The organism is Nostoc sp. (assembly GCF_036919615.1).
In the GTDB taxonomy this organism is placed as follows: domain Bacteria; phylum Cyanobacteriota; class Cyanobacteriia; order Cyanobacteriales; family Nostocaceae; genus Nostoc.
On sequence record NZ_JBALCN010000093.1, the window covers coordinates 1 to 196021 of the forward strand.

Sequence of the window (196021 nt, forward strand, 5' to 3'; positions counted from 1 at the left end):
GATTGAATATGCTGCCATTTCTTAATAATCTTCTTTTTTACATCTTTTAAGTTTATGACTTTTGTGGCAGTTTTGATATCAAATTGCTGTAAGTTACTAGTTAGTAGGGTGCGTTGTTGCAAGACGCATATTACAGGAGGGATGCGATCCCCTTAATTTGCCTTAACGGTGAAATTGTGTGGCGGCAAGTAACCTTCAACTCCTAGCGATAACCTCTGCTCCGTCCACACTAACGCTTTGTGATGCCGTGATTGCTTACCTGTATTATGCATTGTTCATTTAGCACGTTGGTATGCAAAATAACTGCCTCCAGCAATTCCAATAGGCGTAGATAAATTATTTAAAGGATTTAGAAATCTTAAAACAACTTGTAAAGTAGTAATAATAAACTGTCCTATCAATTGCAATGATCCAATTGGGTCTATGGGGGCATTGATAATTGCTAGTATAAGTATGAGCAAGAATATGATCGAGAACAATCCGACTGGTAATGCTACACAACCAATCAGATAAGAGATTACAGCTAGACGACCCGTTTGCTCTCCACGTCTATCCCTTAAAACTCTTAGAACTACACTTCCAACAAAATCACCTAGAGGTAAAAAACCTAACCAAACAATTAACGATAGAATGCCTGTAGAATCAAAACTTCTCACAATAATATCTACAAATAAAAGGGCCAGAATTCCAAGAATTGTTACACCTGCTCCCAAAAAAACAGCTAATATAATTTCCCATCTAGTTAACTGACGTGAAGGTGAGCGTTGTCCTCGCTCTCTAGATGGTCTTCTAGGCACTTTATAGTATGAGCCAAACTTATTATATGCTTCAGGCTTGCTCTCTCTAGCCAAATCTAGAAGATCAGAGACCAGCATTTGCTGGCGTATGTACTCTAAAAGTCGATCAATAATTTCAGTTTTTCCTGTATTTGAGTCAATCTGTTCGGAAACTGGCCTGAAGTTGTCATAGCAGAGAGTAAGCAATTCCTCACGAGTGAACCCGCCATTAAGGAGTGATCGAATATTGCTTACATCAAAATGCTCATCAAATATTTCAGTTAAGTAGACAATTCCAAGATCGCGCATCATTGCTCGATTAGTTTCGTAGAGTTCTATAAGACGATCTAGGGCAGTCGAAGGTATTTCAATCCGAAGCTTTACGCTACCTTTTCTTATTTCTATAATCTTGATTTCTTCACGAGAAATATTTAATACACCAGCCAAGGCTCCAATTGCTGCTTCTCTCACTTCAGGTTTAAACTTGGAAAGGTCTTCAAATACAAGTTCAATTTCACATTGGCTCCTAACTTGTATTGTAGCTTTTGCCTGCTTGCTTCTAAATATAAATCCACGGAAGCACTTGCAAATGTTCGATGACTGGCTGTAGGAACTAAAGCTATTAGATTCTTGATTTATTGAAGGTATGTATTTACGATATTTACTGGAAGAAATAACTTTTATATGGTTCAACAATTCGCTTATCTGATTATGGTAATGGCAATAATCAATCAATAGTTGAACCTTTAATAAAAAAGGTATTGTTTCTTTTGAAATAGATGCAAAATTCTTAGTAAGAAATGACGAAAATTGCTTTTCGTCGATAAAGACAGCTTTAATTAGCTCACGAACTGCTAATAAATCGTATAATTTTTCCCTAAACAAATCGGGCGGCAGTTCTGCCCAAATCCTCTTTAAACTAGCTAAGGATATTGCTTGACCAGAACGTCCTTGTCCTTCTAGATGACTAACAATGCCTATGACGGTATAACTTTTGCTATCTATTACGGGTGAGCCACTAAAACCTGGCTGTAAAGTAGACTCATCATCAATCTTTAGCTGCCAAGCATCAATAAAACCTGCTTGATGTCTTGATTTTAGCTTTACTGGCTTTCCTAAAAATCCCTTGATTTGTTCTAGCCTATACTGTTTGCTGCGTTTGTCATACAACCAGCAACCAAATATCATAAAGCTTGAACCAGTTTTACCAAATATTCCCAATGGGAGGATGGAGTTACCTAAGACTGCGTCGATTTTGAGTACAGCTAGATCATCAGCGTAACCATCTTGACTTTGAGCGACGATGTTAACTGAATAGGTACCAACCTCTACTTGATCGATTCCGCCTACATCTCTTATTACATGAGCGCAGGTTAATATGTAGGTTGACTGTGAATCCTGTTTAATTACAAATCCAGTACCAAAACTCTCATTTTCGGAGTTCTTACTTGTTAATAAAAAAATCGATTTGTCTGCATTAAAACTCATTCAGCTTAACCCTGTAAGTTTCCGTCACTATTTGGTTTAAGAACTAACTTAATTGTCAAATTAGCACTTGCTTTGGACTTTGTAATATACAGATTTCCTTCTCCTTCAAAGCTCAATCCTATTTGAACTTCAGCTTGCTCAATATTCATTTCTTGATTGATCTCTTTCCAAGCAGCAGCAATAGGCTTGCAAGTTTTGACTAAAATTGGCTTGATTTTATCGAAGGTTGCGTCAACTTTATCGGCAAATCCTCCCGAAATTTGCCGAGCCTGCTCCTCCGGTACTTCAACTTCTACAAGAGTTCCATCATCTAATCGAATAAGTTTTGTAGACATTTCTTCTGATTTAAAAAGTATCCATAATTTATCATAATCTAGCAGCTTATAAATACTGCTATTTAACCGCAATCATCCATCAAAAAATACAATTTTCAATAAAAGTAGATTCATCGGCAATCGAGCCAAGAAATTTGTCGAGCCAGTTAGTTGCTATCTATCAGTTTTACGTTTCAGGTCGCTAACCTCCTGTTCAAAAGTTGCTTCATCTAGCATGATTTGATTTTTGCTTTCCATTTATTTCAAACGAAGTGACACCATTAAATACTAAATACACGTTTATGCTGGCAGCATACTCATGCAATTCTAGCATCGAGACAAACTCATCTTCATTGCGGATCTAAAATTGTATCTCCCGAAGATAAACCAGCTTCTCAGATACATGCTGAGACGAACTCAGGTGAATATCCAGCGATGAAATTTACCCATCTGTGAACAGGATGACGTGAGCTTGTAAGATTTGTTGGTGCAAGAGCTGGATGTATGGAATCAGTAAAAAGAGAAAGCTGCATTAGATGGTTTTAATTTTCGGAATTTAGGTCTATTCATCATCTGGCAAATAGCTCTGACAGCGTAACATAATTTGCTGATTCTCCGGCGATCGCAAATGAAATAAGTTTTCTTTAAAGAACCTAGTATCCAATCCTTTAAATCAATAAGGGCTGGCGGTGGGGCGCACAATGATTTCGCTAACATCAACGTCGTTAGGTTGTTCGATCGCAAATGCGATCGCTCTAGCAATAGCCTCTGGTGGAATAGCAATCTTCCGGAAATCCTGCATCCCCCGACGCGCCTCGCTATCCGAAATACTATCCGCCAGTTCAGATTCCGTTACTCCAGGGGAAATCACTGTCACCCGGATGTCGCTGACTTCTTGGCGCAGTCCCTCGGAAATAGCACCCACTGCAAACTTCGTAGCACAGTAAACGGCTGCGGTGGGACTTACTGCATGTCCACCAATTGATGATATGTTGATGAACTGACCAAATCCCTGTTCTTTCATAATTGGCAATCCAGCAGCAATACCATGCAGGACACCTCGAATGTTTACGTCGATCATCCGATTCCATTCGTCAACCTTGAGGGCTTCCAGTTTTGAAAGCGGCATGACGCCTGCATTGTTCACAATTACGTCGATGCGACCAAACGTCTTTTGAGCGAATCCGACAAATTCCTCCATGTCATTGCATTGCGTGACATCCAATTGCTTATAGTGCGCTGAACCGCCCTCGTTGCCAATTGCCGTCACAAGAGTTTCGAGGCGATCGGTGCGACGCGCACCTAATACGACATGTGCGCCTCTGCTAGCGAGTAAGCGGGCGCTAGCTTCACCGATGCCACTGCTTGCACCCGTAATTAAAACGACTTTATTCTTAATTTCTGACATGCGTAATCTTTTTTATTGTTTAGGTTACGGAAATTGCCCATATATTACCTTAATTGAGACAGAAGTTTTTTAATGTAAAGAATCTTAAGCTTAATTTTGCCAATTAGTTCAAGCGTTTCTTTAATCCACAAGAGATTGTTTTTTGAGGCTTTGCTATAGTGTTTTTGCTTTCTCATTTTGGTGTTTTCCGCAAGCAAAATCAGCTTTTACTTTCTCAAACCCCAGTTTGCTTTCTCATTTCAGTAGTTCGTGCATTCATGACAGCGAGCGCGCTTGTAGCAAAAACCATTGCAGATTTGCCGGAATTCTCTCAGGCTAATCTATACGGAAATTTTATAAGGTAAAGAATATTAACCGTACTATATTACAAGGTGTAGCTCATGGCTCGTAGAAAAAGAACTTCCTTAGTGTTAGAGAAAGCAGTGCGTCGTGCGGCTAGCATAAACTCTATTGATCCGAGTTTAGATTTAGGCAATAAACTCACCTTACCTGCTTTCTCAACCCTAATCGAAACGATGCGAACTAAAGAAAATGCATATAACAGTGCCCTTTCCAGCTTAGATAAATTGTACCGTGAAATGCTGGAAACAGAAGATGAGTTAGGAGATATGACAGAGCATATGCTAATGGCAGTTGGGACTCGATATGGCAAAAGCAGTGTAGAGTACGGCATGGCGGGAGGAGTTCCTAAGAACCAGCGCCGTAAGGGACTGCGAGGGGAGTCGCCAACCCCCAGTGATGAGCAACCTAAGTTCGTTGCCAGTATGGAAAGCAAGAATGGAAATAAAGCAGCAGCGACAACTTAGGATGTGTCCTATAGCGCTTTTCCTTTGTATGCAATACACTTTGACCAAAAAAGACTCATGATACAAGCCCCTAAATTTATTTATGGGGATTATTAATTTTGACTTTTGACTTCCCCGAACGCGAACAGCGTCTCCTTGGTGCAGCCTCTCGTAGAGAAGAGTTGGGGCTGACCTCTCTTTTAAATCTTACTCCCCTTCCCTCGTAGGGAAGGGGTTGGGGGTTAGGTCTGTATTCAACTCAATTGAGAAGCACTATATTACTCAAAATTTTGTCAAGCCCAAATAATTGCATAGATGCAAAGTGATATTATCGTGCTTTGCGACAACGCACCTTACAAGTTAAGGCAAAATCAGCGGCGAAGAAACCAGTTTGTGGAACCTCTTAAGTAAATGCGATTGCACTAAATTTGCATAAGGTACTGACAAAAAAATTTAAACAAAGGTGAGTATGTAGGCATCTTGGGAACTATAAAAGTAAATCAAATTAGCACAACTTCCAGTTTCCAGCAATGAAGACTCAATATCCCAGCAAAGGTAAAGCGTTCCCATTACAGATTGTTCTTGTTGTTCCCTTCGTTATCCAAATTTTTGGAGCAGTCAGTTTAGTGGGTTATTTGTCCTTTAAAAATGGACAAAGAGCAGTTAACGACCTAGCAGAACAGTTGATAGATCGTACCAGGGATGTGGTGGATGAACACCTGAAGTCTTATCTTTCCATTCCGCAAACCCTTAATCAAATCAATGCAAATGCCATCCGCAGGGGAATTTTAGATGTGCGCGATCGCAAAACCCTTGGCAAGTATTTCTGGGATCAGATGCAAGCTTATGACTTGACTTATATTGGTATTGGATTAACAACGGGTGAGGGGCTGGGAGCCGCTCGTTATGATGGCAAGACAATCACGATTGATGATTGGACTGCCAAGCCTCCCAATAATATTTCCACCTATGCCACAGATAATCAAGGTAATCGAACTCAGGTCAATACTCGATGGGATTGGAACAATTTTAGTGAATCTTGGTATACCCAACCCATCACCGCTGGTAAACCTATTTGGGGAAAGATTTATACTGCAAATTTTCCAACGGGCCCCTACATTACCGCCTCTGCCAGTCGTCCGATCTATGATTCGCAAAATCGCTTGCTGGGAATGATTGCAACGGATATTCACCTGCTGAAACTCAGCGATTTTTTACGCAGTTTAAATATTAGTAAGTCTGGGCAGGTGTTCCTTTTAGAGCGGGATGGCACATTAATCGCCAGTTCTGGTACAGAGAAGCCTTTTGTCCTCGTTAATCAAGAAATCCGGCGATTGCGGGCGATCGACAGTTCTGACCCAATTATACAGAACATTGCCAAACACCTCCAAATCTCCGGGTTTGGGTCTATGACCCAAGACACAGATTTTCAATTTGAGATGCAAGGAAAACGGCATTTTGTCGATGTTTTACCTTGGCGTGACAAGTATGGCTTGAATTGGCTGATGGTAGTGACTGTGCCAGAAAACACATTTATGGAGCAAATTAACGCCAACACGCGCACTACGATCGCACTTTGTTTTGGTGCATTGGTCTTTGCCTCGGTGATGGGCGTGTTTACCTCCCATTGGATTGTACGCCCGATTCTGCGCCTAAATTGGGCAAGTGAGGCAATGGCATCTGGCAATTTAGATCACAGAGTAAAAACTAGCGTTATTCGAGAACTTAATACCCTTTCCAACTCTTTTAACCACATGGCAGGACAACTGCACGAATCGTTTACTGCCTTAGAGAAAAGCAAGGAAGAACTAGAAGATCGGGTAGAAAATCGCACCACTGAACTCAAAAATGCATTAGGGGAATTGCAGCGCACTCAAGCTCAAGTTATTCAAAGTGAAAAAATGTCTAGTCTGGGACAACTAGTTGCTGGAGTCGCACACGAAATTAATAATCCAGTCAACTTTATTCATGGCAACCTTGTCTATGTGCAGGAATATACCCAGGATTTATTAGCATTTGTGCAGTTGTATCAGCAGTATGATTCCAACCCTACCCCTGAAATTCAAACTGCTGCTGAAGACATGGATCTGGAGTTTTTGCAGTCAGACTTACCAAAAATGTTGTCTTCCATGAAAGTCGGCACCGATCGCATTCGCCAAATTGTCCTGTCGCTGCGGAACTTCTCCCGCATCGACGAAGCAGAATTTAAAAGCGTCGATATTCATGAAGGCATCGACAGTACCTTGATGATTTTGCAACATCGCCTCAAAGCTAAACCAGAACAACCGGAAATTGAGGTGAGCAAAGACTACGGCACTGCACCCCTAGTAGAATGCTATGCTGGACAACTCAACCAGGTGTTTATGAATATTTTAGTAAATGCGATTGATGCCTTAGAAGAAAATAATGCCAAGCGTACCTATCAAGAGATCCAGGACAATCCTAGTCGAATTAAGATTCGCACATCAGTAGTTAATTCAACGTGGTTAGAAGTGGCGATCGCTGATAACGGAGTCGGTATTTCCAAAGAATTTCAGCAACGAATATTCGATCCCTTTTTCACCACCAAACCCATTGGCAAAGGAACCGGAATGGGTATGTCAATCAGCTACCAAATTATCACAGAAAAACATGGCGGCAAACTGGAGTGCTTCTCAACTGCTGGAGAAGGAACAGAGTTTATCATTCAGGTTCCTCTCCAGCTAAAGGTTCATGAAGTGGTTTAACTTAATACTAGTACCACAAGACAAAAGTCAAAATCATTCGTAATTTCTAATTCGTAATGGGCTTCGCCCCGCTGCGCTAACGTAATTATTACCCCACACCTGAACGCTTACGCGTCCCGTAGGGAAGATGGGAGTTTGAATAATGATAACTATTTATTTATTTTTATTAATAAATTAAGGGGCTTGGGACTCAAGGAATTAATTATTAATTCATAATTAATAGTTACGAATTATTTGGTCAATTTATCTAAATTTTATTACATAATCTGAAATCTAAATATTAATATATTATCCAATTCAAAAGATAGTTAAAATCAGTAGTCCTATTTGTTAAGGAACCTATGCAGATAAATCAGGTGATTGAAACCTACGATCAAGGCGCAGTAGATTATGACACAATTATGAAGCGTTACTGGCATATCGAGCGCAAACCTCTAATCGCTTCTTTGCAGCTTAAGCCAGGACAACAGCACTGAAGTCCTGACTACGAACATTTTTGAAGGAAGGTTGATTAGCCTGAAATCAGATCACAAGTTATTTTGAAACAGTTCTAGAACATGCTTCCAAGCATCAGGAGCAGCTTCGGGATTATAACTTGGGTTCTGCTCTAAGAATGGGTATTGGTCTTTGAAGAATCCAGCGAAGAATCCGTGTCCGGCGTCGTATCGGAATACACGATGATTTATGTTATGTTTCTTTAATTCTGCCTCAATTTGCTTGTTTTCCTCTTGTGAAATGAATGCATCTCTTGTACCAAAAAATGCATAAATAGTACCTTTAATTTCTGAGGTACGATTAATGGTTGGAGTGTCTTCACCATAACTAGCAGTAGTAATCCCACCACCATAGAACGAAGCTGTTGCTTTGATATCGGGTAAAGTTGCAGCTATGTAAGCAACATGACCGCCAAAACAGAAACCAATAGCCCCGATCGCATCATCTTTGACATTGGGTAAAGTTTTTAGATAGGTAATCGCAGCTTGAATATCGCTGAGTATTTCCTGATATTTTACTTGTTGATAGTATTGCAAGCCAAGCCGATAGCTTTCTGGGCTATAGCCAACATCTTCTGGGCTAAAGTCAGCCTGAAAATCGGGAGCAATACGTTGATACAGTGAGGGTGCTATTACTACATAACCTTGTTTAGCTATTAGTTCAGTAATATCTCGAATATTACTGTTGATTCCAAAAATTTCTGGAAAAATTATAACTGCACCAAAGGTTCCCTTTTGTACTGGTTGAGCTAAGTAAGCATCGATTTCTAAGCCATTGTTAGGTACTTTAACTTTTGTGGTGTTAATTTCGATGTTTGTCGTTTCTACCATCTTTGTTTCGGCTGATTTTATACCAACTTATCTATTCTGACTGTTTTTTGATACAGATGGGCGATGTCTACTACGGGCAAAAACACCAGGAGTATTGCTCTACTAAATGAAGGGAAATCATTTACCCTTAAGCATGACTTTGCTGCTATAAGCAGATCAGATGAATTTCTAACTTTTGAATAGATGACATCTCAAACTTCTGGATGATACTAAGGGTTTTTGATTTGTGCAACCTTAATAAAAGTAAACATAAACACTCAATATTAAGAAGCACAAGAAAAAACAATGCCTGATGAATCATTTACGACAAACGTTCCAGAAGTTGACCCAACGGAGATTGAAGATTCTCGAACTGTAATCCCCGACGAACATCGCTCGTTTCTAGAAAAAGTCCAGGTCAAAGCCGGATTTGCAGACCCCTATGATGCCAGAGACTTTACCGAAGTTGTGTTTCGCGTTATGCGCGACGTAATGACCACAGAAGCCAGCGATCGCGTCGAGGCAGAACTGCATACAGAGGCTATACCTACTGATGAAAAAGCACTCCAGTTTGAAGTGTCTGACCTCTGGAAAGACACCAATCCCATTGTGAAATTTTTAAGTCGAATCCGTCAACCTTTGACAGGCCCGGCTCCCCTTGGAATTGATTCCGATTTATTTCTCAGGCGGGTTGCTAATGAAGGAGGACTCCCAGGAACAGTCGAGGTAGAGCAAGCAGTTAAAGCGGTGTTTTCTGCCACCAAAGACCAACTTTCCCAAGAGCGGATTCAGGAAATTGCTGGCTTGCTCCCTGATCGTATCCGTGAGCTTTGGGAGCAACCTTAATTAGAAGTCTAGAAGAAGTCAAGTCTGTTTGTGAGTAATCATCACAAACAGGCTTTCTATATAATATATTTATTAATTCACAACCATTAATGTAGAAAAAAGCGATATCTACGACGGGCTATTCGGCGTCGCCCAAACTCTCAAGGGCAGATTGTAAATAGATAACCTCTAACACTTCAACAGATAGTAGGGATATAGCCTCTGGTAGAGAAGAAAAGCCGCTTGTAGTAAAGCCTCGCTCTTCTCCTCACCTTAAACAAAGCGTAACAGCTTACTTGTATTGAGCCAAATCAATGTTTATTTAGACAATCACTCCGCAAGCTTGATCATTTGGTTAACTACCACGCGTGCTTTCCGTCGATAATCTGACTTGCGTGTTCCACCAGCCATCCCGTACTCATCACTATTTTTGCCATAGCGAGATGCAACACTCAGCAGCATCTGCTCAGAATAAGTATTCAACCCACGTTCTGCTTCTTCTAATGCATTCTGCGTCTTATCCATCATTGTTCGTGTTTGATTATGGGCAGCTAGTTTCTCTCGTAACTCATGAATCATGGTATTATAAGTAGTTATTGACAACCCATTGCCAAAGTCTAAGTCAAGGTTAATCGTCTGCAATCCTTCAATGCGTCGTTCAGCTTTAGTCAGTGCAAACGAGTTTCGTCTCCGTTGCGCCATAAAGTTTTCCTTTTTGGATTAATTTAATATAGAGAACTCTGATAGTGTTTTACACTGAATTCTTTATATACCATAAAGTACGCAATAAACGGATGCACTAGCCTGAGTAAAGCTACAGAACTTTTAGAGCATGGTACACAAGATAAATGCAGGTATATTTGCTGAAATTTGTTGAGATTAATAGGTTTAGAAGTTCAAAACTCGATTTAGAAGTTCAAAACTCGATTTAGAAGTTCAAAACTTGATTTAGAAGTTCAAAACTCGATTTAGAAGTTCAAAACTTGATTTAGAAGTTCAAAACTCGATTTAGAAGTTCAAAACTCGATTTAGAAGTTCAAAACTTGATTTATGAATTCAAAACCAGCTTATAGGGTCAGTTGTCGCGCAGCCCAATGCACCAAATCAATCATCGCAGCACGATATCACCTCACAACCAAATCTGTGACAAAATAATATTGTTGTCTTATGGCCAATGCGATGCCTCTGGCGGGCTACGCCAACGCCTACGACCTATGATTTCTACCATCTCGCGCCGCTACAGCTTGGATGAATATCGTGCGATCGCAGAAAAAGCGGAAGGACGCAGCGAATATCGAGATGGAGAAATCGTACCCATACCTGGAAGAACGCTCAAATACAGCTGCATCGGTGGGAACATTTTGACCTATTTTAGCTCTTTGCTGCGTGATACTCATCGCATTATCGATGACGGAAATTTATCGCAGCGTTGTTTTTAAGTAAATCAGCCTGGGTTGAATGTGTTGTGCTTTGTGACAACGTATGCTTTGGGAGGGGTGCGCTCGTACTACCTGTAGGGAACTTGATATTCTGTGGAAACACCATCTGTTTGTATTTCAAAATAGATCATTACTTCCCCATACCAAGTTATATAAGGAGATCCAGGAGTCTCCAGAGTCAACGCTGCGCTCCCACTATTACGGTAGAAGTTAATATCTGGAGTTGCCTTAGAGAACTCGTTCTCAAAGAACAGAGGTGGCAGCTTACTAACTCGTTCTGCAATTGACTCTATGTCATATTGACCAGTTGTAAAGGTAACAGCGATAGGACAAGGCAATTTTATTGCATGAAAGTGACGGACAGTTCTGGCAATGGCATTCCTCAAATGATGACCAATCCGGTATAGGTTTGCAAAATGATAACGTAAGTCACGATTCAAGGAAATAGCAGTTTTACCATCATGATGAATTTCATAATCAGGTCCTATGCGCCCATTAGGTTGCATTCCTTCAAGGAAATACCCGACGATGCGAGCATTTGGAGGGAAGAATTGAATATTTTTCTCTACAGTACGTGCAACAACGCCACGTCCTCTTGAGTACATCATTATGGAACGTAATTGGCCGCCACTGTGTTTTATCTTATTAACAATAGGGGCAAATGATTCTCTGTAGTCATTGATTGCATTCCGAAGCTCCTTATACGCGGGGTGATTAACCTTTTCCAGCCAACTCTCTACATATTTTTCCTGAACTTGAATAGATGGATGAAGAATTTTAATAATACGGTAGCAATCATCAATATGAGATTGCAGAGCATGTAGTAATTCCTTTTGTATATCAGGCAGCTTATTCAATCGATAGTCTAGATGCCCAATAGCATCAAACAAGGCTGTATAAACCTGATCTACTTCATCTATAACTGCTTTGAAAGCCAGCATTACTCTCTGTATTGAAAAACTGTAAATTGAGAACGGATGCCGTTCTGTATGATCTTTATGATAGGTAAGGCTCTCAGGAAGAAGTTTTAAACAATTAAATACCTCAGGGTGTAAATTGCCGTCTCTGTAAATTTTACGTTCAATTTTCATACAAACATAGATTAGTCAAACTTATACTACATAGTAGTATAACAACTTTGCTAATAATAGTAAAATTTCATTACGCAAAAAATCTAAAGTGGGTGCTAATCCTGAACCGTCAAACTCAACCCTCGGCGTAATTTCTTCACTGTAAGCTGCTTTAGCAAGATTACTTTCAACTAACTTCAGGTAAACAGCATATCTCAGAGATTGAGGAATTGGAGATGGAGATTCACTTAAAGAAGTTGACCATCCTCCCAATTCTCCAGGTTTTCTATCTATGTTCCATGATGCTGTTGGATGCCAAAAATCATTGTTTTCCTGCTTCCAACTATAGGAAGCTTGCCAATTCTGCCGATTGGTATATCCCCAAAAACCACTTGCAGTAACAGAAATATTTTTTTCCCCAATAGTTGTAATGAATTGAGGTGATCTTTCATATTGGAAAATACTTTTAAATGGTGAAGCAGCAAGCCTACTGAGATTATGTAAGGCTTGTAATACGGTTGTTTTACCAGCGCTGTTTTTTCCCACAAGCGCATGTAATCTAGAACTATCAAAATTAAGTTCCGTAAATTTATGACTTTTGAAATTATGAAGTATTACTTTTCTAGCATTTGATTGCTAACATCCTTCCACAAATAATTGAATTGGACTCTTTGGTTCATTTTAACTTTTGCAGTAATCTGGCAATAAAATTATAATTTTTGCATCAATTTAGTGATTAACAATGATTTTTATCCCCTAAATCATAGCAAATTATCTAAAATTAGTATAATTTATCAGTAAATTTAACTTTGTTTATAAACCATTTCCATTTTCAACTTCTCAATCTCCAATCTCAATTTATCATTCTCCATCCTCAAATTAGCATTTTCCTCCCTAATCAACTCAACTTCATTCCTCTTATTCAAAGCCTGATTAATCGCCAACTTCCGCATATCTAGCGAAAACCAACGCTGATAAGTTTGCGTGTGAACTTGCACACTATGTCCCAAATTATCCGCCGCCGCTTTAATTGGTATCCCCAAAATATGTGCCCGAATTGCCCAAGCGTGGCGTAAATCATAGGGTTTAAAATCCAATCCTATTTTGCGAAACCACCAACTAACTCGCTGTGTTAACGCCGTTATCTCCGCATGATTAGTGTTATCTTTTTTAGCGATCGCACTCCCCAACATCTCTAAATATTTAGGATTTCTCAAATCAAAGTCCGAAATCCATTGCCTATATAATGGTAATGCTTCTCTTTCCCCAGTCTTACAATCTTTATGAACTTTCCATGTCAAATCTGCATTTTCTTGACTTAACCACCAATCAATATCAGGATTAATAAAAAGTTCTCGTGGCCGTAAACCAAAAACTGCTAACATTCCATACGTCCAACGCCAAAGCTGCCAGCTATCTTGAAGGTTTTGATTAACTTGATTACCTCTGCTATTAATATAATTTTCAAACTTGAGGATTCCCTCAGCTATTTCCGCATCGCTCGGTATATTTCGGGAATTATTCTCTGGTATTTTGGAATACTTAGATAAATTGATTTCGATGTTAAATGTCAAGCAAAATGCAGCTATGGCTCTAGCTGCATTATATTTAGCCCATTCCTTATCGATTTGTTCAATTGAACTTATGAGATTTTCTGCGATCGCTAAATCTTTAGCATTAGTAAATCGTTTAGTTCGAGAAAAGTAATAAAAAAAAGTATGTTCGCTTTTGGTAGTTCGTTGATGAGTTTTAAAATACTCTTCTTCAAATTGTTCGAGTAATTCTCCTATGGTTTTAAAATCTTTTCTAATTGCCTCATTTCCTAAATATTTATCATTCCATTCAAAAGTTTTACGAGCGATTAACTTCCCTAATTCATAAGCTTCTTCCTCAGCTGTCTTGAGTCCATCCAAGTTAGCAGGAATATTCAAGCTGAGATTGTATTGCTTTTTTCCAGTACCGCTGCTATCTTTGTCTCCTGGTTTAATTGGTAACGTCGCCCGTAACTGCAAACTTCCATTCGATTCTCTAATTGTCACCTTTGCTTTTGCAGACTTCAAACGCAGATTAACTTTCTCTAATTCCAGTAGTACTTTCGTTCTGATCATGCGCTCTTTGTTGCTGTGATTGCAGAGATGAACACAAACACCCTGGCTCAGGACAACATTTAGATGATGCGTGAGTCCTGAACCTGATGATGCATCGCTATATTTTTAGCCTATATTTAGCCTAAAAATAAATGTGTTATCAATGAACAATGTTTAGCACAGACATTGCTTACTGCAAACATTAGGCTGTTGAAAAGAATTGAACCACAAAAAGGATTACTCCGGCCCTTATCACGGTTACGATGGCTTTGCCATCTTCGCTCGCGACATGGACTTGGCACTCAACAGCCCAACCTGGGGATTGATTGGCGCTCCTTGGAATGAAAAAGCTAATGCTAAGAAGGCTGTAGCTAAAGCTGAAGCTGTAGCTAAAGTTGAAGCTAAAGCTGCCGTCTAGGGAAATGGAATAGAGAGATAAGTAGGAATAACCTGGGGCTAAAACCCCAGCGGGGAGTTGGGAATCCAAAATTCAAAATTAAAAATGAAAATTAATTTTGGTTTTTGCATTTTGAATTTTGAATCATATTCCCAATTCCTAGTAGAGACGCGATTAATCGCGTCTGTACCGCATTAATCGCGTCTCTACCGCCTCAAATCCTCATTCCTCGATAAGTAAAGAATTCAGTAAGCTTGGAGATCCAGAAATGCCTCAGAATCCAGAAAAAATTCAAGACCACGTAGAGTTATTCCACCAACCGGAGTACAAACAGCTATTTCAAAACAAAAAGCAGTTTGAAAATGGTCACGAAGCTGAAGAAGTAGAACGGGTTGCAGAATGGACGAAGGGTTGGGATTATCGTGAAAAGAACTTCGCTCGTGAAGCTTTAACCGTTAACCCTGCTAAAGGCTGCCAACCATTAGGAGCAATCTTTGCTGCTGTTGGTTTTGAAGGTACTCTACCTTTTGTTCAAGGTTCTCAAGGTTGCGTTGCTTACTTCCGCACCCACTTAACCCGCCACTACAAAGAACCATTCTCTGGTGTGTCTTCTTCAATGACTGAAGATGCAGCCGTGTTTGGTGGTCTGCAAAACATGATTGACGGGTTGGCAAACTCTTACCAACTCTACAAGCCCAAAATGATTGCTGTCTGCACCACCTGTATGGCAGAAGTAATTGGTGATGACTTGCAGTCTTTCATCAACAACGCTAAGGAAGCTGGTTCAGTTCCTCAAGATTTCCCAGTACCCTACGCTCACACCCCTAGCTTTGTTGGCTCCCATATCACTGGTTACGACAACATGATGAAGGGAATTCTTTCTAACCTGACAGCAGGTCATAAGAAAGAAACCAGCAATGGTAAGATCAACTTCATCCCAGGTTTTGACACCTACGTAGGCAACAATCGCGAAATCAAGCGGATTGCTTCCTTGTTTGGCTTAGACTACACCCTTCTAGCTGACAACAGCGACTATCTGGATTCACCAAACACAGGTGAGTTCGATATGTATCCAACTGCGACAAAGCTAGAAGATGCAGCAGATTCAATTAATGCTAAAGCTACGATCGCTCTGCAAGCACACTCTACCCTCAAAACCCGCGAGTACATTGAAAAAGAGTGGAAGCAACCAACCGCAGTGTGCCGTCCTTGGGGTATTAAGGGTACTGATGAGTTCTTGATGAAACTCAGCGAACTGAGTGGTCTACCCATTCCCGAAGAATTGGAAACTGAACGCGGTCGGGCAGTTGATGCCATGACTGACTCCCACTCATGGATTCACGGCAAGCGCTTTGCTATCTACGGTGAACCAGATTTAGTATACTGCGTAGTTGGCTTTATGCTAGAAATGGGTGCTGAACCTGTGCATATCTTGGTTCACAACAGCAACGATGTATTTGAAGCAGAAATGAAAGAACTGCTCGCTTCTAGCCCCTTCGGTAAGAATGCAACTCTTTGGCCTGGTAAAGACCTGTGGCACATGCGTTCTCTGATGTTCACTGAACCTGTAGACTTCCTTGTTGGTAACACCTACGGTAAGTACCTGTGGCGCGATACCAAGATTCCCCTCGTGAGAATCGGCTACCCGATCATGGATCGTCACCACTTACACCGCTACGCCACCATTGGTTACCAAGGTATAATCAACCTCCTCAACTGGACTGTAAATACCCTGTTTGAAGAAATTGATCGCAACACCAACATTCCTTCTAAGACAGATATTTCCTACGACTTGATTCGTTAGAAATTGCGTAGAAACACAACGTGTTAATTAAGGGCGGAAAATAATTCGTAATTCGTAATTCGTAATTCGTAATTATGAATTATTTCCGCCTTTTTCTTTCTAGCATTTACCCAAGGTATTTATAAATGGAAACCATCAATCACACTCACGAACATACTCATCCTCATCCTAATTACCATCCACCTAACTATAAAAAACCAGGGAAGTTTAACAATCTTCTCAATCCGTTGCGCCGTGTAGTGGATGGAATTGAGGTTACAAATAATCGCATCGCTCATCTAATTTGCCAAACAATTCCTTGTTGTTGTCCCTTTGAGCAACAAATTAAATTATTTGGGCGGTCTTTTGATATCCCAGCACTGTGTAAACTCAATCCTTTATATGACGAATTTGTAGGATTGCGTTTCCGTGCTCTATCTTACCTCGCCGATATATGTGGAGAGGATGTCAAAAAATACATTTGCTAATTATTAGTCATTGGTCATTAGTTATTCATATGACAAATGGCAAAGAAAACTTCCATCGAACACGAAAAGAGAGATGAAAATCACCCAAGGCAAAATCAACGAGCTGCTCACTGAGACAGGATGCGAGCATAATGAGCACAAACAATCCGAAAAGAAAAACAAGTCATGCGCCCAACAGGCACAACCTGGCGCAGCTCAAGGGGGCTGCGCCTTTGATGGTGCAATGATTGCCCTAGTGCCGATCGCAGATGCTGCTCATTTAGTCCACGGGCCGATCGCCTGTGCTGGTAATTCCTGGGGCAGTCGTGGTAGTCTTTCTTCTGGCCCTCAACTCTACAAAATGGGCTTTACCACTGACTTGGGTGAAAATGATGTCATCTTCGGTGGCGAAAAGAAGCTCTATAAAGCGATTCTGGAACTCAAAGAGCGTTACCAACCAGCAGCAGTATTCGTTTACGCTACCTGTGTTACTGCCCTAATTGGTGATGATATTGATGCTGTCTGCAAAGCGGCAGCTGAAAAAATCGGTACTCCTGTTATTCCCGTCATTGCACCAGGATTCATTGGCAGTAAAAATCTCGGCAACCGTTTTGGTGGTGAATCTTTGTTGGAATATGTTGTCGGCACAGCAGAACCGGAACAGACAACGCCCTATGATATTAACTTAATCGGTGAATACAATATCGCCGGGGAAATGTGGGGAGTAACACCACTGTTAGAAAAATTAGGCATCCGTATTTTATCTAAGATTACGGGCGATGCTCGCTACAATGAAATTCGCTACGCCCACCGTGCCAAGCTCAACGTCATGATCTGCTCACGAGCGTTGCTCAACATGGCGAGAAAGATGGAGGAGCGTTACAACATCCCTTACATTGAAGAGTCTTTCTACGGCATCGATGATATGAATCGTTGTCTGCGAAATATCGCTGCTAAATTAGGCGACGCTGATTTACAAAAGCGTACAGAAAAGCTAATTGCAGAAGAAACGGCTGCTCTAGATTTGGCACTGGCTCCCTATCGCGCTCGACTCAAAGATAAGCGGGTCGTATTGTATACTGGTGGTGTCAAGAGTTGGTCGATTATCTCGGCGGCTAAGGACTTGGGGATTGAAGTTGTTGCTACCAGTACTAGAAAAAGTACTGAGGAAGATAAAGCCAAAATCAAGAAGTTGCTTGGCAACGATGGCATCATGTTGGAGAAGGGCAACGCTAAAGAATTGCTACAAGTGGTTAAAGACACTCGTGCAGATATGCTGATTGCTGGTGGTCGCAACCAATACACCGCTCTGAAAGCTCGAATTCCTTTCCTTGATATCAACCAAGAACGTCACCATCCCTATGCAGGTTATGTAGGGATGATTGAGATGGCGCGGGAACTGTATGAAGCTCTGTATAGCCCAATTTGGGAGCAAATACGTAAGCCCGCTCCTTGGGACGAGGAGGCAGTTTAATGGTGGCTGTACCCCGCTCCCAGGCTTTGCCTGGGAACGCATTCCGGAAGGTTCTGCCTTCTTTTTAAAGCAGATGAGGCGGAGCCTCACTGTTAGCATTCCCCGGCAGAGCCAGGGAATGAGAAAGTCCGCCCTGTGAAATGAGGAGGTATTGTAATGGCGATCGTCACTGTTTCTAACAAATCACTGACAGTCAATCCCCTCAAGCAAAGTCAAGCTTTGGGTGCAACCTTAGCATTTTTGGGATTGAAAGGGACGATGCCTTTATTCCACGGTTCTCAAGGTTGTACTGCTTTCGCTAAAGTTGTGCTGGTGCGACATTTTCGGGAAGCGATTCCCCTGGCTACAACAGCGATGACGGAAGTCACTACTATCTTGGGTGGCGAAGAGAATGTGGAACAAGCAATTCTAACTCTGGTGGAAAAGGCTAACCCGGAAATTATTGGTTTATGCACCACGGGATTAACTGAAACCAGAGGGGATGACATCGAGGGTTTTCTCAAAGCAATCCGCGATCGCCACCCAGAATTGAATGATTTAGCGATCATTTTTGCACCCACCCCAGATTTTAAAGGTGCGTTACAAGATGGCTTTGCTGTTGCTGTGGAAAGCATAGTTAAGGAAATTCCTCAACCAGGTGGAGTCAGAACTGAACAAGTCACGATTTTAGCTGGTTCAGCCTTTACACCTGGGGATGTACAAGAAATCAAAGAGATAGTCACAGCCTTTGGACTAGTGCCAATCTTTGTACCTGACCTTGGCGCTTCTCTAGATGGACACTTAGAGGATACTTATAGCGCGGTTACAGTCAGTGGGACTACCTTAAAACAGCTACGAGAAGTAGGTAGTTCTGCTTTCACCCTGGCATTGGGTGAAAGTATGCGAGATGCGGCTAAAATTTTGTCAAAACGGTTTGGCACACCTTATGAGGTGTTTGGCGAACTGACTGGATTAGAACCTGTAGATGAGTTTCTACAAGCATTAGCGATTCTGAGTGGTAACACCGTACCCAAAAAATATCGCCGCCAACGCCGTCAGTTGCAAGATGCGATGTTGGACACTCACTTTTACTTCGGTGCAAAACGAGTTTCCCTAGCACTTGAACCTGATTTGCTGTGGTCAACAGTGCATTTCCTGCAATCGATGGGAGCGCAAATTCATGCGGCAGTGACAACAACGCGATCGCCTCTGTTGGAAAAACTCCCGGTTAAAAGCGTGACAATTGGTGATTTGGAAGACTTTGAGAGCCTGGTAGACGGTTCTGATTTGCTGATTGGTAACTCGAATGTAAATGCGATCGCTAAACGGCTCTCAATTCCTCTTTATCGTCAAGGATTGCCCATTTATGACCGCTTAGGTAATGGTCAATTTACCAAGGTTGGCTATCGAGGCACGATGGAACTTGTGTATGGCATCGGCAACTTGTTTTTAGAACAAGAAGAATCATTAGTAGAGACGCGATTAATCGCATCTGTACAATGATTAATTGCGTCTGTACAATAGTCATTCGTCAGTAGTCACTAGTCATTAGCAACTGACAACTAACAATTGACAATTAACAACTGACAAAGGACAAACCACGATGAAGATTGCCTTTACGACAAGTGATGGAGTTCATATTAATACTCACTTTGGAGGGTCAGAACAAATTGATGTTTATGAAATTTCAAATGACGGATATCATTTTGTAGAAGCTCTCAAATTTGATTATGAAATCAAAGAGGAGAATAATGAGGGTAAACTCGCACCAAAAATTGAAGCATTAGCTGACTGCACAATTATTTATGTTTTAGCAATTGGTGGGAGCGCTGCGGCTCGGCTAATTAAGAAAGGTGTCACCCCAGTGAAGGCGCGATCGGAAGAAGACGAAATTAGTCAAGTGCTAAATAAGCTAGTAAAAACCCTCAAAGGGAATCCTCCACCTTGGTTGCGTAAAGCTTTACAGCAAAAACCCACAAATTTTGCCGATGAAGTTGAAAATGAAGCAACAGTATGACCACAAATAATAGTGTTAATGGAACTGCTACAACTGAAGTCTTGAACTCACCTTTCCTTAAGGTATTAATTAAACAAATCCGTGGTCAAGACAGTTATGGAGTTTATCGTAGTTGGTCGGATGAGTTAATTCTAAAACCCTTTATTGTCACCAAACAAAAGAAACGGGAAATCTCCATTGAGGGCGAAGTTGATCCGATAACTCAAGCTCGGATTATGGCATTTTTTCGAGCTGTAGCTGCTGGGATTGAACAGGAAACAGGTTTGATATCCCAAGTTGTGATTGATTTGAGCCATGAAGGATTTGGCTGGGCGCTAGTTTTTTCTGGTCGTCTTTTGCTAGCTGTGAAAACCTTGCGAGATGCTCAACGCTTTGGCTTTGACTCGCTGGATAAATTAGCAGAAGAGGGAGAAAACTACGTCAAAAAAGGCATTGATTTGGCGAATCGCTTTCCGGAAGTTGGCAAACTTTAACAAGTTAGGGGTGAGGAGTTAGGAGTTAGGAGTTAAGAGTTAATAATTAATCTTACTCTTAACTGATGATGCAAAATTTACAATTCCTAATTTATAACTTCTAACTTCTAACTCCTAACTTTCATAAAAGGAGTGGCTGATTGTGCAAGCAGAAGAAACAAGTATTGAGGAACTACAAGGACAAATCAGAAGGCTTAACAGCAAAGCAGGTCAAATGAAAATGGATCTGCATGATTTAGCTGAAGGTCTGCCAACAGATTACAAACAACTTATGGATGTTGCAGCTGCAACTTATGAAATCTTTCGCCAGTTAGATGAACTTAAGCAACATCTGAAAAAATTGGAGAATGCTAAATGACTGGAACTATTGATGAATTCAAGCACCTCGTAGATGCAGAAGAATTTTTTAAATTCTTTAACCTACCCTACGATTTAGAAGTTGTGAATGTAAATCGTCTACATATTCTGAAAAAGTTTTCTCAATATATCAAGGAAATTGATGATAATTCTTCTGACTGGAGTCAAGAAGAGAAATTAAATCAATATTCTTTGGCATTGCAGAAAGCCTATCAGGTATTTATCGAATCAACACCCCACGAACAAAAGCTGTTCAAGGTGTTTAACGACAAGCCGAAAAATGTAGTCACACTGACAGAAATCACTTCTGATTAGGAGGTATAAATTGGTTAACCTGATGCCTACCGAATTAGAACGCTATCGTCGCCAAATGATGCTGCCGAATTTTGGCGAAACAGCACAGAAGCGCCTGAAGTCAGCGACAGTTCTGGTTACAGGTGTGGGGGGATTAGGGGGTACAGCAGCGCTTTACTTAGCAGTAGCAGGCGTTGGGCGGCTAATCCTAGTCCGGGGTGGTGACTTGCGGCTGGATGATATGAATCGTCAGGTGCTCATGACGGATGATTGGGTAGGTAAGCCAAGGGTATTCAAAGCTAAAGAAACTCTGGACGCGATTAATCCTGATGTCCAAGTGGAAACTGTTCATGATTACATCACCCCAGAAAATGTAGATTCGTTAGTGCAGTCCGTTGATATGGCTCTTGATTGCGCCCACAATTTTACAGAGCGCAATTTGTTAAATGAAGCCTGTGTACGCTGGCGTAAGCCAATGGTGGAAGCCGCAATGGATGGGATGGAGGCTTACCTGACGACGATTATTCCTGGTGTGACTCCTTGTTTGTCTTGTCTGTTTCCAGAAAAGCCTGATTGGGATCGGCGCGGCTTTTCAGTTCTAGGCGCTGTCTCTGGGACACTAGCTTGTCTAACGGCACTGGAAGCAATCAAGTTGATCACCGGATTTAGTCAGCCTCTATTGTCGCAATTGTTGACAATCGATCTGAATCGGATGGAATTTGCTAAACGCCGTTCTCACCGTGATCGCTCTTGTCCAGTATGCGGTAATAGTGCGCCTTGGAGACACGCGCAATCCAATTCGATGGAACCCACGGGTATTGCACAAAATAGTTGATTTTTGTCATTAGTCATTAGTGAATAACAAAGGACAAAGGACAACTGACAAAGCAAAAAGTTTGAGCCGAGGCTTCCTCAGATCAAAACTTTTCAATAAAGTACAACCCACACCTGAAATCAGAACAACTAATCGCTACAAATCAGGAGACCTGATGACCGTTACTTTATCAGAAAAAGCAGAATTTCATCTTCAGGCATTGCTCGGAGGTTCTGCACCCGACGCTAATGGCGCAACTAAAGGTATCCGCATCTCTGTAAAAGATGGTGGTTGCAGTGGCCATGAATATGCAATGGATATCACCAGCAAGCCCCAACCAGATGATTTGGTAACCCAGCAAGGCAAAGTGCTGGTTTACGTTGATGCCAAAAGTGCGCCGTTATTAGAAGAAATTGTGGTTGACTTCGTTGAGGGAGTGATGGAAAGCGGTTTTAAGTTCACCAACCCCAATGCAACTGATAAATGCGGTGGTTGTGGAAAGTCCCTCAAAGCAGGCGACAGTAAGCCTACTGGTGTACCTTGCAGCTGACATCATTCCGTTAGGGCCAAGTCAAGCAATTTTGGATTTTGGATTGCTGATTTTGGATTGAAAGAGACCACTCTAGAAGAGTTGGGGCTTGAGGATTTGAAATTTTGGATAAAAGGATTTGTTCCGCCCACAAAATGTCGGAGCATGAACCGAAATAATTTTTAATTCTTCAATTCTTTAATCTAAAATCTAAAATCTAAAATCTAAAATTGGCATAGTCAATTGTAAAGGTTTCCCATAGACGCTCTTGAGGTTACTTCTAATTCGTGTTGCATCCCTTACTCCTATAGAGAAGCTGACTAAGCCTAGTATCTCCGTAAGAAGAAGGGAAGCAAAAAGTAGGATAGGTTGCTCAAAAACTTCGTAAATTAGACCAACTGTATAACATTTGAGGAGAATCGGAAAATGGCTACCTACCAAGTTAGATTAATTAACAAAAAAGAAGACCTCGACACCACAATTGAAGTTGACGAAGAGACTACCATCTTGGACGCAGCACACGATAACGATATTGACCTGCCGGCTTCTTGTCAAGCAGGTTCTTGCTCTAGTTGTGTTGGCAAGATCGTTGAAGGTGAAATTGATCAAGAAGATCAAAACTTCCTAGATGACGAGCAGATTTCTAAAGGATTCGCTCTACTTTGTGTCACTTATCCTCGTTCTAATTGCACAATTAAGACACATCAAGAACCCTATCTCGTCTAAACTATTACTTTGGTTGCTGCCTTTAGCAACTAAATAAAAAATGAAGGATGAAGGATGAAAATATACTTCATTCTTCCCTTCACAATTCCTAATTTATAATTCCAATGTTTACCCGCTTTAGTGTGACTGGCTGTTCATTAGAATTATTGAGAATGGGAGAGCGAGGAATCGTCAACTCCCGTAAAAGTCAGGATGAAACAATATTGAAAAACCTGATATCAATTGGGGTAATCCCAGGAACTACCATTACTTTAGAACAACACTTTCCCTCATTACTTATTAAAGTAGAAAATACATCTTTAATACTAGATATAGAAAGTGTCCACGCTATTTATGTCCGCATTATTGATAATTGAATTAATTAACATCTATTTAATATCCTATTGACCTCACTCCTTTCCTAGTTAATTGCAGGAGTGAGGTCACTCAATTTATAGATATGAATGCAATTTTGTACTAGAGATAGAGATAGATCTGCTCGCAAAAAAAGGCAACTTGCCTATTTTTTAATCAATAGCAACTATCACATCTGATGATTTTATCACAGCATAAGCCTGCTTACCTTCTACAAGTCCCAGCTTTTCTGCAGATGATTTAGTGATTATTGAGACTAACTCTACTCCTGGTGCTAGTTCTAAAGTTATCTCACTATTAATTGAACCATGTACAACTTTTTTTACAGTACCTTTGAAAGAATTACGAGCGCTAATTTCCATTTTTTGTCTGTATTTTACTTATACTTAAATAAACTAGCAAATTTTTGTTGAAAAAGGTAAATATTTGATATTTCTTAATAACTATCAGGAATATAAAGGAAATATTAGCGTCATATCTCTGTTTCATTAGATACAAGATTTAATAGAAAAATTATATCAAATTGGAGCATTTTCAGGTATTGATAGTTAAAAAGGTAGGCGTTTCATGTTTTAGATATTGCTAGGATTTAGTAACATCTGTGACTGACTAATAATCGGTTTTTTTTGAAATTAGGTAACTTAATTATTATTGGCTATTTTTCTAAATTCTTAGTTCTATTTGCTATCTGCTGTTAAGTTATTTCAGGAGATAAAATTGTAAAATATATTGCATTTTTAGGATATTTCAAAATTTATTCTGAGATATAGCTGGGGATCTTTAGAAACCATTCATAATTCAAACTTATCAGAGTGATAATATATAACTAAGCTAAATTGTTGCTAGTTAACTTAGTACTCGACCAACTCAAAATTGCTGGGTGAGGGTGTAAAGTAGGGAGTGGGGAAAGATTTATTTGTTTTACCAAACTTTTGAATAACTAACAAAGTTGCTTTGGTAAACTACTAAGAGGATGTTTTAAAAGTGGTTGGCTGTGATTTTAGGCACTTATTGCTCGCTCCTAGCCCACGCCAATTGCTCCACTTGGGGAGACCCTAAGACTGCGCTGGCTCCGCTTAAAAAGGGGGGAACCGGATCAAAGTCCCCCTTTATAAGGAGGATTTAGAGGGATCTAGAAAGTTTTCCTCTTCGCTTAAAGGACTTTTAAAACATTCTCTAAAGTTCAGCTTCTCATATAGGATTTTTAAATAATGGTGGGTAATGCCCACCATTAAGTTTTCCAAGCATAAATTTGCTTGGAAAGAAATTAGATTTGTGACATTTAAAGAACAATTATGAGTCAAGTAAGTAGGCAAGATTTGAGTGAAGCAACAAGCCAATGGCTAATAGCAAAAGGCTATAATCCAGGGGATTTAAATCAGCCAGGTGAAAATAACGATACAGCTTTGATGAAAGCTACAAGAGAGGGAGTTTATGCAGTCGTCAAAGAACTGATTAATGTTGGTGTGGATATTAATGCTCGAAATAGCGATCGCAATAATGCTTTGTGGTTTGCTTGTTTTGGTAATCACTATGATTTAATTAATTTACTGCTAGCTGTGAACATTAACATTGACAACCAAAATGATAACGGAGCAACTGTTTTAATGTATGCAGCATCAGCCGGAAAGACAGAAGTCGTCAAGTTACTTTTACCGCATCATCCTAACTTAGATTTAAAAAACTTAGACGACTATAAAGCTATTGATTTTGCAAGTAACGTCGAAGTTTTAAGGATACTTCAAAATGCCACAAAGTCAGATATCAGGGAAAGCTTATCATGACGCTACCAAGCATTCTTACTTATCTGTACAAATTGATCCAAATTATGTAGATGCCTCAACACAGCCATCTCCATTTAAAGTTTATCCCAAATTTTATCGGAGAGTGAAATTAAATCTCAATAATCCTGTTCATTCTTTTATCTCGTTAACCAGTACAATAACCCTGGAAAAAGTGTATAAAGATGGCCCATTAAAACTGCGAGTGAATCCATCAGCAGGCGCTTTATATCCCACAGAAGTTTACGTACAGGTTCGCGGTATTGAGGGAATAGTAGATGGTATATATCATCTAGAAGTTGAGAATAATTATCTAACACTCATCTGTGAATTAATTGATGATGGGTTAGAGAGTTATATTATACCGGGTAAAAGTATCAACGGATTCATCTTTTTAATTAGTTGTGTTTATTATAGGTCTAGCTGGAAATATCAAAATAGGAGCATGAGATATTGCTTGTTAGATAGCGGACACCATTTAGGTGCGTTCGCCTCTGGCGTGGCGAAGCCTCTCGCAGCTTCAGCTTTTCTCCACAACCGAGATATACAACTAATTTTCGACTTTGATAAACTCACTCTCAATTCAGATTTAGGATTTGAGAATAAAGAGTTTATCACTGCTTGTGCGGTGTCAGGAGAACTACAAGACAAGAAAATTAGACGCTTAAGGCTGAAAGTTCCTTTTGTCTGCGGTACTGATTATTTTGAATCTAATCGATTTATTGAAGATACCTACCAAGCAACTACTCTAGAAAAAAGTCGCCAGCAGAAATTAGAGTATCCTCAATTTGACTTTGACAAGGATAAATTTTATCAAACAGTTTGGAATAGACGTTCTATTAGACGTTTCCGGAAAGAGTCTATTTGTCAAGAAGATTATTTATATATAGTACAGCAACTTGAGCAATCAATACCGACAGAAAATTATGAGGAAATAGAAATTTACTCAGTGGTGCATCGAGTAGAGGGAATGACATCTGGGTTATATAAAGGTACGTATCTGGTTAAGACGGGTAATTTTAGTGAAAAGACAGGTTACTTATGCATTAATCAAGCTATTGCTAAAGATAGCGCTGTAACTTTATTTTTTGTGTCTGATTATTTAAATTATCAAACTGCTATGCAAATAGCTGGTTTTATAGGACAGAGACTTTATTTAACTAGTAATTATTTGGGAATTCAGTGTAGTGGAATAGGTGCTTATTATGATCATGAAACCCAGGAATTATTAGAAACAAATAAAGATGTACTTTATGGAATGGTAATTGGAATATAAGTAGGAAGCTAAAGAGAGATGCCTAGAAAGATGTATTACTGTAATGGTGATGACTCACATCCTATGCAACCGACATCGGCAGATATTATCCTGCGACAGCAACTAGAGGATTCTATTAGTAGATACTTTTATGAGGCTTGCGATCGCACGATTCAAAATCTTCTATCTAATTGTCGGTGGTATGTCACAACCCATGCAAATGCTCTGACATTGGTAATTGAATGTCCTGATCAAGTTACTAATTGGCGTATTTTGCAAAAAATAGTGCCAATGGGGACATTACTCTACGGAGTTGTCAGCAGTGCTAAAATCCGTGTTTGTCCGCCAGAGATTCAAGGCGTACCTTTTGAAATGAGGGTAGATGAACTTTCTGTTTATCGGGATTGGGCGTGATTCAATTTTGGATTTTAGATTTTGGATTTTGGATTAGTTAATATTCTGTTTGATAAGTGCAGCTACCTCTTCAAAAACCAAATCAGCAGAATGTTTGACAACAGGACTTAACTCCAGTCCAAAAGCCAGATTTGCTGCCTCAATTAAATAAACTGTCACGTCTTCGGGAAAGTCATTCTGAAATATTTTCCGTCCGGCGGCTAAAGCATTATCCCAACGAAAATCGTGCAAGTTATAACTAGGTTCTGGCAAAGCTTCCAGTTCTTTTCCTGGAACTTTAAACACAGCACCTGGTTCAGAATCAGTTGAACTTGCATCAATAATTACTAATTGTTTACTACCTCTAGCTTGAAACATTACTTCCATCCCTGCGGTGCCACAGTCATATACTCGCACATTAGGGTGAGGGATTTCAGCTAGATATTTTTGTAAGCGTTGGGCAATGATTACGCCTACTGCGTCGTCACTGCGATTGAGATTACCGCAACCGATAATAGTGAGCATAAAATGAGATTAAGGCTACACAAGCTTTTAGGCTTTTCTTAGTGCTATTCCACTAAGAATGGTTGAATAAATAGGTAGACATTTCTTGCCAGTTCTAAATGCAGAGAGTAGTTGAAGAAATATCATTAAAAGCATGGCCTGCTTTTGAAACTATCAACCATCGTGGTTGGCTAATGCGTTTTGCTGATGGCTACACCAAGCGAGCAAATTCAGTGACAGTTCTGGATGAAATTGGTTTAGACATTGAAGAAAAGATTACTTATTGCGAGTCCTAATATCGAGCGCGTAAACAAAACCCTATTTTCCGCTTGCTCTCATTCACTAACCCAGAGGTATTAGATGAACGGCTAGCCACAAGGGGATATCAACTAATTGAGCCATCCCTAGTCATGGGTCTAAGATTATCAGAGCGATCGCTTAATAACACATCTGTTATAAATCAGGAGACTTTGAATGATTGGTTGCTTACTTACCATAATTTGAAAACTTTAAAAGAGCAGCAATTAAGTACTCATCGGATGCTCTTGGCAGGAATACAGTCAGAAATCTTATTTGTGTCATTCAAGCAAGATGAAGAAATTGTTGCCTGTGGGATAGGTGTTTTAGAAAGCGGTTATTTAGGCATTTTTGACCTTGTTACGAGTCCGATGCAAAGACGGCGCGGCTATGCCACAGCAATTATTCAGGGTTTGCTTCAATGGGGTATTGATAAAGGAGCTTACTTTTCTTATATACAAGTAGTGAAAGCAAATATTCCAGCTTGCAACCTGTATGAAAAACTCGGCTATCAACCAATGTATGAGTATTGGTATCGAGTAAGCTGTAGATCAGACAATCAGTAGTGACTGAAACAGAGGCTTTGACTAATAATACAGACAAAGCCTCTGAAAATAATTTATCAGCAGGAAACTAGAAATCTACACCATGTTTCTTGGCAATTTCAGTAAGTTTCTCTGACTGATGTTGCGATGCTTTAGTCAAGAGTTCTTCAGCTTGTTCTCTAGTACTTCCCTCTTTAGGAATTAAATACTTGACATAAAGAGATACAAAATCGGCAGCGATCGCTAAACCGGATAGAGCATGTTTGTCAGCTTCCTTACCAGCGATCGCAGCTACTAGACCTGCTCTAATTGGGTCTGGTTTAACTTTCATGAACTGATCGACAAGTTTAGGGACGTATTCTGCTGGCGGCAAATTATTTAACTTACTTCTATCTGGAGTAAAGTTACATTCTGCGGCTTTGGCTTGCTCTAAAACACACCATTCTATGTATTCTTGCAATGCTGCATCGGGAACGCGAGGGAGATATTCGTGTAGCGCTAAATCAGACACAAGCTTACCCTGTAAATTTCTATTTTGTTGAAGTGAATTAAGGCCAGCCTAACGCACTGTTTCTATAAGTTTTAGTGTGTTACGCTACGAGTTTTGAATAAAAGGGCATTGGGCATTGAGAATTGGGCATTGGACTCCCTGTGAAGCATGAATCTCAGTTGCTTCAGTGCTGAGAGTGTTAACAGGTTAAAAGAGTTGATGGAGCGATCGCTGAAATAGCAAATGTAGTCGCCGAAATAGCAAATGCGATCGCCGATATAGCAAATGTAGTCGCCGAAATAGCAAATGCGATCGCCGATATAGCAAATGTAGTCGCCGAAATAGCAAATGCGATCGCCGATATAGCAAATGCGATCGCCGAAGTAACAAATGCGAACGCCGAAATAGCAAATGCGAACGCCGAAGTAACAAATGCGAACGCTGAAATAGCAAATGCGAACGCTGAAATAGCAAATGTAATCTCCGAAGTAGCAAATGCGTAGGCGTAGCCAGCCGTAGGCATCGCTGACCTAAAAAGAGAGCGATCGCTAATCCCATCTACTTTTGTCATCGTTCTTTTAGGTTGCGGCTGAGAGCTAATTTAATCCTAAAATTTATTCTGGCAAAGGGGCATTGAAATCATCTGGCACTACAAAACGCCCTTTATCTTGCCCTAAACTATTGAGTCGATTTGATGAGGAGCGAAACAAAACCAACTTGGCGATCGGAATGCCTCGGTTGGAAATAATGATTTCTTCTCCAAGTTCTACGCGTGATAACAGCTTTGAGAGATTCGTTTTAGCTTGATAAATATCTACGGTTTCCATACGATTATACTAAGTTTGTAAACTAAGTTTATACGAATTTTCAAAATGATTGGGACACATGTAGGTTGGGGAGCCACCATTAAGTTAAGCTGTTAATTAGCACAGGTAGCTTTCTTATACCTATTAGCAAAAGACTCGAAGATGACCAATCTTAAATGCAACTTGGATACAAAACCACAAATTTTTCTAAGTTATGCAAGTGCTGATAAAGCCGCTGCAAGAGCAATTGTGGATAGGCTACGATCACGAAATCTTGATGTATGGCTGGATGATTATGAACTCTATCCAGGAGGGCATTGGGCTGAATCTATTCGTGTTGCTGTTTCAGCAAGTGCCTATCTCCTGCTTCTACTGTCCAAACATTCGGTACACTTTCATTGGTTAAGTAATGAAACTGAAGCTGTACTGAAGGAACTGCAAAGCCGAGATATCACATTCTTACCTGTCCTTTTGGAAAATTGTGATATTCCGCTATCACTTGCTAGTTATCAGTGGTTTGATATGAGAAGCGGAATAGAAGAAAACTTGGAAAAGCTTGCAAGCGCACTCAGATATACTCAAAAGATTGACTTTGAAAAATTGTCTCCACAAACCTTCGAGCAACTGGTAGTAGAACTTCTTCAGAAACTTGGTTTTGTCAATCTGCAATCGGATAGTAAGCAAAGTGATTCACACATTGATGCTGTTGTTGAATTTCGACATAAAGATCCGTTTGGTGCTGAAACTCGTGAGGTTTACGCAGTCGAAACGAAATTTTACCGTCATTCTCGTGCTGACTTACGAACACTTATGCAATTGGTTAGTTATGCGAAGAACGATCCAAAAATTAATAAGGCACTGCTTGTTACAAATGGAAAACTTACATCTGTCGCTCTTGATTGGGTAAGCGATGCTCCAAAAATAATCGGTATCCCAATTCGTGTTGTAGATGGAACAGAGTTAAAGCGGCTTCTCCTTCAGAACACCGATCTGGTTTCCAAATACTTTACTGCCAGCATGGGTCATGCTTGATGAGCCGAATTACTGATTTCATCAATCGGCTTGATAACTGTCCTGCTGGTAAAAAAGGTTGGCGAGAGTTTGAGAAACTGTGTGTAGAAATTATTGAATTTTTATTTGTTCCGCCGTTGGTCAGGCCAATTATTCAGCCACGAACTTACTCTGGTACAAATCGACGAGATGCGGTATTTCCAAATCGTAATTTTGATGAAAAACATGGATGGGGCTTGCTTCTTCGGGAACTGGAAGCAAGAATGGTGCTTTTTGAGTTCAAAAATTACGAATTAATAGATATTGGTCATGAGGAGGTTATTCAAACTGAGAACTACTTGACTGAGCCTATGGGTAAGCTTGCAATAATGGTGTGTAACAAGCTTCCCAATGATGGTGCTCATATCCAGCGAAATAATATTTACAGTCGCCGTCGCAAGGTTATTCTCTTTATCACCAAGGAGCATCTGAAAGAAATGCTCTTTATTAAGGAAAGAGGAGAAGACCCATGTGATTTAATTGTCGATCTCGTTGAACGGTTTTATCTACAACACGAGTAAAGCAGTATTTAATACTTTCTTGGAGCAAACATATGAGAGGGCTGAGTGCTGAATTAAAAGTTATTTATTAACACATATAAATATTTTAGATTTACATATGCTATTATATTCCAACTCCTTATTTTGAATGTGATGAGTAATGAGCTAATAACTAATTAGATAATAATTAGCTATTAGCCATTAGCATCTTTTAAGCAGTGCGAAAACGCGCTAACTCTTCACCAGTCTTAGCATCGTGGGCGTGAACTGTACACACTAAACATGAATCAAACGATCGCGCCACATGACCAACTTCCACCGGGTCACTAGAATCGTAAATGGGTGTGCCAATTAAAGCTTCTTCAATGGGGCCGCGGATTCCTTCACCGTCACGAGGGCCAATATTCCATGTACCAGGGGCGATGACTTGGTAATTCTTAATCTTACCGCCCTCCACTTCTACCCAGTGAGACAAGGAACCGCGTGCTGCTTCCGTTGCACCCCAACCGCGTCCATCTTTTTCTTTGGGTTTGATATACCAGGGGTCGTTTAATTTGAATTCGCGCAAACAGTGTTCGGCTTGGCGATATAACTTGACAATTTCGTGAAGTCGTGCAAGCTGACGCACATGAATACTAGCGCCACCCATCCGCTTGAATACATCGAGGATAAAGCCGTCGTAGTGCTGCCAAGATTCACCATGTTTGCCACCTGCAACTAATTGCCGCGCTAAGGGGCCAACTTCCAAACGTCCGAAGTCTTTGTGCAGGACTGCACTCGACCAAGAGTAGGCGTTATCGAAATCTTTTGTATTATTCGCAGTGGGTTTAGTGGTGCGATCGCTAGGATGAATGTCTGCTGTCCCTTCATCGTACCAGGAGTGAGTTGTATTCTCGCAGATAAATGACTGATCCATTAAGGTGTGAGTGTGTGTGAAGCTATCATACACTCCACTTTTCATGATCATCGCCGCATTTCGTCCTTCGATAGTCGGCTTTTGGTATTTATCTTCATGGGCTAAATATCCCCAAGTGACATATTTACCAACACCAGCACCATATCTATCTAAACCGATATCTAAACCCATGCGCCAATAAAAACCTAAGTCGGAATCTCGATGATTTCGGTTTTCATCCAGCCAATCCCTGAAGTCGTCATAAGTCTCGATTTGTTCATAGCGTTCTAATGAACAACCCAACCACACTGGTTCTAACCAATTGGTGCGGAAATATTCTAGAATCGCCCAAGCGCGGGTAATGTCTGTTAAAGTGGGGGCGCACATCACGCCACCGGGAACCATGTAGCTAGAATGGGGCCATTGTCCGCCTAATAGTGCATAAATTTCTACGGGTTTAGCAGAAATTGTTATGCCTAGTTCGTAAGATTTGCCAGTGAAAGCGGCAAAGCGTCTCACAGCTTCTTGATAGAAACGGCTATTTCGGTATTTTTTATTGGTCAAGTCAATAGCAAATAGACCATAAAAATAGCGAGGGATGCTTTGGATTGTTTCGACAATTTGACCGAGATTTCTCGCCAAAATTGCATTGCGAGGAACTTCTGTTTCCCAAGCTGTATCTAATGCCCAAGATGCACAAGTCAGATGAGAACCGCCGCAAATGCCGCAAATGCGAGGTGTGACAATTAATCCGGCTTGGGGGTCTTTACCGCGGAGGATAACTTCAAATCCTCGGAAAAGTTCGGCATGTGTCCAAGCGTTGACTACCCGTCCATTATCAATGTCAACTCGGACATCTAAATCGCCTTCAACTCTACCGACGGGCGAAATGTCTAATGATTGAATTCCCATTCTCTTCTCCTTTAATTGTTAAGGGGAGTGGGGAGTGGGGGAAATTCACCTATTCCCTATTCCCTATTCCCTATTCCCCATTCCCTAAACTGTAAAAAAGTCTTCTTCTGCCCAAGGTGGTGCGGCATCTTTGGCAATCATTGTGAGTAAGGCGTAGTCTTTTTTGTTCACCCCTGGCGGTAATTCTTTGGGAACTCCCATTACTGTTTGGGTTTTAAATACGGTTCCAGGTTTGAGGTCAAAGAAAGGAAATTCTGGTTCGGTGCAACCTAAACAAGGCATTCCGGCGCGAGTTTTGGAAGAGACGCGGTTCCATAAGATGCGGTTGCAGGAAGAATGGGTCATGGGGCCGCGACAACCCAAGTCATAAAATAGGCATCCTTTACGCTGACCAAATTCGGCGGTTGATGCTTTGTAGGCAAAGTGGACGTTGCGGGTACAACCTGTTTGGGTATAGCTGTTGAAGAAGGTTTGGGGACGATTTAGTTCGTCGAAAGCAATGTCTGCTATGCGTCCAGTAGCGATCGCAACTAATATCTGCGTAATCCAGTCGGGATGGGAGGGACATCCAGGTATATTAATTACAGGTAATCCGGCTTTAGACAAGAAGTCTTTACCTAAAAAGCCGCCTTCTTGACGCTTGAGAAATTGCAAACCTTCCGATTCGGTGGGGTTGGGTGACATGGCGGGAATTCCTCCCCATGTGGCACAGTCGCCTACAGCTACGATAAAATGAGCAACTTTGGCGAGGTCTGCTAACCAATCTTTCATGGCGCGATCAGCAAACCGATTCCATTCACCTGTGCCGTTGGGGGCGTTGACAACACTGCCCTCAAATACCAAGATATCTAAAGGAATTGTGCCAGAAATGCAATCCCACAGCATTGTTTGCAAGTTGTTGCCTATTTCCAATCCTAAGGATGGATGCCAAAGTAAGTTGATGCCAAAGTCGGCAATTAAATCGCAGACTGTCGGTTCTTCGGCGTTGAGAAATGACATGGTGTTGCCTGAACAAGCACCACCTTGTAGCCATAGTACGTTAGTCATCGGCTAGGTGTTTTTCTATTGTTTACCATGCATGATGTAGGTGATAATGCTTGTAAAACCTCACCTGGTTATCAATATTTATTTTTCAATTCTAAGATATTTATTTATTTAATTCACTTTCATTAAAAAAGAATTAATCATTAACAAGAAGTTAAATTATCTCAAGATTCTTTTCAAGGGCTATATCTGTTATATATGTGACACATCTCATAAATGCAAAATAGTATAAATAAAACTTGCTTTGGTTTTTGATTATTGACGTTAATAACATAAACATGCTGAATTTATCACGTTAATATTATCTAATTATTAATAAGAATTACTATCAATTGTTAATCTGCATGAGGTGATGAGTATTTTCAGCCGTCAGATTTTCATGCAATAACTGAGCTATAAATAGCAAAATATAGGGGCGCTAGGTTTTATGCCCCGTCAGCTTTTTATCAGTTGTTTTAGGATTTTTGTTGTGCAGCTTGCCTAACAAGTTGTTCGTCCAAACCTAACGCTTGAGCTATCTGCTCAATACTGAAACCAAACGCTAATAAGTGCGGTATCACTTCTAACTTACCTTCTTTTTTACCTTCTTCAAAAACTTCTTGCTTACCTTCTTTTTTATCTTCTTCAAAAACATCTTGGGAAAATCTAGTTTGTCTCAAGTCATTTAATTCAAACATTTTTCCGATCTCCTCCTGGCTCAATCGCGGTAACTTGTAGATTAATATCGTCTTTATTAAACGCACTGTTAAGCCTTCGCGCACCCTATTGTTTTAAGATTTCGGTTGTACAGTTTGCCTAACAACTTGTTCGTCCAAACCTAACGCTTGAGCTATCTGCTCAATACTCAACCCCAGCGTTAATAACTGGGGTATCGTTTCTAACTTACCTTCTTGTCTACCTTCTTGTTTACCTTCTGCAAAAACATCCTGGTAAAATCTAGTTTGCTTTAACTCATTTGCTCCAAACATTTTTCCGATCTCCTCCTGTTTTAGGATTTCGGTTGTGCAGCTTGCCTAACAAGTTGTTCGTCCAAACCTAACACTTGAGCTATCTGCTGAATACTTAAACCATACCCTAATAACTGGGGTATGGTTTCTAACTTAGCTTCTAACTTACCTTCTTGTCTACCTTCTTGTCTACCTTCTTGTTTCCCCTTTTGCTCACCTTCTGCAAAAACGTCTTGGTAAAATCTAGTTTGCTTTAACTCATTTGCTCCAAACATTTTTCCGATCTCCTGCTGGCTCAATCGCGGCAACTTGTAGATTAATATCGTCTCTATCAATTGTATAATTTCCCTAATAGTAGCGACATCTGGAATTTGCTGTCGGGCACTGTTGACTATTTCTAGAGCTTTTGTTGTCGCCGTTGATTCAGGTTCGATGATCAGTTTAACTGTCTCAATGCCGATTGATGATGCCTCAATTGAGCTTAATTCGTCAAGATAAACGCGAGTTACTCGTTGTGAGTTGAGTAATTCTGTATATCTTTCGGTATCTCCAGTATCAACGCTGCGGTTAGGGAAGATGACTACACCACGCCAATTGTTGGTTAATTCGGTTTTGTCAAGATAGTTAAAGATTTCAGTAAATAAACGTGAGTAGAACTTTTTATCTGGTTGAAATTGCACTTCGGCAAAATAGATGGGTAGTTCTGCTGCATTTGGCAGGAAGACACCATCGATTCTAAACGCCAATTGTTTGACTTCTACTGAAGAAAATTGGTAAGCACTAACTAGTTGCGGCGGTTGGTTAATCAGTTCAAAGAAAGTGCTGGGAAGACTTTGGAAGATGCGATAGAAGATACTGTCTGTTTTCAAAGGAGCTAGTTTTACAGTTGATGAACATATTTTACACTTCGACGATCCCGTGGCGACTCTTTGGAGTATACAAAAATTGGCTGGTAAGATAGTGCATATATGTATGTCAACAATTCAATAAAGAATATTTGAATTGTATTAGGTGATGATACAAAAAATCTTTTAAAAATATTAGGTGTTTAAAGCTGACATTAATATTAGCAATTTCCCCCTAGAATTTTAGAAATAGGGTGTTTTATAGTATTTTATTGGGCATAGTATAGGACATTGGCTATAGAGGATTAAATTTCTTCCCTAGTTCCTAGTCCCTAATCCTAGCCTCAGACAAAAAAGGGGAATTCCGCCTAAAGGACTCGAAGCCTGCGTAAATCAGTATGGCCCGTGATCAGATGCGAAAGCGTGTCTTGATCATTCGTGGGCGTTGACAGACTCAATTCCCAATTGGCTAGAGTACGGCAGAGTTATGACCCCTAGCATTACAGATTCAGCGGTGAAGGCTGCGATCGCAGCTGTTGCATCGGAGTCAGCCTCAACAGAGGAAAAAATCCAGATGCTGATCGAGATAGCACAGGGCTTTCAAAAAAAGCCCAAAGCTGCCCAAGACTTGCGAAATGCAGTTGGGTTATATTACCGGGCCTATGAAATGTGTGGTGAGGAATATCCCCTGTTGAAAGCCAGGGCCCAAGTGGGCATGGCAGGGACGTTACAGGCAATACCGGATGCTGATTACCAACTGCTGCTGCAAGCGAAAGCAGGTTATGAAGAAGCGCTACCGATTTTACAACAATTAGCAACGCCAGAGGAAGTAGCAGAGACGCAAATGAATTTTGGGCTGGTGTTGCAGTCGCTTGTACCGTTCAATTTGGCACGGATAACCGACAGCATCCAAGCTTATCATGAGGCGTTGCGGGTGTTTACTTGGGACGATTACCCCCAAGAATACGCGATTTTATATAACAATATTGCGATCGCTTACCTTTCTATGCCCTTAGCATCGGAACGGGAATACTTGCGTCAAGGGTTAGCAGTGCAATCATTTGAGGTGGCGCTGAAGCATATTAATTTGATTGACCATCCTAGAGAATATGCGATGTTGCAAAACAATTTAGGTAACGCTTTGCAATATTTAGTGAGTTCCCATGCTGTGGAGAATAATTTAAGGGCGATCGCAGCTTATGACGAAGCGCTAAAAGTGCGCAATCCCAAAGATACACCTCTAGAGTACGCTAACACAATTTCTAACAAAGCTAATGCCCTCTTCAACTTACCAGACGACCAGGAAAAACCAGAAGCTGGTAATCCTAAAAATCTTTTGCAAGCGCGTATCTACTATCAAGACGCTTTAGAAATATTTACGAAATCCCAACAAATGGAACAAGCAGAGGTAGTAGCCCAAGCGCTACAAGATGTGGAAGCAGAAATGAATGGTTAAGAGTTATAAGTTATGAATTAAATTAGATTCATAACTCTTCACTCTTCACTTTAATCAGGAGGAAAAAACAGGATGAGAGATATTTTTACCTATGCAAATGTGATAAATTTTCTCACAAGTTTAGCAGATGGTGACCTGAACATAGCAACAGAATTCGTGTGGGTAATCATAGCAACAGCCTTGTCTATGGTCGGCGGTGCAATTGGTGGAATGCTGTTAGCTGGAAAAGATATAGGCTATCAGTTTTCAGCAATGCTTGGTGCATTATTTGCTCCTGCCGGTGTAATTCCCGCTATTATCTTAGGGCTTGCTGTCTTAAATTTATTGACAAATTATTAGGAGAAAACATGTTAGAGATAGGGTGGTTTTCTGTCAAGTTATTTTTGAAAGGAAAGCTACTACGCGACCCAATATTTTTTGTCAAACAAACTACTATTGGTGTTGCTGTAGGTTTCTTTCTACTAGTGTTACTCGCACAAGCCCCAATTCCCTTCTACTTCCCAATAATATTATCTAGCTTAGTGACAGGCATGATTATGCCATATCTCCTCAAAGATTTCAAAATGAAGTAAATTGTCCTTTGAGAATAATTAATGCCTAATACCTCGGCTTCTCTACGAGACGCTACGCGAACGCCCAGTACAAGTGCCAAATGACTAACCTTGAAGAATTAGTTCAGGAAATTAACCGCTTTGAGGCAATTATATCCGAGTGGGATGAAAGCCAACGGTGTGTAGCAGTAGGTCTAAAAAGAGCAATTGAAGCTTTGCATAAAGCTGCATTGACTAGTTTGATTAAAAGTCTAAAACAAGAATCAATGTCAGCTTTGCGTTATGCTGTTGCTGATGAAGTAGTGTATGCAGTACTACTGTATCACGAACTAGTAAAACCACCAAAACCACCATTAGCACAACGCATTCAGATAGCCCTTGAAGAAGTTCGCCCAGGTTTAAAAAGCCATAATGGGGATGTAGAACTAGTGGCAATTAAGCCACCAGATACAGTAGAAGTTAGATTAATCGGAACTTGCAGTAGTTGTCCGGCTTCTACTTTGACTTTATCTCAGGGAGTAGAACAGGCAATCAAAAACCATTGTTCCGAAATTACCAAAGTAGTTGCAGTCAATAACAACCCTACTGCTAATAACGCAAATTCTGGTTTAATCAGTCCCTTTTCTTCAAAAATAACTTCTACTTGGATCAAAGTGGCGACTATTGATCAAGTTCCTGAATTTAGTGTGTTGGCAGTACAACTTGCTGGTAATTCACTAATTTTATATCGTCAAGGTGTTACAGTAACATGTTACCGTAATGCTTGCACTCATTTAGGATCTCCCCTAGAAGAAGGTAAGGTTGAAAATGGTATTATTACCTGTCCTTCCCACGGATTCCAGTACAAGCTAGAGACAGGTGAATGCTTAACTGCACCTGATATTTCGCTTCAGTCGTATCCAGTACAGATTAAGGAGGATAAGGTTTTTGTGAAACTGCAAAAATGATCAGGTGAAGGTAATATCTCATCAAATATACTTGGCGATTTAGAAATAAGGGCTACATTGCCTTTTCATTTCAGTATTTTGCGCATTCATTTTAGTGTTTTGTGCAAGCAAAAAGGCTAAAAGCTTTCTCAATATACCTGAATTCTTTCTCATTTGTGTAATTCGGTTATTCATTTTAGTGTTTTGAGAAAACAAAATGGCTAAATGCTTTCTCAAAATGTCTGATTACTTTCTAATTTCGGTAGATTCAGCAAGCAAAAAGGCATATTGCTTTCTTAAAATGCTTGATTGCTTTCGCCTTTCAGTAGATTTAGCAAGCATTTCAGTAGACTTAGCAAGCAAAAAGGCATATTACTTTCTCAAAATGTCTGATTGCTTTCTCATTTCAGTACATCGCGCCCTCATGACAAATACCGCTGTGTAGTAAAAGCCACTGGAGGTTAGCAAAAATTTTATCAGATTGATTAATACGGAAGTTTATTAAAGACTTTAACTTAATTAAAAATAAAAACATATCCAAAATTGTTACTGTTGTTACATGCTGATCAAGATTAATGTTTTTAAATAATTATCAGCGTCTATCTGCGGTTCATGGATATCCCAATTAAAATTAATCCCATATTACAATTACCGCCAGAAGCAACAGAAATTTCTCAATATTTACCTCTATCACCTCAAGGTGCAGAGGTAATTTTAGGCAACATTATTGAACCACAACAATTAGTAATACCTGTAGCACCCAGTCCTACAACAATGTTCGGGCCTCGTGCTGCTTGTTTGTTATCAGAAACTGGCCCCTTATGGGTATCAGATACGGGACATCATCGATTATTGGGATGGCAGAATTTACCCACGAGAGATAGTCAACCAGCTGATTGGGTAATTGGACAACCTGACTTTTATTATGAGGGACAAAATGCTAAAAGTACACCGGGAAGGGCAACCCTAAGTGTACCAACAGGGATTTGTGCTTGCGGCAAAGGATTAGCTGTAGCAGATGCTTGGAATCATCGGGTTTTGATTTGGAAAAACTTACCTGAAGATAGCAATGTTCCAGCGGATTTGGTGTTAGGGCAAGTTAATTTTACTGATAATGAACCAAATCGAGGAAATCAAGCAGCATCAGCCAATACAATGCACTGGCCCTATGGTGTTTTCTATCATCAAGGACGGCTATTTATTGCTGACACTGGTAATCGAAGGGTATTAATTTGGCATCAATTACCAACAGAAAATGGTCAACCTGCTGATTTAGTTTTGGGACAACCGGATATGATATCTCGCAATGAAAACGGCGGTGCTTCTCCAACCGCAGCGAGTATGCGTTGGTGTCACGATATCACCTTTTGGGGAGAAAATCTGGTTGTCAGTGATGCAGGTAATCATCGGGTAATGATTTGGCAGGGAATACCAACAGAAAATAATACCCCTTGTGCAGTGGTTTTAGGGCAACAAAACTTTTATTTTGTGGAGATGAATCAAGGAGTTTATTATCCTAGTGCTAGTGGTTTGAGTATGCCTTATGGTGTGGGGGTAGCTGAGGATTGGTTAGTAGTTGCAGATACTGCTAATTCACGTTTGTTAGGATGGAGAAAACCAGAATCAATTTTATCACTGCAAGGTGTAATGGCAGATGGGTTGGCAGGACAAATAAGTTTTCAAAGTAAAGGTGAAAATCGTAATTTCGGACTGCCGAAACGAGATAGCTTAAATTGGTGTTACGGCATAAAAATTTGTGGCAATACGGCGATAATAGCTGATTCTGGAAATAACCGAGTTTTGCTGTGGCAGTTTAACTATGCCGACTGAAGAAATTAGAGTTCGTGGCACTGTTCAAGGAGTAGGATTTCGCCCTACTGTATATCGTCTTGCTAAAGCCTGTGGTTTACGGGGAGATGTTTGTAATGATGGCCAAGGTGTTTTAATTAGGGTATCTGGTAGTGAGGAAGCAATAACCAAATTTATTGCCAGATTGCAAACAGAATGTCCACCGTTGGCAAAAATTAATCAACTAACAAGAATTATTTATGAAGGTGAATTAAAATTTGATAATTTTGTGATTTCTACTAGTGTCAGTAATGCCATCAAAACAGAAATTACCCCTGATGCAGCTACTTGTCCGCAATGTCAACAAGAAATATTCGACCCCTTTAGCCGCTTTTATCGTTACCCCTTTACTAACTGCACTCATTGCGGCCCCCGCCTGAGTATTATTCGTGCCATTCCTTACGACAGATGCAATACCAGTATGTCTGCGTTTGCCATGTGTTCAGAATGTGCAAAGGAATACCACGATGTCAAAAACCGCCGTTTTCACGCCCAACCCGTCGCTTGTCATGCTTGCGGCCCCACAGCTTGGTTGGAACGCGCCGATGGTAAATCGGTTACTGCTTCCATGTTCTCCATGATGGATGATGTCGATGCTGTTTGTACCTTGTTGCAAAAAGGTGAGATTGTGGGAATTAAAGGGTTAGGTGGTATTCATCTGGCTTGCGATGCAACTCAGGAAACTGCTGTACAAAAACTGCGTCAGCGCAAAAGGCGCTATCATAAACCCTTTGCTTTAATGGCGCGAGATATTGAGATAATTGCAGAATACTGCACTGTCAACCCCAAAGAAAAAGAATTATTGACAAGTCCTGCTGCACCAATTGTTTTACTACAAGCGACAGGTAAAAAAGTAGTAGCACCATCGATAGCATCGGGGCAAAATACCCTCGGTTTCATGCTACCTTATACGCCCTTACATCATTTAATTCTGCGGCGAATGAATCGCCCAATTGTTTTAACAAGTGGCAATCTTGCCGATGAACCACAATGTATTGATAATCACGAAGCAAGAGAAAAATTAGGGAAAATTGCTGATTATTTTCTCTTTCACAATCGAGAGATTATTAATCGGGTAGATGATTCGGTGGTGAGAGTTATCGATGACAAAGCCCAAACAATTCGCCGTGCCAGAGGATATGCACCAGCACCGATTAGTTTACCATTAGGATTTCAGAATGTGCCGCAAATTTTAGCAATGGGTAGTGAGTTAAAAAATACCTTTTGCCTATTGCGTGAAGGAAAAGCAATTCTTTCTCAATATCTGGGAGATTTAGAAAATGGTGCAGCTTTCAATGCTTACCAAGATACTTTGAATTTATACTTAAATTTATTTGAACATCAACCAGAAGTAATTGCCATCGATAAACACCCAGAATACTTATCCAGCAAACTTGGGAAAGAACTCGCAGATACAAATCAAATCAAAATTCATCAAATCCAACATCATCACGCGCATATCGCCGCTTGCATGGCAGAAAATGGTATTCCTCTAGATTCACCTCCAGTATTAGGCATTGCTTTAGATGGTTTAGGTTACGGTGATGATGGTACACTCTGGGGCGGAGAATTTCTTTTAGCTGATTACCGAAAATTTCAGCGATTAGCAACATTTAAACCAGTAGTAATGGTAGGTGGAGAACAAGCAATTTATCAGCCTTGGCGTAATACCTATGCTCAATTAATATCTGCTAATCTTTGGAATGATTGTCAACAACAATATAGTGATTTAGAAATCGTAAAATTTCTGAATAAAAAACCACTAAAGCTACTTAATCAACTTATGGATAAAGAGATTAACTCACCTCCAGCTTCCTCAGTGGGGCGGTTGTTTGATGCAGTGGCAGCAGCTATCGGTATTTATAGAGATGAATGTAGCTATGAAGGACAAGCTGCGATCGCAATGGAAGCTATAGTAGATGTTAGCAGCTTAAATAATCATAAAGAAACGCCAAAATATCCTTTTAATTTTATATTTTCGGATAGGATTTATTGTATAGACCCGCGCCCAATGTGGCAAGCCTTACTCGATGACTTACAGCAGCAGATTCCAAAACCAGTTATGGCTGCAAAATTTCACAAAGGTTTAGCTAATGTGATTGTGGAAATGGTTAAACATCTTTGTCAAGAAAATCTGATTAATCAAGTTGTCTTAACAGGAGGAGTATTTCAAAATTGTATATTGTTAGAGCAAGTTACCAAACAATTACAAACCTTGGAAATAAAAGTACTTACTCACAGCTTAGTTCCAGCTAATGACGGTGGGCTATCTTTAGGACAAGCAGTTATTGCTGCCGCACAATTAATACATGAGTGTTAATATTTGACAAACTTTATCTCACAAATAATTTTCTCTGCGTTCTCTGCGCCTCAGTGGTAGCCTGCGGCAAGCCGCTTTCGCGTCTACGTTTATCTTAAAAAATCAAAATGTGCTTAGGAATTCCCGGACAAATTATAGAAATTACCAATGTTAACCATAAATTAGCCATAGTTAACATTGGTGGTGTTAAGCGCGAAGTAAATATTGCTTGTATCGTAGATGAACAACATCCCCTCGAAGCTTGTATTGGGGATTGGGTGCTGGTGCATGTTGGCTTTGCCATGAATCGAATTAACGAACAAGAAGCCGCGGAAACATTACAACTTTTTCAAGAATTAGCAGCAGCACAAATAGAGATTAGTACTTAACTTAACGAACCGCAGAGGCGCAGAGGGCACAGAGAAAAGAAAGAAATACTTAACTGAGCCGTATTGACATAAAACTTACTATTCCCCAATCCTTATGAAATACGTTGACGAATTCCGCGAACCTGAAAAAGCTGAAGCCATCCGCCGCGAAATTGCCAAATTATGCAACCAGCTAGAAAAACCCATCAAAATTATGGAAGTATGTGGCGGACATACCCATTCCATATTTAAATATGGTATCGAAGAAATTTTACCCGAAGCCATTGAACTAATTCATGGGCCTGGTTGTCCAGTATGCGTTATGCCAAAAGGGAGATTAGATGATGCGATCGCAATCTCCCAAAATCATAACGTCATCTTTGCCACCTTTGGCGACGCGATGCGAGTTCCTGGTTCCAATACCACTTTACTGCAAGCTAGGGCACAAGGCGCAGACATCCGTATGGTGTACTCTCCCTTAGACAGCCTGCAAATTGCTAGAGATAACCCCGACAAAGAAGTAGTCTTCTTCGCCTTAGGTTTTGAAACCACAGCCCCCAGCACCGCCTTCACCATCCTGCAAGCAGCAGCTGAAGAAATTCACAACTTTAGTATGTTTTGCAATCACGTCCTCGTGGTTCCCGCCCTTAAAGCACTATTAGATAATCCCGACTTGCAACTGGATGGATTTGTTGGCCCTGGCCATGTCAGCATGGTAATTGGCACTGACCCTTATGAATTTATTTCCCAACAATATAACAAGCCAATAGTCGTCTCCGGATTTGAACCCTTAGATATTCTTCAATCGATTTGGATGCTATTGCAACAGCTAGTAGAAAATCGTTGTGAAGTTGAAAACCAATATAACCGAATTGTCCAAAAAACCGGGAACACAGTAGCGCTACAAGCAATAAACAAAGTTTTTGTTACGCGAGATAGTTTTGATTGGCGTGGCTTGGGTGACATCCCCTATTCAGGATTACAAATTAAACCTGAATATGCCCAATTTGATGCCGAACTTAAATTTACCATTCCTAATCTCAAAGTAGCCGACCAGAAAGCTTGTAAATGTGGAGAAATCCTTAAAGGAGTCTTAAAGCCTTGGGAGTGCAAAGTATTCGGTACAGCTTGCACACCAGAAACACCCATTGGTACTTGCATGGTATCTTCTGAAGGTGCTTGTGCAGCCTATTACAAATATGGACGACTCTCCACTATTGCCAAAAGAACAATTGCTGAAAAACCGAAGGTAACTATAACTCAAGAACCTCTCCCCGCTTGTGGCTTCTCTTTGGACTAACATCCCCTTGAAATACTCTTTAAAATTTATTCTAAAATGAATTTATCCTCAACTAACCAAGCACAAAATTCCTTGTTTCAAAAAATGGAACAAGTCCGCCGTCGCCAAGGGAAAGTGCGAGATACTCATATAACTCTTGCACATGGGAGCGGTGGTAAAGCCATGCGTGATTTAATAGATGATATCTTTGTCAGCAACTTTGATAACCCGATTCTCTCACAATTAGAAGACCAAGCCAGCTTCAATTTAGCCAGTCTCTTACAACAAGGAGACAGACTTGCATTTACTACAGATTCCTATGTCGTAGACCCCTTATTTTTTCCCGGTAGTGACATAGGAGAATTAGCTATCAACGGCACAGTTAATGATTTAGCTGTCAGCGGTGCTAAACCTTTATATTTAACTTGTAGCGTAATTTTAGAAGAAGGACTGCCCGTAGAAACCTTGCGGCGTGTCGCAGCCAGTATGAAAGCAGCTGCGAAAAAAGCTGGTGTTCAAATTGTCACTGGTGACACAAAAGTTGTACACCGTGGTGCTGCCGATAAACTCTTTATTAATACTGCTGGTATTGGTATTATCCCACGAGGAGTTAGTATTTCTGCCCATAATATTCAACCTGGAGATGCAGTAATAATTAATGGTGAAATCGGCAATCATGGAGCAGCAATTTTAATTGCCCGTGGGGAATTAGCTTTAGAAACTAATATTGAAAGTGACTGTCAACCATTGCATAGTTTAGTAGAAAGTATTCTCCATACATGTCCCCAAATTCATGCTATGCGAGATGCAACACGTGGCGGTTTAGCTACAGTATTAAATGAATTTGCCCTCAGTTCAAATGTGGGAATTCGTCTATTTGAAGAATCTATTCCAGTGCGTGAAGAAGTAAATGGAGTTTGCGAAATTCTCGGTTTAGACCCATTGTATTTAGCTAATGAAGGTAAGTTAGTTGTGGTGGTTTCAAAAGAGAATGCTGACAAAATTTTATCAGCTATGAAATCTCACCCAGCGGGAAAAGATGCTTGTATTATTGGCGAAGTTATTACCTCACCTCCAGGTATCGTATTGTTAAAAACAGTTTTTGGTGCTGAAAGAATTGTTGATATGTTAGTAGGCGACCAATTGCCACGAATTTGTTAATCTTGAATATATTTTATAGTATGCACGAACTTGGAATTACTCAAAACATTGTGGCAATTGTGACTGAACATGCCAAAGACGCAAAAGTGCAGCGAGTCTTATTAGAAATCGGCAAACTTTCAGCCATTATGCCTGATGCTATCCGATTTTGTTTTGATATTTGTACTCAAGGTACAGTTTTAGCAGGGGCAAAATTAGAAATTTTAGAAATTCCTGGATTAGGGAGATGTCGCCAATGTGGTGCAGAAATTGCTCTAGATAAACCATTTGGAATCTGTAACTGCGGTAGCGTGCAATTAGATTTAGTTACTGGTGAAGAACTAAAAATTAAAGAAATAGAAATAGAGGAATTATGTGTGTAACCTGCGGTTGTTCTGATGATGGCGAAGCTAAAATAACCAATCTAGAAATAGGTGAAGCTGAACATAACCATTATCATACTTTACCAGATGGTACTGTCATCACTCATTTACATAGTCATGACACTCATATAGAAGCGTCTCAAATTCATGCCCAAATATACAACACAACGATATCCTTAGAACAGGATATATTGGCAAAAAATAATTTGATAGCTGCCCAAAATCGGGGATGGTTTAAAGGTCGAAATATTCTTGCCTTAAATTTAATGAGTTCTCCCGGTGCTGGGAAAACAACTCTTTTGACGCGAACCATCAATGATTTAAAACATCAATTATCTATCAGTGTTATTGAAGGTGACCAAGAAACTGCTAACGATGCCAAAAAAATTAAAGAAACAGGCTCTAAAGTCATCCAAATCAACACAGGGACAGGCTGTCATCTAGATGCATCAATGATAGACAGAGGTTTACAACAACTGAATCCGCCTCTGAATTCAGTTGTGATGATTGAAAATGTAGGTAATTTGGTTTGTCCAGCCTTATTTGATTTGGGAGAAAATGCAAAAGTCGTGATTCTATCCGTCACGGAGGGAGAAGATAAGCCGATAAAATACCCGCATATGTTCTGTGCTAGTGACATCATGATTATCACGAAAATTGATTTGCTACCTTATGTAGATTTTGATATTCAAAAGTGCATAGAATATGCTAAACAAGTAAATACTAAAATTCAGATTTTTCAAGTTTCTGCAACTACTGGTGCAGGGTTAGATAATTGGTATAAATGGCTAACTGAAAAAGTCACTGACTTATCAACACCGTTTCCTGTCTAACTGCTAAAGCGATCGCACGTATCCGCAACCGTCACGATAAAATTGGTAAAGCATTGCGCCGTGGACATCACTAGCTGCACGAAATATCTTTTATTGTAATTATTATAAAATTGCAACACCCTGCACTTTAGAAGTACAGGGTGTAATAAGGATGAATCAGCTATATTCTGTGTGATTCCCAGTATGTGCCTATTTACCTCAAAGCCAATCTCGATAAGCTGATATTTCATTTACACTAATTTCAAACGGCATCCCTTTGCCAAATGGCGGATAAACGCGGATTTTGCCATTCCTAGCAAACCGCTCTAACCTATTACCCAACTGGGGAATATTGCTGACTATATGCCAGTAAGATAATATGTCAGGGCAGTCAATTATTAGTGTTAGGATGCTAGCATTTGTTGTGAGATACCACTGACAATTAGACAACAGTACTCGCGTAATGCGATCGCAGGCTTGATAAAAACATCTGCCAGTAGACTGTTCTAGTTCCATCTGCAACATTCCATCCTGTTTTGTTACCTCAGCTGGAGGTAAATCATCGGGAGGAAGCAGGTATAGTTTAGAAGACATAATTTCGCACCTCTTGGTTATAGCGCGTCAAACTCTCCAGGTTTTTTTGCATATCCGCAGACGAGGGTTTGAGTGCTAGCGTACCTAAATCTAATTCGGACTGAAATTTCTTGATTTTGTCTCGACAAGTCTCCACATCACCGATAATTGAGTTCTCAATCAAATAATCTTCGTCGAAACAAATGTTTGTGCGGTCAAATGGTTTTTGGTTGGGATTTGCACTATTCTGCAATAATTGAGCTGAATTAGCTTTCATTTTCTGGCTAAATTTGCGAATGAAAGGTAACGCTTCACTCACTGCCTCATCAGATGTTTTGCCAACATAAAAAAAGCGTGCCAGCACGAAGTTTTCTGCACCACCAGAATTTAAGGCTCGATATTTGGCAAGAGTATCCTTCAATCTCTCCAGAGAAAACGGCGGCCCACCCATCAAGCTGAAGGAATGTTTAGCGGCAAACTCGATACCATCATCACCGCCAGTGGCAACATACACTGGTATTTGACTCTGCAATGGTTTTGGGTAAATTGTTAGGCGATCGCATTGATAATATTGCCCATTAAATGATACATCAGTTTCATATAAAAGCTTCTGAATCAATGCCATCGCCTCTAGCATCTTGGGACGCGATTCACTTGGTTGTGTCGCAAAATGCTTGTTTTGTTGGGGAAAAGGGCCGCCTTTAGCAACTCCAAATAATAATCGTCCATTGCACAAATTATCCAAAGTGGCAATATCTTCCGCTACCCTAATCGGGTTATGGAATGGCAGTAACACTGCCGCAGTGCCTAATTGGATAGTTGAAGTCAGTCCCGCCAAGTGTGCCATTAACACCAACATGGACGGGCTGAGATTGGATTCACTAAAATGGTGCTCACTCACCCAGGCTTCCTCAAAACCTAGGCTTTCTGCCTGTTTTACCAGCGCGACTTGCTCAAATATGGCACGACGAGCATCTTGGTGATAATTATCGTAATTGCAGAAAATTCCAGTTTTCATTACTTGCGTTGACTATTTTAAATGGCAATCCACTGCAACTCCAACCATAGGCTTGGGTTGTTTTGTTTAAGCTTCGACATCGGGTCGCGTAACAATCGCTTGGCATTCATGCAGACTACCTGCACTAGACCCATGTTATTTGCTACTTCTCTGAGTATTTCTTTTTGAGCTTGCACACAGGAAATCATTTCGTCAGAGCAATAAATTCCTATATATTGCAAACGTCTGGCAGGTCGTCCCCAAAAACAGGTGATGACTTTCACATAACACCCATCCAGCAATTCCCCAACTTGCGGGTAGTAATGGTTGACGACTCTTGTGAATTCTTTGGCTAAGATATCTTCAGCAATCATTGGAACTGATATTTCTGTAGCGTCCATCACGCTATTTAATATAACATAATTTCGCTGTTTAAATATGACAAAATAACCTGTAATACTTGAATAAAATATTAAATATTACATAAAAAAAGAGGTGTACCTTATTTGGAATCACCTCAGATTTGCGGAAAGCATCTTTATATTAAATGAAATATTTATAAATCGTGATTTATAATTGCCAGGTATATTTGCCCAAGTTAAGCAATTTTGGATTTTGGACTTCGGCTTACCTCGACTTCTCTACGAGACGTTGCACAAATGCTCGGTAAAAGTCGCTCAGTCAAACGATTTTAGATTGACCTCATATCTAAAGTCAGAGATTTGTCATTTAATGCAAGGATTTTAGATTTTGGATTTTGAATCTTCTCTACGAGAGGCTCCGCCAACAATCCAAAATCCAAAATCTAAAATCTAAAATTTGATGAGATGCTCGCAAATAGTCTAATATCAAAAATTATGAATTCAAATAAAATGCATTTAATTAGTACATTTAAATGTTGAATTCTCAATTTTTAATTTTTAATTGTTATTATCGAGCATTGCGTTCACAAACTAAGACCTCTGCTATGATATCTGGTACATTTCTGGAGTCAGTAAATCCTTCAGAACCACCGATCGGTGATATAAATGTATAGTTTGGATCACATACTCCATTGTCATATACTTGAATAAACCACCTATCTGGAAATCCTTCTACACCTAGTTCGACAGTGTACCAACTTTCGCCAATCAGACGAGAGTTAAAGATTCTGAACCACTCTCTGTTGTCTTCTGAAATATTCCAATCTGCCATCAGCAGTTCTAGAGCTATTTGTCCCGCATCCGTTGAAGTCAATAGCATTTTTACTCCTTATTTGCAGCTTCAGGATTTGCAGCTTCAGGGTTGGAAACTTCAGGGTATAAACCCAGTTCTTTAGCTAGCTCACGCGCTACAAAAAATAAAAATTGGGCACCATCTTGATTGCCTTCATGGGCAAACATAGTTGCTACTTGTAACATTGTTTGTACTAAGCCGGAATCAATCAATTCTGGCTTAGATTCTAAAATTTCTGGTTCCTGACCGTTAGGGCATTTAAGTAACTCATCAATCAGATTAAAATACAGATGTTCGCGTTGTTCTGTCATGGTATTTTTGTTGATTTGAGTGAGTAAATTGTGAATTTGTTACTGTTCGATACTTTGCTGCCACAGTCTTTCCAACATTTCAACTTGTTCTTTTAAAACAGCAGCCCGATAAACAAGATATCTGTCGTAAAAGAGAATTCCTAACCCAACAAAAATAGGGGTTAACAAGAAGAACCATTGCAGGATAGTAGCAAATTTATATTGTTCAGCAACAGTTAGCATTTGATAAACCACATTACGATCAGAGGATTGGATGCTAGTCTGAGGGGAATGTGTACCTTCTGTCTGGGGAGCCAAGGCGGGAGTATTTGCACTAGTCTTGTTAACTTCACAGGCTAAATTCTGGGATTTTACTAACTCTAGATGTCGCTCCCAAACTATGCCAAATACTACTAGTTCTGGAGAAAGCACTGCTAAGGTAACTACGCAAACTGTGAGAACATTTAAAAGTTTGGCTTTCATCTTGGCTCTCCCTTGCTGGGTAGTATGCACCCAGTAAGAAAATATCTTTTGCTGTTTATCTAAAGTAGCTATATATTTCTACTTTTCAAACAGTTTTGATATTAAAATATGTGTTAACGGAACTTTTCAAAATTGTTAGTTGTCAGTTATTTTTCTAATTCCCACTGACCACTGACCACTGAAAATTTCCCTATATTTTTACAAAACATAGGATTAATCAGTCATAAATAACGCACCAAATTCAAAGAATTTGGTTCCATCCTACTCTCAAAAGAGAGATTAAGAAGTCCCCCCTAGTTCACTAAGCTTTCGCTCAGGAATGTTGGGGGGTAGAGGGGAATCTCTGCGTAAATCCTATACGATTTATATCAGCCGCTCTCCACAAAACAGTTTACCCCAGCCCTGTTAAGATTATTAAATTCATTAGAATAGTACTCAAAGCCTGTAATTCTTACCTGATAAGTCTTACAAAATTTTATTGGGGTATGGGTACTAGTGTTTTTGGAACAGGGTTCTAGTATTTATGATGTGGGGTTCTGGTGTTTTTGCACTCAACCTAAAAGCAATGTAGGCAATCCTTAAGGACTGTTTTTGATGCAATTTTGGGCAGACAAAAACTGCACTCAAAAGAAAATTTAATGTCTCTTGATAAAGATAGACTAATAAATTGGGAAAAACAATTAAATATTTTGAAAGTAAATTGTAATTCTATAACAAATAGAAGAATGGTAAAAGTTATGCATATATACAGAATTACAGAAATTGAATCTCAGCCCAATGAGCAATAGTCAGCAATTCTAAGTAGTAAAATACAAGTATGGCAAGCTAGACCTCTGCTGAAATGAGAATCAATGGGAACATCTAATAAAAGTTCTTCCTAAACTTTCATCTTTTGTGGTTTAGTTAGAATATATAGTATATGCACTCATCGATGCTAAACTACAAATTCAATACACAAAAGCTTATTGTTATAAGTAAATACTCTGTACTAAAATTTAGGATTTTAGGAGTTAAATAATGCGGATTGCTCAAGACGTAACAGAACTTATCGGACGAACTCCTTTAGTTCAACTGAATAAAATTCCTCAAGCTGAGGGAGTAGTAGCAAGGATAGTTGTCAAATTAGAAGGCATGAACCCAGCAGCTTCGGTGAAAGACCGCATTGGGTTAAGTATGGTACTCTCAGCAGAAGCAGCTGGCTCAATTTCCCCTGGAAAAACCATTTTAGTAGAGCCTACCTCAGGTAATACAGGAATTGCTCTAGCAATGGTAGCAGCAGCGCGTGGCTACCGTTTGATTTTGACAATGCCAGAGACAATGAGCCAAGAACGACGGGCTATGCTCAGAGCTTATGGCGCGTCTTTGGAGTTGACACCAGGCGCTGAGGGAATGCGGGGAGCTATTGGTAAAGCTGAAGAGATTGTGGCTAATACTCCTAATGCTTTTATGCTGCAGCAATTCCGCAACCCTGCCAATCCCAAAGTTCACCAGGAAACCACCGCAGAAGAAATTTGGGCAGATACAGACGGGGAAGTGGATATCGTCATTGCTGGGGTAGGTACTGGTGGAACGATTACTGGTATTGCAGAAGTACTCAAACAGCGCAAGCAGACTTTTCAGGCGATCGCAATTGAACCCAGCAACAGCCCAGTCCTCTCTGGTGGTGAAGCCGGGCCACATAAAATTCAAGGTATTGGTGCCGGATTTATCCCAGATGTTCTCCGTCTAGAATTGGTTGATGAAGTAATTAGAGTCAGCGATGAACAAGCGATCGCTTATGGGCGACGTTTAGCAAAAGAAGAAGGCTTATTATCTGGGATATCCTCTGGTGCAGCTTTGTGTGCCGCAATTCAAGTCGGTAAACGTCCAGAAAATGCCGGACGTTTAATCGTGATGATTCAGCCTTCCTTTGGTGAACGTTACCTCAGCACACCCATGTTTCAAGACTTGTCCTTAGAAACTGCTGGGGTGCGTTAAGGAGACAAGGGGGACAAGGGAGTAATAAGCTCCCTGTCTTTCTCATGTGGCTCTAGCGTTTCATTCAGTGCAAGTCCCTTGTTAGCTTTGCCAATAGCGCAGGTATCTGCGAAAGACTATTAATCTTGTCCCCATCATAGAAATCAATCTCGGAAGTCCTCTGTCCACGGTAAAGCCACACTCCAAGCATTCCAGCTTTTGTCACAGCGATGCCTGCGGCAGGCTACGCCTACGCATCCAACTTCAAGTTATCCCCACATGTAGATGCAATCTGATGCAGATTCTCTAATATCATGTCCGCTTGATTGCTTATTAAACCCGAAGAACCCCACCCCCAACCCCTCCCCGCAGGCGGGGAGGGGAGCTAAAGCGTAGCTTTTGCGGGGTGGGGTTCTTTTATTATGGGTAATTTGGCGGACATGATATAAGCTCCTGACATACGTATACAAATATATCTGCCGATGGTTTCGCCGCTCCTGCTCTCTGGGATGTGACAAGGACAAAGAAAGGGCGTGTTAATTTTTGCAAGCCAAAACAATCGCATTGTAAGAGGTGGCTTTAAAAGCCTTACTGAAAGAAGAATCTTCTGTTTCTCTTTTACAGATTGTGAGCGTAATGGGATTAAGTAAGCAGATAATTTCTCTGCTGACTCAATACTTGCAAGCAATTCAACTCCCTAGAGGTTTCGGTAGTGATTTGGTGTTTGAATTTCAGGTTAGCCAAGGCGATCGCACACCTTTAGAGTATGCGATCGCCTAAATCATTCCGACTACGCCGCGACTAACTCCCGTTCCGATACTGGTTCATACTCCAGCAGCCTCCGCCATTCCTCAGCAGAACAATCCTGCACTATTAGTTAGGGGCTGGGGTGGAGTGTGAGGGACTATTGCAAGAAATCTAATGACTACAGTTGCCTTGCTTTTGATGTTGCTGAGAACCCTGACCGTGATTACAGTCACCTTGTTTCTTAGGCTGATTATGACCGTGGGAGCAGTTTTGCAAATCTTGCTTCATCAGGTTTTCGCTCATTTCCTGCAAGGATTCGTCCGCAGGCTTTAAGCCAATCCAAGCATCAATCTTTTGTGCATCGAATCCTACCTCGCGGCGATCGCCTATTTCTAACAAAGGACGGCGAATTAACAGTGGCTCTCTCAACATCAACTGCAAAGCGGTTTCTGCATCAGTTTTTTCAGGAACTATTTCACCAGATTTTACCTTTGGGGAGGAAGGATTAAACCATTCGGCTACGGGGTGATCGCCAAAAAATGAACGCAAACGCTCAACTGTCCAAGGTTCTGTTAGCAGGTTGTATGCTACCACCTCATGACCCGCAGCTGTTAGCAAAACTTTTTGCTTAGTACCACCTTGACAGCCTGGTTTACTATAGAAAATTACTCTTGCCATATTAACTACCTCCTAATTACTCAATTGTTTGTAGTTAGCGCTTTAGTACTAAAGCGTTAACTATGAAATTAATGCTGATATCATGTCCGGTAAATTACTTGTGATTCCTACCTGACCTCTCCCCCAGCCCCTCCCCTAGTAGGGGCTATGGTGTATACACAAGTCTCAAGTAGTTGATAAATCTCGGTTTTACCCCACCCTATTCCTCCCCTTTATAAGGGGAGGGAACAAGATTTCTTATTTCCCCCCAATATATCGGGGGGATTAAGGGGGGTAATTCGATTTGTGTATACACGGTAGCCTAGTAGGGGAGGGGAGCCTGTAGCTTTAGCTATAGGCGGGGTGAGGTTCTTTTATTATGGGCAATTCAGCGGACATGATATGACGATTCCTAATTAAAAATTCCTAGCCTTATCGGTAACTGAGTCAAACTCAAATCTCTCTTTCGGATCAGTTTCGCCGTAGACATTAAAAGTCACGGTTGGTTCATCACCCATTGCTTCTACACAGTGAATTGCATCGGGAACGAAGCTGATAATATCCCCTGGAAATAGAGTTATCTCTCCCGTAGGTTCAATTTTGTCCTGAAATTCTGGGCTATGGGTGCGTCGCCAAAAAGTATTTTTTTCTTGACCTTTTAACACCGCCACTATTCCCCATGTGCCATGATTATGAATGGTTGATCGGGTTCCCGGTGCAAATGTTACTGTTTGCACTGTCAACGGAAAACCCAATTCATCGTATAGGAGTGAAACAGAGGTTCCCGTTTTGGGCGAAGGCTCTAAATATTGACTTCGCACCCAGTAAGAATTTACTATCAAGCGCCTTACGAGCATCTGAAGTTCTGGTAGACGACTGGCTTCATCGTCAACGCTATTGAGAACATCTTCCATCTCAGTTAAAAACCGATAAAGGCGGTAATTTTCTCTCAATAAATCCCATGCTCTTACAGATTTACAGGCTTGATACTGACCGTCCCCCGTTAGCAACCAATCCTTACCTTTCATAACTTTTAAAATGATAGCCGATAAGATTGGAGGACAAGGATCGGAGAGACATTAGGAACACTGCCTACATCAAGGTTAGTAGGTACCTTAATAGGAGGAATGATAGAGTTACTATTAGTACCTGCTCCCAAGAGGGAGTAAGAGGAATACGATGTAGTAGATAACCAATTGTTCATGATTGTTCACCTTAATTGTTGACTAATTAATCATCTTCTTCTGCTGGACGTGTCAAAATATCCAGGAGAATTCCGGCTCCGAAATCATTCTTTTCGTCTATTTCTTTGACTTTAGTGCTGATTTCTTTTGCTTGCTCAAGTTCTCCTAAATTTGCTAGTACTAATCCAGAAGCAGCATAAGCATTTAAGTACAATCGGATTTGTGGGTCTTCTTTGCGATTGACTAATATAGGCTTAAGTTGCTCCCAGTCATCAGGAAATTTCTCTTGTTCTTTAATTTTATCTAATAATTTAACTGTTGTTTGCAAAGCTAGAGAATAATTATTTTTATAATAGAAATATCTATATACTGCTACTAATACATCTGTATTTTCACTAGTTTTGGCTAAAGCTTGTTGAATATACTTTTCCGATTCTGATGTATTTTCCCAGCTTTGTGCAGCTAAAATTAATAAATTTTTGATGTCCTCTGGAACCTGAAACCATGAGAATCTATTGGGTTCAACTTGCATAATAAACTTCTGGAGATGGAGAGTTAGGAATAGAGACGCGATTAATCGCGTCTGTACAGGAGTTAGGAGTGAGAAATTAGAAATTATTAACTCCTCACTCCTAACTTTTGTTAAAACAGAGTCAGAACGTACACTAGGGTAAACAGAACAATCCAGATAATGTCTACAAAGTGCCAGTAAATTTCTGTCATTTCGATGAAAGTATGATTGGTTGCAGAATATTCACCAGGACGACGCGATCGCCACAATACACGTAATATCAATAACAGTCCTACAAAAACGTGCAAACCGTGGAACCCAGTCATGATATAAAAGCAGTTGGCAAAGACGTTGGTAGTTAGACCATAGCCTAAAGTCGAGTACTCATAAACCTGACCACCCAAGAAAATTGCACCCATGATTGCAGTAATTCCATACCACAGTTGCATTCCCTTGACATTATTCTTTTTAATCGCCGTATCACCGAAGTGAATAACGAAACTACTGGACACCAGAATAATGGTGTTAATTGTCGGTACAAGTAGTTCTACTTCACTTCCTTCTGGCGGCCAAACGGCTGTAGTATTTCGGAAAAATAAATAAGTGGCAAAAAATCCTCCAAACATCAGGGATTCAGAGGCGAGGAACGTCAACAATCCCCAAACTCTTAAATCTGGATGTTCTTCGTGTCCTACACTGTGATCTTCGCTCGTCGTTGTAGCTATAGTCATAGATTTATTGACAATATTATCCACTGTGTCTGTTGTGGAAGTTTGAATAAAGAATGAAGTCTGAAGCGGCAAATTTTCATTCCTCATCCAAAATCCTTATTTAACCAAACTCTTCACTTGTTCAGGAATTCTCAAAATTCCGAGTTTTAAGTTCCAAGCTCGGAGTTCCGAGTTCTAATCTCGGAGTTCTGAATAATAATGCTCAAATTTCGAGTTCCAAACTCGGAGTTTTGAGTTCCAAGCTCGGAGTTCGGAGTTCCAAGCTCAGAGTTTCGAGTTCTAAGCTCGGAGTTCCGAGTTCCAAGCTTAGAGTTTCGAGTTCCAAGCTTGAAGTTCCGAGTAATAATGCTCAAGTTCCGAGTTCCAAGCTTGGAGTTTCGAGTTCTCAAATCAAATAACTAGAAATTGCAATCACCTTGAGTGCGATCGCAGGACTCACTCTACTAACTAAGCAGTAGCTTCCGGCGTTGCAGATGGCTGTATTTTAGTACTGTGACCATGACCGTAGTCATAAGGCCCATGAGTCACAACCGGCAACACTTCCCAGTTTTCAATTGCAGGTGGTGAGCTAGTTGTCCATTCTAAGGTCAAAGCTTGCCAAGGATTATCACCTGCCAAGGGCCCCTTTAGCCAACTATAGATAATGTTGATGGCGAAGGGAATTACCGATATCCCCAAAACAATTGAACCATAGGTACAAATTTTATTGAGGTCGATAAATTGGGGGTCATACATTGCCACTCGTCGGGGCATTCCTTGCAAACCCAACTCGTGCATGGGTAAAAAGGTCAGATTAGTGCCGATGAAGGTGAGGGCAAAGTGAATGCAACCCCAGGTTTCATTCAGCATTCGTCCGGTCATTTTGGGGAACCAGTGATAAATACCGGCGTAGATGCCAAACACGGAACCGCCAAACAGAACGTAGTGGAAATGTCCGACAACATAATATGTGTCGTGGATGTGAATATCAAAAGGGGCTGTTCCCATTGTCACACCGCTTAAGCCGCCCATGACAAACATGGACAACAAGCCAATAGCGAAAAGCATCGCGCTGGTGAAGCGGATTTTACCACCCCAGAGGGTAGCAACCCAGGCAAAAATCTTCACGCCAGTGGGAACTGCAACTATCAGCGTGGAGATGGTGAAGAACATCCGCATCCAACCGGGTGTACCACTGGTAAACATGTGGTGTACCCAGACGAACAAACCCACAGCGCAGATTGCTACACTAGAATAAGCGATCGCTTTATAACCAAAGATTGGCTTGCGGGAGTGAACTGGAATTACCTCCGACATAATGCCGAAGATGGGCAGAATCATTAAATATACTGCCGGGTGAGAATAAAACCAGAATAAGTGTTGATAAATTACAACGTTACCGCCTGCATCTGGTTTAAAGAAGGAAGTACCAAAGTTGAGGTCAAACAACAGCAGAATTAAACCTGCTGCTAATACAGGTGTGGAGAGAAGTGCCAGCAGGGAGGTTGCCAAGATTGCCCAGCAAAACAAGGGCACTTGATCCCATTTCATGCTAGGAACCTTCATCAGTAAAATGGTGATCACAAAGTTCAGCGAACCCAAAATTGAGGAAGTTCCCACTAAAACGATCGCAAGTATCCACATAGTTTGGGCGATTGGTGCTGTCACCAAGCTCAAGGGTGGATAAGCTGTCCAACCCGATTGTGAACCGCCAAAGATAAAACTACCTAATATCAGCGCACCTGCTGGTGGATTTAACCAAAAGGCGATCGCGTTCAGCTTCGGGAAAGCCATATCTCTAGCACCGACCATCAAGGGCACCAAAAAGTTACCAAATCCCCCAATGGCGCTAGGGACAATCCACAGGAAGATCATAATCGTCCCGTGATTGGTCATGAAAGCGTTATACAGATTGGGGTCGAGTACGTCTGCTTCTGGTGTTGCTAATTCGACACGGAGAGCGATCGCCATCAGCCCGCCGATCAGATAGAACATGAACGCCGTTACTAGGTATTGAATACCAATAACTTTGTGGTCAACATTAAATGTAAAATAGTCTTGCCATTTCCACGCCTGCGGATGGGAGGTGTGGCCAACTACCAGAGTTTTCGGTTTATTTTCTTCTGGTGGAGTATTCCGGGGAAATTCTACCTTCGTCATATTTTTTACCACTATGCGGAGTCTAGGGTCAAACGTCCAAAGTAATTAAATGTGACTCTTGACCTGCAATTTTAGATTTTGGATTTTGGATTAAAAGAATTTTTTGGTTTATGTCCCGTCCCTTTTGGGTGGAACCAATCTAAAAGACTCTCCTACGGAGGCTCGTTCTTCTCTACGAGACACTATCGCAAATCTAAAATCCAAAATCGTTTGACTAATGACTCATGACTACTGACTCTAAAGTTGCTGCACTAATTCCCATATCATGGGTGTGAGGCGCGAGAAACTCTGATGTTGATAAGTCGGCTGGATTAACAGCAACGACTTGATTTAGGTTTTCCTTTTGAGCAATCTGATTTTCTGTCCGCCAGCTATTATATTCTTCTGGTGTGTGGACAATTACCTGTGTCCGCATTGAACCGTGATAACCACCGCACAACTCAGCACAAACTACAGGATATGTACCTGGTTTGGTGGCAACAAATCGTAGTTCGGTAGGGATACCGGGAAGCGCATCTTGTTTCAAGCGGAAGTTTGGCACCCAAAATGAGTGAATTACATCTTGTGCTGAAAGGTTGAGTTGCACATCAGCACCGACGGGAATGTGCAATTCTCCAGAGGTAATGCCACTATCAGGGTAGTTAAATAACCAGGCGTACTGCATCCCTTTGACATCAACAACTAAATCAGCTGGTTTGTTTAGGGTTTGAGGAGACGCGCCGATGCCAATTGTTGGGGCAATTGATGGGGCAGTTGTTGCTTGGGAGGTATCGCTTAATGTGGCAGCAATCGCGGTTCCCGGCATGTGAGCAACATGAGCTGCTGAATGAGGATGACCCGCAGGATCAAAGCCTCCCATTCGGTTAAAAACATCTACACTGTAGATGCCCAAGAGGAGGACAATCACTGTTGGAATTGCTGTCCAAAAGACTTCTAAGGGCAAGTTACCTTCTATTGCCACCCCATCGGTATCGTCACCCCGACGGCGACGAAACTGAATCAAAAAAACTACAATTGTTCCTTCTACCACCAAGAAGAGTGCGATCGCAATGGTAAACATGACGTTGAAAAAACCGTCTACCAAAGGCGCTTGAAGCGAAGCTTGCACCGGCATTAGAGTGTGGTTTTGACCAATCCAAATGCTGATTGCTGTAACTACTATCCCAGCAACCAGAGTCCATAGTGAAACAGGAACTTGTTGCATACATGCTACCTGCTCTGTAAACAGTCTTTAAAGGTGTGATTTTCTGGTATAGGTATTAGGTATTAAGCATTGGGCATTGTTACTTATTCCCGATTCCTCATTCCCTAGTTCCTAGTCCCTAGTCCCTTTCACAGGGCAGCGTTTTTTTGTTTTCACTTATTAACTTTCTAACGTGCAGCTAGAAAAAAAGGGGGAAACTTCCAGATTTTTTCCATATCTTTCCCCCATAAAATTACAAATTATATTTCCACTCCTATGACAAAGGTAGCCCCCTGCTTCCAGAAAAGCTAGTTGTTCCAAGAGGACACTGTTAGCCCTAATATTGATTAGGCTATATTAGCAGCAAGTTGAAATTTGTTAATAGCTAACATTTGGCTATTTCCGGATTTGTTTACTGTGAACTTTTTATTTAGCTCCAGTAAATATTTAGCATTACCCTCAAGTTTCCTTGCCTAGTGCATCTGCGCTTTTTACTAACAGTGCCTTCTTGAATGAACAGCAATTTTGACTAACTCCAAAAACCTTAATTGTTTAATGCAACATGGGTGTAGCAGTTCTTAGGACAAATTCGTGAACACGCTTCACAACCAATACAGTTATCTGGAGAAGTAACTGCCATTACTTTCCGTTCAACTTCTTCATCATCTTCATCTTCCACAAATTCCCCTTCTTCATTGAGTGCCCTCAAACCTAGCACATTGTACCCGCATACTTTAACGCATCTGCCACAGCCGATACATTTTTCCTTATTGATTTCCTGAGCAAATTTTGGTGTCCAAGTCTTACCGCCAAATGTCAAACCAGTGAGTTGTGCCATGAATAAATCCTCGGCAATTTTGCCTGTCAATCTGTTTGGAGCTTAATCATCATATTATCCTAATATTTTCTTTTTTTGATATTCAAATATTACTTTTATCTCATCAAAATTTGATGACTTTGAACACATTGACAAATTATTTTTATTTAAAGTTACAGATGAAAATTATTGCCAATAATCATGATAAATATTGAAGTTTCCCTCGTTCTTATGCTCCGGATGGGAACGCATTCATTGAGTCTCTGACTCAATGTCTGACTGGAGGCAGTAGCCCCCAATCAGTCATTCCCATACAGAGCATAGGAACAAGAGTAGGAAAAATTGAGGGTTTGAAACCCACAAAGGTGGATAATTCGTCGTCTAGATGCGGTTTATAACTACCGATTTAACTATTATTTATAGCAAATGTAACTATATCCAGAAGATTGATGATATTCTTTCTCAAATATTTTTAGGTTTAGACAAATAAATCTAGACAAACAGTATACATATATACAAAAACAGATGTTTATTAGTTACATTTCTATATATGCAATATGTATTTTATAAAGCAACAACTTTCAATTCAAGTTTAATTAAACTATTTAGATAAATGTTGATAAAATAAATATTATTAGTCTATTAAATCAACAGGATTAATTTATAAAATAACTATGATTTATATAGCAGAATATTATCAGATATCAAATATTAAAATTATTAATAAATCAGAGTAAATCCAATTATAAAAGGCTTAAATTTCTCCTAAAAAGACTTTGTATAAGGTTTTATAGTTAAAGCAAAAATATTTATTAATTATCTAATTAAATAAATATTAAGATTTTTTTTTAAGCTCAGTACGAACAAATTAATCATTTCTTTTATGAAATGTATAGTTAATAAAGAAGTTTTATTAGGCTTGGTTTGAAAGCCTTAAATAGCTTCCAATTGGATGCAAAGTCAAAATATGGATGTAGGGAGTGAGTGTGGTGAGAAAAGATTATTCTCGCCAGAAAGATAATGTGGTAGCGAGTCATGAATAAACAGGACTCATCCAGGGGAGACCTGAGCCAGACATCTCAACGATTAGAGTGGGAAGAGAGCCATATGCCTTATACAATTCCTAACAACAGTTGCGTTGGATGTGATAACTGCCGCCCCCAATGTCCTACGGGTGCAATCAAAATAGAAAACAATGAATACTGGGTTGATCCTGGTCTTTGTAATAATTGTGAGGGCTATTATTCAGAACCACAATGTGTAATAGCTTGTCCAACTAATTCTCCGATTCGCTGGCAAGCAAAAAAGGGGAGATGCAAAGTTGAACCGAGAGATGCTACTAGCTTAGACTTGTTTTCTAACGGCAAGAATAACCCATTTGCTTCGGCGATCGCTATTTGGGAAGCTTGTAATGTACTAGCGCAGCGAACATCCCTACATTGGGAAAATGATGAAGAGGGTTATTTGTGTTACAGCCGACAAGTCAACCAAGGTCGAGGTGCGATCGCTTTTCACATCCAAGATCCATTCAAAGTTAGCGACAAGGCTACAGATTTAGGAGCAATTGAGGGACTTGACATCAGAGCCACTTGCATACATCTAATTTTTGCGGCTTATGCCACAGCCTTAGATCAACCTTGGGAGCAAGAATTTGCGATCGATGAACGACAAATTGAGAAATATTTGGGGATGGAGAAACGCAAAGACTTGAGCAAAGCTGCCAAGCTGGCTTTAATGAAAAATATCGTTCAGCAAGCTTGCTCACTGATTATCTCGATTGACTGGCCCCAACAAGGTCGAATTAACGGATTCTCTGTTACAGGCAGCCGCTTATGGCACTTGGTGGACATTCAGCATCACTTTCAAGAAGACAATCTTGGATGCAAATATCTTATTGGGCTAACTTTTAAAGTAAAAGCAGGTATTTGGGCACAATATTTCTTAAACAAACAAGCATGTAAAGAGCGAACCGCATTCTATCAATACGGTAGTCTCCCCAAAACCCTGCTAACTACAGTCATGAGCATTTGGCAGCAACATGAAGGCGCAGTCCGATTAATGCTGTGGTTGCTGTTTAAAACCAAAATGGGCAAGGAACAACGCATCACCATTCCTACCTTGCTGCGGATTGCTTACGGTGAAGAAAAAGTTGCCCTTGCATCCAGACAACGGGAAGAACGCAAACGTCTGCTGCGAACTTTTGAAAGCGATTTGGAAATTCTCAATCACTATGGAATGAAACCACTTTTCGACCCAGTTACCTACCCACCAGAAATTCAACCTTTGTGGGCGAAGTTAGTTGATCTTCCCGAAGATCCAGATGAAGCATTGGAGTTTTGGACTAATGACGGTGGTGCTGAAACTCGCCTCACAGACACAGGCCCCCGTGGGAAGTGGAATCTGCTAATGAATGCGCGGATTTTGGCTTTTGAACTGCCACCAGAATGGGAACAGCAAATCTCAGAATCAGAAAAAAAGAAAACAAGAACAGCTAAAGCCAAAAGGAAGCCCAAAACTACAAACGATTTGCTAGGTGAACAGATTTTGCAGGCGCGAAAAAATTTGAATCTCTCCCAAAGAGAGTTGGCAAAGCTCACAGGTAAAAGCCAAAGCTGGATTCGAGATATCGAAAATGGTCGTCTAAAAGCCAAGTTAGAAGACCAAGTGCTGTTACGAAAAGTCTTAAATATGCCTTAATCTCGATTCGGAATTTAGAATTTAAGTGAGGAGTTATCCCATTACTATAAATTTGTTTATAGTCAAGCTTAATTTTGACTTTTGACTTTTGACTTTTGACTTTTGACTTTTGACTTTTGACTTCCCCGCAGGGGCTGACTCCTGCTGTAGATTACTGGTAGATCCATACCCCAGGTTTTTACGTACTATAAGTCGTCACCTTACTAGAGGTAAGCCAATGACTAGCTACAGCATATTTAGTAACTACCAACTCTTGTTTAGCATTGCATGAACTCTTCAGTTGTTGAGTTTTAGTTTCATCTTTCACAAGTTTAGCCTGGTAAGTGTAGAGAGAACCAGAAGGTTGTTCAAAACTTAGTTCAGCTAGAATAGTATTATTGTCTAAACTTTGCTCCAAAATTTTGCCTGCAACTTTGTAGTTAAACCAATCCCATCCGTTCTTGAGGATTAGTTCTCTTTCCAAAATCTGAAGTGCAGCAGGCAGAACTCCCCAGCCTCGATAGACTTTATTTAAGCATTGAATATCGCCAGTCCGGGTCAAAATCGATCTAAATGAATCTTGATCGAGAACACCGTAGTATCTTCCTTCTGGCAAGTCTATGACTGTTGGTGCAAACCGATGTCCACCAAAGTGGGATGATTTCCAAATTCGCACATTATCTAAGTACAAATCAGCAATAGTCGCTGTAGCATAAAAGTAAAAAGGAGCGCCATATCTAGCACAACATTTATCATAGCTACCGTGGGTACATACTAAGATATCTCTAATTACACTAGTTTCTATCTCAGAATCATAACTGATACCCTGTAACCATTTTTGGAGAACTGCTGCTACTTGCTCAATATTTGCTAGTTTCAACTCTTGCTTGCAATATCCATTACTTAACCCCTCTTTTTTTTGATAAATCAAAAGCGTAGTGTGGTTTACTTTATGTGATAAATCATTAGCAATTAAGAGGAATCTAATCGGTAGTTTAGCACGCTTCACTTTCTCTACTAAAATTCTCAAATTCTGGGGCACCCATTTGGAATTAAATACTTCTGATGTCCAAGGTTGAGGACATTCAACTAAAATATAGGTTTGGGAATTGGTAGCGCTACCAATAACATCTTCTCCTGCTTGCCGTGAAGAGTCAGAACAAAAAAAAGTATTCATCTAGCTATACTCATTAGCATATTTTATGGACAAAAGGTATTACAAAGTACAATTGTGTTCCTAGCTACAATATCCTTCATTCAAGGAGATAAAAAAGAACAATATGTATTTCCCAGTTCAAACTAAGTAGCCACTTTATAACATCATTTTTGATCAACATCTTTCCGGTTAATAAATTCTCCATAATAGAGATAAACAGTGTCAAGAGATATTTTTCCGTAGGAGCAGTGTTAATTTTGTATCTAGTTTTATTGTTATCTGGTATTTTATAAATTTTCACTTATTGAAACCGGCTTTTCTAAACTTATTTTCTTTCTCAAAATCAAATATATTCAATCTTGTGCGTAGACGCAAAGCAACTTTAAGAGTTGTTGGCGAATAACTTGCTTACAATATCGATGTAGCTGATACTACAATCAAAAATATTGCTAGCAGCAACCTATTTGTTTAAAGTTCTGCTGAAATTATCTACATAGCTAGTTACAGATCCTGTTTTTACACATAAAGATATCATTCTGTGGTGATCTTATAATGAACATATTTCTAAAGGTAGATGCGGAAACGTTTGATAAATAGCCAGTCTTTTGGTAAGACAATAGTGTTTTAAGACTTTTTCCACACTATCTGCTTTTAATGTATCTGTAGATGTATACATACTGCAAATTATTCTCAATTAGATTAGAAAAAATAAAGACAATTAAGCTAGGGGTAAATGCTTTAGCATTGATGTCAACTTAAGGCAAAAGCCTGTCTAGAACAAGCTTTTAGAGATTGTATCGAGAAGAAGTCTCGGACTCTTAATGCCTAATGGGAGGGCTGCTGCCGCCAGTCTTGAGGCAGTAGCCCAATGAGAAGTATTTCCTAGCCACTGGCTGGAAACGAGGGTTTAAAGGGGTTGCGCTTAAGTTTATTGTGCCGATTTTAGATTTTAGATTTTAGATTTTAGATTTTAGATTTTTTTTGGTTCATGCTCCGTCCCTAGTGGGCGAAATAAATCCAAAATCGTCAATCCAAAATCCGACGCTCCTACGTCGCTAACGCTACGCTATCAGAGCCAAGTACCTGTACTTCGTCCCGCTACGCTAACGTGACCAGGGTCAATCCAAAATCGTTAATCCCAAATCCAAAATTGATTGACACGTATGATGCTTTAGTGCCCCTACTTCATGTATGATAAGTTAATAATCAAGACCAATGACTAATAATTAGCAGCGTCACTGACATCAACATTAACTAACCTGAAATTTACCCTTTTATACCAATTCTTTGTGAAGCTGCACAAAATCAACCTTGGTAGACAAGTTGCTCTGAGCAAATTGTTCTATGTAACTTCATAGATAATCAATATTACCTAATCTAACTTCCTGAAAAACACATTACATTAGGGTTTGATTCTGGGCATCTGCATTGACTGTAACTGAAGTCAATAAGAAATGCAAGTATTTGACAATCCTTATAACTTCTTTACAGTTTGTCGCCTTCAGGAGGTTGTTAAAATCAAGGTTAACCGACATTTTATAGTGGAGATAGCTCACTATAAGAAGCATTTCTAGTTTGAATATAATAGATAATTTTTGCAATTGTGGCAAATTATTCAAGACTTACGCACAGGTAACGGAAAATCGTAGACGCATACTCCTACGGAGAAGCAAGCTACGCGTAGCGTCTGTCTGCGACACGCTGCGCGAACGTAGAGAAGCGGCTTGCCGCAGTCTACCACAGAGTCCGCAGAGAAGCCAGTGCGCCCTTCTCCCTTGGCGTTAGCTTCTCCCTTTGGGAGAAGGGGAGACGCCAAGGGCGATGCGGTTAACGGAACTTAAAGCAACTGGCGTGACACGGAGGAATAAGAGTTTGAGAGGTTTTTTGCGTAAGTCCTATTATTGCCAGCACACAACTGTCCGCCCCTATTAATCCAAATATCTGTGGCTATGGCGATCGCATATTTCTATTTTCACGCAGAATTAAATCATTTTTTACCACGACATCATAAGCAGGTAAGAATCTCCCATTTCTTTGAGGAGAAAGCCTCAATTAAGGACATGATTGAGTCGTTGGGTGTCCCTCATCCAGAAATTGATTTTATAAATGTTAATGGTGAATATGTAAATTTTTATTACATTGTCTCGGATGGAGATATGATCAATGTTTATCCAATTTCAGCTAGGAGTGTTATTATACCAAGCATTTCTGTTCTGCCAAAACCGCTCAGTATTATCCGCTTTGTTTTAGATATTCATTTGGGGAAGCTTGCGACATCTCTACGACTTTTAGGTTTTGATACTTTATACCGCAATGACTACGAGGATGAGAAATTAGCTAAGATATCCTCCAGCCAAGCGCGGATTCTCTTGACTCGTGATAAAGGTTTGTTGATGCGTAGTTTGGTAACGTATGGGTATTACGTTAGAAACACTAACCCTCAACAACAAATCATAGAAGTACTACAACGCTTCGACTTGTTTAAATTAATCTCACCATTTAAACGGTGTTTGCGTTGCAATGGATTATTAGAACCTGTAGAAAAGCAATCCATTATTAACCAAGTGCCAGAGAATGTGCGATCGCAGATTGATCAATTCCAGCGTTGCCAAGACTGCGATCGCATTTATTGGAAAGGTTCACATTATGAGCGATTGCAACAGTTTGTTGATGGAGTGCTTAACTCACAAACAGGTGAGTAACTTAGTCATGATAATTATTTACCCAGCTGAAATATTCCCACTAATTATTTGACTACCGCCAATTCTGGGATCTTCATCTTGGCGATTCAAATCATCAGGAGTGGGGTTTTGCTTACTCTGTCCACTAACTTCGTCTGGTTCAATGGGATCTGCCTCTTGAGCTTTATGGATATCAAGAGAGCGAGGAGGTTCTTTGGCGTGAGAGAAATCGATGAGTGGATTGGGTTGATCGGGAGTCATAAGTTACTAAATTATTATGCCGTTTTTATAGTGTTGAATTTATTTTGCTTGCAAACATCTTTCTTGAGAAAGAAACGACGTATTGTAATAATTCAAAAGAGGTATAAAAAACTATGACATTAATTTTAGCTCTCGATTTTGGTGGGACTAAGCTGGCGGCAGCATTGGTAAATATCGGTTCTAGAAAGTGGTTGCGTTATGAACGTCGTCTCTCGCCGGCGAATGCAAATGCTAGTACTGACTTGGAAATTATGCGATCGCTGATTTACTCGCTGCTGGAAGACACAAAACCTGCTGCGATCGGTGTTAGTTTTGGGGGGCCAGTAGACTCTTCCACAGGGACGGTGCGACTATCTCATCATGTCGTCGGATGGGAAAATATTCCCCTCAAAGGGTTGTTGGAGGCTGAGTTTAGTGTTCCTGTTGGTGTAGACAATGATGCTAATGTTGCTGCTTTGGGAGAACATCGTTTTGGTGCGGGACAGGGATACGATAGCCTATTTTATATAACTGTCAGCACTGGCGTGGGTGGTGGTTGGATACTCAACGGCCAGCCTTGGCGGGGTGCAGGTGGCATGGCTGGCGAAATTGGACACATGGTTGTAGATCCTGCTGGGCCAGTTTGTTTGTGTGGGAAGCGGGGATGTGTGGAACGTTTGGCTTCGGGGCCTTATATGGCGCAAAATGTTAGGGAAATTTTGGAAAACGTAGATGCACCAGCGGCTTCCCGGAGGGTACCACAGAGGCGCAAAGGACTCAGAGATGGAGAGGTTTTGAGGGGTTTGGTAGGGGATAATTTAACGTTGCTGACAGGGCAGTTAGTAAGTGAGGCAGCGGCGGCTGGGGATGATTTAGCGAAGGAAGTTTTGCATAAGGCTGCTTGGGCGCTGGGTGTAGGTATTGGCAATGTGGCAAACCTGATGAATCCGCAGCGCTTTGTGTTGGGAGGTGGTGTAACGAAGGCGGGGGAGGATTTTTGGCAGGTGATGCGTCAGGTGGCGCGGGAGACAGCTTTACCGGAAGTTTATTTTGAAATTGTGCCGGCGGTACTGGGTGATGATGCGCCTTTGTGGGGGGCTGTGGCGATCGCTTCTATGATGGTAGAGCCATTAAATTTGAGTCATAATATTTCTTACTCTCCCAGTTAGTAGTCACGAAATTTATTTTATTTCTATCCTAAGTCAAAACCAAATTATCTCGGTGAATCACGGTTTCTGCACCGACATAGCCTAAAATTGTGGGAATTTCCCGTGAATGACGCCCGCAAATCTTTTGCAGTTCGTTGCTGTTGTAATTCACAAGTCCTCTGGCAATTTCGTTACCGTTGGTGTCACACAATTGTACAGCGTCCTGTGTGGCAAACTCTCCTTCTAATATTTTAATTCCAGCTGCTAATAACGATTTTCCCGCTAGAGAAATTGCCACGATCGCACCTTCATCTAAATACAATTTACCCGCAGGTACAAGACCATAAGCTATCCAACGTTTACGCGCAGAAGTTGGTTCCGGTTGCGGTTCAAAATGCGTCCCAATAAGTTCACCTTGGATAATTTTTTCGATGTTCCGGGGAAATCGCCCTTGGGTAATTACGGTACGGACTCCAGCCGCGATCGCAATCCTCGCAGCCGAAATTTTTGTCACCATACCGCCAGTTCCCCAGCGAGAACCTTGGGAACTTGTTTGTATTTGTAATTGAGCCAATTCTTTAATGCTACTAACTAGAGCGATCGGCTTGGCATCAGGTACAGAACGCGGATCGGCTGAGTACAGCTTATCGACATCGGTAAGCAAAAATAGCCAATCTGCTTCTACTAGGCTGGCAACCAATGCCGAAAGGGTGTCATTATCACCAAATTTTAGTTCGTCTATTGCTACGGTATCATTTTCATTGACTATGGGAATCACTCCCAGTCCCAGTAATTCCTGAAAGGTGTTGTAGGCATTGAGATAGCGGCTGCGCTGTACTAAGTCACTGCGAGTTAGTAATACTTGGGCGATCGCCTGTTGTAAAGTATTAAATAAATCATCATATATACGGATTAACCTGCCTTGTCCAACTGCTGCTACAGCTTGTTTGAGTGCGATCGCTTTGGGACGTTCAGTTAAACCCAACCGTGCACAACCTACCCCCACAGCCCCAGAGGAAACCAAAATCACTCGATGTCCCTGGCGTCTTAAATGGCAAAGTGTTTCTGCCAAGGTAGCGATCGTAGAAAGTGCTAATTGTCCCGTTTCTGGTTGAGTTAGGCTAGAAGTGCCGATTTTGACAACAATTGTTAGTGGCATCTTTCAATTTTAGATTTTAGATTTCAGATTTCAGATTTCAAATTTCAGATTAGACATTTTGCATGAGTTTTTTTACGCCCTGCCTGAAGGCGCACGCTACGCGAACAGACTAAACCTATGAAAACAGCCTTTTAGGTTTTAGGCTTTAAATCTACCCATAGAGAAGTCTATTTTAGATTCAATCCAAAATCCAAAATCTAAAATCCAAAATTGTAAAGCGCCAATCCCTCTATAGTGAAGGCTGACGCTTTACATATGTATATTTATTTAGTATGGGTTAGGGTCTTTTTTGGCTGACCTTATGTTATTAATACTTATGATCCCCGATTTTTGAATCACATGAAAATTTCTTAATTATTTCTTTAGATTTACTTTCCTGACGATTTCTCAACTTTTGTGAATCTTCTTTTTCTTAGGGGTAATAGAGGCTCCTAGAATTTCAGATATCCAAACTTCAAAGTTGCGGACGGGATGAGAGTAAAAAGCCACATCGGCATGAACAATCGGTTCGACTAAAATGGTAAACATTCCCAGGCGATTACCTGCTAAAACATCGGTAAACAAGCGATCGCCCACCATCCCCACTTGATGCACTGGTAAATCCATTGCCCTAAGTGCTGCCCTAATTTTGCGTCGGGAAGGCTTGGCTGCACCTAAGTAGTAAGGTAGGTTGAGCGATCGTGCAATTCCACCAATTCGCGCTTCACTCAGGTTGTTACTGACTAAGCACAATGCAGTACTGGCACGAATTTGCTCCACCCAATATTGTAGTTCTGGTGAAGCCACCCCGACTCTAAAGGGTACTAAGGTTTCATCTACATCCAATACCAGCCCCTTAAGCCCGTATTTTTGGATAATATCTGGTGTTAGGTTCAACACTGAACCCTCTAAAATTAAGTCAGGCTGTAAAAGATTGTTCCAGATCATAGTCAACAGTCAAATTTAACTAGCTCAGACAAATGAGCATAACCCAATATAGTTTAGTTAGTCGAACTCCATCCTGGAATATCTCCCTGAACACTTTGAGATAAAATCCCTAAAATCTTATCTATTTCTTTGATGTAATAATTACTCAAATCAATAAATATATCGTTCTCTTCTAACTTCAAAAACTTCCAAATATCTCCCGTTGTTACCGCACCGGAAATTTTACTAATTTCATTTCTTTCTTATTGGTTAAACAATTGTGCTGCCAACATTGCCGCCGCGCATTGACCTAATACAGCTTTAATATTTTCATTTTTTGCTTCAATAATAACCACCACAGGCAGATTAATTGTTAGTTGCTCTTTAGAACGACTGATGATAAAGTCACAATAGCCATTCAGACCTTTTTCTATATCTACATTAAAATCTGTTCCTGAAAATAAACTAATTGGATAATTAGCCCTGCGTCTTACCTCCAACAATATCGGAGTGATAATCATTTCTGAACGGGCTTTTTCAGTATTAATTGCTAAAGCCAGTTCTATAGTTTCTTCTAAAGAATTTGTGAGTTTCTCACTTGGCTGTAAAGGTTCTATGTCGGCACATAAATCAGTTTCTTCATCAATACAGGATGCTAAATGACTTTTTAAATTTACTTAATGTAAAGTTGCTGTAAGCCATTTTCAGCACCTCATCCTAATTTTGGATTTTGGATTTTGGATTTTGGATTTCGGATAATCGAATTGAAAATCCTTGCCAAAATGCTTTTTTCAGAATCTTAAATAACACAAACTATCCCAATTTTAGATCAATGTTTCATTGCTTCCACATTTAATCGGACATAGTAAAAGGTTTAAGTAGATTTTGATTACCATGAAAATTCCCAATTAAAAAATTCAAAATGTTACATTTTCATTTTGAATTTTTAATCTTATTCCACTTCATTAAAAAGATGTTCCTCTAACAGAGGTTGCACTTGACGAAACTCCTCTGGAGAGAGTAATTCAGGTTCACCTGTTTTTGCTATCCGTGCAAAAAACAACAGGGGATCGAGAGGTGTATAAATTGCATACTCCTGATCTTCGTCATAAAAGCTAGCGAGTAGCTGTAATTGCTCTGGCTCTAAATCTGCTTCTTCGTCTTCGATTTCTAAGGTGAAGAGTTCTGATTCTTCAACTGGCGGTAAATCACCTGCAACTGTCAGAGCATAGGCTGTGTTCTTCAATATCAGGTTCTGCTCAGATAGTACAGCTTGAGCATTAGCAAATATTTGCTCAATGATATTATCGTCTTCTACCAGAACTGCTTCTTCTTCCTCACCGTCACCTTCCCAAGAAAAAATTTCTACAGGTGAGTCTACAGGAAGAAGCAAAACGTATTCTTGTCCATCTACCTCTAGGGAATGCTCTATGTAACATTCGAGCGATCGCCCTTTGTCATCGGTCAAAGTGATGGAACCCGCATGAGCGTTATCATTTTCTTCAGGGAATGGAGAGGAAAACATAGCCGAAATGTAAAAATTTAATAAATACCAGCAAGTTTGTCAATCGCTGAACTATTTAATTACATATTATGTGAATCAAATAGCTTTATACGTAGATACAACTGCTGGCTAATCGTTTTCAGAATATCATGTTAAAAGGTATCAATACTCAATAGCCACCATTGAACTGCGGGATTTAGCACGTTTAACATCCAGCCATTGTTGTAAAATCAAAGCGGCTGCCTTGCGGTCAATCAAACCTTTATGGCGTGACGGGGAGCGGTTTTCAGCTATCAGCAGTTGCTCTGCTTCAAATGAAGTTAATCGCTCATCCACATATTCCACAGGCAGTTTTAGTGCTTTGGCAAGTCTTATAGTAAATTTCTGAACTTGACGGGCCTGAAATCCTAGTGAGCCATCCATTGAATAAGGTAAGCCCATAACCAGGATTTGCACCTCGCGTTCATTAACTATTTGTCGGATTTGCTCGACATCCTGCTGAAAAGATGTGCGCTCAATTGTAGTGATCCCCGTGGCAATTAAACCCGTGCGATCGCACCCAGCCACTCCAATCCGCTTGCTACCGAAATCTAGTCCCAACGCTGAAATAAACGGTTTGGGTTGCTCCTGGGATATCACACTAATTCTCCTGCTGTGCATCTGCTGATTCCGGAATCGGCGATGCTTCCATGCTAGGGTTTTTTCCCGAAAAGTTAATCGGTTCTGACAAGCTTTGCAGTGGTTTATCTGACGATGGCAACTTTGGTGGTTGTACCCATGACATTCCACCTGGTATAGGTTTTCGTGCCGGTTGTAAACCTTGCAGCATATCAGTCCACTGAATTCCTTCTAAGGAGACGAATTTAGACTCCCGTAGTTTGTGCCACACAGAGCGAGACATAACTAATGTATGTTCTATGCGTTTTGCTCCAATTCGTTCCAAATACTCTTCTCGCTCTGCCTGATAGTCTGAGGAAGCTAGTTGTAACCCTTGCTGGGGAAAATCTTGGGCAATCCGAGCTAGTTGAGATAGTAACTCTGGATACAGCCAGGTATAAGCAGGATGAACTGTCAGCGTTGCAACGTGGGGAACTTCACCCTTACGGTCAAGTTGCACCTGAAAATAGCCAATCGCAGCTTTGCGTTGGGGTTCAAATACGTAACCACTCACTACTTCCATTTTGGTCAGCCATTGCTTCACTGCATCAGTTAAAGCGCCGAACAAACTGGTTTTAAAGTCGCGGGTATTACGGTCAAAAACCTGACGTACTAGAGGTGGCATAGATGCTGTATCTAGTTGATATAGCAATTGGGCATCAGCATTACTCACTGGCATGAGGTTGGGCAAGTCTGGCTCTGCTTGTGCCAATTCAACCAGTAATTCTGGCCCAATTTCCCAGTATGTCATTTCTGCCAGACGCTGGAATCCATTTTGTCGATATAGTGCCAGCGCCTCTATGTCGTTAATGTTAACTTCCAGTAGCCAAGTGCGAGCTTCCAAAATCGATTCAAAGCAATGACGCAAAAGTTGCGAACCAATTCCTTGTTTATCGACACCACGCTCCAACAGCACTTGATCAATTCGCCAAGTGCTGCGTGTCCGGTTAAACGGTGACACTTGAATCATTCCTAGAAGCATCCGCCCTTGCTCTGCGACATAGGCACAGAGGCGATACTGTAGCGGGTTAGGAAACCAACTCAAAAATTTGAGTAATCCATACCAGCGACGCAGCCTTTGCATCTGGCTGATGGCAAAACCTGCTCCCTTCGGAGTGAGGGCTGCGAATGACTCTTGAGTTATGCGCTCAATTCCGTCCAGATCCCGGTATTGGACTGGTCGGATAACAACGCTGAGGTTTCGGGGAAGTAATGAAGTCATTTTAATTCGAGCCGGCATTTAGCCTTAACTAACTGCTCTTCAAAGCAACCGCTGCAATAATCTTAACTAGTTTCTGCCCCTTCTATTGCGCCAAAAGGGTGATTTTAGTAACTTAATACTTAAAAAAAGCAGAAAAAGCAGACCTTGTGAGAACACCATTGGCATTGACCCAACAACATCTGCCTTTATTTTATTTGAATTTTGTTAAAATTTGTATATATTTATAGCCCTTGTCGAGAAACTAGCTTTTCAAAGTGGGCTTGGGTTTGATGGAGTAATTGCTGGCGACTATCTACTAGTGTTTGCTTCAGGGTTGGAACAAGATTGCGAGCTTGCAGAGTCATGTGAAGTTGTAAGTTGGCGACATATTCACTGAAATCTTGATTCACTTCATCTGCGCCCGCATCTGTTAATAAATTTGATTCCATTGCCACTGTGTTCTCCTGTGTTAATCCTGTGCTGTCTCTCTTCATGACCAAAAATTATCACGTTGTTTGGACTAACTTCTTAATTTGCAATGAAGTTTAACGCTTTTTAGGGATAGCGATCGCTCTGGGATTTTTGTTTGCCCATTAAAATCTCAAACCAACACCACCTTGTACAGAGATAGCTGTACCACCGCTATCACGGTAGGCATCAAAAGCGATAATAGCATTACCAAAAAGGACAGTATTGCTATTTGGGATCATATAATCAATGCCCGGTTGTAAAGCAAAACTAATTTTGTCACCCACAGGAGAAGATCCACCACCACCAGCCAACACTAATCCAGCACCCAGGTAGGCATCAGCTTGCCAGTTGAGCGGTAAATCGTAGGAAACCGTTGGCACAACTGCCGTATTATTACCAATTAACACTTGGGCACGGAGTGAAATTGGCGCTTCCAAAAGCTTGTAGCGTCCCGCTATAACCCCCCCGAATTGGATACCATCAGTAAAACCAATAGTGGGGCCTATACCGATATAACTGCCATAGGCTACTTGAGCTTGCACTGGTTTAGTACTCGCCAGACTCAAGACCAAGCCAGCCCCCAAAACTGAAACCAAATATGGAATATACTTCATAACCGAACTCCTCACACCAATTTGTCATTTGTCATTTGTCATTTGTCATTTATCATTCGGCATGGGGCACTTGTACTGAGCATTTCGACAGGCTTACTGTGAGACGTTGCCGTAAAGCCTGCGGCATAGCTACGCTTAGGGCGCAGCCTAAGAAGAGAAGTATTGGGAAAAACTCTTCCCTCATCCTCCCCTGCTCCCCCTGCCCCCTCCATTCTACGGGCAACGGGGATGAATGCCTCCTTGAGTACAAATGTACGCTAATTGCTTGGCATCTAAATTTTTGGCTTGAGAAAAATCAACTCCTTGGACTACGGCAGATACTGAACCTAAATCTGGGGTTTGGACAAATTGATCTGCTGGATCTTGTTTGCTAGGGGCGAGAATTGCCCCCTTAAAATCTGCTCCTGCCACATTTGCCCCTCGTAAATCTGCAAGACTCAGGTCGGCATTTTGCAAGTTAACGTTTTCCATCTGGGCATAACGCAAAACAGCACCAGTTAGACGAGTGGCGCCCAGGTTAGCATTGCTGAGATTAGCACGATCCAAATAGGCGCCTGATAAATCTGCCCCTTGCCAATCAGTATTAGTTAAATTGGCAAAGGATAATTGTGTTCCGATGGCAGTGGCGCGACCTAAACGCGCAGCATACAGGTTGGCTTCGTTCAATTTGGCGTCGCCTAAATCTGCTCCAGTTAAGCTGGCTTTTTCCAAGACTGCGTTTCGCAGATCGGCTCCTACTAGTTGGGTGCTGTTGAGTTTAGCCTCAAATAGACGCGCGTTGGATAAGTTGGCTCTGTTGAGAGTGGCGCGGCTCAAATCGGTACGGTTCATCAAGACGCGACTGAGGTTAGCATCAGTAAGATTAGCTTGCTGCAACTGAGCTTGACTTAAATCAGCGATCGCATCGTCGTAAGTATCCCAGCGTCCATCTTCACCCACGCCTCGAAAGCGGCTACCCTTCAAACTAGCTTGGTTAAGATTTGCAGATTTTAACTTAACTCCTGATAAATCAATGTTATCCAGTACCAAGTTGAAGAAGGAACTTCCTGGAGTACCGCTTTGACCTAATTGGGTGCTACTCAGGTCAACGCCCTCGATTTTACCACTGTAAACAGAGAGAATCTTGTTGATCGTTCGCTGATTTCTTTGTAGCCGCCCTTGCCGCAATTCCCGTTCTTGGGTTGCAGTGCTACCCACAGACTCCAGTTCACCCACCAAAAACTGATTCTTATTTTTTAGTTCCGGGATGGCTTGGGGCCCGACAGTTGTCAAAGCTTGTTGAATCGTATCCAAAAGGCTGGGGTTGGTTTCGCTAACCAATAAATCCGCCAGGAATTTAATAGACTGTGGATCATTAAGACCACCTATAGCCAGAATTGCGCTTCGGCGTTGCTCATTAGTCGCCCCAGAGTTGGGACTCAATTGTTTGACAAGTTCGAGGAACTGTTGGCTGTTGATTTGCTTAGTTGCTCGCTGGGATTGTTGAATTTGGATATAAACTTGAGTCCCGATTAAAGTTGCCAACACAGCCGTCATACTTGTAAGCCCTACCCCAAACAAGGTTAGATTAGGATTTTGCTGTATCTGCCGCCATAGATTAGGTGACTGGTTGGTTTGGGCTGCCGCTAATTCTTCATTTCCTTCTTGCAATTCTTCTGCTTGATCATTACCGCCAGCAGACTGAGCTTGTTTGTTACTAGCTAAGAGTGCATCTATTGTATAAGTGCCTGCAAGTTGATCATGTAGTGCGCGACGCCCCCGGCGCGACGGTAAGCCTATCCCTTCACCCACAATCATTAACAAAGACAAAAATGTAAATAATCCTAAATTAGGAAAAGCAAAGCTGTAGCGCCACAGCAGATAGGCGATGGAAATGGGTACAGTCCAACGTCCAACTCCTTCTCTAATCACAACTGCCCCCAATCCGGGCGGCATCCCTTGCTCGTTGACAACCTGCACTTTTAACCAACGTTTAGGAATTGTGCTACCAGTCTTAGCTAGTAAATACAATTGCCACCATGAGAGAGTTACAGGCGCTAATAGGGCGATTGTCCATAAAATATTAGTCGGCCATGCTACGTTACGGATGCCATAGCTCACAGGCAGAGCCAGGGGTCTGGCGATCGCTCTTTCCGTGACTACCAGCACGGGGTTAAGCGGCACTCGGTTAAGGTCGCTTCTAGAATTGGCATAGACACCAATGCCGAAGGGAATCAACCCACTGGCAACCACTAGTGTGATTTCAGCCGCCCAAGCAGCAAAACGCCTACTTGCTAGCAACAGCGAATTGGCTCTTTCCGGTTCTTTTGACTGACGAGATTGATTACTTCTCCTGACAATTGGTGACGTCATCGAATAATTCCCTTTGATATTATTTCTTTGCCGCGATCGGCACAATTAAAATAGACTAAGCTAATCGGCAAAAAGAAAAGCATGTTGAAATAGAATTTAGGAGTCATAAGTCAGGAGCCGTTTGTATTCTGGCTCCTGACCTGATCACAACGGGCAGAGTGCCAAGTAAATGCATATCAACTTATTGCTTGCGTTGAAAGCTACTAGACACAAAAAATTTGTATCCAACATACACCAACGCTGCCAAAAGCGCCAGAGTGATTACAGATGCAATCAGTTTAAACACTGTTTGCAGCATTACCAAGGCTACTAGCACGGTCACACCCGAAACTACCAGCTTTTTCGCCCCAGATAAGCCGTTGAACCAAATCTGAAATCGCTCCAGTTGCAAGTTCAATTTGGCAAAAACAGACTGAGGCGTTTGTTTTTGTGGTTGTGGAACCACCCCTGGTGGGGAATTAATCTCTGTCTCTAGCTGATCAAGGCGACGCTGTAAGTCTTCTTCTGGTTGAGGATTCATCAATCTTTTCTACCTCAGTTAGCACACTTGTTCGACAACAGACCAACCAAATTCTATTTTTGGTGGTTGTCTTAGTGATTTTAGCTAATGTCTGTGCGTGCAAGAACTTTCTGGGCAGATAAAATTTATTATGATGATTTTTAGAATACTAGCGTGTTAGGGATTGAAGTACGGAATGTCGGATAAAATATTTTGGTGCAAAAGCAACACCGAACATAGATAATTTGCACGATTAATAGTCTCTACACCCATCAAATCTTCACAATAATCCTTAACTGAATAGTATTGCTTTATACGACCGCTTTTGGAACCAAGACGGATTACTGCCGTCTATTAAATCAGACTAAATAACAACATTGCTCTAGAAAAAATCTGGAGCATTAATTAAAATGAAAACGCTTAGGCTACTTGCAATTGTTCCCACAGCTTTGGCGATGAGTTTGGTTTTCACTGAGGCTAATTTGGCACAAACATCAACAATCCAAGTGAATCGGAATTTCCAACCAGATCCACTAGTTTTAAAGGGAAAGTCTGGGGGAACTGTCAAAAGTAACTGTGGCAATATTACCACTGAACCCAATCAAGTTATCCAGGTTACAGAGTCACTACCTTATTTGCGATTAACAGTAGAAAGCCAAGGGAAGCCAACACTGTTGATCAACGGGCCAGGGGGGCGCTTTTGTGTAATGGCAGATAGCTACTCTGGAGGTAAGCCAGAAGTTTCTGGTTTCTGGCAGCCAGGACAATACTTGGTGCATGTCGGCGAACTATCCAAACGACAATCTAGCTACACCCTCTCAATCTCGCAAAGAAATAGTCATTAGTCATTTGTCCTTTGTTAATGACTAATAACTAATGACCAATAACTAATCTTCCAGTGATTTGGCAGAAACTTCGACAGCAGTGACATCAATTGTGCCTTCTGGTGTGAAGCGCTGGAAATGACTATTTTGTACTAACAGCGACTCCCCACAGTTAGGACACTGCAACTGACTGTTATTTAAACCTGTAAATTCATATCGACAGACGGGACACTGATCAGCAACTAAGTTACGTTGCAGCCACCAACGAAAGCCAAAAAAAGCCGCAATGGGTGCCAACAACAGTAACCCGAAAATAATTACCAACCAACCCAAGCCCAATGATGCCAGCAACCAAATAACTGCCAGCAGGGTGAGCCAAGGGCGGAGATTTAAAAGATTTAATTGAAATGACTTAAAGCTCATTTTTTAAATTTCGTCCTGCTCTCCTTCTAGGATAGCGATTTTAGTCATTTGTCATTAGTCATTTGGACTCAAATGGAATTGATTACTGAGGATAGAAGCATTTTTTGCAAGTGCTGTTGAAAGGCATCCATGCCAAACAGAGCGATCGCCTGTTCTTGCAGCCACTCTCGATCACAACGCTGGTCATCCCCTTGAAGCATTTCTATACAAGCTGCTGCTACAGCATCAGGACTGCGGTGTGGTACTCGCCATCCCAGTTTACCATCCTGCAAGGGGTCAGCGGAGCCATCGTCGTCACCGGATAACACCGGTACTCCACAAGCCATTGCCTCCAGATAAACAATGCCAAAGCCTTCTTGCGAAGGCATAATATAGGCATCAGCAAGGCGGTAATGTTCCATTAATTTTTCTGTAGCAACGAAACCAGCAAAGACAACGCGATCGCTCACACCTAAATTTTTTGCAAGTTTAGCTAATCGCGGTTGGTCATCACCGCGACCAATTACCAAATATTTGACTTCTGGGAAAACTTCAGCGATTTGTGGTAATGCCCGAATCGTTACATCTACACCCTTGTAAATATCTCCTGACCATAACCGTGCTACTGTCATTAACACCTTAGCACCAATTAAACCATACTTATTGACTAATTCTGGCTGCTTGGAACCAGGAGTAAATTTATCCCCATCAATTGTACAAGGCATCATCTGTACCATTTTCGGGTTTAGACCATTAGCAACACAAGCGCGATCGCGGCTGTAGTGACTAATTGTCCAAATTCTATCTGCTGATGTCAGAGCGCGACGTTCTTGATTTTTCAGCGGTTCCCAGACTTCTTTGCCGTAAGTTAGCACGGTGTAAGGAATCCCCAAGGGCTGGCAAAGAGTTTGGATTAATACTGCTAAGTTAATATGACCGCAGAAAACTTGCTGCGGACGGCTTTGTAATAGACACTTAAGTAAAGCTGCTGCCATTTGCAGTCTCCCCAAATAGGGAGACTGATTTTTAAAGTAATGAAATTTTAAGTTCTCCTCTTCAAACGGGTTTAAGCTATCTGGACTATCTCGCAGTAAAAAGACTTCTGCCTTGTAGGCTTGGCTCAATCCCAGATAGGCGCGAAAAATATCTTTTATATATGATTGAATACCACCTTCGTGGGCAAAAATTTCTAAAAACACGAAGACATGGTTAGTTTTTTTGTTAACTTTATCACCTAACTTTAAGTTTTCTGTCACTGTAGTGATGTGCATGTTAGGTTATTTACACTTGCAGTAAGGGCGCGATGCCTGTGGCAAGGACTTCATCCAACGCACCGCTTTGTAACCGCTCTAAATCTGTTTTTACCATTTAATTTCTAAAAGTTCCTCAAAGCTGACTTGGGGTTCCCGGCCAAGGTTTCTTTTAGCTTGACTGGGGTTAGCTACTAGTTGTAAATTTCTTGGGGACGCAGCTGTTCAACTGCTGTCAACAGCCTCGGATTATCCCTCAAGTTAACCGGAAAAATTTTTACCTGATTTGCCAGTGTTCCCAGTTTTGCCAAATTAGGTTGTCGATGTGGGGATACTAATCTTACAGCTCAGTAACCCCGGTTAAGGAGCAAATAGCTGAGATATAGCAATCCTAAATGAGTTGTAAAAATGAACAAACTGCCAAGTCACCAAGAACGCCTTCTCTGCGAGAGGCTCCGCCAACGCGAAGCGTCTCGAAGAGAAGAAAAAAAAGAGAAGTTTTCACATATGATTTAGGACTGCTATAGTAGCCATCTTGACCAGTAATTCCAGTAATTAGGGCTGTCTTAGTTATATGTCTTCTATTCCCCTATCTCTTTAAGCACCAAGTGGTACTTGTTGGAGAACAAAAAATAAGGCTCTCAACACTGCTGACAAATCTTAACAAGGGAGCTGGTGTAACTCGAATGCTATCTTTACTGTATCCACTAATTCTTTTTATACAACAATATTCTTTGAGGCTTGACAAAAAAATCATCATAAGTAAGCAATTTAACGTAAAAAATATATGACTCAAATCCAAATAATATTGAAAAAGGAGTATGCTTTTGTAAATCAAATAACTATATATTTGAGCAAAGACTCATTTTGCTCGCGCTTCTGTTTTGCAGTGAGTGACTCAACTTTGGACAAAATCTCCGTCCCTGGCGCGGCGACTATGGGAAAAGTTTTGTTGATCGTACTTTTTAAGTATAATCAAGCTACGCGTAGCGTCTCGTAGAGAAGACAAGCCTTCCACGTTGCTGCTACTCCTTAGCTACACTCCACCTTTGCTCAAAACCCCAAATTGGCATCAGAAGTATTTTTACCTTCCTTTACTTTTGTACTTCTACAGAGTATTTGACGATGAGGAGGCAATTTCTACCATCTGCACCACGTTCGTATATAACACGGTCAGCCAACCGCCGCAGGAGAAACCATCCATAGCCGCCTACTTGCAGCGTACCTGGCTCTGGCTCTGCGATCGCATCAGGATTGAAAGGCTTTCCATAATCCCAAATTCTAATCTCTAGTCGGTCAATCCACAGATAAACCTTAATTTCAATGGTTGTTTCTGGCGGTAAAGCATGATGAGCGTGACGAACAGCGTTGGTAAAGCCTTCTGCTAATGCTAAATTGAGGCGATCAAGTTGGGTTTTTGACCAGCCAAGTTGAGATAAATGTTGCAAACAAAATTGCTCGAACCATTCTTGCACCTGGTTTAGGAGACTGAGTTCGCTCTTAACCGTCAAATGGTCTTGCTCCACTATACTAAGCATTAACTGTGACTTAAATATAAGTAAACCCAAGTTGCTAGTTATTAAGTTTTGCGAATAGCGCCAAATTTCTCTGACATAGAAAAATCTCAATTGAGGTATTCTGTGTACCAAAATACAAAACATCAACTATTTTGGCATTACGAGGGTTGTAACTAGCAACTTACGTTAAGTTAAGTGAAGAATGTTTGTATTTGGTGACTTTTGGTGATTTGAGATTTTGGAATAGCTTTTCAATCCAAAACTTAAAATCCAAAATCCAAGCTGGACTATTAAAAAAGAATCCAGAACTCAGCAATATTTTAGTGAAGGATTTAGCGGAAAGTCGGAGGGCGGCTACCCTACGGGAACGCCTAAAGGCAAAGCGCCGTAGACGCTTCTTCGGCTTGTCGTCAGACATCTGTTAGCGCCACCTGTTCGACGCAGTGAAAAGTGTATTGCGTCATTTCCCGCCATTGGTGAAGCCTCTTCGACTGTGTGTAGCGTCACTTTTCAACACAGACGCACCACTAAATTGTTTTGCAGCAAATTTTCAATTTAGCGGGGTGTTGTACCGTTTATTCAGGAGTCCTTCCCTACGCGTAGCTGGCTTTTGAGTAGGGGTACGGGTGACGCTGAAAGACTTGAAGAGGCCGCGCTATCGCCCTTGACTACTTGCTACAACTTTGGTTATATGAGTAACACAGTAGCTCCCCTTGGCTGATGACTCGTTGGCGCAGCCCAAGGTAGAGAAGAGGCTAGGCTAAGGATTCTTTGTTGTTAAAATTGACGCCTGTAGGTTTCTTCCAAAAGCACATTTGCATATGCTCTTGAAACTCACAGGCGTCAAAGCACTTTCTGGTGACTAATTTAGAATAGTCCCAAGGTCAAAGATTTGTCCAATGGTAAGGCAGCACCAATACCCAGCCACAGAGTGACAAGAGTACCAAAAAGGAATACTGTGGTTGCAACTGGACGGCGGAAGGGGTTTTGGAATTTATTGACGTTCTCAATAAAGGGAACGAGAATCAGCCCCAGTGGTACGGAACCCATTGCTAACACTCCTAAAAGTTTGTTAGGAAGCGATCGCAAAATCTGGAAGACTGGATACAAGTACCACTCTGGCAAAATTTCCAATGGTGTAGCAAAAGGATTTGCTGGTTCACCGGTCATAGCGGGGTCTAGCACAGCTAGAGCCACAATCGCAGCGAACGAACCCATGATCACGATTGGAAAGACGTAAAGTAGGTCATTAGGCCAAGCGGGTTCACCATAGTAGTTGTGACCCATGCCTTTAGCGAGTTTGGCTCTTAACTGAGGATCGCTCAGGTCAGGTTTTTTTTGTGTTGACATTTTTAAATGTGCTCTCCTGCTTAGTTAAATTAAAGCATTTGTGAAAGCTATCAGCTACTAGGCAACCCTAACAGGCGGTTAACAGCGTTTCGTTTGTTTATCTACGGTCAGCCGCCTGAAGGGTCTCTACAGCTTTTGGCTTCAGATACAAGTGTTTGTTTTTGAGAACTTATGTGCAATTAATTTCTTGTGTTTCATAAGTTTAGAACAAACAACTTCATCTGAAAACTGATAAATGTTGCCTTTGGCTAATAGCTGAGATTACAAAGGACCGGAAATGCCTTGCTTGCGAATCATCAAGAAGTGAAACAGCATGAAGACTGCAATCAACCAAGGCAGCACAAAGGTGTGTGCGCTGTAGTAACGAGTTAGTGTTGCTTGACCAACACTCGAACCGCCGCGCAGCAGGTCGGAGATCAGAACACCAACCACGGGAATTGCTTCTGGTACGCCGCTAACAATTTTCACAGCCCAGTAGCCAACTTGGTCCCAAGGTAGGGAGTAGCCGGTGACTCCAAAGGAAACGGTAATCACAGCCAGGATGACACCACTTATCCAGGTCAATTCGCGGGGCTTTTTGAAACCACCAGTCAGGTAAACCCGGAAGGTGTGCAAAATCATCATCAATACCATCATGCTGGCAGACCAGCGATGGATAGAGCGAATTAGCCAGCCGAAGTTGACTTCATTCATGAGGTACTCCACTGAGGAGAAAGCTTCAGCGACTGTTGGCCTGTAGTAAAACGTCATGGCAAATCCAGTGGCAAACTGGATGAGAAAGCAAACCAGTGTAATTCCACCCAGGCAGTAAAAGATATTGACGTGGGGAGGGACGTACTTGCTAGTGACATCTTCAGCGAGCGCCTGAATTTCTAGGCGTTCCTCAAACCAGTCGGAAACGTTGGCCATACAATCTCAAGTCCCTAAGAATCGGTTGCGGTTGATAAATTCCGAAGTTCTGAATCGGCAGAAGCCCTTTTGGGTGACGTTCTCTACGAGACGCTGCGCGAACGCAAGCTTGCTAACGCTTCGCTAACGCAGTCGCCTGCAAAGGAGCCAGCGCGGTCTTCTCCCAAAGGCAGAGGCTAGCGCCTGCCGTAGGATGCCCGAAGGGCTGTAGGAGGTTCCCCCCATGAGCGACTGGCGTTGGAAATCCTTTTGCAGCACTGTCTTCCCGTCGCTCAGACTTCTCTCCCAATTAGCAATTTTGGGATTTTAGTAAAGGGGAGTCTTTTGGAAAGCTTGTGAGCTCTCAGCGTGCTAAGAGACTTCAGAAACTTTACACTCTGTAAAGACGGAATATATTGCGATCTCTTTAGGCCCCTACACAGAAAATGGTGGACACAAAGTAGATTTTATCTTTTGGTCAGTGGATACGATGCATCAGTTGACTGAACAACTTGATGAGAAAAATGCACCACTTCTATAAAAAAAGTAACATAATCGAGAGATAGATTTCATCAACAACAGGGCAACTGAGCATTTCTAGGCAATTTGGGTTGAGGTGGAATTGATAATGGGGTTCATGAACAAACAAGTCTTTCGGGTTGGATTTTCATTGCTAATGGCGTTTTGGTTGACGTTTGGTACGCTCACCCAGCCAGCGGTGGCTTTGACCACGGAACAAAAGCTGGTTTCGGAAGTTTGGCGAATTGTTAATCGCACTTATTTAGATGAGACGTTTAATCATCAAAACTGGGCGGTAGTCCGGCAAAAGGCTCTGGAAAAGCCGCTCACCGACTCAAATGCCACTTATACAGCAATTGGGAGGATGCTCAAGAGCCTCGACGATCCTTTTACCCGCTTTTTAGATCCGGAACAGTACCGCAGCTTACAGGTCAATACTTCTGGGGAACTGACTGGGGTAGGATTGCAAATTGCCCTGAACCCTGAGACTGGGAAGTTGGAAGTAGTTGCTCCGATAGCAGGTTCACCAGCAGATAAAGCGGGAATTAGACCACGCGATCGCATTCTCAAAATTGAAGGCATTTCTACAGAAAATCTTACCCTTGATGAAGCTGCGACCAGAATGCGTGGGCCGAGTGGCAGCCTTGTCACTCTCCTGATCGAACGGGACAAAGAGGCAGAAAAGGAAATTAGACTTATACGCGATCGCATTGCTCTTAACCCTGTGGTTTCAGAATTACGTGTTTCCACGGCAGATACGCCTATTGGCTACCTTCGCCTCACTCAATTCAATGCCAACGCCTCAACGGAATTGGCACACGCTATTTCTAGTCTAGAAAAAAAAGGCGCTGCTGCCTACATTCTGGATTTACGAAATAATCCTGGGGGGCTATTGCAATCAGGAATTGAAATCGCCCGTCTGTGGTTAGACTCTGGCACAATCGTCTACACTGTGAACCGACAAGGCATTCAAGGTAGTTTTGAAGCGTCTGGCCCAGCCCTGACGAACGATCCTCTGGTAATTTTGGTGAATCAAGGAACTGCTAGTGCGAGTGAGATTCTCGCTGGCGCACTCCAAGATAATGGTCGGGCCCAGTTGGTAGGCGAAACCACCTTCGGAAAGGGTCTAATTCAATCCTTATTTGAATTATCAGATGGTTCGGGCTTGGCAGTTACAATTGCTAAGTATGAAACTCCTCAACACCGGGATATTAACAAACTAGGTATTAAACCGGATCAAGTGATTTCCCAAGATCCAATTAACCGCGAAGAAATTGGAACAGCAGCGGATCTGCAATATCAAGCAGCAGTGGAACTTTTGGTTAAAAACTCGGTGTTGACGCCAAAGACGTAAAAAGTTAGGAGTTTAGAGTTTGGAGAGACGCGATTAATCGTGTCTGTACAGGAGTTTGGAGTTCGCCTTGTTCCCAGTCAGAGACTGGGAATGACCGAATAAATTGTGATCCGATAGCTGCTGAACTTGCTTTTTGTCAGTAACTATGAGATATTTTGTCTGAGATTGAAAATACTGTATTCCTGTGGAATTAATGGAAATTACTGCTAAGTAGCAGAGTGTACAAACTTTTTGACATGAATTTAAGTTTTTTCAGAAAGCATCCACTGTTGTTTGCCATAATAATTTTCTTTGGGCTTTTTTTTCGTAGTACAGTAGTTGCTGCCAACTTAAAATTATATTTCGCAGCTCAAAACTCTGGGTCAGTACAATCAGCAAATCCTCAAGCTATTACGATCGCAGATCAACAACTACCTGTAGATAAATTACTAAAATTGATCCAGCAGCGATTAATAATTGCACATGATGTAGCCCGGTGGAAATGGAATCACAAACGTCCTATTGAGGATTTAAAGCGCGAACAAGAGTTACTATCAAAGGTTAGGCAACAAGCAACAAGCCATAGTCTAGAACCCGATAGAGTTGCAAGATTTTTTAAAGCGCAAATAGAAGCAGGAAAACTCATCCAAACAGTTGATTTTCAAAACTGGCAAAAGCAAGGCATTAAATCTTTTCCTAACGTGCCAGACTTAAATCAGACATTGCGACCATCGTTAGATAAATTAAACACAGAACTTGTCTTTGCTTTAACAGAACTGACTCCTGTTCTAGGTTGTCCGCAGATATGGGAATTAATTCAGTCACGTTCCCAGGTGATTATTCAGGGAGATGGTATTGATCAGCAAGTGCAGAGCCTAGCAATTTCACCCCTGCGGCAATTTCAAAGCGCTTCTTGCAAAGTAGATAACTTCCATTGATTGGGCTAGCAACAAATTATTTTTATCCGACAACAACTGCGATTTTCTCGCTTATGTCGATAACAGTAGCCGAATCGCAAATTCAGTTCCTTCGCCAAGTTGAGAATTCACTGCGATTGCTTTGCCATGTTTTTCCACAATAAGTTGACGGACGATCGCTAATCCTAAACCTGTACCATTACCAACAGCTTTCGTCGTAAATAAATGGTCAAATATCTTTTGTTTTACCTCTTCAGTCATCCCCTGATCATTGTCAATAATGCTAATTTTTACACCTTCATTTTCTACTGATGTTTTAATTATCAGGTTAGGATTAATCTGAATTTCCTCAAAACTTCGAGATGGTAAAAGCTTGGGAATAAAAATTAGTCCTGATACTGCCATTAAATACAGCTTGATTTGGCCAATATAATTGAGCGCAATTGAATAATTGCCCCATGAGTAAGCTAGCAGCAGTTTGCCAATGTAACCTATAGTGATCGCACTTGCGCTACATCACACTGCCAAAAACCTGCCTCCCAATCCACCATTGGCAACATCACCAAATGCGTCCAGTAACGTCTACACTTGTAATTCCCGTCCGTAGAGTTTTTCTCTGATCAGAAAGCGATCGCTGATATCGCGCTGTCCCAAATCAAACCAGGTGTGCTTGCCTGTTTCTCGCCACTGTTCTAAGCAGATCACTAAATCATATTTCAGTCCTAGTACACTCTGATAGCGGTCTTCAGCATTCTTCGCCATCAGCTTGCGGACAATCTCACCTAGCATCAAGGGCAAATCGGGGTTGAGATCGCAGACAAAGGGTGGAAGCTTTGCAATGTGGCAATGCACCAACTCCATCGGGTCATCGGACTCAAAGGGCAGTTCTTCACTCAAGAGTTCAAAGAAAGTCACACCTAATGAATAGAAATCGCTGCGGTAGTCAATGCCCCGGTTCACCCGTCCGGTTTGCTCTGGTGACAGATATGCTAGCGTTCCCTCCAGTCCGTTGGGACTTTGGATCTCTTGGGTTTCTCGTGGTAGGAGTGAGGCAATACTGAAGTCAATCAGCTTGATTTGTTTCGTGTTCGGGTGAATCAAGATGTTGGCTGGTTTAATATCTTTGTGAATGACGCGCTGTTGATGTAACTGGTGTAGTGTGTCTAGCAGTTGCAGAGCAATGGCAAGGAATTGCTCTAAAGTTAATCGTCGTTCTTGGGTAAATTCCCGCAAAGAAATGCCACCAAAGTCTTCCATGACTAAAGCATAGCCGTTGCGATGGGCTTCTAAGTTGTAGGGCTTAATGATGCAGGGAATATCTAGGTTTTTAGTGATCGTATATTGGTTACGAAACTGTACTAGTTCACTGAAGGTAGGGTATTCTCGTTTTAAGAGCTTGATCACAACTGGTAGGCGATCGCATTCTCGTACTGCCCGATACACTTGGGTGTGAGAACCTGAATAAAGTTGCTCTATGATTTGGTAGCCAGCGATCCTTAAAGTTCGATCAACTTTTGCGCTCATAACTTTTACCAAGAATTCCTGTGTACTAAGGTTAGAATTCCCAGGAAAATATCTTGGTTAACAAACGTTATAAAACTTGCATTCGGGATTGGGGGCAGGAAGTACCCTGAGTAGATGTGGCGATCGCTTTTTGAAAACCACCAAAAATAAACCCGGTCGCTACAAGAGACGCTACGACGCTTGTAGCATCGTCAGGGCGGAAGGCGACGTGGTGAATAGTGAAACGGGGTAGTATGTTCGGATTGGCCCGATCATTTGCATTCTCTCCACTTGCAATATGGCGATTAAACTTATAAAAACTTAAATGTTAATTTTTTAGTACTTAAGGGAATACTAACTAAAGTTGTGTAAGGCTGACTATTTTCCTTTTATAGGAACAAAAAAAGAGTATTTAGAATGCACAATAGTTAATAATTTGGCTATGCCCTTTATTTATTAGTTTAAGTAGTAAATTAATATGGTAAATTTGGTAAACGAGCAAGTTCAAGAAGCTTTATTTCGCCTTGCAGCAATTGTAGAGTCATCTGAAGATGCTATTATCAGCAAAACCTTGGATGGAGTAATTATTAGCTGGAATTTTGGGGCAGAAAGACTGTTCGGTTATAAAGAACAAGAAGCGATCGGTCAACGTGTGACAATGCTGATTCCTAGCGATCGGATGAACGAAGAAGCCGAAATTATTCAGAAAGTGAAACTTGGAGAACGAGTTGAACACTTTGAGACCGTGCGTCAACGCAAAGATGGGACACTGATTGATATCTCGCTAACAATTTCTCCAATTAAAGATACAACAGGCAGAATCATTGGTGTCTCCAAAATTGCTCGTGATATCAGTACTAGTAAACAAGTTGAAAAAGCTTTATTTCGCCTTGCGGCAATTGTAGAGTCATCTGAAGATGCTATTATCAGCAAAACCTTGGATGGAGTAATTGTTAGCTGGAATTTTGGCGCAGAAAGACTGTTCGGTTATAAAGAACAAGAAGCGATCGGTCAACGTGTGACAATGCTTCTTCCTAGTGATCGGATGAACGAAGAAACCCAAATTATTCAGAAAATGAAACTTGGAGAACGAGTTGAACACTTTGAGACCGTGCGTCAACGCAAAGATGGAACACTGATTGATATCTCGCTAACAATTTCTCCAATTAAAGATACAAAAGGCAGAATCATTGGTGTCTCCAAAATTGCTCGTGATATCAGTACTTCTAAACAAGTTGAAAGAGCTTTGCTAGAGTCAGAAGCCCTATTGCAGCAGAAAGCAACTGAACTAGAAACCACTTTACTTGAATTGAAGCGAACGCAAATTCAACTAATACAAAATGAGAAAATGTCTAGTTTGGGGCAGTTAGTCGCTGGGGTAGCGCATGAAATTAATAACCCAGTGAACTTTATCTATGCTAACCTCAAGCCTGCCAATGACTATACTCTAGACCTATTAAGACTGCTGCGGTTGTATCAAAAGTATTATCCCAGCCCTTTACCAGAAATCCAGGAGGAAGGAAAGGAAATTGACCTAGATTTCCTAGTAGAAGATTTACCCAAGTTATTTTCTTCAATGGAAGTTGGAGCAGTCCGGATTCAAACGATTGTGCGATCTTTACGGAACTTCTCCCGTATGGACGAAGCTGAGATAAAACAAGTCAACATTCATGAGGGCATTGAGAGTACGTTGATGCTTTTGCAGCATCGCCTGAAAGGCAAGTCTAACTGGGAAATTAAATTGGTTAAAAATTATGGCAACCTGCCGTTGGTTGAGTGCAAACCTTCTCAATTGAACCAGGTGTTTATGAATATTATTTGCAATGCAATTGATGCCCTCGAAGAACGAGATCAACAGCGCACGTTTGAGGAAATTGAGCAACAGCCGAGTCAAATTCTGATTTCTACTCAAATGCTTGATTCACATCTGGTACAGATTCAGATTGCAGATAACGGTCTTGGTATCCCAAAAATCGTTCAAGAAAAATTGTTTAACCCATTCTTTACCACTAAATCAGTTGGTCAAGGGACTGGATTGGGGTTGTCGATCAGCTATCAGATTGTGACTAAGAAGCATAATGGCTCATTGCGGTGCCATTCCATACCCGGTCAGAAAACCGAGTTTGTGATTGAGATCCCGATTCGACAGACTATTTAAACAATATTTCAGAAATGTTAGGTATCTAATCTTACTTTAACGTGAGTTCGGGTTAAGATTAGGTGGCAGAAAGCAAATTGTAACTGATGGCGATCGCAGGCTTCTTAGGTTGGTGACAGTAGGCGATTAAGCCGCAGACGATGTTGACCAAGCAATTGACAGGCGATCGGTGGCGAGAATGCTCAATCTGGAAGATATTCTTGAACTGATCAATAAGTGAGTACGGAGAAAGCAAGCCTTCACACTCCCTGAATCCTCCCTCACCACTACTTAACCTTTCTTGGTTTTGCCAGTTGGCGTTTTACTAGTGTTTATCGTAATGCTCATTTAATGCTCAAAGTGTAGAAATCAGTTTTTGAAGAGCTGAGATACAAGCATTATAGTCTATGACACGCTTGCCTCTAAGAAAGCCTGTATTAGCTCCGGGACAAATGTAGCGGAGAGTTTCTGGTGTAAAAGTCTCTAACAATAATCGCAGACTCTGAATTTGCCTGGGCCAGTGAAAGGTTTTCGCTGTGCGTAACGGTACTGCTTGACCCTGCTGGTTAGGGACTAAATGGCGACCAGAAAACAGTATACCTCCAAGTTCATTGTAGTAGAGGCAAGATGAGCCGGGAGAATGACCTGGTGTCCAAATCACTTGTGTTGCAGCATCGAGAGTAAATTCCTGCCTAAAGGTAGTTACGGTTAAGCCTGGTAATAAATAAGCTTCTTGCTCTTGAATCAGCACCTTGCAGCCAAAGGTTTGCTGAATTTCAGCGGTCTTGCCAATAGCGCCTCGATGGGTGATAAATAACCAACCCACACCTCCATGCGCTGCTAAAAAATCTTGATTTGTTTGGTCTAAGGCAGGGCAATCTATGAGGATATTGCCTTCATTTCTTACAATAAAATAAGAGGTTCCTCCTAATGTGTCCCGATTGGGTGGAAAGGCAAAAATGCTCTCTTGTGCGAAGTCCGATTGCAGAGAACTTCCGCTAGGAACTTCGTCAAGGAAGACAGCCCGTGGTGGCTTAGTTGTATGACTTGGCACTTCAGGTAGAGAACACATGATAAAAGAGCCGAAACTGAGGAGTTGTGGACAATGTGGTTACAGTGTGGAAATTCTCAAGAATTGAAACTTGAGCGTTAACCAACATTGTTAACCATTGTGAATAAAATTGGGGTTTCAAATCTGCCTTGTAGTTAATGCTATGGTGCTGAAGCTACTGGTGGGGCGTTTTGTCAAAATTACTGAAGATAACATGGCATTTTGGTTTCTGTTTATCCTCCTACTGGGGCTAGCTACTTATCTAATGGTGCAGCACAGCGTCGCTCAGATCACCCGGACGCCAGTATGGTTGTTGTGGCTGGTTTTAATGACACCAGCATTTCTGCTGAGTGGATGGACGCTGATCTACAGCACGAAACAACCTCCGCCGCCAGGGCTGATCATTTGGTCGTTATTTGTCTGCACAGTGTTGTACTGGACGTTGTTTCAATGGGGGCGTCGAGTCCCAAGAAATACACAGACCGAAGCCCAAGCTCAAGCCTCAGAATCACAGCCGACTATCAAGCCTACCGCAGAACCAATAGCGCGTCCTATTGAGCCAACGGAAGAAACCCAACTGCGAAATTGTTTTCCTTGGTCTGTATACTACGTTCAAAATATTGAGTATCGACCACAAGCTGTGATTTGCCGTGGTCAGTTGCGAACTAAAGCCAGCAATGCCTACCAGCAGATTAAGACTAATATTGAAGCACAATTTGGCGATCGCTTCGTGCTGATCTTTCAAGAAGGTTTCAATGGCCAACCTTTCTTTGTGCTGGTTCCCAATACTCAAGCTGCCAAACAGACAAATACACCACGACGCAACCAGGAACAGTTAACTAGACCAGGATTAGCGCTTCTACTACTAGCAGCTACTTTGGTAACTACTACCTTGGTGGGAGTGCAAAATGCTGGTGTTTCTCTTCCCCCTATCTGGGAAATTAGCTCTTTGTTCAAACTTCTATTTAGCCCAGATGTCCTATTCAAAGGATTGCCTTATGCTTTAGGACTGATGACTATTTTGGGTATTCACGAACTTGGGCATTATTTGACAGCTAAATTTTACAAGATTCGCTCGACGTTACCTTACTTTATTCCCGTGCCTTTCTTCTTGGGAACTTTTGGCGCATTTATTCAGATGCGTAGTCCTATTCCCAACCGCAAAGCTTTATTTGATATTAGTATCGCTGGTCCAATTGCAGGTTTTGTTGTTACCTTGCCATTACTAATATGGGGCTTGGCTCATTCTGACGTGGTTTCCCTGACTGAAAAAACCCGATTTTTGAATCTTGATGCCCTTAATCCCAAGTATTCAATTTTACTGGCACTACTCTCGAAGTTAGCCTTAGGAAGTCACTTAACAGCAAAATCAGCCCTTGACTTGCACCCAGTTGCAGTAGCCGGTTTTCTGGGACTAGTTGTCACGGCCTTAAATTTAATGCCTGTGGGACAACTAGATGGAGGTCACATTGTCCATGCGATGTTTGGACAACGAACTGCGATCGTAATTGGTCAAATTGCTCGCGTGCTGTTACTATTACTTTCTTTAGTTCGGGAAGAATTTTTGTTGTGGGCGATTATCTTATTATTTATGCCATTGATTGATGAACCTGCACTGAACGATGTTACTGAATTGGATAACGGACGTGACATTTGGGGATTACTAGCAATTGCTTTGTTAATTGTAATTGTTCTGCCATTACCGCAGGCGATCGCTAACTTTTTGCAAATCTAAAAAGGCTGAGGACAGAGATAGCAAAGTCTCTAAATTTTCTTTTGTTCCAACTTTTAAATTAACCATTGGTTGGGATTTTTTATTTAAATTATAAACAGTATTAAACAATAGCTTTCTTTTAGGAGCAATTTGGAAAGCTGCGATCGCTGGGATGATTTCAAAGCAAAAATATGCTGCAATTATGGCATTTTCAGCACTGGCTATGGTTTATCCTGGTTTTTTGATAGCGCTTTAATCAGCATTTTATATAAGACTAGAACCGCAAAGCGGAAGTCAAAAGTTACTCATTCAAAATAAATACAACAGCGTAAACGTTTCGTTGATTTGAAATGGGTTGTTTATTTCCGCCACGCTGTACTAGGACTTACGCATTGACAGAATAACAAAATAGTGAATTGATAAATATAGGTTATCTACTTTTTAGGTATTGGACAAACAGCGCCATACTTATCAAGGCAGAATCATAGTTACGCCTCACAAACAGGCTGTACAGTTGCCTTCAAAGATAACTATATAATTATTACCACTAGTGATCGCTACATTGATAATGTTGTATCAAAACCCAATAAACAAGTTGCAAAAATTTATCCAAAAACAAAGTTTTTTACATATAGGGATTTTTCTGTCAATTCTGTTAGGAATCATATTGTTCAATTGGGTAGCACTCTCGCAACGAGCAGTTACCCTTAATATGTTAATTACTGCTCCTGATGCCCAACCTTGGAAGCAGGGTTTGATTAGAGACTTTGAGGCTGAGAACCCAGGTATTCGCATTAACTTAGTTGAGGGGCCAAATGCTACAAATTTGCTCGAAGACCTGTACACCTCATCTTTTATCTTAGGTGAATCCCCTTATGATTTGGTGAATATGGACGTGATCTGGACGCCCAAGTTTGCTGCTGCTGGATGGTTGCTACCCCTAGACGATCGCATTTCCAAGCAGGAGTTGGCAGCATTTTCACCCAAGGATGTAGAAGGCGGACGTTACCAGAACAAGCTGTACCGCATTCCCGTGCGTTCCGACGTGGGAATGCTCTACTACCGCGAAGATTTAATCAAAGAAGCAGGATTGAAACCGCCAGAAACCTTTGAGGATTTGATCCGAATATCCCTTGCCTTACAGAAGAAAGACCAGGTGAATTGGGGCTATGTTTGGCAGGGACGCCAATATGAAGGACTCGTAGCAATGTTTGTGGAAGTCCTTAATGGCTTTGGTGGCTTCTGGGTTAATCCCGAAACCTTCGAGGTTGGGCTGGATCGACCAGAAACATTACAGGCTGTTGAGTTTTTGCGTAGTACCGTCAGCCAGGGCGTTTCTCCTGGTGGAGTCACAACCTATCAGGAAGAAGACACCCGGCGCTTGTTCCAAAGTGGTCAAGTAGCGTTTTTACGTAGCTGGCCCTATGCATGGCCTTTAGCCCAAGCAAAGAATTCGCCAATCCAAGGCAAAATTGCAATTAAACCGATGGTTCATGCTCCTGGTAAAACTGGTGCAGCTTGTTTAGGAGGCTGGGGTATAGGGATTGCTAAATCTTCTAAACATCCCCAAGAAGCTTGGAAAGCAATTCGGTACTTTACCAGTCGGGAGGCACAGCGCCGATTCATATTGAGTGCAGGCTACGTTCCAAGTCGCCGGGATTTATTTACAGACCCAGAGATTGTTGCCAAATATCCTCACTATCCGCAGTTACTGGAGGTTGTGGACAATGCAGTTTTACGTTCGCCGATCGCGCAATATGACCAAACATCAGATATTTTGCAGCGTTATCTCAGCGCTGCGCTATCCGGTCGGATAAATCCGGAACGAGCAATGCAAGCTGCTGCTAATGAAACGCGCCGACTGCTAGGAACTAAGGACTAGTACCGCAAGGCGGAAGTCAAAAGTTAAAAGTCAAAAGTCAAAAATATTATGGAATAAGAATAAGCTCTTTAGGGCTTTTCAATGGTCTGCTTATTTACGCCGTGCTGTACTAGGGAACTGGGAAGATGGGAAAATGACAAATGACTATTGATTCTTGACTAATGACTAATCTGCATCCACTCCGAAGCCGGGAACAACGGACTGCTTGGATCTTACTAACACCAGCATTATTGCTGTTGTTGTTTGTATTTGCCTACCCGATTTTACGAGCATTCTGGTTAAGTGTATTTACTAGAAATTTGGGAACGGAACTACAACCCGTATTCTCTGGTTTGGAAAATTATGTGCGGATGGCAGGGGATGGTCGTTTCTGGCAGAGTTTGTGGGCGACGACCGTGTTCACAACAGCATCCGTGCTTTCAGAATTACTGCTAGGACTGGGGATTGCCCTAGTTCTCAATCAGGCGTTTTTTGGAAGGGGTGTAGTGCGAACAACTGCCATTCTACCTTGGGCTTTGCCTACCGCTCTGATTGGTCTGGCATGGGCTTGGATTTTTAACGACCAGTTTGGGATTGTAAACGACATTCTGCGGCGGTTAGGGCTGATTAAAACTGGAATTAACTGGTTAGGAGATCCAACTCTGGCGATGAGCGCAGCGATCTTTGCTGATGTTTGGAAAACTACACCCTTTATCAGTATTCTGCTATTGGCTGGCTTGCAGTCGATATCAGCAGACCTCTACGAAGCCTACTCTGTCGATGGGGCAAATCCTTGGCAAAGCTTCCGCAATATTACCCTGCCACTGCTGCTGCCACAAATCTTAATTGCAGTCCTATTTCGATTTGCTCAAGCTTTCGGGATTTTCGACTTGATTGCTGTGATGACCGGGGGTGGCCCTGGTGGTGCAACTGAAGTGGTGTCGCTATACATCTATTCCACGGTGATGCGCTACTTAGATTTTGGTTATGGAGCAGCTCTGGTAGTAGTGACATTTCTAATATTAATTGCTGCGGTAGCGATCGCTAGTTTCTTGCTTAATAGATACCGTGCCAAAACACCAGGAGCTATTTAACCCATGAGTTCAACTCCACAACCAACAGCAAAAACCAGATTTTCTCTGAAAAAAATCCTGCTGTTAATAGCAGTTGCATTAGTAATGTTATTCAGCCTAGCGCCAGCCCTATGGCAATTACTGACCTCGTTTAAAGTTAACGAAGATATTGCCGCCGTTCCCACTGTTTATTTCCCGACGCGATTCACTTTTAGTCATTACATTGAGTTATTCACTCGTCGTCCATTTTGGCGCTACATCTTCAACAGTGCCTTTGTGTCGATTATTTCTACAGCTTTAGCTTTAGCGATCGGCGCACCCGCTGCCTATGCCCTGGCACGGTTACGCCCTTGGGGTGAACAAGCTATCCTCGCCAGCGTTCTGATGGTGACTTTATTTCCTGGAATTCTCTTGTTCCTGGGACTGTTAGAAATTATCCAAGCCCTCAGACTGGGCAACAACTATCTAGCGCTGATTATACCCTACACTGCCATCAATTTGCCCCTGACAATTCTAGTACTCAGAAGCTTTTTCCAACAATTACCTAAAGACTTAGAAGATTCTGCTAGGGTCGATGGCTACAACACCTTTCAACTACTGTGGCAAATCGTGCTGCCCATGACCCTTCCTGCCTTAGTGACTACTGGAATTCTCACCTTTATTTTTGCCTGGAACGAGTTTATTTTCGCTCTAACGTTTATGACCCGTGAAGAGATGAAGACGATTCCCGTTGCTGCTGCTCAGTTGGGTGGTGCGACAGTATTTGAAATTCCCTACGGTGCGATCGCCGCTGCTACTGTAGTCGGGACGTTACCCCTGGTTTTACTAGTTTTGTTTTTCCAGCGCCGGATTGTCCAAGGTCTTACCGCTGGTGCTGTCAAAGGATGAAAATCAAAATGGCTAAACTCGAACTCAAAAACTTGAATAAAACCTATACTTCCAAAGTCGTCCCTGTCAAAGACGTTAGCTTAACAGTAGATAACGATGAGTTTCTCACTTTACTTGGCCCTTCTGGCTGTGGCAAATCCACTGTTCTACGCATGATTGCAGGTCTTGAAGAACCTACCCGCGGTCAGATTAAAATCAATGAGGTGGATGTCACCTATAAGTCAGCAGGCGATCGCAACATCGCAATGGTATTTCAAAGTTATGCCCTCTATCCGCACATGACAGTGTACCAAAACCTCGCTTCTGGACTCAAGCTAAGAAAAGTACCACCTGTAGAAATTAAACAGCGAGTAGCAGAAGTGGCAAAAATTTTAGGACTAGAAGAGTTAATCAACCGCAAGCCTGGTCAAATGTCTGGAGGTCAACGACAGCGTGTTGCAGTTGGTCGTGCTTTAGTGCGTAATGCCAATGTGTACCTGCTAGATGAACCGTTAAGTAACTTGGATGCGCTGTTGCGGGAACGAGTCCGAGCCGACCTCAAGCAAATTTTTGCAGATCAAAAAGTCCCTGTGGTCTATGTTACCCATGACCAAACAGAAGCGATGACACTCTCCACGAAAGTAGCTTTGCTCAACGATGGCTATGTCCAGCAACTTGACCCGCCTGAACTCATCTATAACCATCCAGCTAATTTATTTGTGGCTGGATTTGTTGGTAGTCCTCAGATGAATTTGCTGACTCTATCTTGTCACGAACGATACGCCATCCTAGGGAACTTCCAAGTACCTCTGCCAGATATACCAACTATACCACCCCAGATTGTGCTAGGTATCCGCCCAGAAAATGTTCGCATTGCCCAACCAGGTGATACCCAAACTATCCAAGGACAAGTGTATCTAGTAGAAAACTTGGGTATGCACTATTTAGTGAGTGTCAGGGTTGAAGGTTCACAAACTGAAGCGATTACAGTACGTGCTTTGTTGCCAACAGACCAAAATTGGAATAACGAGGATATTACACTGACATTACCCCCTGAAGATATTCACTGGTTTGATGTTCAATCTGGCCATGCTCTTGTCAGAAGACAAATGTTAGGTATGAGCAGCTAGTAACCCTTTTCAATTACTTTAGGTAATAAGATAATAACTGGAGATAAAATATTGAGATGGAATCTACACAAGAGAAACGGGTATTAGTTACTGGTGGTAACCGAGGGATTGGATTTGCGATCGCCCAAGGTCTACTGACAAAAGACTATGAAGTGATTATTACTTCGCGCTCGCTTGATAACGCAAAACTTGCTGCCGAGAAACTACAAGGAAAGGTAATTCCCATCGAATTGGATGTCACTGACGATCGCTCTATTAATCAAGCAGTAAAAATCCTGCACCAGAAGATTGATCGGTTAGATGTTTTAATTAATAATGCAGGTGTGTATCCAGACAAGGATGTAAATATTCTTACCATTGACCGTGAGTTGCTCGATTCCACAATGAATGCCAACACATTTGGTACAATTCGGATGGTGCAGGCATTTTTACCCCTGTTGGAAAAATCTCCAAATGCCAAAGTTGTTAACGTTTCAAGCGGTTATGGAGCATTGTCAGGTTTGTCTGCCGATGTCCCAAGTTACTGCCTATCGAAGCTGGCATTAAATGGCGCAACAATCATGTTGGCACAAGCTTTACACTCAAAAGGAATTGTCATCAATTCCATTTGTCCAGGGTGGGTGAGAACAGATATGGGTGGATCATCAGCAACGCGAGAACCAGAACAAGGAGCCGACACTGCAATTTGGTTAGCTACTGATGCTCCACGCAGTATAAACGGTAAGTTTTTGCGCGATCGCCAAGTAATTTCTTTTTAACAGGCTTTTTGATCGCGATCATTTGCTTCGGTTTATTACTACGGTTAATAAACCTGCCTTTAACTTGATTGCTGGGGTTAATCTAAAATCTAAAAGCCTTTTTAAAGGAATAGCACAATAGAGGATGATAATGTGATTAGTGCGTCTTTTTGTTTTATCTTCACCACTTTACAGTGTCAAGTCAGTTCATAATTTTAGTCTATATAATCTGTTGGTATTTGCGAATCAACAGTGTTATCTGCAACTATTGGGCGGCTACCATCTACCTCTAAAGTATCTTCAATTTGAAAATTACTTTTAGCGATCGGACGTTGACCATCTATGTCAAGAATAGCCTCAACCTCGAAATCACTAGGGTCAATTGGACGTTTACCGTCTACAGTTAGCATATCATATTCTTGAAAAGCGCTCTTAGTAATCGGGCGTTGACCATCTATATTAATTGTTTTATCATCATAATCATTTTCATCCTTCCCAATTGGGCGCTGACCATCTATATTAATAATTTCTTTAATTTCAATATTACTCGGATCAACTGGACGCTGACCATCTATATTAATTGTTTTATTTGTCTGTATCAGTTCGTTAGATGATGAATCCATATCAGTTTCAGTCCTTCTTTTCTGCTTACCCAAATTATTTTTAGTATTATCAACTTCGTTTGTGTTATCCATATTTTCCATCCTGATTGTAAGACTATTTATTTACTACCAACATCACATTAAAAGTTGTTTGTCTTTAAGTAAAAGCTACTAAGAATTAGGTAGATACCAGAAATTATGATTTTTCTAACAAACAATTTCTTTATCTTAAATAGAATACTGAAGTATGAGCCAAAAATCCTCTATCACAGCACAGAATGTATCTATGACTTGAGAGGTATTTATGATTTCTCAGTGCTGATAAAATTCTCAGAAATATCTGTGTGCGGCTAGCTAGGCATTGAGGGGGTTAGTATCCATAGTTTCCCCAGGCATTTCCTCTGATGAGCGGTGCCAGAATACCATTGCGCCACATTCAGGAGATATCTAGACATCGGACTTTGGCAGCTTTGGAGGGTTATCTGGGTATGACCAAAAAGATACCCAAAAAATAATTAACACTGAGAACGAGGAAAACCTCTTCAAGCTGGGTTTTTAGGACTTTTACATTACCACCGTAGGTTTGGGACTGACAACAATAAATTATCCAATCTTGTCGGGTAGACCGAAAAGTCCGCCCTTGGCTATGGGTGCTCGTGTCGCCCACACCACAAGAAGTAGTTGAGTATTTTTTGATTTGTCAGTCCCTTTATCGGGCGAATATCCTGTATTAAAACTAATTCGATACTGAATTAACCGCCTCGGAAGCCTTCGCGGCTGGTGGAGAACCACCCATACGAATCTCAGAAGTGAAGGAAGTGATACTAAATCCACCAAAATTCTTGAGGATATTCACCCGCATTCGCAAATTCGGGCTAGCAAACCACAGGCGCTCCTCAGAACTCATGGTTTCATCCTCTGTAATTAGGGTCAAAGCATCATCACTATCTATTTTATAGCGTCCGGCAACTGGAGTTTTCTTGGCATCAACTATTTTTCGCAGTAACTTGCCTTGGGCCGGATTATCTGCATCAGGTATCGAAACTAACACAGTTGAACCACTGTGCTTTGCTTGATCCTTTTCGATTGTGCCGTTCCAAGTAATTTTGGCAGCACAAGAGCCGGAACTAAGATTAATTTTGTACTGTTGACAAAGCTTGCTCACTTCTGGATCATCTACTGCCAGCGTCTCAATGATGATATCTGACTTGCCATTTTCAGATTGGTTAAAAGCCAAATGTTGACTAGTCCGATGAGAAAACCATTTACCAGCACTTAACTGAAAAAACTCTTCAATATTCATGAATGAAATTACCCTGCATCAAAATGCGAAAATTCCCACTTAATTATTAAAAGGTAGTAGGAGGTATTAATATTAAGCTTGATCGCCTAATTCCTCAAGCTTTTTAAGTCCAATCCTGGCTGCCTCAGCAACGTTAAAATGATTGTCTTTTTCCAGGTATTTTAAAGCTGAGACACTCTTGGGAGTGGGAAGATTTCCCAAGGCTTCTGCCAAACGCTGCCTTACTAACCAATCATCTGATTGGGCGAAGCGCAGGATCTTATCGACAGACTCAATGTCTTGAATTTCTCCCAATGCAGAGATTGCAGCTTGTTGCAACACTACTTCTTTGCTATCCAATGCCTGAAGAAGAATTTGTCGGGCGCGGGGGTCTTTTATGTTACCTAGAGAAACAGCTGCACTAAAGCGTACTAGCCAATCAGTATCTTCATAAAACGCCCGTGAAAGCACTTCAAAGGCTCTGGCATCACCCAAATATCCTAAGGCACCAGCGGCATCAGCACGTATACCATAATCCGGGTCATTTTCCAGAATTCTTACCAAAATTGAATAACATTCTGGCGTCGGCTTAATTCCGAGGGCAAATATTGCCATCGATCGCAGTTGCAAAGATTCGTCGTCTAGTACCTTTTTAATCAAAGGGACTGCATCCTCAGCGGGAACATGACGCAGATTAGCAAGGGCTAACATGCGATCGCGTAAATTTGGACTTTCTAACTGAGTAGAAATTTCTTGTAAGCTTAGAGCTGCCATTTAGTTCAAAGCCTTTTCTTTTCTTTACTTATCTTAATTTACCTGATCCGTTGATCAGCCTGTCACCATAGTGAAGTAGCAGTTTGGCGACTTTACAAAATGCCTCGATTATGAATGAAAAATAAACAAATGTTACTTTCCGTGAGATTGTGTATTGAATTTAGCAGTTAGATTTAACACTTAGCTGTGTCTGAGGTATGAAGAGAAGATTGGGGTAGCAGACGTAGGTTAGGGGTGTGACTGTTAAATAAGTAGTTACACAGAATTAATTACACAATGTGATTGTGAATGGAGCGTATATATTTAGACTAAGTTTGAAAACGGAGAGGGAGGGATTCGAACCCTCGTTAAGTTTCCCTAAACACACTTTCCAGGCGTGCGCCTTCAACCACTCGGCCACCTCTCCAGGTGCCACAAGTTACGATCCTACTATAGAATCCCAGAAAATGCAAAGATAAAGAAAGATATTTTTAGATTGAATCTGAAAGTCCCAATCCCAAAACGCAAATCCAGATGTCCCGTACATACACAATTAGAGTTCGCGATCGCGCCACTGGCAAAATATACACCCTACAAGTGCCAGAAGACCGCTACATCCTGCACACTGCCGAAAAACAAGGGGTAGAACTGCCGTTTTCCTGCCGCAACGGGGCTTGCACTACTTGTGCAGTGAGGGTGTTGTCGGGAGAAATTTACCAACCAGAGGCGATCGGATTGTCGCCACATTTACGTCGGCAAGGTTATGCGTTGTTATGTGTGAGTTACCCCCGTTCTGACTTGGAGGTGGAAACACAAGACGAAGATGAAGTCTATGAACTCCAGTTTGGACGCTATTTTGCTAGGGGTAAAGTTAAAGCGGGTTTACCTTTAGATGAGGAATAAACAATTCAAAATCACTGTACCCCTACTTAAAAGCCAGCTACGTACAGGGGCGACGATAGGAGAAATTCTGATGCCTGTGCGTCTTGGTGACTGGGTGCGAAAAATAGCCATTTTGGCTTGCTTATTGCTCTTGGTGAGTTGCCAAGGTAAAAACCAGCCGCCAAACAATGAGGCTCAGGTGAAAGTAGCGCGGGTAGTTAGTGGGCAAAGTTTGGAAGTGTTAGGCATGGCTGAACAACCAAATTTGATTTCCCAAGTGCGGTTAGTTGGTATTGATGCACCAGATTTGCGACAGCGGCCTTGGGGGGAAGAAGCAAAAGAACAGTTAGAGAATCTAATTGGTGGTGCAGAAGAATCGGTAACTCTGGAGTTTGATCTAGAAGCAAAAGACAAAATCGGGCGAACTCTAGCTTATGTGTGGAAAAATAAGGTGTTGTTGAATGAAGAATTAGTCAAACAAGGGAATGCAATGTTTGTTGGGCGATCGCCTAACCACAAATATGACCAACGTTTAGAACGTGCCCAACAATGGGCTAGACTCATGGCCCAAGGAATCTGGAACCCAGAAAAACCCATGCGCCTCACTCCGGCTGAGTTTCGCCGCCAAAATCTTTGAAAAGTGGAGAGTGGGGAGTGGGGTAGACAACTAACTCCTGACTCTGCCAATTTTAGATTTTGGTCGCACCTTTGGTGCGCTGACAGCGCAACTTGGATTTTGGATTGAAAGAAAAATCTAAAATTTAAAATCTAAAATCTAAAATTGAATGACTCCAAACTCCTGTAGAGACGCGATTAATCGCGTCTCTACTCCTAACTTCAAACTCTTAACTTCTAACAAATGACAAATCTACAAATTTTTTTAGATATTGCTACGGAAGCGGCCTTAGCTGCTGGTGGCATTTTGCAAGGTTACTTGGGTAAGTTAGAAGACGCAATTATTGAAAAAGGACGCCCTGGTGATTTAGTCACCGCTGCTGATAAAGCTTCAGAAGAGTTGATTTTAGAAATTTTGCGCCGCCACTTTCCTCAGCACTCTATCCTCGCGGAAGAATCAGGGAAATTAGGTAATCAAGAGAATGAATACCTTTGGGCAATAGATCCTCTCGATGGCACAACCAACTATGCTCATCAATACCCATTTTTTGCCGTTTCCATCGGGCTGTTAATTAATGGCGTTCCGCAAGTTGGTGTAATTTATGACCCCTTTCACAATGAGCTATTCCGTGCCGCTGCTGGCTTGGGAGCAACGCGTAACCGTCATCCCATCAAGGTTTCGATCACATCTGAATTGAGTAAAAGCCTACTAGTGACAGGGTTTGCCTACGATCGCCGCGAAACCTCTGATAACAACTATGCCGAATTTAGTCACCTCACCCATCTTACCCAAGGAGTCAGACGTAGCGGTTCCGCATCGCTAGATTTAGCGTATGTTGCCTGTGGACGTGTCGATGGTTACTGGGAACGGGGACTTTCTCCTTGGGATATTGCCGCCGGGATAATTTTGGTACAAGAAGCTGGGGGCATAGTCACTGCCTATGATCGTACTCCCGTCAAAATTGAGTCAGGTAGAATTATCGCCACAAATAGTTATATTCACGACTCCCTCAGTAGCGAACTTTTACAAGTTCCGCCACTGTCAGCATGGGTGTAGCAGATGGGGGCTTTCCCCCCGACTTTGGGTAAACTAAAAAGAATCTAACTGCTCCTTTGGTGCAAAACCTCTATATGTCTTTCAAAATAGATCGTGGACTATTTAAATATGATTTCATAGATCATCACGCAATATTGTGCGTTCCAGTTGATGCAGATGTCAAAGAGATTCGTAAACGTTATCTCAAAATCGCCCGCCGTTTGCACCCAGACAGTAGTTTTACTGAGACTGCTGCTCAAAAACAGCTAGGGAATGAATTATTATCAAAGTTGGTTAACCCAGCTTACGAAAAACTTTCTGGCGATCGCACTCGCGCAGAATATACTATAATTTTGTCGCAAATTGGCAAGCGCCTGGAACAAGAGTCTACTTCGGTGACTCTAAACACCAACTTGGGTAGACAGTTAGCTGACGCCGCTAATATCGATCATTTCTATAAAAGTGCGATCGCTAAACTAGCCCAAACCCAATATGATTCTTTAGAGCAAGCGCTGCAAGTCATTGCCCAAATTAGTGAGTTAAATTTAGTGTACTTAATGCGGAGTGCGGGCAAATCATCCGTAGCACCACCGCCATCTGCTCAACCCAAAGTCCAATCAGGCACACCTCAATCAAATACATCAAAAGATACACCACCAGCACCAGCACCAGCGCCAGCGCCAGCGCCAGCAAAAGAAGACTCGATTGTAGAACAGTATGCTCGTCGCGCTCAATCTTTGATTGACAAAAACCAATTTGCCCAAGCCAAAGTAGAGTTGCAGGATGCCCTAAAGCTAGAACCTAAAAATAGTCACTGCCATAGCTTAATTGCAATGGTGTATTTGAGGCAAAATCAGCTAAAAATGGCAAAAATCCACTTTGACAATGCTCTGAAATTAAACCCCAATGACGAAACAGCTCTGCAATGGAAACCTAAAATAGATAAAGCTCTAGGACAACAACCTAGTGATCATAAGGTGACTTCATCCCCCAATAATGGAGATAAGCAACCAGATAAATCTGGTAGTGGCGGTTTGTTCGGTGGTTTGTTTGGTGGGAAGAAAAAATAATGGTGTATCAACCAGCAGCGGGAGCCAGGGATTTATTGCCCTTGGATGTGGAGAAAAAACGCTGGATTGAAGATAGGTTACAACAAGTATTTCGCCGTTGGGGATATCACAGGATTATCACCTCGACTTTAGAGCGGATGGATACCTTGATGGCGGGGGAAGCAATCCAGCGTCAGATGGTGATTCAACTACAACAAAATGGCGAAGATGATGAATTAGGGCTACGTCCAGAATTAACAGCATCTATTGCTCGGACTGTTGTGACTCGAATGACAGGACTGCGTTATCCGCAACGGCTGTACTACAATGCCAATGTATTTCGCCGCACTTGGGAAAGTAGGCATAATAGCCAGCAGGAGTTTTATCAAGCTGGGGTAGAGTTGTTAGGTGCTGGCGGATTGCTGGCGAATGCGGAAGTAGTGCTGTTAGTTGCAGATTGTTTGGCAGCACTGGGTTTACAGGGATGGCATTTAATTTTAGGTGAGGCGGGAATTACCCGATCGCTCTTGAGTGCCTTTCCTGATAATTTACAGGATAAAGTTCGCAGTGCGATCGCCCATCTTGACCGCATTACTATAGATACTTTACCCTTAAGTGACAAACTACGCGATCGCGCCCGAATCATCCTGGATTTGCGTGGCCCTAGTGCAGATGTGTTACAAAAAGTCAGTAGTTTGGATCTAGATGAAGAACAGCGAGAGGCAGTAAATAACCTTAAATCCCTAGTAGAATTACTGGAATCAGAGAAAAAATTTCCCTTAATCCTTGACCTCAGCCTCATTCAGACCATAGATTACTACACCGGTATTGTCTTTGAAGTTGTCACTGATTCCGAATCCCAAGCCAGAGTTTTAGGGCGTGGTGGTCGCTATGACCAGCTTTTGGGGCTATATCATCCCCAAGGAGAAAACATTCCCGGAATTGGTTTTGGACTAAATATCGAAGAATTATACCAAGTTCTGTTGTCTACTCAGCAATTACCACAAGTAATCCCAGCGAGTGACTGGTTGGTAGTATCAGAAACGCCAAGTGCTAACGCCCTTGCCTTTGCTTACGCGCAAAAACTCAGAGATTCTACTGATTTGGTGCGGGTAGAAATTGATTTGGGGGGAAGGGATGCAGAAGCTATTCGCCAATATGCACGCGATCGCAGCATAGCCCAAATTGCCTGGATCAAAGCTGATGGCTCACCAACCATTGAATCATTGCGTTAAGTGAGTTGGGGATTGGACATGGGGCATTGCTTTATCTGCCCTACTCTCCACTCCCCAGTTAGGACAAATGAAACTACCTTGGGATGAATGGGAAGCAAGTAACCAAGAAATAGAAGAAGTAGCGTGTAAGTTTATCTTGGCTAATTGTTATGACAGCCAAAAAGCTTGCATTATACTACAAGTCCAAGATGAATATTTTAAAATGCCCAGTGCCAGGTAACGAAAACGTAGAAACCGCAATCCTTCGTGCAAAATGGCTTGTTTGTGAATCTTTACAATTTTCTGTAAGCCTTATATGTTACAGTTTACAAGTCTCGATGCGAGAGAAGAAAACTCCGCCACCAAACCCCCAAAACCCGACCAAGCCTACCCCCTTCAACTGCTGATGGGGGGCAGTCGGAAGGTGTCCTTCCGGGGCACTTGTGTTGAATAACAAGTCTGAGTCATTTAGCCATTCGCTTTGTTTTTCGGTTTGTTGTCTCAATCCAAACCATTTGTCAACTACAACTGTTCTCCACTTCCGCCAGCCGACGCGATCGCCAAACTTTCCGTAGTCTTTTCCGACGCTTTCCCAAATGCGCTTTTGCACGCTAAACCCAAAGCGCCCATTACTGTATTTTACCCACAGTTGGTCAATAGTGCGTAAGTCAGTGCAGGGAAAGTTTTCGACGGAATTGATATCTAACCAACCTTCTTTTTTCTACCAGTGGCTTTGAGCATAACTGCCAGAGTTTCTTTATCGGCTTCTTTCCACTCACTATCTCTGAGTAAATCGCGTAATCGCGTATAGTCTACACCCTTTTCAGAGAGTAGGTCATTACCTGTAGATTGCTGTTCTTGTCGCAGTCTCTCAACTTCTATTTGTTCTCTTTGTAGTTTGAGTCTCTGTGCTTGCTGTTGTCGCAGCTTTTCGGCTTCTGCTTGTTCTTGCTGTTGTTGTAGTCTGTTTGCTTGCTGTTGTCGCAGCTTCTCGGCTTCTGCTTGTTCTCTTTGTTGTTGGTGGAGTATTTCTGCTTGTTGCTTTCGTACTTCAGCTTCATTATCTATTGCGGCTACATTCTCATCTTTAAGCTTCAGATATTGCTGCAATTTCTTCAAATCCGCTTTAGCTTTTTCGTCTAACAGATATCCTTGTTCATGTATTAATTTGGTAAAAATTTGTTTGTATTTGTCCAGATTTTCTTTGTATTTCCCATAAGATTCTAATGCTTTGTCTCGCACTGTACAAGCTTGTTCATCAGTTAATCCTAGCTGTTCTTGTAAATCCTTCAATATTTCGGATTCCACAAAAGATATCTCGCCATCAGCTGCAAATTCCTCAACCAACTGGCGATACTCAGCTATAGCAGCTTCCTTTGTTACTAGTGCTAGTTTTTGTTGACGTTCTGCCTTGATTTGTTGAGCAGCAGCCCTAATTCCTTGAGCTACATTTGTAAATGCCTCGTCTCGATTAGTCCAAGAGGTAACAGGTTCGGCATTCTTGGGCAAAAATTGCAGTTTAGCAAACGGTGTGTGACTCCAATCAACCCTTCGCAGAATAACTGGGATGACACGAGCTTTTCCTGTATTGTGACGTTCTATTGCTGTGGTGACTTCAACTTCCCAGCAATAATTGGAAGCAATAAAGTCTGAACTGAGGAGTAACAGAATGATGTCGGCTGTGTTGAAATTGTCATTAATTTGGTGATCCCACTCCTCTCCTGGTATTATTTTGCGATCGTGCCAGCTTGATATCACACCCTGCCGTATCAAAGTACTCAGGTGATTAGCTAGTTCATCCCGTAAAGCTTCGTCTTTGTGAGAGTAGGAGAAGAAAAGCTGTAGCGATACCTCTGGCATTTTGCGTTTCAAGAGTAGGATAAATTACGCTTGTAACAAATTATAGTATTTTTGCCTGAATTTCCCTAGAACCTAACAGCAATAGCTAAGACGCTTGCTTAGTAGAGTTTTGCAAAAAAGCGTAGCGTTTTTAATGTAGGGGGATGCATTGGCATTGCTAAAGAACGCATTAACAATGCCACCGACGTATTAACATTATATAGGGATGCATTGGCATTGCAGGGAAACGCATTAACAATGCAGCCGACGCATTAACATTGTATCGGGATGCATTGGCATTGCAGAGGGATGCATTAACAATGCCACCAACACATTAACATTGCAAGGTATTGCCAAATTTAATTCGTTACAAATTAATGAAGTGCTGTACTTAGGGACTTCCAATAAAAAAATACTCAACTACTTCTTGTGGGGTGGGCGTCTCGCCATTGGTGTCAGCTTAACGTGAAAGCCTAGTCTAATAAGAAGAGTGAAAATTTTTCGATGTACCACCTAGATTTTGATCCCCCCTAACCCCCCTTTTTAAGGGGGGAACTAGAATCGAGTGCCCCCTTAAAAAGGGGGTTGGGGGATCTAAAAGAATGGGAAATAGAGTGATTTAGGCTTAAGTTGACACCGATGCATCCAGACTCACCTTGACAGCGGAATCTCCAGTCTCCACTCCCCTGCTAGGCTAGAAATAGCCGATACAGAAGAGAGGGAATCGAGAACATGCCGCACACAATTGTTACAGAAGTCTGTGAAGGCGTCGCTGACTGCGTAGGTGCCTGTCCAGTAGCTTGTATTCATGATGGCCCAGGCAAAAATGCCAAGGGAACCGATTGGTACTGGATTGACTTTGCCACTTGCATCGACTGTGGCATCTGTCTCCAAGTTTGCCCAGTAGAAGGGGCGATTCTTCCAGAAGAACGACCGGAGTTGCAAAAAACCCCGTAATAGTCCATAGTCAACAGTCAATAGTTATGCTTGACTTGACTGTTGACAAATGACCAATGATAAATGACCAATGACAAATGACTATTTACTAGATGTTCAAAATGTCCATGCTGGATACATCAAAGACGTAGATATCCTGCAAGGTGTGAATTTCCGGGTTGCACCAGGGGAATTAGTAACAGTGATTGGCCCCAACGGTGCGGGTAAATCTACTTTGGCAAAAGCAATCTTTGGGCTTTTGATTCCCCACACAGGCACAATTACCTTCAAAGGTGAAAATATCGTGGGGCTAAAGTCCAATCAAATCGTCCAACGAGGAATGTGCTACGTACCGCAAATCACCAATGTCTTCCCCTCCCTCAGTATTGAAGAGAACTTGGAGATGGGTGCTTTTGTGCTTAATGTTCCCCTGAAACCAATTAAAGATAAAATATTTACCATGTTCCCCAGACTGAGCGATCGCCGTCGTCAACGTGCTGGTACTCTCTCTGGAGGAGAACGCCAAATGCTAGCGATGGGCAAAGCTTTGATGTTGGAACCTGGTTTGCTGATTTTGGATGAACCATCTGCTGCTTTATCCCCGATGTTGGTGACACAAGTGTTTGAGCAGATTAAACAAATTAATCAGGCGGGTACTGCGATTGTATTAGTAGAACAAAATGCCCGTAAGGCTTTAGAGATGGCTAATCGCGGATATGTATTAGAGTCTGGACGCGATGCGATCTCCGGCCCTGGTGAAGAATTGTTGAATAACCCGAAAGTGGGTGAGCTATATCTGGGAGCAGGTAAGAGGAATTAAGTCCTGTGCCACCAATGGGGAACCAAAAAGCATGTTGATAGTAGTGCTTTGGGGTGTGCCGTTAGTGGCAGTAACAGTAAATTCCCGCGACTCGAATGCATGAATGTCAATTTTGGTATTAACAATTGCACATCTTGTGGTAAATCGAGTTTTTCCTGTTCAACACAACACCAGTTTAGGGAGCTTCACCAGGCGATAGCGATGCCTACAGTGGGCTGCGCCTACGCTATCTATAACTAATACAAAAGTCATAATACTTCCTGCCACTGCCGCGACCGTCGTTTTCGATGCTCAAAGAATTCTCCCCAATAATCCTTGCGTTTCTTAATCACATCTACAGCGAGTAGAAAGGTAAAACAGGACATTCATTCAGGAAAAAATGACCAGAAAGTAAATTACCCGGATCTGCCAAAACCCCATTAAGAATTCTTAATTCTTAATAACGAATTACGTTAGTGCAGCGTTAGCGACGTAGGAGCGTCATTAGAAATTAGTAATTATGTTCAGTGCTTTTGGCAATTTGGCATCCAAAATTTTTCTGTTGCAGTTTTAATTGAGATATCAACAGGGTTACAGGGAAATTGAGAAAGTTCTACAAGGGATAGATTCCCGCCTCAAAAATCCCACCCAACGGCCAGTTGTTGACGCCTACGCTCTCCGAACCACCTTAAATGGTGGGATGGCAGTAAAAAAGTAGCGCAAGCGTCACCGCTTCACCACAACTGGCTAGAAATCAAACAGAAAACACATAGTACAAATGGATTTACACAGATTTAAGTCAGGTGATGACAGTGCTTGAATAGAGTCATCACAATCCTGTTCGGTTAAGATCCCCCCGCCTGCGGCGACCCCCTTAAAAAGGTGGTAAACAGGAAACAAAGCCCTCTTTTCTTAAGGGGGGTTGGGGGGATCTCCGAGAGCCAAACACATTAACCGAACTGTATTCAGAGGCATCACTTAGCCAAAGGGATCATACCAAAGCGATCGCCACCATTTATTTAACCTGTAGCTGCCTTAGTTTATTATTTGCCGACAGTAGTAACTCTTGAGCTTTCAGATAAGCTGTTGTGCCATTTTGCACCTTTTCTAATTGATTAATAATACTCTGCAATTGGCTCAATACCCGATTGCGCTCTCCATGATCAGCATTAGTAGGAATTGAAGCCAACAAGCTTTTGATTTCTTGTTGTGCTGCTTCCAAAGCCTCCCCAGCATCTGCCTCAGCTTGCCGTCTGACCTTAACTTGACCTAAATTAGCCTCATAAATTGCTAATAACTTCTGTGCCTCGGTATAACCTGCTACGTCTTTTGCAGGAATTTCTTTGAGCCGCTCAATTGCCTCTATCCACAAATTTTCTATCTGTTGCCATTCAGTTACGGTGTGCGGCGGATTTTGACCAGCTTTGGCAGCTTGCCAGGAAAATTGCCGTGCTGCGGTGATTAAAGCACTGATGCGATCGTTCCCCGCCGCCAATCCAACAACTTCCTGAAACTCACGCTTATAATTATCTAGTTGATTTTGTACAGTTTTTCCTGCCAGAGTTTGACCAGGAATCTGCTCGAATTGATTAAGCGCTGTTTGCCAAGCAGCTGTTGCAGTCTGTTTATCAGTTGCTGTTGTAGCCCGTTCATATTGCTGTTTTGCATTTAACAAGCTCTGCATATTATCAGTAAGCAAGGACTGAGCATTCTTTTCCTGAAAAACCTGAGCTTCTAGCTGCCCAACTTTACTCCGAAATGCATTAAAACCGTAGATGCTGAATCGCGAGTCATACCACCAATATTTGTATTGTGACCAATCGTTGACAAATGAGGTTGGTAACTGATCTAGATGTTTTTCTGTTTCTTGTAGCTTCTGTTCTCCCAAAGCCAAATCAGCGGGACTAGTAGCTTTTTCAATCAATTGTTCAGCTTGCTCGACTGATACCAACGCCTGCCGATAGTGATTATCCATGCTGATGTAGCTGGGTAGCAACAAAAAAGGCGCATGGAGCATCATCGGCTGGCGAATCACCGGATAAGGCTGGTTCGCCACCCAAATTACACCAACGGGAATGCCGATAAGTATTGCTATCCAAATAAGTCTACTACCTATACCCCGCTTGGCTTTGCTATGCAGTTGCTGAGAGGATGTTTTGAGAACCCGCCTTTGTAACTCCATTTCACTCTCCAATTGAGCAAGGTTTTTGGAGGTTGATGGTGTTGTAGGTTTCTTTGGCACTACAGGTAGTTGGCCGGGAGCAGACGGATCTATCCCAGAGCTATTTTGAGCATTTCTACGTAGAAAATTCCAGTTTATTTTGTTTAAAAAAGTCATATCTATAGCCAATACTCTGTTAAGTATTCCCAAAAAATACAGGAAATACAAACAATAGCTCGTTTGGGCTTTTGACAGGAATTATCCTCTTTCGTCACCAGAAGATAATGTATTGGAAAAACTGTTCTGGTTATGGTTAACCCTGGCTTTAAATTTAACAGATAAAATCGAATTTACTTGATGCATATAATAGTCAATTTATACATTATATAAGTTATAAACTCACATGTAATATGAATATTAAATAACTCTTAAACCGTGTACCAAGGTACTATTACATCTTGCTTAAATCTGATATCTTCCTGAGAAAAGCTTTGTTGTTATCAGGTAGATTGATGAGTCGAATTAATGGATTTGTTGGGCGACGTGATTTCTTCAAATTCGCAAGTGTGGTAGGTATTGCAGCTACTGCTTTTGGTGATAGTTTTTGGAATCAAAAGCAAACTGCTGTTGCTGATATTCACCCAGTTAATTCTAATCCAATCAGTCCGAATGAAGCTGTTAGATGCTTGCTGGATGGTAATCAAAGATTTATCCATCAAAAACGCAAATATCCCGATCAATCACTAGAACATCTGCAATTAGTTGCTAAAGCTCAGTATCCCTTTGCCGCCATATTGGGCTGTGCAGATTCTAGAGTACCTGCGGAAATCGTCTTCGATCAAGGACTTGGAGATTTATTTGTCGTGCGAGTTGCTGGTAATGTCGTTAGTGACACGGTTATAGGTAGTCTGGAATATTCTACAGCAGTATTGGGTTCGCAGTTGATTGTAGTTTTGGGTCATAGAAGATGCGGTGCTGTAGCAGAAGCAATTAAAAACGAACCACTTCCTGGCAGAATTGGTTTGATTATTGAGGGCATCAAACCATCCATAGAAAGGGTAAAGTTAAGAACGAGTGATAATATGCAGGATGCGGTTATAGCCAATATTCAATATCAGACTGAAAAATTGCAGGAAAGCTCAACGATTTTAGCCAAATTGCTCCATGAAGGTAAACTAAAAATTGTTGGCGCTTGTTACGATATTGACACTGGTAAAGTCAACATTATCACTTAAACATCTCACACCTTTTAGGCGTAGGATTTTTAGTTTAATGATGTTACAAAAAATTATTATTTATAAAGTATCTTTTATTGATAATATTGAAGATTAATCAAATTTATTGCTCAACTTAGAAAAATAGTTCTGATACCATTTCACAAAATACCTGTTACATATACAGTAGATTGCAACTTCTCTTCTTAGGCTACGCCAAGGTGAGGTAGAGATCATCGTAGAGGCACAACATGTTGTGCCTCTACCCGTGTACTTCATTTACCTGGAATACGCTATACATTGGTAGGGGTGTAAATCTGTCATTGGTGTCAACTTAAGCGCAAACCCCTTTAAAACCTTATTTCCAGCCAGATACTGGAAAGCACTTGTTGACAATTACTTTTTTCTTAATTTGTCACCAATGGTCTGAGACTGGGAATGAGACAATCTCTAAAGGCTTGTTCGTAAACTGCTTTTACCTTAAGTTGACACGAATGTACAGCTAGATTTACGCCCTTACAGGCAATGCATTTGTTGCAAAAATTTTTGAAAAAAGTATTATCTAGCGATGCCTGGGTTGGGCTATGCCTATGCAAGCTCACAAAAATTCAGAAAAACCTAAAAGCTAGGGCTGTGCCCTAGCTTATAACAAATAAACCCAGCAGGGGCTATATAACAAAGCCGCCTGCCAGGAAGGTATAGTATATTCTGGCCATGTTTGATTAGGTTAGCGCTTATTTGTAAAAAATAATTGCGTATCCCTAGATACAATAGCTAAATCCTTTGGAAAACACAGTTAAGAAAAGTTACTAAATAGGTTAATTTCCAATTAAAACTAACAATTTCCCAAATGGGGAGATGGGGACACTGGAACAAGGAAAATATTTCCTAATGCCCAATGACAAATGACTAATAATATAAGAAAGCGCTTCACACTTCTTAAATAATCAGTTTTATTAGAACAATGGCCAGAGACTTGCGGGGATTCATTAAAATTTTGGAAGATAAGGGACAATTACGGCGAATTTCAGCTTTAGTTGACCCAGACTTAGAAATTGCTGAGATTTCCAACCGGATGCTGCAAAAAGGTGGCCCAGGGTTGTTGTTTGAAAACGTCAAAGGCGCTTCCTTCCCGGTGGCGGTGAATTTGATGGGAACTGTGGAAAGGATTTGCTGGGCGATGAATATGCAGCATCCAGAGGAGTTGGAAACTCTGGGGAAAAAATTGAGTATGCTGCAACAACCAAAACCGCCGAAGAAGATTTCCCAGGCGATAGATTTTGGCAAAGTGCTGTTTGATGTGGTGAAGGCGAAACCAGGACGGGACTTTTTCCCTGCCTGTCAGCAAGTTGTGCTTCAAGGTCATGATTTAAATTTACATAAGTTGCCCTTGATACGTCCTTATGTTGGTGATGCTGGCAAGATTATCACGCTGGGACTGGTAATTACTAAAGATTGTGAGACGGGTACTCCAAATGTAGGTGTGTATCGCTTGCAACTACAATCTCAGAATACGATGACGGTTCACTGGTTATCAGTGCGGGGTGGGGCGAGGCATTTGCGAAAAGCGGCGGAACGTGGGAAGAAATTAGAAGTTGCGATCGCACTTGGTGTAGATCCTCTAATTATCATGGCAGCTGCCACACCCATACCTGTAGATTTATCAGAATGGCTGTTTGCTGGACTGTACAGCGGTTCTGGTGTGCAGTTGGCGAAATGTAAAACTGTAGATTTGGAAGTTCCCGCAGATTCAGAATTTGTCTTGGAAGGAACGATTACACCAGGGGAAGTTTTGCCAGATGGGCCCTTTGGTGACCATATGGGTTATTACGGCGGCGTGGAAGATTCGCCGTTGATCCGCTTTGAGTGTATGACACACCGGAAAAATCCGATTTACTTAACAACATTTAGCGGTCGTCCACCTAAAGAAGAAGCGATGATGGCGATCGCACTAAATCGCATTTATACTCCCATTCTGCGGCAACAAGTATCAGAAATTGTCGATTTCTTCCTACCAATGGAAGCTTTGAGTTACAAAGCGGCGATTATTTCTATTGATAAAGCATATCCAGGACAAGCGCGACGGGCAGCTTTAGCGTTTTGGAGTGCTTTGCCACAATTTACATACACCAAATTTGTAATTGTTGTGGATAAAGACATAAATATTCGCGATCCGCGTCAAGTAGTATGGGCAATTAGTTCCAAAGTTGACCCTGTGCGGGATGTATTTATTTTGCCGAATACACCTTTTGATACGTTGGATTTTGCCAGTGAAAAGATTGGCTTAGGTGGACGCATGGGAATTGATGCGACTACTAAAATTCCGCCGGAAACAGACCATGAATGGGGTTCGCCTTTGGAATCTGATCCTGATGTGGCGGCGATGGTAGAGAGGCGATGGGCGGAGTATGGTTTGGCAGAGTTGCAGTTAGGAGAAGTAGACCCAAATTTGTTTGGCTATGATATGAGGTAACGTGTTAGATAGAAACTGCTAAAAATCTATGTTGGCTATCAGCTTAGGAACATAGATTTAATAACTTACAAATTTCGTAGAGTGCATTAGTAATGCACCATTTTATATAGTTTAGGTGCGTTATACTGTCGCCAACACACTCTACAAAAGATAAGTTTTCTATTCTATGTTCCTGATCTAACTTTTCTCAGTAAAACTGACTAAGTAATTAACAAAATATTAGAATGAAAAAGCTGGAGAACATAGCCGGATATAAATATCTCTTTGATCATCAGCAAAAGCTCTTCTCCCATGAAGTATTCTGGTATTATCAATCATTAAAATATCTCCTTTTTGCCACGAAATTTCCGTGGTTATTTTTTCAGCAATTTCATTAAGTTCAGAGACAACCTCTTCAGGAATTTCTAAATTATCCTCAAACTTAAGAATCTTTGAGCTTAACTGCTTTGCGGGCAATAGACTGTTTGTCGAAATTTGAACTCATTGTTGGCGTTAACTACACTATATACTGACATCTTAATACGCAATCATGTCGTTGTGTTGTATCCATCTGCGTAGGCGTAGCCCGTCGTAGACATCGCAGGACTAAATTTTGTAAAATTAAAAGTGTTATTACAGTACTAAAATCTATTTTAAGGAACTACGTTACAAAGTTAACCCTAATTTATTTGAGTAGATTATCAGATACAAATAAGACTCCAATTTTAGGTACTGATGCCAGAAAATTGAACAAATATATGACAAAAAAAGTGAAAAATCCAGTATCAAAGTTACTGACAGGATTGGCATTCAGTTGTATTAGTGTGATACTCAATACAGGTATAGCTGATCAAATAGCTTTAGCGAAATCAACTAATCCTCAAAAGTGCGATATTCTTGCCTACGTCACCGATACAGATCCACAAGGTTTAAATGTGCGGAGTGGTGCAAGTACAAATAATACAATTATAGGGCAAATACCCATCAAGGAAACAGTTCGGGTTATTGGTGCTACTGGAAATTGGGTACAGATTACTAATGCTAGTGATGGTTTTCAAGGAACTGGATGGGTGTTTGTGCCAAAATTAGGCTTAACAACGCGGGGCTACGGTACTAATGGCGTGGATTTATATGCTAGTACCAGTCAACAAAGCCTAAAAGTGCGAAGAGTTCCTGCTAATACGGCTGTCAAATTGTTAGGCTGTCAGAAAGATTGGGCGCAGGTAGAATATCAAGGTGTTAAAGGTTGGTTAACAAGGAAAGATCAATGTGGTGCAGCCCTTACCAGTTGTTCTTAGAACCCCACCCCGCAAGCTGGGAGAGGGCTATGGGAATTACTTTTAAAATTTTTGTTTTGAGATATTTGTTATGGCTTATCCATTTCCAGGAATGAACCCGTATTTAGAAGATCCTGAATTATGGCCAGGAGTACATGGGAGACTAATAGTAGCGATCGCAGATTACCTCTCTCCTCAACTACGTCCCAAATATTTTGTCGCCATTGAAGAACGAATTTATCAAACTACTGGCGATGATAAACTCTTGGTTGGTATTCCTGATGTAATAGTACAAAATTCACAGACAGCAATAAATCCTAAAATACCGAATATAGCTGTAGCTACACCTGCCGTTCAACCTAAAACGGTGACAGTTCCCATACCTGAGATAGTGAAGGAGAGATATTTAGAGGTGCGAAAGGTAGGAACAAAAGAAGTAGTGACAGTGATTGAAATTCTTTCACCTAAAAATAAACGTACAGGAGAAGGACGCAACGCATACGATAATAAACGACAGCGAGTCTTAGGAAGTTCAACACATTTGGTAGAAATTGATTTATTGCGTGTCGGGGAACCAATGTTAGTTTTTGGGGATGGTACACAAAATAATTATCGGATTTTGGTTAGTCGCGGGGAAAATCGTCCGCAATCTGATTTATATGCTTTTAATGTGCAAGATGTAATTCCCTCATTTACCTTACCGTTGCAAACTGGTGATAGTGAACCTTTCGTGGATTTGCAGAGTTTATTAGCTGGGATTTATGACCGTGCAAGTTATGACTTAGTAATAGATTACAGTCAAGAGCCAGTGTCACAATTGTCAGAAGAGAATGCAGTTTGGGCAAATGCTTTGTTACGGGAGAAAGGACTCCGTTAAAAAAGAAGTCACTATCAAATTTTAGTTTGTTATGGCGATCGCCGTCCTTATGCTGACTTATATGCTTTTAATTTACAAGATATAATTCCACCTTTTCCCATACCTAACAAAAAGCAGATTATAAAGGTGCTGTTAAGCATTACAGCGATGCTTTGAGGAAAGATGGCAAATTTGCAGAAGCTCATGTAAGCCGAGGTCGTGCGTATTCAGAATTAGCCCCCTCCTCGCTTGCGGGGAGGGGGTTGGGGGTGGGGTTCTATCTCTGTAAGCAAGTAGCAATATCCTGCAACACTCCCTCCATCCTCTCCAGAACATCCCCATTTCTAAATCGCACAACCTGCAACCCCAAACTCTCTAAGAATTCTTGACGGATTGCATCTTCCTCTTGAGTGTAGTCATGAATTTCCCCATCTACTTCCACCACCAACCGCGCTTCACCACAGTAAAAATCGACGATAAAACGGTCAATTGTTTGCTGACGGCGGAACTTGAAACCCAAAAGTTGCTTGTCTCTCAACTTCTGCCAAAGTAACTTTTCTGCTGGAGTTGGTTCACACCGCATTTGTTGCGCCAATGGTTTAAGTTTTTTCCAAAGTTCGTGTGAGGTTTGCCAAGGGTATCCCGGAACCCCACCCCGCAAGCGAGGAGGGGGAACTGGAGTCGGGGATGAGGTTTGGGTTGGGGTTTTTATCTTGGGTCATTTGCGCAATTGGTGGTTAGATAATTAATATTTCATGTATTATTCCCAGCGAGCGCACTCTTACACCCCTCCCTAACAGTCAAAATGGCATAATCAGACATGGCCGCACTTTAAGAATTAGATAACAGTTTTTGAGGGAATATCACCCAAGCTAATTAAAAGGTTTACGCCGAATAGATATTTTAATAGAATAATCTCATCAAAAGATTCGCAGAAACATAAATGGACTGGATTACACTACTGCGATCGCTACAGTCTGATTTTATTAAAAGGTTAACATCTGGTTGTCTGCTTCATTGTGAAACAGAAGGTCAATATAGTGAATTAACTATAATCTCTGGAGATAGATTAAAGGCACTACGGGAATTTTGCTGGCTGATGGCTGAGAAATATAAGCGTGTTTCGCCAGTGCGTGACGTTTTTATTAGCTATCTCAAAGGGAAGTTGGGTGAGGAAGTTGTCAAAGAACGTTTAGCTGATTTTATTACCGAAGTCGATTATGAAAAGCGATTTGGCGGCGATGGCAATATAGATTTTACCTTGACTTCTGACCCATCTATTGGTATTGAGGTTAAATCTCGTCACGGTAGTATTGATAAAGTTAGATGGTCAATTAGTTCTGAAGAGGTTGAAAAAAATGCAGTTGTAGTTTGCATTTTGATTCAAGAGGATGTGAGTGAAGCACAATCGGAGTATCACCTTTTCTTAGCTGGCTTTCTGCCAACCCGGATGATTAAGTTGAAGACTGGTAAAATTTCATTTGGGATAGAACAATTACTGTATGGCGGTGGTTTATGGTGCTATCTAGAACAGTTACAATCTTCTATAAATAATTCTTCTAGGCAACAACCATCAATTTACAAATATCTCCCGAAGCAGGAAATTCCATCTAAGCCAACTAATAATCAGTTGCTTCAATCTTCTTTTCAACCTGAATATCGTGAGGAAGATTTAAATATACTTTATATAAGATTGGGTGATGAATGTTTTGAAAAAGGAGAATATCTGAATGCAATCGCCAACTATAATCAAGCCTTACAATTTAAATCTAGCGATGTTGATTTATATTATAAACGAGGTTTAGCTTCCTATCAAATAGGAAATTATGAAGCTGCGATCGCAGATTATTCTCAGGTAATTCAGATGAATATTCATGATGCTAAATCTTACAATAAACGAGGTTTAGCTCTGTCTCAAATGGGGCGATTAGAAGAAGCAATTAATGATTATACCCAGGCTATTAGAATTAATCCTAATGTTGCCGTAGCTTATAAAAACAGGGCTGAAGCTCGTTCTCATGTGGGAGATAACCAAGGAGCAATTGAGGATTATACCCAGGCTATTAAAATTAATCCCGATTATGCTGATGCTTATAAAAACCGTGGGATTGCTCGTTATTTATTAGGCTCCCAACCGATATTTACCCAAGCAATCAAGATTAATCCTAAAGATGCCATCGCTTATAAAAACCGTGGTAATGCTCGTTCAGATTTAGGAGATTTTGAAGGAGCAATTGAAGATTATACTCAGGCAATACAGATTAATCCTAATTATGCCGATGCCTATTACAACCGTGGCAATGCTCGTTCTGACTTAGGAGATTTTCAGGAAGCAATTGAAGATTATACTCAAGCAATACAGATTAATTCAAACTATGCAGATGCTTATTACAATCGTGGCAATATCCGTTTAGAAATAGCAGAAAAACAGGGAGTAATTGAAGATTTTCAAAAAGCGGCAGACATCTATCGTCAAGAAGGTAAGCTAGAAGCACTCAAAGATACACGAGAAAGAATATTAGATTTAGAAATAGAAGAATCATTAGATATTTTAAAGTTTTAGAAAATCGATTAATTCAGATAATTAGCAATTTTTAGCTAGGCTCCAGATCCCCGACTTCGTAAAAGTTATCGGGGATCTAACTTTTCAGTCAAATTCAGAAATATTGGATTGAGCACCTATTTACTTAGCTCACAAAATCGCTCCAGTTTCTTTCAAATAAACCCGTGTAAATGGTTCATCTTCAGCCAAAGTATAATCTTCGATTAACCCTTTGCGACGGACAGAAATGTCGTTACCTTTTCTAATTACCACAGTAGAACCATCGAAGACATCCCGCACTAGTATCATCTCAGTTTCGGTGGGATTATCCAGAACTACAATATTACTACTCTGGTAAAACATGCCCTCTTCATCTAGGATGTCTTCCGCATACTCGGCAATCAGCAAATCAAGTTTTGGATGACGCAGCAAAGTTTGAACGTTGATGTTGTAATTTTTGCTTAATACTTTTTTCGAGCGATTCACAAAAACTGCATCATGACAAATAGCGCCTATTGTCCAGTTGGGATGTTGTAAAAGGATATGGTCAATCGTTGCTTGCAGTTCTTCAACTGAGATTTTATTAAAGGTAATAATTGGTATCCTGGCATCTGTACCCGACTCAAAAAAAGTTTCTAAGATATTAGAAGGCACATCAACGCTTTCACCAACAGAAGGTTTAAGATGCATTAAAATTCCGGGTGCAGCGTTGATTTCCAGGATGGCAAAGTTACTGGACTTCCAAGATTCTGCGAGACTTTTGGTAATCACATCAATCCCAAGGCAAGTCAGCTGGAAGTGTTGGGCAATATCTTGCGCCAAGATAATATTGTCAGCATGAACTGTCTGGGTTGCATCGATGCTTATACCTCCAGCTGAAAGATTGGCGACTTTACGCAGGTAAACAGTGCGTTCCTTCTCAATCACGCTATCTAATGATAAGCGTTGTTCATCTAGGTAAAGTTCCATCGCTTCATCTATCTGAATTTTACTCATCGGCGAGGTTGGCGTATCTAAACGTGCAGGTTTGCGGTTCTCTTGGCGGATTAACTCTGCAAGTGTTAAGTAGCCATCACCAATAACCGATGCTGGACGGCGTTCTGTGGCGGCCACAAATCTACCATTGACACACAACAAGCGAAAATCTGATCCGGAAATACTTTTCTCAACAATTATCCGAGTTAGCTGATCTTCGGGAATCGCTGCCAGTGCCCTATTATAAGCAGATATCAGTTCTTTTGAGTCTTGTATGTCAGCCGTAACACCAATTCCTTTGTGACCAACCACTGGCTTAACTGCCACTGGGTAACCAATTTGTCTAGCTGCTGCCAAGGCTTCCTTTTCCGAAAAAACGATACTGCCTTCAGGGACTGGGAAACCCAAAGTTTTTAAAAATGCCTTGCAGTCATCTTTGCGGGTAGTAAACTCCGAATCTAGATGGCTATCACAGTTAAATGTTGTTGCTACTCCCCGGACATGTTTTTTTCCCAAACCGTACTGCATTAACCCTTCCTCCCACAAATAAAAGGCGGGAATACCTTTTTCGTAGGCTGTTCGTAATAGGGCGTAAACTGTAGGGCCACCATAGACAGATGCGCGGAATCTATTTTGCAGCTTCACTAATTGCTCATCAAAGTTAAAGTCTTCGTCTTGGGTTATGGCTTCAAACCAATCCCAAACAAAATAAGCTACTTCTCTAGTTGTGCGTTCATGTAGTGATTGAATACTAATCCGCACCAAATTTGGATATGGTTTGACACTCCAATGGTTAAGGTGCAAATCCATGTCCAGCTTTCCGACTTCAGACACAACTTGGGCAAATAGATGAGCATAAGATTCATAGGTTTGGCTGCCCAAGCGTGGATAGCGATCGCCAATCCTTGCAATATAATCTTCAAGAGGCAAAGGTTCTCTAGAGTCCATTAGAGCAAAATCAAATACTAGCGCCCCTGTATCTAAATAGAGGTTGGGCCCAATATAATGCTTGAAGTTGAAAATATCGAATACATCCGTTCTTCTAGCATTAATGCGGACTAAATCACTGCTTTTTTGTAGAACCATTGATTACGAACCTTTGGCTAAACACCCTGAAATTTAAATGCTGAGTAATGGTTACTCAGACTGATTGATTGTAGATTGATTTAGATTAATTTTAGAGAGTGATAGCTTTGCTACTGAGCTAATCAGAACCCACGCTAACTCTATTGGTAAGCATTTTCAACTATCTCAAGGCATAATTAAATCCCCATTCCTCAGCAAAGAATAAATAACATAGGACTTACGCGGACTTACGCACAAGTAACGGAAAATCGAACCACAGAGGAGGCAGAGAAGCCAGTTGGGCGGGTTCCCCAACTTGTACTCCTACGGAGAAGCAAACTACGCACAGCGTCTCCCCGTAGGAGTTGCAACTGGTGGGACACGGAGGAATAAGAGTTTGAGAGGTTTTTTGCATAAGCCCTATAACAGTCAATTCATCCTCATGAATAGTCAAAGATATAACCTTTGAATGGTGCAACACCTACCCAATAAGTTGTATAATTAAATTTGCGGTATCGAAAAGACAGCAAAGTTATGAATAGCACACAAGCTGCTCTAAGAGATGAAATTCGAGAACTTGCTGAGGAAGCTTTTCACCAAAAGCTGATATCTGGGCATGGTGACGGGGCAGACATCAATGAGTATCAAATTGTCTACCAAGGCAAACCCAGGCATCTCCCACTAGAACAAGCACGTTTTTTCTTAACTAATTTGCTTTACAGAAGTCGCATTCATTAAGACTTCTCATCAGATATCTAATTGCACTCAGCTAAAGTTAATACCAATTACTTAACAATTGCACGATAAATTTTCAATTGGCAATTAGCAAGATAATCAACAATGCCTCTAGAAAATATCTCTAGAGGCAGTTGACGCCGTGGGTTTTCTTATGTCAGAGAAAATCAATTTTCAGGATAGGTTTTTTTATGTAGTTTTTCTGAAAAATCTCTTGGTATGATTGCGATGTCTAACGACAAGCCGCAACTCTTGGAGACGCATTGGGAATGCATCTACGCAAATTTTAATCCTACTTCTATCAATAAATCTACCAAAGGGATGATTTGATAGTTTTAATTGTCATGGTTTAGTAAAATTTCCTAACTAAAATCAGGGGGCATCATGGTGCAGAGTAATATCAAACGGCAGTTGGTAATTATTGGGGGAGCTGAAGACAAAGATGGAGATTGCCTAATTCTACGAGACTTTGTGCGACGCGCCGGGGGTACGAAGGCGTACATTGTAATTATCACGGCGGCGACAGGATTACCCAAAGAAGTAGGAGAAAATTATATTAGAGTATTTGAGCGCCTGGGAGCCGAGCATGTTCGCATTCTTGATACAGAAACCCGCGAAGATGCATCTTCATCTACTGCATTGGAAGCAATTAATAAAGCAACTGGGGTATTTTTTACTGGAGGAGACCAAGCTCGCATTACCAGCATCCTCAAGGATACCGAAATAGATACGACAATTCATAAACGGTTTTCTGAAGGTATAGTTATCGCAGGCACCAGCGCTGGAGCTGCCATAATGCCAGACGTAATGATTGTGGAAGGCGACTCAGAAACACATCCTCGGATTGAAACTGTTGAAATGGGCCCCGGTCTAGGCTTCTTACCAGGGGTGGTAATCGACCAGCATTTTTCCCAGCGTGGACGCTTGGGACGCTTAATTTCAGCTTTGATACTACAGCCTGCTGTTTTAGGATTTGGTATTGACGAGAATACCGCTATGGTAGTGATAGATAACCAAATTGAAGTGATTGGGCAAGGCGCTGTCACTATTGTTGATGAATCAGAAGCTACATACAACAATATGAACGAAATTTTGAAGGATGAGTCTTTGGCGATTTGTGGAGCAAAGCTTCATATTCTGCCACATGGTTTCAAATTTGATTTGAAAACCCGCCAGCCTATCCTAAATAATCCCTCTGTGGCAAATGTCTCTGTACCTGTTGGTGCAACCAACACTTAACTTTTGGCAAATGCATTTAAATTGAGTAAGTAATTAATACTTGTAGATTAGTGACATGTATTTCTTGAATATCCTCCCAAGTCCTCTCAGAAATAGCGGACATAGCCCCGCTTTTTCAGGAGAAAAGGGGGGATTAATTATTAATATTTTGTTCTTTACTTCAGAAACTGCTACAACTAAGTAAGTAAGCAAGAATTAATCAAACTATATGTGGAACAGCTGATCAATTTCTAAGTAAGTTGGCACAATAAAATCTAACTATGTAAAGAAAAATGGACTAGGCTAAAATCTTTATGCCTATTGCCTGTCACTTATCCCAACGACAATTATTTACGCCGATTTACTTATGACAATCTATTTTTATAGCACTCGTGAAGAATATGGCTGTTTCTCTAACTTTTCACCCCACGGCTTTGGATTAGATGGATTGTATTGGCCAACTAGCGAACACTACTTTCAAGCGCAAAAGTTTGTGGATACACATCATGTAGAACAAATCCGCCGAGTTAAAACACCTAAAGATGCGGCAAGAATGGGGCGGGAGAGAACTCGTCCCCTACGTCAAGATTGGGAACAAGTTAAAGACGATATCATGCGGCAAGCTGTGTTATGTAAATTTCAAACTCATACAGATATTAAAAATATTTTACTTTCCACAGGCAATGCAGAAATTGTTGAAAACTCGCCCATCGATTTTTACTGGGGTTGCGGAGCCGATGGTAGTGGTAAAAACATGTTAGGAAAAATTTTAATGGAACTGCGAGAGATCCTGCACCATATATACAGTGCAGATGTTGATAATAGAAGTATAAAATAATATTGTTGCTATGAATACTTGCATCAGTATCAACTCTTATAATCGAAATTGAAAGAGAGACAGGCAATTAAAGGCGTGAAACTAATATTACTAAGCTCAAACTTCTAGTAGTACATTGCTTTGAAAAAATATTTTTATCTTTTCTAGTTTTAAAGATACTAAAAATACACTCACCTAAACTTTTGAAATGTACATTTTTTTGAGTATGTTAAAAGCAGCAATTATTCACAAAATTGACACTTTGCAGTCTAAAGACACATTTATATTTGAAAATTGCCAATTGGCTAACTAACAACTATAGTTATTACTTTTGATGAGTGGTAATCTGAAAGCCTTGATCAACGATTCAATAGCGAGATAATCGCTTCATTGATAAACTCTCACCCCTGCTTAACCTCTGCTGTGCTAAACCAACCTGATGAAAGATACGTTCTGGTTTTGGGAATACTAGATTTACCACCAGCTTAACAGGAAGGGTTGATGCCTAAAGGCGAATGGAATAACATCTCGAAAAATACACTTCCCCTGCAATTACCCATAACATACTTAAAACCAGTGAAGCGTAATACAATTACCCATGAATTTGACTTTGGTTCACAAGCAGAAATACCACCTCCAGAGGAAAGTGACGACCATTTATCGGAAGCATCCAAGCTACTACGGCAAGGAATTCAACAGCAGCAAGCTGGTGAATTAATAGTGGCGATGAAGTCTTTACAACAATCCTTGGGGCTTTTTCAGGCAGTTGGGGATTTGCAAAAACAGGCACAGGTACTTTCTTTTTTAGGATTGGTAACTTATAGCGCTGGAGACTACAAAGGTGCTATCTCCTACTCCCAACAGTGTATCTCTTTGAGCGAAGACACCTCAGATTTGGCAGTGCAGATGCAAGCACTTTCCCATTTAGGCAATGCATATCGTCACCTGAATAACCCTAAAAAGGCAATTGAGTTTTTAGAAAAATGTTTGAAAATAACGCAGCAACTGCAAGACAAACGGAGTCAAGTGGCGGCACTGAATAATTTGGGGTTGGTGTATAAAGCTTTAGGCAAATTTACACAGGCAATTGAGTATCAGCAGCAAAGCCTAGAAATTGTCCGGGAACTCAAAGATAATTGGGGCGAGGAACAGGTACTCAAGAATTTGGGTAATGCTTGGTATGCTTTGAACAATTACCCAAAAGCGATCGCCTACTATGAGCAATGTGTAGTAATAGCACGTTCCTTAAAAAATGTTCGCAGTGTTTCTCAGGTGCTAAAGAATCTGGGTCATGCTTGTTATGCCTTATATGATTATCCCAAAGCCATTAAGTATTATGAAGAGCGGTTGCAATTAGCCAAAGAAATTCAAGATAAGCGTAGTGAGGAACAGTCTTTAGGTAGTTTAGGAGTTGCTTGTGAAGCTTTGGGTGACTATAACAAAGCAATTACATATTATGAAGAACGTTTGCTATTAGCTAGGAATATCAAAGATCATCGTAGTGAAGAACAAGCTCTTGCCAGCCTGAAAGTCGCTTGCTACGCTTTGGGTGATTATGCCAAAGCTGTACAATACGAGCAGGGAACATCTGCAAATAGTTAAAAAGCAAGACAGGGAAACAATTCAAAATTACTCGCACAGGTCAATTCCCCCAATTGTCTTTTGTTGCTGGAGATATAGGAGAACTTCTAATGTATCTACTTGGGGAAATTGGGCGTAAAAATTACTCACACTCCAGAAGGGTTCCGGTGTTTCCAAGACGATTGTGCGATCGCCCCACTGTTCTAACCAGGGTAGCAATTTTTGTGGCGCCACTGGAGTACATAGCCAAACTGCTGCTGGAGAAAGCGCTTTGAGGGCAGTTGCCGCTACCGCTATTGTCATACCTGTAGCAATACCATCATCAACTAAGATCAGCGTAGCATTCTCGGCATTCACCTGCGGACAAGCAGGAATTAATTGAGCCTCAAGAGACTTAGCTTGGCTGATCGCTTTATTTAAAGCCACTTCCCGCCACCGCGCATCATGTTTAGGGCGAAATAGCTTTTGATCAGTCCAAAGAACATTTCCGGAAGTAGTGACTGCACCAATTGCTAACTCTGGGTTTTTCGGATGGCTAATCTTTTTCGCCACAACAATTGTCAACGGACAATCCAAAAGACGGGCTATTGGTGCTGCTAGTGGTACACCCCCTCTTGGCAAAGCATAAACAATTGGTACAGGCTTTACGCCAGAATCAATAGTTTGCTGAGTCAAAACATCATGAATCACTCGCGCCAATTCCTCACCTGCATGGGTGCGATCGGCGAAAAGTGGGGTATGTGACATGGTTTCTCCCAGCATCTTTAGGACGGCACTGCTTTTATCATGACTGAATTTTGTCTCAAATTAACTGATACAATAAGATTTGTATAAATAATTAAGTATTCAGCAAAAGTCTATTTATTCTGATAAATCTCCGACCAAAGCCGTATTTAACTCAGATAAGACAGCTGGTGCTAATGCCAAAATCCTGATTTTCATGAGCAGCGAAACCCAACTCAGCCTCTTCGACGACTCAACCTTTAATCAACGAGAACTAATTCCCACAGACGCGAAAATTCCGATCGCTCCGGGAACATATTCTGGCATCACGGAGTTGAAACAGGATTGCGATCGCTGCCATCGTTGTGCATTGGGAGACACTCGGACTCATGCTGTTGTCGGACGTGGCAATCTCAAAGCACCAATTATGGTTATAGGGGAAGCGCCTGGTCAAAATGAAGATGAAACGGGTTTACCATTTGTAGGCAGATCAGGGCAGTTGTTGGATAAAATTTTGGCATCTGTAAATCTGACTACTGAGCAGGATGTATACATTGCCAATATCAATAAATGTCGCCCACCAGATAATAGAGTTCCCACTCCAACAGAAGTGGCGGCTTGTCTACCCTACTTACTAGAACAAATTCGCCTAGTTGACCCCAAAATAATTTTGTTAACCGGTGCAACTGCTGTTAAAGGGATCACTGGCGATAAGCGGGGGATTACGAAAATTCGCGGACAGTGGCTGGAGTGGGAAGGGCGTTTATGTATGCCAATTTTTCATCCTTCCTACTTGCTGCGTAACCCTTCTAAAGAAAGAGGTGCGCCGAAATGGTTGATGTGGCAGGATATCCAGGCAGTGCGGGCCAAGTTAGACGAAATCCAAAATAACAGCTAATCTGGTAAACTTCCTCAAAATCTTTACAATTTCAGAGGTAGTAATCACAATAAAGGTAGCAATGAAAACTGCGATTTCGCTTCCAGATTCAATTTTTGAAGAGGCAGAAGCACTAGCTAGACAGTTATGGGTATCTCGTAGTGAACTTTACACAAAAACTTTGAAAGCATATTTGCGGAAATACAACCGAAATCAGATATTGAACCAACTGAATCGAGTTTATTCTGAAGAGTCCTCTGAAGTAGATCCAATATTGGCAAGGTTACAATTTATGTCCTTGCCCTGTGAGGATTGGTAGTGTACCGCAGAGAAATTTGGTGGGCAAATTTACCTGAACCACTCGGTTCAGAACCTAGGCATCGTCGTCCTATTTTGATTGTTCAAGATGAGATTTTTACTCGCCAACAGCTTATAAATCAGTGATTTCAGAGTTTTTACAAAACTAAACATACATGGGTTTTATCGTGCCGACCTACTTAAATCTCCAGATATTTATTGTGTAATTCCTAGATTTGATGTGTTGAGTCGCACTCTTCTACCGTACATAGTACTTTTATAAAAGTTTGATTTCCAGACTTTTTTCAAAATCTACTAGGCAAACTTAGTTCATATGTACTATTTTAATAGTTGTAGATTTTATTATAGGTATATTATGAAAAGCGATCCTAATCAGAGTAAGGAAACAAATTATAACACTGGGCTGAGTGTTATTTTCTCTGAAAAAGCTCTCATTGCATTGTTCCATATCATACTTGCCTTAGGCATTGCTCATCTACAATTTAGCAGTTCACCCAATCAAGAACACCCTGCAAAAGTTTTGCAAGACAAACACAATTAGTAAGGTTTTTCCTAGTGAAATATGAGAAATTGCGAAAACTTGCACAAAGGATGATTGCTTATGCCAAGAGGCGGTTCCAGAAAAGGGTCAGGTCGTAAATATAAATTTGGCGAGCCACTTACAGACATAGGTGTTCCTTCATCAATCAGTAATGACTTGATTGTGGCAATAGAGAACCTTTGGGAAAAGGGAATAAAAGGAAAAGAACTGATAGATATTCTACATTCAGCAAAGTTTCGCAAGGTCAGGAAGTATGATTATCCAGTATCAGCAGGCACACATAGCACATCGAGTGTTGGAGGGGATTCAATGAACATTGATTATGAAGAAATTGATCTCTGTGAAGAACTGATCAATGAATCAAATAAAACGATCATCTTGCCTGTAATGGGAGACTCAATGATAGGTATTGGTATATATCCTGGTGATTGGTTAATTGTTGAACTGATTAATCCTCTATACCAAAAGCCTAAGGAGCAAGAGATTGTTATAGTTTCTGTGGATGATGAGATTTTAGTTAAACGTTATATGAGAGAGAAAGGAGAAGTAGTTTTACTATCGGAGAACAAGAACCACGAGCCAATCAGACGCGCTGAAGGAGCGATTTATATTTCAGGAATTGTGAAAAGTGCTATTAGTCGCAATTTATCAAAAAGATTGCCGAATGGATAATCTTTGTACAGGACTCGTTGATGAATTACTTAGCAGTCTTTTTGAGACGTTGCCAGATTTCCCGCAGTCGCTGTAAGTTAGGCGTATGACCACCATAACGCCAACTAACATAGGCTTGGCTAATCTCATCTATGACCTCAGCAGTTGCTGAGGCATGACGCTGGTATGATCCTCTGGCATACTCTAAAGGTGTTTGTGCTGGATGCTTGCCTAAACCTTTTTGGGTTGTCCATTGCAGCATTTGTTGATAAAGGCTTTCCATTGCTGGCAATTTCTTTAACCATCGATGGTTGCGCCACTCTCGCCACTGGCCCCAACCCAACCAACCTAAAAAAGCTGCTGTAGTTGCCAAGATTAAGCCAGTCAATATCCCAAACCAACCTTGAGAGAATAAAGCTAAAAACCAAGCGATCGCTCTAATTATCCACCTAAATATTGTCCCAAATACATTATTTAACAAACCTGTCACCGGAGAAGGTAACCATCCAGCAACCCACTGCCACAACTGGCGCAACACACTAAAAGTCTGAGTATCTTCAATAGATGGGGGAATCAGGGGATGATTGGGAATGGGGTCAAAGGCAAACCAACCATATTTAGGAAAATACACTTCCGTCATCGCGTATGCGTCAGTATTACGGACAACATACAGCCCTGTAAATGGATTAAATTCTCCTGCACTAAACCCTGCTACCAATCGCGCTGGGATGCCAATGGAACGCAGCATCACCGTGAGAACTGTTGAAAAGTGGTCTGGATAACCTCCCTTTTGCTTAAACAAAAAAGCTTCAACCAAGTCTTCTTTTTCACTCAAATAAGGCAATCCTAAAGGATTTTGAGGAATAGAGTAGCGTTGCTTCAGGTATTGAGCTAAGTAGAGAGCCTTTTCATAAGGTGAATCAAGGCTTTTAGAAGACTTTGTGACTCCTTCTTGATTGTAGTTAGCGAGAATTTCTTCGGTGCGTTGCCGGACTTTTTCGGCAATTTCGGGAGGAATTTGCAGATAATGCTTTTTAATATGTTGGGGATAATTAGTAGAAGCTTGACCCAGCAAAGTGCGATCACGGGATGGTACTGCGGAAATTACTGTGTAGGTGAGTCCTTGTGATAATTCCACAGGCGATCGCAATCCGTCTTCTGTATCAACAGCGATTATTGATGTGGGAAAATAAACTTCCTTAGGATAAGCCATCGCCGGAATTAGGTTAGGCAAATCTGCCACCACTGTATAAGTTTGTACCACCTCTTGGGTTTTAGTAGTAATCAGAGGTGGGTTAAGAAAAATTTGGTAAGACCAAGGCGCTCGCCTCATGGTCATAACATCTTCATTCCGGGAAATCTCCCATCCCTTACCTGTATAGTGGTCAAATCCTAGTACTCGCCAAAAACCCTCAGCTTGCGATCGCACCCGCATTACAACCTTAGGTTTCATCTCACCCCGCAAATTTTGGTTAATTTGGCTATTAAAACCGTAATAAAAGTTATTATCTACTTTTCCTGGTTGACCAGTTTGGTTTTGTCCCGTACCACTGCCTTGATTATTACCTTTACCTTGGCGGACATAACCGGGATTAATGATACTACGTCCTGTGAAACTGCCTTTTACTTGAATAGCAGAACTTACCGGAAAATTCCGTAACTGATAGCCAGGGAATCTGGGTAAAACAGCAAAAATTGCCAGCCCTAGACCGATAATTAGCAAAAAATTCAGAATTAAAAATTTAAAATTAAGAGTTGAAGAATTCTTCTGATTTAATTTTTCCTTTTGAGTTTTTAATGGCAGCAAACCTAAGCGTGAGCGGTAATCTAATACTAAAGTTGGTAGAGCGATCGCTAAAAATAACAGCAACACAGGTGCAAATGCTAAAGTCTGACTTAGCGTTGCTGCCACACCCAATAAAATCAGTCCGATAACAATCGAATAGCCCAAATTTTTACGGCGGGGTGTATCAAAGCTATGCAGCACCTGAAGTTGAATTAATAATTCTGCCAAACTCAACCGCGTATCATTCAACTCTCCCACTAATCGCCCAAAGAAAGCACCCAGTGTTACTAACATTCCGATGGCGATGCAGAACTTAACTGCAACATTGGAATCGCGGCGACGATAGTAACTCCAAATCGCACCTACCACACTCAGGGGTAACGCCCAAAGACTGAATGAAGTCTCGGCGGCGATATCCGTCGCCACAATTCCCAAAATAACCAACGCTAGCACCAGCACCCGCAAGAAAATTGAATCTTCCACTTCTGTCAAAGGCGACTTCTGCGGATTTTGCCGCCAGAAATTACCTACAGAAAGACGCCAAAACTGATTCATCCTGGATAAGTTAAACATTTCGAGTTTAAGGTGTAGATGCTACGGAAACAATGCTAAGGACGGAACTGGCCGCCCTACTTTCAAGTATTCCCGTTAGGGGAAGTTTTCTTATCCTGTCTTTAAGCGTCTATAAGTGGAAAATTGATGGCTTGGTAAAATAGAGGCGTGGCGAAATCAGCACAACGCAGCGAATTAACTCGTTCCCCAGGCTTTGCTACTACTTGATTTTCCGTAGTCCGCACAGGCTGACTACCCTTCTCTACGAGAGGCTGCGCCAACAGGAACGCCAAGGGCGAACGTTTGTATAGCCACAACTTCCAGTGTTCGGGCTTTTAATCCAAAATTGCAAAGGCAACAAAGCCCCAAGGCAACAGCTAGGGGAATGGTTCTCTTAATATATATCAGCGTTGATCGACGTAGTGTGCTAGCGGTGGTAATTTAGACTAAATCGTTGGACTAATCACAAACAACAATGACTGTTGGTCTATTTCTGGAAACTCAACTTCCAGGGTATAAGTTGGGTTAAGTTGCTCGCAGCCTAACTCTACACTTAAGTATCCCGAAGTCGAAGATGTTGCCATTGCTAAAGTGCCACTACCCCGCAGCGTCAAAGTTCCTTTAACAGGTAACTCAGCCTGAACAAGTAACTTCGTAAGTTTACCTAGAGACTGGTATTCTACTCTGATGTTTAAAGTACCAACACTGGTTAGCCATTGTCTTTCTACCACTGGAGTAGTTGCTGAAAGTGGTAGAGTCAAATTTTCCAGCAGTTGTTTAGCTGCTAGCAACGACAAAGCCATCTGTTGACGTGGTTGTAAATCTGAGTAATCGCTCTGAATATTGGGTATTGTCTCCAGAGTATTTACAGACCGATAGGTGCTTCTTAGCACCAATCCAGCTATATCATTTAATGCTTGAGACTCGTTGGGAAAAAAGTTTTCCACCACCTGAACTAATTTTGCCCCTAGCGGCACTGAAGATGTCACCAATGCCTGACATTGTTCTAGCAATTGCCGGAAAACTCTCTCCGGTAAGGGAAGCGGTAGGTTCAGCTTCGACTGTTGTACCATCCACCCCCAGGTAGGAACGAGTGTCATTGACGGCTCGTCAACAAAATCGGGATAGTCGATTAATTGTGTTTCCCAGGGAAACAACGGTAGGTGGTCTTGGACTTGGATTTGTAACCGACGCTTGAGGACGGCTTGGAAACGATCTTGCACAGTAGGAATTTCTCCCAATTGAAGGGCCTGGGGCGTTCCTCCCAATTTTGGCTCACTGGTTTTTGAAGCAGTGGCTTCGTTGAGGAGGTTCTTTGCCCCGTCATTTTCCTCACATCCCGAGAGTTGCTCGTTATTTTTGACATTATCTGTCAATAACCAATCGAGACACTGGTGTTGTAAGGATTCTGAGTCACTATTCATGAGTAGATGCACCTGATCCGGACACTAATGAGTTACGAATTTCCCAAGCTTGTTCCAGAATTTTAAACCACCGTTTTTGAAGTTGTGCCATTGACAGCCCTAAAGTTTTTGCTATTTTTTCATCGGCTTGTCCTTGTTGCTTCAACTCTAGTAAAGACCGTTGTTTATTGTCCAGCTGCGCTGTGTATACTTGCCATTGCTGGGGAGTTAAGCCCAAATTGGTGTGTAAAGAAGCTTCCAGCCACTCGTGAACTAATTCCCAACGGTGCAACAAAGCAAACCGAATCAAATGATACTTAAAGCGCTGCTGCAAGTAATCTCTCTGACGAGGGGTTAAACCTAAAATCGACTCAATTTCCTGCGCTGATAGATCCTGGAGGCGGAGGGAAAAGTAATCAGCGCAATCAGATTGTTGCCGTTGTTCGAGATAATTCATTAATTCGGTAATCACAACAGAGCGCAAGGTGTCTTCTTCTGGTTCAGGTTCGGCTTGCGTTGCCATTGTGGAGCGCAATTGGTGAACTGCTGGTTCTTCCCAAGAACCATCGGCTTCACTATTGCTGCCTTCTGCGGCTTGTTCTATATCTACGCTGGTTTCTGGGGGCTGCTGTTGGGAAAAAGTTTGCGCCCGCAGGATAATTAGCTGCTGCTGACGGCCTGGTAAGGGAATGCGTCGCTTGCCATAGCGCTCGGTAAATGCCATGTACTCAGACAATTCTAGAAGCGTCTGAGGGCGATAAGTAACACCGAGTTGATTTTCTCGCCGAAAAGCGTTCAATGCTTCTAGATAAAAACTCTGGAGGAAATCTTCAATTATAGTCAGCCGCCCTTGATAGCTCAATTGCCTCTGAGGCGGATTAATGTATCGATAAATAATTGCACTCAGAGTACTGTGTAATTCTACCCTGCCCCGATTTGAACCCAACTGATAGTACCTGAGACACTGTTGCAGCCGATGTCGGGCGAGGGTCATCGCCGAGCTTTCTACAGCGCCGGAAGCTTGGATACGTTTGCTCTCATTACAAATCCGGTAGACTTCGGTGGTGATTCGTGTTGCGACATCGTGGCAATTCTGTTCCGAAGCTTTGGTTGACTGCTGAAACTCCCTGGATAGGAGTTGAAAGATCACCTCCACGCCTATAGAATTTTCTCCCAGAATAGTTGCAGATGGAATAGTTGCGGTTGCGGCTGAATTCATAGTCTCGGTTTTCAAAAGACCCTAACTTACTTAAAGACAACCTGTACGACTGTGGGTATTGGCTTTTTCCGTTTTACGTATAAGCTAAACGCAGACCAATACTACATTTAGGATGTAGCTGATTTTATTATTCCCAACTTTGATGGGATTGTTCACACTTTGATAGATGTTATTGCCATTACCCAGGAGCCGTATACAAGTCATTATGGATTTAGAAGCACAAATTCAATTGCTGATTGACAATGCACCCCGCGATGGGATGACACCACATCTTGTTGCAGCAATTGCTCCTGCCCTTAGAGCGATCGCTCAAAAATTACGTTACTCCCAATACTATATTCTCCAAAATTCAGAGGCAAGCTGGGTTTTAACTACATTGAGCAATCGTGCTAATCCAGGATTGGAAAAGCGTGTGATTTACGCTTTTCCTACCATACAGGATGTCTCTCTAATTCCCCCTGCTGGGCTTGACCCTCAAATGCTAGCTAAAATTATTCCTGTCACCCATATTTTGTTTCAATTGGTGGCATTGGAACCCGTAGATAGTATCGTTTTTTTGGAAACGCCGGGTAAGACCACTCATACCGTTGAAATTCGGCGAGCTGACCTAGAAAAACTCATACAACAACAGTTGCGACAGCAGCGATTGCCGAAACAGATACCCCCTGATATTGCATAGAAAAAATTTGGATGTGGGGTTTTTTAGATACAATCCCACATCCAAAATCTTAAATCTAAAATTCCTTTAAAAAAGTTTTCTAAATCAGGGAGAAAAAAATTTTTTCTTGCCTTTACACCATTCGACTGGCTCAACTCTCGGTGAAACCTAAAATTCATTAAAAAATAGTTATCAGTGAACATTTTTCCGGTTTCAAATTTTATTTTTTGAAGTTCCCTTAAGAACAGGTAAAAAGTTTCACTTAAGGTCTAAATCCCCACTTTCTACCTGGTAAGTAGGTGGATTGAATTAAATATAAAACGCCTTAGTGTGTGTTACGCTAACGCGTTAACACACCATTTCAGGTTTTTAGTGCCTTACGGAAGCCGTGACACACCCTATACCTAAATCCCCACTTTCTAACTGATAACTAATTTAATAGAGGCGACTCAGTGTGTACTCAGCGATGTTAATCAATGCCTGGTGGGATTCTGAGGGTGGGAGAACTGCAAGATGTTCAATTGCCAACTTAGCATGGTGAGCAGCTAACTCTCGCGCCTGCTGTATACCTTGACTATCTTGAATTAGTTCCAGTGCTTGCTCTAAATCTCCTTCTTGAGCAAACACTCGTTCAATCAGCACTTCCAAGGATGGTTTTTCCGCTAAAGCAAATAAAACGGGTGCAGTCAGATTACCACTTTTGAGATCCGACCCCACTGGTTTACCCAAGGTATCTGTTGTACTGGTGAAATCTAGAATGTCGTCAACAATTTGAAATGCTATACCAAAATGACGACCATAGCTATACATATGCTCAACAGTTTCTCGGGAGACTTCACTGAGTAACCCAGCAGCTTTAGAACTATTGGCGATTAATGAAGCTGTTTTGTAATAACTCTTCTGAAGGTAATTTTCAATAGAGATAGTAGCATCAAAACTATTTAGTCCCTGCTGGATCTCCCCAGTAGCCAGATCCATAATCACTTCTGAGAGGAGTTTTACCACCTCCAAATTGTCCAAGTTTGCTAAATACCAGGACGATTGAGCAAAGAGAAAATCTCCTGCTAGTATGGCAATCCGGTTACCGAACAAACTATGAACGGTAGGAACGCCTCGCCGCACGTCTGATTCATCTACCACATCGTCATGTACCAAGCTTGCTGTGTGAATCATTTCCGTAATCTCAGCTAGGCGACGGTGACGTGGCGTAATGTCTTGTTCTAACATTGTTGCCCGCGATATTAGCAGGACAATTGCTGGTCTGATACGCTTTCCCCCAGCTCCGAATAAATGTTCGGCTGCTGCAAACAGAATGGGGTGGCGGTTTCCAACTAGCTGTTTTAGGTTATCTGCTAGTAGTCGCAGGTCTGCTTCCACAGGGGTAAACATGGAGGTGGCTGGGGTCATGGATGGGCGGACTCTGGCTTAGGTTACGAAAGTTTACATATCCTATACTCATTTTAAGATAACGCTGTGCCAGCGCAAAGTTTTCATAAAGTAATCTCATATTCATCAGTCTATCGGTGATAATTAAGGCTGATAGCGTGTTTGTCAATAAGTAATTATGCTTAATATGCTCAATTCCGGTTTGAAAATAACTTAGAAGATGAATTCTCCGTATATGGAAATAGATATCAGCTTAAATTGTTTTAAGTAATTTAGCAATGGATGTTTCACGCCACAGTTCAAAAGCTAATTTAAGCAATATTACTTATTGACAAAATGGATGTAATTTAAATTTATCACCTATTGGTAAGACTAAATTTCTCTAGGATTGAGGTGTTGCTATTCAAAAAATTTGAAATTTAGCAGTCGAGTTGGCTTCAAATTCAAGGTCGTTGTGTTACGCTAAAATATAGGAATTTTAAATTTTTCAGATATTCACACCCCAAAAGTAAGTCATCTACTAGTTGATTTTACGGACTTTGTGATGTGAGTCTAAAATAATTAGTCGTAGCTTAGATTAAGGGAATAATTCCTTTGATTTTTCCTACGCTCCGCGAAACTCCTGGTTTGGAGCTATGCGATATCCCTATGGGAAGCCGCTACACGTCTTTAGCGCACGTTGAGCGCAAGCATTGCTCTTTTGATAGTAGTTTCAGCAAAAACAAAGCAGATCAAGTAGATCGCTGAAAATCGTAGTTTTAAATTGCTGAACGGCAATCTAACTGCTGTGGGATCTATCGTCTGCGAGAAGTCGCATTAAATAATAAATTCTTTGTCCGTAGAGAATTTTATCTCTATAGATAATTTCACCATAGGAAACTACAGCGATCAAGAATGCACTTGGTTGGCTGAGGTTCTACTAATTTTATGGAATTTTATATTCGTTCACAAGGGTGCTAGTAGAACAATGATTTACGGAAGTATGCCTATGATGATTTTTATTTTAGCGTCTGGATATTTGTTCACAGTCTACCTGTTATTAGCACTGGCAAAGCGAACGGGTACAAAGACTGTTCCTACAAGTTTCCCTTCATCTACCGAAGGAAAACCCAAGCAGGAGATATCAGTAAGGAGAAAGGTGACTGAAGTTGTTAATAGTCAATAGTTAGGAGTTAGGAGTTAGGAGTGAGGAGTTATGAATTTAAAACTCCTTACTCCTAACTTCTGATTTTTTAAATAGTTTTATTGGAGTTGGGAAATAGCAGTATCAGTGAAGCAAACCTCTTCAACCATTGGGGTATAGCCTAGCCACTGCACTCCTGATTGAGAAAACTGTTGCGGACAACCGCTGACAGCGAAGCGAGTCGGCAGTGCTAGGTGAGTATTTCTTAAGCCTAATAAGTCTAGCTCTTGGGCGCAAGCTACTACAACATGAACAGCCGGATCAACCAGTTGGACTTGAGAGGGGAGGAGCGATCGCAGTACTGGTGTCAGGTGAGGATAATGGGTACAGCCGTGGACTAAGGTGTCAATTTCTTGCTTTAGTAAAGGCTTTAAGTAGCCTCGTGCTACTTCGGCAGTGTAGGGGTCGTGAATGCGGTTTTGCTCAATCAGTGGCACAAACTCTGGACATCCAACTTGCCAGACTTGGACATCAGGAGCAATTTCGAGTATAGCGTGCTTATAAGCATTACTCTTAGCTGTAGCTGGGGTTGCAATCACGCCAATACGTCTTCCTTGCTGCACCGCAGCTTTTGCACCCGGTAGGATTACTCCCAAAATGGGTATGCTGAATTCTTGACGCACGGTTTCTAAGGCTAGGGCAGAACTGGTGTTGCAAGCCATAATTACCATTTTTACCCGCTGCTGTTGTAGCCAGGTAAGAATTTCACGGGTAAATTGTAAAATTTCTGTTTGTGAACGAATTCCGTAAGGAAGTCGAGCTGTATCCCCAAAGTAAACAATTGATTCATTAGGGAGTTGCCGATATAGTTGTCGCAGTACCGTTAGTCCACCCACACCACTGTCAAAGATGCCAATTGGGGCACGTTGGGGTTCAAGAGGAGAAAAATCTTCAAGATTCCCTTCAAAGATGGAAGATGAATACACAGGCAGATGTTGATTTAGGTTTTTGGATTTCAAATACAGAATTTAGCAGACGATCTCCAAATTGACCACTAAATTCTGTACGTAAAAGAAGTTTAAATACCACCTCTTTAATTAGTAATTTGTACTATATTACCTCTGGTGTAAGTATTTGAGGATGCCACGAGCGATCGCTTCTGCCATCCGATTTTGATACTCTGGTGTTCCTAATCTGGGATTATCCTCGTAACCAGTCATATAGCCTGTTTCCACTAAAATCGAGGGCATAGAGCTTTTCCTGAGAACGTAGAATCTGGCTTTGCGAGTTCCCCGGTTTTTGATAGTACCAATGTCCTGGAGGATGGTATTGCGAACTACTTCAGCCAGAGCATAACCGCTGTCGTAATAATATACTTCTAACCCATTCACATCAGGGCGATTATCAACGGAATTAGCGTGAATGCTGACAAACGCAGTCGCATTGACTCGCTCGGCAATTTCTACCCGTCCCTGAAGTTCTACGAAAAAGTCAGCATCCCGCGTTAGTACAGCTTGTACACCATTTTGCTCTAAAATTGCTGCTACCTTTTTACCAATAGGCAGGATTACATTCTTTTCTAAAAGTCCACCCAGACCAGGAGCGCCTGAGTCTTTTCCACCATGTCCTGGGTCAATCACTACTAGCAATTTACCTCTCTTGACAGAGGGGTGTGGCCGTGACTGGGAGATTGGACCGGGATTATCTGTGGGGTTTGGCAATTGTCCTTGGCTTGGCGATGGCAGGGGAGGTAAGAGAATGGGAGGTGAAATACTACCAGAGCGTTGTAATTGTAAAGCCAAAAGCTGGTCGCCAACCTGGTTGAGTTCCCCAATTTGTACACCAGATGCTGGTTGAACCAAGACGATGACAGTATTGGATTCTTGTGGTTGCAGGCGGACTCGCAGGATAGGGCTATTAGGATTAAAAGCAGGACCGATGACTCTGGGAGCTAACTTAGCATTGTTGATAGTGATGCGGAACAGACCAGAGGTTCTATCCCAGCCTCCTATGGCAGATAAAGTTTGGTCGGCTCTAATCAGCAGTTGTGTGCCATTATTAGCCAGTTCCACAGACTCAATAGTAGCAAGTGAGCTGTTAGCAGGTTGGATGGGACGTGGACTGTTACCTCCAGACAACTGGGCAATGCTACGACTAGGTAGAACCACAAAACCACCTAGACTGCTAGTGGTTGCTCGCCAATTTGGACTATTTTCCTCCACCTGTAACGTCATCCGAACAACAGATGGGCTTGTTTGCAGTTGGGTGAACTGGATACGGTTGACACCATAGCGATTAATCGACAAATCCCGCTGTTCTAGACTTGGTGATAAAGTTGCACCAGCAATGTCGATGTTAATTGCCTTCTGATCGTTGCTACGATTTACTTTAATTTGAGGATTACCACCACTGGTGCGGATGAAAAAACCATCACCTGTGACTTGTAAGTTCTCAATTTGAGTAACCCTGGCGAGAAGCGTTCCGTTTTTAGGTGGATTGACAGGGCCTGTTGTCACCACGTTGTAAATATCTCTTTGAGAGAACACTGGTGGAGATGTTCTCGGTGAAGTTTCTGTTGCTATAGCTTGTTCTTGTTGCCCCCCAGTATTTATTGAGGGTACATTTTCAGCTTCTGGCGTAGGTAATTGCACTGTCCAGCGATCGCCAGTTCTACCAACAAATTGTACTCCCTTGGGGTCTAAAGTATAACCAGGAGTCAATTCAACGACTATGCGCGTTGTTTGTTCGTCAAACTGCCCAACCCGGATCGAACGAATTGCACCACCCACCTGTTGGGTTAGCTGCGGACGCCCAAATGTGGTTCCTGGCAAATCAATTACTAAACGAGTGGGGTTAAAAATTAATTCTGCTTGGGGTTGAACATTCCCTAAAGTATTAATTTCCAGCCTGTTTTGATTGGCATCAAAACGCCAAGATTCAAGTTTCGCGGCCATTGCCGGCGACGATAGCATGAAGATAGTTCCAATAGTACTGGATAGTAACCAGTGTAATTTCACAGTCCTTTCTCCTGATTCACATTCATGGGAGCCGTCAACATCTCAACTTATTGGCAAATCCTCACACCATCACCGCGTACACTTGAGTTTTGTGCTGTTATCAAGACACAGCTAATGGCGTAAAATATAGCACGCTCCTCTGATTTTGCCATGCTATTAGCCCAGATAAATTTGGCTTGCAAAGTATCAGATGAAAATAACAAAGAAGCTACTCCTGACACGCCGCAATAATACTTAAATTTTTTTACTACTAAATTGGATAAAAATGGTAAACATTAGATGTATTTACTCAATAATTTCGACTAAATTACTTATCTTCTCTTTAAATACTGAAGAATGCCACGAGCGATCGCCTCTGCCATTTGATTTTGGTAAGCTGAAGTTCTGAGCCTAGCCATATCCTCTCGACCAGTCATATAACCTGTTTCCACGAGAATGGAGGGCATAGAACTTTTTCTGAGGACATAAAATCTGGCTCGCCGCACTCCCCTGTCTTTGAGAGTACCGATACTTTGGAGAATGCTACTGCGGACAATGCGAGCTAAACCCAGACCGCTGTCGTAATAATAGACTTCCAAGCCATTAACATCCGGACGACTCGCACCTGCTGAATTAGCGTGAATGCTGACAAATACATCAGCATGAGCTCGCTCTGATAATTGCACCCGTCCGGGAAGGGTAACAAAATAGTCAGAATCCCTGGTCATAATTACTTGTACACCATTTTGCTGCAAAATCTCAGCAAGTCTCCTACCAATAGGCAAGATAACATCCTTTTCGCGTGCCCCCCCAATGCCAAGCGCTCCAGAGTCTTTACCGCCATGTCCAGGGTCAACGATAACTACTACTCGCCCATTGGTAACTCGGCGCTGTGGTTGTGATAGAGGCTGGGGATTGGGATTGTTTGGGTCTGGGAATGGGCCACGGTTTGGTGGTGGTAGCCCAGGTAAAGCAAAGGGGGGTCTTCCGGGGAGTGCGACAACTCGCCGAGAGCCTTGTATTGGGACCAAAAGCTGGTCGCCGATTTGCCTGGGTTGCCCAATTTGCACTCCAGTTGCTGGTTGAACTAAGACAATAACAGTGTTGGATTTTTGGGGTTGCAGACGTACCCGGAGAATGGAACTATTGGCAGTAAAAGTAGGGCCTATGACTCTAGGAGCTAACTTGGCGTTGGTAATTGTAACGCGGAACAGACCTGAGGATCTATCCCAGGTTCCCGTGGCAGATAAAGGTTGGTCGCCTCTAATTAGCAGTTGTCTGCCATTATCAGCTAGTTGCACAGACTGAATTGTTGCTGACGAGTTGTTGGCAGATAATCTGCTGGGAAAGGAAACAGGTTCTGACTGGTTGTCCGAATTGTTACTTCCAGGCAATCTGACAACGCGACTAGGTAGAACTACCAAACCACCGCCATTACTATTAGTTGCTTGCCAGTCCGGACTATTTTTATCTACCCGCAAAGTCAAGCGGACACCAGGGGGACGGGTTTGCAATGAAGTGAATTCGACGCGGCTAACACCATGTTTGTTAACAGGTATATTATTCTGTTGTGCCAGACGTGGTGATAAAGATGCGTCAGCAATGTCCATGAAGATGGTAGCGCGATCGCGGCTGCGAATTACCCGAATCGGAGGATTACCACCACTGGTACGAATGAACAACCCATCGCCTGTTACTTGTAAGTGTTCAAGTTGAGTCGCCCCTTGTGTAGTAGTGGCAATCCTTGAAATACCAGGTTGAGGCTTAGAGTCTGGGGTAACAACACTGTAAGCACTTATCGGAGATGAGGCCACTTTATCGATTTCTGGCTTAGGTAATTGCACCGTCCAGCGATCGCCCTTTGTTCCAACAAATTGCACTCGTTTAGGGTCTAAAGTATAACCAGGAGTCAGTTCGATAACTATGCGTGTTGTTTGTTGGTCAAACTGCCCAACACGAATCGAGCGAATTCCATCGCCCACCTGTTGGGTTAGCTGCGGACGCCCAAATGTAGTTCCTGGCAAATCAATTACTAGCCGAGTCGGGTTGAAAATTAGTTGTGCTTGGGGTTGAACATTCCCTAAAGTATTAATTTCCAGCCTGTTTTGATTAGCATCAAAGCGCCAAGATTCAAGTCTCGCGGCCATTGCCGGTGACGATAGCATGAAGATAGTTCCAATAGTGCTGGGTAGTAACCAGTGTAATTTCACAGTCCTTTCTCCTAATTCACGTTCATGGGAGCCATCAATATCTCAACTCATTGGTAAATCATCACACTGTCACCACTTAAACTTGACCTTTGATGCTTTTTTTGATTTTTAAGCTGGTATAAAGACACACTTAAATCAGTTATCTTGGGTCTAAATCCCCATGTGAAACCTCCACCTCTAGAGGTAGGAGACTCTGAATCTCAAGGAAGCTAGAAAACTGATAACTGATAAGCGTTCACAAATAAGTGTTTGTTCTTTGTTTCCATCGATGCACTGATTAAATAATTCCCATTACTGTCAGCTGATCTAGCAAGATTTATGGATGTTACTCCCCAATTAGCTGGAAAATATTTAGATAAAGGCTCACAAGCCAAGGGAGACTGGAAATAAATAACATTCCGAATGCTGGTAGAAATTATAAACAGACGATTATTCTACAATCACACGGGACGGAAATTTGGGGAGAGAAGTTTCCACTGCACAATCACAAAATCTTCAAAGCACGGTGATAGTACTGAATTCAGAGTCCTAAGTTCTGAGCGAAAATCACTCAGAACTCGGTAAGAATTTACCCAAGACTTTGATTAGCGATCGCCAGAATCTGGGGTTACTTCCAAATTGCCACTGTCATTTGATGTCGGCAGCCTCGATGATGGTGGTTCAATTACCAACGAAGTCCCAGAGGAACCGTCTAAAACTAGTTGCTCTGAGCCTACATCCACGGTTTTTGGATCTGGAAATACAAATCGTAACAAAGGAGGAGCTAAAAAGGTTGTCAAGATAACCATCATGATGATTGCTGCCCCTAATGGTTTCGAGAGAGCGCCGCTGGCAGCGCCGACACCAGCAAACACTAATCCAACTTCCCCTCTGGGAATCATCCCCACACCGATCGCTAAACGGTTGATTTCCGGTTGACCAAACACGCTTAAGCCTGTGATTACTTTACCGAGAATGGCTACTGTGATCAGGAAAGTTGCCATAATTAGACCTTCCCGATTGTCGGGAATTGCTGGGTTTAACACTCCCAAATCGGTTTTTGCCCCAACAGTCACAAAGAAAATTGGCACCAGCATATCAGCGATCGGTATGACTTGCGTTTGCAGTTCTTTGCGTTTATCTGTCTCCTCCAGGACTAAACCAGCTGCAAAAGCACCTAGAATTGCTTCTAAATGGATGACGGCGGCAAGGTATGCCATAGCAAAGGCGAAGATAAATGCTGGTATTACCAGTCCACCGCGTGTTTTGAGTTTATCAGCGATCGCCACAAAGGATTTATTGAAAACATTGCCCAGTAAGATTGCTCCCAAAATAAAACCAGTGGCGCTGATAATCAAATAAATGACTTTACTGACATCCACCACACCATCTTTAGCTAGGCTAGCTACTACCGCTAAAACGATGATTCCTAATACGTCGTCAATTACGGCAGCACCGAGAATAATCTGCCCTTCTTTAGAATTGAGTCGTCCCAATTCTGACAGCACCTTGGAAGTCATCCCAATACTAGTGGCAGTCAAAGCCGCCCCGGCAAAAATTGCAGGTATAGCATCGATACCAAACAAAGTCATCAGTCCCACAGTACCAGCGGCAAAGGGTACTGCTACCCCCACCACTGCGACGACAGTGGCTTGGATACCAACTGCCATTAAATCTTTTAGGTTCGACTCCAAGCCGATTTCAAAGAGCAGGATGATCACACCCAATTCTGCCAAAACAGAAACGACCTCGGACTGTGCTGCAAACACTGCTGGAGTGGCTTCGGGCGTTAAACCGGCAGTGATTTGAAGGAAGGACATGATCAAAGAGCTAGAACTGTCTGTGCCACCTTCTGGAAACACCAAAAGGTGGAAAACAGAAATGCCAACGACCACACCACCTACGAGTTCGCCTAAGACAGGCGGAAAACCCACTTGGTTTGATAACTCTCCACCAACTTTGCTGGCGAGATAAATGACTACTAAGCTTAGTAGCACTGCTGCTACTATCATTGAACTGTCTGCGGCTTCTGTTGCGCTGGCCAGCAGAGGAAAAGAGTAGCTGATTGGATCTAACAAATGCATGGGTTCTGTGAAAATCCTTCTCTTTGATTCTGACGCGTTTCTGAAAAACATCTGTCTAGGGAGACGCAATTGGCAGCTTTCAAAGCTTAATTTGTGCCATTTGTCAACTCAATCAAGCGTTGCCAGTAGAGTTCCCAAACCGGGACTACAGACAGTCTCGGAAGTCGCAGCAAGTCAAAGTCTGTGAATTTATTGTCCTGTTTGATTTGGGCTAGGGTGACGGGTTGGTATACTTTTCGTAATGCCCGCACATCTACAACTGCCCGTTTGCTGTCATTGAGTGCTGGATCGATATAGGGTTGACTAACTATCTCTGCTAAACCTGTGACTTGCCGTTCTTTACCTGTGTGATAAATTAACGCCAAGTCACCAAGGAGCATGGTACGTATATGTTTGAGCGCTAGGGAATTGTTGACTCCATCCCAAACTGTACTGCCATCCCGTTCCAAATCAAAGTAAGAATAATTTTCCGGTTCAGTTTTCAGCAGCCAATACGCCATGACAAAATCTCCAAAAAGGCTAGTACCGCAAGGCGGAAGTCAAAAGTCAAAAGTATTATGGAATGGGCTTTTTAGGGATTTTAAATGGTTGCTCTATTTCCGCCGCGCTGTACTAGTGTAATTTTTTTAGTTTCCAAAAATGTAACCATTTCAGCTTTTGACGATCGCAGTGTCAAAGTAAGAACATACAAATCGTATCTAGCGATCACACTTAAGTTATGAAAAACTTGTGGTAGCTGTTAAATCTCAACGGCCACCAGAGGATTGCTACATACGCTTATTTAAAACATTTGTTGTGAGGAGTGCAAATCTTATGATTAGAGCCGCTTTATCTGGTTCTCAGTTTCCATCTGGAAACTTGTGGAAAATATTGCCTTTAACTTTGCTTTTATGTGTAACTTTTACAGTGCCTGCATTGGCACAAGAAAAGGATAAATTGTGGCGAACCCTTAGTGTCAGTGGTCGTGGAGTGGAAACAACTCCTGCAACCTTGGCGCAGGTTAGTTTAGGAGTGGAGATTCAAGGGAAAACAGCACAGGAAGTACAGCAAGAAGCTGCCCGGAGATCATCTGCTGTAGTTGCGTTTCTCAAGAGCCAAAATGTTGAAAAATTACAAACTACTGGTATTAGCCTCAACCCAGTTTACAGCTACACCAATAATGTGCAGCGGATTACAGGCTATGCTGCCAATAACACTGTGAGTTTTCGCATTCCTGTTGAGAAAGCTGGGACATTATTGGATGATGCAGTCAAAGCCGGTGCGACACAAATTAACAGTATTAGTTTTGTTGCGAATGATCAAGCGATCGCTAGGGCACAAAAACAAGCATTAAAAGAAGCTACTCAAGACGCACAGCAGCAAGCTGATGCTGTTTTCAGTGCCTTGGGTTTTAAACCCAAAGAAATAGTAAGCATTCAAGTTAATAATGCTAGTGCGCCTCCACCACCACCAATGTTTTTACGGGCTGAGGCTACCAAGTCAGCTGATGTTTCTACCCCTGTTGTTGGTGGTGAACAGCAAGTAGAAGCATCGGTGACGCTGCAAATTAGCTATTAGTCATTAGTCATTGGCCATTAGCATTACTAAAAACTAATGACTAATGACTAATTAAAAATGTTCTGAAGACATATTTTCTGTACCGCCCTCTCCATCCCGCTTAGAGCCTAGTAAATCCAGTTGGTCTACTTGGATAACTGGTGATGATCGGTTTGCTCCTGTTTGGCGATCGCTCCATGTGTCAAACTTCAAGGAACCTTTGACAGCAATTTGCTTGCCTTTACGTACGTAATTATTTGCCACCTCCGCCGTTTTTCCCCATAGTTCCAAATTAAACCAGTCGGTATGTTCACCTTCTTTAGTCCGACGATTAACAGCTAGTGTCAATCTACACTTAACACTACCAGATTCAAAATACTTAATCTCTGGGTCGCTGCCTACACGACCAATGAGGGTGACAACATTGATACTCATAGGTGTTACCTCTTAGTACAACCGTACTTATTCATTCTCGACTTCCATCATAGCGAATTGTGAAACTCTTGAAAATAATGTGTTAAACAGTTAACAATATAGTTGAATTGAAAAATTATACATACTACTTGGAGAAACACATAAAAGTATACGGATATACTAAGTTAACCAGGGAATATCAAAAAATACGAGGACTGAGACATAGTAAATATTCCTGGGAATCATCTAAAAATATAGTCTAGTTTACTCAACTCAGGATATAAACGTAATCGAATCTAGCACGATTAATTCTTACCGTTGTAATCAAAAAGTATCGCACATAGGGGGCTTTGAGACGCGTGGGTATTTTTAGGAACTTTCGCACATCATGGGATATGGGTATCGACCTCGGTACCGCTAACACTCTCGTTTATGTATCTGGTAAAGGTATTGTACTGCAAGAGCCTTCTGTAGTTGCTATCGATGTCAACGAAAAGGTAGCACTAGCAGTAGGAGAAGAAGCCAAAAAAATGCTCGGTCGCACACCCGGAAATGTGATTGCCCTCCGCCCTTTGCGGGATGGTGTAATCGCTGATTTCGATATAGCCGAGCTGATGCTGAAAAGCTTTATTCAGCGTGTAAATGAAGGCAGATCTCTAATTTTACCCCGGATTGTCATTGGTATTCCCAGTGGTGTCACAGGAGTAGAAAGACGAGCTGTGATGGATGCAGCTCATCAAGCAGGAGCAAGAAAAGTCTATTTAATCGATGAACCTGTAGCTGCGGCAATTGGGGCAGGGCTACCTGTAGCCGAACCGACAGGCAACATGATCATTGATATTGGTGGTGGCACAACAGAAGTTGCGGTGCTGAGTCTCCAGGGTACGGTGATTAGCGAATCAGTACGCATTGCTGGAGATGAACTGACTGAAGCGATCATTCAGTATATTAAGAAAGTTCATAACTTAGTGATTGGTGAACGGACTGCCGAGGACATCAAGATTCGGATTGGTTCTGCCTATCCTACTAATGATGATAATGACGCCATTATGGAAGTCCGAGGCTTACACCTGCTTTCTGGTCTACCGCGAACTGTAACCATCAAAGGCCCAGAAATCCGTGAAAGCATGTTGGAACCACTATCAGTAATTATAGAAGCTGTGAAGCGGACACTGGAACGCACACCTCCAGAACTGGCAGCAGACATTATTGACAGAGGTATTATGTTGGCTGGTGGCGGTGCTTTGCTCAAAGGTATAGATACCCTGATTAGCCATGAAACAGGGATTGTGACCCACATTGCTGCCGATCCTTTAAGCTGTGTTGTGCTGGGAACAGGTCGTGTGTTAGAAAACTTCAAACAGTTGGAACGAGTGGTTACCGAAAGCTCTCGCAATATCTAGCAAAAAAATATCAGACTTGAGTTCTATTTGAGTTCTATTTGGGTTTTATATAAATAGAATCCAAGTAGAACTTAATTTATATAAGTATGCAAGGTATATATGGTTACAATACGGCGTTGGTGGGATCATAAAGGGTTACAAATCGGGTTGTTAGCTTTAGTAGTTGGTAGTGCTTGGATATTGCGACAGACTCAAGGTGAATTGGTGCTTGAGACATACCAGGCAATTACCCGTCCGTTAGAGATGTTGCAGTCAGGGCCAACTCCAGAAGAACGTCTTAGAGATGCCCGGATATTGGAATTGCAAACCCGTATAGTAGATTTGGAAAGTCAAAAGACAAAGCTACAAGATTTATTAGGCTATGTGGAAAAAGAGCCGCTGGCATCACGGCCAATTCCAGCACGGGTAATCGGACGTAGTGCTGATCAATGGTGGCAACAAGTTACCCTGAATCGTGGTACAAATGCGGGGATTCAAGAAGGCTTCATAGTCAAGGCAGATGGCGGATTGGTGGGTTTGGTGGAGAGTGTAACTCCCAATACTAGTCGCGTGTTATTAATCAGTGACCTCAAGAGTCAAGTGGGTGTATCCATTAGCCGCACGGCAGCTAAAGGCGTTTTGCGAGGGGATTCTTCAGCAGAAGCTGTGCTGGAGTTTTATGAAAAAGTCCCAAATGTCAAGGTAGGAGATTTAGTTTCCACATCTACTTATAGTCAGAAATTTCCATCTGGCTTGGCAGTAGGACGAATCAAGTCGCTGGATTTAAAGAAACTTCCGGCATCAGTGGCGAAAATTGAGCTTTTTCCGCCAATCCGCTCTCTCGATTGGGTAGCTGTTTATCCAAAGCCAGAAAACCAAGAGTTGGAAAATCCAGAATCGGCAAATCAAGTGCCGCAAAAGTCTAAGTAAATTCTCCCTTGAAAATCCATAGAAAAATGAAGATTCCTGCATTTGGTGGCAGCAGGCAGAAAAGGCCAAAATCCTCAGGGCGAAAATCGAAATTCCAAATCCAGCCGCTTGCTCGTTGGCATCCCGGTATACGTAAGTTGTTGGGTTGGATAGTGACGGCTAGTTCTGTACTGTTATGTTTACTATTATTGCCAACCCGACTGCCAGGTATGGAATTATTGGGAATTGGCCCTAATTGGCTGTTAATTTGGGTGGTAGCTTGGAGTGTGAAGCGTACAGTGTTTTCCGGAGCATTGGCAGGTATAGTTCTGGGGCTACTTCAAGATTCAATGACATCACCTAACCCTACTCATGCCCTCAGTTTAGGTATAGTAGGAATTTTAACTGCTCTGCTCCAGAAACAGCGTTTTATCGAAGAAGATTTTATTTCGATTGCTGTTATTGTCTTTGGTATGGCAGTTTTGGCAGAAACTATCTTTGGGTTGCAATTAACTTTGATCGGTGATGCCTACGGCGGGCACAGCCTACGCAAGGTAACAGATATTTGGACATATTACCAGCGTGTCGCCCTAGCCTCTGCGATTCTTAGTAGTCTGTGGGCACCTGTAGTCTATTATCCCTTAAATCGTTGGTGGCAGCGGATGAAATTGTTGGAGCAATAAGTAGGGAGGCACAATTAAATATAAGATAAAACCTCACCTTCAATCCCTCTCCTTACCAAGGAGAGGGAAGCCGGAGGCAGGGTGAGGTTTTATATTTAATTTGACCCACTTACTTACTAAAGGGAGTTAGCAGTTAAGAAGGGGATAGGTTCCAGGTGACAGTAAAGAAAATTATCCTCTGTACCCTGTAACCTAAATCTTATGGAATTTGGGCAACCTCTGGCAATATGAATTCAAGCTACATTGAATTAAACAACACCGTATGATAATAGTTAGTAGCATTCATGTCTGATACTTTCTTTTTTGCCTTAAAAGAATATCAGGTAAATCGTCTCCTGATTTCCTGACGGCAGAATGTGGAAGCTTTTACTGATTAACATAGTTGGAGAACACTGATGTCCAAGGAAAGAAAAAGTAATAAAGAAGCTAAAAAACCTAAAAAAGATCCCAAAGACAAAAAGGAGAAAAAAGACCCAAACAAATAGGACGATTTAGGTAAATAGCTCTAGCGAAGACCAAGAGTTGCATTTCCCTAAATTGACATACTTCGTCCAGTAGTATTGAGTAGGAGAAGTTATTGTCAAAAATTTATTCACCTTTGGTCAAGCTTCAAAAGTTGTTTCAAGAGTGCTGAGTCACTGTTCCCAAGGGCGAACGGTGACTCAGCACTGTTTCGAGAAATGAATCGCTTTAGATGCACTAACTCTGAATCAACATTTTCTTAGTCTGAAGCCAGATCACAACCAGACTTGAACTCTACATTAATTTAGTTTGGCAGTGCGTGCGTTCGCAACTAAATTAGGCAGGAGTAAACTTCAACGAAACACCGTTCATGCAGTAGCGCTTGCCAGTGGGTGCAGGGCCGTCATCAAAAACATGACCCAAATGACTACCACAGCGACTACAATGCACTTCAGTTCTGGTCATAAACAACGACTTATCTACAGTACTGGCGATCGCACCTTCAATTGGATTAAAAAAGCTAGGCCAGCCAGTACCACTGTTAAATTTGGTATCAGATGTAAACAGGGGCTGTTCACACGCAGCACAATAATAAGTGCCTTGGTCGTATTCCTTATCTAATGGGCTGGTGTGAGGGCGTTCAGTCCCATGTTTACGCAATACATTAAACTGTTCTGGCGTTAAAATCGTCTGCCACTCTGATTCAGGTTTGGTAATTTCAAATCCACTGTTAGAAGTTGTCATCTCTTCAGACCCCCAATTGATATACTTTGATAACAATGCTGTGCCGACTATTAGGGCACTAGCCTGTAAAAAATACCGTTTGTCCATATATCTATTATTTTCTATTTTCCGGTTAACTGGCCAATCAACTCCAGTACGGGATTCCCTACATTAATGACTATAATCAGCGATCGCTCTGAATTAGCCCTGATAAACTGATTAAAATTAGCTAAGAATTAAAAAATTATTTTTCAATAAAATCCGGCAAAGGAATCCGATCAACTTAACTTGATCTTTAACACTACACCTGGATGTGTGTTAACGGTCGTGCATAGATATCCAGAGTGATCAGGTTCTGATCAGAAGTGTTGGCTAACTTGTGGAGCTAGTGTAACGACGGTTCAATCATCATCTTGATCAGAGGTGCTTGTTAGCTCCTGAATAGTCCCTTGTTTCCTATGACCTGTCAAAAATACAAATGCGGGATTGAGTCGCTTTACCCCACTGAGGGTGATTATGGTCAGTAACCCTCCCAATAATGCCATTTGCCAAAAGAGAATAACCATGCCAAATATCCAATTTTTCCGATCGCCACCTGATCGAACACGGCTTAATATACATTGGTCTCATAGGAATACCGTAGTTTTATAAAAAACTTCTTGCTTGCTGAAGTGGAATATGTAATACTCTAAAGCGAGAAATAAAACACGGTATTTCTATCGAATTACCGTAGTTTACAAGGACAGAACTCATGCAGCTACTATGGTTCATCCCAACCCACGGCGACGGACGTTACCTTGCAACTGCTACAGGCGGGCGGGCAGTAAGCTTTGCTTATCTGCGGCAGATTGCCCAAGCGGTGGATGACCTTGGTTATACAGGGGCATTGTTGCCCACAGGCCGCTCTTGCGAAGATGCTTGGATTGTAGCGTCAACGCTGGTATCATTGACACGACAGATGCGTTTTTTGGTGGCGATTCGTCCCGGCTTGGTATCACCTGGAGTGGCAGCGCGGATGGCAGCGACCTTTGATCGCCTCTCTGGAGGACGCTTGCTGATTAATGTGGTGACAGGAGGCGATCCTGTGGAGTTAGCGGGAGATGGCTTGCACTTAAGTCACGATCAGCGTTATGAATTAACAGATGAATTCTTGACAGTGTGGCGAGCGATCGCTAGTGGTGAACAAGCCAATCTTCAGGGCGACTATCTCAACATTCAGGATGGTAAACTGCTGTTTCCACCTGTTCAGAAGCCATATCCGCCCTTGTGGTTTGGCGGTTCCTCTGCCGTTGCTCAAAAAATTGCTGCCAAGCATATAGATGTCTATCTAACTTGGGGCGAACCACCGGCGCAAGTAGCCGAGAAAATTGCATCAGTTCGCAGACTTGCTTTATCAGAAGGGCGGACTTTGCGGTTTGGGATTCGCCTACATGTGATTGTGCGCGAAACCGAGAGTGAAGCTTGGGATGCAGCGAATCAATTGATTAAGTATGTAGATGACGAGGCGATCGCTAAAGCCCAAAAAGCTTATGCCCGGATGGATTCAGTTGGACAACAGCGGATGACTCAATTACACCACGGTAATCGTGAGGCATTAGAGATCAGCCCGAACCTGTGGGCAGGAGTCGGTTTGGTACGGGGTGGTGCAGGAACAGCCTTAGTAGGCGATCCCCAAACCGTAGCTGCCAGGATGTTGGAATATGCAGATTTAGGTATTGAATCCTTTATCCTCTCTGGCTATCCCCATCTAGAGGAAGCTTATCGAGTTGCAGAACTTTTATTTCCCCATTTGCCCTTAGAGAATCTGCCGGCAGTGGAGAAACAACATGTATTGAGTCCATTTGGTGAGATTGTGGCAAATGAAGATTTCCCTAAGCAACAGCATCAGGAAAGAGCAACGTCCATATCCTAGTAATTAAGAACTAGGAGATTACCAGCAATGTTGCACCAACAAATTGACCAAAAAATCTCAGAAACAGAAGCGTGGGCATTGCGTCGTCAGTTGGGGATACCTAACAATAAACGCTTGTGGGTGCTAGCTTGCATGGACGAACGTTTACCTGTGGAGAAAGCATTAGGAATTGGTGAAGGAGATGCTCATATTTTCCGTAATGCTGGGGGTTTAGTTACAGATGATGCTATTCGGTCAGCGATGTTAACTACACATTTTTTTGGCACAAAAGAAATCATCGTCATTAATCATACCGAATGTGGCATGATGACAGCATCAGGAGATTTTCTCACTGAGATATTGCAAAACCAAGGTATTGACGTGGATCAAGTTGCTGTCGATCCCGCCTTGCCAGAGTTGAAGCTACCAAAAGGCGTTTTCTCCAAGTGGATCAAAACGTTTACCGATGTGGATGAAATCTGCACACAGCAGGTGGAATTGCTACGTAATTCTCTCTTAATTCCCCAGGATGTAATTATTCATGGCTACATCTGGGAAGTAGAGAATATGAGTTTACGCCGTCCCTACAAACGTCTGAGTGAGAAGGTCAACACCGCAGAAGCTATGAAGACCAAAACCACGAAACACACTGAACCCGTTTTAGAAATTGGGAGTTTAATTGAATGACAAATATTCTGGCGATCGCTGGTAGTCCAACTCATCCATCCAGAACTTACGGTTTTGTCGAATACACTGCCAAGCTTTTACAACAAGAAGGCTTGCATGTAGACATTATTTCAGTTCGGGATTTGCCTGCTGAAGATTTAGTTTTTGGACGATACGACAGCCCAGCTTTAGAACAGCCAAAAGCTTTATTAGCAAAGGCAGATGGTGTGATTATTGCCACCCCAATTTACAAAGCTGCTTACACAGGAGTGCTGAAAACATTTCTAGATTTGCTGCCACAAAAATCATTGACAGGTAAACCCGTGTTACCAATTGCCCTTGGTGGGACGATCGCTCACTTATTGGCAATTGAATATGCCCTGAAACCTGTGTTATCTGAATTAGGAGCGCGGCATATCCTAGCTACTATTTATGCGGTAGACAAACAAATTCAACGACAAGCTGATAACAGCGTCCTGTTAGATGAGGAAATTGAGCAAAGACTCAAAGATGTTCTCAAGGAATTTGTTAAAGCTGTAGAATATGATGCCGCAGCCCCTCAAGAATTGGTTCATGCCAATTAAATAATCAAGTTTATACCTCCGTTTACTTGTAGCAGAGGGGTGATTTATACCCATCTGCTACTTTTTTTTAAAAGTCAATCAGAGCAACATAAATTTATTTTCAATAATTACACTTTTATAGCGATATTCAAATGAATAGACTATGCCCAGACCTCTCTTTAAACTTCTCTAGTCTATTCAACTAATACCGCTGTAATTTCTGGTTTTTCCCATAGAAAATGTTGTACACATGCAAATTGCCTCCTAACTCTACCTGTAGTAGATGAGTAAAATTTACTCATCTACTACTTTCATCCCTTGGCGCTTCAAAAAGAGGCAAGGGAGCAGTTCTTGAGGGGGAGCAGGGGGATGTTCAGACGGGGATTGTACCCCGACTGAACGAGAGCCATGCAAAAGTTGTGGGGGATTGCGACCGCAAGCTCACACTTTGTTTCGCGGCAGGGGGAAGAAGCATTCCCCCTGCACTGCTCTCTTCCCCCCTACTTCTTGTTCAATTTATAAATCTCAACACTTACAAAAAATCTCATCGGTGATTTTCGTGGGTGTTTAAGTGCGGGTTACTTGTGTCCGAAACCGGACAGACAACATTAATCAAATTTTTTATACTAATTCCACCAACTGAAAGTTGTGGTAAAATACCCAGTTATAGTAAAGTGTAAAAGTTGGTAGGTCTAAATTGCTATAGATGTGCCATTCCAAATTCGACGCCAAAAACCCTGGCATAAATAGCAAATTTCTTCTTAGTTAGAAAGTTAGATATTGCTACTTTAAGTATGAATGATGGATAATTTACAGAAATTTGCACAAGAAGTTGACCAAAATAACGATACCTACTCACAATTGATGGCAATTAGCCAAGAGTGTATTAAGAACGCACATTACGAAACTGCCTACCATGCTTTGTGTGCTGCCTTGCACTATGCCCAAGATATTGGCGACGAGCATCGTGTAAAAGTCGTGCAAGAAGCGGCGAAAGCACAACGCGATTGGATTGACGCCCATGCTCCAAAACATCGGTTGTCAAGTCAGTCTACTCTTTTACGCCAAGGTGTCAGCCTATATGACACGCTTGCCAAACAAGCAGCTACACTGGCGCTACTTATAAGAACTAAGAAATAATTAAGGCTGCAAAATTTTCGTAATTGCTGAATTAGAGGGGGACGAGTAGTAATAGAAATTTTGTATACAGGTGGAGTTGTTAATGTTGCCAAAAAGTGTTGGTGAACATTGGCTTAATCTCCCCCACTTGCGATCGCCCTATTCTTCTAGCCAAAACAAAGGTAAATGAGCGGCAGATTAGAAGCTGATTTCTTGGGATTGTATTCCCAAGGGAAAATAAAAGACTCTTCAGGCTTCTGGAAAACTAATTCTTGGCTGAAAACTTAACCATTTTCATCGTCTACTGTTGGCGATTTTTTTCTTTGTAGCGATACCGCCACATCATAAAGCCAGTGAGAAATAAAATTAGTAGTGCAAGTCCGACAAATACGTAGAGAATCTGAGATGTCAGTCCCCAGAAAGTGCCGAAGTGGAGATTGCCAAAAGAATCAATGACGCGATCGCCCAAAGACTTCAGTTTGGGAGTCACAACTTTGAGTACCTGTGCGGTATAAGGATCGAGACTCACAGATTCACCCATTTTGCTCTCAATCGTAAATGCACTGCTTTTAGCTTCGGGATACCATACAATCGAGACTTGCAAGCCTGGTACTGTTTGCTGGGCTTGCTTCAGGAGAACAGAGAGTGGTGTGAACGCCTGACTCGGCTGAGGCTTGACTATTATGTTCTCGCTACTGCTGGGTGAACTAAACGTGAACGCATAAATAGCCGGATAAGTCCATTGCTCAAATGCCCAGCAAAAACCAGTGAAGGCGGCGAAGCTCATAAATATTGCCACAATGAGCGAGCGCCCATCGCTTTTCCCATGTAAGGATTGATAAATGCTCGATGCCAATCATCTGGATTTCCTTTGGGATAAAACTGTACTATGAAGGGATGGCGTTCTTCGCTAGGAGCCGTGGCAAACAATATTTTCCCATTGGGGTAGGTTGTTTGGAAGATTTCAACCATGCGCTCAATGCGTTGGGTTGTTGAGCGCACTTTTGGCTGGCTGAATTGGTGTCGGCGTTTAAGTAAAGATTATGAAAGACTACCCGAAACTTCGGAAACATTCATTTATGTTGCCATGATTCGTATCATGGTTCGACGGCTTGCATAATTTTTAGCTGACTCTGACTTTTAAAACATCCTCTAAGCTGACGGCAAGCTTCACGCATTAATCAGTGACCGATATGAATAATTAGCCCAGTTTCTTCAGTTATAGCAATAAACTTCTCTAGAGAAACAAATCCTTGTTGCGGGTGCTGCCAACATACTAGAAATTTGACACAGGTTGCTGAAGGGGAATACGAATAAGAAACTCAGCACCAACTCCTGGTTGGGAAATGCATTCTAAAGAACCGCCATGTTTTTGTGTAATAATTTGGTAACTAATAGCCAGTCCCATCCCTGTACCTTGTCCAATAGGCTTGGTCGTAAAAAACGGATTAAATATTTGCTTTAAGGCATCTTCTGGTATTCCTAGCCCATTGTCGGCAATGCTAATAGTGACTTGATCTGGTTCTAGCAATTGGGTGCGAATATAAATTCGGGGATTATCCATTATATTGAATTTTTTTGTTGTCCACCGACCTCTAAGGGCTGAATCTTCTAAAGCATCGAGCGCATTCACTAAAATATTCAGAAATACTTGGTTTAACTGCCCAGGATAACATTCAACTAAGGGGAGACTACCGTATTCTTTGATCACCTCAATTTGTAGGCGCTGGTTAGCAGGGTTTAGGCGGCTTTGAATGATCATTATCGTGCTATCAATTCCCTGATTAATATCAACTGTTTTCATTTCAGCCTCGTCTAAGCGTGAGAAAGTCCGCAGGGAAAGAACAATATCTCGAATCCGCTCTGCTCCCATGAGCATCGATTTGAATAATTTGGGAAAGTCTGACCTTAAAAAATCTAGTTCAATGAAATTTGTAAACTCCTCAATTGCCTCGGCTGATTGGGGATAATGTCTTTGGTAGATATCTAATAGTGAAAATAAATTTTGGGTGTATTCATCAGCCGATTTCAGATTGCCGTAAATAAAGCTAACTGGGTTGTTAATTTCATGGGCAATCCCTGCAACTAATTGCCTCAAACTTGACATTTTTTCAGTTTGCACCAGTTGAGCTTGAGTATATTTGAGTTTCTCAAGGGTAACTTTGAGGTCTTGATTAGCTTGAATTAGCTCAATATTTCGTTGTTCTACCCTAGCTTCCAGTTCCTCATTCGTTTGCTTCAGTAATGCTTCTGCATGTTTGCGTAAGCGAAGCTCGTTGTAGACATCGCTAATATTGATCATTGAGCCAGAAAATTCTGTTTCACTTTGAGGTTGAGCAGACAGTTCCAACCAAACAATTACACCAGTTTGATGGTAAAAGCGGAGTTCTTGACAAACCTCTACTCCGGTTTGTAGCTTTTCTAGAGTTTTTTCCCACAAGTGGCGATCATCCAAGTCAATGAAATTGCTTAAAGCACTACCGATGACATCTGCTATGGCATAACCAAGGGTATTTGTCCAGGCTCGGTTAAGGAAATTGAGATTACCCAAGCGATCGCACTTAAACACAATTTCGCGCAGACTATCCACCAATTCGCGGTAACGCCGTTCGGATTGAGACAATTTCTCAATCAAACTGTACTGAATCTGTGTATGTAATTCATTGCTAAAATCTGACATTATACTGTACTCGTCAAACGCTGAAGTAGCTCGGTATGGTTAATTGTCTCGGCGTATAAGGGGAAAACGTGAGTGTGGTAGAATTCTTGCTCAAACACCGTGCGAGCAGAAGTGCAATCAGACAAAAGAACAACCTGATAGCCTTTCTCATGGGCAGAACGACCTGTAGAATCAATACAGACCGAAGTGACTGCACCAGCTAGAACTACATGAGTAATCTGTTTTTCATGGAGAATCATGTCTAAATTAGTATTTATGAAAGCATTAAATCCTCGTTTTCCGGGAACTTCGAGAATTCTGCTGCCAAAGGGTAGCAACTCATCAACCATCTGCGATCCCCTCGTACCAGCTTGAAAAGCCCCAACTGACTTGATAGTTTTAAGAATGCCAACAGGTTCAACCAATTCCTGGTAGTTTGACGTAAAAAAAATTGGTGTGGCAATTATCAATACTGGAGTTTGTAGCAAACATCGTACAAGGTCAACGGTGTTTTCTAATACTTTGGTGGCCCTTGAGGATTCCTCAATAACATTATGTAGAATACCATCGGCTGCAAAGTAGTCATTTTAATAACCAATCAAGATCACAGCAGTACTTTGGGGTTGCATTGTATTTCTAACTATTTAGTATGTACAGGTACTTTATTATTCCCGTTTTAAGTGTTCTGATAACGTGGAACATTTTCGAGAGTAAACACCCGTGGCTGCAACTGTCGGATAGCTTCTGCTACAGCGATCGCTGCACTCAGGTCGTCAGCCGTTTCAATACCCTTACCTGCTTTGGCAGTGTGGGCCGGACTGCCTCACCGGAACGCGCTGCCTCTCCTTTGCGGTAGCCTGCGGCAAGCCGCTCCGCGTATACGTTTTATCATGATTTTGCGTAAGTCCTGTGGAAATTCCTTACTGGTGGTAACAATCCGCTTTTTTGGTCAGGTTAGCCAGTAAATTAGAAGTAGGGCGTAAAAAAATAAACTCAATGAAAGCGATGTCTAACGACAAGCCGCAAGGCGTCTGCGCTTCTGATTTTGCATCTATCATTGGCGAAGAAAATGCGGTTTACCTATGGGAAAATATCGAACTAGGTCAGCAAAAACGTATTCAACAGACAATAGCTTTTGGAAATTCTCCCAGTTGTATTGTCTATCCCCGCACCCAAGAACAGCTAGCCGCAGTCATTACAACAGCTCACAGTCACAACTGGCGTGTTCTCCCCTGTGGTAGTGGCAGTAAACTTAGCTGGGGCGGTTTAGCTAAAGGCATTGATGTCGTAGTCAGTACAGAACGCATCAACCAACTGATTGAACACGCTGTTGGGGATTTGACTGTCACGGTAGAAGCTGGGATGAAGTTCTCTAATCTCCAAGCACTTTTAGCAAAGTCGCGGCAATTTCTTGCCCTTGACCCCACAGCACCAGAATTGGCAACCATTGGTGGTATTGTCGCTACAGGTGATACAGGTTCTCTGCGGCAACGTTATGGTAGTGTGCGCGACCAGTTACTAGGTATTACCTTTGTGCGTGCTGATGGACAAGTCGCCAAAGCTGGGGGAAGAGTAGTCAAAAATGTTGCCGGATATGACTTGATGAAGTTGCTCACTGGGTCATATGGCACATTAGGCTTTATTAGTCAACTAACTTTTCGCCTGTATCCGCTACCAGAGGCATCGGGGACGGTGGTACTAACGGGCAGTGCAAATGCTGTATCCCAAGCGGCTGATATCCTTCGAGGTTCGGCGTTAACACCAGTCCAGGCTGATTTGCTATCAAATAAATTGGTATCTAGTTTAGGTTTGGGTGAAGGACTGGGATTAGTTGCCCGCTTCCAAAGTATTAGTGAGAGTGTTAAGGAACAATCAAACCGAGTTTTGGAAGTTGGGCAAAAGTTAGGTTTAAATGGGGCAATTTTTGCAGATGGTGATGAAGCTAATCTATGGCAGAGATTGCAAGAACGAATACATACTACTGCCACAGAATCAGTAATTACCTGCAAAATAGGAGTGTTACCTACTGCTGCCGTGGAGATTTTGACTCAGGTAGAGCTGGGTTTAATTCATATAAGTAGTGGTTTGGGTTTGTTACAATTAGAGAGTAAAAATCAAGTTTTGAAAGTGCGCGATGAGCTACACTCCGCTGGAAGCGATCGCACTCAAGCTCATAAAGGTTTTTTAACAATTCTGGAAGCACCAGTGGCGGTTAAAGAACAAATAGATGTTTGGGGCTATACGGAGAATGCTTTGCCGCTGATGCGCCAGATTAAAGAACAGTTTGATAGTAAGAATATTTTAAGTCCTGGTCGGTTTGTGGGTGGGATTTAAGGAACTAACCGCAGAGACGCTGAGAGCGCTGAGATAGAGAGGGGAGAAAAATAATTATGCAAGTTTCAGAAAATTCTGTTAATAATACGGCTAGTTTAAAGAATTTGAAGGGGTTTGATCAGAATCATCCGCCTGACCCGAAGTTGATTGATAGTTGTGTACATTGTGGATTTTGTCTCTCGACTTGTCCGAGTTATCGGGTACTTGGGAAAGAGATGGCTTCTCCTAGAGGACGCATCTATTTAATGGATGCAATTAACGAGGGTGAAATTGCCCTAAATACGGCAACTGTAGAACATTTTGATTCTTGTTTGGGGTGTCTTGCTTGTGTGAGTACTTGTCCTTCTGGTGTGCAGTATGACAAGTTAATATCTGCAACTCGTCACCAAGTTGAACGGAATTATTCCCGCAGTTTACCAGACCAACTGTTTCGTCAACTGATCTTTTCTCTGTTTCCCTATCCCAACCTTTTACGGATTTTATTAGTTCCGTTATTGGTTTATCAAAAGTTGGGATTTGCTAAATTCTTTCGCGCTACAGGTTTACTCAATAAAATATCGCCCCGTTTGGCAGCAATGGAATCGATTCTGCCAGAAATTACTCTCAAATCTTTTCAAGATAATTTGCCTACTGTCATCCGCGCCCAAGGTGAGAAGCGCTACCGAGTTGGGGTGATTTTGGGTTGCGTGCAACGGCTATTTTTCTCCCCAGTGAATGAAGCAACAGTGCGGGTTTTAACGGCGAATGGTTGTGAAGTTGTGATTCCGAAATCTCAAGGTTGTTGTGCAGCGCTTCCTGAACATCAAGGACAAACAGAACAGGCGAAAGCTTTAGCAAGGCAGATGATTGATAGTTTTGCCAACACTAATGTAGATTTTGTGATTATCAATGCTGCTGGTTGCGGTCATACTTTAAAGGAATACGGTCACATTTTAGAAGATGACCCAGAATATCGGGAAAAGGCGAAGGATTTTGCAGCTAAGGTTAAAGATGCTCAAGAGTTTTTAGCAACAGTTGGGTTAACAGCGAAACTTTCGCCACTAACTGATAAACCCTTGAATTTAGTTTATCAAGATGCTTGTCATTTATTGCATGGACAAAAAATTAGTGTGCAACCACGTCAGGTATTGCGACAAATTCCAGGGGTAAAGTTGAGAGAACCAATAGACGCGGCTTTATGTTGTGGCAGCGCTGGGGTTTATAATATGCTGCAACCGGAAGTTTCTGAAGAATTGGGTCAGCAAAAAGTGCAGAATTTGTTGAATACTGGTGCTGATTTAATTGCTTCTGCTAATCCGGGGTGTACTTTGCAAATTACGAAGCATTTACAGTTGCAGGGTAAGAAGATTTCAGTTATTCACCCGATGGAGTTGTTGGATTATTCGATTCGGGGTGAGAAGTTGGAATTCTAGATATTAATTAGGTGTGTTATAAATACAGTTCCGTTAAGGTGCATAGTCCTTAAAGATCCCCCTTAGTCCCCCTTTAAAAGGAGGAAATAGAGCCATTCTTAGCCCCCCTTTTTAAGGGGGGTTGGGGGGGTCAAGTCTTATCCAAACCGTATTAGGTGCGTTATGCGTTTACTAAGCTCATTTACTTTATAAATAGCCTCTAACGCAGCTTAATAACTACAGGTATTTTTGCCAATTCAGGGAATCAACACTAGATTTATTACAAAAATCTATTTTTGCAAAAGGTCTATTCTAAAGAAGTTTTTTCCGAAATAGCAGCTTTGTTCTCTGTATAATCACTTAAATTGGCAGTAGTATAAAGATAATTTCGGGTGATTTGTGATGAAACTAGATTTAGTCAGGTTTTTTCAAGCTTGCAACCCCAGCAAGACTCTGGTTGTGAGCAAACCGGAAGATAGACAGTATTATATTGATTTCTCCAAAGTCCGTGGTGCCAAGATTATTGAGGAACTTGGGCGAACTATTACCCGCCTTTCACCTGAAGAACCTACCTGTCAATTATTTACCGGACATATCGGCTGTGGTAAATCCACTGAGTTACTGCGGCTCAAAGCAGAGTTAGAGCAGCAGGGATTTCATGTGGTTTATTTTGAGTCTAGCCAAAGCTTGGATATGGCTGATATTGATGTTACAGATATTTTACTGGCAGTAGCGCGTGAGGTGAGTCAAAGCCTGGAAGCAATAAAAATTAATCTCAAGCCAGGATACTTTCAAACTCTGTTTACTGAACTTGGTGAATTTTTGCAAACGCCGATAGAACTTGGGGGAGAATTATCTGTAGGTATTGCCAAAATTACTGCCAAAACTAAAGATAGTCCCAAACTTCGTGGCCAGTTACGACAATATTTAGAACCGCGCACCAATGGCATTTTAGAATCAATTAACAAAGAATTGCTCAAGCCTGCTAGAGAAAAACTCAAGCAGCAGGGTAAAAAGGGACTGGTAGTAATTATAGATAATCTCGACAGAGTGGATAATTCTCAAAAACCTTCCGGTCATTACCAGCCAGAATATCTCTTTGTGGAACGGGGCGAACAGTTAAACCAGCTAAACTGTCATGTTGTTTATACCATTCCGTTAGTGTTGATTTTTTCCAACGCTTTAGGAAGGTTAACAAATCGCTTTGGCGTAGACCCCAAGGTTTTGCCGATGGTTCCTGTGCAATTACAAGATGGTTCGCAATTCTCACAAGGAATCACGCTGCTGCAACAGATGGTTATGACAAGGGCTTTTCCTGGTGTTAGTTGGGAACAAAACCGGAATTTAATTACTGAGGTTTTTGATAGTCCTGATACTTTAGAGCGACTTTGCCGAGTTAGCGGCGGTCATTTGCGTAATTTGCTAATGTTATTGTTTCGCTGTCTTCAGCAAGAAGACCCACCCCTGTCGCGGGAGTGCGTAGACAGGGTGATTAAACAACGCCGCAATGAGTTAACTTTGGCAATTACGTCCGATGAATGGGAAGTACTGCGTGAGGTGGCGCAAGAGAAAAGCTTGAGAGGTCATGAAAGATACGAACTTTTGCTCCGCAGTATGTTTGTATTTGAATACCGGAATGAGGATGGTTTGTGGTTTGATATCAATCCGATTTTGGCTGAAGCGAAGGAATTTAGGTTTTGAATCGGCTGTAGAGGCGTAGAGTTATACGCCCTTACCTATTAGGTCTTTTGTGAAATAGCATAACGTTAGCAGTATCAGCAATTATGGGAGCTATATCAACAAGTGCGGGAGCTATATCAGCAAGTATGGAAGCACATTATTTTCCTATTCTTTATTCCCTATTCCCTGTCTCTACTAATGAATTTAATTTTATTTTGTTACTTATTTACAGCAGTTGCAAGTAAATCAGGTAGAAAATACAGGACTCATACATCAGACATAAAGAGCTTCTGCCTCCAAACCCGTAGCTTTGTACTTCATGTAAAAGAAAACTGCTGTATGTTATGAGTAATCAGCAAGAGCCAGAAAATTTAGCCTTTGACAATGAGAGTTCATTGCAGACTCTGGTGCGAACAATTACCCTTTCTCAGGGAGAATTTTCGCTGATTTTGCTGCGCTGTAACTATGCTGCTTTACGTCAGCGCATGGTGCAACATCTGCACCAATTATCTCCTGTACACATTCACGAAATTACTTTACCTGCATCAGTCAAAACGCTTTACACAAATATACGCGAACAACTTGGAGATGAACAGCCACTTACATTGATGATTTTTGGTTTGGAGTCGGTTAAAGATATTGATACAGTTCTGACTTCAGCTAACCAAGTGCGGGAGGAATTTAGAAAGAATTTCCCGTTTCCGACATTGTTGTGGATTAATGATTCAGTTCTGCAAAAATTTATTAGATTAGCGGCTGATTTAGAGAATTGGGCAACTATTATTGAGTTTGAAAACCCTACTGATGAGTTAGTCAACTTTCTCCAGCAAAAAAGGGATGAAATCTTTGCTGGTGAGGTAACGCCTAATCCCCAAATGTGCCGGGAACTAAAAACCGCTTGTCAGGATTTGCAAAATCGAGGAAAAGTATTAGAAGCAGCACTTCAAGCAAGTTTAGAGTTTGTGCTTGGCTTGAATGATTATCTCCATGACCAGATAGATTCTGCTTTAGCAGACTACCAACAAAGTTTGGGGTTCTGGCGACAAAGTAATCATTTAGAACGACAAGGTATATTACTCGTTAATATTGCTTTAGCATATAACCGCCAAGCCGAAAAAAATCAGACAGAAAATCAACGCTATTGGCAAGAGTCTAGAAATTACTTTCAGCAAGCTATTGATATTTTTGAACAAGCACAACGTTCAGATTTAGTTGCCAAACATATTACTAAACTGGGTGAAGTTCTACGACATTTGCAAGCATGGTCAGAGTTGCAAAAACTTGTTGAAAAATCTCTACTGCTACATGAAAATTATGGCACACCGTTGCAATTGGCTAAAGATTATGGTTTTTTGGCAGAAGTAGCCTTAGAGCAGTCACGCTATAATGAAGCTAATCAACTCGCGGGGCAAGCATTGCAAATATTAGCTGCTCTTCCTAATATTCAATCAGATGAATTTGGATTATATCGATTTATTGTAGCCAAATCGCAACAGGGTTTAGGTAAAGTTCAAGCAGCAATTAATAATTTAGAAACTGCAAAAAGTGAAAGTAATCATCAGTACAAACCACAATTATATATATCTATATTAGAGAGTTTACGCTCACTCAAATTTCAGCAAGGTGAATATCTCAAAGCTTTTCATATTAAGCAAGAGCAACTACAAATTGAACACCAATATGGTTTTCGCGCCTTTGTTGGTGCATCTTATCTTAATCCCCAGCGACAGGCAATTAATTATGCACAGTTACAAGTAGAAAATCCTGAAACAATTGCTCAAGAAATTGCTGCTTCTGGTCGGGGACAAGATGTGAAGCAGTTGCGAGAAAGAATTGGCGGGACTGAGTATAAATTGACTGTAATTCATGGTCAGTCAGGAGTGGGGAAAAGTTCAATTTTGCAGGGTGGATTAATTCCGGCGCTGCGACAGGAAGCAATTGGTGAGCGAGATGCTTTGCCTATTCTGTTGCGAGTATATACAGATTGGGTGGGAATGTTGGGGCAGAGTTTAGCTAAGACTTTTGAGGAAGTCAGAGGTAATGAATTATCTGTGAATCTGGATTCTTCAGCAGTTATTTTAGGAGAGTTACGAAAGAATGCTGACCGGAATTTGTTAACGGTTTTAATGTTTGACCAGTTTGAGGAGTTTTTCTTTGTTTATATAGACCAAGGTCAACGACAAGCATTTTATGAGTTTTTGCAAGTTTGTCTAAATATTCCTTTTGTCAAGGTAATTCTATCTTTACGGGAAGATTATTTACATTATCTATTAGAGTTAGACCGTTTATTTGATTTAAGTGTAATTAATAAAAATATTCTCGATAAAAGTATTCGTTATTATTTGGGGAACTTTTTGCCCGCAGATGCTAAAACTGTCGTACAGAGTTTAACAGCACGCTCTCATTTTTATCTAGAGCCTGCACTGATTGATGAATTAGTACAAGATTTAGCAGGTGATTTAGGAGAAGTCCGCCCAATTGAGTTACAAATTGTGGGGACGCAACTGCAAACTGATAAAATTACAACTTTAGAAAAGTATCGTCAGTTTGGCACTAAAGAAAAACTGGTTGAGCGATTTTTAGAAGAAGTAATCCAAGATTGTGGTGCAGAGAATGAACAAGTTGCTCGACTAGTTTTATATTTACTTACAGATGAAAACGGAATTCGTCCACTAAAGACTCGTGCTGAGTTAGCCGCAAATTTATCAGCAGAAGTTGATAAACTAGATTTGGTGTTAGAGATTTTTGTGGCATCTAGGTTAGTATTCTTGTTACCAGAATTGCCTGCTGACCGTTATCAATTGGTACATGATTACCTCGTATCGTTTATTCGCCAACAACAGGGAAGTGAGTTGTTAGCGGAATTAGAAAAAGTTCGGGAACAACAGAAGCTAACTGAAGAGGAATTGAAGCGTGAACAACAGGCAAGGCAGATATTAGTTGATGCTCAAAGCAAAGCAGATCAACAAATTCAAGAGGGACGCAAGCGGTTATTGATAAGTTCTGGTTTAGCAGTATGTCTATTATTATTAGCAGGTATATCATCTTTATATTCGTTAAATCAAATTCAATTTGCTAAGGAGGCTGAAAATCAAAAGCAACAGGCAGAAAATAAAAGTAAAACGGCTGAAGCAAACTACAATCTAGTAACACGAAGTCTGCAAGCTACGCAAAAACAACAGACAGAGATACAAAATAAAGCGCAGACAGCAGAAGTTAAATTCAAAGTAGCAGGAGCAGAAACTCAACGAGCAAAACAAAACCTACTGAATGCTAAAGTAAAATTAGTCCAGGTAAATCAGGAAGCAGCAAAATTACAAGATAAAAATACCCAAATAGAAGAAAGAAATAAAACAATTAGCCAACAGGTCAAAACTACTCAGGAGAAAGTACAACTGGCTAATAAACAATTACAGGAAGAGGAATCTAAAACTAAACAGGCTCAAACTATTTTGAGTCAAGTACAAATAGCCCGGACAAAAGCAGAGACAGCACAAAAAGAAGCAGAGGAGGGAACAAAGCTAGAACTGGCTGGAGTTAGTGCCTTAACACAGTTTGAGTCTGCCCAGTTAGAATCATTGGTAGCAGCAATCCAGAGTGGTAAAAAGTTAAAAACTCTAGTAAAAGATAATCGCCCTATAGAAAAATATCCAGCTATCAGTATTATTTTCGCTTTGCATACAATTCTTGACAATATCAGAGAACTTAATCAGTTCCAAGAGACTCAAGGCATTGTCAATAGTGTGAGTTTCAGCCTGGACGGCAAAACCATCGCCACGGCATCAGATGACAAGAAAGCCCGGTTGTGGAGGCTCAACGGGCAACTGCTCCAAGAATTCAAAGGGCATCAAGGCAAAGTTTTAAGTGTGAGTTTCAGCCCGGATGGCAAAACCATCGCCACGGCATCAGAGGACAAGACAGCCCGGTTATGGAGGCTCAACGGGCAACTGCTCCGAGAATTCAAAGGGCATCAAGGCGAAGTTTTAAGTGTGAGTTTCAGCCCGGATGGCAAAACCATTGCCACGGCATCAGAGGACAAGACAGCCCGGTTGTGGAGGCTCAACGGGCAACTGCTCCAAGAATTCAAAGGACATCAAGGCATTGTCAATAGTGTGAGTTTCAGCCCGGACGGCAAAACCATTGCCACGGCATCAGAGGACAAGACAGCCCGGTTGTGGAGGCTCAACGGGCAACTGCTCCAAAAATTCAAAGGACATCAAGGCATTGTCAATAGTGTGAGTTTCAGCCCGGACGGCAAAACCATTGCCACAGCATCAGATGACACGACAGCGCGGTTGTGGAGGCTCAACGGGCAACCACTCCAAGAATTCAAAGGGCATCAAGGCATTGTCAGAAATGTAAGTTTCAGCCCGGATGGCAAAACCATCGCCACGGCATCACAAGACACGACAGCGCGGTTGTGGACGCTCAACGGGCAACTGCTCCAAGAATTCAAAGGGCATCAAGACTTTGTCAGGGGTGTGAGTTTCAGCCCGGACGGCAAAACTATCGCCACAGCATCATCTGACAAGACAGCGCGGTTGTGGACGCTCAAGGAACAACTGCTCCAAGAATTCAAAGGGCATCAAGGCATTGTCAAGGGTATGAGTTTCAGCCCGGACGGCAAAACCATCGCCACGGCATCATCTGACAAGACAGCGCGATTGTGGACGTTCAACGGGCAACTGCTCCAAGAATTCAAAGGGCATCAAGGCATTGTCAGGCGTGTGAGTTTCAGCCCGGACGGCAAAACCATCGCCACAGCAACAGAAGACGGGACAGTGCGGTTGTGGAGGCTTAACGGGCAACTGCTCCAAGAATTCAAAGCACATCAAAGCGATATCTGGGGTGTGAGTTTCAGCCCGGACAGCAAAACCATCGCCACGGCATCACAAGACAAGACAGCCCGGTTGTGGACGCTCAACGGAGAACTGCTGCATGAATTCAAAGGGCATCGAGGTAGTGTCAATAATGTGAGTTTCAGCCCGGACGGCAAAACCATTGCCACAGCATCATCTGACAATACAGCGCGGTTATGGAGGCTCAACGGGAAACTGCTCCAAGAATTCAAAGGGCATCAAAGCTGGGTCTGGGGTGTGAGTTTCAGCCTGGACGGCAAAACCATCGTCACAGCAACAAAAGACGGGACAGTGCGGTTGTGGAGCCTCAACGGGAAACTGCTGCAAGAGTTCAAAGGAGATCAAGGCCGTATCAGGGGTGTGAGTTTCAGCCCGGACGGCAAAACCATCGCCATAGCAACACAAGGCGGGATAGTGCGGTTGTTGACGCTCAACGGGAAACTGCTCCAAGAATTCAAAAGGTATCAAAGCGATATCAGGGGTGTGAGTTTCAGCCCGGACAGCAAAACTATCGCCACGGCATCAGAGGACAAAACAGTGCAGTTGTGGCCTGTGGAGAATTTAGACCAATTGCTGGTGCGGGGTTGCAATTGGCTGCATGATTATTTGCAGAATTCTAATGTGAATTTGAGTGAGAGCGACAAGCATCTCTGTGATGATATTAAGTAGATGGTGAGCAAAACCTCTGGTGATTAAATATTTCAAGTTATCCACAAAGACGATGCCTACGGCGGTAAACTACGCTACATTATTTAACTTTTGCAAAAGTGGTGCATTAGCCTTTGGCGTAACGCACCCGACAAAACTAAATAGTAGAGAAATTAGCCATTAAAAACGCGACTGCGCCACTTATTCAATCGGGCTTCCCCAATTGTGGCATACCGTCGAGCATCAGCAATTTGCTCTTGCAAACCTGCAATCTGTTTTGCTTGCGCGTCAGCTTGCTGTTGCAAAGATGTATATTCGCCTGTGCTGGTCATGGAACTGGAAGATTGCAAACTACTACTGAATTTTGTTGCACCGATGCTAGCAAAGGGTCTTAAGTCTGCTAGTTGTTGTTGCAAAGTTGCAATCTGGCTTTCTTGCTCTTTAATCTTTTGCTGCAAGCCTTGTTCAGCTGCTGTCTGAGCTGCAATAAACGGATTAACTGGAGCAGCAGTTTCTGGCTTTGGCTTGAATACTTCAGCAAGTATTGCACTAACATCTGTGGGTTTGGCTCTACCATAAGGAGTGTTGGTAATTAGCGATCGCACCAGCTGAGGTTCATTATTCGATGCTAGGTTTTTGTCACTGCTAGAATTGCTCCGCACCAGTTGCAGCATATTGGTAAATTCCAATATCTTTTTGCCTGTTTGGGTTTTATAACCCCGGTAATATGGCACTATGTTATCCCCAAAGGCATCTAGATACTCGTCGCTATCAAGATAAGAATCAATATCCGCCTCAAAACCCTTCTCATCTAGAATGTTGCTGTGATATTTCGTCTCGGAGTAATCATCGGGAGCGCGACCCAGCAGGTGTTTGAAGTTCAGTTCAATCGCCCGGTAGCGGTAAACTTTATCAAAAAATCTGGAGCGATACAACTCTGATTTGGCAACTTGACGCACAAACTCACGGACATCGATTATACCTTGCTTGAGTTGGGATTCGGGAACGATCAGCCGCTCACTTTCCATAATGTAGGCATTACCCAATACTTGCCGATAAACTCCTCGAATTGCAATTTCAATGTCTTCAACTGAAGCAGTAGTCCACAGTTCAATGGGTTCTGTTTGGGGAAATGCTTGATATTGGCGGCGTCTGGTTTCTTCGTCTAAAAAGATTTGCATACTTGGTTAGTGTGGGTAGGAGTGACTAATGGCTTTGAGAACGTTCGCTAAAAATCTATATTTTTAAAGGTAATGGGAGCTAAGTATTTGTTAGTGGTTACGTGGTATAGCTAATACCAATTCTTTGTGAAACTGCACAAAACCAAGCTTGGAAAGACTTGGGGTTTGAGCAAATTGTTCTGGAGCAACCTCATAGGTAATCGATACAAGCACTAACAAATCTTAATTCCCTTTACAGTCAGGATTAATTTATCAAGTTTTGGGGAGTGTTTTAGTTACATTTTCTAACAAACTTAGACGGCTAACTGTTAATAAGTAACAGCTAATTATAGTAAACAATTAGCAATTAAACATTAACAATTAGCCGTCAACCCCCTTGGGGAGTATTTAAAATTCAAAACTTAATTTTGAATTGGAATCTAGACACCTGTTAGAAGGATTTCCGCAGGATAGTAACTCTCAAGCACGCTCATCAAATCTACTGTAGAAACCACCGTATTTTATCCAGTATTGTTTCAAAGTGTGATGAGGCGTATGCAAACTGGCTTTAGCCTGATATAAAATCACTTGGCGATGATCGCCCATCCAAATTTTATTAATCGGGTCAACGCATATTACACTCCCTCCTAAAGAAGCAACACATTCAGAAAATCTTTCAATTGTCGTATATTCTAATGTCTCGAATATAAAAAAGTTACCCGAACAAATCAAGTGGCGACTGCGAATCCAGCAGCGCATTTTTTTTTCAGCCAGTGGAGGTAACATGTTGGTTTTAACCGACTCAAGCTGAATCAACATAATGCGCTCACCGCATGTAATTCATCAGCAAAACTTTCCCGTTTTTCAAATCGCAAAGGGCCAGCAGTTGATCCCCATATTTGCTCGTGGGTTTCAATGTCCATACCTTTATCTAGACTTAACCAAGTACGCTCAGTTACTTCTACTTCGCTGACAAGATATGTCTGGCATCCATTGCGCTTAATCAGACATTGATTACCCGGTTCCACACTGCCTCGAAACATTTCACCTTTTCGCTGGAAAACCATTGAACAGTGATGACGCCGTTCGATGTTCTCTGGGGTGATGGTTTTGAGGATATCTAATTCACGAGCAGCACCTGCATAAAGCATCGGATCTTTCAAGCTGTAATTTTCGATATAGATGCGATCGCCCCAATCCACTAGTCTATGTACTCCCTGGCGATAGGGTGTCCATAAATCATGGTCATATACTTGTTCTGAATAAAAACCAACAGCAGAAAAAAATTCAATCGGTAAAGGACGAAAAAAAATGTGAATGTGGGCGTAAAGTTGCGGATTTGCAAAAGATTGCTTATAGTTGCTAAAATCTCCTGCCATCCAACAGGCTAAAGTAAGCAAATCGCTAGCGTTGGTGCTAGATTCACTGGGCGCTATCGTCACGTCGCTTCGCTCCGAATTTAAAATTCAAAATTCATTCAAAATTAACAATCTCCATAAATAAATTTAGGAGCTTGTATCCTTTTATGTTTTAACTTGATATTTGTTAATTGGTTAAACTTGACAAAGAGCGAATCTCTGAAGAAAAGGAAGCTGTTGTCACGCCTTTACCATCACTGGTTTTAATCATCGCTACCCGAAATCGGAGATTTGGGTTAGCAAACCAAATTCGCTCCTCAGCAGCAGCGAGTTCATACTCTGTCAGCAGGGTAAAAATACCATCGTCACTCAAATGATATTTAGCCACTGCTGGGATTGTTTCGGCGTATCCCTTATCCCGCAGGAGTTTGCCTCTAGAAGGATTTTCGGCATCGGGAATTGGCACCAGCACAGTACTACCAGAGATTGGTTTATCGTCCCAGTCTGACTCACCTTCCCAACTCATCCGAAAAGGGTGGGTGATACTGGCGGGGTCAGTGTCATACAATTGACAGATTGCTAGCACCGCTGGATCATCGGTGGATAGAGACTCAATGTCAATGTTAGACAGTACTTCTTCAAAGTGGGCGAATGCTAAATGATGACCGCTACGCTGCGATCGCCATTGTCCAATTGAAAGTTCAAAGAATTCAGTAATTTGCATTAGAAAAGTGATCTTAAAAAGTAGCTTACAATCCAAGAAATATCTTGGCTAAAAAGTTATTCTCTCAGTCTATATGCTAGCCTCCTTGACCACAACCGCATTTGGGAGGGTTGAGTGCTGAGTTAGGAGTTAGGAGTAGAGACGCGATTAATCGCATCTGTACAGGAATTAGGAGTTATTATTCTCCCCCTTGTTTCCAGTCCCGATTGCCCCTTATCCCCAGAGGGGGGCCCCGAGTTTCCCAGTCCTCAGCCCCTTTTTGATCTGTACTTAGGCATCCCGCAAGAATAAGTTACCTTTTTAAATCGCTGTAACGCTTGTAAATCAAAGGTTATTTTTTTTAATCGGTAATTTATTTCTGCGCGAGTTCTTAGGCAAATCTAAGCAACTTCAGTGATACTGATGATTTTGCCGCCCGTCCGATGAATGTTTTGCACTTGCCCAGACAGCTGGTTGTAGTTAACTACATATTCGAGCTTGCCCAGACGGGTAGGGATCTTAGCTGCACCTTTAACTGCCTTAATCAAGAAGCGTTTGTTGGTGCTGCTTACACTAGAACCAGCAGCGGGAGCCTTGATGGATGTGGGTAAATTTGAACCGATATCGCTGATCAGTTTAGCTTTGCTGCCGCCATCACTGCTAGCTACTCCTCTGAGTAAGGTAAAGGTGCGGTTAAAGCTAACATTCTTAAGCCCGATTTGGGAGCTAGTGCTGCGAGGATAAGGAACAATATTTTCGCCAAAATTCTGCTGATACTCTTCGCTATCGATATAGGATTCGATCTCAGCATCGTAGCCCTGTTCGTTGTAGATGCGGACGTGTTCAGAAATTTCTGCCTGATCAGCAGGGGGACGTCCTAGTAGGTGTTTGAAGTTCAGTTCAATGAACCGATACTGGGAAGAAGAGTTGAAAAACAGGGATTGATAAAGTTCTGATTTCGCAACACCGTGGACAAATTCGCGCACACTGATTTTGCGATCGCGCAATTGCGATTCAATAGTGGCTAGTCGCTCACTTTCCAACAAGTGAGCATTGCCCAAAACCTGTTTGTAAACTGCTCGAATCAGTGTTTGTAATTCACTTTCGCTGGTGTTTGGACGCAGCTCAACATTAGATGAATCAATAGCCCATAGTGACATTTAAGTATCTCCTAAAAAACGTGAATTAAATGAAATTTTTGAGCATCCTACCCCTTCTAGAGGTGGAATTTCGCATCAGTTGCCAGTTATTTTTGCTACTGACTAGCTTTTGTAAAACTTTAGTTTGTGAAAATGTGTTAAATATCTTCCTATATGACAACTGACGGCAGAATTGATCAAACTCTAGGCTAACTTTCGATGAATGATCAACACTGGGGATTAAAGACTGGAGACTGAGTACAGCGAAAAATCTTTCCCAATCTCTAATCCCCATTTTCTTTTCTTTAAACAATCTCTGTGATGTTGACAATCTTCCCATTAGTGCGATTAATCCGCTGAATTTGCGGTGTTATGTTGCTAGCAGGAACGATGTACTCGGTTGTAGCGCGACGGCGAGGATTGTCAAATTTCCACTTCTACCCCGAACGAGGATTTTAAACCTCTTTTCAGTACTACCAACCGCAGAGGGTGAGGTAATCTTGCTAGCGCTATTGGTTGCTATTGCATACACCAACTGAGAGGACTTGACGACACTTGAGGTTTCGGCTACACCACGGACAAGACCAAAAATCCGGTGAAATTTAATTCAATCGCCTGATAGCGGGGGGCGCTATCAAAAAACCGCGAACACTAATGTTCACCCCGTTTGAGTTGAGATTCAGGAACAGCAAGCCGTTCACTCTCCATTACATAAGCATTGCCTAGAACTTGCTTGTAGACAGATATAATTACGGTTTCAACTTCCTCATTAGAGTGACCTGGCCACAGATCAATGGGATCGGTATCTTCAAACAGAGCGACCCCTAATCGTGATGCTGGTCCAAAAGCCATTCAAACTATCTCCTAGTTAACAACTAAATTTTATGAGAAAAATATTCAGCAGATGTTAAAAAACTTTACATCATTTGACAAAGGAGAGGTCATAAAGACTTTAAATCCTTATTAGTCTTGATGATTTAAGTTTTTGGATCATTATGCATTTACACATTTTTATCCAATGCCGAAGCCATATTTATTAAAATTTATTAAGTTAAATAATACTCTAGAGAAATTTAAGCTTTTTTTTAGTATCTAATTGGTTATTGGGGTACAGGCGATGGTATTGTAATACTCCTCTGACTGGGAGCAATTGACAGTGCTGAATCAACAAGTGATGATAGCTGTCAAGAAAAGGGATTACAGGATAAGCCCATCAACAAATGATGTTGTTGGCGAATTAATAGAGGGTTACACCAAAAATAGGGGAAGCAGGGGAAGTAGGGGAGAAAATTTAAGCAAATGTTTCCTCCAAATCCCCAAGTTTAATAGTGAAGGGGCAGACCTAGAGTTAATTGGCCAACAGCATCATAAATTGATGGGCTTGGTATAAGAATGCTGTTAACTTCTTTTTGCCAATCAGCTTGCAATGCGATTGTATCGGCTTGCAATGTGATTGTATTGACCAACAATGCGATTGTATCGGCTTGCAATGCGATTGTATCGACTTACAATCCGATTGCATCAGCTTACAATCCGATTGCATCAGCTTACAATCCGATTGCATACCTCACACACCAGTTGTTTCAAGTCGGGAAACTCACTGTAAGCGCTTGGCTCCCCTTAATCCTCTCCCTGCAAACGCAAAGAGGGCAGACAAACCTACGCTTTGGCAGAGTGAATTATGAAGGATGAACTTCGTGATCAGTTCATCCATTGCATCCGCGCAACTTGCAAAGGCTTAGTTTCACCCAGCACTGCACCGGGAACTAGTACCGCAAGGTGGAAGTTACTCATTCACTCATTCAAAAGTCAAAAGAAATATAGCGTAAACTAGACACTTAGATCAGAACTATTTACTTATAGGACTTACGCAAAATATCTCTGAAACTCTGATTTCTCCGTGTCGCGCCAGTTGCTTTAAGTCGAGGAACCCGCCCAACGCACTGGCTTCTCTGCGCCTCTGCGGTTCGTTATTCCGTAACTGGTGCGTAAGTCCTAACTTAGAACTACTGAATTTGGAAAGTAGCCAGTTGGGTGATTAAATGGTCAAAATAGGGAGCAAGAGTTTCTTGCTGATTGGCTTGACACTGGTTTAAACTAGCAACTTTTATACTTCTTAAGCCTAAGACCATCGCTTCGATTGGAACTTGTAATTCCTGATAGAGCAAATTCATATAGTGCAGTCCTGTCGAACTGGTATACTCAGTATGGTTACCTGCAATGCCATAAGTAATACAGCGGAGAAAATGCCAGAAATCTCGCCAGCAAGCTTGGGCGCGTTCAGGTGGATAAAGACCGCCTCCAGGCTGCATAATTTCAGGATAAGTCGTCAAAACCTCCTCCCTAGCTTCATCAACAATTTCGGCGGCGCGATCGCGTAACAACACAGCAACAGGAATCAAGGCGCAATTCTCAGGTGACAAGGTTATAATCTGCAATAAATCTTCGTCGCTCAGATACCGAATATCATTGTCCGCAGCTTGGAAGATGGCGATTGCTGCTTTTGGATGAGACTGTTCCCATTCAGCAAAGCTGACAATTCTAGCTTTGGCTATTAATTCTTTAACGGTTTCGCTTAATTGAGTCACGTCACTTCGCTCCAAATTCAAAATTCACGCATTCAAAATTAAAGAACTCCTTTCTTGCCTACTGCCTCCTGTTTCCCAATGCCCATACCCGTGATTCAATTTTCCTAGAATGCGATCGCCATTTTTTGACATCTGTAAAATAAAGTAAAGAATAGCTCTACTAAATGCACTTATGGAAATCGATAAAATCCAAGCTGAACTGAAGAACCCAGATTTTCACTATCGGCTGAAGGCGATCGCTGCCCTCAATAATTATGAATCAGAAGTTGCAGTTCCTCTATTAACGAGTAAACTTCATGACTCAGAATTTTTGGTGCGTTCTTTTGTAGCAAGAGGTTTGGGTAACCAACAATCAGCGGAATCTTTTGCGGCTTTGATGCAAATTATGAAATTCGACGATACCCCCAACGTGCGAGCTGAGGCGGCTAATTCTTTATCGCTATTTGGCAGAGTCGCAGTTTCTCATTTAGTTCTGGTATTTTATCAGGATGACCACTGGCTAGTCCGGCGGAGCATTTTGGCCGCGATCGCTGAAATGGATTGCCCTGAAGAATTATTTGATATCTGCGTTCAGGGTTTAAAAGATGAAGATTTCACAGTTCGGGAATCCTCTGTTGATGGACTCGGCTTACTAGCTGATTCTAGCCTACATGCTGCGGCATTATCCCAGATACTAACCTTGGTGAATGTTGAATCTTGGCGGATGCGCGTGCGAGTTAGCTATGCCCTGAAACGATTTGACGAGCCGAAAGCAAAAACAGCCCTGAACCAACTCAGACAAGATGAGGATCACCGAGTTGTCGGGGCTGCTTTAGAAGACTTGTTGCCACAATAGCAGTATTAGGTTTGTTCGCAAGATTGTGATCAAACTCAATCTGATCAATTAGCTAATATCCTATCTTACCTTAAATTTGACAAAAATATCCGGGCAGTCTGCCAAAATCTGGAAGAAAAGATCAACTTTTTCCAGATTAGGAGACATTTGTGACTGATATACCAACTGGTCAAATGACTTGGCGACTACCAGGTTCCTTAGAATCTGCCTTACATTTGCGGCATAATACTTCGGAACCTTGGCGATCGTACAAAGAATTTCCAGAATATGCTTTACCTGATCCGCCCGGTTTTTCCGAAGGATACGCTACATTTTTAGCGCTCCTGAAAAAGAACTGGCAGCCGTTGTGAAACAATTTTGGATTTTGGGTTGTACCTTTGGTGTGCTGGAAGCGCAATTTAAATTTTGGATTTATTTCGCCCACAAGGAGCGCGGCTTGCACCTAAAATCTAAAATCTAGAATCTAAAATCTAAAATCTAAAATTGGCACGGTCAAGCACTCAAACTCTCACGAGTTGTTGTGCGGGTGTAAGCGTTCCAAACGTCAAGTTCTGAATGTGGACGGCTGGAAAGCATGGCTTTAGTTGCTTCTGTAAGTCCTTGGGCAAGAGTAAAATCTGCCCCAGCGATACTTTGAAGATGCTCCATCTCTGCACCACTGAAGTCAGTTGCTCGCAGGTCTGTATCCCGTAAATCGGCTCCACTCAATCGAGCATTCCGCAAGCAAGCCCCTGTTAAATAAGCTTTTGTTAGGTCAGCACCACTTAAAGCTGCACCTTGCAAATTGGCTCCTGTCAAGTCAGCGCCACTCAGGTAGGCTCCACGCAGATTAGCGCCTTGTAAATCTGCGTTTCGTAAAGAAGCTGTATTCAGAAAAGCACCATTGAGATTAGCACCCGGCCCCACCGCTCCAGAAGCTTTGTAGTTATATTCTTGCGGCCATTTCGTTTGTGTATCATAACGCGCGACTTGAAGTTTGGCTCCTTGCAAATTTGCGCCACTAAGATTTGCTTGTTGGAGATCAGCACGGTTTAAATAGGCTCCCTGCAAATTAGCCCCACTCAAATCGGCTCCACGTAGATTAGCGCCTCGCAAATCTGCCCCACTCAAATCGGCATTACTCAAGACCACCTCGCCCAAATCTGCTCCTAATAGCTTGGCTTTGCTCAAGTTCGCTTGTTGTAAATCGACTTCCCTGAGATTGAATTGGTATAAATCGACCCAATCCAAAGCGATTCCTGCTTTCAGGGCTGTTAAGATTTCTGGAGTTGGACTGGGGCGTTCGCTAGTAATAAGTTGAATTTCACTATTTGTCATCAGCTGATTAAAATATAACTTTTGGAGTTATTCTACACTTTAGCTAAATCGGGACTTCATCTGATCACTGAGTATTCAATAACGCCAAAATTTGATAAAACGAGGTTTCAAAACAGATGTATCTAATACCGCCCTTGACCATGATCGACTTCTTCCGTAAAAGTGAGGGGACATGGTTTACAGAACGCTCCGTTCATCATTTTGACTCGGCGGCGGATGAGTCGGGGGAGTCGAATTTGATCATTAAAGTCATGGAAAAGGATGATCCTAAAGTCCAACAAGTCTGTACAGCCCAAGGGATAGACCCTACTAAAGCAACAAGCGGTGCTAGCTTTGCATGGCAGGGTAACCTAGACACCAGGCTACCTAATACCGATAATGCTGCCATTTTGGTTGATGTTCCCGACCAAACGAGGCGTTCTGGAAAACTGATCCGCAACCAAGGCTATGTTGAGAGCATTCCGGTTGTGAGCCGATATCGCTTTGCCGATGATGGAGTGCTGACAATTGATACTGATTATGACAATAATCAAGGTCAAGAACGTTGTTGGTTTGTTACGGATGATTTTCGTGTCAGGGTCAGTACCGTGCGAATGATGAACGGAGTCAACTTGATGACTTATTGTTCTGAGCGTCGTTGTGTTTCCCAAGAAGTTCTGGAGCAAATGATCAGTCGGAATCATGCTACGTAGGGACACAAAAGAGGTAGGGGAGTAGGGGAGGCAGGGGGAGAATAATTAACAACCAATTCCAATGTCGTATACCCAATGCCCATTAAGGAATGTTGCTTTGTTTCTCATAAATGAGACGTGCATGATTGCCATCACTTATTTTCATGCAAGGGTTAATAAATCATGCTCCATGTATAAGCCTTTCCTGGAATTTTTAGAAAAAGAGCTATTTCAGCGGTTTGATTTACAAAGTAGGGCCATTCCCCCTGGTTTGGAATTCAAAGTTAGCGATCGCGGTAGAAACCCAGCAACTATTCGCAGTTGGTGTTACCAATGTCAAGAGTTGCGGAAAATTCGCTATACCTACATTGATGCCGGGGAGAGTGCCCAAATTTTTAACAGCGTGGTTTATCCTAGTCATTACTACGATCTACCTCTGTTAGGGATTGATTTTTTATCCTTTGGAAAAGTCAAAAACCTGATTGTGCTAGACTTTCAGCCTTTATTTCAGGATGAAGATTATCAAAAAAAATATATAGTTCCGCTAAAATCTCTCCATGATAAATACCCGGATTTGGCGCAAAACTTAGAAATGAAGTTTTACGATGCCAACCAGTATTTTTCTAAGTACCTACTGTTTGCCAAAACAGATCCTCAAACAGTGGCAACGCGAGTCTTTGAAGCTTTTCAGGATTATTTAAACTTGTATTGGCAAATGCTAGCAGATGCCCAACCGCTCCAAGAAGAGGAAGATATCCAGCGGATTGTCAAAGCCCAAAAAGACTATGACCAATATAGTGCAGACCGCGATCCAGCATCTGGTTTGTTTAGCAGTTATTTTGGTCATGAATGGGCAGAGCGTTTTCTCCATGAATTCTTATTTGAAGATGCTGTTCCCCTAGCAGTTAGTGCCGGCAAAAGATGATCGAATGAAAATGGGCATTGGGGATTATTAATTTTGAATTCGGAGCAAAGCAACGTGACACTCTATCAACCGTTTCTCGATTATGCAATCGCCTACATGCGATCGCGCTTGGATTTACAACCCTATCCTATCCCCACTGGGTTTGAGTTTAAGAGTGCTGTTGTGGGCAAGGGAAAAAATCAGGAAGAGGTTGTCACCACCAGTTATGCCTTTCAAACCGCAAAATTGCGGCAAATTCGTGCAGCTCACGTACAGGGTGGCAATTCGCTGCAAGTGCTGAATTTTGTGATTTTTCCGCGCCTCAACTACGATTTACCCTTTTTTGGAGCGGATCTGGTGACATTGCCAGGAGGACATCTAATTGCTTTGGATATGCAGCCCTTATTTCGTGATGAGCCGGCATATCAGGCAAAATATACTGAACCAATTCTGCCCATTTTCCATGCCCATCAACAGCATCTGTCTTGGGGAGGAGATTTTCCCGAAGAAGCACGCCCCTTTTTCTCTCCCGCTTTTCTGTGGACTCGTCCCCAAGAAACTGCTGTAGTAGAGACTCAGGTATTTGCCGCTTTCAAAGACTATTTGAAAGCTTATCTGGATTTCGTCGAGCAGGCAGAAGCTGTAACAGATTCCCAAAATTTAGCAGCCATTGAGCAAGCCCAACTGCGATACCTACGATATCGGGCTGAAAAAGACCCAGCACGAGGGATGTTTAAACGCTTCTATGGTGCAGAATGGACTGAGGAGTATATCCACGGCTTTTTATTTGACCTAGAGAGAAAATTAACAGCCATCAATTAGAGGTTCTTGTGCAGGAAGTCAGCCCCTTCCCTACGGGACGCTGCGCGAACGGGGAAGTCAAAAGTCAAAAGTCAAAAGTCAAAATTAAGAACCATCAAAATAAATTTAGGGGCTTGTACCTTTTTGTTTCTGGTCAGGAGATTTTCTTTTAGAGTGGTTTTACTGTGATGGTGTAGAAAGCTATGTGTCAATCACTTACACAAGAACTGGAAAACCTTGAAGTGGAACTGCGAGAGGCAATGCTCTGTAATGATATCACCGCTTTGGATCGCCTCTTGGCAGATGAGGTTATTTTCACAGATCCGCAGGGTAGTGTAATAGACAAGGTAGAGGATTTGTCTGTTCACCAATCAGGCGACTTGGTAGTTACAAGCTATGAAGCAGATGAATTAATTGTTCGAGTTTTTGGCTCAACTGGAATCACAAATTTGAAGGTGAGATTGACCGGAGTTTTCAAGGGGGAATCCTTCAGTGGTGTTTACCGTTATACACGCACATATTTGAAGCAAAATGAGCAATGGCAAATTATAGCAGCCCAAGCAACAGCGATCGCTGCATAGTTTACCTGTTTTTGAAATTTCCCTGATCGTATCCATGCTCAAAGTCCTTCCTAAATAAACCGCCTACATGCTAAACACGCGATATGGACGAGCGATCGCATGGTAAGAATTATTTAAGGGATCGCTTTTGTATGAAATAAACTTTCACCTCTTTTCTTTTAGGAGAGAGGCTTTGAGCATTGATAAATCGGCGCTCGCAAGTGGTATAAATGTGACTTTATTTACTGAGTAATTTTCTGTTTTGGCGAATTTCCGTAGATTCACAGTTTAGATACAGCAACATTCTTGAGGATGGTCATCGGCCCTTGGGCTTTGAGAATCTCCATTTCTGCCGCATTCCGCACTAGCAAAGCACCAGCGAATCCTAATGAATTTACAGAGATAGACTGAAAATGCTCCTGCGATCGCGGTATGATCAACATCCATTCTCGTGTCGCTAGCAGATTGTAAGCACCCAATTGCCTTGCATCCAAACCCACAGCATCTAGCAAAGTGCGATAAAGTTGCTCTGTTGCTTGCGCCCCTGCGAATGGCGACTGCACCCAATGAGGATCTAGGGGTGTGAAAGCGTGTACAAAAGGAAGTTTTGGTATTGTGTTCGAGTTCTGAAATTGTGCTGCTGTTAATAGAGCTTCAATAGGTATCTGCGGTCCTGAAGGTGCAAGTGGTAGTGGCACTAATTGCAAGTGCTTGTGTCGCTGACTGGCACCTGCGGTTTTGCCACTGTTGTAAAATGCTAAACCATCGAAATCAGCCAGACATGCCCACATAGCCGTAAAATCTTCTAGGGTAAGTAAGCTTTCCTGTTCCTCGAAATCACGGGTGATGATTAGCAGGTGATAATCAACAACATTGAATTTATTAAAAATACATACATGCGTATCGGAGATATCCGCCACAAATAAATCCTTTTCGTAGGGCAAGAAAGGATTAAACTCTTGACCAGACGTAGCAGATTGTTTTTTCTGTTTTTCCTTGGCTGCTTTTTTACGATTCAAGTTAGACAAAATCCGCACTAAAAAGCGCACGTTATCCTGTTCGACAAATTCAAATTCTGTCGGTATCGATAGCAACGCCCCATATTGTAAAGCATGTTCAGTCTGTTCTTTGACACTTGTCCATAAAGTGCCAGGCTGAAGTAAGATTTTACCCTGTGCCATTTTATTCCTTCAGACATGGAGGGAACACGCAATCGGGACGCACATCTGTGCGTCCCTACGAATGACTATATTTCAATACAGTTCAGTTAAGATGCGATAAGTAAAATACCAAACCTTTCACAACAACGCAATACCTCTGCAACAAAACTGTCACAAATAATATCTACATTAGTAATACATCTAAATATCCTTCCAGACAGCAATGCAAAACGAATCTCGCGACAGAGAACACCCATCAAATAGCATTTCACATAACACTGCTGATGCCAAATACCATAATCGAGCACCCTGGAAAAAGGCTGCCGCCTCTCTATCGCTGGTGCTGCTGGGATCAGGTATGACATTGGCAGGCGGCTATATGGCTGGACATTCTCGGCAGGTGTCTGAGAGTGCATCTAATTTGGCAGTGAGTCGAGTAAATGCTGCTCCTCCATTACCAGCTGCCACCGATCCTAACTTTGTTATACAAGTAGTGCAAAAGGTCGGGCCAGCCGTGGTGCGGATTGACTCTTCGCGGACTGTAAAAGCCCAGATACCAGATGAATTTAACGATCCATTTTTCCAACGCTTCTTTGGCTCTCAAATGCCAGAACAACAGAATCGAGTAGAACGGGGTACTGGTTCAGGTTTTATTATTAGTGCTGATGGTCGTATTCTTACCAATGCCCACGTAGTCGATGGTGCTGATACGGTAACAGTAACACTCAAGGATGGGCGTAGCTTTAAAGGAAAGGTGTTAGGAAAAGACGAGTTGACTGATGTTGCTGTTGTCAAGATTCAGGCAGACAATCTACCATTAGTAGCCTTGGGTAACTCAGATCAACTGCAACCCGGAGAATGGGCGATCGCGATCGGCAACCCCCTTGGACTAGATAATACAGTAACTACCGGAATCATCAGTGCTACCGGACGCAGTAGCAATCAAATCGGTGCTCCTGATAAGCGAGTAGAGTATATTCAAACGGACGCAGCAATTAATCCCGGTAATTCCGGCGGGCCCCTACTAAATTCCCGTGGCCAGGTAATTGCCATGAATACAGCGATTATCCAAGGAGCACAAGGATTAGGTTTTGCTATTCCTATCAACACAGCACAACGCATTTCCAGTCAACTAATAGCTACAGGTAAGGTAGAACATCCTTATCTGGGAATTCAGATGGTGGGGTTAACGCCTCAGCTAAAACAAAATATCAACTCAGATCCCAATAGCGGTTTGAGCGTGGATCAAGATAAAGGTGTATTAGTTGTGAAAGTTGTGCCAAATTCACCAGCTGCTAAAGCAGGGATACGTGCTGGTGATGTGATCCAAAAGCTCGGTGGGCAAGCAGTCACAGATGCTAGCAGTGTCCAAAAGGTAGTAGAAAATAGCCAAGTCGGGGGCGATTTACGTATGGAATTACGTCGCAATGGGCAGAATCTTAACATAGCTGTGCGACCTGGTGCTTTTCCCACGCAACCCACACAAGTACAATAATCCCTGTGGTTAGCTGTTTCGAGCGATTTTTGAGTAGTAAATGAGTAGTATCAAAAATCTGGAGCTTAAATTTAGGAAAACAAAGAAAGCTTAAAATAAAGCCGTCCTACTAATGACAGGACGGCTTTATTTATCGTTATACATTCACCACGGACGATCGCTGGCTCTACGTGCATAATCGATGAGCATCAAACAAATACGGGAATTTTTCTGATGTCTTCACCTTGAGATTCCCTGTATTTGTAGAGTTGTACCACCCCACCAACTCAAAATTGATTATGCAGCTTACGCTTATCCTTCAGCTAGAGGTTGCTTTATTTATTGCATTCCTCTTACTGGTTATATGCATCATCAAAATTTTGCTTCAGAGGAAAGCTTTGTATCTACACCAACAATCCACAAAACTGTTTAAGCAGTCCCTAAACCAATACCAAGAATCCATAGAGCTTTTTAGACAAGCTATAGATGAGTACGAATTGCTACTTAAAGAACATGGGATAAATACATCAAAACTAAAAACTAAAGCTCCCCAGCAACTAATATCCCCACCACCGTTTCCATTCAAAGTAACTCAGCAGGAAATAGACATTAACAATAAGTATCTGCACAGTGAATTAACTGCTCTAACCAACAACGTCAACACAGCTAATCAATTACTGACAAAACAGCGGCAATTATACCCTGGTAAATCTGAGAACTGGGTTTTGAAACAAGTCATTAGTGACTTGAAGCTCAAAAAACCACAGTCACAACTACATTCAAAAAGACCACAAATACAAACCGAAGTTTCTCTGTCTCCACCCTCAGATACGCCATTACCAGACCTGAAAAAAATCAAGAGGCAGCCTAGTAAACCAAAAGGAGTACCTAAGAATAATCCATTGTACAAAGAACTTCTTAATTTACTCAGTGGCAATCAAGAAATTGCTAATCGGTTGATTACACGTCAGCAACAATTAAATCCAGATAAATTAGAGAACTGGATTTTGGAAAAAGTTGTTGGCGACATAAAACGTGATCGGCGTGTTTGACGAACCTAAGCGTAGTTTACCGCCGTAGGCATCGCTCACCAGAAAATCTTAGTTTGTAGTGACCGATTTATCGCTGATTCAGATTTATCAGGATTAAAGTCATGACTACAAACTTTAATTTATTTATGCCTAGCAAGAAGTTGTAACTGAATTTTAAGCCAGAGCTACTGCTGGTTGCTGCCAGCGTCCCACCGCTTTACCAATCACTGCTAATTCTTGCATCAAGTTATCGAAACGGTCTGGTGTCAGAGATTGGGGCCCATCAGATAAGGCTTTGGCAGGGTTGGGGTGAACCTCTATCATCAGGGAATCTGTGCCAGCTGCGATCGCAGCCATTGCCATTGAAGGCACAAACTCAGACCAACCTACGCCGTGACTGGGGTCAATCATGATTGGCAGATGAGTCAGCTTTCGCAACACTGGCACTACTGATAAATCCAGCGTATTTCGCGTATACTGGCGGTCAAAGGTGCGTATTCCTCTTTCACACAAGATTACATTGGGATTGCCAGATGCCAGAATATACTCGGCTGCCATTAACCAATCTTCAATAGTAGCTGCCATTCCCCGCTTCAAGAGAACTGGTTTCGCCTGCGCCCCTACTTTTTTGAGCAAAGAGAAATTCTGCATGTTCCTTGCCCCCACCTGGATCACATCAGCAATTTCGGCAATTTTATCCAGGTCAGCGGCATCCATCACTTCTGTAATAATACCTAGTCCGCTGACTTCCCGCGCTTTTGCCAACAAATCTAAAGCACTCTCGCCGTGTCCTTGGAAGGCGTAAGGTGAAGTCCGGGGTTTGTAAGCCCCTCCTCGTAAAAATGTGGCTCCAGCCGTCTTGACACGCCGCGCCGTCTCCACAATCATTTCTTCATTTTCTACGGAGCAGGGGCCGGCAACGACTACCAAAGGGTGGTGTTCGCCAAATACCACTGCTCTATTGGGAGTATTAACCACCACTTCCGAAGCTTCGCCGTGGCGATACTGACGGCTGGCTCGTTTGTAAGGCTGCTCTACCCGCAACACCTGCTCAATCCAGGGGCTAAGTTCCTGCATTTGTAGTGGATCTAAGCTAGCGGTTTCACCTACTACACCAATAACTACTTTGTGTTTACCAACAATTTTTTCTGGAGTTAGCCCCCAGCTAATTAGTTCCTTATCAATGCGGTTTATTTCCGCTTCTGGGGAACCACTTTTCATTACTATAATCATGTGAAAGTTCCTGATTAATTGAGTAAAATTTTCTGAAAATGAGCTAACTTTATTGTTGCCTATTAGCCTAATTACAAATTGTTAAAAATAAAATTTATTTTCAAAATCAATATAGCGCTCAGTCAATAGTTTTGCTACCAAATAACTGGATATAGGGTATAAAAAGATTTATATAATTTTAATTAGCAATGTTGAAGTTCTAAAATTCAACTTCAACATTTACGGGTTCGGCACTTCCTTCTCCCTTGGCGCTAGCCTCTCCCTTTGGGAGAAGGGGAGACGCTGCGCGTAGCTTGCTTCTCTGTAGGAGTAGAAGTCGGGAAACCCGCCCAACGGAGTGCCTCACTTCTTTATTTACCCAATACCGCAATTACATAATACTGAGCGCTGTTCATTATGAGTTTTTTTGCCGAGTTTCGCGCCAAACTGCCACCATTCGTCCCCAATTGGTGTTGAACTCACCCAAACCCAGCAAACTTCCAACTCTTTCTTCATCCCACGAGGCAGAGAGAACGCCATAAGTTATCCCTAAAACCCCCAAACCAAATAATCCCATGTTCACCAATAACACGGCGATGGGAGGTAGTTGGATGTCGGAGTAGATAGCAAGCAGATAGCTGACAACCAGAGTGGTAATGCCCAAAGCTGTTGGTACACCACAGAACCCAGCTACCCGTCGGATCATCCGCTGGCTGACTACTTGGGGAATAGCCATTTCTTCTTTGGTGTAAGGTGTCTTTCTACCAGCCTGTTTGCCAGATTCTTGTGGCTGTGGTGCTGGTTTACTTTGAGTTTTTGCGGGTTTTTGGCGCTTTTTGTTTGGTTCAAAGGGCAAGCGACTGCGTTCAGATTCTTCAGCAGACATAAGCAGTAATCCCTATCCACGAATACCGAGACGAGCAATCAAAGCTTGATACTTTTCTCGGCTTTCCTGGGATATATAAGCTAGAAGACGCTTACGCTGACCAATTAGCTTCAACAGTCCCCGCCGGGAAGAATGGTCTTTTTTATTTGCCTGGAGATGTTCGCTGAGGCGGTTAATGCGCTCAGTTAACATGGCAACTTGGACATCGGCCGACCCAGTGTCGGTTTCATGAACTTGGTAGTTGGAAATTATTTCTTGTTTCCGCAGTTGCGTCAGGGCCATGATCGATTCAGTTTCTAGTTTTTCTAAATGTATGCAGCAGTCTCCCATAATATCACAGCCCTCAAGCTGGATGTGGAATCATCTATGCTGCTACGCCTTGCACTCTAGGAGACTAAGTAAGTCAGGAGCCAGACTCCAGTATCCTCTGGTAGTAGAGGCGGTAAGTATAATCCATAACTAATTGTATTTGCAGCTGCGATCGCTTCACAATTCAATACCTATCGCAATCCTGCTATTGCAATGTTCACAGGAATTTATCGGCGTGATTACAAGAGTTGATGCAGGAGGCGATCGCCAATCTTAGCATTTACCGTTGGCTCGATCAGCTCAAACTTTGAACACATCATTACAGTTAACTTTCTTAACGATCAGAAATCGCATTCAGTTACCAGGCGCAGATGAAGGTTCGTATAAAAAAGGAGATACGTTTCAAGGCGAGTTAGTGGGTGGGCCAACATATGGAGTGTTCCTGATTGCCAACGGAACTCCAAACCAATTCTTAGAGCAAAACCCCAAAAATGAGCAAAAACAATGGCGAACTCCTAAAGCTTACTTTTTTAATCTGGCAGCTAACCCTGATAGAACATCTCATGCCAAAGTGTTATCGTCAACGGTAACTAACCCGAATCAAGCATCTGATGTCAAAGTGTTACCGTCAATTGAATATGGTTTTGAGGATCTGTATGGGGGAGGAGACCAAGATTTTGATGATTTGATCGTCAAGATAGAAACTTTGGCGGTTGAGACTATTATTTAATCTCAACCAGGTAACTAAGGAAATTTTTACTGGCTTTTGTCGGATTAAAGCGGTTACCAGCAGTAATTTGAGTTTTGGAGATAATAAAAAAATAGCGATCGCTTGACTTTTCTAAAGTGAGGCGATCGCATCTTACTTTGTTGCAAACTCTGTAGGCGATGGAAAAAAATAGCGATCACCTTACCTGACAATAACTAAGCGATGTCTAACGACAAACCACTGCATATCTACGCATCAAATCATGCTGTGATATAGGAATTTAACTTAAATTTTGAAAATATACTGAGAGCGCACCCTTCTACAGGCCTCTGTACGATTTCCTTGAAACAGCAGGCTACAAAGGCAACGTCAACATCCGCGTGGCAGGCTATGATTCGCGCCTAACTCCAGATATGGATGAATTCCTTAAACGCACTAAGGGACTCATCAAGCAGACATACTACCAGAACAAAAACACCCCCGTTCACCTGGTAAGTCACTCCAACGGGCCGTTTTACGCACACTACGCAGGCATGGAAGAACAAGTTCATTCACGGCTTTACCCCCATTGCTGGAAACTGGCCAGGGCAGGGTTTGCTCTACCCAGTGTATTTCACTGGACTGAATGTCATTGACTTTTCCTTTCCAAAAGATCCCGCAAACGCGGCCAGCAGCGCCACCATGTACCAAACCCACCCCTCCAGCTATATGTCTTCTGCCGATCCTGCTGTCTTCAGAAATCGGGAGGTGGTGGTGCGGACTGTGCAGGGGGGTAAAACCTACACGCCGCAGGACTATCAGCAGCTGTTCCAAGATGGCGGACTCAGCTTGGCACAGCAGTTGGCATCCTTCTACATTGGCTTTGTCAAGTTCGCTCCTCCGTTTTTCCCCAATGTAGATGTCTATGCCGAAAAAGGCTCCAGACTCGATACAATTGTAGGCGCACAGCTACAGAATCTCACTGTCGGGCAGGTACTGAACAATTCCCCTGTCTTCTTTACAAGGGATGGTGACTCCAACCAAGAAGACATCACCAACGACGCGATCGCAGTGTGGGCAAATATGCCTTGCTACCGTTTTGTTCTAACTGACAACCCAGATGTGGGTCATTTCGATTTGCCTAGTAACCCAGTTGTTTTGCAGCGCCTGTTGGCAGACCTACAACAGACGAAGTCGGTTTGTCCATCCCAGTGATTATTATGTTCCTTTGAAGTCCCCTAATTAAACAAGCAAAGAGAAATTGAAAATCTAGTTCCCTCTCCTTGTAAAGGCTATCCACATACAATACCTTTGCCAATTTACGAGGATTCAACGCCTGTAGAAATGGGATGAATACGACCTAAAGCAGTGAGCTTGGCAAAAATCTGGGTTAATAAAATTGATTAAAATGATGCTATTCTTTATCCAAACTGCAATAATGCGGAGAATATTTACAATCAGCAATTAATAAGACTCGCCAACGAGTATAAAAGACTTGCGAACGGAGTTCTAAGACTCGCCGACGAGTATAAAAGACTCGTGAACGGAGTTCAAAGACTCGCCGACGAGTATAAAAGACTCGCGAACGGAGTTCAAAGACTCGCCGACGAGTATAAAAGACTCGTGAACGAAGTTCAAAGACTCGCCGACGAGTATAAAAGACTCGCGAACGGAGTTCAAAGACTCGCCGACGAGTATAAAAGACTCGTGAACGGAGTTCAAAGACTCGCCGACGAGTATAAAAGACTCGTGAACGGAGTTATTGTATGGAATATTCCATTTCCTACACTCAGAAGTGCCAAACTACAGAATTTCAATGTTTGGATACTGCTGATTAGCGATCGCCCAATAAAAACAAAGTCAAGCAGAGTAAACTAGAATCTACATTTACTATTTGGCTGACTACTGCTAAACAAATATCTTGGCTGTATAGCTTGGCAAGTCAGTGATTAAACTATCTTTCCCAACTTCTACTTCCCGCTTGAGGAACCAATCTTGCCAATACTCAGCAGTTGGAAAGTCTGGTATTTGATATTTAGTTAAATTATGGTCAGAAAAATTAGCTACGACAACAACACGAGAATTCTGCTCATCCCAGCGGGTGTAAGCCAGCACTTTATCGTCAGCATTTTCGTAGAAAAACTCGATATTGTCACTTTGCAAGGCGAGATTCTGCTTGCGTAGAGCAATGAGTTTTTGATAATACTCAAATAAATCACGATTCTGGTCGCCTGATAACAAAGACCAATTAATCTTCTGTGGCTTAGTCACATCTTGGCTTTTTAGCTGGTATTCGCCAAACTCTTCTCCCATCCAGAGCATTGGTATACCCATCGCTGTCATTAAGAGAACAGCTGCTAACTTCGCTCGCTTAAATGCCTCTGCGTCAAAGATACCGCGATCCCCTAATTCTCGCAATATACGTTCGCGATCGTGGGTTCCCAAATAATTTATCACATTGGTAGCGATCGCATAACCCTGCTGTCTGGGATCTAAAATTTGCTTTAGTTGTTCTATTTCAAATGTTTCTCCACAAATATGTGGAACTATAAAGTATCGAAAACTCTCATGCCAACAACCATCTAATGGGCCATCTGGCTTGACTACAGTTTTTGTATCAGGAATATGTTCAGCAATATTGTAAAACTGCTTGGGTGCAGCATGGTTTTTCCCTTGCTGTGCCAGCCAGTCGAGAAATTCAAAGTTAGCCAATTGGCGCACCGCATCAAAACGAATTCCATCAATGTGATACTCCTGAATGAAAAATTGCACCACATCCCCAACATATTTCCATGCAGGTTTAACATTTAATTTTTCATCATAATTATCATAATTCAACTCTGGCCCCCAGTAATTATCTGGGTCTTCAGGATAATGCATGTGTTCGTAATACCAGTAATTCCGATCAATCAGCATTAAGGGGCATTCTTCATCGGTATGATTATAAATTCCATCCATAAAAACGCGAATGCCTCTAGCATGACATTCATCTATTAATCGTTTTAAATTTTCTGTTGAACCGTAACTAGATTCTGTAGCAAAGAAGTGGCGCACTTTATAGCCCCAGCTATAGTTACCGGGATACTCATTAACTGGCATTAATTCAATTGCATTAACTCCCAATTCAACCAGATAATCTAACTTGGCAATTATCCCTAAATATTTGCCTCGTTTGTCAAGGCCAACCTCATCATCAGTAAAATCTGCAACATGCATTTCATATATGACTAATTCTCGATTATCAGGTAACGGTTTTTCGTCATATTGCCAAACGTAAGCATCAATAATGCGTTGCCCATCTTTAATCTGCACCATGCTATATTTTTCTATTTCATTAACATCTGTTGCATTCGGGTCAATAACATCCACCCATTCATCAAGTGTAAAATTTAGGCTTTTGCTTTGAACACGAAATTTATATTGATAAATGCCGTCTTCCAGTTTTACTTGAGTGCGGAAATAACCATCTTCACTTTTTACCATTGGGATTTCTTTCCAATCAGAAAAAGACCCAATTAAAGCTGCTCCTTTGTTACGAGGAGCAAATAACGTAAATTCAATTAAACTTCCCACTTCCATTTTTTTAATTAGCATACGGTTTGCACTTGCTCAGGAAATCGACGTTCCTGAAACTTTTCGATAGGTTACTTGCTTCCAAATGACTATACATCTATCTTTAGTTAGTCTTGCTTCAAAAAAAATATCAGACTTTTAAATTTGCTTTGTTATGAATTTTTATAAGAGAGAAGACTTATTTTCTGTTGCTTCAATAAATGCCTCAAACTGACCATTTGTCCATTGAATAGCTCCATCTCTTCCTGTAAAAAATAGTTTGGTTTTGCTTTGGTTCAGTTCAGATAAAGCTTTTATATCAAAGTTACCAGAAGAGGCGATCGCCACTTGTGGTTGCAGAGCAATAACTAAATCTTTTAATGACTGAGGAGCACACCATAGCACTTGTGGACGAGGCAAACTCCCACTTTTAACTAGTTGCTGTACCTCTTTTGACTTGATATTACCTACTAATAACCAATTCTGATCTAAAATTTGCAATTGTAAGATGGGTAATTGATCATTGATTAGTTGTGCTACTATTGAGCCTGTTTTCACAGCTTGACCAACTGCCAATGGTTGATAAGAACCCTGATACTTTTGTAGTTCTTGTTGAATTGCCTGAGTTGCAAGAGAATTTTCTGGCTTGGGAGAATATTCGTAAAAGTTTTTGATTGGTAAACGTTGCAGTAATTCCAACCAAGCATTACTCTCATTGCCTTGGAAATCAGTTGCGATCGCCCAATTGATTTGATTTACACCCTGCTGTTGTAAAAACGGTAGAATTGTGAAACGTCCAGTCCCTTCATCACCACTATTAATTACAGTTACAGTACCTCTATCTTGAACAACTACAATTGGTTCTGTACCAGATTCTAATACCGTTATCTTAAACAATGTATTTGTAGAATGCCAAAGGGGGATAAATACTAAACCAATCGCAATTACATTAGCAAACCACCAGCGCCGCTGCCACCAAGGAACTAACCAAACCAATATGATCAATACATAAATCGCCAGAAGCTGCCAAGTAGATATGCTGCCTACAGCAACAGAATTTCCTGGTAACTTGCTAAAAAATTCCACTAGTTTAATTAGCCAATCAGTTGGGTAATGCAACACCCCAGCCAGGAAGCTTCCAGCCTCAGTCCAGATTAAAGCTACTAAGGCACTGATGATTCCACCTATACTAATGATCGAAATTAATGGAGTACTAACCACATTCAGCAACAAACTATAAGATGGTACAACTCCAAATACAAAAAGTTGTATAGGTAAAGTCCAAAGAGTTGCAGCCAGGGGAACAGCAATCAAAGCAGCGATCGCAGGTGGTAGCCATGCTAGGCGGTTGACTAATGCCGGTACTGTTACGACTAATCCCAGTGTTGCTAAAAAACTCAATTGAAAGCCCAAATCCCAAATCCATAGAGGATTAAACACTAATAACAGAGTTGCTGCTAATAGTAAGGATCCCAATTGTTTTACCTTTCTTTTTAATAGCAGACCAATTAATGCCGCAAAACCCATAATTACGGCTCTGAGTACCGCAGGTTGAAAACCTGTTAAACTCAGAAAAATGATTAAAGCCAAAAAGCCAAAGGTAAATTGCGTTACTTTTTTTGCCCGCCTAGTTAACTGTAATATCACACTCAAAATCAAGGAAGTTTGGAATCCAGAGGCTGCTAAAGCATGAGCTAATCCTGCTTGTACAAACAAGTCGCGGATATCGTAGGGTAAATCTACAGCTTTGCTACCTAAAACCATTGCACTCACAAGAGGCCCTTCCGGGATACCCAACCAACGAACTTGCGATCGCACAATTCTCTCCCGAATTTGCCACCATCCCCATTTACGTTCCTGATCCAAAACATTTATTTGTCGCCCAATCAAACCAGCAAACGTTCCTTCTTGCTTGAGAAACTTCTGAAAGTCGAAACCACCAGGATTGGAAGCCGCCTTTGGTTTGTACAAAATTCCAGTCACAGCAATCTGTTGACTAGGGTATAACCCAGTAGCTTGAAGTATAGGCACTGTCACATACAATTTGCCTGTCACCCCTTTCGGAACACCTGCTGAACCTTTTTCATTTTTGACTTCATCTAACTGAGTCGCTTCCAGCCAAAATTGTCCTCGCTGACTGCGAGTCAAGCGGGGATTACTCGCCACTTCGCCACGAATAATCACAAGTTGTTCTTGATTACTGCTATTTCCAGGCGCGACAAACTGACTAATATCTTTTGCACCTGGTTGCGGCACTCGCCATTGAAAATATAGAGTTGCCAATAATCCCACCAAGCCGGCTGCTAGCCATATTCGAGGATGAGGATTAGTTTGCCAAGTGTTAGGTACTGTCTTATTTTTGCTTCCAACATTTTCTGGTTTCTGAGCAAGTTGCCGTGAACTGGTGCGTCTTCTAAAAAAAATTGCTCCCACTATCCCCAGAAGCAAAATCCATACACCACCCCAAGGAACTACTGTAAACAGCAACCCAAGAATGTATCCAAGACAAATAATTACACCACTGGTTTGAATCATAAGATTTTTTGTAAAAGCATCTGACAACTCGAATTTGTAGCTAACTTAAAAATAGCTAGGGTAACAATAGAGAAAAATCGGTGTTGCTGAATTTCGCTATGAAATTCAAAAATCAAATATTCCAAACTCTTATTATCTGCGCCTATTGAAGTTTTGAGTAGCGGCTTCCGCCGCTCAAACTTCTTTCTGCGTAAGCTTTTCATCTCTTTAATCAGCAACGCCGAAAAATTTTTATGCTTGTGGTGAAGTATAGTCCATCAAGTTTATACAAACAAAGCCCGCACAGGCGGGCCTTATCCTTGTAGATTTAATGTTTAAGGCTCAAGATTTAATGGTATTTCCGATCTTTAGCAATAGCCACATCATCAAGATATACCTAGCTTAGAGAATGCAAAATCAAGAGTTTGTTAACCTGCGGAGGCAGGTTTTGTTTGTGTAGCCGCGACTTCTAGTTGCATAATTTAGCAATAAATTATACTTTAGAAATATCATATTTCTAGATAAAAATACCTGGATGGTTTATATTGTTTGATACATAAACCTTTCTACCGAAGCAATGAAAGTATTATCCAAAGAACATAAGAGATAATTGGAATCAAAAACAGCCAATCAGTTATATATTGATAACGAGATTTAACTGTAGACTCTGAAACAGCTTGTACTAAGACTGGCTGTGAAACAATTTGCTGCACAACTGGCTGTAAAACAGGTGGCTGTATGACTGGTTTTAAATCTTTGAGCAACGGAAAACCCAACTTCTCCCTTTGCTCAACATATAAATGAGCTACCTTCCTAGCCAAATGACGAATCCTGGCAATATAACGAGTTCTCTCTGTCACCGAAATCACACCTCTTGCATCCAGCAAGTTAAACGTGTGCGAACACTTCATTACATAATCTAAGCTAGGCAAGACCAATCCTCGCTCCGTCAATTGGGTAGCTTCCTGCTCATACAAATTAAATAGTGTCAGTAGCAACTCAGAATTTGACGCTTCAAAGTTGTAGATACACTGCTCAATTTCTCCCTGGAGGTAAACATCACCATAAGTAATGTTGTCTGTCCAATGAATCTTAGTAATTGCCTCCACTTCCTGGAGGTACATCGTCAATCTCTCTAACCCGTATGTAATCTCAATTGACACAGGGCGGCAATCTATCCCACCACACTGTTGGAAATAGGTAAATTGAGTAATTTCCATCCCATCTAACCATACTTCCCACCCAGTGCCCCAAGCTCCCACCGTCGCATCTTCCCAGTTATCCTCTACAAACCGAATATCGTGGTCTTCAGGGCGAATACCTAAAACCCTTAATGAATCAAGATAAATCTCCTGGATATTATCTGGCGACGGCTTAATCAGAACTTGGTACTGATAATAATGTTGGAAGCGGTTGGGGTTTTCGCCGTACCGCCCATCTGTCGGGCGACGACACGGTTCAACGTAGGCAACAGCCCACGGTTCCGGTCCCAATGCTCTTAAAAATGTCTGAGGATTTTTAGTACCTGCCCCCTTCTCAATGTCATAGGGTTGGGCAATCAAGCAACCGCGATCGCCCCAAAACTCATGCAATAAACCTATTACCGACTGAAAATTCACGCTTCACCCTTCCTTACTCAACACAGTGCATAAACCATTGTTGCCTACAACCCGGCACTGTGGGCAGTTTCAGGAGACCTAAAAACGATTCCAAATCTATTTTGGAAAAAGAGTTGACAAGCTGAAGTCGGTTCGCTATATTGAATAAGTGCCTGAAAGCGGAGGGCTTAATAGCGACGCTTC

General features: G+C 41.8%; 192 protein-coding genes, 1 tRNA gene and 10 pseudogenes. 104 read left to right on the top strand and 99 right to left on the bottom strand.

Annotated features, from left to right (window positions below; all coding sequences use genetic code 11):
* Window positions 1-275: 275 nt before the first annotated feature.
* The 3 genes from V7K48_RS26195 to V7K48_RS26205 form a co-directional block, all read right to left on the bottom strand.
* Entirely contained in the window at window positions 276-2264 is a 1989-nt protein-coding gene (locus V7K48_RS26195) for a trypsin-like peptidase domain-containing protein (protein WP_335076814.1), read from the bottom strand.
* Window positions 2265-2269: 5 nt separating this feature from the next.
* Window positions 2270-2599 carry a CU044_2847 family protein gene (locus V7K48_RS26200; protein ID WP_335076816.1) on the bottom strand — a complete coding sequence of 110 codons (330 nt, stop codon included), beginning with the start codon at window positions 2597-2599 and terminating at the stop codon, window positions 2270-2272.
* Window positions 2600-3251: 652 nt separating this feature from the next.
* Window positions 3252-3986 carry an SDR family oxidoreductase gene (locus V7K48_RS26205; RefSeq protein WP_335076818.1) on the bottom strand — a complete coding sequence of 245 codons (735 nt, stop codon included), beginning with the start codon at window positions 3984-3986 and terminating at the stop codon, window positions 3252-3254.
* Between the two features lie 380 nt (window positions 3987-4366).
* Between V7K48_RS26205 and V7K48_RS26210 the strand changes: the two genes are divergently transcribed.
* From V7K48_RS26210 to V7K48_RS26220, 3 genes are all read left to right on the top strand, one after another.
* Entirely contained in the window at window positions 4367-4792 is a 426-nt protein-coding gene (locus V7K48_RS26210) for a hypothetical protein (RefSeq protein ID WP_335076821.1), read from the top strand.
* A 509-nt stretch (window positions 4793-5301) separates the two neighbouring features.
* Window positions 5302-7497: a sensor histidine kinase gene (locus tag V7K48_RS26215; RefSeq protein ID WP_335076823.1), complete on the top strand. Its 2196-nt coding sequence runs from the start codon at window positions 5302-5304 to the stop codon at window positions 7495-7497.
* Between the two features lie 341 nt (window positions 7498-7838).
* On the top strand, window positions 7839-7973 hold the full coding sequence (locus tag V7K48_RS26220; protein ID WP_335076826.1) for a hypothetical protein: 135 nt from the start codon (window positions 7839-7841) through the stop codon (window positions 7971-7973).
* Between the two features lie 51 nt (window positions 7974-8024).
* Here the strand turns inward: V7K48_RS26220 and V7K48_RS26225 are convergent, their stop codons facing one another.
* On the bottom strand, window positions 8025-8822 hold the full coding sequence (locus V7K48_RS26225; protein WP_335076828.1) for a dienelactone hydrolase family protein: 798 nt from the start codon (window positions 8820-8822) through the stop codon (window positions 8025-8027).
* Window positions 8823-9107: 285 nt separating this feature from the next.
* Between V7K48_RS26225 and V7K48_RS26230 the strand changes: the two genes are divergently transcribed.
* Complete coding sequence (locus tag V7K48_RS26230) at window positions 9108-9647, top strand: DUF2267 domain-containing protein (RefSeq protein WP_335076830.1); 540 nt, start codon at window positions 9108-9110, stop codon at window positions 9645-9647.
* Window positions 9648-9956: 309 nt separating this feature from the next.
* On the opposite strand, the gene V7K48_RS26235 is transcribed toward V7K48_RS26230, so the two are convergent.
* A complete protein-coding gene (locus V7K48_RS26235) occupies window positions 9957-10328 on the bottom strand; it encodes a hypothetical protein (protein ID WP_335076832.1) in 372 nt (123 codons plus the stop codon).
* Window positions 10329-10840: 512 nt separating this feature from the next.
* Here V7K48_RS26235 and V7K48_RS26240 point away from each other — a divergent pair.
* Window positions 10841-11020 (top strand): annotated as a pseudogene (locus tag V7K48_RS26240) (Uma2 family endonuclease); the annotation flags it as partial.
* Between the two features lie 113 nt (window positions 11021-11133).
* Here the strand turns inward: V7K48_RS26240 and V7K48_RS26245 are convergent.
* The 3 genes and pseudogenes from V7K48_RS26245 to V7K48_RS26255 form a co-directional block, all read right to left on the bottom strand.
* Complete coding sequence (locus tag V7K48_RS26245) at window positions 11134-12156, bottom strand: hypothetical protein (protein ID WP_335076833.1); 1023 nt, start codon at window positions 12154-12156, stop codon at window positions 11134-11136.
* A gap of 21 nt (window positions 12157-12177) precedes the next feature.
* Window positions 12178-12750, bottom strand: a complete 573-nt coding sequence (locus V7K48_RS26250) for an AAA family ATPase (RefSeq protein ID WP_335077158.1) — start codon at window positions 12748-12750, stop codon at window positions 12178-12180.
* A gap of 188 nt (window positions 12751-12938) precedes the next feature.
* Window positions 12939-14280 (bottom strand): annotated as a pseudogene (locus tag V7K48_RS26255) (site-specific integrase); the annotation flags it as partial.
* A gap of 168 nt (window positions 14281-14448) precedes the next feature.
* Here V7K48_RS26255 and V7K48_RS26260 point away from each other — a divergent pair.
* The 13 genes and pseudogenes from V7K48_RS26260 to V7K48_RS26320 form a co-directional block, all read left to right on the top strand.
* Window positions 14449-14640, top strand: a pseudogene (locus V7K48_RS26260) (hypothetical protein); the annotation flags it as partial.
* A gap of 247 nt (window positions 14641-14887) precedes the next feature.
* Window positions 14888-16423, top strand: coding sequence for a nitrogenase molybdenum-iron protein subunit beta (nifK, locus tag V7K48_RS26265; RefSeq protein ID WP_335076835.1), 1536 nt, complete (start codon window positions 14888-14890; stop codon window positions 16421-16423).
* A 125-nt stretch (window positions 16424-16548) separates the two neighbouring features.
* Complete coding sequence (locus V7K48_RS26270) at window positions 16549-16890, top strand: Mo-dependent nitrogenase C-terminal domain-containing protein (protein WP_335076837.1); 342 nt, start codon at window positions 16549-16551, stop codon at window positions 16888-16890.
* Window positions 16891-16963: 73 nt separating this feature from the next.
* Window positions 16964-18343, top strand: coding sequence for a nitrogenase iron-molybdenum cofactor biosynthesis protein NifE (gene nifE / locus V7K48_RS26275; RefSeq protein WP_334970820.1), 1380 nt, complete (start codon window positions 16964-16966; stop codon window positions 18341-18343).
* Window positions 18344-18499: 156 nt separating this feature from the next.
* Window positions 18500-19825 (top strand): nitrogenase iron-molybdenum cofactor biosynthesis protein NifN, encoded by a 1326-nt coding sequence (gene nifN, locus V7K48_RS26280; RefSeq protein WP_335076839.1) that lies wholly within the window; start codon window positions 18500-18502, stop codon window positions 19823-19825.
* A gap of 100 nt (window positions 19826-19925) precedes the next feature.
* Entirely contained in the window at window positions 19926-20339 is a 414-nt protein-coding gene (nifX, locus tag V7K48_RS26285; RefSeq protein ID WP_335076841.1) for a nitrogen fixation protein NifX, read from the top strand.
* On the top strand, window positions 20336-20812 hold the full coding sequence (locus tag V7K48_RS26290; protein WP_334970814.1) for a NifX-associated nitrogen fixation protein: 477 nt from the start codon (window positions 20336-20338) through the stop codon (window positions 20810-20812). Before nifX ends, V7K48_RS26290 begins: the two co-directional genes overlap by 4 nt.
* A 142-nt stretch (window positions 20813-20954) precedes the next feature.
* Complete coding sequence (locus tag V7K48_RS26295; protein WP_334735121.1) at window positions 20955-21170, top strand: CCE_0567 family metalloprotein; 216 nt, start codon at window positions 20955-20957, stop codon at window positions 21168-21170.
* A complete protein-coding gene (nifW, locus tag V7K48_RS26300) occupies window positions 21167-21484 on the top strand; it encodes a nitrogenase-stabilizing/protective protein NifW (protein ID WP_335076844.1) in 318 nt (105 codons plus the stop codon). The genes V7K48_RS26295 and nifW overlap by 4 nt, the downstream gene beginning before the upstream one ends.
* Window positions 21485-21494: 10 nt before the next feature.
* Entirely contained in the window at window positions 21495-22298 is an 804-nt protein-coding gene (locus V7K48_RS26305; protein ID WP_334970809.1) for a HesA/MoeB/ThiF family protein, read from the top strand.
* A gap of 154 nt (window positions 22299-22452) precedes the next feature.
* Window positions 22453-22827, top strand: a complete 375-nt coding sequence (locus tag V7K48_RS26310) for an iron-sulfur cluster assembly accessory protein (protein WP_334827855.1) — start codon at window positions 22453-22455, stop codon at window positions 22825-22827.
* 405 nt (window positions 22828-23232) lie between these two features.
* Complete coding sequence (locus tag V7K48_RS26315; RefSeq protein WP_335076846.1) at window positions 23233-23532, top strand: 2Fe-2S iron-sulfur cluster-binding protein; 300 nt, start codon at window positions 23233-23235, stop codon at window positions 23530-23532.
* Window positions 23533-23636: 104 nt separating this feature from the next.
* Window positions 23637-23888 carry a FeoA family protein gene (locus tag V7K48_RS26320; RefSeq protein ID WP_335076848.1) on the top strand — a complete coding sequence of 84 codons (252 nt, stop codon included), beginning with the start codon at window positions 23637-23639 and terminating at the stop codon, window positions 23886-23888.
* A gap of 150 nt (window positions 23889-24038) precedes the next feature.
* Here the strand turns inward: V7K48_RS26320 and V7K48_RS26325 are convergent, their stop codons facing one another.
* Window positions 24039-24248: a TOBE domain-containing protein gene (locus tag V7K48_RS26325; protein ID WP_335076850.1), complete on the bottom strand. Its 210-nt coding sequence runs from the start codon at window positions 24246-24248 to the stop codon at window positions 24039-24041.
* Window positions 24249-25181: 933 nt separating this feature from the next.
* Here V7K48_RS26325 and V7K48_RS26330 point away from each other — a divergent pair.
* Genes V7K48_RS26330 through V7K48_RS26340 form a run of 3 tightly spaced genes read left to right on the top strand, consistent with a single transcriptional unit; the run spans window position 25182 to window position 27336 of the window.
* Entirely contained in the window at window positions 25182-25670 is a 489-nt protein-coding gene (locus V7K48_RS26330; protein ID WP_335076852.1) for an ankyrin repeat domain-containing protein, read from the top strand.
* Window positions 25633-26943 (top strand): nitroreductase family protein, encoded by a 1311-nt coding sequence (locus V7K48_RS26335; protein WP_335076854.1) that lies wholly within the window; start codon window positions 25633-25635, stop codon window positions 26941-26943. Before V7K48_RS26330 ends, V7K48_RS26335 begins: the two co-directional genes overlap by 38 nt.
* Before the next feature lie 18 nt (window positions 26944-26961).
* Window positions 26962-27336, top strand: coding sequence for a hypothetical protein (locus V7K48_RS26340; RefSeq protein ID WP_298918566.1), 375 nt, complete (start codon window positions 26962-26964; stop codon window positions 27334-27336).
* Between the two features lie 33 nt (window positions 27337-27369).
* Here the strand turns inward: V7K48_RS26340 and V7K48_RS26345 are convergent, their stop codons facing one another.
* Entirely contained in the window at window positions 27370-27840 is a 471-nt protein-coding gene (locus V7K48_RS26345; RefSeq protein ID WP_335076856.1) for a hydrogenase maturation protease, read from the bottom strand.
* A 98-nt stretch (window positions 27841-27938) separates the two neighbouring features.
* Between V7K48_RS26345 and V7K48_RS26355 the strand changes: the two are divergent.
* Window positions 27939-28682: pseudogene (locus V7K48_RS26355) on the top strand (GNAT family N-acetyltransferase).
* 67 nt (window positions 28683-28749) lie between these two features.
* Here V7K48_RS26355 and V7K48_RS26360 read toward each other — a convergent pair.
* The 3 genes from V7K48_RS26360 to V7K48_RS26370 all read right to left on the bottom strand — a co-directional run bounded on the left by V7K48_RS26360 (window position 28750) and on the right by V7K48_RS26370 (window position 29978).
* Window positions 28750-29172: a hypothetical protein gene (locus V7K48_RS26360; RefSeq protein WP_335076862.1), complete on the bottom strand. Its 423-nt coding sequence runs from the start codon at window positions 29170-29172 to the stop codon at window positions 28750-28752.
* A 178-nt stretch (window positions 29173-29350) separates the two neighbouring features.
* Window positions 29351-29722 carry a hypothetical protein gene (locus V7K48_RS26365; RefSeq protein WP_335076865.1) on the bottom strand — a complete coding sequence of 124 codons (372 nt, stop codon included), beginning with the start codon at window positions 29720-29722 and terminating at the stop codon, window positions 29351-29353.
* A gap of 43 nt (window positions 29723-29765) precedes the next feature.
* Window positions 29766-29978: a type II toxin-antitoxin system Phd/YefM family antitoxin gene (locus V7K48_RS26370; RefSeq protein ID WP_335076867.1), complete on the bottom strand. Its 213-nt coding sequence runs from the start codon at window positions 29976-29978 to the stop codon at window positions 29766-29768.
* Between the two features lie 162 nt (window positions 29979-30140).
* Between V7K48_RS26370 and V7K48_RS26375 the strand changes: the two genes are divergently transcribed.
* Both V7K48_RS26375 and V7K48_RS26380 read left to right on the top strand, forming a co-directional pair.
* Window positions 30141-30989 carry a TIR domain-containing protein gene (locus V7K48_RS26375; protein ID WP_335076869.1) on the top strand — a complete coding sequence of 283 codons (849 nt, stop codon included), beginning with the start codon at window positions 30141-30143 and terminating at the stop codon, window positions 30987-30989.
* Window positions 30989-31528 (top strand): hypothetical protein, encoded by a 540-nt coding sequence (locus tag V7K48_RS26380; protein ID WP_335076871.1) that lies wholly within the window; start codon window positions 30989-30991, stop codon window positions 31526-31528. The genes V7K48_RS26375 and V7K48_RS26380 overlap by 1 nt, the downstream gene beginning before the upstream one ends.
* Before the next feature lie 190 nt (window positions 31529-31718).
* On the opposite strand, the gene V7K48_RS26385 is transcribed toward V7K48_RS26380, so the two are convergent.
* The 5 genes from V7K48_RS26385 to V7K48_RS26405 form a co-directional block, all read right to left on the bottom strand.
* Window positions 31719-33314: a nickel-dependent hydrogenase large subunit gene (locus V7K48_RS26385; RefSeq protein ID WP_335076873.1), complete on the bottom strand. Its 1596-nt coding sequence runs from the start codon at window positions 33312-33314 to the stop codon at window positions 31719-31721.
* Between the two features lie 84 nt (window positions 33315-33398).
* Complete coding sequence (locus V7K48_RS26390; protein ID WP_335076875.1) at window positions 33399-34361, bottom strand: hydrogenase small subunit; 963 nt, start codon at window positions 34359-34361, stop codon at window positions 33399-33401.
* Window positions 34362-34813: 452 nt separating this feature from the next.
* On the bottom strand, window positions 34814-35035 hold the full coding sequence (locus V7K48_RS26395; RefSeq protein WP_335076877.1) for a hypothetical protein: 222 nt from the start codon (window positions 35033-35035) through the stop codon (window positions 34814-34816).
* 93 nt (window positions 35036-35128) lie between these two features.
* Window positions 35129-35326: a hypothetical protein gene (locus V7K48_RS26400; protein WP_335076879.1), complete on the bottom strand. Its 198-nt coding sequence runs from the start codon at window positions 35324-35326 to the stop codon at window positions 35129-35131.
* Window positions 35327-35346: 20 nt separating this feature from the next.
* On the bottom strand, window positions 35347-36174 hold the full coding sequence (locus V7K48_RS26405; protein ID WP_335076881.1) for an Rpn family recombination-promoting nuclease/putative transposase: 828 nt from the start codon (window positions 36172-36174) through the stop codon (window positions 35347-35349).
* Between the two features lie 463 nt (window positions 36175-36637).
* Between V7K48_RS26405 and V7K48_RS26410 the strand changes: the two genes are divergently transcribed.
* The 11 genes from V7K48_RS26410 (at window position 36638) to hypB (ending at window position 47233) form a co-directional block, all read left to right on the top strand.
* Complete coding sequence (locus V7K48_RS26410; protein WP_335077160.1) at window positions 36638-37606, top strand: hypothetical protein; 969 nt, start codon at window positions 36638-36640, stop codon at window positions 37604-37606.
* Window positions 37607-37678: 72 nt separating this feature from the next.
* Complete coding sequence (locus V7K48_RS26415) at window positions 37679-37945, top strand: hypothetical protein (RefSeq protein WP_298918532.1); 267 nt, start codon at window positions 37679-37681, stop codon at window positions 37943-37945.
* Window positions 37946-37953: 8 nt separating this feature from the next.
* A complete protein-coding gene (locus V7K48_RS26420; protein ID WP_335076883.1) occupies window positions 37954-38178 on the top strand; it encodes a hypothetical protein in 225 nt (74 codons plus the stop codon).
* A gap of 80 nt (window positions 38179-38258) precedes the next feature.
* Window positions 38259-39104: a NifU family protein gene (locus V7K48_RS26425; protein WP_335076885.1), complete on the top strand. Its 846-nt coding sequence runs from the start codon at window positions 38259-38261 to the stop codon at window positions 39102-39104.
* 591 nt (window positions 39105-39695) lie between these two features.
* Window positions 39696-40913 carry a hypothetical protein gene (locus V7K48_RS26430; RefSeq protein ID WP_335076887.1) on the top strand — a complete coding sequence of 406 codons (1218 nt, stop codon included), beginning with the start codon at window positions 39696-39698 and terminating at the stop codon, window positions 40911-40913.
* The gene (hypF, locus tag V7K48_RS26435; RefSeq protein ID WP_335076889.1) at window positions 40903-43251 is read left to right on the top strand and encodes a carbamoyltransferase HypF; all 2349 of its coding nucleotides are present in this window, start codon (window positions 40903-40905) and stop codon (window positions 43249-43251) included. The genes V7K48_RS26430 and hypF overlap by 11 nt, the downstream gene beginning before the upstream one ends.
* A gap of 107 nt (window positions 43252-43358) precedes the next feature.
* Window positions 43359-43619, top strand: coding sequence for a HypC/HybG/HupF family hydrogenase formation chaperone (locus V7K48_RS26440; protein WP_335076891.1), 261 nt, complete (start codon window positions 43359-43361; stop codon window positions 43617-43619).
* A gap of 94 nt (window positions 43620-43713) precedes the next feature.
* A complete protein-coding gene (gene hypD, locus V7K48_RS26445) occupies window positions 43714-44898 on the top strand; it encodes a hydrogenase formation protein HypD (RefSeq protein WP_335076893.1) in 1185 nt (394 codons plus the stop codon).
* Window positions 44899-44934: 36 nt separating this feature from the next.
* The gene (gene hypE, locus V7K48_RS26450; protein WP_335076895.1) at window positions 44935-46038 is read left to right on the top strand and encodes a hydrogenase expression/formation protein HypE; all 1104 of its coding nucleotides are present in this window, start codon (window positions 44935-44937) and stop codon (window positions 46036-46038) included.
* 20 nt (window positions 46039-46058) lie between these two features.
* On the top strand, window positions 46059-46400 hold the full coding sequence (hypA, locus tag V7K48_RS26455) for a hydrogenase maturation nickel metallochaperone HypA (protein WP_335076897.1): 342 nt from the start codon (window positions 46059-46061) through the stop codon (window positions 46398-46400).
* Window positions 46391-47233, top strand: coding sequence for a hydrogenase nickel incorporation protein HypB (gene hypB, locus V7K48_RS26460; RefSeq protein WP_335076899.1), 843 nt, complete (start codon window positions 46391-46393; stop codon window positions 47231-47233). Before hypA ends, hypB begins: the two co-directional genes overlap by 10 nt.
* A gap of 198 nt (window positions 47234-47431) precedes the next feature.
* On the opposite strand, the gene V7K48_RS26465 is transcribed toward hypB, so the two are convergent.
* The 6 genes from V7K48_RS26465 to V7K48_RS26490 all read right to left on the bottom strand — a co-directional run bounded on the left by V7K48_RS26465 (window position 47432) and on the right by V7K48_RS26490 (window position 50770).
* Complete coding sequence (locus tag V7K48_RS26465) at window positions 47432-47806, bottom strand: hypothetical protein (protein WP_334793018.1); 375 nt, start codon at window positions 47804-47806, stop codon at window positions 47432-47434.
* The gene (locus tag V7K48_RS26470) at window positions 47796-48803 is read right to left on the bottom strand and encodes an LLM class flavin-dependent oxidoreductase (RefSeq protein ID WP_335076902.1); all 1008 of its coding nucleotides are present in this window, start codon (window positions 48801-48803) and stop codon (window positions 47796-47798) included. The genes V7K48_RS26465 and V7K48_RS26470 overlap by 11 nt, the downstream gene beginning before the upstream one ends.
* A 17-nt stretch (window positions 48804-48820) precedes the next feature.
* Window positions 48821-49183 carry a hypothetical protein gene (locus tag V7K48_RS26475; protein WP_335076904.1) on the bottom strand — a complete coding sequence of 121 codons (363 nt, stop codon included), beginning with the start codon at window positions 49181-49183 and terminating at the stop codon, window positions 48821-48823.
* A 529-nt stretch (window positions 49184-49712) separates the two neighbouring features.
* Complete coding sequence (locus tag V7K48_RS26480; protein WP_335076906.1) at window positions 49713-50024, bottom strand: hypothetical protein; 312 nt, start codon at window positions 50022-50024, stop codon at window positions 49713-49715.
* Window positions 50025-50026: 2 nt separating this feature from the next.
* Entirely contained in the window at window positions 50027-50308 is a 282-nt protein-coding gene (locus V7K48_RS26485) for a hypothetical protein (protein WP_335076908.1), read from the bottom strand.
* Between the two features lie 39 nt (window positions 50309-50347).
* On the bottom strand, window positions 50348-50770 hold the full coding sequence (locus V7K48_RS26490) for a hypothetical protein (RefSeq protein WP_335076910.1): 423 nt from the start codon (window positions 50768-50770) through the stop codon (window positions 50348-50350).
* A gap of 1017 nt (window positions 50771-51787) precedes the next feature.
* Between V7K48_RS26490 and cysK the strand changes: the two genes are divergently transcribed.
* Together cysK and V7K48_RS26500 are read left to right on the top strand one after the other, a co-directional pair.
* On the top strand, window positions 51788-52747 hold the full coding sequence (gene cysK / locus V7K48_RS26495; protein WP_335076912.1) for a cysteine synthase A: 960 nt from the start codon (window positions 51788-51790) through the stop codon (window positions 52745-52747).
* Between the two features lie 552 nt (window positions 52748-53299).
* On the top strand, window positions 53300-53506 hold the full coding sequence (locus V7K48_RS26500) for an after-VIT domain-containing protein (protein ID WP_335076914.1): 207 nt from the start codon (window positions 53300-53302) through the stop codon (window positions 53504-53506).
* A 138-nt stretch (window positions 53507-53644) separates the two neighbouring features.
* Here V7K48_RS26500 and V7K48_RS26505 read toward each other — a convergent pair whose 3' ends face one another.
* The 7 genes from V7K48_RS26505 to fdxB form a co-directional block, all read right to left on the bottom strand.
* The gene (locus V7K48_RS26505; protein ID WP_335076916.1) at window positions 53645-54151 is read right to left on the bottom strand and encodes an ArsC/Spx/MgsR family protein; all 507 of its coding nucleotides are present in this window, start codon (window positions 54149-54151) and stop codon (window positions 53645-53647) included.
* Window positions 54152-54546: 395 nt separating this feature from the next.
* On the bottom strand, window positions 54547-55158 hold the full coding sequence (locus tag V7K48_RS26510) for a cupin (protein WP_335076918.1): 612 nt from the start codon (window positions 55156-55158) through the stop codon (window positions 54547-54549).
* Window positions 55159-55360: 202 nt separating this feature from the next.
* A complete protein-coding gene (locus V7K48_RS26515) occupies window positions 55361-55846 on the bottom strand; it encodes a hypothetical protein (protein WP_335076920.1) in 486 nt (161 codons plus the stop codon).
* Window positions 55847-55956: 110 nt separating this feature from the next.
* Complete coding sequence (locus V7K48_RS26520; protein WP_335077162.1) at window positions 55957-56556, bottom strand: cytochrome c oxidase subunit 3; 600 nt, start codon at window positions 56554-56556, stop codon at window positions 55957-55959.
* Between the two features lie 447 nt (window positions 56557-57003).
* Window positions 57004-58695: a cytochrome c oxidase subunit I gene (gene ctaD / locus V7K48_RS26525; protein WP_335076922.1), complete on the bottom strand. Its 1692-nt coding sequence runs from the start codon at window positions 58693-58695 to the stop codon at window positions 57004-57006.
* Between the two features lie 214 nt (window positions 58696-58909).
* A complete protein-coding gene (locus V7K48_RS26530; protein ID WP_335076927.1) occupies window positions 58910-59899 on the bottom strand; it encodes a cytochrome c oxidase subunit II in 990 nt (329 codons plus the stop codon).
* 523 nt (window positions 59900-60422) lie between these two features.
* A complete protein-coding gene (gene fdxB, locus V7K48_RS26535; RefSeq protein WP_335076929.1) occupies window positions 60423-60716 on the bottom strand; it encodes a ferredoxin III, nif-specific in 294 nt (97 codons plus the stop codon).
* Between the two features lie 1086 nt (window positions 60717-61802).
* Here fdxB and V7K48_RS26540 point away from each other — a divergent pair.
* Complete coding sequence (locus V7K48_RS26540; protein WP_335077164.1) at window positions 61803-63392, top strand: helix-turn-helix domain-containing protein; 1590 nt, start codon at window positions 61803-61805, stop codon at window positions 63390-63392.
* 178 nt (window positions 63393-63570) lie between these two features.
* Here V7K48_RS26540 and V7K48_RS26545 read toward each other — a convergent pair whose 3' ends face one another.
* Window positions 63571-64548 carry a sucrase ferredoxin gene (locus tag V7K48_RS26545; RefSeq protein ID WP_335076931.1) on the bottom strand — a complete coding sequence of 326 codons (978 nt, stop codon included), beginning with the start codon at window positions 64546-64548 and terminating at the stop codon, window positions 63571-63573.
* A gap of 1928 nt (window positions 64549-66476) precedes the next feature.
* Between V7K48_RS26545 and V7K48_RS26550 the strand changes: the two genes are divergently transcribed.
* Entirely contained in the window at window positions 66477-67229 is a 753-nt protein-coding gene (locus V7K48_RS26550; protein WP_335077166.1) for a Mut7-C RNAse domain-containing protein, read from the top strand.
* An 18-nt stretch (window positions 67230-67247) separates the two neighbouring features.
* Here the strand turns inward: V7K48_RS26550 and V7K48_RS26555 are convergent, their stop codons facing one another.
* Window positions 67248-67469 (bottom strand): hypothetical protein, encoded by a 222-nt coding sequence (locus V7K48_RS26555; protein ID WP_335076933.1) that lies wholly within the window; start codon window positions 67467-67469, stop codon window positions 67248-67250.
* A gap of 113 nt (window positions 67470-67582) precedes the next feature.
* Between V7K48_RS26555 and V7K48_RS26560 the strand changes: the two genes are divergently transcribed.
* Window positions 67583-68617, top strand: a complete 1035-nt coding sequence (locus tag V7K48_RS26560) for an ROK family protein (RefSeq protein WP_335076935.1) — start codon at window positions 67583-67585, stop codon at window positions 68615-68617.
* A 28-nt stretch (window positions 68618-68645) separates the two neighbouring features.
* Here V7K48_RS26560 and proB read toward each other — a convergent pair whose 3' ends face one another.
* From proB to V7K48_RS26610, 10 genes and pseudogenes are all read right to left on the bottom strand, one after another.
* Window positions 68646-69755 carry a glutamate 5-kinase gene (proB, locus tag V7K48_RS26565; protein WP_335076937.1) on the bottom strand — a complete coding sequence of 370 codons (1110 nt, stop codon included), beginning with the start codon at window positions 69753-69755 and terminating at the stop codon, window positions 68646-68648.
* A 387-nt stretch (window positions 69756-70142) separates the two neighbouring features.
* A complete protein-coding gene (locus tag V7K48_RS26570) occupies window positions 70143-70682 on the bottom strand; it encodes a YqeG family HAD IIIA-type phosphatase (protein WP_335076939.1) in 540 nt (179 codons plus the stop codon).
* Between the two features lie 53 nt (window positions 70683-70735).
* A pseudogene (locus tag V7K48_RS26575) lies at window positions 70736-71363 on the bottom strand (hypothetical protein).
* A 250-nt stretch (window positions 71364-71613) separates the two neighbouring features.
* Entirely contained in the window at window positions 71614-72186 is a 573-nt protein-coding gene (locus V7K48_RS26580) for a DUF3727 domain-containing protein (protein WP_334970702.1), read from the bottom strand.
* A 141-nt stretch (window positions 72187-72327) separates the two neighbouring features.
* Entirely contained in the window at window positions 72328-72804 is a 477-nt protein-coding gene (ruvX, locus tag V7K48_RS26585) for a Holliday junction resolvase RuvX (protein ID WP_335076941.1), read from the bottom strand.
* Between the two features lies 1 nt (window position 72805).
* On the bottom strand, window positions 72806-74062 hold the full coding sequence (locus V7K48_RS26590; protein ID WP_335076943.1) for a GNAT family N-acetyltransferase: 1257 nt from the start codon (window positions 74060-74062) through the stop codon (window positions 72806-72808).
* A gap of 203 nt (window positions 74063-74265) precedes the next feature.
* Entirely contained in the window at window positions 74266-74472 is a 207-nt protein-coding gene (locus V7K48_RS26595) for a hypothetical protein (RefSeq protein WP_273769525.1), read from the bottom strand.
* A gap of 144 nt (window positions 74473-74616) precedes the next feature.
* Window positions 74617-75108 (bottom strand): hypothetical protein, encoded by a 492-nt coding sequence (locus tag V7K48_RS26600; protein ID WP_334970696.1) that lies wholly within the window; start codon window positions 75106-75108, stop codon window positions 74617-74619.
* A gap of 213 nt (window positions 75109-75321) precedes the next feature.
* Complete coding sequence (locus V7K48_RS26605) at window positions 75322-77460, bottom strand: pentapeptide repeat-containing protein (RefSeq protein ID WP_335076945.1); 2139 nt, start codon at window positions 77458-77460, stop codon at window positions 75322-75324.
* Between the two features lie 181 nt (window positions 77461-77641).
* On the bottom strand, window positions 77642-77980 hold the full coding sequence (locus tag V7K48_RS26610) for a hypothetical protein (protein WP_335076947.1): 339 nt from the start codon (window positions 77978-77980) through the stop codon (window positions 77642-77644).
* Window positions 77981-78369: 389 nt separating this feature from the next.
* Between V7K48_RS26610 and V7K48_RS26615 the strand changes: the two genes are divergently transcribed.
* Window positions 78370-78804, top strand: coding sequence for a hypothetical protein (locus V7K48_RS26615; protein WP_335076949.1), 435 nt, complete (start codon window positions 78370-78372; stop codon window positions 78802-78804).
* A gap of 42 nt (window positions 78805-78846) precedes the next feature.
* Here V7K48_RS26615 and V7K48_RS26620 read toward each other — a convergent pair whose 3' ends face one another.
* The 7 genes and pseudogenes from V7K48_RS26620 to petB all read right to left on the bottom strand — a co-directional run bounded on the left by V7K48_RS26620 (window position 78847) and on the right by petB (window position 84211).
* Complete coding sequence (locus V7K48_RS26620) at window positions 78847-79206, bottom strand: hypothetical protein (RefSeq protein ID WP_335076951.1); 360 nt, start codon at window positions 79204-79206, stop codon at window positions 78847-78849.
* 68 nt (window positions 79207-79274) lie between these two features.
* Window positions 79275-80456 carry a glycosyltransferase family 4 protein gene (locus tag V7K48_RS26625; RefSeq protein WP_335076953.1) on the bottom strand — a complete coding sequence of 394 codons (1182 nt, stop codon included), beginning with the start codon at window positions 80454-80456 and terminating at the stop codon, window positions 79275-79277.
* Between the two features lie 176 nt (window positions 80457-80632).
* A pseudogene (locus V7K48_RS26630) lies at window positions 80633-80851 on the bottom strand (hypothetical protein); the annotation flags it as partial.
* Between the two features lie 678 nt (window positions 80852-81529).
* Window positions 81530-81973, bottom strand: a complete 444-nt coding sequence (locus V7K48_RS26635) for an ATP-binding protein (protein WP_335076955.1) — start codon at window positions 81971-81973, stop codon at window positions 81530-81532.
* 160 nt (window positions 81974-82133) lie between these two features.
* Window positions 82134-82370: a hypothetical protein gene (locus tag V7K48_RS26640; RefSeq protein WP_335076957.1), complete on the bottom strand. Its 237-nt coding sequence runs from the start codon at window positions 82368-82370 to the stop codon at window positions 82134-82136.
* Between the two features lie 449 nt (window positions 82371-82819).
* On the bottom strand, window positions 82820-83302 hold the full coding sequence (petD, locus tag V7K48_RS26645) for a cytochrome b6-f complex subunit IV (protein WP_335076959.1): 483 nt from the start codon (window positions 83300-83302) through the stop codon (window positions 82820-82822).
* A 261-nt stretch (window positions 83303-83563) separates the two neighbouring features.
* Window positions 83564-84211: a cytochrome b6 gene (petB, locus tag V7K48_RS26650; protein ID WP_334970679.1), complete on the bottom strand. Its 648-nt coding sequence runs from the start codon at window positions 84209-84211 to the stop codon at window positions 83564-83566.
* 607 nt (window positions 84212-84818) lie between these two features.
* Between petB and ctpA the strand changes: the two genes are divergently transcribed.
* Both ctpA and aroQ read left to right on the top strand, forming a co-directional pair.
* Entirely contained in the window at window positions 84819-86063 is a 1245-nt protein-coding gene (ctpA, locus tag V7K48_RS26655; RefSeq protein ID WP_335076961.1) for a carboxyl-terminal processing protease CtpA, read from the top strand.
* Window positions 86064-86299: 236 nt separating this feature from the next.
* Window positions 86300-86980: a gamma subclass chorismate mutase AroQ gene (gene aroQ / locus V7K48_RS26660; RefSeq protein WP_335076963.1), complete on the top strand. Its 681-nt coding sequence runs from the start codon at window positions 86300-86302 to the stop codon at window positions 86978-86980.
* Between the two features lie 51 nt (window positions 86981-87031).
* On the opposite strand, the gene V7K48_RS26665 is transcribed toward aroQ, so the two are convergent.
* Both V7K48_RS26665 and V7K48_RS26670 read right to left on the bottom strand, forming a co-directional pair.
* A complete protein-coding gene (locus V7K48_RS26665; RefSeq protein ID WP_335076966.1) occupies window positions 87032-87364 on the bottom strand; it encodes a sensor histidine kinase in 333 nt (110 codons plus the stop codon).
* A gap of 180 nt (window positions 87365-87544) precedes the next feature.
* A pseudogene (locus tag V7K48_RS26670) lies at window positions 87545-88483 on the bottom strand (serine/threonine protein kinase); the annotation flags it as partial.
* Window positions 88484-88559: 76 nt separating this feature from the next.
* Between V7K48_RS26670 and V7K48_RS26675 the strand changes: the two are divergent.
* Entirely contained in the window at window positions 88560-88715 is a 156-nt protein-coding gene (locus V7K48_RS26675) for a hypothetical protein (protein WP_335076968.1), read from the top strand.
* 225 nt (window positions 88716-88940) lie between these two features.
* Entirely contained in the window at window positions 88941-90620 is a 1680-nt protein-coding gene (locus V7K48_RS26680) for a PAS domain-containing sensor histidine kinase (protein ID WP_335076970.1), read from the top strand.
* 58 nt (window positions 90621-90678) lie between these two features.
* Here V7K48_RS26680 and V7K48_RS26685 read toward each other — a convergent pair.
* A pseudogene (locus V7K48_RS26685) lies at window positions 90679-90840 on the bottom strand (IS982 family transposase); the annotation flags it as partial.
* Window positions 90841-90954: 114 nt separating this feature from the next.
* Entirely contained in the window at window positions 90955-91671 is a 717-nt protein-coding gene (locus tag V7K48_RS26690) for an MBL fold metallo-hydrolase (protein WP_335076972.1), read from the bottom strand.
* Between the two features lie 193 nt (window positions 91672-91864).
* On the opposite strand from V7K48_RS26690, the gene V7K48_RS26695 reads away from it, so the two are divergent.
* From V7K48_RS26695 to V7K48_RS26720, 6 genes are all read left to right on the top strand, one after another.
* Entirely contained in the window at window positions 91865-93385 is a 1521-nt protein-coding gene (locus V7K48_RS26695; protein ID WP_335077168.1) for a site-2 protease family protein, read from the top strand.
* A gap of 547 nt (window positions 93386-93932) precedes the next feature.
* Window positions 93933-95246, top strand: coding sequence for an ABC transporter substrate-binding protein (locus V7K48_RS26700; protein ID WP_335076974.1), 1314 nt, complete (start codon window positions 93933-93935; stop codon window positions 95244-95246).
* Window positions 95247-95407: 161 nt separating this feature from the next.
* Complete coding sequence (locus V7K48_RS26705; protein ID WP_335076976.1) at window positions 95408-96319, top strand: carbohydrate ABC transporter permease; 912 nt, start codon at window positions 95408-95410, stop codon at window positions 96317-96319.
* A 3-nt stretch (window positions 96320-96322) separates the two neighbouring features.
* Complete coding sequence (locus V7K48_RS26710; protein WP_335076980.1) at window positions 96323-97186, top strand: carbohydrate ABC transporter permease; 864 nt, start codon at window positions 96323-96325, stop codon at window positions 97184-97186.
* 8 nt (window positions 97187-97194) lie between these two features.
* Complete coding sequence (locus V7K48_RS26715) at window positions 97195-98295, top strand: ABC transporter ATP-binding protein (protein ID WP_335076982.1); 1101 nt, start codon at window positions 97195-97197, stop codon at window positions 98293-98295.
* Window positions 98296-98351: 56 nt separating this feature from the next.
* Window positions 98352-99053, top strand: coding sequence for an SDR family NAD(P)-dependent oxidoreductase (locus tag V7K48_RS26720; RefSeq protein ID WP_335076984.1), 702 nt, complete (start codon window positions 98352-98354; stop codon window positions 99051-99053).
* 194 nt (window positions 99054-99247) lie between these two features.
* On the opposite strand, the gene V7K48_RS26725 is transcribed toward V7K48_RS26720, so the two are convergent.
* From V7K48_RS26725 to V7K48_RS26740, 4 genes are all read right to left on the bottom strand, one after another.
* Window positions 99248-99655 carry a hypothetical protein gene (locus V7K48_RS26725; RefSeq protein WP_335076986.1) on the bottom strand — a complete coding sequence of 136 codons (408 nt, stop codon included), beginning with the start codon at window positions 99653-99655 and terminating at the stop codon, window positions 99248-99250.
* A gap of 715 nt (window positions 99656-100370) precedes the next feature.
* Window positions 100371-100937, bottom strand: coding sequence for a phycobiliprotein lyase (locus V7K48_RS26730; RefSeq protein ID WP_335076988.1), 567 nt, complete (start codon window positions 100935-100937; stop codon window positions 100371-100373).
* Between the two features lie 72 nt (window positions 100938-101009).
* Entirely contained in the window at window positions 101010-101690 is a 681-nt protein-coding gene (locus V7K48_RS26735; protein ID WP_335076990.1) for a HEAT repeat domain-containing protein, read from the bottom strand.
* 321 nt (window positions 101691-102011) lie between these two features.
* A tRNA-Ser gene (locus tag V7K48_RS26740) sits at window positions 102012-102096 on the bottom strand.
* A 107-nt stretch (window positions 102097-102203) separates the two neighbouring features.
* On the opposite strand from V7K48_RS26740, the gene V7K48_RS26745 reads away from it, so the two are divergent.
* The 6 genes from V7K48_RS26745 (at window position 102204) to V7K48_RS26770 (ending at window position 106706) form a co-directional block, all read left to right on the top strand.
* Window positions 102204-102572 carry a 2Fe-2S iron-sulfur cluster-binding protein gene (locus tag V7K48_RS26745; protein ID WP_334811650.1) on the top strand — a complete coding sequence of 123 codons (369 nt, stop codon included), beginning with the start codon at window positions 102204-102206 and terminating at the stop codon, window positions 102570-102572.
* Between the two features lie 70 nt (window positions 102573-102642).
* The gene (locus V7K48_RS26750) at window positions 102643-103188 is read left to right on the top strand and encodes a thermonuclease family protein (RefSeq protein WP_335077170.1); all 546 of its coding nucleotides are present in this window, start codon (window positions 102643-102645) and stop codon (window positions 103186-103188) included.
* Window positions 103189-103410: 222 nt separating this feature from the next.
* A complete protein-coding gene (locus V7K48_RS26755; protein WP_334970651.1) occupies window positions 103411-104223 on the top strand; it encodes an inositol monophosphatase family protein in 813 nt (270 codons plus the stop codon).
* A gap of 74 nt (window positions 104224-104297) precedes the next feature.
* A complete protein-coding gene (locus V7K48_RS26760) occupies window positions 104298-105272 on the top strand; it encodes a J domain-containing protein (RefSeq protein ID WP_335076992.1) in 975 nt (324 codons plus the stop codon).
* Window positions 105272-106486 (top strand): ATP phosphoribosyltransferase regulatory subunit, encoded by a 1215-nt coding sequence (locus V7K48_RS26765; RefSeq protein ID WP_335076994.1) that lies wholly within the window; start codon window positions 105272-105274, stop codon window positions 106484-106486. The genes V7K48_RS26760 and V7K48_RS26765 overlap by 1 nt, the downstream gene beginning before the upstream one ends.
* A 67-nt stretch (window positions 106487-106553) precedes the next feature.
* Window positions 106554-106706 carry a hypothetical protein gene (locus tag V7K48_RS26770; protein ID WP_335076996.1) on the top strand — a complete coding sequence of 51 codons (153 nt, stop codon included), beginning with the start codon at window positions 106554-106556 and terminating at the stop codon, window positions 106704-106706.
* Between the two features lie 78 nt (window positions 106707-106784).
* Here the strand turns inward: V7K48_RS26770 and V7K48_RS26775 are convergent, their stop codons facing one another.
* Together V7K48_RS26775 and V7K48_RS26780 are read right to left on the bottom strand one after the other, a co-directional pair.
* Window positions 106785-107165 (bottom strand): GUN4 domain-containing protein, encoded by a 381-nt coding sequence (locus tag V7K48_RS26775; RefSeq protein WP_335077172.1) that lies wholly within the window; start codon window positions 107163-107165, stop codon window positions 106785-106787.
* Between the two features lie 2 nt (window positions 107166-107167).
* A complete protein-coding gene (locus V7K48_RS26780) occupies window positions 107168-108325 on the bottom strand; it encodes a TIR domain-containing protein (RefSeq protein ID WP_335076998.1) in 1158 nt (385 codons plus the stop codon).
* A gap of 711 nt (window positions 108326-109036) precedes the next feature.
* Between V7K48_RS26780 and V7K48_RS26785 the strand changes: the two genes are divergently transcribed.
* Both V7K48_RS26785 and V7K48_RS26790 read left to right on the top strand, forming a co-directional pair.
* On the top strand, window positions 109037-109261 hold the full coding sequence (locus V7K48_RS26785; protein ID WP_334946780.1) for an indolepyruvate ferredoxin oxidoreductase subunit alpha: 225 nt from the start codon (window positions 109037-109039) through the stop codon (window positions 109259-109261).
* Between the two features lie 70 nt (window positions 109262-109331).
* Window positions 109332-110060 (top strand): ABC transporter ATP-binding protein, encoded by a 729-nt coding sequence (locus tag V7K48_RS26790; RefSeq protein WP_335077000.1) that lies wholly within the window; start codon window positions 109332-109334, stop codon window positions 110058-110060.
* Between the two features lie 994 nt (window positions 110061-111054).
* Here the strand turns inward: V7K48_RS26790 and V7K48_RS26795 are convergent.
* Window positions 111055-112377, bottom strand: a complete 1323-nt coding sequence (locus V7K48_RS26795) for a hypothetical protein (protein ID WP_335077003.1) — start codon at window positions 112375-112377, stop codon at window positions 111055-111057.
* 335 nt (window positions 112378-112712) lie between these two features.
* On the opposite strand from V7K48_RS26795, the gene V7K48_RS26800 reads away from it, so the two are divergent.
* Entirely contained in the window at window positions 112713-113435 is a 723-nt protein-coding gene (locus tag V7K48_RS26800) for a carbonic anhydrase (protein WP_335077005.1), read from the top strand.
* 943 nt (window positions 113436-114378) lie between these two features.
* Window positions 114379-115887, top strand: coding sequence for a UbiD family decarboxylase (locus tag V7K48_RS26805; protein WP_335077007.1), 1509 nt, complete (start codon window positions 114379-114381; stop codon window positions 115885-115887).
* Window positions 115888-116106: 219 nt separating this feature from the next.
* Here V7K48_RS26805 and V7K48_RS26810 read toward each other — a convergent pair whose 3' ends face one another.
* Window positions 116107-116343: a TauD/TfdA family dioxygenase gene (locus V7K48_RS26810; RefSeq protein ID WP_335077009.1), complete on the bottom strand. Its 237-nt coding sequence runs from the start codon at window positions 116341-116343 to the stop codon at window positions 116107-116109.
* 281 nt (window positions 116344-116624) lie between these two features.
* Between V7K48_RS26810 and V7K48_RS26815 the strand changes: the two genes are divergently transcribed.
* The 3 genes from V7K48_RS26815 (at window position 116625) to V7K48_RS26825 (ending at window position 118176) form a co-directional block, all read left to right on the top strand.
* Window positions 116625-117164: an SH3 domain-containing protein gene (locus tag V7K48_RS26815; RefSeq protein ID WP_335077011.1), complete on the top strand. Its 540-nt coding sequence runs from the start codon at window positions 116625-116627 to the stop codon at window positions 117162-117164.
* 70 nt (window positions 117165-117234) lie between these two features.
* Window positions 117235-118020, top strand: a complete 786-nt coding sequence (locus tag V7K48_RS26820) for a DUF4058 family protein (protein ID WP_335077013.1) — start codon at window positions 117235-117237, stop codon at window positions 118018-118020.
* 18 nt (window positions 118021-118038) lie between these two features.
* Window positions 118039-118176, top strand: a complete 138-nt coding sequence (locus tag V7K48_RS26825; RefSeq protein ID WP_442949479.1) for a DUF4058 family protein — start codon at window positions 118039-118041, stop codon at window positions 118174-118176.
* A 100-nt stretch (window positions 118177-118276) separates the two neighbouring features.
* On the opposite strand, the gene V7K48_RS26830 is transcribed toward V7K48_RS26825, so the two are convergent.
* Window positions 118277-118594, bottom strand: a complete 318-nt coding sequence (locus V7K48_RS26830; protein WP_335077015.1) for an endonuclease domain-containing protein — start codon at window positions 118592-118594, stop codon at window positions 118277-118279.
* A gap of 348 nt (window positions 118595-118942) precedes the next feature.
* On the opposite strand from V7K48_RS26830, the gene V7K48_RS26835 reads away from it, so the two are divergent.
* A complete protein-coding gene (locus V7K48_RS26835) occupies window positions 118943-120562 on the top strand; it encodes a tetratricopeptide repeat protein (RefSeq protein ID WP_335077017.1) in 1620 nt (539 codons plus the stop codon).
* A 129-nt stretch (window positions 120563-120691) separates the two neighbouring features.
* Here V7K48_RS26835 and V7K48_RS26840 read toward each other — a convergent pair whose 3' ends face one another.
* Window positions 120692-122602 (bottom strand): acetate--CoA ligase family protein, encoded by a 1911-nt coding sequence (locus tag V7K48_RS26840; protein ID WP_335077019.1) that lies wholly within the window; start codon window positions 122600-122602, stop codon window positions 120692-120694.
* 513 nt (window positions 122603-123115) lie between these two features.
* Between V7K48_RS26840 and V7K48_RS26845 the strand changes: the two genes are divergently transcribed.
* The 4 genes from V7K48_RS26845 to V7K48_RS26860 all read left to right on the top strand — a co-directional run bounded on the left by V7K48_RS26845 (window position 123116) and on the right by V7K48_RS26860 (window position 126953).
* Window positions 123116-123319 (top strand): hypothetical protein, encoded by a 204-nt coding sequence (locus V7K48_RS26845; protein ID WP_334977204.1) that lies wholly within the window; start codon window positions 123116-123118, stop codon window positions 123317-123319.
* Between the two features lie 381 nt (window positions 123320-123700).
* Complete coding sequence (locus V7K48_RS26850) at window positions 123701-124555, top strand: cyanophycinase (protein ID WP_335077021.1); 855 nt, start codon at window positions 123701-123703, stop codon at window positions 124553-124555.
* Window positions 124556-124901: 346 nt separating this feature from the next.
* Entirely contained in the window at window positions 124902-125372 is a 471-nt protein-coding gene (locus tag V7K48_RS26855; protein WP_335077023.1) for an NADAR family protein, read from the top strand.
* Between the two features lie 480 nt (window positions 125373-125852).
* Entirely contained in the window at window positions 125853-126953 is a 1101-nt protein-coding gene (locus V7K48_RS26860; protein ID WP_335077025.1) for a tetratricopeptide repeat protein, read from the top strand.
* 27 nt (window positions 126954-126980) lie between these two features.
* Here V7K48_RS26860 and V7K48_RS26865 read toward each other — a convergent pair whose 3' ends face one another.
* On the bottom strand, window positions 126981-127679 hold the full coding sequence (locus tag V7K48_RS26865) for a phosphoribosyltransferase (RefSeq protein WP_335077027.1): 699 nt from the start codon (window positions 127677-127679) through the stop codon (window positions 126981-126983).
* A 193-nt stretch (window positions 127680-127872) separates the two neighbouring features.
* On the opposite strand from V7K48_RS26865, the gene V7K48_RS26870 reads away from it, so the two are divergent.
* The 5 genes from V7K48_RS26870 (at window position 127873) to V7K48_RS26890 (ending at window position 130063) form a co-directional block, all read left to right on the top strand.
* Complete coding sequence (locus V7K48_RS26870) at window positions 127873-128553, top strand: uracil-DNA glycosylase (RefSeq protein WP_335077029.1); 681 nt, start codon at window positions 127873-127875, stop codon at window positions 128551-128553.
* A 61-nt stretch (window positions 128554-128614) separates the two neighbouring features.
* Window positions 128615-128851, top strand: a complete 237-nt coding sequence (locus tag V7K48_RS26875; RefSeq protein WP_335077031.1) for a hypothetical protein — start codon at window positions 128615-128617, stop codon at window positions 128849-128851.
* Window positions 128851-128976 carry a type II toxin-antitoxin system PemK/MazF family toxin gene (locus V7K48_RS26880; RefSeq protein ID WP_335077033.1) on the top strand — a complete coding sequence of 42 codons (126 nt, stop codon included), beginning with the start codon at window positions 128851-128853 and terminating at the stop codon, window positions 128974-128976. Before V7K48_RS26875 ends, V7K48_RS26880 begins: the two co-directional genes overlap by 1 nt.
* A gap of 229 nt (window positions 128977-129205) precedes the next feature.
* Entirely contained in the window at window positions 129206-129391 is a 186-nt protein-coding gene (locus V7K48_RS26885; RefSeq protein ID WP_322665592.1) for a hypothetical protein, read from the top strand.
* Window positions 129392-129451: 60 nt separating this feature from the next.
* Window positions 129452-130063, top strand: coding sequence for a LexA family protein (locus tag V7K48_RS26890; RefSeq protein ID WP_335077037.1), 612 nt, complete (start codon window positions 129452-129454; stop codon window positions 130061-130063).
* A 25-nt stretch (window positions 130064-130088) separates the two neighbouring features.
* Here the strand turns inward: V7K48_RS26890 and V7K48_RS26895 are convergent, their stop codons facing one another.
* The 4 genes from V7K48_RS26895 to hetZ all read right to left on the bottom strand — a co-directional run bounded on the left by V7K48_RS26895 (window position 130089) and on the right by hetZ (window position 135002).
* Window positions 130089-132383 (bottom strand): transglutaminase TgpA family protein, encoded by a 2295-nt coding sequence (locus V7K48_RS26895; protein WP_335077040.1) that lies wholly within the window; start codon window positions 132381-132383, stop codon window positions 130089-130091.
* A 119-nt stretch (window positions 132384-132502) separates the two neighbouring features.
* Window positions 132503-132697, bottom strand: a complete 195-nt coding sequence (locus V7K48_RS26900) for a hypothetical protein (protein ID WP_335077042.1) — start codon at window positions 132695-132697, stop codon at window positions 132503-132505.
* A gap of 129 nt (window positions 132698-132826) precedes the next feature.
* Window positions 132827-133804, bottom strand: a complete 978-nt coding sequence (locus tag V7K48_RS26905; RefSeq protein ID WP_335077044.1) for a PatU — start codon at window positions 133802-133804, stop codon at window positions 132827-132829.
* Window positions 133797-135002 (bottom strand): heterocyst differentiation protein HetZ, encoded by a 1206-nt coding sequence (gene hetZ / locus V7K48_RS26910; RefSeq protein WP_335077046.1) that lies wholly within the window; start codon window positions 135000-135002, stop codon window positions 133797-133799. Before hetZ ends, V7K48_RS26905 begins: the two co-directional genes overlap by 8 nt.
* Window positions 135003-135207: 205 nt before the next feature.
* Between hetZ and V7K48_RS26915 the strand changes: the two genes are divergently transcribed.
* Window positions 135208-135681, top strand: a complete 474-nt coding sequence (locus V7K48_RS26915; protein ID WP_335077048.1) for a hypothetical protein — start codon at window positions 135208-135210, stop codon at window positions 135679-135681.
* Window positions 135682-136095: 414 nt separating this feature from the next.
* Here V7K48_RS26915 and sds read toward each other — a convergent pair whose 3' ends face one another.
* On the bottom strand, window positions 136096-137067 hold the full coding sequence (sds, locus tag V7K48_RS26920; protein ID WP_335077050.1) for a solanesyl diphosphate synthase: 972 nt from the start codon (window positions 137065-137067) through the stop codon (window positions 136096-136098).
* 946 nt (window positions 137068-138013) lie between these two features.
* Here sds and V7K48_RS26925 point away from each other — a divergent pair.
* A complete protein-coding gene (locus V7K48_RS26925) occupies window positions 138014-138211 on the top strand; it encodes a hypothetical protein (protein ID WP_335077052.1) in 198 nt (65 codons plus the stop codon).
* A gap of 77 nt (window positions 138212-138288) precedes the next feature.
* Here the strand turns inward: V7K48_RS26925 and murI are convergent, their stop codons facing one another.
* From murI to V7K48_RS26950, 5 genes are all read right to left on the bottom strand, one after another.
* Entirely contained in the window at window positions 138289-139155 is an 867-nt protein-coding gene (gene murI, locus V7K48_RS26930; protein WP_335077174.1) for a glutamate racemase, read from the bottom strand.
* 129 nt (window positions 139156-139284) lie between these two features.
* Window positions 139285-141186, bottom strand: a complete 1902-nt coding sequence (locus tag V7K48_RS26935) for an N-acetylmuramoyl-L-alanine amidase (protein WP_335077054.1) — start codon at window positions 141184-141186, stop codon at window positions 139285-139287.
* A 311-nt stretch (window positions 141187-141497) separates the two neighbouring features.
* Complete coding sequence (locus V7K48_RS26940) at window positions 141498-143375, bottom strand: N-acetylmuramoyl-L-alanine amidase (protein WP_335077056.1); 1878 nt, start codon at window positions 143373-143375, stop codon at window positions 141498-141500.
* 584 nt (window positions 143376-143959) lie between these two features.
* Window positions 143960-145438 carry a cation:proton antiporter gene (locus V7K48_RS26945; RefSeq protein ID WP_335077058.1) on the bottom strand — a complete coding sequence of 493 codons (1479 nt, stop codon included), beginning with the start codon at window positions 145436-145438 and terminating at the stop codon, window positions 143960-143962.
* Between the two features lie 86 nt (window positions 145439-145524).
* Window positions 145525-145938, bottom strand: a complete 414-nt coding sequence (locus V7K48_RS26950) for an EVE domain-containing protein (RefSeq protein ID WP_335077060.1) — start codon at window positions 145936-145938, stop codon at window positions 145525-145527.
* 313 nt (window positions 145939-146251) lie between these two features.
* Here V7K48_RS26950 and V7K48_RS26955 point away from each other — a divergent pair, with 313 nt between their 5' ends.
* Window positions 146252-146995, top strand: coding sequence for an SIMPL domain-containing protein (locus tag V7K48_RS26955; protein ID WP_335077062.1), 744 nt, complete (start codon window positions 146252-146254; stop codon window positions 146993-146995).
* A gap of 51 nt (window positions 146996-147046) precedes the next feature.
* Here the strand turns inward: V7K48_RS26955 and V7K48_RS26960 are convergent, their stop codons facing one another.
* Window positions 147047-147409: a single-stranded DNA-binding protein gene (locus V7K48_RS26960; protein ID WP_335077064.1), complete on the bottom strand. Its 363-nt coding sequence runs from the start codon at window positions 147407-147409 to the stop codon at window positions 147047-147049.
* Window positions 147410-147783: 374 nt separating this feature from the next.
* Between V7K48_RS26960 and V7K48_RS26965 the strand changes: the two genes are divergently transcribed.
* From V7K48_RS26965 to mreD, 3 genes are all read left to right on the top strand, one after another.
* On the top strand, window positions 147784-148791 hold the full coding sequence (locus V7K48_RS26965) for a rod shape-determining protein (RefSeq protein WP_335077066.1): 1008 nt from the start codon (window positions 147784-147786) through the stop codon (window positions 148789-148791).
* A 99-nt stretch (window positions 148792-148890) separates the two neighbouring features.
* Window positions 148891-149700, top strand: a complete 810-nt coding sequence (gene mreC / locus V7K48_RS26970) for a rod shape-determining protein MreC (protein ID WP_335077069.1) — start codon at window positions 148891-148893, stop codon at window positions 149698-149700.
* Between the two features lie 26 nt (window positions 149701-149726).
* The gene (mreD, locus tag V7K48_RS26975; protein ID WP_335077071.1) at window positions 149727-150362 is read left to right on the top strand and encodes a rod shape-determining protein MreD; all 636 of its coding nucleotides are present in this window, start codon (window positions 149727-149729) and stop codon (window positions 150360-150362) included.
* Window positions 150363-151160: 798 nt separating this feature from the next.
* Here the strand turns inward: mreD and msrB are convergent.
* Both msrB and V7K48_RS26985 read right to left on the bottom strand, forming a co-directional pair.
* The gene (gene msrB / locus V7K48_RS26980) at window positions 151161-151655 is read right to left on the bottom strand and encodes a peptide-methionine (R)-S-oxide reductase MsrB (RefSeq protein ID WP_335077073.1); all 495 of its coding nucleotides are present in this window, start codon (window positions 151653-151655) and stop codon (window positions 151161-151163) included.
* Between the two features lie 293 nt (window positions 151656-151948).
* A complete protein-coding gene (locus tag V7K48_RS26985; protein ID WP_335077075.1) occupies window positions 151949-152113 on the bottom strand; it encodes a hypothetical protein in 165 nt (54 codons plus the stop codon).
* A gap of 185 nt (window positions 152114-152298) precedes the next feature.
* Between V7K48_RS26985 and ssuD the strand changes: the two genes are divergently transcribed.
* The 4 genes from ssuD to V7K48_RS27005 all read left to right on the top strand — a co-directional run bounded on the left by ssuD (window position 152299) and on the right by V7K48_RS27005 (window position 155807).
* Window positions 152299-153459, top strand: a complete 1161-nt coding sequence (gene ssuD / locus V7K48_RS26990; protein ID WP_335077077.1) for an FMNH2-dependent alkanesulfonate monooxygenase — start codon at window positions 152299-152301, stop codon at window positions 153457-153459.
* Between the two features lie 27 nt (window positions 153460-153486).
* Window positions 153487-154125, top strand: coding sequence for a beta-class carbonic anhydrase (locus V7K48_RS26995; protein ID WP_335077079.1), 639 nt, complete (start codon window positions 153487-153489; stop codon window positions 154123-154125).
* Window positions 154122-154688 carry an NADPH-dependent FMN reductase gene (gene ssuE / locus V7K48_RS27000; protein WP_334811606.1) on the top strand — a complete coding sequence of 189 codons (567 nt, stop codon included), beginning with the start codon at window positions 154122-154124 and terminating at the stop codon, window positions 154686-154688. Before V7K48_RS26995 ends, ssuE begins: the two co-directional genes overlap by 4 nt.
* A gap of 777 nt (window positions 154689-155465) precedes the next feature.
* Window positions 155466-155807: a hypothetical protein gene (locus tag V7K48_RS27005; protein ID WP_335077082.1), complete on the top strand. Its 342-nt coding sequence runs from the start codon at window positions 155466-155468 to the stop codon at window positions 155805-155807.
* A 280-nt stretch (window positions 155808-156087) separates the two neighbouring features.
* On the opposite strand, the gene V7K48_RS27010 is transcribed toward V7K48_RS27005, so the two are convergent.
* Window positions 156088-156573, bottom strand: coding sequence for a PepSY-associated TM helix domain-containing protein (locus tag V7K48_RS27010; protein WP_335077084.1), 486 nt, complete (start codon window positions 156571-156573; stop codon window positions 156088-156090).
* Window positions 156570-156758 carry a hypothetical protein gene (locus V7K48_RS27015; RefSeq protein WP_335077086.1) on the bottom strand — a complete coding sequence of 63 codons (189 nt, stop codon included), beginning with the start codon at window positions 156756-156758 and terminating at the stop codon, window positions 156570-156572. The genes V7K48_RS27010 and V7K48_RS27015 overlap by 4 nt, the downstream gene beginning before the upstream one ends.
* Window positions 156759-156768: 10 nt before the next feature.
* Here V7K48_RS27015 and V7K48_RS27020 point away from each other — a divergent pair.
* Window positions 156769-156906, top strand: a pseudogene (locus tag V7K48_RS27020) (transposase); the annotation flags it as partial.
* Window positions 156907-157062: 156 nt separating this feature from the next.
* Here V7K48_RS27020 and V7K48_RS27025 read toward each other — a convergent pair.
* Window positions 157063-158466 carry a PAS domain-containing sensor histidine kinase gene (locus V7K48_RS27025; protein WP_335077088.1) on the bottom strand — a complete coding sequence of 468 codons (1404 nt, stop codon included), beginning with the start codon at window positions 158464-158466 and terminating at the stop codon, window positions 157063-157065.
* Window positions 158466-159008, bottom strand: a complete 543-nt coding sequence (locus V7K48_RS27030) for a cysteine hydrolase family protein (protein ID WP_335077176.1) — start codon at window positions 159006-159008, stop codon at window positions 158466-158468. The genes V7K48_RS27025 and V7K48_RS27030 overlap by 1 nt, the downstream gene beginning before the upstream one ends.
* Before the next feature lie 86 nt (window positions 159009-159094).
* Between V7K48_RS27030 and V7K48_RS27035 the strand changes: the two genes are divergently transcribed.
* From V7K48_RS27035 to V7K48_RS27055, 5 genes are all read left to right on the top strand, one after another.
* Window positions 159095-159301: a hypothetical protein gene (locus V7K48_RS27035; RefSeq protein ID WP_335077090.1), complete on the top strand. Its 207-nt coding sequence runs from the start codon at window positions 159095-159097 to the stop codon at window positions 159299-159301.
* 140 nt (window positions 159302-159441) lie between these two features.
* A complete protein-coding gene (locus V7K48_RS27040; RefSeq protein ID WP_335077092.1) occupies window positions 159442-160779 on the top strand; it encodes an FAD-binding oxidoreductase in 1338 nt (445 codons plus the stop codon).
* A gap of 56 nt (window positions 160780-160835) precedes the next feature.
* On the top strand, window positions 160836-162191 hold the full coding sequence (locus V7K48_RS27045; RefSeq protein WP_335077094.1) for a (Fe-S)-binding protein: 1356 nt from the start codon (window positions 160836-160838) through the stop codon (window positions 162189-162191).
* Between the two features lie 381 nt (window positions 162192-162572).
* On the top strand, window positions 162573-163871 hold the full coding sequence (locus tag V7K48_RS27050) for a P-loop NTPase fold protein (RefSeq protein WP_335077098.1): 1299 nt from the start codon (window positions 162573-162575) through the stop codon (window positions 163869-163871).
* Window positions 163872-164194: 323 nt separating this feature from the next.
* On the top strand, window positions 164195-169378 hold the full coding sequence (locus tag V7K48_RS27055) for an nSTAND1 domain-containing NTPase (protein WP_335077100.1): 5184 nt from the start codon (window positions 164195-164197) through the stop codon (window positions 169376-169378).
* A gap of 152 nt (window positions 169379-169530) precedes the next feature.
* On the opposite strand, the gene V7K48_RS27060 is transcribed toward V7K48_RS27055, so the two are convergent.
* The 8 genes from V7K48_RS27060 to V7K48_RS27090 form a co-directional block, all read right to left on the bottom strand.
* Window positions 169531-170538, bottom strand: a complete 1008-nt coding sequence (locus V7K48_RS27060) for a phycobilisome rod-core linker polypeptide (protein ID WP_335077102.1) — start codon at window positions 170536-170538, stop codon at window positions 169531-169533.
* A gap of 90 nt (window positions 170539-170628) precedes the next feature.
* Window positions 170629-170751: a hypothetical protein gene (locus tag V7K48_RS27065; protein ID WP_335077104.1), complete on the bottom strand. Its 123-nt coding sequence runs from the start codon at window positions 170749-170751 to the stop codon at window positions 170629-170631.
* 246 nt (window positions 170752-170997) lie between these two features.
* Window positions 170998-171336: a CpeR family transcriptional regulator gene (locus tag V7K48_RS27070; RefSeq protein ID WP_335077106.1), complete on the bottom strand. Its 339-nt coding sequence runs from the start codon at window positions 171334-171336 to the stop codon at window positions 170998-171000.
* Window positions 171330-171959 carry a chromophore lyase CpcT/CpeT gene (locus V7K48_RS27075; protein ID WP_335077109.1) on the bottom strand — a complete coding sequence of 210 codons (630 nt, stop codon included), beginning with the start codon at window positions 171957-171959 and terminating at the stop codon, window positions 171330-171332. The genes V7K48_RS27070 and V7K48_RS27075 overlap by 7 nt, the downstream gene beginning before the upstream one ends.
* A gap of 103 nt (window positions 171960-172062) precedes the next feature.
* Window positions 172063-172599: a phycobiliprotein lyase gene (locus tag V7K48_RS27080; protein WP_335077111.1), complete on the bottom strand. Its 537-nt coding sequence runs from the start codon at window positions 172597-172599 to the stop codon at window positions 172063-172065.
* A gap of 380 nt (window positions 172600-172979) precedes the next feature.
* Window positions 172980-173738 carry a phycobilisome rod-core linker polypeptide gene (locus V7K48_RS27085; RefSeq protein WP_335077114.1) on the bottom strand — a complete coding sequence of 253 codons (759 nt, stop codon included), beginning with the start codon at window positions 173736-173738 and terminating at the stop codon, window positions 172980-172982.
* Between the two features lie 284 nt (window positions 173739-174022).
* Window positions 174023-174109, bottom strand: a complete 87-nt coding sequence (locus V7K48_RS35175; RefSeq protein ID WP_442949480.1) for a hypothetical protein — start codon at window positions 174107-174109, stop codon at window positions 174023-174025.
* 259 nt (window positions 174110-174368) lie between these two features.
* Complete coding sequence (locus tag V7K48_RS27090) at window positions 174369-174569, bottom strand: phycobilisome rod-core linker polypeptide (protein ID WP_335077116.1); 201 nt, start codon at window positions 174567-174569, stop codon at window positions 174369-174371.
* Window positions 174570-174873: 304 nt separating this feature from the next.
* Between V7K48_RS27090 and V7K48_RS27095 the strand changes: the two genes are divergently transcribed.
* Complete coding sequence (locus V7K48_RS27095) at window positions 174874-175107, top strand: hypothetical protein (protein WP_335077119.1); 234 nt, start codon at window positions 174874-174876, stop codon at window positions 175105-175107.
* Between the two features lie 2 nt (window positions 175108-175109).
* Window positions 175110-175409 (top strand): hypothetical protein, encoded by a 300-nt coding sequence (locus V7K48_RS27100; protein WP_335077121.1) that lies wholly within the window; start codon window positions 175110-175112, stop codon window positions 175407-175409.
* 314 nt (window positions 175410-175723) lie between these two features.
* Here the strand turns inward: V7K48_RS27100 and V7K48_RS27105 are convergent, their stop codons facing one another.
* Complete coding sequence (locus V7K48_RS27105; protein WP_335077123.1) at window positions 175724-176305, bottom strand: phycobilisome protein; 582 nt, start codon at window positions 176303-176305, stop codon at window positions 175724-175726.
* Between the two features lie 172 nt (window positions 176306-176477).
* Between V7K48_RS27105 and V7K48_RS27110 the strand changes: the two genes are divergently transcribed.
* Window positions 176478-177140, top strand: coding sequence for a HEAT repeat domain-containing protein (locus V7K48_RS27110; RefSeq protein ID WP_335077125.1), 663 nt, complete (start codon window positions 176478-176480; stop codon window positions 177138-177140).
* 149 nt (window positions 177141-177289) lie between these two features.
* A complete protein-coding gene (locus V7K48_RS27115; protein WP_335077127.1) occupies window positions 177290-177490 on the top strand; it encodes a hypothetical protein in 201 nt (66 codons plus the stop codon).
* Window positions 177491-177632: 142 nt separating this feature from the next.
* On the opposite strand, the gene V7K48_RS27120 is transcribed toward V7K48_RS27115, so the two are convergent.
* Complete coding sequence (locus tag V7K48_RS27120; RefSeq protein ID WP_334977883.1) at window positions 177633-178457, bottom strand: pentapeptide repeat-containing protein; 825 nt, start codon at window positions 178455-178457, stop codon at window positions 177633-177635.
* Between the two features lie 116 nt (window positions 178458-178573).
* Between V7K48_RS27120 and V7K48_RS27125 the strand changes: the two genes are divergently transcribed.
* From V7K48_RS27125 to V7K48_RS27140, 4 genes are all read left to right on the top strand, one after another.
* Window positions 178574-179149: a phycobiliprotein lyase gene (locus V7K48_RS27125; protein ID WP_335077129.1), complete on the top strand. Its 576-nt coding sequence runs from the start codon at window positions 178574-178576 to the stop codon at window positions 179147-179149.
* A gap of 169 nt (window positions 179150-179318) precedes the next feature.
* Entirely contained in the window at window positions 179319-180053 is a 735-nt protein-coding gene (locus V7K48_RS27130) for a 15,16-dihydrobiliverdin:ferredoxin oxidoreductase (protein ID WP_335077131.1), read from the top strand.
* A 54-nt stretch (window positions 180054-180107) separates the two neighbouring features.
* Complete coding sequence (locus V7K48_RS27135) at window positions 180108-180854, top strand: phycoerythrobilin:ferredoxin oxidoreductase (protein WP_335077133.1); 747 nt, start codon at window positions 180108-180110, stop codon at window positions 180852-180854.
* Between the two features lie 182 nt (window positions 180855-181036).
* Window positions 181037-181414, top strand: a complete 378-nt coding sequence (locus tag V7K48_RS27140) for a nuclear transport factor 2 family protein (RefSeq protein WP_335077135.1) — start codon at window positions 181037-181039, stop codon at window positions 181412-181414.
* A 260-nt stretch (window positions 181415-181674) separates the two neighbouring features.
* On the opposite strand, the gene V7K48_RS27145 is transcribed toward V7K48_RS27140, so the two are convergent.
* Window positions 181675-182574, bottom strand: coding sequence for an ATP adenylyltransferase family protein (locus V7K48_RS27145; RefSeq protein ID WP_335077137.1), 900 nt, complete (start codon window positions 182572-182574; stop codon window positions 181675-181677).
* Between the two features lie 202 nt (window positions 182575-182776).
* Here V7K48_RS27145 and V7K48_RS27150 point away from each other — a divergent pair, with 202 nt between their 5' ends.
* Both V7K48_RS27150 and V7K48_RS27155 read left to right on the top strand, forming a co-directional pair.
* Entirely contained in the window at window positions 182777-184048 is a 1272-nt protein-coding gene (locus tag V7K48_RS27150; RefSeq protein ID WP_335077139.1) for an HhoA/HhoB/HtrA family serine endopeptidase, read from the top strand.
* 278 nt (window positions 184049-184326) lie between these two features.
* Window positions 184327-185079, top strand: a complete 753-nt coding sequence (locus V7K48_RS27155; RefSeq protein ID WP_335077141.1) for a hypothetical protein — start codon at window positions 184327-184329, stop codon at window positions 185077-185079.
* A gap of 153 nt (window positions 185080-185232) precedes the next feature.
* Here V7K48_RS27155 and aroF read toward each other — a convergent pair whose 3' ends face one another.
* The 3 genes from aroF to rpsO form a co-directional block, all read right to left on the bottom strand.
* A complete protein-coding gene (aroF, locus tag V7K48_RS27160) occupies window positions 185233-186291 on the bottom strand; it encodes a 3-deoxy-7-phosphoheptulonate synthase (RefSeq protein ID WP_335077143.1) in 1059 nt (352 codons plus the stop codon).
* Window positions 186292-186685: 394 nt separating this feature from the next.
* On the bottom strand, window positions 186686-187156 hold the full coding sequence (locus V7K48_RS27165) for a PAM68 family protein (RefSeq protein WP_335077145.1): 471 nt from the start codon (window positions 187154-187156) through the stop codon (window positions 186686-186688).
* Window positions 187157-187168: 12 nt separating this feature from the next.
* Complete coding sequence (rpsO, locus tag V7K48_RS27170) at window positions 187169-187438, bottom strand: 30S ribosomal protein S15 (protein ID WP_041565894.1); 270 nt, start codon at window positions 187436-187438, stop codon at window positions 187169-187171.
* 181 nt (window positions 187439-187619) lie between these two features.
* Between rpsO and V7K48_RS27175 the strand changes: the two genes are divergently transcribed.
* The 4 genes from V7K48_RS27175 (at window position 187620) to V7K48_RS27190 (ending at window position 189368) form a co-directional block, all read left to right on the top strand.
* Window positions 187620-187742 carry a hypothetical protein gene (locus tag V7K48_RS27175; RefSeq protein WP_335077147.1) on the top strand — a complete coding sequence of 41 codons (123 nt, stop codon included), beginning with the start codon at window positions 187620-187622 and terminating at the stop codon, window positions 187740-187742.
* A gap of 30 nt (window positions 187743-187772) precedes the next feature.
* The gene (locus V7K48_RS27180; RefSeq protein WP_335077150.1) at window positions 187773-188195 is read left to right on the top strand and encodes a DUF4114 domain-containing protein; all 423 of its coding nucleotides are present in this window, start codon (window positions 187773-187775) and stop codon (window positions 188193-188195) included.
* 359 nt (window positions 188196-188554) lie between these two features.
* Entirely contained in the window at window positions 188555-188809 is a 255-nt protein-coding gene (locus V7K48_RS35180; RefSeq protein WP_442949477.1) for a hypothetical protein, read from the top strand.
* Window positions 188810-188855: 46 nt separating this feature from the next.
* Window positions 188856-189368 carry a hypothetical protein gene (locus V7K48_RS27190; RefSeq protein ID WP_335077154.1) on the top strand — a complete coding sequence of 171 codons (513 nt, stop codon included), beginning with the start codon at window positions 188856-188858 and terminating at the stop codon, window positions 189366-189368.
* Between the two features lie 693 nt (window positions 189369-190061).
* On the opposite strand, the gene V7K48_RS27195 is transcribed toward V7K48_RS27190, so the two are convergent.
* The 3 genes and pseudogenes from V7K48_RS27195 to glyQ form a co-directional block, all read right to left on the bottom strand.
* Window positions 190062-191747 carry an alpha-amylase family glycosyl hydrolase gene (locus tag V7K48_RS27195; RefSeq protein WP_442949478.1) on the bottom strand — a complete coding sequence of 562 codons (1686 nt, stop codon included), beginning with the start codon at window positions 191745-191747 and terminating at the stop codon, window positions 190062-190064.
* A gap of 141 nt (window positions 191748-191888) precedes the next feature.
* The gene (locus tag V7K48_RS27200) at window positions 191889-194240 is read right to left on the bottom strand and encodes a ComEC/Rec2 family competence protein (protein WP_335077156.1); all 2352 of its coding nucleotides are present in this window, start codon (window positions 194238-194240) and stop codon (window positions 191889-191891) included.
* 728 nt (window positions 194241-194968) lie between these two features.
* Window positions 194969-195838: pseudogene (glyQ, locus tag V7K48_RS27205) on the bottom strand (glycine--tRNA ligase subunit alpha); the annotation flags it as partial.
* Window positions 195839-196021: the final 183 nt, after the last annotated feature.

Coding starts and splice junctions, on each gene's coding strand:
- V7K48_RS26230 (WP_335076830.1), top strand. CDS start 9,108: ATGCCTGATGAATCATTTACGACAAACGTTCCAGAAGTTGACCCAACG.
- V7K48_RS27015 (WP_335077086.1), bottom strand. CDS start 156,758: ATGGTTGAAATCTTCCAAACAACCTACCCCAATGGGAAAATATTGTTT.
- V7K48_RS26430 (WP_335076887.1), top strand. CDS start 39,696: ATGGATATCCCAATTAAAATTAATCCCATATTACAATTACCGCCAGAA.
- V7K48_RS27155 (WP_335077141.1), top strand. CDS start 184,327: ATGCAGCTTACGCTTATCCTTCAGCTAGAGGTTGCTTTATTTATTGCA.
- V7K48_RS26720 (WP_335076984.1), top strand. CDS start 98,352: ATGGAATCTACACAAGAGAAACGGGTATTAGTTACTGGTGGTAACCGA.
- V7K48_RS27165 (WP_335077145.1), bottom strand. CDS start 187,156: ATGTCTGCTGAAGAATCTGAACGCAGTCGCTTGCCCTTTGAACCAAAC.
- V7K48_RS27130 (WP_335077131.1), top strand. CDS start 179,319: ATGTATAAGCCTTTCCTGGAATTTTTAGAAAAAGAGCTATTTCAGCGG.
- V7K48_RS26840 (WP_335077019.1), bottom strand. CDS start 122,602: ATGGTTCTACAAAAAAGCAGTGATTTAGTCCGCATTAATGCTAGAAGA.
- V7K48_RS26715 (WP_335076982.1), top strand. CDS start 97,195: ATGGCTAAACTCGAACTCAAAAACTTGAATAAAACCTATACTTCCAAA.
- hypB (WP_335076899.1), top strand. CDS start 46,391: ATGTGTGTAACCTGCGGTTGTTCTGATGATGGCGAAGCTAAAATAACC.
- V7K48_RS26750 (WP_335077170.1), top strand. CDS start 102,643: ATGCCTGTGCGTCTTGGTGACTGGGTGCGAAAAATAGCCATTTTGGCT.
- V7K48_RS26370 (WP_335076867.1), bottom strand. CDS start 29,978: ATGGAAACCGTAGATATTTATCAAGCTAAAACGAATCTCTCAAAGCTG.
- V7K48_RS26270 (WP_335076837.1), top strand. CDS start 16,549: ATGGAAACCATCAATCACACTCACGAACATACTCATCCTCATCCTAAT.
- V7K48_RS26730 (WP_335076988.1), bottom strand. CDS start 100,937: ATGAATATTGAAGAGTTTTTTCAGTTAAGTGCTGGTAAATGGTTTTCT.
- V7K48_RS26615 (WP_335076949.1), top strand. CDS start 78,370: ATGAAAACGCTTAGGCTACTTGCAATTGTTCCCACAGCTTTGGCGATG.
- V7K48_RS26765 (WP_335076994.1), top strand. CDS start 105,272: ATGGTGTATCAACCAGCAGCGGGAGCCAGGGATTTATTGCCCTTGGAT.
- V7K48_RS27145 (WP_335077137.1), bottom strand. CDS start 182,574: ATGGCACAGGGTAAAATCTTACTTCAGCCTGGCACTTTATGGACAAGT.
- hetZ (WP_335077046.1), bottom strand. CDS start 135,002: ATGAATTCAGCCGCAACCGCAACTATTCCATCTGCAACTATTCTGGGA.
- V7K48_RS26330 (WP_335076852.1), top strand. CDS start 25,182: ATGAGTCAAGTAAGTAGGCAAGATTTGAGTGAAGCAACAAGCCAATGG.
- V7K48_RS26735 (WP_335076990.1), bottom strand. CDS start 101,690: ATGGCAGCTCTAAGCTTACAAGAAATTTCTACTCAGTTAGAAAGTCCA.
- V7K48_RS26220 (WP_335076826.1), top strand. CDS start 7,839: ATGCAGATAAATCAGGTGATTGAAACCTACGATCAAGGCGCAGTAGAT.
- aroQ (WP_335076963.1), top strand. CDS start 86,300: ATGAATTTAAGTTTTTTCAGAAAGCATCCACTGTTGTTTGCCATAATA.
- V7K48_RS27025 (WP_335077088.1), bottom strand. CDS start 158,466: ATGTCAGATTTTAGCAATGAATTACATACACAGATTCAGTACAGTTTG.
- V7K48_RS26705 (WP_335076976.1), top strand. CDS start 95,408: ATGACTAATCTGCATCCACTCCGAAGCCGGGAACAACGGACTGCTTGG.
- V7K48_RS26760 (WP_335076992.1), top strand. CDS start 104,298: ATGTCTTTCAAAATAGATCGTGGACTATTTAAATATGATTTCATAGAT.
- V7K48_RS26845 (WP_334977204.1), top strand. CDS start 123,116: ATGAATAGCACACAAGCTGCTCTAAGAGATGAAATTCGAGAACTTGCT.
- V7K48_RS26465 (WP_334793018.1), bottom strand. CDS start 47,806: ATGTCTTCTAAACTATACCTGCTTCCTCCCGATGATTTACCTCCAGCT.
- V7K48_RS26725 (WP_335076986.1), bottom strand. CDS start 99,655: ATGGATTCATCATCTAACGAACTGATACAGACAAATAAAACAATTAAT.
- V7K48_RS26695 (WP_335077168.1), top strand. CDS start 91,865: ATGGCATTTTGGTTTCTGTTTATCCTCCTACTGGGGCTAGCTACTTAT.
- V7K48_RS26875 (WP_335077031.1), top strand. CDS start 128,615: ATGAAAACTGCGATTTCGCTTCCAGATTCAATTTTTGAAGAGGCAGAA.
- V7K48_RS26320 (WP_335076848.1), top strand. CDS start 23,637: ATGTTTACCCGCTTTAGTGTGACTGGCTGTTCATTAGAATTATTGAGA.
- cysK (WP_335076912.1), top strand. CDS start 51,788: ATGCGGATTGCTCAAGACGTAACAGAACTTATCGGACGAACTCCTTTA.
- V7K48_RS26515 (WP_335076920.1), bottom strand. CDS start 55,846: ATGCAAGTTGAACCCAATAGATTCTCATGGTTTCAGGTTCCAGAGGAC.
- V7K48_RS26225 (WP_335076828.1), bottom strand. CDS start 8,822: ATGGTAGAAACGACAAACATCGAAATTAACACCACAAAAGTTAAAGTA.
- V7K48_RS26540 (WP_335077164.1), top strand. CDS start 61,803: ATGCCTTATACAATTCCTAACAACAGTTGCGTTGGATGTGATAACTGC.
- V7K48_RS26865 (WP_335077027.1), bottom strand. CDS start 127,679: ATGTCACATACCCCACTTTTCGCCGATCGCACCCATGCAGGTGAGGAA.
- V7K48_RS26755 (WP_334970651.1), top strand. CDS start 103,411: ATGACAAATCTACAAATTTTTTTAGATATTGCTACGGAAGCGGCCTTA.
- V7K48_RS26955 (WP_335077062.1), top strand. CDS start 146,252: ATGATTAGAGCCGCTTTATCTGGTTCTCAGTTTCCATCTGGAAACTTG.
- proB (WP_335076937.1), bottom strand. CDS start 69,755: ATGCCACTAACAATTGTTGTCAAAATCGGCACTTCTAGCCTAACTCAA.
- V7K48_RS26820 (WP_335077013.1), top strand. CDS start 117,235: ATGGCTTATCCATTTCCAGGAATGAACCCGTATTTAGAAGATCCTGAA.
- V7K48_RS26780 (WP_335076998.1), bottom strand. CDS start 108,325: ATGCCAGAGGTATCGCTACAGCTTTTCTTCTCCTACTCTCACAAAGAC.
- V7K48_RS26950 (WP_335077060.1), bottom strand. CDS start 145,938: ATGGCGTATTGGCTGCTGAAAACTGAACCGGAAAATTATTCTTACTTT.
- V7K48_RS26625 (WP_335076953.1), bottom strand. CDS start 80,456: ATGCACATCACTACAGTGACAGAAAACTTAAAGTTAGGTGATAAAGTT.
- V7K48_RS26700 (WP_335076974.1), top strand. CDS start 93,933: ATGTTGTATCAAAACCCAATAAACAAGTTGCAAAAATTTATCCAAAAA.
- hypF (WP_335076889.1), top strand. CDS start 40,903: ATGCCGACTGAAGAAATTAGAGTTCGTGGCACTGTTCAAGGAGTAGGA.
- V7K48_RS27110 (WP_335077125.1), top strand. CDS start 176,478: ATGGAAATCGATAAAATCCAAGCTGAACTGAAGAACCCAGATTTTCAC.
- V7K48_RS26395 (WP_335076877.1), bottom strand. CDS start 35,035: ATGTTTGAATTAAATGACTTGAGACAAACTAGATTTTCCCAAGATGTT.
- V7K48_RS26815 (WP_335077011.1), top strand. CDS start 116,625: ATGACAAAAAAAGTGAAAAATCCAGTATCAAAGTTACTGACAGGATTG.
- msrB (WP_335077073.1), bottom strand. CDS start 151,655: ATGGACAAACGGTATTTTTTACAGGCTAGTGCCCTAATAGTCGGCACA.
- V7K48_RS26925 (WP_335077052.1), top strand. CDS start 138,014: ATGATTTACGGAAGTATGCCTATGATGATTTTTATTTTAGCGTCTGGA.
- V7K48_RS26890 (WP_335077037.1), top strand. CDS start 129,452: ATGCCAAGAGGCGGTTCCAGAAAAGGGTCAGGTCGTAAATATAAATTT.
- aroF (WP_335077143.1), bottom strand. CDS start 186,291: ATGATTATAGTAATGAAAAGTGGTTCCCCAGAAGCGGAAATAAACCGC.
- V7K48_RS26415 (WP_298918532.1), top strand. CDS start 37,679: ATGAGAGATATTTTTACCTATGCAAATGTGATAAATTTTCTCACAAGT.
- V7K48_RS26510 (WP_335076918.1), bottom strand. CDS start 55,158: ATGAAAGGTAAGGATTGGTTGCTAACGGGGGACGGTCAGTATCAAGCC.
- V7K48_RS26795 (WP_335077003.1), bottom strand. CDS start 112,377: ATGACTTTTTTAAACAAAATAAACTGGAATTTTCTACGTAGAAATGCT.
- V7K48_RS26200 (WP_335076816.1), bottom strand. CDS start 2,599: ATGTCTACAAAACTTATTCGATTAGATGATGGAACTCTTGTAGAAGTT.
- V7K48_RS26885 (WP_322665592.1), top strand. CDS start 129,206: ATGAAAAGCGATCCTAATCAGAGTAAGGAAACAAATTATAACACTGGG.
- V7K48_RS26245 (WP_335076833.1), bottom strand. CDS start 12,156: ATGAAAATTGAACGTAAAATTTACAGAGACGGCAATTTACACCCTGAG.
- V7K48_RS26555 (WP_335076933.1), bottom strand. CDS start 67,469: ATGACTCCCGATCAACCCAATCCACTCATCGATTTCTCTCACGCCAAA.
- V7K48_RS27090 (WP_335077116.1), bottom strand. CDS start 174,569: ATGGCTTTTGGACCAGCATCACGATTAGGGGTCGCTCTGTTTGAAGAT.
- V7K48_RS26325 (WP_335076850.1), bottom strand. CDS start 24,248: ATGGAAATTAGCGCTCGTAATTCTTTCAAAGGTACTGTAAAAAAAGTT.
- V7K48_RS26210 (WP_335076821.1), top strand. CDS start 4,367: ATGGCTCGTAGAAAAAGAACTTCCTTAGTGTTAGAGAAAGCAGTGCGT.
- V7K48_RS27060 (WP_335077102.1), bottom strand. CDS start 170,538: ATGCAAATCTTTTTAGACGAAGAAACCAGACGCCGCCAATATCAAGCA.
- V7K48_RS26805 (WP_335077007.1), top strand. CDS start 114,379: ATGGCCAGAGACTTGCGGGGATTCATTAAAATTTTGGAAGATAAGGGA.
- V7K48_RS26855 (WP_335077023.1), top strand. CDS start 124,902: ATGACAATCTATTTTTATAGCACTCGTGAAGAATATGGCTGTTTCTCT.
- V7K48_RS26235 (WP_335076832.1), bottom strand. CDS start 10,328: ATGGCGCAACGGAGACGAAACTCGTTTGCACTGACTAAAGCTGAACGA.
- V7K48_RS27040 (WP_335077092.1), top strand. CDS start 159,442: ATGAAAGCGATGTCTAACGACAAGCCGCAAGGCGTCTGCGCTTCTGAT.
- V7K48_RS26365 (WP_335076865.1), bottom strand. CDS start 29,722: ATGACAAAAGTAGATGGGATTAGCGATCGCTCTCTTTTTAGGTCAGCG.
- V7K48_RS26595 (WP_273769525.1), bottom strand. CDS start 74,472: ATGGAATCAAATTTATTAACAGATGCGGGCGCAGATGAAGTGAATCAA.
- V7K48_RS26520 (WP_335077162.1), bottom strand. CDS start 56,556: ATGACTATAGCTACAACGACGAGCGAAGATCACAGTGTAGGACACGAA.
- V7K48_RS26785 (WP_334946780.1), top strand. CDS start 109,037: ATGCCGCACACAATTGTTACAGAAGTCTGTGAAGGCGTCGCTGACTGC.
- V7K48_RS26505 (WP_335076916.1), bottom strand. CDS start 54,151: ATGGCAAGAGTAATTTTCTATAGTAAACCAGGCTGTCAAGGTGGTACT.
- V7K48_RS26385 (WP_335076873.1), bottom strand. CDS start 33,314: ATGGGAATTCAATCATTAGACATTTCGCCCGTCGGTAGAGTTGAAGGC.
- V7K48_RS26600 (WP_334970696.1), bottom strand. CDS start 75,108: ATGAAGTATATTCCATATTTGGTTTCAGTTTTGGGGGCTGGCTTGGTC.
- V7K48_RS26635 (WP_335076955.1), bottom strand. CDS start 81,973: ATGCTTAGTATAGTGGAGCAAGACCATTTGACGGTTAAGAGCGAACTC.
- V7K48_RS26485 (WP_335076908.1), bottom strand. CDS start 50,308: ATGACAGAACAACGCGAACATCTGTATTTTAATCTGATTGATGAGTTA.
- ssuE (WP_334811606.1), top strand. CDS start 154,122: ATGACAAATATTCTGGCGATCGCTGGTAGTCCAACTCATCCATCCAGA.
- V7K48_RS27120 (WP_334977883.1), bottom strand. CDS start 178,457: ATGACAAATAGTGAAATTCAACTTATTACTAGCGAACGCCCCAGTCCA.
- ctaD (WP_335076922.1), bottom strand. CDS start 58,695: ATGACGAAGGTAGAATTTCCCCGGAATACTCCACCAGAAGAAAATAAA.
- rpsO (WP_041565894.1), bottom strand. CDS start 187,438: ATGGCCCTGACGCAACTGCGGAAACAAGAAATAATTTCCAACTACCAA.
- V7K48_RS27005 (WP_335077082.1), top strand. CDS start 155,466: ATGATGGATAATTTACAGAAATTTGCACAAGAAGTTGACCAAAATAAC.
- V7K48_RS27195 (WP_442949478.1), bottom strand. CDS start 191,747: ATGCTAATTAAAAAAATGGAAGTGGGAAGTTTAATTGAATTTACGTTA.
- V7K48_RS26905 (WP_335077044.1), bottom strand. CDS start 133,804: ATGAATAGTGACTCAGAATCCTTACAACACCAGTGTCTCGATTGGTTA.
- nifN (WP_335076839.1), top strand. CDS start 18,500: ATGGCGATCGTCACTGTTTCTAACAAATCACTGACAGTCAATCCCCTC.
- V7K48_RS26995 (WP_335077079.1), top strand. CDS start 153,487: ATGTTGCACCAACAAATTGACCAAAAAATCTCAGAAACAGAAGCGTGG.
- V7K48_RS27100 (WP_335077121.1), top strand. CDS start 175,110: ATGCTGTTAACTTCTTTTTGCCAATCAGCTTGCAATGCGATTGTATCG.
- hypA (WP_335076897.1), top strand. CDS start 46,059: ATGCACGAACTTGGAATTACTCAAAACATTGTGGCAATTGTGACTGAA.
- V7K48_RS27200 (WP_335077156.1), bottom strand. CDS start 194,240: ATGATTCAAACCAGTGGTGTAATTATTTGTCTTGGATACATTCTTGGG.
- V7K48_RS26335 (WP_335076854.1), top strand. CDS start 25,633: ATGCCACAAAGTCAGATATCAGGGAAAGCTTATCATGACGCTACCAAG.
- V7K48_RS26475 (WP_335076904.1), bottom strand. CDS start 49,183: ATGGACGCTACAGAAATATCAGTTCCAATGATTGCTGAAGATATCTTA.
- V7K48_RS26400 (WP_335076879.1), bottom strand. CDS start 35,326: ATGTTTGGAGCAAATGAGTTAAAGCAAACTAGATTTTACCAGGATGTT.
- V7K48_RS26580 (WP_334970702.1), bottom strand. CDS start 72,186: ATGTTTTCCTCTCCATTCCCTGAAGAAAATGATAACGCTCATGCGGGT.
- fdxB (WP_335076929.1), bottom strand. CDS start 60,716: ATGGCACAACTCACTGGTTTGACATTTGGCGGTAAGACTTGGACACCA.
- nifE (WP_334970820.1), top strand. CDS start 16,964: ATGAAAATCACCCAAGGCAAAATCAACGAGCTGCTCACTGAGACAGGA.
- V7K48_RS26530 (WP_335076927.1), bottom strand. CDS start 59,899: ATGCAACAAGTTCCTGTTTCACTATGGACTCTGGTTGCTGGGATAGTA.
- hypE (WP_335076895.1), top strand. CDS start 44,935: ATGAATTTATCCTCAACTAACCAAGCACAAAATTCCTTGTTTCAAAAA.
- V7K48_RS26420 (WP_335076883.1), top strand. CDS start 37,954: ATGTTAGAGATAGGGTGGTTTTCTGTCAAGTTATTTTTGAAAGGAAAG.
- V7K48_RS26425 (WP_335076885.1), top strand. CDS start 38,259: ATGACTAACCTTGAAGAATTAGTTCAGGAAATTAACCGCTTTGAGGCA.
- nifX (WP_335076841.1), top strand. CDS start 19,926: ATGAAGATTGCCTTTACGACAAGTGATGGAGTTCATATTAATACTCAC.
- V7K48_RS26310 (WP_334827855.1), top strand. CDS start 22,453: ATGACCGTTACTTTATCAGAAAAAGCAGAATTTCATCTTCAGGCATTG.
- V7K48_RS26690 (WP_335076972.1), bottom strand. CDS start 91,671: ATGTGTTCTCTACCTGAAGTGCCAAGTCATACAACTAAGCCACCACGG.
- V7K48_RS26915 (WP_335077048.1), top strand. CDS start 135,208: ATGGATTTAGAAGCACAAATTCAATTGCTGATTGACAATGCACCCCGC.
- V7K48_RS26870 (WP_335077029.1), top strand. CDS start 127,873: ATGAGCAGCGAAACCCAACTCAGCCTCTTCGACGACTCAACCTTTAAT.
- V7K48_RS26560 (WP_335076935.1), top strand. CDS start 67,583: ATGACATTAATTTTAGCTCTCGATTTTGGTGGGACTAAGCTGGCGGCA.
- V7K48_RS26640 (WP_335076957.1), bottom strand. CDS start 82,370: ATGTCTGACGACAAGCCGAAGAAGCGTCTACGGCGCTTTGCCTTTAGG.
- V7K48_RS27080 (WP_335077111.1), bottom strand. CDS start 172,599: ATGCAAATTACTGAATTCTTTGAACTTTCAATTGGACAATGGCGATCG.
- V7K48_RS26800 (WP_335077005.1), top strand. CDS start 112,713: ATGAGTCGAATTAATGGATTTGTTGGGCGACGTGATTTCTTCAAATTC.
- V7K48_RS26315 (WP_335076846.1), top strand. CDS start 23,233: ATGGCTACCTACCAAGTTAGATTAATTAACAAAAAAGAAGACCTCGAC.
- V7K48_RS26345 (WP_335076856.1), bottom strand. CDS start 27,840: ATGCTCACTATTATCGGTTGCGGTAATCTCAATCGCAGTGACGACGCA.
- V7K48_RS26570 (WP_335076939.1), bottom strand. CDS start 70,682: ATGATCTGGAACAATCTTTTACAGCCTGACTTAATTTTAGAGGGTTCA.
- V7K48_RS26380 (WP_335076871.1), top strand. CDS start 30,989: ATGAGCCGAATTACTGATTTCATCAATCGGCTTGATAACTGTCCTGCT.
- ssuD (WP_335077077.1), top strand. CDS start 152,299: ATGCAGCTACTATGGTTCATCCCAACCCACGGCGACGGACGTTACCTT.
- nifW (WP_335076844.1), top strand. CDS start 21,167: ATGACTGGAACTATTGATGAATTCAAGCACCTCGTAGATGCAGAAGAA.
- petB (WP_334970679.1), bottom strand. CDS start 84,211: ATGGCCAACGTTTCCGACTGGTTTGAGGAACGCCTAGAAATTCAGGCG.
- V7K48_RS26290 (WP_334970814.1), top strand. CDS start 20,336: ATGACCACAAATAATAGTGTTAATGGAACTGCTACAACTGAAGTCTTG.
- sds (WP_335077050.1), bottom strand. CDS start 137,067: ATGACCCCAGCCACCTCCATGTTTACCCCTGTGGAAGCAGACCTGCGA.
- V7K48_RS26710 (WP_335076980.1), top strand. CDS start 96,323: ATGAGTTCAACTCCACAACCAACAGCAAAAACCAGATTTTCTCTGAAA.
- V7K48_RS27150 (WP_335077139.1), top strand. CDS start 182,777: ATGCAAAACGAATCTCGCGACAGAGAACACCCATCAAATAGCATTTCA.
- V7K48_RS27045 (WP_335077094.1), top strand. CDS start 160,836: ATGCAAGTTTCAGAAAATTCTGTTAATAATACGGCTAGTTTAAAGAAT.
- V7K48_RS26605 (WP_335076945.1), bottom strand. CDS start 77,460: ATGACGTCACCAATTGTCAGGAGAAGTAATCAATCTCGTCAGTCAAAA.
- mreD (WP_335077071.1), top strand. CDS start 149,727: ATGAAGATTCCTGCATTTGGTGGCAGCAGGCAGAAAAGGCCAAAATCC.
- V7K48_RS26215 (WP_335076823.1), top strand. CDS start 5,302: ATGAAGACTCAATATCCCAGCAAAGGTAAAGCGTTCCCATTACAGATT.
- V7K48_RS26470 (WP_335076902.1), bottom strand. CDS start 48,803: ATGAAAACTGGAATTTTCTGCAATTACGATAATTATCACCAAGATGCT.
- V7K48_RS27190 (WP_335077154.1), top strand. CDS start 188,856: ATGTACCAAACCCACCCCTCCAGCTATATGTCTTCTGCCGATCCTGCT.
- V7K48_RS26895 (WP_335077040.1), bottom strand. CDS start 132,383: ATGAATCAGTTTTGGCGTCTTTCTGTAGGTAATTTCTGGCGGCAAAAT.
- V7K48_RS26680 (WP_335076970.1), top strand. CDS start 88,941: ATGGTAAATTTGGTAAACGAGCAAGTTCAAGAAGCTTTATTTCGCCTT.
- V7K48_RS26745 (WP_334811650.1), top strand. CDS start 102,204: ATGTCCCGTACATACACAATTAGAGTTCGCGATCGCGCCACTGGCAAA.
- V7K48_RS26590 (WP_335076943.1), bottom strand. CDS start 74,062: ATGCCGGCTCGAATTAAAATGACTTCATTACTTCCCCGAAACCTCAGC.
- V7K48_RS27010 (WP_335077084.1), bottom strand. CDS start 156,573: ATGAGCTTCGCCGCCTTCACTGGTTTTTGCTGGGCATTTGAGCAATGG.
- V7K48_RS26440 (WP_335076891.1), top strand. CDS start 43,359: ATGTGCTTAGGAATTCCCGGACAAATTATAGAAATTACCAATGTTAAC.
- V7K48_RS26945 (WP_335077058.1), bottom strand. CDS start 145,438: ATGCATTTGTTAGATCCAATCAGCTACTCTTTTCCTCTGCTGGCCAGC.
- V7K48_RS27125 (WP_335077129.1), top strand. CDS start 178,574: ATGTATCTAATACCGCCCTTGACCATGATCGACTTCTTCCGTAAAAGT.
- V7K48_RS27050 (WP_335077098.1), top strand. CDS start 162,573: ATGAAACTAGATTTAGTCAGGTTTTTTCAAGCTTGCAACCCCAGCAAG.
- V7K48_RS26850 (WP_335077021.1), top strand. CDS start 123,701: ATGGTGCAGAGTAATATCAAACGGCAGTTGGTAATTATTGGGGGAGCT.
- V7K48_RS26965 (WP_335077066.1), top strand. CDS start 147,784: ATGGGTATCGACCTCGGTACCGCTAACACTCTCGTTTATGTATCTGGT.
- V7K48_RS26985 (WP_335077075.1), bottom strand. CDS start 152,113: ATGGTTATTCTCTTTTGGCAAATGGCATTATTGGGAGGGTTACTGACC.
- V7K48_RS26490 (WP_335076910.1), bottom strand. CDS start 50,770: ATGAAAGCCAAACTTTTAAATGTTCTCACAGTTTGCGTAGTTACCTTA.
- V7K48_RS26195 (WP_335076814.1), bottom strand. CDS start 2,264: ATGAGTTTTAATGCAGACAAATCGATTTTTTTATTAACAAGTAAGAAC.
- ctpA (WP_335076961.1), top strand. CDS start 84,819: ATGGGGTTCATGAACAAACAAGTCTTTCGGGTTGGATTTTCATTGCTA.
- V7K48_RS26340 (WP_298918566.1), top strand. CDS start 26,962: ATGCCTAGAAAGATGTATTACTGTAATGGTGATGACTCACATCCTATG.
- V7K48_RS26390 (WP_335076875.1), bottom strand. CDS start 34,361: ATGACTAACGTACTATGGCTACAAGGTGGTGCTTGTTCAGGCAACACC.
- V7K48_RS27035 (WP_335077090.1), top strand. CDS start 159,095: ATGTACAGGTACTTTATTATTCCCGTTTTAAGTGTTCTGATAACGTGG.
- petD (WP_335076959.1), bottom strand. CDS start 83,302: ATGTCAACACAAAAAAAACCTGACCTGAGCGATCCTCAGTTAAGAGCC.
- V7K48_RS27055 (WP_335077100.1), top strand. CDS start 164,195: ATGAGTAATCAGCAAGAGCCAGAAAATTTAGCCTTTGACAATGAGAGT.
- V7K48_RS27085 (WP_335077114.1), bottom strand. CDS start 173,738: ATGTCACTATGGGCTATTGATTCATCTAATGTTGAGCTGCGTCCAAAC.
- V7K48_RS26620 (WP_335076951.1), bottom strand. CDS start 79,206: ATGAGCTTTAAGTCATTTCAATTAAATCTTTTAAATCTCCGCCCTTGG.
- hypD (WP_335076893.1), top strand. CDS start 43,714: ATGAAATACGTTGACGAATTCCGCGAACCTGAAAAAGCTGAAGCCATC.
- nifK (WP_335076835.1), top strand. CDS start 14,888: ATGCCTCAGAATCCAGAAAAAATTCAAGACCACGTAGAGTTATTCCAC.
- V7K48_RS26410 (WP_335077160.1), top strand. CDS start 36,638: ATGACCCCTAGCATTACAGATTCAGCGGTGAAGGCTGCGATCGCAGCT.
- V7K48_RS26545 (WP_335076931.1), bottom strand. CDS start 64,548: ATGAATACTTTTTTTTGTTCTGACTCTTCACGGCAAGCAGGAGAAGAT.
- V7K48_RS26860 (WP_335077025.1), top strand. CDS start 125,853: ATGCCTAAAGGCGAATGGAATAACATCTCGAAAAATACACTTCCCCTG.
- V7K48_RS26205 (WP_335076818.1), bottom strand. CDS start 3,986: ATGTCAGAAATTAAGAATAAAGTCGTTTTAATTACGGGTGCAAGCAGT.
- mreC (WP_335077069.1), top strand. CDS start 148,891: ATGGTTACAATACGGCGTTGGTGGGATCATAAAGGGTTACAAATCGGG.
- V7K48_RS27140 (WP_335077135.1), top strand. CDS start 181,037: ATGTGTCAATCACTTACACAAGAACTGGAAAACCTTGAAGTGGAACTG.
- V7K48_RS26770 (WP_335076996.1), top strand. CDS start 106,554: ATGAAACTACCTTGGGATGAATGGGAAGCAAGTAACCAAGAAATAGAA.
- V7K48_RS26960 (WP_335077064.1), bottom strand. CDS start 147,409: ATGAGTATCAATGTTGTCACCCTCATTGGTCGTGTAGGCAGCGACCCA.
- V7K48_RS26610 (WP_335076947.1), bottom strand. CDS start 77,980: ATGAATCCTCAACCAGAAGAAGACTTACAGCGTCGCCTTGATCAGCTA.
- V7K48_RS26790 (WP_335077000.1), top strand. CDS start 109,332: ATGACAAATGACTATTTACTAGATGTTCAAAATGTCCATGCTGGATAC.
- V7K48_RS26480 (WP_335076906.1), bottom strand. CDS start 50,024: ATGCTATTGACTTCAACGGATGCGGGACAAATAGCTCTAGAACTGCTG.
- V7K48_RS26665 (WP_335076966.1), bottom strand. CDS start 87,364: ATGGCAGTATCAGGACTAATTTTTATTCCCAAGCTTTTACCATCTCGA.
- V7K48_RS26550 (WP_335077166.1), top strand. CDS start 66,477: ATGGCGATCGCATATTTCTATTTTCACGCAGAATTAAATCATTTTTTA.
- V7K48_RS27070 (WP_335077106.1), bottom strand. CDS start 171,336: ATGTTGATTCAGCTTGAGTCGGTTAAAACCAACATGTTACCTCCACTG.
- V7K48_RS26835 (WP_335077017.1), top strand. CDS start 118,943: ATGGACTGGATTACACTACTGCGATCGCTACAGTCTGATTTTATTAAA.